Origin of the sequence: Streptomyces sp. HUAS TT11 (genome assembly GCF_051553595.1) — a bacterium.
Taxonomy (GTDB): domain Bacteria; phylum Actinomycetota; class Actinomycetes; order Streptomycetales; family Streptomycetaceae; genus Streptomyces.
Map to the genome: position 1 here is coordinate 55890 of NZ_CP196184.1, position 226804 is coordinate 282693.

Consider the following 226804-nt stretch of genomic DNA (forward strand, 5'->3'; position numbering starts at 1 on the left):
CGCCGAATGGACCGACGACGAAGCCTTTGCCGCCTACGGCCTCGACGACGAAGCCATCACCGCTCTGCGCACCTGGGCCCTGCGGTGGGCCGACGACCTCGCCTCCCGGCTACTCGCGGACTCCGGCGATCCGGACATCGACTGATCGCATCCGGGCCCCGACACCGCTCTGCACGCAGCGCCGCGGTGCGTGCCCAGGGTGCGGTGCGTCAGGTCTTCCCTGCGGGTCGGGGCGCGCCGGTGTTCCAGTCCGGGCGCAGCACGGCGAGGTCGCCGGTGTACCGGCCCGCGTTCAGCACGCGGGTGCGGGTGCGGGTGTAAGCGTGCGGGTGCGGGTGATGAGAAGCCACGGCTCGGGCCACCGTGACACCGGCAGCTCGCCCCGCCTGTCACCGGGTGGTGAGCAGGCCCTCGCGCAGTCGGGTCAGCAGGCGGGAGATCAGGCGTGAGACGTGCATCTGGGAGACGCCCAGACGTTCGCCGATCTGGGCCTGGGTGAGTTCTTCGACGAACCGCCAGTGAATGATCCGCCGCTCGCGTTCGTCGAGTTCGGCAATCATCGGTGCGAGAGCATGGAAGTCCTCGATGAGTTCCAGAGCCGCGTCCTCGTCGCCGATGAAGTCGGCCAGCGCCGACTCCCCGTCCTCACTGTTTCCGATCGCCGCGTCCAGCGAGGCCGACGTGTAGCCGTTGGAGGCGAGTTGGGCCTCGACGACCTCGTCCTCGGGCAGACTCATCAGCTCCGACAGCTCCCTGGTCGTCGGGGTGCGGCCCAGCCGGCTGTGCAGTTCCTCCTTCGCGCGGGCCAGTTGCACCCGGGCCTCCTGCAACCGGCGAGGCACATGCACCGCCCAGGACGTGTCGCGGAAGAACCGCTTGATCTCCCCCACGATGTAGGGGACGGCGAAAGAGGTGAACTCCACCTCGCGGGAGATCTCGAACCGGTCGATGGCCTTGATCAGCCCGATCACACCGACCTGGACGATGTCCTCCATCTCCTCCGGCCCGCGGCTGCGGAACCGGCCGGCCGCGAACCGGACCAGGGAGACATTCATCTCGATCAGCGTGTTGCGGGCGTAACTGTACTGGGGTGTCCCCTCCTCCAGCACCGCCAGCTGCTCGAAAAACAACTTCGACAACTCCCGGGCGTCCCGGGGCGCGACCTTGGACGGGTCCGCGATCCGCGGCACCTCCACCGCCTGCTCGACCACCTGCACGGTCGCCTCGACTGCCTGCACGGTCGTCGTCGCCACGACGCGCCCCTCCCGCTCGTCCGGTCTCACCCCGCCGGCCTGTCCACCGGCAAGCAGACGCGTACCCGACCACCGAACCATCATTCCTGAAATTCCTTTCGGGTTTTCCTCAGTGGCCGCCCTCCCGGATGACGGTGTGACTACGCAGGACGTCCTTCACCTTGGCCACCCCAAAACCCCAACCCTGCCCGACGGCCGGCTCGGCAGGCACCGCGATCTCGTCGGGCTTGGTCACCACGCCGAGGAGGACCGCGCCGGGAGCGTCGAAGGTCCGGCGTACGGCGCCCACCAAGTCGCCCGGACCCGTCACACGGACGCCGGTGACACCCATCGCGCCGGCGACAACGGCAAAGTCAGGGCTGTCCAGGACAGTACCGAACCCGGGCAGACCGACCCGCTCCTGTTCGAGTGACCAAGCCGCTTCGCCGCCCGGCGTCGCGCGCCTACTTCTGCAGTCGACCGCGGCCGGTAGCTCTACAGAGTTCGCTCAGCTCTCCATTGTCCGCCTGCGGTTCTCGCCAGGAGGGTGCGACGGGGAGGTGTCATCGTCCTGTTGCCCTGTCGGACGACGGATTCAGCTACTTGGCTGCATTTGCTGCTGTGCCTGGGTGAGGAGGAGTTGCGGCTCGCTGGGAGAGGTGGGGGAGGCGGCTTTGCTCCCAGTATCCGGGCCATGGACGAGGGATCGTCTGTGCTCCGGCGGTCCCTGCACTTCAAGGAGAGTTATGCGATTCACCACACTGTCCGGCGTTGCCGCCCTGGCCACGGTTCTCGTCAACGGCGCGAGCACGGTACCGGCCGTCGCCGGAAGCGGGAACGGTCTTTCGGTGCCGTGTGACACCACGGCCCTGATCAACGCGATCGCGACAGCGCCGGCGGGATCCACGCTCGTCCTCGCCCGCCGCTGCACCTACCACCTGACCACCGCCTACAGCGGCGACGACGGACTGCCCCCCATCGACAAGCAACTCACCATCGAAGGCCGGGGCTCCACGATCGTCCGCGACGGGCTAACCGCTGGCGCCTTCCGCATCTTCCACGTCACCTCCACCGGTGACCTCCGGCTCGACGACATCACGATCCGCGGCGGCAACGCACCCGGGGATGGGGGAGGCATCCTCGTCGACGGCTCCGGCAAGCTGAAGCTCGACAAGATCACCCTCGACAACAACAGGGCCGGCGAGGTGGGAGGCGGCGTCGACGTCGTGGGAGGAGCAACGGCATACATCAGCCGCAGCCAGTTCACCTTCAACAACGCGGCCGAGGGCGGAGGCCTGCAGTCGGACGGCACCATCACCACCGACGGGGTCGTGTTCTCCCGCAACTACGCCGGAGTTGGCGGGGCCATCGGCCAGGAAGAAGGTGACGCCGTACACCGCAATACCACCCTGAACAACAACACCTCAGGCTTTGATGGTGGTGGCATCGACATCGAGAGCGGCACCGTACAGTTTATCAACAGCAAGATCATCAACAACACCACCGCGGGCGCGCAGGGCGGCGGGATCTTCAATGATACCTCGCTGACGCTCATCAAGACCGAGGTCTCCGGTAACGTCGTAGGAGGCTCTGGAGGCAAGGGCGGCGGCATTTACGAAAACTTCGGCACCCTGGTGCTGCGGGACAGCTCGGTCGACCACAACAGCGCTAACGGGTCGGGCACTTCACAGGCCGGCGGCATCTACAACACCAGCGGTGCGGTGACGCTCGACCACAGTGAGGTGAACAACAACGCCTCGACCGTCGCGCCGGGCGGCGTGTGGACCGACACCCAGTTCATGGTGAACCGTTCCGAGTTCCGGCGCAACATCCCCACCAACTGCAACGGCAGCCCCGGCATCGTCGCTGGCTGCGTCGGCTGATCCGTCACGCATCCGACCACGTCCAGCGCACCGTGACGAAGGTGATCGCTGGACCTTTCTACCTCCTCAACCCACCACTCACCCCAGCTCCCTTCCTGTCCGCCGTCGACCCACACGCATGTGGAGCGGGCGTGGTTCATGGCGTCCAGGTGGAGCGCGCCACTGTACGAACGACTGTGAGGATTCACCGCGGCGCTGCTCGGCAGGCCTGACCCACCGAACGATTGACGCTTCGAGCTGTCCTCTCCAGGAATCGTCGGCCGGCTGGGCGGCGCTTTGCACGCGGCCGGTCGGGCGCCTGTGACCTCATAGGAGCTCGGCCAAAGGTCCCACCACAGTCTTGTCCAGCCGCCCGACCGGCCCGTGCGATCCCTCGCGTATCGCACGGAAGGACAGCAAGACACAGCATGGCAGACCAGATCGTGGTGGTCGGCGGCGTGGACACCCACACCGACTTCCATCAGGCCGCGGTGATCGACTCCATCGGCCGGCACCTTGCCACCGCACCGTTCCCCACGACTCCCGACGGCTACAGGCGCCTGTTGGAGTGGATGCGCTCGCACGGTGATGTGCTCGCGGTCGGGGTGGAAGGGACCGGCGCCTACGGCTCCGAACTCGCCCGCTTCCTCTTGGCGAACGAGGTCATGGTCGTCGACGTTGACCGTCCCGACCGGAAGGCCCGGCGGGCCAACGGCAAGTCCGATCCCGTCGATGCCTACGCGGCCGCGACCGCCGTCCTGTCCGGCCGCGCGAACGGCCGGCCGAAAACCCGCGACGGCATCGTGGAGGCCATCCGATCCCTGCGGGTCGTCCGGCGTTCGGCCATCAAGGCCCGCACCCAGACAATCAACCAGATCCGTACGCTCATCGTCTCGGCCCCTGCCGAGGTACGTGAACGCCTACGTGGCCTGCCCACTCACCAGCTGATCTCGCAGCTCTCGCGCTCCCGCCCCGGTACCGATCTCGCCGACCCGAACTGCGCGGTCAAAACCGCGCTGCGGCGACTGGCTCGCCGCCACCAAAACCTCACTGCGGAGATAGCCGAGGCTGACGCGGAACTCGAACCCCTGGTCGCGCAGGCGGCGCCGGGGCTATTGGAACTGATCGGTGTCGGCACCGAGACGGCCGCCCAGCTCCTGATCACCGCCGGCGACAACCCCGACCGTCTGAAATCCGAAGCCGCCTTCGCTCACCTCTGCGGGGTAGCCCCAATCTCCGCAAGTTCCGGCCGGACCAACCGCCACCGCCTCAACCGCGGCGGCGACCGCCAGGCCAACCATGCCCTCTATACGATCGCCCTCGTGCGCATGCGCTACGACGTTCGCACACGGCTCTACGTCGCACGCCGCACAGCCGAAGGCATGTCAAAGAAGGACATCTTCCGCTGCCTCAAACGCTTCATCGCGCGCGAGGTCTACAAGCACCTGACCAGCACGAACATCCCACAGGTACAACTCCTACAGACTGCTTGACGACCTATAGGAGCTTCCTTGACACCCTGGGCCACGTCTGCTCGGCTCTGCCTGGGGGTCGATCGCGTACGGGAAGGGAGCACCCCACGCATGCCCCTACGGGCCCGCAGTCGGGAACGGCGCCTCCTCCATCCCGGCGTCGGGTGATCCCCCGCCAGAGGCATTGTCTTGACCGTGGGCCGCTCTCTGCGGTGACCGACTCGTCGCCTCCGGTCCTATCCACGTGTGGGCGCGCGTCGGCGCAGCGCGGGCGGAGCGGGCCGGAGGCAGGAGCGTCGCGCGGAGCGGAGCCGGGAGCGCGCCCGGCGAAGCGGAGCGCAGCCGGGGCTTGATGAGGTAGATAAACCTGTAACAGGTCCCGGTCGAAGATCACTTGTCGAGTAGCGCTGTCAGCTCGTGGCCTTCATGCGTTTGGATGTGCGGCGCCTCGTCGCGCGAAGCGTTCGCGATGCGTACCGCGTAGGCCTCGCTCATCGCCGTTGCTCCTTCATGCCGACTGAGCCATGCAACAGCGTCATGAGGCAGGGAGCTGGTCAGTGGCGAGAAGTCGGCTAGTGAAACCCTCACGGCATAGCCGCTCGTATGTGCACTCGGCACGATTCGAACCTGCAACCTCCTGATCCGTAGCTCTACGTGGAACGGTCGGTGGCGAACATACCGGTCGGGCCATGGCCTCCAGAGGGCGTCATCGGACGAGGTCGGTTGCTCTGGTTGCTGTACTTCGCTGCTGTACCGCCAGCGGCTCGTCCCTGTCAGGTCGATCGCAAGGGGCTCGGTATGACGCGAGGGGGTCTCTGCACCGAGCCTCTGATCTTGGACGTGTGGATCCGTTCGTCGCCGCCCTCGCTACCAGATCCACATCCCACCGAGGACAGAAGCCCGGCCGCTCTCGTCGACGCCGATCATGTGGGCCGCCTCGGGACCCCCGCTTGAGTCCGGATCCAGCGGGATGACGAAGCGGTGCTCCCCAAAGGTCAGGGCAAGGATCCGATCCGGATCCAGTTCATAGCCGTCGACGGTCTCGCCGATGTAGCAGCGCATGAGCTCCAGCGAGCCCGGTGTGGGAAAGCGCCACTCGCGGCCCCCATACACCCCCAAGGGGTCGCTCAAGGCCCGCAGGATTGGTCCATCGAAGTGCAGCTCGACGTAGTCGCGCACGAAGGACACAGCGCTGACCTCTAGGCCTGTCAGCAACTGGAGCGGGTCGTCTGAGTGGTTCGCGTTGTTCACAAGCCCATGCTTCCAGAGACCTCCGCCGACCTGACCACGCGTCCGCCTGCTGTCCGACTCGGAATCGGATTGGAAGATCGCGTATGCGATCTGGCCTGACCTGGCAGAACGCTGACCTACGTGTTTGCTGAACACTGACCGGTGTTCCCCGTGGCTCCCCCCGGCGTGCCTCTCGAACGGGCACGCCAAGGGCACGCTGTCGCGGGTCAGGAATAGCGTCATTCGGCGTTGGCCGGCGTGATGCCCCGCCCGTGCTGACCGCAGGCCCTATGTTGCCGAACTCCTTGGACCGCGCAGTCGCGGTTGTGATCCACTGCGTTCATGAGCTTGTCGGTAGACGTCTTCGTTGTTGGTGCGGATGGTGAGAGGCAGGTGCAGGACGTTCCAGACGGATGCTCTGACGTCGCGGGCCCCGAAAGCTGGCGCACTCGCGTGTGGGGCTCGGAAGTGGTCCGCTCGCTAGGGGCCGGCTTCTTTCCGGTCCTGGCCCAAGCAGATCTGCAGGTCGAGCCCGAGCAGGTCCCTGCGTTCCTGCGCGAGTGTCTTCTGCTTCGCAAGAACCTGGAGACGATCGTTGCCAGTATTGCGGAACCCGTGATGGCGAACCAGGAAGCCAGGAGCGCGATCTCCGAGCGGTTGGCAATCATTGAGGGCGCCGCCAGGCGAGCGCGCGCGATGGGCGGCGGAGTCCTCATCTGGTGATATACCCGACAGTAACCGCCCCTCCGCTCCAGCAGGTACACGAGCGGTCGGTGGAGTCTCAATGGCCGAGTCAAGGGCCTCTGCTGGGCCGAGGGCGCTGTCAGGCGTCGGTGTCGGCGGCCTCTTCGAGCAGGTCCATGAAGTGGTTGTGGAAGCGGCGTTCGGCGTTCCGGCATGGGGCGTTGAAGAAGGCTCGTTGAGCTTCGGCGAGACCGCAGTCCAGCAGACCCATGGTCACGAACACGGCTTCCACTCCATGGCACCCCTTGTCCTTGAGGAACTGCTGGAGTGCGTCGGTGTCGCCGGAGGCCTCCCAGAGGGGCCGGGCGGTCTCCTTCATGGCAGCGATGCGAGCTGATCGTTCTGCGTCGAAGCCCACTGGACCCACCTTCTTGGTTTGGCCCGCAGACTATCGGCAGGTATGGGGGTGCGCTGGCCCGTTTCAGGCTTTACCGCTTGCGAGCCCGTCGGACCACAAGGATGGCCAGTGCGACGACAGCGGCAATCGTGACCAGCGCGGCAACCCTGCTGCCCAGACCCATCGCTCCAAACATGTGCGCCTCCCCCTATTGATCGGCTGCGGGTACGAGGTCCCGCTGTACCGTGGGATGACCATGACACTGCTTCTGGCCTGATGACACCCGCAGTGGGAAGCCTTGAGCAACTTCTGAGGTCGCTCTTGTTATCAACAGCGCTCCATACCGCCTGTCAGCTAGGCACGCGGTCGGCGTAGCGACTTTGGCCGGGAGTTTCAATGACCGAGTCAAGGCTTTGGGGCGCTCCCCACCAGTGCGTGTGGCTCGTCGTCCCGGTGATCGGTTGTGCCTCGGCCGACGAAAGTCAGCCACGACGGCGGGCAGGGCCGGTTTCCTGTGAAGGAAACCGGCCCTGAGCTCTGCTGCTTCAGCTGTCGGGGGGCGGGATTTGAACGGGGGTGCTCCGGGGATCAGAAGAACGTGAACTGGGGAAACTGAAACAAATGACATATAGGGCCAGTTCCGACGAGAAGTCAGCGAGGCGCGCCCGGCTGGCGGCCGTATGAGATCCAGGTGCAGCGCGCCATCGCACGAACGGCTCGGAGGACGCCAGGGGGCTGCGTCTGCTCGGCTCTGTCTGGGGAGGCGGTGGACGGGCTGGGATGGCCTGAGCCCCCTCCCGACTGGTGAGGGGGCTCCGCTGTGCCGTACCCGTCCTGAACCTCTCGCTGGACGGTTGCTTCATCCGCAGCTGCAACCTGTGGACACGGAAGCCGGTTCGGCGGCCTGGCTGGTGCAGCAGCCGTCGCTGGCGGTGTTGGGGTCGGCGCTCTTGCCGAGGGTGTCCGCGTCGGCCTTGACGACGTAGACCTCCCAGGGCTCCTGGCCGGGGCCGTGCACCCACACCTTGTCCTGGAGGGCGTAGCAGCAGGACGTGTCGTTCTCCTCGAAGGTGGCCAGGCCGGCGTCCTTGAGGCGGGTGGTCGCGGCGTTCACCTGGTCGGTGGACTCGACCTCAACGCCGAGGTGGTCAAGACGGGTCTCCTGGCCGGGCTCGCCCTCGATCAGGACGAGCTTGAGCGGAGGCTCGGCGATGCTGAAGTTGGCGTAGCCCTCGCGCCGCTTGGCCGGTTCGGTCCCGAAGAGCTTCGAGTAGAAGGCGATCGACCCTTCCAGGTCGCTGACGCGCAGAGCGAGCTGAGCACGAGACATGACAAGGCTCCCATCGGCTTGCATTGACGGCCATCGATGCAAGGTTGCGTCTTGGATCGAAGGATGTCAACATAGACGCATGTCGAAGCAAGAGCTTGTCGTGATCGGGCAGACCGACACCGGTGCATGCTGCCCGGGGCTGGTGTCCGCGCCTCTGGGTGACGAGCAGGCGGCGGACCTGGCGAAGTTGTTCAAGGCGCTCGGCGACCCGGTGCGACTGCGCCTGCTGTCCATGATCGCCTCGCGGGCCGGCGGCGAGGTCTGCGTCTGCGACCTGACCCCGGCCTTCGACCTATCCCAGCCGACGATCTCGCATCACCTCAAACTCCTGCGGCAGGCCGGTCTCATCGACTGCGAGCGCAGGGGCACATGGGTCTACTACTGGGCGCTGCCCGCCACCCTGGACCGGCTCGCCGCGTTCCTGAAGACCTCGCAGACGGCCGAGACGACCGGGTGAGCGCCCCGCTGGGACGCAGGGCCCTGACCGAGGCCGTGGGGACTGCCGTCCTGGTAGCGGTGGTTGTTGGCTCCGGTATCCAGGCCACTGAGTTGACCCGCGATGTCGGCGTGCAACTGCTGGCCAACTCGCTGGCCACGGTCTTCGGCCTGGGCGTGCTCATCGCGCTCCTGGGGCCGGTCTCCGGCGCGCACTTCAACCCCGTCGTCACGCTCGCGGCCTGGTTCACCGGCCGCCGCGGCAAGGACGGGCCGACCGCACGGGATGTCGCCGCGTACATCCCGGCTCAGGTCGCGGGAGCCGTCGTCGGTGCCGTCGTGGCGGATGCGATGTTCGGCAAGCCGCTGGTGCAGTGGTCCACGCACGACCGCTTCGCGGGTCACCTGTGGCTGGGCGAGGTCGTCGCGACCGCCGGGCTCATCCTGCTCATCTTCGGCCTGGCCTGCACCGACCGTGCCCACCTCGGCCCTGTCGCCGTAGCGTCCTACATCGGCGCGGCGTACTGGTTCACGTCCTCCACGTCGTTCGCGAACCCGGCCGTGACCATCGGCCGGGCCTTCACGGACACCTTCGCCAGCATCGCGCCCCACTCGCTCGGCCCGTTCATCGCGGCCCAACTGGTCGGCGCCGCACTCGGACTGGGCCTGGTGCTCGCGGTGTTCGGACGCCCGGCACCCGCACAGGCCGGCACCTTCCCCCTCCAGCGCGAACCCGAACGCACCGCCTCCACCCTTCCCTGACTCGCCTCGCCCGGAAAGACACCAGCCATGAGCACCGCTGCCCAACGCCCGTCCGTCCTGTTCGTCTGCGTCCACAACGCCGGACGCTCCCAGATGGCCGCCGCGTTCCTCACCCACCTCGCGGGCGACCGCGTACAGGTCCGCTCCGCCGGTTCGGCGCCTGCCGACACGGTCAACCCGGCTGTCGTCGAAGCCATGTCGGAGGCGGGCATCAACATCTCGGCCGAAGTACCCAAAGTGCTCACCGTCGAGGCCGTCCAGGCATCCGACGTGGTCATCACGATGGGCTGCGGCGACACCTGCCCCGTCTTCCCCGGCAAGCGCTACCTCGACTGGGACCTCGCCGACCCGGCCGGACACGGCGTCGACGCCGTCCGCCCCATCCGCGACGAGATCGAAAAGCGCATCCGAGGCCTGATCGACGAGATCGCCCCCGCGGAGTAAGCGTGAGTACGGCGATCGGAGTTCACATCGCGCCCATGGGCCCCGAGCATGCCGACGAGGTCCTTGTGATCTACCAACTCGGCATCGATGAGGGAAACGCCACCTTCGAAACGGCAGCGCCCACCTGGGAACACTTCAACTCCACCAAGCTGCCCCAACACCGGCACGTCGCCATCGACCATGCGGGCAAGGTGCTGGGCTGGGTCGCTGCCGTGTCCGTGTCCGACCGCTGCGTGTACACCGGTGTCGTCGAACACTCGGTGTACGTCGACCCAGATGCCCGCGGCAGGGGCATCGGTTCAGCCCTCTTGCGGGCCCTGATCAGCTCGACCGAAGCGGCGGGCATCTGGACGATCCAGTCCGGGATCTTTCCCGAGAACACCAGCAGCCTTGCCCTGCACCGCAAGGCGGGGTTCCGCGTCATCGGCACTCGCGAGCGCATCGGCCGGCACCACGGCGTGTGGCGCAACGTCGTTCTGATCGAACGCCGAAGTCCCACCGTCGCATGACCCGTCAGTGAGGTCCGGCGTCGACCGCCGCTGATCGTGCTTGTTGGTGTCAGCCGCCGCAAATGGTCTTGCCGAACACGGCCGACGGGCCCGACATCGGCCACCGATCCCGGGCGACTCGCCTCGTGACGTCGTTAGCCAACCTTGACCATCGTCTTGCCACAGCAACACGTCGGACTCTGCTGCCCGCCGCAGGTCGCCGGGGCACCCTTGGTCACCGTCAGCTCACACCCGCAGTTCTCATCGGGGCACCGATAGACCTCTCCCTCACGGAACGGCATCGCGCCCACCTCCTTGTCGCCTTGTCGTCCGACGAGAGCGACGCTAGAACCTGGCCCCGGGGGCAAGGTCAAGGCTGGAGGGTAAAGGAGGACGATCACGGCCATGCAGAGGATGACCATCGGACAGGCCACCCAAGCCGCTGGGCTTATCCGCAAAGCTGTCCGGGTCTACGAGGCCGAGGGCTTGCTGCCCCCGGCAGACCGCAGCACGGCCGACTACCGCCTCTACCCCCCGGCCCGTAGCGACCCGATGTGAATCAACGCGATGCGGGGACTCTCGCGATCTATGGAGCGGGGCGGGGCTCCACGGATTGGGTGAAGATTTCGGCGCACGAGGTGACGCAGTCGGCGCAGATCCAGACGTCGGGGCCGGCCACCAGGCGCCGGGTCTCGCTGCGAGGGTGTCCGCAGAAGGAGCACCGGTCGGGCTGCTTCTTGCCAGGGCGTCCGCGGCGGGTGCGGCGGCCGAAGGCGGTGCGCGGGACGTTGATGTAGCAGTGCAGCGGGCGCTTGATGTCCGCAACATCGACGCCGAGGTCGTTGAGAACGCGGCGGCCACGGGAGCCGGGATTGTTGGCGATGACGGCCAGCAGCTGGGGTGCGCTGGTGACCACCGGGGCGCCGGTCGGGGTGCGTTCGGTTGCTAGCTGTTCGGCGGCGGCCAGGGCGGCCTGGGCCTCGGCGGAAAATACGGCCTGCGCGGAAGAGGTTGGGGTGGCGGGGTAGTCGAAGAGTCGACGGCTCGCTTCGCGGACCTTGTCGCGGGTGGCGCCGAGCTTTTCCAGGGTGGCAGCGGCCACGCCGTCGGTGAGCAGGCCATACAGCAGGTGCTCTGTGCCTGCTTCGGCGAGTCCCTCGGTTTGCGCGGCTGCAAGTGCGGCAGCGAGGGCGCTGTCCAGGTCTCGGCCGCGGATGAGGCCGACCGTTGGGGACGTGTGCTCGACACGTTCTGCATACCGCTGACGGGCGGCTTGGCGGGATACCCCGAGGCGTTCGCCGATCACGGTCCAGGAGTATCCGGCGTCGCGGACCTGCCTGACGACCTGGTCGACGGCCGCGTCGGCCCGGTCGGAGAGATCGCGGGTGACGGTGAGGACGGCGTCGAGCAGGTCGAGGGGCTCTTCACTTGCTGCGTGGGCGTGGGCCGCCTGGATGAGCTGGTCCACGTTGGGCTCTGGGCTCATGCCGACAACCGTAAGTTGTCAGTCGGCTGCTGACAATCCCTCGTTGTCACTCGGTGTGGGGGTGGCGATGATGAGGCAGATGTCCGACTGCGTGCAGGTACTCGGATCGGTCACGGCGGCGCGCTCGGCCATGCCTCGCAGGGCCGTGCGGGTCTTGCGCAGTTCGGCCATACGCCGCTCGATGTCCGCGAGGTGCTGGTCGATGAGGCCGGTGACGTGCGTGCACGGCGGCTCACCGGAATCGCGCAGGGCCAGGATGGAACGGATCTCGGCGAGAGTGAGCCCGGCGGATTGGGCGTCACGGATGAAGGCGAGCCGGTGGGCCGTCTGCGGCGCGTAGTCGCGGTATCCGCTCGGCGTGCGCGGTGGCTCGGGCAGCAACCCGGTCTGCTCATAGAAGCGGATGGTCTTGGCCGTCAGCCCGCCGGCGACGGCCAGTTCTCCAGTGCGCATATCGCCGAGGCTACGCCTTGACCTTCCAGCGCACTGGAAGGTCTACCGTCGCATAGAGAGGTACCGAGCTGGGAGGGTGCCATGCGCATCACGGTGCTGACCGTGCCCGACTGCCCCAACGCCCCGGTGATCGAGGAACGGATTGCCCGCGCCCTCGACAGCCGCAACGCGGACGTGGATCTGATCGAGGTTGTCGATCACGAGCAGGCCGCCCGGCTCGGGATGACCGGCTCGCCCACCGTCCTGATCAATGGGGTGGACCCTTTCGCCATGCCGGGCACCCCGGCGTCGTTGTCCTGCCGCCTGTACCGGGGAACGGACGGCCGGGCCGACGGGGCACCGAGCGTCAGCGATCTACGGAAAGCACTGCACCCCGCGGATGCCACCGCGGACTGCGAGTGTCCGCCGATGGGTGCGGCCGCCAAGACTGAAGCTGCGGAACCTGCCTCACCTGGGCGGACGCTGACCTGCGGCAAAGCGACCCCGTCACCGCTGTTCCCCGTGAGTCCCCGTTCGGTACTGCCTCACGTGGCATGACCGTGGCACGCCCGATCCCCCCGATGCGAACTATCGGCGCGACGGTTGCTGAGGGTCGATTGGCTGGCCGTTGGCCTGCCAGGGGTCTTACTCGGTTGACTGTGGTCTGTGCGATTGCTGTACTCCGCTGCTGTACAACGACTTCGGGGACCCGTGACCACACTGCCGGCAAGCGTAGATCGCGACATCGTCGATCACCGGATCATCTTTGCGCTCAAGACGATCCGCGAAGTGTTGGGCTGCACGATTCATGAAGCCATCGACGTGTTCGCGGTCCGGTATGAGGAGTTGCGCCGTGATCGTCCGGACGACTTCAGTGTCGGGCCCGAGGAGTACTTCCGGGGCTTCTACTCCTGATCGGCGGCGTACTGGGTTGGAAGACCAGGTGAGCGGTCTTGAAAACCGTCGTGGCGCGAGTCACTGTGGGTTCGAATCTCACGCTCACCGCCCTTCTCAACGACCCCTGACCTGGTGGATCGGTCGGGGGCCGTCGGCATGCCGCCGTACCGTGATTGCCCGGTGTTCCCCGTGATTTCCCGCTCGATCGGGCACGGGAGGGGTACACTCCCCATCCCTTCGCCCGGCAAGCCTGCGGCTGATCCTGTGTTCTTTGCAGAGGCACGGGAAGGCCGGCCAATGGCAGGCAAGCGGCAAGATGACCATATGGTCGACGATGAGAACGTGAGCTTCAGGCTGCCGCGGGGGGCGACAGGCTTCTACTGGCCGAAGGACGGTCCACTTTCCGAAACGGACCTGCGGGCTTTCCGCGGCGCTCTGTACGCAGCCGCTCGCGCTGCTGGAGGCAAGGTAGGACGGACGGAGCCGCAGGCGTACCCGCGCACGTTCCACACCGCGTCGGTCGTTGATGGCACGGGCGAGCACATCATCCTCTGTCACGCGTTTCACCCTTGGATCGCGTTCGCTCGGGAGCGCAGGGACTGGTACAGCGAGGAGTTCGTCGCACCGCCGTCCTGGGCGGCCGCCTTCGCGCGCGACGGGTTCGTGGTGCTCGACTGCGAGCAACTCACCATGCCTCTCTCCGATGTGGACACTTCGGTGCTCACACAGGGCGAGTGGCGCGAAATTCGCTTCTATGGCATCACCACCTTGGGCGGGGTGATCTTCAATGCGTGGGACTGATGAGCGAGGTTAGCCACCTGGTCGGCTGAGTCTTCATGGTCGAGACCCAATGGGAAGCCGTCCATCGGATCACGTGGGGTCGGGGTCCTGCTTCAACCCGCCCTGTTCCTCGGCTGGCTGTCCGCTGAGGTTCGACGTCAGCCGCCGCTGTCCGCCCTTGTCGGTGTCACGCGCTGGTGTCAGGAGAATCATCGGGCTCGACACCCCGCTGCAAGAACGGCCCGGGAATTCGCCGGTCGTCACGCTGGTGTCCACACTTCACGGGGTACCAGACGCATCGATCATCTGGAATCGACTGGCCGGTCGAGGGTGTTCTACTCGACGGCGACGGGTTCTGGTACGAGGGCTGGGGCGAGCGTCCAGCTGACGAGACAGCAGCGCTGGATGCGGCACGGCATCATCTGGAGGAGGTGCCGGTGCTGGTGCCCGTGTATGCCCACCGATACCTGCCTGCAGGCCGGGAATTCGTCGGGCATCCGGTGCTCTCGATGTGGCAGACCGACATCATTTATTACCTGGCCGACTACGTGCACCAGGAGTTCGACAAAGCTCGGGGCGAGGTCGACGACAGCTGGAACCCCCGAGCGACGGTGCCCTTCTGGCGGGACCTTCTTTAACTCTTCGCTGAGCCCTGGCATTTGGCGGGGGCCATCGGCTTGGAAGCTGCGAGCCTCTGCGGCCAGTTCGGGGGGCTGGCCTAGGCACACGGCTGAGCCGTGGCCTCGTCGGCGACGCTCGTGTTCACCGTGGTTCCCTGCGGTTCCCCGCTCGATCTGGTGCCCTTGTGGTGTGGGTGATGATCGGCGTTCGGTTTCAGCCCAGCAGCCCGTGCGAGCACGTCAAAGGTGCTGCTTTGCTGACCCGACGAGTCGGCTGATGGAGTCGCGTGTCCGCGCTCTCAACTCGTCCAGTTCGGCCCTGCTGTCCGCCTTGGGCAGCTGTGTGATGTCTGTAAGTACGTCTTCCGCAGTCCGACTCAGCTTCCCGTCGTCCGTCAGCATCTGCACCCGGAAGAGGGCCTCCTGGGCGTTGGAGCGCAGGTCGTAGGCGCGGATACGCACCGCGTCGGGGTCCTCCGGTGGTGGCTGCTCGTGCTCACAGAACCAGAGATGCACCAGACAGCGGCGGTAGTTGACCAAAGCGCCGGCATAGGCGGAGTAGGCATCAAGTCGCTCCTGCCGAAGCTTCTCGCGGCGGGTGAACTGATGGCTCCTGTCGCTGGTGCGCTGCTGAAACGCCAGGGTGATCCCTGATCCAAGCAGGGTTCCCAGGACGGCTATGGCGCTGGCGATGATGGACTCCACGCCTCAAGCTGATCACGTTTCGCCGCCGTCGGTGGGCTGTCGGCTCAGCTTTCGCTGCCAAGTCGGCAATGCCCTCGGCACATCAGTGATGCCGAGGGCACGACCTTCTGATCCGTAGCTCTATCGAGATGGGGCGCGTACGGTCATTCAGGCCTTCGAGGCTAATACGGGGCGCCTGCGGTCGGCAGAAGCTGCCATGGTTCGGCGCTGCAGTACATCGAGCCCGGTCGTTGAGCCTGAGTCTGACCTGATCTCGGCCAGTCCTAGGACATCGGTGACGCCGTCGATCTGCACGAAGACACCGAAGGGCTGCCGACCGATGACCTTGCCGGTGACGGTAGTGCCGATCGGCAAGGCTGCCTTCGTTGCTGGCCACGCAAGTTGTATGCCCTCCGGCGTCAGATCGCTGACACCCGTCGGCCAGGTGTACTCCGTCATGGGCCGCATCCTGCCAGGCGTCGAAGTGGCGAGGTCGGCGGAATCCTAATGATCGGGTCAAGCTGGCGGGCGCTGTCCATCAACGAGAACGGCGCCCGTGTCGAATGCCGCTTCGCGATCTGGCCTCATCCTTATCAGGTCGATCATCGCGAACTCTGAGCACTGGATCTTGGCCACCATGCGGCGTGAGAGTCGTCGTTAGGGTTCGCCCAGATCCGCCTTCGTCCGCCGCTGTTGGTGTCAGCCGCCGGTGTCAGACATCAGTGACCCAATTGACAGTCACCCTAGCTAGGGAGTACAGGCGCCAGCTTCGCCATGAAGCAGTAACCGACCGAGTGCCGCGATCACGATCGAAAGCGGGCCACGATCTGGTGTGCGTACTGATCGTCCGGGCTGAGGTCTTGGACGGCTCGATCGGCTTCCTGGGGCCGACTCGTCTCACACAGCAGTCGAACAAGGACGTACAGGGCATCACGATCACCGGCTTCGGCGCGGGTGCGCGGGGCCGCCTCCATCCCCCGCTCGCGAAGCGCTCTGTTGAGTCTCCGGCGTGCGTGAACATCCGTGACAGCGAGCTCTGCGAGTTCCGAGAGCCGTTCTGCCCGGGCAAGCAGATCCATATGCCACAGATGGTTGTTGTGCCTGGACGGATCGGTCGAGTAGCACTCCGCGTGGGCGCTTGCCAACGCGATGGCCGCGTCCCAATCCCCACGCTGTTCCGCAGCCTGGACCTGTTCGAACCACTTCACAGGACGAGTATCACGTAGCAATGCCCGTACAGCGTCATGGGAGTGGTCGCTGGCAGCCGGCGAACGTCCGCCAGGGCCAAGCCCCCACAGCTGTGCCCCCATGGACTGGGGGCACTGATCGACACAGTCGTCGGCGCTGTACTGGGGGTCGCTCGACCCTGATCGCTGCCCGCGCACGATCTCGTCGCGAGCAAGCGAACCGCATGCACGACACCCTTCGGGATCTATACAGCACATACCTTGCAGCTCTCAACGGCAGCTCGTCCGTCCTGCACGTGGTCATCCTCAAGGAGAGCGATGCGGCCGTGCGATACCAAGCGGCTTTGGACGCCTGTCGCGACACCTCCGTACTGACATCGGCTGCACGATCCCGGAAAAAGCCGACCAAGTCCGCAACCGTAAGAAGCTCGGTTCCCGCGGCGGTCGCCCCCCGAAGTTCGATAAGACCGACTGCCGAGAACGTCACGCGGTGAAGTGTGGGATCAACCGGTTGAAAAGGCACCAGGCCGTAGCCACGAGATACGACAAACGTGCTGCTCGCTACGTAGCGACCGTTCTGGTCGCCGCCATCAACGAGTGGCTGTGACCAGCACAGTGCAACAAACCTTAGTCGACCCTGACCACGTACTTGCCCCGCACCCCGCCCGCCTCCAGCGCCCGGTGTGCCGCCGCTGTCTCCTCCAGCGGGAAGCTCCTGTCCACCGCAGGGCGCAGTCCACCCTCGGCCACCTGGCGGGCGAGGTCGTCAAAGAGTGCCCGCGTGGGGTTGCCGCTGAAGAAGCGCACCCGGCCGCGTCCATGTACGGCGCTGGCGGCTATGTAGCCGAGTGAGGCGGCGGGCCGTGCCGGGTCGAAGGCGATGGTGACCATGCGCCCGCCGGGCGTCAGCAGGCGCCGGAAGGCCCGCAGCTCGGTGCCTGCGGTGTCGAAGACCACGTCGAACAGGCCCAGTTCCCTCGGCGGGACGGCCCGCTGGTCGATGGCGTGGTGGGCGCCGAGCATGCGGACGAAGTCAAGGTTGGCGGCGCGGGCCAGGGCTGTGACCTCGGCACCATATGCCTGTCCGAGCTGGACGGCGGCGTTGCCGACGCCGCCCGCAGCGCCCCGTACGAGCAGTCGTTCGCCGGGGCGCAGCCTGGCCTTGTCGCGCAGCGCCGTGATGGCCGTGGTTGCCACCGGAAGCGCGGCGGCTGCCACCAGATCCAGTCCGTCCGGAACCCGGCCGAGCCGCTCGGCGCGGACCGTCACGTACTCGGCGGCGCTGCCGAAGCCGGTACGACCCACGATGCCCCACACACGGTCGCCGACCGCGAAGTCCGTCGCGCCGACGCCGAGTGCGGCAACCTCACCGGTGAGGTCCAATCCGACGCGCTGCGGGAACTTCCGTCCGGTGAAGAGACGAAGCCGACCGGAGCGGGCCGCCACTTCGCCGCCGTTGACGCTGAACGCCCGCACCCGCACGAGTACCTCGCCGGGCGCCGGTTCGGGGCGTGGTACCCGGCCCACGTACAGCACCTCGGGGCCGCCGAAGCGGTCGAAAAGTACTGCTCTCATCATGCGGTCGTCCATCGTTCTCACCTTCGCCACCAGTGGCCGTGCGGGGGATCTGGCCCCGAGCGTAGGCTCTTAAGCGGACGACATCGTCCGTTTGAACCCGAGGTGAGAAACAGTGGTGGAGGAATCCTCTCGGATCGCGGGCCCGGCCAGGCTGCGGGCCGACGCCCGGCGCAACCAGGAGCGCATCCTCGTCTCCGCCCGCGCGGTCTTCGCCGAGCACGGGATCGACGCGCCCATGGCGACCGTGGCCCGACGGGCCGGGGTCGGCGTGGCGACGCTGTACCGGCGTTTCCCGACCCGGGATAGCCTGGTGCGCGCCGCGTTCGCGCAGCAGATGGAGACCTGCGCCCGAGCGCTCACCGAGGCGCTGGCCGACCCCGACCCCTGGCGGGGCTTCCAGCGTCTGGTCGAGACGGCCTGCGAGCTTCAGCGGGAGGAACGGGGGTTTCCGGCCGCGTTCGTCGCAGCCTTCCCGGACAGCACGGTGGAACACGCGCAGGCCCGAGAACGGGCCGAACGGGACCTCATGACCCTGGTCCGCAGAGCCCAGGCAGCGGGCGCACTGCGGGCCGACTTCCACCCTTCCGACCTCGCCGTGGCCCTGTTGTCCCACTGCGGTCTGGTAAACGCGCTGCCGCATGACAGTGCTGCGTCCCGGCGCCTGGTGGCGTACCTGCTCCAGTCATTCCGCGCCGAGGCGACTCACGGGGCCCTACCTCCGCCGAGCGCTCTGTCGCTGCGCAGTCTCCCCCTCGCGGCCGACAGCTACCCGAGACAGCGACCCTCCGGGGACTGACGCAAAGCGGCGCCTGCCACATGGCACGCCCTTCGGACGGCAACTCCACTTTCGCAACAGGCCCCAGTTGCGGGAACTGGCTATGAGCAGAGTGCGGGTGTTGCATGTCGCCTTGCCTCTATATTCGAACGTATGCCTTAATTCAGCATGGCGAACCATAGGGGCGGCTACCTCACCAGCTGTGACTGTGCGTGATAGTTGGCGCTTGAGCACGCTGGGTGGCAACCGAGCTCGATAGTTGCCCCGCACGATGGTGTGACTCAGCAGGCTAACTGTCGTGTCAGCACGGAATCTGTCGTCTGCGGTCGGCCCCGACTAGGCTCACCTCCATGTCCGAGCCAACCCCTGACCCTCGCCTGCAGTCCTTGATCAACCAGCTCCGGCCGGGGGTTGTGAGAACGGTGAAGGTCATCGGATTCGACGGAGCGGACGTCCTGGTGCAGCTCGTGGATGCCGAAGGAGAAGCGACCGAGATCGGTCGGATTCCTCTGCACGAAGCGTCGATGCGTCGGATCGAGCATCCATCCGAGCTGTTTGAGGTCGGCCAGGAGATCGATGCCGAAGAAATCGGGCGTTGGCGCGAAGGGCAGCTTCACCTCTCCGCCAGGGCGTGCGAGATCCCGGCCCTGCGGTCCTTCCTCCTCGCGCTCGAACGCGGGCAGGTCGTCACCGGGACGGTCTCCGAGGTTCACAACTTCGGGGTCTTCGTTCACGTCGACGGCGAACCCGAGGGCCTGTGCACCGGCTTCATTCGGGTGCCGGACCTGACGTGGGGCTGGATCAACCACCCCTCCGAGGCAGTCGAAGCTGGCCAGCGGATCACCGCTGAGGTGATCATCGCCGAGACGCGCTCCGGTCAGGTCACGCTCTCCTTGAAGGCTCTGCAGGAAGATCCACTCATTCGGTTCGCGGATCAGGCCGGCCGAATCCTCACCGGGCCGATCACCAAGATCGTTCCCTTTGGCGTGTTCGTGCAGCTTGCCCCTGACGTTGTCGGGTTCCTGCATCTCTCTGAGCTGACTGACGAGCCGACCGAGACTCCGGATCAGCTTGTCGATGAGGGCCAGCTGATCACGGTGAAGGTCGCCGAGGTCGACCTCCAGCGTCACCGGGTGCGACTGGGCGCCGTCGGCGGAGCGGACAGAACCTAGCGAATGGGCATGCTGGTGCCCGATTCGATCTTCTCGATAAGGGCATCGCCATGCTGACAGAGGAGCCTGCGTAGGGCCGTGTAGTGGTTCAGAGCGTCGGGACGGGAGAGCTGGAACCAGGTGTTCGCCCGGCGCTCCCGCCAGACTTGGCGAACCTCCGGGGGCTGTTCGGCTTCGACGTGCCGTGGCGCGAAGAGCGGCTCGCCGCCGGTGACATAGGCCCAGACGAACGCGGACGCTTCCTGGCGTACTCGGTCGTCCAGGTTGGGGCGAACGGGCCCTGGGACGGGCGGAAGCCTGGTGATGATCTCGTTCCAGATCTCGGATGACAGGGACCAGCTTCGCAGCACCTCGCGCCGGCGCTGGTAGTTGGTGAGGTCTGTCGCGCGGTCGAGTTCCTCGGCCAGGTCGTGCAGAGCGGCGTTGAAGGCATCCTGCCCATCTCTGAGCCACCGCAGGAGCGTGCCCGTGGCCACGAACTGGCCTCCGGCAGGGTTGATGCCGAGGAAGTCTGCGGCGTCACCCTGCGCCCTGCCAGAAGCCTGTTGGACAAGGAGGACGGCTGCGAGACGGCGTACGGACTTCGCTTCCGCGTCGATCTGGAGCGGTGCGAGATGCTCCTGATACCAGCGTTCCTCCAAGAGCGCGGGAATGTGTTCAGGGCGGTAACCGCCCTGTCGTTCTGGGATTCTGGCTCCGCGCGGGCCGGTGCGCCGGTATGTGCGGGTCAGGGGTGCCATCGCTTGTCGCAACCTATCCGAGCACGAGGACTGATGCCGTTCGAAGACGTGGACCCATGGGGCTCTGCTCGCGCTGCCTGGGCGGGCGGCTCGGGCGTGGTCGACGAGTTCGTGGAGATCAGGCTCATCTAGCAAGCGGACGGCCGCCGTCAGCAATCCGGCCGCCGCAACGGGGTCGCTTGGGGGTCTGTCGCGAACCGGGCGGGTGCCTCCGCCAAGGGCCTTGATGTGCTTGCCCACCGAATCCTGGGAATCAGGCTCGATGTGGTCCCGACCGAGAGGCCAGGACGCGCAGAGAGCGGCGGTGACCACCCGAAGATCGGTGAAACCTGACGCGGCGTCTGCTGCGGCCTGGTGGGGTTCGAGGAAGTCGAGGAGTCGCTGCTGCGTCCTGAGCATGTTCATACTCGGTCGGGCAGAACTGGTGCTCCTGAGCTGGTCCAGTCGGGTCCCGCAGGAGGGTCCTTTCCGGCCCTGACCGGCGCGTTGGACTGGATGTCGGCACTGCGCCGGGTGCAGGGTCGCGTCCGCAGGCTGGCCGACGAGGAGCGTGACCGCTCGATTGATCCAGTGGCTTCGAGGGCAGTCGTCCTGCAGAAATACCTGGTGGACCGGGCATGCGAAGGCGACGGGCAGATGCCACGCCTTCTTCCACGGGCCTCCGTGCTGCTGCTGGATGGCGGTGCCGTCGCCTGCAAGGCATCTCGGGCAGTAGCGAGGATGGTCGTTGAACAACCAGTCGTCGCGCGACACCTGCGCTCCGGAACCGGGTCGCAGGCGCGCAATTGGCGGGTAGCGGTCTGACCAGGGAACAAGCGTCAGAGCAGTTGCTTCCTCCTCGCCCAGCCGGGCGGTGTGCGCGAAGGCGCGGGTGTCGAGGTCCAGCAGGAGCCTGCGGCCAAGTTGGGTTGTCGAGGGCCTGGTGCAGCCGGTCAGCCGGGCCAGGCGAATCGGTGAGAGCCGGAGACGGTGAGCGAGCCGCAGCAAGTAGCCGCCGAGGGACTCGCCGGGCAGAGGATCAAGGCTCCGGGCCAGCGGTCGGTCGTGGCTGTGGAGTTCAGCCATCGGCGGCCGGCCTGTCGCCCTGGTCGTCGAAGACCGTGTTGCGCGGCCTCCTTCCCGGCTTCTTCCGCGACTGCTGTGGCGGCTTGACGTTCAGCGGGATCTCGGGGACCTCGCCCGCCTCGGGGTCGAGATCGGCGAGATTGCCCAGGCGGATCGAGGTGCGGGCCAGAAGCTCAGGTGTCAGCCGCGCCTCGCCACTGGTGATCGCTTCCGTGCAACCGTCCTCGACCAGCCGTCGAAGCAGTCCGACGATGCCGTGAGTGCGGCGGAACAGGTACTCGGGCATGCCGCCCGTGGTCAGCATGCCCTCGAAGGAGTGGAACAGCCGCAACTGTTCCTCGATCCCCGCGAGGTGTTCGAGGAAGGCGGTGATCCCGGTGGGGGTGGAGTAGTCGAAGGGGTCGAGATCGACCATGTCGAAGCGCCGCTCGGTCTGTGTCGAGGCCCCGTCATTGTGGCTCTTGCCTCGCTTGACGTCCGGGAAGACCCACTGCTTGGTGCGCGGGTCGATGTAGGCGCCCCGCAGCAGTCCGGAGTGGGGGATGTCGACACCGATAAGCACGAGCGTGACGTTCAGGTCCATCAGCTCGCGGATCAGGTCCAGGGTGTCCTGGTCGTCGCCGCGGTGGAGCCGAAGACGCGTCACATCGTCGATCAGCAGAGCCGTGGTGTTGTGGTCCCGGACCGCGTCGCGGACCGAGCGAATCAGGTCGTCCAGGGTGTTCGGGTGCGGGTCGCCGTTGACGTCCAGGATGGTCTTGCACAACGCCTTCGGTGTCGCCTTCACCGGCAGTCGGCGGTAGGCGACCGGGACGAACACATCGCGTGTGCCGGCAATCGGAGCCTGGTCGGGCAGGAGTTGGTGGTGGACGTCCCGCCACAGGTCTTCGAAGGCGGCGGCCGCGGAGCACGCTGTCTCGGTCTTGCCCTGGAACCCGCCGCCGTTGATCATCAGACCGTCCCGGGTGCCGGGCATGAACTTCACGGCGTTGTTCTGCAGACGCCCGCGCATCAGGTTGGAGACCCCGCGGCTCATCGGCGTCTCCTGGAGCCGCATGTTCACGTGCGTCGCGGTCCGGTGCAGGTCGTGCAGGGCCCGTCGGCGCGCGCTCATGTCGCTGTACTCCTTCAGCGAGAGCCGCGGTGCCGGGATGAACGTGTCGCGGATTTCGCGCCACTGCTGCCAGCCCTCCCACCTGGTGCGGTCGGGCGGCGGTCCGACGCGCAGGAACGGGACGATCGGGCTGTCGCTCTCAGCCGGCCGGTTGTCCACCGTGCTCCTCTTCGTCGTCCTCGGGCAGGAGGAACACGTTGCGCTCGCGGAAGCTCGACCCCAGCCGGGGCGGTGGCTTCGGGGTGACCGGGACGGCGGCTTCTCTCCGGCGGCGCCGCTCGGCGTCGAGACTGCTTCGGGTCTGCCCAGCCCGCTGCGGCCACTGCAGCACGTTCCCCGCGGTCTGCTGGGGCTGGCGGGATGGGTGGGCGATCTCGGCGGAGGCCGCCGGCCGGTCGGTCGAGGCCGCCTGGGCCTGCGTGGCCTCGCGGGCGTGTTCGACGCGCTGGGACTTGGTCATCTGGCTGGGCCAGTTGCTGACCGGATCACGGGCGCCGAGCAGGTCCAGGAGGATCGGAAGGAGTTCGGCATCGGTCCGCGGTCGCAAGCCGGCCTCGCGGACTCGGGTGAGGAGTTCCTCGGCGCGCAGGTCACCAAAGGCGGGGACCTGCGATTCCGGCGGCAGCCCGGTCCAGCGCAGGGGGTGCCACTCGTGGGTAAGGGGATCTTGGAAGTAGACGACGCGCCGGTCTCGGGGCTCTCGGCGGATGATCCACATCTGCTTGCGCCGCCCGCCGCGTGAGGACGCCTCGTGCAGGTAGGGCTCCAGTGCATCGCCGTAGTAGTAGAGGCCCTTGATCTTCACGCCCCGGCGGCCGTGGATGCGCTTGACCTGGTGCTCCGGCAGGAACCTGTAGTAGAGCTCGGGTTGGGGGATCTCCATCGCGAAGCCGGTCTGCGCGAACGACGCCGCGAACAGCGAGTTGGGGCTGTGGTCCCCGCCGGGATCCCATGCCGGCGCGTAGTCGCCCAGCCGGCGGTTCTGCCAGACCTTGACGACCCAGGTCGCGATCACGTGTTCCATCGCGTCGATGGTCAAGGTGCCGTCCTGCTCCGGTTCCGCACCGCGGTCGGCGGTGTCGATGCCGGTGTAGCCAGGAAGGTGCTCGAACAGCAGCGACCGGATGCTGCCGAAGACCCGTTCGACCGCCTGCTTGTCCTGGGGCCGCAGCACCCGTGCCGGAAGCACCCGGCAGCCGATCACCTCCTGGACCTCGACCAGGTGGTGGTTGCGGTAGACGCTGCCGTGGTCGGTGGTCACCGTCTCCGGCGCGAAGAACGGCAGGGCCGCGACCCGGTGGCCGACGAACTCCGCCACGACCGCAGCCGGCAGTCCCGGGTAGGGCCACTCCATCTCGCCGTCCCAGTCGGCCCGCATGGGCAGCGGGAGCATCACGTCCCGCAGCACCATCGCGACGTCGACCGATGTGTCCGATACCAGCGTGAGCCGGAAAGCGCAGATGGAGTGGGTGTAGACGTCCAGCGCCAGCGTCAGGTGGACGCGGACCGGGTCACCGAAGACCCCCTCACGGACCATCACCGGCAAGATCGTCGTGTCTAGCGCGACCACCTGGCCCGGCCTGGTGACCAGCACGTGCCCGTCCTTCTCGGGCAGCGACGCGGAGCGTTCGTAGCGCTGCCGACCACGGCCAGGACCGAACCACTCGTGCCAGACTCGCCTGAGCGTGTCGTAGCTGGGGACCTTGATCTCCTGGCCGGGGAACGTCTCGCGGACGTAGCGGTGGATCATCGTCTCCCGGGTGCGGGCGTCCACCCTGGAACGGTGAAGCCGGGTCTCCTCCCGAACGGCCAGGATCGCTTCCCGGATCTCCTCTGAGATGCTGGGGTGCCCGCCGCTCTCGCGCAGCCATCGGTCGTCCGCGCAGCCGATCACCCCGAAGCGGCGCCGTTTACGCTCCCAACGCTCCAGGGTCCTGACGCCGACCCGGTCCAGCGCCAGCAGCTTCGCGGCGGCCGGGTCCATGGCCTCCAGCTCGGCCACTTTGGCCTGGCGTCGCTCGGACACGGTCGTGCGGTCAGGGTGGTACTCCGGGCGAGGCTCACCTGGCCGCGGGTGCAACGGGTCGCCGCTGCGGAAGCCGCAGAAGACCTCCATCAGGTGCTCGAACCGCAACTGCACCAGCGGGACCTTCTCCGGCTTCAGGTCCTTCAACGTCATCTCCTGCCGTCCCCGGTTCGCGCCGGACGAGGAGGTGAGCGACGAGCTGCGGCACTGCGGATGGTTCAGCAGGAATCTGAAACTGACGCACTGCCGGACACCGGCCCGGTTCATCAGGTGCACTCGGCCGAGATGGGGTTCATGCCGCTCGACCAGCCACTCGCTCGCGTCGAGGACCAGTGCTGCCCCCGGAGCCAGATCCAAGGCGCCCGCGCTCATGACACCTCCGCCGGCATCAGCCTCGACGCGTCGGTCAAGGGCTCGGACAGATCCACGCCAAGTCGCCGTTGCCACAATAGGTTCAGCAGCTGGGCCCGCGCGACCGGCCAGAACTGGCAGGCCATCGCGGCCTCGCGGAAGGTCACACCCTGCTCAGCTGCCGCGAGTAGCCCAGGGCGCAGATTCAAGGGGTCGCTCATCGGGCGCCGCCGCGCGTACATCGCGTCCAGGGATGCCTGGACGTGCGGCGACCAGCCGGCCACGACAACGTAGCGCCAGCCGCAGACCAGCGAGAGCTCGTGAGCGGCGGCAAAGGACTCCTCGTCCTCGGACTTGATCAGCCCTGCCGGACGTACGTCGACAACGAAGACCCCGTTGTCGGAGACCACAAGGTAATCCGGGGTGTGCCGCCGCCACCGCCCGTTCGCCTCGAAGCGCATCCGGAACGGCTGCGAGAGGAGAATCTGCACGCGGCCGCAGAAGTCGAGCCCCCGCAGCAGCCAGTCCTCCTCCAGGCTCTCGAAGCCGTGCAGCCGCCCCGTGCTGACCATGTACTCCAGCCCCGGCCGATGCCGCTGGTCACGCCGCCAGGCGAAGCCGCGCATCGGGACACTGCCCACCCAGGGCGCCTGCCCCAGTGAGGCCACCGCGCCGGTAACCTCGCCACTTCGGTGACGCCACGTCACCGTCCATCGACGCGTCCACCCCTCGCCGAGGGCCAGACCCTGGCGACCTGCCATCCTACTGACAGGAACCAGCAGGTCTTCCCACCTGCACAGATGCGACCACAGCGGCCCCGTGTACGTAGAGCCGTGAGTCGTCGGCGGTGCCGGGAAAGTCCTGCGTGACGTATCCACCCCGCCATCGAAGTAGTCAGCTCGCGTCGGCGGGGCGACTTCTTCGGAGTTGGCGACAACTTGCCTGCCAAACGATCACCAGCCGACAGATACCTCGCCGAATCGGCGACAGTTGTCATGCTGACCCGCCCGGAGAACCGCACGTCGAGTAGTGCGGTTAGCGACAAGTAGCGTGCTGAGTCACAGATGGCGACCGGTTCGCCCCGAGCAGGGTGGTCCCAGATTCTCGGCGGTAGTGGGTGCGTCGGGAGGTGCCTAGATGCCCTGCAGTCGGCCACTGGGGGGCCGGGGAAGGCATGATCGAATCTCTGGGGACGATGGTGGGGTGGGGTGTGGAGGACTGGCGGACCGATCCGACGTTCGCGATGTGCCGGGCGCTGGTGGACGGAGCGGATCTGGCCCCGTTCGTGGGAGGCGCGTTCGATGTGCGTGCGGTGGTGGCTGGCATCGGGCCCGAAACCAAGCACGGGTTCCTCCTCGACGCTGTCCCGTGGGGGAACTTCCCTCACGGCGACGATGCCCGGGAGGCCGTTTACCTACTGCGCGCCGGCGACAGCCCTGCTCGTCGCGCGACGGGCCTGCTGGGCGGCCTGTGTGCCAACGACAGCCGGGCCGCCGCCGCTCTCGCCGTACCGTTCCTGATCTTTATCGCCACCGATATCCACCACCCACACCGTGCCGACGCCCTCGGCGTCCTTTCCAGCCCGGCCCGCGCCCGACACTTCGGCATCGCCTCTCGCGAACTCCTTCTCCACCGCACCGACCCCCAACGCCACGCACCGGACGACTACGACGACTACGGCGTCGAGGTGGCCGGCTACCCGGCAGGCTGGTCGGTGGCCGCCGCCCGAGCCGCGATCACTACCGAAACGCCCGTACTCCTGCCCCTTCTCGACGACCCCGACCCCACCATCCGCATCGACGCCGCCTATGCTCTGGCCACAGCAGCCGACCCCGACCACACGGTCCGAACCGCCTTCGCCACCAGGCTCGCCACGGAGCGCGACGCCATGGTCCGCGCCGCCCTGCTCCTCGCCGTCGCCGAGACCACCCGGGCCTACGCACACCCGCCGACCACCTCGTGGATCCGCGAGCGGTGGCAAGACCGGACACAAGCCCCTGAGGTCCGCCTGGCCGCAACGATCGGCTGGCTCTGCCTCACCGACGAACCCGCCCCCGAGGACCTCCACCACACTCTTGACACCCTCGCCACCTACGAACGTGCGCACGCCATGGACGCCCTGCCGTGGATGACCGCCGCCGCCGGATCCGGTGAACCGGGACTTCTGCGCTGCGTTCGCCGCATGCTCCACCCCGAAGAACCCGATCCGTACGATGACCCCTGGGCCTCCTCACTCTGAGCGACGAGCGACCGGTCGCAACCCTCGGCCATGCCGCTCGCGCTTGTGCTTCGACGTTGTCCATCGGTGCCAGATACGGTGCACGGTCACACCAGCGCTCGGGAGCGCATCCTTCGCTGCATCCGCGAGTCGATCGCCTGCCGAGGTGCGTCGCCCACCATGCAGGAGCTCGGCCTGAGCAGCACCTCCTCCGTGCACCACCACCTACGGCGGATCGAAGAACTCGGGTACATCGCCCGTGAGTCCGGCAGAGCACGCGGAGTCAGGCTCACATGACCGCCCGGCGCTCGGAGCGGTTCCACGTCACCGTGGCCACCGCCGGCCATCCCACCCCATGCACGGCTGGTGGTCGAGCGAGGCGACGACCGGCTACAAGTTCTTCCTGGGTGGGTCGTTGGGGCAAGCCCGGTGCGTACATCACCCTCGCCGACGAGGAAACTGAGACCATGCTGACGACGGGGCCCGAGAAAACGTAGCCACCAACCATGGGGCTTACCTTCACTGCCTCCCGGCCTAAGGACCAGGGGCTTAGAAGGCGCTCGGTGCATCATCCCAAGCACTCCCTCCGACCTGCACCGCTCCCCCGCCCCGACGCCCCGTAGGCCAGTCCTCGACAAGCATGCGACAGGACCCGGGCATCGCTACGGCCGCCGGTAGGCCTCGGGGTCAACTCCCGCTTCGGGCTTCCTGGAGAAGCTCACATAGACAGGGTCATCGTGATCGCCCACCTGCATGAGGGCAAAGAGATCCAGATCGTGGTTGGCAAACCGGTGCAAATACTGGAGGAACAACTCCAGCTCCGCTCTCGACAACGGCTCGTCGTGCCGCTCATTGCGCATGCATGCACGATACGAGCCGATGTCGAGGGGCGGTATGGAGCCGTCCCATGTGCAGCCTCATGGACCCGCACCGACTTCGGGGAGGCCGCATCAGGAGTTCGATCGGGTGACCCGCATGGAGCCACGTTCGCTGCGCTGGTTCGCGGCTTGCGATCACCCAAGGTTGCTTGTGTCCGCCGCCGTTGATCCGACAAATCATCAACGGGGCAGCACGCATCGGTAAGACGGAGGGTCAGACCCCTCGGACGGCGCCGCCGCCATCCACTTGAGTGGCGGTGCCGTCTTGGGCTGTCCTGTCCCTGACCTGCTGAGATAGTGCGCTGGCCTCCATACTTGTCCGCCGTTGTTCGTCGGCGCTGTCACACAGTTTGACACTCATCCAGGTTCGCTGGGCGGGATCACCAGTTGACCTTTCAACGCCGCGTATGCGCGCTCGACCTCGCCCAGGTACTGGTCCAGGCGAAAGCGAACCTCCTCGATGACCCTCCCATCGAGGCCCGGGTACATCAGGTCGGACCAGATTACCGTCTCGCCCCGGAGCCGAACCCTGATGGTCAGCCTGCCCGGCCCCGGCTCGGGCTGCTCCTGGGCTGCCACATCCACCGTGCACGGCATATCCGTCGGATAGAGCGGTCCGGCTGGGCGGAGCAGTCGCCTCGGATCGAGGCCGGCCATTCTGCTGTCGCTGCGCGCGACCACGTCGAGGCCATCGATGAAGAGGTACGTGTGCACGGCAGCACACGCTGGCGGCCCAAGACACGCGCTGATGAGCAGCGTGCTCACCGCACCTTCGCTTTTCCCATCGGGCACGGTCGCCCGGCTGGCGTGACATTGACCTCGACGAACCATCCCGGACGAACGTGGATCCCCGTGATTCCCCGCTACTCCCCGGCCGGTCTGAGGCGGGTGTGGCACAGACGCGAGGTTGGTGTCAGCTACCCGCACAAGCACTCCGCCATGCAGGCTCGAGCTCGGGGCACGGCAAAGAGCCGTGACCGGATTGGAGGGCTCATGAGTCATCAGGTCAGCGCCGTGTGGCAGCCGGGCTCGCAGACGACGTCCTGTCCCGCGGGGCACTGGAGGCCGTAGTGCGACTGCCTGAATGGCAACTGAGAGGGATGAGTTTCCTTGGCGATGTCTCACTCGACATCGGGGGTATTGGGTTCCGCTTCACAGACATTCCAGTCCTGGACTTCATCATGTCCTGGAGATTCGGTCTTGAGGAACTGACCTTGCGTGGTGCGGTACGTATCGAGCTGCTGGAAGGACGAGGGCAGGTCTCGCTTTCCCTTGCCGACCCGACGGTGGCCATCGCATGGGGCGGCCGCTCAGCCTCCTGCTCCTTCGTGGAACTGCTCAGGGCCATCCTGTCATTCGCGCAGTTCGTACTGGATGACCTCACGCGGGCCAATCCCCATCTGCTGGTCAACGACTTCGTGGAGGGGCTCTACCGCGGCGTTGGGATGAGGGATTACGGAAGGGAACAGTTCCTGCGCCACAGCGCAGCCATGAAGAAGCGGTATCGTCGCGCTGAGTAATCGCTTCCCCTCGCTCGGGTGGTCGCCATCGTATGGGCATGGGCTCTCGGGGTACCGCGAAGCCAATGATGCGACCCGCGACTTAGCCGTCGACGGTTGTCAGCGTTGGTCGTCATTGAGCACTCTCGACGACCCCGAGACGACCCGGATGGGTCATGAGCGGTCGATGACAGCAACTCCAGCCGCGAGCATCTGCGCGATCACAAGGTCCGCCAGCTCGTCATCACAGATGATCTCTACCATCGGCGGATCGCCTTTCAAGATCGGTTGATAGGTGTCGCCGATCCGATGGAGCTCCCACTGATCTCGTTCCGTAGTCCACATCGACGCGTAGGCCGACAGATCTTGTTCGCTCATGGCCACCCCCTGGGCAGCACCGTACCCCGGGTCGGCGTAGCGACTTTGGCCGGGTGCTTCAATGACCGAGTCAAGGACATGAGGCGCCCTCCGACCGCGACGCCGGTGGTCGCGGGGGCAGCGCCCGGCGCCGGGACGGCGTCGTCGGCCCGCGCCACGCTCACCGCCTGGTCCACACGGTCGATCCGCACCGTCCTCGCGTCGAGCGCAAGCACCACCACCTGAGTGACCCGCAACTGGGGCACCCGTCGGTGACCCGGATCCGCCTCTCAGCCATCAGCCCGGCTGCGGTCCCGGCCGTGACGTTTCATGTCAGCGATCCGAACACCGACCCGGCCACGACCGCCCCCATGATCTTCATCCGGGCAGCCTAACCACGACGCGCCCCCGCCGTCCCTGCGTCCGCTGAACGATGTCGAACAGCCGCTCGCCGCGACTGGTCCTCACGAAGGCCCTTCGACGGCAGACCACCCGACCGGCCGACCTGACGTGCCGTCGACTACCGGGCCCGGAAGTCTAGACTCCGTCAGCAGCCAACCCGCACTTCGCCCGCCCTTCCTTCCGGCACGGGTAGGGGATCCCATGCGCGACGGAGGAGGCGCCATGCTGCACCGCTCCGGCAGGACATCCTGGAGACGCTTCGCCGTCGTCCTCGTCCCCTCCCTCACCGCCGCGGCAGCCCTGGGCATCGGCATGGCCCAAGGAGCACTGGCCGCCTCGTTCCTCATCTCCGGCCAACGCTTCCAACTCGCCGCCGACACCCTCAGCGGCCGCGGCGTAAGCATCTACCCCATGGTCGACGTGACCCGCAAAGGCACCCTCGTACCCGTCGTAGTCCTCGGATTCCGGCACGCCCAGATCAACAGGCTGTGCCTGTCCGTGGTCATCCCCATCCCCGTCCTGGGCCCCTACACCCTGGTAGTGACCGGCGGCACCGGACGACCAGTAGAAGCAGCAAACCTGTTCATCGACGCCACCTCCGTCGCCGCCGCCCAGGCCAACACCAACAACATCGACATCGGCGTCGCCGCAGGCGCAGTCACCAAAGGACCCATCAACCCCCAAGACAGAAAATCACGCTGGTTCAACCCCGACGTCTTCGCCCAGCAAGCCACATCGGTCGTACTCGAAAACGTACGCGTGATCTCCGTCGCAACCTCCGCCGGCACCCTCAACGTCCCCAACTTCCGCATGCGCGTCGAACAAGGCAACAACCCCTGCTTCTAACCCCCCACCGACACCCCTCCCCCACACCCCCCTCCATATTGCGGCCCCCCCCCGGATGGCCAGCGGCGAGCGAGCACACCGCATGCGGGCGCACCCCACCACACACCCCACCCGCCCCCCTCTTCTTGTTCCGTCCTCACGGTCTGCGGCGCTTGCCTCGAAAATCGAACACGCACTCTAATGGCAGTGGGGCCAATTACCGGGTCGAGTACCTCACCGAGAAGCAGGAGCGCATCCTCGCCTTCATCCGCCGCACCATCGCCGAGCAGGGCGGAGCGCCCACGGTCATCGAGATCGGTGCCGAGGTCGGCCTGCGAAGCCGCTCGTCCGTCATCTACCAGCTGCGGGAGTTCGAGGTGAAGAATGCGATCCGCCGCCGGGCCCGCGGGATCCGGCTCGCATGACCGAGGCCGCCACTCGCTATCACGTCACCCTGTCCTTGGACGTCCGCCCAGTCATGGACGGCTGGTGGGGGCGCGACGACACGGCCGGCTCCCAGTTCAGGAGAATCGTAGGCAAATATAAACGTGGCGGGGCGCGCATCGTCCTCACTGGCACCGAAACCGGCGACAGACTGGACGCCTGGCCGGAGGAGTCGTAACCACACGTATCCACATCCCTGTACACCTGTCCCGTCTCATCGCGGGCCCAGCCCGTCAGCATGCCGTCCTCGGCCTTGCCCAGCCACACCTTCTCGCCGTTCGGCCCGCTGAATGCCACGTAAGCCTGCGCCAGGGCTCGCTCTCGTTGCGCTCGTCGTAAGCGTCATCTGCCCACGGGCGCGCGTCGTCTTAGCTCCGGCGGATCGTCAGCAGCGCCTTCCGTCAAATCTGTAGCCCACGGAGCGGAGTATGAACGCGTGCCCGCCATGGTGTCCCCGATGGCCACCGCCAAGCCCCTCCACGGCGCCGGCGGTCGCCACCCGTGATTGACGCCAAGCCGGTTGTAGCGCTTTGTACAGGCCGCTACGCTGCTTGCATGAAGCAGATCAATGTGCGAGTGGACGATGAGATCCACGCGGGGATCGAGGCCCGGGCCGCGGCCGCGGGTATGACCGTGCAGGCTTACGCCAAGCAGGTGCTCGCCGACGAGGCCAACGACGTCAGGCACCGCTTCCTCACCGCCGGGGCGCACTTCGTCGATGAATTCGCCGATGCCTTCGCCGAGGAGTTCGGAAGCCCGAGCTCCGGCCGCGGGCCGGCGACTGCCGCATGATCGTTCGCATTGACCGGGCCTGGCTGCTGGACCTCGCTCACCGCCACCTTCCCGGGGATCCAGACGTCACCGACTTCGGAACGCTGGCTGCCGCGGCCGCGCGGCATGCCGACGAGGTCATGGAAACCCCCGTGTACACCGAGGCACACCACCGCGCGGCTGCGCTCATGCATCAGCTCATCCGGTGCCCCGCGCTGGAGCACTCGAACGCTCTGTTCGGGGCGGTCGTCGCAGCTTCGTACCTGACGGTGAGCGGCGTCATCGTGGACGTGCAGCCCAAGCAAGCCGCCGCACTCGCGGCCCGTATCAGTCGCGATGCGCTGGACGTGCGGATGATCGCCGACGAGATCAGGGAATGGATCGCGAGCTGACCTCTACTACGGACGTCATATCGTCGCGCCACCAGGTCATCGGGCAACTGGCGTGGCGGCAATCACAGCGCTCCCTTCTCTACGCAGCGACGCAAGCGGCTCGGACCTGTTCCCTTTGATGCGTATCCGGACCTCACCCTCCGCTACCTCCCGTTGATCGGAAGCCACACGGGCAACGCCAAGCGGGAGCCAATGCGGGCGCCGGGGAGCGCACGCGAGCGTGCAGGACGGCGGCGGCCGAGCGGCGGCCCACGCCGACGGGGCGCCGGATCCACCCCGCCTGGCCGGTGCGCCCCAGGGGTGTGGGCTCGTGCAGAACTGCCCGGCGGCGGGGCCGTTAGACTCATTGACAAGCGGCCGGTCGAGGGCGGGAAGAACCAGCGGTGCCCAACACACTGCAGGAACTGATCAAAAGCAAGCTGGACCAAAAAGGGTGGTCCTACAGCGATGTAGCACGCCGTGGCGGGATCTCCCGCTCCACGGTCCACCACCTGGCGACGTCCGCGCGGCTGGCGCAGATGCCCCAGCAGGCCACCCTGGAGGGCCTGGCCCGAGGCCTGGGCGTGCCGGTCGCGCCGATCCAGCGGGCCGCGGCCGAAGCCGCCGGCGTCCACGTCTACTTCGAGAACGCACCCGAGATCGCCGACCCCGAAGTGGAAATCCTCATCGCCAGCGTCCACAAACTCAGCCCCACCGACCGCCGGCACGTCGCCGTACTCGTCGAATCCCTGCTCCGCGCCGACGAATCCTGACCCCACCCCCTCCCCTTCCTTCCCCTTTCTTCTCTTTTTCCGCCCCCTGTTCCGCTCCTGCTCCCCCGGCGCCTGCGGGCGCCCTGTCGAACCGTCCGACACCCTGCTGACCTTGTGCGCCTGCGAAAGCCGGGACGAGCAGACCCCAGGGCGCGCCGAGGGCGGAACCCCAGGCAGGGCGCCTGTTCCCAAATGAGGCGGGCAGGGCTCAGGGCGGGATCGGGTCAGGGGCGTCGGGTTCCGGCCGTGGTGATCCAGTCGATGACGGCCTGGACGGTGGGGTAGTCCAGCTGTGCCAGCCGGACGACGGCTTGCACGGCGGGCGGGTCCATCGGCACGCACGCCGCGTCCAGCGCGCAGTACAGCAGGACCTGGTGTGCCTGGGTCGCCGACAGGGGCCCGCCGTGGTTCATCTCGGTCCGGAACACCTGGGCGATGGGCAGGGGTGGAGTTGTGTCCATGTTCCTTGGTCATGAGCGGGATCGAATGGGACAGGTCGAAGAACAAGCGGGCAAAGGCGCCGAGCAATCGGGGCGGTCGAAGGCGGGCGGGGGCGGGCAGATCATCGTCGGTGCAGGCGGGATCGGGGCGGGCGGGTCATGGTCGGTGCGGGCGGGTCGTGGTCGAGGCGGGTCGGGCGCCGGGGGCGGAAGCGGGCGTGCGGGGCGTGGAGGGGGCGGGTGTCTCGTGCGGGCGCCGAACGCGGGGGCTGGGCGCCGAAGTTGGGTGTGGGTTCTGGTTGGGGGTGGTGGTCAGGGTTGGCGGGCGAGGTGTTCGAGGGTGTCGAGCAGTGCCTGGCCGTGGTGGTCTGCTCCCGGCCGGGCATGGTCGGCGAGTTCGAGTTCGTGGCGCAGTGTGTGCCAGAACGCCTCGGTCAGGGAGTGCTCGTACCAGTCACCGACCGTCCCGGAGCCCGGCGCGCGCCGCAGGGCGTGGGCGCGGGCGGTGAAGGAGCAGCCGGCGAGTCCACCGCCGGTGCCCGGGGTGGGGGGTGTGGCGGCTTCCTGGGTGATCGCCTGGTCCAGTGCCTGGTCGATGAGGTGACCGGTGGGGCGCCGGCCGGTGGAGAAGGCGATGAGGCGGTGGGTGGTGGTGTCCAGCACGATCGCGGCCCACCAGACGGCGAGGGGCTGACCGGCGGCGGGGAGGTGATCGGGGGCGCGGCGGTGGTCGGGGGCGTAGCCGTGATCGGGGGTGTGGGGGTGGTGGGGGGTGTAGCCGTGATCGGGGGTGTGGGGGTGGTGGGGGGTGTGGACGTCGATGATCCAGCGCCGGCCCCCCACCCCGCCGACCGGCCCGATGCCCGGTCCGGGGCTGTGGTAGCCGAGGCGTCCGGAACGGCCGCGCAGGCCCGCCTGGCCCATCAGGCGTTCCACGGTCTGGTGGCTGACGTTGATGCCGTAGCGGTGACCGAGTTCCTGCCGGATACGGCGGTATCCGAAGACGGCCCCCGAGGAACGGTGGATGTCGCGGATGATCCGGCTCAGCCAGGCTTGCCGCAGCGAGCGGGCCGAGGGAGTGCGTTCCCGCCAGGCGTAGTAGCCGGACTCGGAGACCCCCAGCAGACGGATCGTCATCCGGGCGGTGAAACCCTCCTGGGCCATCTCCGCGATCATCTCGTAGCGTCTTTTGGGGGCACCACTTCTTTCATCAGGTCGATCAGATGCCGGCAGGCCGCGACCTCACCCTCCAGCATCTCGATACGGGCGCGGGCCTGCATCAGCTCGGACTGCGAGATACAGGTGCGGTGCCAGCGGTAGACGGTCTGCTGCGGCAGCCCGAGCTGCACCGCCACATCCCTGACCGAGCGCCCCTGAAAAAGGAGCTGCAGAGCCTGATTGCGCACATTGGGCGGATGAGAACTGCTCACCGGACCTCACACAGGAAAAGAAACAAACCACGCCCCGCGTACACCCGCCCTGCCCCACCGGGCCGTGCGGCGAAACACCACAGCGCCAACAGAACGAGCAACAGGCCGAAAGCGAGAACGGACAGGGGCGGGGTGGGGGCAGGATGCCGGAACGGAAGACAGAGGAGGGGGTGTTCCCCTCCTCCGGGGGGGCTCAGGGCTGCGGTGGGAGTCCGCAGCCCTGAGCGCTTGAAGAGGGCCGTCAGCGCACGTGGCGGTGCATCGTGACGTGCGGGGCGAAATCGGCCAGCGGATCCGCACCGGTCGCCCTGGGCGCCCGGGCCATCTCACCGTCCAGAACGGCCTTGACCCGACGCGCGAGCGCGTCCGCCTGCCGGGTCACCTCACCCACCGGCACACGCGAATCCTTCAGCGCCTCCACCTGGTCCTCGATGGCGGCCAGTTCACGACGCGCGGCACTACCCAAAGTGAACGCCCTCGGTGTGGCCACCACGAACTGGTAGGCCGCGGAGAACGTCTGACACCCCGAGCAGTGCTCATTGACGGCCTGACTGAGATTGGTCGCATTGATCAGCCGCGCATTGCTGCCCGCGGTCGTCACGATCTGAAACGACAGAGCGATCGACCGGCACGGCGCATGGACCGAACAGCCCACCGACTGCGCAACAGCCCGGTTGTAGGCGGTCACCGCGACCGACGGCCCGTACTCGTGAATCCGAAACGACTCATCGAACTGATTCACCCGCGTCCGATCCGCACGCGACTGCGCCAGATCCACAGCGATCGCCGCACCACCCGAAGACCGGCCCGCCACCGGACCCGCCGCCGCCGTACCCGTGGCCGCCACGAGAGACAACGTCGCACTCGCCGCAACCCCCAAACCCAGACCGACAGCCGACCGCGAACGACGCCGCGGAGAAGGCTTGCGATGATTCATGACAATTTTCCTCCTGCCATAAAGGCGGTAGAGCAGACGCCGGAACAAGGCCAAAAGGCCCCACACGACGCCCACACCTGAACTGACCCGCATGAGAGTGAAGACAAGAGTCAGACAAACCACCCCCACCGACCGGCCAGCGGGGTGAATGGATGGGCGAACACAAGAAGAGGCGGGGTAGTGGGCGGACGGGTGTGCGGGGTGGCGGAAGGGGCGAGTGCGAGGGGCGATGGGGTGACGGGACGAAAGGGGCGACCGGGGTGGCGGGCGAGGGAGAGGGGTGGCAGTGGGCGGATGCGGGAGATGGACGGTGGCGCGGTCGACGGGTGGCGGGGTGCCGGTTGCGGTGGGCGGGTTGGAGGGGGTGTTGGTCGTGGTGGGCGGTGGGGCCGGGTGTTGGCTGGGGTGCGCCGCGCGTGGGCGGGTGTCAGGTGCCGCCGGAACCCGGCGGCCCGGGCAGCGACGGTGACGTGCCCGAGGGTGAGGGTGAACGTGTGGGCGAGGTGGAGACGGACGGTGAGGGTGAGGGTGAGGGTGAGCCGGTGGGGGGTGTGCCGGTCGTCGTGGGTGTCGGGCTGCCCCCCGACGGATCCGGCGGCGTGGGCCGGGTACGCGTAGGAGACGCATCCGGCGTCCGGGTGACGGTGGCCGGACTCGAGGAGGCCGGGACAGCACTGGAGGCGGCAGGCGGGGTCACGGGGGCCGGCCGGCGGGACGGTGGGAGGGCGGGTTGGCGGGAGGGGTGTGAGGGGGTGGGTGAGGGGCTGGTCGTGGAGGCGGTCGGGGCGGGGTGTGGGGCGGGCACACCGGGCTGCAGCACCGGGGTGACGGGCGCGGCCGCCGGCAGCGGCTTCGGCGTCAGCCCCCGCACCCACGCCGCCCCCAGCACCGCACCCACGGCCACCACCGCGCCCGCCACGGCCAGCCGCATCACCGGCCGGCCCTCGGTGGCCCGCACGCCCGCACGCCACACCCGCACCACGATCCGGCCCGCCAGATAACAGCCGCCCGCCATCGGACACAACAGCATCAACGTGCCCAGAACACCTACCAGCCCCGCCCACACCTGCAGAGAGGCGAACGCCTCGAGGGTGCCCGACACCTGCGCGGCCAGCGCCCGCCCCGCGGTCACCAGCAGCCGGGGAAGGTTCCACAGCACATAGCCGACCTCGGCCAGCAGCAGCGGCACCATGACCGCCACCCACACCGTCACCACGATCCGCGCCGACCGCTTCAACCCCAGCACCGCGGCCGCCTCCCGCCGCCGCCCCGGCAACAGGCCCATCAAAATCGGCTTGACCTTGCCGAACAGATCCGGCACACCCGCCAGATCACCCAGAATGTAATAACCGTCCAACCGCACCAGCGGCATCAACTGCTCCAGCACCTCGAAATGCGCCAGATACACCGCCGCCAAAAACAACGGCTGACCCGTCACCAGATACAGGCCCGTCAGCACCAGCATGAAAACGACATTGAAATACACACCCCCCAGCCCCGTCCGCAGCCGGCCCGCCCTCCCCACCCGGTACACATCGGTGACATCCGTATACATCGACGGCCAGATCAAGAAAATCCCGCAACCGATCTTCCCCGGCACCGCCCCACTGTAATGACACCCCGACGCATGCCCGAACTCATGAAACACCAACGACACCACAGTCAGCACAAACAGCAACAGCATCCACAACGGCTGCTCCAACACCTCCAACAACGCCGTGATCCCCCCATGCACCCCGAACAACCAGCCATCCATCACCACCGCCGACGCCAGCACCAACACCACGACCAGCGGCGCATGCAACCACCCCAACACCCCCGCAATACGCGCCACCTGCCGCTCACCGAAAACCACCCGGTGACCCTTCAACGCCAACAACAGATCCGACCGCGGAACCGAACCCCCACCCTCCCCCCCCATCCGGTGGGACCGTCACCCCCAACGGAGTCAACTTCCGCTCCACCAAAAACACCACATCCTCAGCCGACACCTCCTGCCCATACCGGCCACTCACCCGATGAGAAATCGCCTCCGCATCCCGCACACCATCAACAGACCCCACCACCAAATACAAAAGCCGCGACACCTGAATAACCTGACCATCTCCCCTCCGCAACAAAAACTTCCGCACCACAGAACCCGACCCCTGATACTCCCCCAACAACTCCAAACCCCCACACAACCGCGGAACCACCCCCACACCCGACACCACAGCCGAACCCGACGGAACCGTCGAAGACACCCCAGAAGACGAAGGCCCGACAGAATGCCCGTGAACCGCCCTGTCCAACGGCACATGTGAGGGCACGCCAAAATGCGAGAAACCGGCTGAGCCCCCCACCGCGGCCGCACCCAGCGGCACAGTTGAGGACACGCCAGAATCCGAGGAACCGGCAGAACGCAAAGGCCTGCCGCCGCCCCCAACAACCGCCGAACCCGCCGGCCCCAACCCCTCCCCCACAGCCGCCGCGCCCATTGCATGCGTCGGACCCGTCGAAGACCCCGAATACCCCACGTACGCGGCAGGCCCCGGATACACCTGATGACCCGGAACCTCCGCGTCCGCAACGGGCGTTGGGTGTGCCGGGTGGGAAGCGGACACCGACTCCGCCACGTGCGCCAAGTGCGCCGGAACCGCAGCGCCTGCCCAGTGTCCCGGATCCACCGACGGCACCCAGGGCCCCTCGTACATGACGGATGCCCGGCCCGCAGGAGACGTTGGATGTCCCGGATCCACCGAAGGCACCGAAGACGCCGGGTATACCCGGTGCGTGGTAGGCGCCTGGTTCGCTACGGACATTGAGCGTGCAGGCTCCGCCACAGGGGCCCCGGGCACCGGGCGTGTACCGGACACCGAACCCATCGGATCCCCCGACTGAGCCGGAACCCCCATGCCTGCCGGATGTGCCGAGCGTGTTGCAGACGCCGGGTCGGCCGACGGCGCCGGGCGTGTACCGGGCACCGGACCCATCGGATACGCCACCTGGTCCGCAACCTCGCCGCCCGCCGGGCCTGCCGGGTGCGGAGCGGCCTCCGGGTACGCGGGATGTGTTCCATTCGCCCGCCGTCCTGCCTGGCCTGGCGCCACACGCGCCGCGTCCGCTGCACGCGCCGCGAGCGCGGCGGCACCCGAGCCGCCACCAACGGCGTTCTGGTGCACCGTCAACCGGTCCCAGATGCGGGCAGGCTGACGGTGCTGCCCACCACGGCCACGGTTTCCATCGGACGCCGACATTCACTACTCCAAAACACAAAAAGAGGAAGGCAATACATCCCCGCCACCACGACCGCCCTGGCCGACACAGCTGCACTGCTGCCACTGCTGCCACGGCTGCCACGGCTGCCACGGCTGCCACGGCCAACGGGGCTAGCGGAGCTGCACGGCTGCTGCAGCCGACTGGCTGCCAAAGCGGGAAAGGGGCCACATCTGAGGGGCGCTGGCCCGGGCCATGCACCACATGTCGCGCGGCAACCGCACCACACAACAGGCAGAGCGGACACGGCTCGGGTGGGGCAGGCAGTACGGGCAGGGTAGGCAAGGAAGTCGGAGCAGACACAGGCTGGTTGGGGGTGACATCTGACTCAATGCCATCCCGCCGCCGGACGAAACTTCCCTGCCACAACCGGCCCCCGACCCGAGCAGCGGGAGCTACCGGGGCCCGGCACGGCGGGCGTACCGGCTGCACGGCATCACCGCAACCGGCACGCCCCACCCCGCACGGCCTGCATCACACACACCCACAAGCCAGACACGCAGCCGACGATCCCAACATCACACGACTGGCCAACCACAAGGAGTGCGGCCCGCAAACACCACGGGCACGACACAAACCGCAAACCCACAACCCAGAGCCCGGAATCCAGAGCCCGGAACCGGCACCGGGCGAACCACCAGCCGCAAGCCGGAGACACCCGCACCAGGCCGGATACAAACCCACACCCCACACCAGCCGGAACACAGAAACAGGCACCGCACCAGGCAGGACACAAGACCCGGAAACCGCGATCGACGGAGTCCCAGGACCGCATTCCACACAGGAAGACGTCCAGGACCAAAACCTCCAACGAGCGGAGGTCAGGGCTGGTCCCCCAACGGGCCGGAGTCAGGGCCCTATTCCGCCGGCGGGGCCGGCTTCCCCACGTGCCAGGTTCCGCGGGTGGGGCGGGTGCAGGGCCGCGTTCCGCTGCATGAGCGGCCCTGCACCACCGGGTCCTACTGCTGCACGCTGATGGCCTGCGAGGCCTCGGACTGCGCGACCGCGTACGGCGAGCACGAGTTGACCGCCGCGGACTCGTTGTGCGCGTCCACGTGAGCGACCTTCTTCGTGATGTTGGTCATCTTGGTGAAGTTGAACGAGAACTTCCCCAACGCCTCCCGCCCGGGCAGCAGCTCCGCGGTCTCGGCCTCAAGCTGGTCCATGTTCATGGGTAAAACACCTTTCATCCTGTCAAGGAACGGTCGAACAGAACGGACACCGAGCCCAGACAACCCGGGGAAGTCGAACCCCCGGGCCGCCCGCCCTGGCCCCGTCCTGCACCTGCGGCACGAACAGCCGGCCGGCGGTGAACCACACACCCGCCACACCACCCGCACCGCACCAGCATCCGAACGAACGAGGACCCACCACCCCGCAGCCGGGTCATGCGGGAACCCGGCTGCGGAGCAGCGGAAACGGCGGACCCACCGGCACCAGCGCCGACAGGTCATGACCAAACCCCGCCGTCCAAACACTCCGAACAATTTGTCCGGAGGCCCTGGACGGTAGCCGAACCCCACACAGAAACGCAAACCCCCCAAACCCGACAAGCGTTCAAAAACGCACAACCGTTCACCCCACCCACCAACCCACCACCCAACCCACCCCCCACCAGAGCCCACCCACCCCAACCCGACGAGGCATCAAATACCGCAACCAGCACGGAGATTGACGCCCCTGCCACCCTCGCCCCCCGCCACGTCGACCTTCTACGGGCGCCCCTACGCGGCACCCCCCTCACCACCAACACGGACACCCACACACACTCACCCGGCCCCGCCCCCGACACAAAGCCCGAACCCCCAGCACCAGGTCAGACCGGGACGTCGGCGTCCCGCATGGAGGACGCGAACGCCTCGAGGCCTTGCTCACTGCCGCAGGGTCCATCCACATGACCTGACAGCCATAGCCGTCGAGGTCGTAGAAGCGGCGTGAGTACATGAAGCCGTAGTCCTCGGCGCCATCCGCCTGACCCTGGGCCCCCACCAGCCCACGGATCCGGGGTGCGCAGTATCAGAACGGTGGTTCGGTGGAGTTGGCGCAGTCCCAGGCGAGTGTGATCGGTTTGGTCCTCGGTTCCTGGAGGACGCGTATGGCGTCCTCGATGCGTCCGAGGTCGATGAGGCGCTCGGCACGAAGAGAGGTGTTGAAGGTCGGGTGCTGTTCGAGGACGGCGGCGGCTTCCTCGGCGCGGCCGGCCTCGGCGAGCAAATCCGAGAGGGCCCAGGCCGTGTACCAGGTGTCGCCCTCGGGGTGCGCGCGCACCTGCTCGATCGCTTCATCGAGCAGGCCGCAGCCGGCCATGAGCGGAAGCCGCATCCGGAAGAATTCCCATTCCTCCTCGCCGTCATGGCGAGCCTTGAGTGCGTCAAGGTAGGCCAGGCCTTCCTGGGGCTGCCCACGGTCGGCGTAAAGGGTGCACAGTGTGTGGATGATCCAGTCCTCCGCGCCGCCGGGCTGTTCGGCGAGAGCCCGCATCACCTCGATGGCCTCGTCGCCCCGTCCGTGCCGGACCAGCAGCTCTGACAGCGGGACGGCCACATGCCGCATGCCGTCTGGTGTAGCACCGAATGCCTTGTAGGCGGCGATCGCGCCTTCCACGTCGCCGCGTTCGTCCAGCACTTCGGCGAGGCGCTGCACGGCGTGCCCGTGGTACTGGGAAGCTGCGTACGCGCGCAGTTCCGCGACCCGATCGTGCCTAGCCAGCAGGTCCGCCAGCTGGTCGCGGCCGTTGACGGAGGTGGTGGCGCGCATGTGCAGCAGGGCGATCGCCTCCTCGATCCGGCCCTGGCGTTCCCGGATGGTGGCGAGCAGGGCGACTGCGTTGGACGGTTTCACCCGGAGGTTGTCGCAGTCGGGGTCGTCGCAAGCGGGGACCGCCGCGTCTACCCGGGCCGCCAACAGGGCCGCCGCTTCCTCATCCAGGCCTGCCGCTTCGGCGACGTCAACCAGGCATCCGGCGAGGTACCAGTCCTGGATCTCGGTGCGCAGCAGCATGAACGCCTCGCCGTTGCGGCCTTGGCGGGCCAGCAGGCGGGCGAAGAAATCCAGCGCCAACCGGTCCCCGGCCTCGGCGTACGGGCGGGACAGCGTGATCGCCTCCTCCACTCTGCCGTAGCCCTCCAGCATCTCTGCCTGGGCCCGGGCCGCCGGCCACCAGCCCGTGGCAATGTACGGAGCGAGCACGTCCAACGCAGGCTCGCGCTGGCCTCGATCCCCGAGCAGCCGTGCCCACTTCAGCGCGCAGAACCACTCCCCGCGGCTGGCCTGGAACTCCACTTCCCGCTCATGACCGAGTTCGAGAAGCCGCGCCACTACCCGCGGATGAATGCAGCCCGTCAACGTCCGGGCCCGGTAATCAAGATCAGCTGCGTCCACGAAAGCGCACCCTAGCCCTCACCACCGACACAACCCCGCATCCGTCACTGGTCAAAGTTCGATGCGACCGTGGGGGGGCCAGGGCGTTGACGGCCCTGGTCCAGGCGACGGCGACCGTGCCGGTCCCGCCCGCAGTTACTGCGACCTCCAGCGGCCCGACGAGCACAGAATCGACCGACTTGGCCACCGACCACGTCACCAACTCCCCGTCATGCAGGGTCGACGTGGCATCTGCGGTGGTGATCGTGGCGGGTCCGCCGAACGCCCTGAATGTCACCGACTCCAGCAGGGCCCACGTGGAAACATGAGCCGGCACAGGTTCACCCGGTGCGAGCGCCAGCATGCGGCTGTGGGCCAGGGTGACGCGGATCTCCGGGGCGTCGACAGGGAAGTGCACGACCCGGGCAGCCACGGTTCATCCCTCACCAGCGGCGCGGCCCCGCTACCCGTCCGCTCACGCGAACGGCCACTCCAAGACCGCTGTGCCAGGACAACCAGGTGCCGGTGTCCACGCCGACTTGAGAAATGCGCAGCAAGGGTGTTGACACGGACACACTTCAGACCTGACGCTGACCCGAACCGGATGCAAATCGTTTTGCTTCTGTCGAGTTCGAATGGATGACGCGATGACGCGTATGAACGGCCGCCCCAGCATCGAGAGTGTGGCTGCCGCCGTTGGGGTCAGCCCCACCACGGTGTCGCACGCTCTCAGCGGCAAGCGTGCCGTCTCCGCCGCCACGCGGAAACGCATCATGGAGGCCGTCGAGCAGCAGAACTACCGACCCAACATGGTCGCGAAGGGACTGCGCAGCCAGCGGACCCAGTCGGTGGCACTGCTCCTGGTCGACATCGCGAACCCGTACTACCCCGCCGTGGCCCGCGCGATCCACGACGTCCTGGCGAGGGAGGGGTATGTCTCCTTCATCGGCAACACCGACGGCGACGCGGCCACGGAACGCAGGCTCCTGGAGGAGATGGCGGCCCGTGGAGTCGACGGTGTGGTCATGCAGCCCATGGCACTCTCCGCCGCCCAGGTGCGCGAGGTCGTCGGCCCGGCCATGCCGCTCGTCATCACCACCGACGAGTACGACGACATCCCGGCGGACTCCGTGCTGACCGACGACACCCGCGGCCTCTGCGAGGCCGTCGACCACCTGGTGGGCCGGCAGATACGCGAACTCGGCTTCATCGACGGGCCGCCGGCCGTCTCCACCGACTCCTTCCGACTGGAGGCGTTCCGGGGCGCCGTCGCCGCCGGGGGCGTCGAGGTGCCTGATCGGTGGATCGAGCACGCGCCCTTCGACCGCGAGGGCGGAGAGGCCGCGGCAGCCCGCCTGCTGGCCGGTCCCGACCGGCCGCGCGCCTTGCTCTGCGCCAACGACCTCATCGCGATCGGCGCCATGCAGGCAGCCCACGCGGCCGGCCTCCGGGTGCCCGAGGACATCGCGATCGTCGGATTCGACGACATCGAGACCGCCGCGCTCGTCTCGCCGCAACTGACCACGGTCGTCAACCCCGCGGCGGCGGTCGGCGACGCCTGCGCACGCACCATCCTGTGGCGCATGGAGAACGGCCCGGGCGCTCCCTACAAACAGACCGTCCTGCCGACCCGACTGGTCGTCAGGCAGTCAGCCTGACCTCTTCTCCCCCTGCCCCGTGAGCCGACACGGATCCGCACCGTGCCGACTCCACCGAATGCAAATCGATTTGCACACAGAGAAATGGACGCATAACCCATGACACAGAGTCCGGTCGGCTCCTCGGTGGAGCTCGACGAGGCATACCGGCACACCGCCACCGACGCCTGCCTGCCGAGGGACCTCCTCGCAGACGAGGTCGCCCAGCGCCGCGAGACCTGGTACGACGTCGATGACGTGGTGCGCGCGGCCAACGCCACCGATCCGGAGGACCGCGACGCCCTCCTCGCGCTGGTCGACGGTATGCGGGACAGCGCCAGGCTGCCCGGCTGGACGTACGAGGAGCCCGAGTCGCTCCACGACATCCGGGCCTGCGTGTCGCCCGTGCGGGCCGTGGCCCACGACAAGGATCGCTACCACGACCAGGTGCACGCGGCCTGGCTCGGCCGTATCGCGGGCTGCAATCTCGGCAAGCCCGTCGAGGACGGCGACCTCTGGACCGTGGAGCGTACACGCGACTACCTCGAGCTCACCGACTCCTATCCGCTCACTGACTACTTCATCGCTCCCATGTCCCAGTCGGAGGGCTTCCCGTTCCGCGAGTGCTGGCCGCAGACCACGCGCGGGAACATCGACGGCTCGGCGCGCGATGACGACATCGACTACACGATCCTCAACCTGCATCTGCTGGAGACCCATGGTCGCGGACTGCGCCCGGAACACGTGGGCGCGGCCTGGACCGAACTGTTCCCGCTGCAGCAGATCTTCACCGCCGAGCGTGCGGCCTACATCAACCTGATCAACGGGCTGCGGGTTCCGCAGGTCGCGCGCTTCCGCAACCCCTACCGGGAGTGGATCGGCGCGCAGATCCGTGCCGATGTCTTCGGCTACGTCAACCCGGGCGACCCCGCGGCGGCCGCCGCGCTGGCCCATCAGGACGCCGCGCTCTCCCACACAGCCAACGGCGTCTACGGCGAGATGTGGGCGGCCGCCCTCGTCGCGAGCGCCTTCACCGCGTCCGACGCGGCCGAGGCCGTGGACGCCTCGCTCACCGTGGTTCCGCCCCGCTCCCGCCTTCACGAGGCCCTCAGCCGCGTCATCCGGCTCCGCTCCGAGGGATTGACCTGGGACGCCGCGCTCGCGGAGATCCATGCGGCCTACGGCCACTACTCGTGGATCCACACCGTCAACAACGCGGCCGCCGTCACCGCGGCCCTGCTGTGGTGCGAGGACGACTACACAAACGCCGTCGGAAAGGTCGTCATGAGCGGCTGGGACACCGACTCCAACGGCGCCACGGTCGGCTCCGTCGCAGGCATCCTCACCGGCACGGCGGGGCTCCCTGAACACCTGATCGAGCCCCTGCACGACCGGACCCGTTCGGCGCTGTTCGGGTTCGACAACTCCCGCATCTCCGATCTGGCCGCGCGCACAGCACGGTTCGCCCGGACAAGCTGACGTGCCCGCGTCCCGCCCACCCGGACGGGCCGCTGCAACAAACCCTTCTATCGATGGAGATGAGGATGGCCCCGATCTCACGTCGCCAACTGCTGGGCGCCGGGGGCGCTCTGGGAATCGCGGCGTTGCTGAGTGCGTGCGGGTCGACAGGTCCGGGTGGCTCCAGCGATGCCATCACGATCTGGAACAACCTCGCGGACGCGCAGCAGAACGACTACTTCCGAAAGCACTTCGCCGAGGGCTACCGGGGCACGTACCCCGTGCGGTTCAGTCCGAAGGCCGACAGCACCATCGACCGCCTGATCCAGACGGCACTGGCCGCCGGCTCGGGACCATCGATCATCGTCACACCAGGACCGTCGAGTTTCGTCTCCTCGTACTGGTCCGCCGGCTACCTCGCCGACCTGGGGCCGTACGCGAAGAAGTACGGCTGGGCGGACACCTTCGCCCCCTGGGCACTGGGCGCCTCCCAGGTCGACGGCAAGCTCGTCACGCTGCCTGCCTCGTACGAGACCATGGTTTTCTACTCGAACCCGGCCACGCTCGACAAGCTCGGCCTCACACCGCCGAAGACTCAGGAGGAGTTCGAGGAATTCTGCGCCGAGGCCAAGGGCAAGGGTCACGTCCCGCTGTCGGCGGGCAACGCCGACTACAAGGGCGCCAACGAATGGTTCGTGGGCCTCGCGCTGAACCATGGCGCGGGCCCCGAAGCGGTGTACTCAGCCCTGCGCGGCGAGACGAAGTGGACCGACCCCGTCTTCGTGGACGCGATCGACCGGATGGCCTCGTACTTCAAGAAGGGATGGTTCGGCGGCGGCGTCGGCCTCTACTTCACCAACAACTTCCCCGCCATCTACCAGCAGCTCGCCTCGGGCAAGGCGGCCGGGATGCTCTCCGGTACCTGGGACTTCTCGAACTTCGGCAGCTACTTCGGGAAGGCGGCTGGTAACGACGCCACATGGGACTGGACGACCGTGCCGTCGCTCGGCAAGGGCGTTCCGCAGGTCGTCTGGGATCTGGCGATCGGCCAGTCCGTCGGGATCAACACGAACTTCGCGGACACCCCGGCCGCCGCCGACTACCTCGACTTCTTCACCACCGACGTGAAGACGATCATCGCCAGCGTCGAGCAGATGAACTTCGAGCCACCGCCCGTCCACATCTCGGCAACCGACTTCTCCGCCAAGGCGGACCCGCGGATCGTCCGGTTGTACTCGCAGCTGTCGGCCGCGAAGTCCATCGGCTACACCACCTGGACGTTCTTCCCCCAGCAGACCGAGACTTACATGATCGACTACTTCGAGAACGTCATCACCGGCCGACTGAGCGCGAAGGCGTACTGCGCGGGCATCGAGTCACGCTTCGCCACGGAGAGAGCCGAAGGCCGGGTGCCGGACGCCCCAAAGCCCGGAGGAGGACTCTCATGACGATCCCCGAAACCACGGCCGCAGCCGCGGCTGGAGCCGGGCCGCACGGGTCCAGGATTCTTCTGCACCGTCCCCGCTTTGCCGCCCGGCTGCGCGACCGCACGGTCTTCGGTTGGCTGTTCCTGCTGCCGCTGATCATCTTCAACCTGTTCGTCGTCGTAGTCCCGAGCGCCTTCTCCGTCTGGTACTCGTTCACCGACTGGACCGGCATCAGCTCCAAGGCCCACTTCATCGGCCTGCAGAACTACCGGAACCTGTTCCGGGACCCCGAGTTCGTACAGGGGCTGGAGCACAACATCCTGTGGACGGTCTTCTTCCTGGTCGTGCCGATGGCCATGGGTCTGTTCGGGGCCTACGCCCTGTCCCGGATCCACCGCTTCCGACTGCTGTTCCGCACCCTGTACTTCATTCCGTACATCGTCGCGAGCGTCGTGAACGCGTCCATCTGGCGCAGCATCCTCGACCCGCAGAACGGCCTGGGAAACCTGCTGCACATCAATCCGCTGGGTGATCCGCAGCTGGCCCTGTGGTCGGTGGAGTTCGTCAACAACTGGGCCTGGTGGGGCTTTCTGGTCGTGGTCTTCCTGGCCGCGATGCAGGGCGTGAACCCGAGCCTGTATGAGGCGGCCGCCATGGACGGGGCAGGTGCGACCCGGCAGTTCTTCGCGGTGACCCTGCCCGCCATCAGGCCGACCTTCGCCTTCCTCGGCCTGATGACGATCATCTGGTCGTTTCTCGCCTTCGACTACGTCTACATCCTCACCCAGGGAGGGCCGGCGGGCTCGACCGACCTGCTGTCGACCGTCGCCTACCGAAACGCCTTCTCCAACCTCCAGGGCGGGTACGCCTCCGCCACGGGCATCGTCATGGCGCTCATCAGCGCCGTGGTGGTCACCGTCTACCTCGTGATCCGCAAGACCAGGGAGTGGGAGACATGAGCGTCGCCGTATCACCCGACACGTCGGCCCGCAGAGCGCAGGACGGTGACGCGGCACCGGCCGTGGGCCGGCGGCGCAGGCTCCCGATCGGGCGTACCGCTGTGTACGTCGCGCTGACGGCGTTGGCCGCCTTCTCCCTCGGCCCGATCGTGCTGTTCCTCTTCAACGCACTCAAGACGAACAGCGAGTACGCGGCGGACTCCCTCGGACTGCCGAAGAGCTGGACGTGGAGCAACTTCACCTCGGCGTGGTCCCAGGCCAACATGGCCGCGGGCCTGTGGAACTCGCTGCTGATCGTCCTCGGCACTGTGGTGATGACCTGCATGGTCGCGAGCCTCGCCGCCTACGCCCTGGCGCGGCTCAAGGTACGCGGCGCCGCGGGGTTCATGACCTATCTGCTCGTCTCCAGCGCGCTGCCCTCCCAGATGTTCCTCGTCCCGCTGTTCTACATGTGGGCACGAGCCGGCCTCTACGACACCCGGATCGGGCTCATCCTCATCTACTGCGGACTGTTCTCCCCGTTCGGCACCCTGCTTCTGCGCTCGTTCCTGCTGGGGATCCCAAGCGAGATGGAGGAGGCCGCCCGGGTGGACGGGGCTGGTGAACTGCGGGTCTTCCTCCGTGTCGTCCTGCCGAACGCTCTTCCGGGCATCCTCACGGTGGCACTGACCACCGGACTGTCGGCCTACAACGAGTTCCTGTTCGCGGTGACGATGATCCAGTCGGATTCCAAGATGCCGCTGTCGACGACCTTCTTCACCTTTCAGCAGGGCTTCACCCAGAACTTCACGCTCATCAGCGCGGCCGGACTCATCATGATCGCGCCGATGCTCATCCTCTTCCTGCTGCTGCAGCGCAGGTTCATCAACGGCCTCGCCAACTCCGGAATGGGAGGTATGTGACCGGAGACGGGGCGGCTCGGCCGCCCCGCACCACAGCGCTCCACGCCGTATGAGTGAGTCCGCTTCTGGTTCGATCGGGGCAGGGTGGAGCAGCGAGCCGTGGCCCCGCTACTGCTGCGGGCGAAAAGGCCTTCCCGAGCCACCCTCCCGCTCGGAGCGACCGGCGCCCGTCCTCGCCGGACTGGTCGGCGAGGGCCCGGCGCGCCGCGTCGATGTCGGTCCTCGGAGCACTCATCTTTCGTTCGATGCGAGCTCGTCTCCGCCCTCGGCAGCACGCCGAGGGCGGAGGCCAAGGCGAAGGCCCGGGCTCTGCTGGAGCGCCTGGGCGCCGCCTCGCACGGTCCGCGGGCGCCCGCGTAGTGGTGGCGATCGCGGTCGTCCTGGGCCACATGACCGCCGCGGCATTGTACGACCCGAAGGATCCCCTCAACGAGGCGGTCGCCGCGTTCTACATCCAGGCCTCCAGCGGACTCGTTGATCTGTATGCGCCGGTACTGTCGCTGAAGGCCGGCGACGCCGTGCGGCCGGACTTGCTCGGCCACATCAAGGGCCTGCGGTTCATCCGGATCGAGACGTTCGACACCGACGCCGCGGTCACCATCACCGAACTGCTGCGCTTCGGGCACCCCTGGGCTGCCGTCCACGCCGCCCGCCCCTCCGCCGCCCACCCCACCGGTCGGTTCCTGCTCACGTGACGCCGAAGGTGTACACGGGCACCGGCGTCCACCCAGGCCAGTAGCCGTGAGCCGCCCAGCGGCAAAAGACGGCGCAATCGCCCCTACCGGTCAGTCGTGGTCACGGCCAGTCCCTTCGGACCTGTCGCACTCACTGTCCCGTCCGCCGCCAGCGTGATGTCCAACGGTCCCCCGCCGACCTGGAGTCCGGTCACCGTCAGAGGGCCGTAGGAGCGGGCGAATCCGGGGTCCACCGTGACCGTGCCGCCCGGGACGTTTGCATCCAGGCCCAGCGCGGCGCGCAGCACCAGTACCGATGACGCTGCCGCCCAGGCCTGGGGGCGGCAGGACGCCGGATAGGGGGCTGGGCGGGCGACGGCTTCGCTGCCGTGGCCGGCGTAGAGCTCGGGCAGGCGTGCGTCGAAGGTGGCCGATGCCGTCAGCAGGCCCGCCGCAAGTGGTGCGGCCGCGTCGGCGAAGCCCGCTCTCACCAGGCCGTGCACGGCGATGGCCGTGTCGTGCGGCCAGATCGAACCGATGTGGTAGCCATAGGGGTTGAAGCCCACCGCTGCACTGCTGAGGGTGCGCAGGCCGTGACCCGCATCGAGGTCGGAGGCCGTCAGCCGCGCCGCCAGCAGCGCGGTCTCCTCCTGGTTCAGCAGGCCTGTGCCGAGGAGATGTCCGAAGCCGGACGTGACCGCGTCCACGGGCCTGCCCTCCCGGTCCAGTGCGATCGCCGGGTACGGGCCGGTCGCGTCCTCGACCCAGAATCGCTTGCGGAAACGGGCGGCGAGCTGCTCCGCCCACTCCTCCCATGCGTCAGCTCCGGGCCGTCCGAACGCCCTCAGCAAGGCTGCTCCGGCGCGGGCGGCCTCGTATGCATAGGCCTGTACCTCGCACAGGGCGATGGGCGGTTCGGCGAGGCGGCCGTCCTGGTGCCGGATGGCGTCGCCGGAGTCCTTCCAGCCCTGGTTGGCCAGGCCTCGGCCGGTCCGGTCCACGTACTTCAGGAAGCCGTCGTCACCCGCGGCGCCGTGGTCGCGCATCCAGGCGAGCGCCGACTCGGCATGCGGCAGCAGTCGTTCGACCTCCTCCGGGACCAGGCCCCAGAGCCAGGCGTCGTGCAGCAGCGTGATCCACAGAGGTGTCGCGTCCACCGTGCCGTAGTACACCGGCGGCAGGGAGAAGGAGTCCGTGAAGTCCTGTGTCGCACGGCGCACTTCGTGCAGGATCTTGCCCGGCTGTTCCTCCGTGACCGCATCGAGGACGGTGCCCTGGCGGCGGGCGAGTGTGCGCAGCGTGCCGAGCGCCAGATCGGTGCCGAGCGGGAGCAGCATACGGGCGGCCCACAGCGAGTCACGCCCGAACAGGGTCAGAAACCACGGGGCGCCGGCGGCCAGGAACTGATCCACACGGCCGCCCGTTTCCGTGTGCCCCTCGCTCGACTGCGGATCCGTCAGGCGCAGTCGAGCGAGGTCGGCGACCGACTGCTGCAGCCAGTGGTCGAAGCGACGGTCCGCGCTGCGCAGGACGGGGTGCCGCCATGGCAGGGTGTCCGCCGGGGGTGCCGGGAACTGGTCGCCCTCCGCATACTCCGCTGTACAGCGGAGCCTGGTCGTCCATGAGGTACCGGGGGCCAGTTGGACGTCGTAGGACAGTCGTCCTGCTGCGGCGTCGAGTGTGTCGGGGGCCGGTTCGCTGACCAGTCGCACGCTGAAGGTGTCGCGGGACCATGCCAGTTGGGCGTCGTCCTGCGACCGCGCCGGTACAAGGGCCGGGCGACGTCCCGATTTCACGTCCTCCATCGCGGCGAGGTCGGTGCCGGCGGTGACCGTCAGCCGGAAACTCACGTGTCGGGTGCCCGCGTTGACGACCTCGAGTTCCTCCTCCAGCTGACCGGCCGTGACCGTGCGCCGGCGGTGCAGAGCAACCGCCGGGTCCGGCGTCACCTCGCCCAGCCCGCGCAGAATCGCTTGGAAGTCCGCCCGATCCGCCTCCCTGAATCGGCCCGTGATCGGCGCGAGGGCGATGCCGTCGACTGTGGTGGTCAGTCGTGAAAGGGCCCTGCCGTCACCGTGGAAGAAGCCGTCCGCCCCTCCGTCGAGCTGTCCGTCCCCACGTGAGATCACGAAGCTCGGCGCGTACAGCGAGACGACCGCGTCGTGCAGGAACGGCTGCAGGCCCTCGGTGGTGTGCGCGGCCCCCGCGACCGGACCGTTGGTGTCTTGGGTCTTGACAGTGCTGTCCAAAAGAGAAGAACCTCTCAGCGTTAGATCGTTCCAATGACACTAATAGCCAAGTCAAGGCGCTGGCAATGCCATTTGAACGCTCCAATGCGTCCAGCAAGACCCTGTTCGTCCTCTCATGTCGGAGACCCGCATGCCCCGCTCCACCAACAGTCCGTCGGCCAAGGGCGGCCCGGTGACCCTTGCCATGGTCGCCCGCCGGGCCGGGTTCTCCCCGCAGACCGTTTCCAACGCCCTCAACTCGCCGGACCTGCTGCGCCCGGAGACCCTGGAACGGGTCCGCCACGCGATCGACGAGATGGGGTACCGACCGAGCCGCGCCGCGCAGACGTTGCGCACCCGCTCCAGCAAGCTGATCGGCTACGGCGTCCAGCCCACCCCGGCGGGCTCCGCGACCCCGGTCATGGATCGTTTCCTGCATGCGCTGTCCCAGGCAGCCGACGAGGCCGGCTATCGCATCCTGCTGTTCGCGTGCCCGGCCGGCGGGCCGGCCCTGGACGGTTACGAGGAGTTGCTCGGGCAGCACGAGGTGGATGGGTTCGTGCTCAGCGGCACGGCACGCCAGGACCCACGCCAGGCGTGGCTCGCCCAGCGGGGCGTGCCGTTCGTCGGCTTCGGCCGCATGTGGTCGGGTCGCCAGATCGGCGACTGGGTCGACGTCGACGGCGCCTCGGGCACGGACGCCGCCGTCGAGCACCTGGTCGCCCTCGGGCACCGCAGAATCGCCTTTCTCGGCTGGCCACGCGGCTCCGGTGTCGGTGACGACCGCGCCGAGGGCTGGCAGCGAGCCATGCGACGGCACGGACTGCCGACACGTGGGCGACGTGCGCAGAGTGTGGACGACATCGACTCCGCACGCAGCGCGATAAAGCCGATGCTCGACGCGGGCGTCACAGCCGTCGTGGCGGCCAGCGACATGCTGGCTCTCGGCTGCTACCACGCGCTGCGTGAGCGCGAGTCGGCCCCGGGCCGGGACGTGTCCGTGATCGGCTTCGACGACTCGCCCACTGCCGCGATCCTCTCCCCGACCCTGTCCACGATCGCCCAGCCGATGGAGGCGGTCGGCCGGGAGTGCATACGGCTGCTCCTGGCACGGATGGCCGACGCCTCCGCACCACCGGAACGGGTCCTGCTGGAACCCTTCCTCGTCGTCAGGGACAGCACCCCCGCGGTGCATCCCGGTCCGAGCGGGCCGACGACCTCGACGGCGACCCGGTAGACACCCGCCACCGGTTCCCCGGCCCGCCCCCCACTTCTTCCCTTTCCCAACCCACCCCGGGCCCACTGCCTGCCGTGACGCCCGGGCGGAGCCGCACATCCCCACCTCGAATCCCCGGAGGCACACATGACCACCACCCGCACGGCGGCCGCCATCCTCAGCTGCGCAGCACTGCTCGCCGCAACGGGCTGCTCCTCGAACTTCGGCAGCGGCAGCAAGACGAAGCAGGACACCGGCAGTCGACAGCACCTGACGGTGCTGATCGCCACATCGGGCGACGCCGAGACGAAGTCCGTCAAGGACGCGGCGGCCGCCTACACGAAGCAATCCGGCAACTCGGTGACCGTGGAGGTCGCCAAGGACATGAACCAGCAGCTCGCCCAGTCCTTCGCCGGGCACAAGCCGCCGGACGTCTTCTACGTCAACTCCGACCAGTTCGCGAACTACGCGAAAGCCGGCTCGCTGTACGCCTACGGCGACCGGATCAAGGACGCGGATGACTTCTCCGCGCAGCTGCGCTCCTCCTTCTCGTACGACGGCAAGCTGGTGTGTCTGCCGAAGGACACCTCCACCCTCGCGCTCGCCGTCAACACCGACTTGTGGAAGAAGGCAGGGCTGACCGAGAACGACTACCCGACCACCTGGGCCGAGTTGAAAGCGGTCGCGGGCAAACTGACCAAGGGCGGCGTCACCGGGCTGGTTACCACCAACGAATACCAGCGGCTCGGCGTCTTCATGAAGCAGGCGGGCGGATGGGTCACCGACCCCGAACAGTCGAAGATGACCTCCGACAGCCCCCAGAACGCCGAAGGACTCGGCTTCGTACGGTCCCTGCTGAAGTCGGGTGCGCTGAAGTACGCGCAGCAGGTCGACACCAGCTGGGGCGGCGAGGCCCTCGGCAAGGGCAAGGCCGCCATGACCATCGAAGGCAACTGGCTCACCGGAGCCATGAAGCTCGACTATCCGAACGTCAAGTACAAGGTGGTCGAACTGCCGGCCGGCCCGTCCGGTAAGGGCACGCTGGCCTTCAGTACCTGCTGGGGCGTGGCCGCCGAGAGCGCCCACCGGACGGCCGCCGTAGACCTCGTGAAGTACCTCAGTTCCGCGAAGCAGCAGCTGACGTTCGCGGATGACTTCGGTGTCATGCCCTCACGTACCAGCACCCTCGGCACCTACGCCCGGCAGGAGCCGGACGCCAAGGCATGGGTCGACTCCGCCGCCTACGCGCAGGGCCCTGTGACCATAGCCGGATTCGACAAGGTGCTCAGCCAGTTCAACACCGATCTGCAGACGCTGAGCACCACCGACCCCAAGACGATCCTCGCAGCCCTCCAGCGCAACGGCGAGCAGGCCCTGGCGAAGGGCAACTGAGCCGTCATGTCCCCCCGTACCACCCGCGCAGCGCAGAATCCCCCCGGTGGCGCCTCGCCCGAATCCCGCCCGCGCAGGGCCGGAAACCCTGGAACGACCGGCTCGCCGGACGCACCTGACACGTCCGGCGGGTCCGGTTCCACCACAGCGCCCCGTGCGGGCCGTGCTCCGCGTGCGGCCCACCGGCACGGCGACGGCGCGTGGGGCTGGCTGTTCGTCAGCCCCATGGTGCTCGTCCTCGGCCTCTTCCTCGTCCTGCCCATCCTGATGGCGCTGTGGGTGAGCCTGCTGCACTGGGACGGACAGTCCAACCCCTTCAGTGGGCAGACCGAGTTCGCGGGGCTCGACAACTACCGGTCGCTGCTCACCCGGGACGGTCTCGACCGCACGCTGTTCGCGACCTCACTGCGCAACACCGCCTACTACGTACTGCTCACGGTGCCGCTCCAGACCGCGCTCGCCCTGGTGCTGGCGCTCGTCGTCAACCAGCGGATGTTGCGCGGTCGCAGTGCTCTGCGCACCGTGTTCTTCTTCCCCTCCGTCACGAGCTCGATCGCGGTGTCCACGGTCTTCCTCTTCCTTTTCCAAGGCAGCGGCGCCGTCAACACTATGCTGTCCTGGATCGGGATCAAGGGCCCGAACTGGTTCGCAGACCCGCGCGGGGTGCTGTCTCTACTGCTCGACGCGCTGGGCCTGGTCGACCCCGACCATCCCACCGGCGTGCTCGCCTCCCACTCGTTCATGGGCCTGTCCTGGTACCAGTGGCTGTCCGGCCCGTCCGTCGCGATGTGCACGCTCATCCTGCTCGCCGTCTGGACGACCTCCGGCACCTTCATGCTGATCTTCCTCGCCGCCCTCCAGGACATCCCACGGGAGCTGGAGGAATCGGCCGCCATCGAGGGCGTCAACCGCTTCCAGATGCTGCGCTACGTAATCCTGCCTGCGCTGCGGCCTGTCCTCTTCCTCGTCCTCACCCTGGGGCTGATCGCCACCTGGCAGGTCTTCGACCAGGTGTACGTGATGGGTCAGGGCGCCCCCGGCAATACGACGCTGACACCTGCCTTCCTCTCGTATTCGGCCGCATTCGACGACGCGGACTTCGGACAGGGCGCGGCCATCGCCTTCGTACTGCTCGCTCTGATCCTCTGCATGACCGCCGTGCAGCGCTGGGCCCTGCGAGAGCGCAACACCGGCCCCGGGAGGAACCGATGACGACCACGACCGACGCCGTTCGGCAGCCGAGCCGTCCGGTTCTCGGCAGGTTCCCGCTGCTCTGGCGGATTCTGGGCTACGCACTGGTCGTGGCGCTCGGCCTGCTGTACGTGCTCCCGTTCGCCATCCAGTTGGTGACCGGGTTCAAGACCGACCCGGACGCGGCCTCGCATCCTCTGGCGCTGGTGCCGTCGACCCCGACGACCGCCGCCTACCAGCGGCTGTTCGGGCTGAGTCGGGCCGGGGACGGGGTGCCGTTCTTCCGATGGCTGGGCAACTCCGCGTTCGTCGCGGTCCTGGTCACCGCCGGTCGGGTGCTGTTCGACTCGATGGCGGGTTACGCGCTGGCACGGCTGCGATTTCCCGGCCGGTCACTGCTGTTCGGCTTCGTCCTGGCAGTGATGGCCGTACCCGGCGTGGCACTGCTGATCCCGAAGTTCCTCGTCCTCAACACCTTCGGGCTGTTCGACACCTACACAGGCATGATTCTTCCGTTGCTCGTCGACACGGCGGGCATCTTCATCATGAAGCAGTTCTTCGAGTCGATCCCCCGTGAAGTCGAGGAAGCCGCCCGGGTGGACGGTGCGGGCGTCTTCCGGATCTTCTGGTCGGTGGTTCTGCCCATGGCGCGACCCGCACTCATCACCCTGACGATCCTGTCGTTCCAGGGCTCATGGAACGAGTTCACTCACTTCCTGGTGGCAACTCAGTCCAGCCAGTACGAGACGCTCACGACCGGACTCGCACGGTTCGTGTCGGGCGGACTCGGCGGCGGCACCCAGTACCCACTGAAACTGGCAGCGGCCCTGCTCTCCACACTGCCGGTGGCAGCGCTCTTCTTCTGCTTCCAGCGCTACTTCGTGCAAGGGGCCAATGCGGGCGCGGTCAAGGAGTGACGGCGGTCAAGGAGTGACGGCCCAGGCGCCCGCGGCGCGGAAGTCGGTGGCAGCAACGCTGTTGCCGCAGGGCACGAAGTCGCCACCGTCCTCCGGCGCCCATAGCACGACCGCACCCGCGCTCTCGATCGACGGCGGAACGGCAGGCGTGGCATCGGAGGCTCGGTCCCAGGCCTCCCCGGCCTCACGTCGTCTCCAGCCGTGGGCGACCGGGGGCGGCCTGGGTAGGACTGCGGACGCAATGCCGCAACCGCGGTCCCGGGCGCGCGGGGATTCGTGCCGCACTTCGGGGAGGGGATGACGGTGGAGACGCTCGCGCCGGATCACCGGCGGATCTCGGAGCCGGCGGAGTCCTGTCCGGGAGGTGGTGAGGGGGTGTCGGCGAAGGAGATCGCGTCCGGGCTGGGGTTGGAGTGGGTTCCGGCGAAGATCGAGGGGTGCGGTCCAAGGCGAGGCGCCTGGCCGAACGGGGCCGGCCGGCCGCGTCGCCGTCCGTACGGTTCACGCCGCGGCAGCCCACCGTGACTGTTCCTGCCGCCGCCGGGAAGCCGGGCGGGCGAGGCGACGGAGCCGTGGCCGGCGCCCGTCGGGTCGTCTGCGTCAAACGCCGCCTGGCGTGCCGGGCAGCTTCCTCTCTCGCTGGACGTCGGCCTGTCGGCCGCTGAGACGGTGTGTCAGTGTGCGGTCAGGGAGTATGCGGCGAGCGCGCGGTTGCCGCCGGGCTTGGCGATGGCCCGCAGAACGTCGGCCTGACTCAGGACGAGTTGCCGTACCGGCTCGGGCAGCGGGGCCAGGTGTTCCTGCGTTCCCGCGAGGTCGAGGCAGGCGGCGATTTCCCAGTCGCCGTCCTGGAGCTCTTCGGTATCGACCAGTCCGGTGTCTTCGGCCGTCCAGCCGGCCTCAGGCAGGAGTCGCAGCAGCGCTTCACGGGAGAAAGGTGTGCGGACGTTGCCCTGGCCGTGTGACCCCGCGGCCTCGATCTGGCCTTGGATCAGCACGGCGAGGAGGTGTGCCAACTGGTCGCCGGAAGCGGGTGTCAGGTCCCACTCGGTGAAATACAGTCGCTTCGCCCACGGACGTACCCGGGCCAGTGTGTCTCGCAGTTGCCGAAGTGAGGCGAAGTACCACGAGCAGTGTGCGAGCACCACATGGTCGAAGGTGTTTTCGGGGAAGTCGACCGATGGGTCGAGGATGTCAGTGTTGAAGCGGAAGTCGATGCGCGGCCCGAGGGGGCCCGCCGCGAGGCGGGCTGCCGATTCCCCTAGCGTGACCGGTGCCCCGTAGGAGGGGTCGGCCACGTCGACGGCCACCACGCGCCCTTGGGGTCCGGCCACCTCCGCGAGGACGGCGGTCAGGTCGCCCTGGCCGCAGCCCAGTTCGAGGATGTTTGAGCCGGGCGCAATGTGCCAGTTCGCCACGAGCCCGGCGCGGTGGCGAGTCTGTAACAGCTGGATGTCCGGACTGTGGTCGGAGGCGGCCATACCGGCCGCGAGCGAGAAAACCTTGGCGCTCAGATCGGAGTGGTTCACAAAGTCCTTGGCGATACTCGACGGTTCGGTGCGGGCCGATGGTACGAGACGCGCGTACGGCGGCGCCTGCGATTTTCTGCGGGTCCTGCAGTGCCGTGGCCTGCGGCTGTGCCGTCACCTTCAGTAGTCGGCAACAGGCCGGGCTGCCGTATCCGCCGCGGAGGAATCCTGGTCCCGTGCGTCCTCCGTCTCGTGGAGGTCCTCGGTCGCCCGCTGTCCCCGCGGTGACCCGGGACGGTGAAGGGTGTCTTCAGGGCGACGCCTGGTGGCGGATGCCGCCAGGCACCGGATTAGGCGATCCGGAGGAATCCCTTGAGCGGCAGTGTCGGGTCGGCGGCCGCGCGTGGTGGGACGGTGCCACTGCGTTCGAGGATTCTGTCGCGAGGTGAGTTGATCGCTTCGACGGCGATCAGTTGCTCCTCGAGGCAGTAGAGGAGTGAGTACTGCTCGGTGTCCGGTGCACCGCGCAGGACGGCCTGGTCGTAGCCGGTGTTGATGCCGGCCATCTGCAGTGTGAGGTCGGCCTGCTCGGACGTGAGCCACGGCGCCCTCGTGCTCGGTTGCCCCGGAACGGCGAGACTGCGTCAGGCTACCTGGCGGGCGCTGACTCCCCGCCCTGGTTGGGCCGGTCCGCTCCGCTCCCCCACCCAACAAGATCACGAAGTCCGGCTGGAGCACTTGGCGTGTCGCAGCTAATGTACCGAACGGAGGCCTGGACGCGTTCGCGCGATTGAGCTGCTGGACGATGGATGATGCTCCGCCTCCGGAGGCGCCACCGAAGACCATCACAGGACGACCTTCCTGCGATGGGCGGCAGGGAGAGGAGCTTCGATCATGAAACGGGAGATGAACACCCTGGGGAAGGCCGCGATCGCCACGGTTCTGGCGGCATGCTCCCTGGGCGCGCCACCCTCACTTGCATCAGGTAGTACTCCGCCGCCCAGCGTGCAGGAACAGCAGAAAAACCCTTACGCCGTACTCAACGCTGCCGCCGCCCGGGACCCCATCACCGTGACGCCGCTTCGGGGCGGTGTGTACCTGCTCCAGGGGTCAGGCGGAAACATCGGCGTGCTGCCGAGCAAGGACGGCGCCTTCATGGTGGACGCCGGTATCGCCGCAGCTTCCGGCTCGCGCGCACCTCGCCAGAGGCTGGAAAACGCCCTGCAGAAGCTCGGGGCTTCCCGCATCAGCTACCTGGTCAACACCCATTACCATTGGGACCACACGGACGGAAACATCTGGGTCCACGAGCATGGGGCGACGATTGTTGCCACGCCCAATACCCTGCGCAACCTGAGCAAGTCCATCCGGGTGGTGGAATGGGCGCACACCTTCACCCCAGTCCCTGCCGCCGCCCGACCGACCGTGCTCGTCGCCTCCGAGAAGACGTTCACCGTCCATGAAGAGCAGGTGCGGCTGCGTAACTACAGCCCCGCCCACACCGACGGCGACCTCTCCGCCTATTTCACCAGGGCGAACGTGCTGTTCACCGGCGACACCTTTTGGAACGATCTCTACCCGTTCATCGACCACGAGGCCGGCGGCGGCATCGACGGGATGATCCGGGCTGCAAACCAGAACATCGCGATGGTGGACGACAGCACGATCGTCGTTCCCGGGCACGGGCCGGTGGGAAGGCGCGCCGATCTGGTGGAGTACCGCAATATGCTCGTCGCCATTCGCCACCGCGTCGCCGACCTCAAGGGCAGGGGCCTCACGGTTGAGCAGACCATTGCGGCCAAGCCCACCCAGCCCTTCGACGCCAAGTGGGGGCAGGGAATCATCGGCCCGGACCTCTTCACCAAGCTGGTCTATGGCGGCGTGTGAGGTACGTCAGTCATTCGCGCGATTTGTCGAGGGGATCTGCGTCTCCTGAGTGATTATCGTAGTGGCGCCGCGCGTGGCACTCGTCCATCACGCCTTCCACCACAGGCACCGGCATCGCGTCCCGCACCACTGCCCACTCCGCGTGCGTCGTGTCCGACGGGTACACCAGCACCCTCTCCGGTCGGTCGGGCGCGGTTTCGAACCTGTGCGCGAGGCAATCGCATGACGGCACGTGGGAGTTGAATGAGACGGGGATGTCACGCAAGACTGGAACACCGGGCCTCCTGGCCCTCGAGTGGTCGCAAACCCGAGGAGCAATTGTCAAGACCTGTGGATTGGTGACCAAGTAGCGAGAGACGCCTTGTCGAGGTGTATCGGGCGGGGTGCTCGTCCGACCAGTGAAGCGCTGCCGAGCCCCTGCCGGTCCACCGTGCGGCCGTGGCAGGGCCAGCCGAGAGAGGGCCCGTCGGCGGCAGGTGAAATCACGTTCTTGCAAGTTCTTCGTGCAGGGGTGAGCAGGAGTCCGGGCAGCCTCTCAGTCGGCCCGGTCCAAGGTGACGGTGCGGGATCCGGGTGCGAAGTCGCCGAAGGACTGTTGCCAGGACTCACCGGGCCAGTAGTACGTCACACGGCCCTCGACGGGCCGGTAGCGGGCTGTGTAGAGCGTTCTCGACCCCTGCTCGTCGACGGATCGATACAGCGGCGGCTTCAGCATCGCCGCCACGTCCGCACCTGCGGCGCGAATGGCGCGCAGCCGTTCCTGTGTGTGCAGGGCCCGCTCCTGCTCGTCGGTCACCGGCAAGTGCTGGTGATTGGCGGCGCAGGCATCCTGCGCCACCGTCGGTGACATATCCGGCCCCACGAACACCGTCACCGCCTTCACGGGATCGACGAGGGTGAGGTTCTGTGGGACGGCGACCGGTAGGGACCGCAGCCTGCCGACCGCCTCATCGACGGTGTCGCACGTCTCCAGCAGGTAGCGCACCACGATGAGAATGGCGAAGCCACGTCCGTAGACGGAACGTCCGCCCCAGGTGAGCGAGACCGCGAGTCCGGCGTCGTTCATCCCGTCCAGCATGCCCCACAGCATGTCCTGCATCCCGATCACGGGGCGCAGGAAGCAGGAGGAGACGATGGTCCCCTCGCACTGATCGGGCGGCAAGTCATAGTTGCGCAGCAGAGTGCCGTTCTGGCCGATCTGGGTGCAGGATTGGGAGAACGGCCGCAGTGCCGCGTGGGTGAGGAAGGCTTCCGCCTCGGGCCGGTCGAGTTGGCCGGCCAGGCGGTCCAGAACCGGGACCAGTTCCGGCATGTGCGCACGGAACAGCGCCCGAACACGATCCGCGCCCTGCGGAGTCCTGCCCTCCGCAGTCAGCAAGCCCTCCATCTCCTGCCACAGGGCGCGGGCGTAGGCGGCCCACCGCCCGTCGCCGCCGTCGCCGACCTCGATCGCCTGGAAGGTCTTGTGCTGTTGCCGCACGGCTGCCACTCCCCCCTGTGAGAATCGGACGAGGTGAGGGCAACCTAGCTAATTGCGGGGTGAATCACCAGGTGGCCGCCATCGGCGACGGCCTGGCGCTGGATCTTGTGAACTCGCTGAACGCGAGCGTGGCCGAATCCGGGTAGGCGATCGTGTCCCCCGTTGGACAAACCGGGGGTCAAGAAGGCGGGAGCGGCAAAAGCAGCTGTCATTCACTGTCATTCGAGTGACGCGTGATCAGGCGGCAGCCCCCGGACGCTCGATCAGGACGCCGCTGTCGAACCGGGCGTCGACCCGCACGAGGGCGGCCAGATGGAGTGCAGTGGCCGCCCGCCAACGCTGCTGAGCGGACTCGATCAGCTTGAAGGCCAATCGCCAGCCCGCAGCCGGGCTGCCCGCGGTCCGCCGGCTCTTGCTCCGGGCTGTGGAAGCTGCACCTGCCAGGCCCTGAGTCACGAGCCGTCGCGCAGTTCGCGCAGACGCTCGCGGGTGAAATGGATGTCGTCGAAGGTGACCATACAGCCGTCACCGGTCGGCGATTGCGCCTCGAAGCCGATGGAGGCGGGCGTGGACGTGTCGTCGAGAGTGAAGAAGCGGATCATTCGCCAGACCTTGCCGTCGAGGGATGCGTGGTAGGCGAAGGCGTGATCAATCCGGGAGATGCGCAGCCACACCGTCCGGCCGTCGACAGCGAAGGCGTTGGCGTCGTCCGCGACGCCGCGGGCGACTACAGAGACGATCATGGGCTGGCGGTCTGGGGAGTATTCGAAGCAGAGCTTTCCCCAGTGGCGGTCATCGATCCACACGAGCAGCACGCCGGCGTCGAAGGTGGACTCGAAGGTGACGGTGACGCGTGCGCTGAACTGGAAATCACAGTCCGGGGGGACGCCGAGCAGGGTCGCTGCGTTGAGCATGGACTCGGCGTTGAGCTGAGAGTCCGCTCCCGGATCGATGAAGATGTCGCTGTGGGCGCTCGCTGCGGCTGTCACCGTGGCGGTCGCCTCGTCGATGGTCCACGCCTCGCCGGACGACGGCGAGAGAGAGAAGGGCAGCCCGGGAACCTTGCGGGAGATGGTCATGTGGTCTCCTCCTGCGGTCTGATCATTGACGAGCCGTAACGCCGGTACGCAGCGTGCCTGGGTCAGGGTGTGCGGACCCTGTGTGCATCGGGGATGAGGTCGTGGAGCGTACCGCGGGTGCAATAGTCAAGAGCAGTGGGTGGACCGAGTTCAGCTTTCGCTGCGGTGGTCGAGGCCGGTCTTGGCGGTGTTGCGGATCCGCTTGGTGCGGCCCGCTTCGGCGAGGATCGTGTTCGCCCCGGTGTTCGTCGTGGCGGCGGTCTTGAGCTGGAGCCGGTTGGACGACGCGAGCAGGTCATCCGGCGGCCAGGGCAGTTCGAGCGTGACGGCGCGGAAGAGTGACGACTCCCACACGCGCTGAGGAAGGAAGAGTCCCTTCACCGGACACGGCCTATTTGTGCAGCTGACGAACGCCTATGACAGGGGGTCCTGGGCAATTTGCCGTAGGCGTTCGTAGGGGGTCTGGTCGGCGAGGGCGCCGTGGGGGCGATGGTAGTTGTAGTAGTTCCTCCCACTCCTGCAGTTTGCTGGTGAAGAGGTTGACGTCGTCGATGACCTGGCCTGCCAGGAGGCGGTAGAACTCTTCGAAGTCGATGCGTTGGGATCGCTCGACCTAGCCGTTCAACCGTGGGGTTCGGGGCTTGATCCGGACGTGCCCGGTGCCCTTGTCGAGCAGGTGCCAGTGAAAGGCTTGGCCGAACTCTTGGCCGTTGTCGGTCTGGACCTGCTCCACCACGAACGGGACCTTGGCCCACTCATCGTCGTGGCGGCGCAGAAGCCTGCCTGCGCCATGCCTCTACAAGTACCAGAGGTCACCAGGACCCACCGCCTCCGCCCCCGTCACCCCCACCGACGTCTCCACCGCCACCGGACCCTCCGCCGCCGCCTCCGCCACCGCTGCTGGTGGAGGCAGGGGTGGCGCTGGACATCGCGGCGGCAGTGATCAGGCCGAGGGCGAAGCCTGGGGCGAACCCGGCCACGAGGGTCGAGCGGTGCACGGGGGTGGCCGTCGAGTCGGTGATCGCTCCGTCCCACGCGTAAGCCACGTCCAGGGCGACCGCCCACGCGGTGTACAGCTTCAGTCGTCTCTCGTCGTGGGGTTCGTCGTACTGGGGAGAGGAGGGGTCGATGAGATAGCGCCGGAACGCCTCCGTCCGGAGCCAGAGGGCGGTGCCGCGCGGGGTGCGGGTCTGCAGCTCCCAGGAGCGCAGCCGCAGCGCGAAGCCGGCACCCACGGCGATCAGGCCCACCACGAGGACCGGCCAGCCGGCCGCGTTCCGATGGCCGCTGAGCCAGGCCCCGACGGCTGTCGTGACGAAGCCGAGCAGGGTGGCGGCCGTGCCGATGGTGCGTCCGATGCGGGCCCGACGCGCGGCGGCTGCGTCCCACAGATCGCTGTCGACCTGCCACTGTGTCAGCCCGCGGTGGAGGCTCTCCCATGCCGACCGGAATTGCGCGTCGCGCAAGCCCAGGGTGACCGAGGCGCGTCCCGAGAAAATGCTGCCGAAGACGACTCTGGCGAGCGGGTCGGCGGGGGCGTCGGCCGGCTCGCGACGCGTGAGCGTGGGATGCCGTTCGGTCCCCTCGATGCCGACGTGTCCGTCGATCGCCGCGCCGAGGAGCCAGGCCACCTGGTGGCGATTCGCGACCCGTTCATCGAGCAGGATCCCGCCCTGTGCCGGGGTCAATTCGGCTGGGGGCACGGGCGACGGCGTGAGCGAGGCGGCGAGCCGGTCGAGGGCGACGCGCCGCATCCGGCCAGGCCTGCCGTCGGGTCCTTCCTCGACGATCCGGTCACGGCCGAGGAAACGAAGCAGCAATATCGTCACGGCGGCGCAGACCACCGTGAATCCGAACGCGAGCAAGCCCACCCGCAGCGGGCTTTCCACCGTTGTGCCGACGGCCTTTCCGGAGGGCGGCGCGGGCAGGGCCACCTTCGCGCCGGTCTGCTTCTGCCCGCGGGAGGCATAGAGGGTGACGCCCTCGTGCCCCTTCAGCTTGTCAAGGGTGACGTCCAGCCGCCCAGTACCGCTCCCGCCGGCGGTGCAGGCGTCCTCGGAACCGTTGGTGCCGTGCACACAGCGTGTACCGGTGAGTTCGTACGGGGCCACGACGTGGATCTCCACGTTCGAGCGGTCGACCCGCCAACCGGTGCCGACAGCGTCCCAGGCGATCTTGCCCTTCTTCACCACGTCCGTGAGCGTGTAACGGATGCGGTACCGGTGCAGGCCGGTGACCGAGCCGCCGGGGTCGCCCACCTTGATCCGAGTGGCTATCTCCCGCTGGCCGTTCGGCTTCTCGTAGTAGTCCCCGGCGGTGAGTTCCCACGGGACCCGGGCGCCGTCCATGGTGACGCTGACCTTGGCGTAGTCCTCGTCGTACCTCAGATCCGGCAGGTCGCGGTAGATGCCGTGCCGAGTGCTGTCGGGCTCTCCAAAGTCGTAGTCGACGACCTCGGTGACGCGGATGCCGCCGTCAGCGGCGACCTCGGCGCCTACCCACATCGTGTTGACGCGCTCCACGTTCCCGCCCATCCGGAAGAGCACGACGACACCGCTGAGCAGCAGGACGAGAAAGAAGATCTTGATCCAGGCGCCGCCACCCCTGCGCCTCCGCTTCAGGGCCCCCGCCGCTCTCGGTCTCTTGTCCTTCGCGGTATTCAAGGAGAACCCCCTGTTGTCACGGGAGCCTCCCCTGCCCCCATGAAGATCGCAAGGCTATCCCGGAGGCGGACCGACAACAAGGGTGGCGCTTGGCTGGCTGCAAGTGGGTCACAACGGGCCTAGCTCCGCCACGAGTTCACCGATCACCTCAAGTTCCAGCCCGATGATCTGCCGACTGCGGATGATGAGCTCGTTGGAGACCTTCGAGGCAGACGGCTGTTCGCGTTTCCCGTGCGGCGTTGATCCCTTCGAGCCGCTTGAAGTTGACTGGTGTCATCTCCTTACACCATTCATCGGCCGTCGCCACGCGCCGATCGGTGCGCTGGTCGGTGAGACACGCTGGGACGCGCCGGGTATCGGTGAGTTCGCCGCCGTCGAGGACGTAGGCCGCGGCAAGTCGCCTGGAACGGTGCTTGGTCAGTCGCCGGGACAATTCCGCCAAGTTAAGGATGACCACGGGGGCGGGTTGGACTGGTAGTCGGGCAGGAGGAGTGGTCGAGCAGTCCGTTCTCGCCGGGCGCCCCAGCGGGCGTGCCACTTGGCAAGGCAGCAGCAGGAGAATCCGGCTTCCGCGACGACATGCGCGTTCGAACGCCCGGCGTCGATCCCGTAGGCACAAGCTCAGACAGCCTCCTGGGGTATCGGTGCGATCCGTCCCCTGCTGGTGGCTCTCACTGACTCGCGTCAGCGTTCATCGGGGGCCCTGAGATCCCGGAGCCCCCGATGAACGCGGTTATGCGTGGCGTCAACGTGCGAACTTCTCCATAGCCGCTTGGGTGACGGGGGTGAAGAAGTTGACGAGGTTGCCGTCGGGATCACGGAACAGCAGCGATCGATTGCCCCACGGCATCGTGGTGGGCTCGTTGACAAAGTCGGTGACGAAACCCGTCAGGTTCTGGTGAACGCGATCCACGTCGTCAACGAGGAACTCAGTGATCACACTCTGGTTGTCCGCCGGGCGGGCGGAGCCCGGGGCGAACAGCGGGACAGTGCGGGTGCCGGCGATCGCGAGTGTTGCGCCCGCCGTCTTGAGCTCGGCGAAGTCTTCGGTGGCCCACGTCGCCCGCACCCCTGTAGCTCGCTCGTAGAAGTCGACAAGCCGCGCTACGTCGCTGGTGATGATGCGGATCGAGACGAAGTCCATGGGATCTCCTCGGTTGTGCTGAAGGCATGCGCTTCGCAGGCTAGGACAAATAGCGGACAGAATCGGTCCGGTATTCGCGTTAGGCTGTACACATGGCTCGACCGACTGGCCGCGTGCTGACACTTCTGGAGCTGCTGCAATCGGGCGGCACCCGGACTGTTGCCGAACTCTCCGACCGGCTCGGCGTCGAAGGGCGCACCGTGCGACGGTATGTGGAGCATCTGACCGACCTGGGCGTGCCCGTGGAATCGGTGCGCGGCCGCTACGGCGGGTACCGACTCGCCCCCGGGTACCGCTTGCCTCCGCTCATGCTCAGCGACGACGAGGCGCTGGCCGTGCTGCTCGGCCTGGTCGCCGGCCGTCGAGCCGGGTTGACGTCGACAGAGCACACGGCAAACGAGACGGCATCGGCGAAGATCCGGCGAGTGCTGCCCAAGCACATCGCCCGCCGGCTGGACACACTCCTCGAGACTCTCGCCTTCACCGATGAGCCCGGCGAGTTCGACACCCCGGACACTGGGGTCCTACTCACCTTCGCCGATGCGGTGCGCCACCGCCGACCGGTCTCGATCCGCTACACCGACCGCCACGGACGGCGCACCGAACGCACGCTCCATGCGTACGGGATCGTCGCCCATTCAGGCCGGTGGTATGTCACGGGCATGGACGCCCAGACCGGCGAGGACCGAACCTTCCGGCTCGATCGGATCGCAGACGCCAGGACGCTGCCAGGCACTTTCGAAGCGCCCGCAGGTCCCGGTCCGGCACAGCGTGTCTTGTCAGGGTTCGCTGCGGCCGAGTACCAGCACAAAGTGACTTTGCGGATCTACGGGACAGCTCAACAGATCCGCGCCCACCTTCCCGCCAGCGTCGCAAAGCTCGAGGAGCACGAGCCCCCATCAGGTCAGGACCGGGGAGCCGAGCGTTGGCTGCGCGTCGAGCTACGGGCGGAGCGGCTTGACTGGTTGCCTCCGGTACTCGCCGCACTCGACCGGCCGTTCGTCATCGAGCGCCCCGATGAACTGCGCGACCTCATCGAAGCGTTCGCAGATCGCCTCGCTTCCTACGCCCGCCAAGCCTGACATCATCTGCGATAACGCGATCCGGATGACAACCAGGCCGACCGAGACCGTCGATCAGAGGGCACGGGAGATCGGAACTCTCCTGCACTACGTCCGCGAGCGCACTGTCCGGGGACGGCTCGTTCACATCGGTCGCCTCCCTCGCATCAAGGCGGCCCGCACAACCTTGCCATCGGCGTCCAGCGTCAGGACGGGCGCATCAGCATGACCTCCGCCCTCCGCCCGATCGCCCCGGCTGCCGCGAATCCTCACCGGATGAATCCGGACCTCGATCATGCGCAAGGGAGCCTGGCCCGGAATCCCGGTCTGGTGGGCGACCCCACCCCGCCGAAGCGGCAGAATCGGGCGCCGCCCCTCGACGTCACGGTCGTCTCGGCTGTCGCGCTTGACCTTCACACTAATGTCAATCTTTAGGTTCGGCTGAGAAGCGCAGAACAGCTGAACGCACAGGAGATCACCATGTCCAGGACTCTTGAAGGAAAGACCGCTCTCGTGACCGGAGGATCGCGGGGCATCGGTGCCGGAATCGCCCGTGAACTGGCCCGCGAGGGCGCGAACGTCGTCATCACGTATCAGAAGGCGAGTGAGCGGGCTGACAAGGTCGTCTCCGAACTGGCCGCTCTCGGCGTGAAGTCCCTCGCTGTGCAGGCCGACCAGACGGATCCCCACGAGGCGTCGACCGCTGTCGAGCAGGCCGCGGAGTTCCTCGGCGGTCAGATCGACGTACTGGTGAACTCCGCCGGCATCGCCGTCACGGGGACGGTAGACCAGTTGGAGCTGGAACTCCTCGACCGTGTGCAGAAGATGATGGCCACCAATGTACTGGGGACCATCGTCACCACCCACTCCGCGACGCGGTTCCTGCCCGACGGTGGGCGCGTCGTCCTGGTGGGAAGCATCGTCGCCGAGCGCATCGCCGCCCCTGGCGTCGCCGAGTACGCGGCGAGCAAGGCTGCCGTCGACCAGCTCGCCCGCGGCTGGGCGCGTGACCTCGGCCCGCGCGGCATCACCGTCAACGTCGTCCGACCCGGCGCAGTCGACACCGACATGAACCCGGCGGACGGTCCGTTCGCGGCCGCGCAGATCGCCGGGACGCCTCTCGGCCGCTTCGGCGCCACAGAGGACATCGCCAAGGCGGTCGCCTTCCTCGCGAGCGACAAGGCCTCGTACATCACAGGCGCGCTGCTCACCGTCGACGGCGGTTTCAGCATCTGACTTGGTGTCAGTAGCGGCCACCCGCAGAGCTCCGGTGCCAGGATGGCAGTCGCCGACACCGGAGCTGCGTCGCCTCGCAGGGGGCGAGGCCCGAAGGCCCGCACAGGTCCCCTCGGCGCCCCCGTGTCGTGGCCGACCGCGAAGCAGCCGGCCGCCCATTACACCGGGTTGGAGGCACAGACCATGGGCGACCACCCTTCACGGCCGCACCACAGTCCATCGCGTACACCGCAACCGATGGTGCGCAGCATCGTGCAACTGCGCGTGCTTGATGACGGCGTCCCTCGACAATGGCCTGGCACGGCCTGGCCAACTTTGCGATCAAGCAAGCGAGATGACCTCGAGATCCGTGATCGTTGCTGTCAGCGGAACAGCCCCGGCGCCGGACACACCTCCAGTGGCTCGTCCGGCCGGTCGGCCCAGCCCCACCAAACATGCCAACTGGCGCACTTCCACAACGACCGGCATATTCGCCGACCGTCGTCCTCCCGCTCGGAGAGAACGAAGCCGCCGGACTTCATGGGCTGGCCGCACTCGGGACACGTCGGACCGGCACTTGTCATGCGGGGCACTCTGACGGGAGACCGCTTCGCCCCGAAGCGATGTGAGCGACTGTGTGACCTGGGGCCAGAACTCCCATGAAGTGCGAAGACAGTCCGCGAGCGTCCATAGTTGTGCGTCCGAGCAGGCGACTGTTGCAGCGCAGATAGACATCCAGACAGGCCCCTCAGGAAGCACGGATACGAGAGGCCTGAAGACCGCCGTATCGGCAGATTGGCCGTAGTTGGCGTACCGCCCCGTGGCTTGAAGCCAGACGCCACCTGCCGGAAGTTGCACAACATCGCGGAAAGCTCGAATAGCACGCAGGCCTTCCACCCCCGGCCAAGGCAATCAGCCAGTCCCTGGGGGCGAATGGTCCACCAGTCGCAGCCCCGCAAGCGTTGCCTCTTTCAGTGTGGACGCGCCACGCCGGCGCTCTACCCTCTGATCAGAGATGGGATGAAAGCGATTCAATCACGCCCCGACTCACAGGCCCGCGATCTCTCAACGATGTCGGCTGGTGCAGGCGATGCCTACTTCTTCCCTGATCGAGACGACGCAACGCGTTGACGCCACAGCGCCTCTCCGAGCCGAGCGAGGGCACCGCCGAGATCCTTCCACTCATCGTCGGCAAACACGTCGCGGTCGTACTCGGCGAGGAGGTGGTTCGCGCGGTCTATCGCTTCCACGCCTTGGTCCGTCAACTCAATCACCGCCGCGCGGCCTTGGCCCACGCCACCGACCGTGTCGACATAGCCTTCGACGATCAGCGCTTCGATGATCGGGTGCAGGCTCTGCACTTTGATTCCTGCACGCCGCGCCAGCGCGCTGAACGAAATTCCTGGATCCGCCCGCAGATGCCCAAGGAGACCCAGTCGGCGGAGGGACAGGCCCATGGCCTTCAGCCCGTCCTCGACTCGCGCTTCCAAAGATCGCGCCTGCACGATCATGATCATCGTTGGACTCATCGGATACCGCGCCGAGCCGCTGTCTCTCGCTTCTGCCATTCACGCCTCCTTGTGGGCCTCCCTGGCTCCACCATGCCAGAACCTGCAGGTAGACTGTATACTGTCTGCGCGTGTCGGCTCTCCTCCAGCATCCGCCTCGGCCTCGGTGTTGCGCACGTCGACTACTCGGACGACGAGCCACGGGACCCGAACCAGACGCCTGCCGTGCCGGGACGGTGGCCCCGTGAAGTGGTTCAACCCATCGCCGTCCGAAAGCACGCGGGCCTCTGCTTGATGCGCACTGGTAGCTGCTCACCGGAGAAGCAGCCACTCTTGGATCAGCCGGGCGCCGCCGGCCGACGAGCTTGGCGAGTACGTCGACTGCGTCGCTCTCAATTTCGCCGCGTTGCCCGACAGCGTCATCGAAGCAGCCCAACACTCGCTGCCCGCCCATGACCTCAAGGGAGGGCTCCTCCGTGAGAACTGCGCTTGGGCTTCTCAGTGGTGATTCCAAAATGACTCGTGATGGCTCGGGTTCAGACTTGGTCTGGCATCCGCAGGGGATGTGAAGTCCGCCATGGGGTCGTGCCACCGCGGACACGGGCGCGCTGTTCGCCCTGGCACTGACGTGTCAGCGGCACTCGCTATCGTCCATGCCATGACCCCAAGTGATCATCTGCTTGACCTGATCCGGAGCACCCCAGAGATCGATCTGCTGCTGCGGTCATCGTTCGGCTTTGACATCCATCGGAAGCACTATGGCGAGGGCTTGAGACTTGCCTCGGGTGCGTCGCTGGAGGTGATCGCCGGGGAGTCCGCCGGTGGAGCGTACTTCCTGTGTGCCGAGCAGAACGGGCGTCGGCCGGTAGTGTTCGCTAGTTCCGAAGGGGAAGGCGGCCTGCTCGCGGATGACCTGGCGGACGCGCTGGAGATCATCATCGGGCTGGAGTGGCACGACTGCCTCTCATTCTCAGGCGGTGGCGATGTGGAGGTCATGCAGATCTCCGCTCAACACCTTGAACGGTCCCGTGACAAGTACAACCCAGACATCGGCAACGAAGCCGCCCAGGTGGCCGCCGCCCTGTCGCTGCGTGTCGTGCCTGTCTCTGACCTCGTCATCCGGTTGCATGCAGCCGCCTTGAAGACCGTTCCGGACTACGTCGTGGCCGATGAGGACGGGCAGGCCTTCGACCCGCTGTTCGGCGAGCACGTGGAGCCTCGCCACGGTGGCTGGCGCTGAACCCGACCGGTCGCTGCCGCCGGTCGGACCGACACCGATACCTCGGTCGATAGCTGACAAAGCGTCGGACAGTATCTCTGACGTGTCTGCCGATCTTGTTCCCGATGCTCTCTGGGAGCGCATAGCTCGGCTTCTGGCAGTCCGGCCTGTCTGACGCCATCGTCACCCTGGACGACTGCCGGTATCGGACCGCATCACACTGGCCGGCATCGTCTACGTGCTGTGCAAAGGAGTGGCCTGGGCGATGCGCCCGTCCAGGTCGTCGGCTGTTCAGGGGTGACCGCCTGGCGTCGGCTCCGGCACTGGACTGAGGCTGGCGCCTGGCCACGCTTGCAGGAGGTACTGCTGGCTGAGCTGCAAGAGGCCGGCCTGCTGGACATGGACGACGCCGCGATTGACGGCTCCCACGTCAGGGCGTTGAAAGGGGGGCTCACGTCGGCCCTTCGCCGGTCGATCGGGGCAGGCCGGGCAGCAAGCACCACCTGATCGTCGACCGGCACGGATACCGCTCACCGTCACCAGCGGCAACCGCCACGATGTCACCCAGCTTCTGCCGCTTCTGGACGCAATTCCGCCGATCCGGCGCCTGCACCGGCCGGCGAACGCGACCTGAAGGGACTGATACGCGGCGTCGCAAGCTCACTATCGGGCGTCCACGTGCACACCGAGGCTCCCGGCTCGTTTCCGATCCGGGAGCCTCGGTGTGCACGTGCATCCTGACGACATCGCCCTACATCCCGCAGTCGCCCTGCTCATCCATCAGGCCATCAGGGCCGACGCTGTGAGACACGTACCTGTGCGTCGAGCTGTAGCGACCGAGATCGCACTGCCATGACGTCCGGTCGCAGTCTGTTGGCCGAGTGCTGCATGCTCGGCAGTACGGGATGGTGCCGGATACTTCCGGGGCTCATGCTGTCTGGTCGTCGAACTGGCTTCGGTGGCCCTTGAACGCTCCAACTGCCGGCCGAGGCGGTTGAGGAGCACGTTCAGACGACCTTGGTGGCTCCCGCATCGACAAGCCAGTTCACGCCGATCGCGCTCGGCATGGTCGGAGACGCCAGCAGCAACACCGTCCGAGCGATCTCGGCGGGGTCGATCAGAGTCTCCGTGAGCATCCCGTTCTGCTTCGGCAGGCTCGCCACCAGCGTGTCGTGATCGACGCCCATCTTGCCGGCGACCTGTGCGATGTATCCGTCCTTGCCCGTCACCAGATTCGTGCGCGTCGCTGACGGCGACACGGCGTTGATACGTACACCGGCGGACGCCACACGCTCGGCGAGCTGCCGGGTGAAGGCGTTCAGGGCCGCCTTGGCAACGCTGTAGGGCATGGGCTCCCGGCCCGGCCGACGGGCGCTGTCGGAGCTGATGTTGACCACAGCGCCCCTGGCTTCGATGAGCGAGGGCAGGGCTGCTCGAATGGTCCGAACCGCCGTGTGGAGGTTGAGATCGAACCCTGCTGCCCAGACATCGTCTCCGCCCTCGAGCGGATCCCCGAACGCCTCGTCCGGCATGATGCCGCCGCCGACATTGTTGACCAGCACGTCGAGCCTGGGAACGTCGGCCAGAACGGCCTCGACCAGGCGCTGCGGACCGTCGATCGTGGAGAGGTCGGCAGAAACGAAAGTGGCTCCGGTGGCTTTGAGTTCGGGGGTGACGCTCCGCGCCGTCGCGGTCACCTCTGCGCCCTCCTCCTGAAACGCGCGAACGATCGCAAGGCCTATGCCCTTGCTGGCCCCTGTGACCAGTACGCGCTTTCCAACGAGCTGTAGATCCATCACGTACTCCCTGGTGAGACGACTCAAGCAGGGTAAGTGAAACATCGATGCCTCATTTCGTCAATAACCGAGGCATCGATGTCTCACTTACCGAAGTCAAGGGTAGGGTGACCCCGAAGACAAGAGAGGAGACGGCGGCATGGGCCCTTCCCGACGGATACGCGCTGACGCTGAACGCAACATGGCCCGCATTCTGGACGCAGCGGAGGAGGTGCTCGCAGTGGAACCCAACGCATCCCTGGAGCGGATCGCCGACGCCGCCGGGCTCGGCCGAGCCACCGTTCACCGCCGTTTCCCTTCTCGCACCGCACTGCTGGACGCCCTGGCGGAGCAGCTCACTCAGCGCTACCTACTCGGACTGGAAGAAGCGCGTGTGAAGACCGCGCCGCCCCTCATCGCGCTGTACCGTCTGACGCAAACCGTCTTCGCGCTGAAACTCAGCCATCGCTTCGCCATCCAGCTCACCGCAGCACTTACACCGGCCGTCCTGGACGGCCTTGACCTGCTCTTCGCTCGCCTGCGAGACGCAGGGACCATCACCGCCGCGGACGCCGCCTGGTGTCGGCGGGTCTATCTGGCCCTTCTCCACGAGGTCCACGACCTGCCCGCAGACTCTCCGGCCCTCACCTCATCGACCACGGCGGACGAGACGGAGACAAAGGTCGACCTCCTCATCCGAACGACACTCGGCGCGCTGGGCGGCTCCGCCGCACCCTGGGCACACCAAGCCCCCGACCCCATGGCCAAAACGTCCAACACCAATCCGCCCCCGCAGACCCTGGAAAACTCCGGGGGCGCCTGACCAGGAGACGGCACGGCGGTGGCGGCTCGCACGCTTGCGGCTATTGGACCCTTTCGAGTTACGTGAGCAAGGACGACTCAACCCTGGAATCTCCTTCAGCTCGCTCGCCTCGGGGCCGTTGCGGTAGATGTGCGACGCGTCTCCGGCGAAGGCGAGCCGGTCGCCGGGGTGCAGGTCGGTGGGGAGTTGGCAGCGCCGGAGATGAGGTGGCCGGAGGAGACGAGCAGGTGCTCAACGGTGCCGGTGGCGTGCGGCACACCGTCCAGATGTGTTTCCGGGGGCATGCGCAGCCGCCCGAACTCGAGGCTGTTGCCGCTGCTGATGCGGCGCAGCAGTTCGCGTCCCACTTCTCCGTCGGCCAGGTCGGTGCCGGACCGATAACGAACGGCTGAGGATCTGCGCATGTGAGCCGTATCGCCCGATGCCTGCATGATCCGGCCGTAAGTTCAGGGTTTTGGCGATCCGCCCGTACTCGGTGAAAGCCTGACCCAGCGGGGCCGCCGCCTCACACGGTCGAACCCCCGCAGCAGGTTGTGCGCGCGAATCCGCCCTGTCACCAGCGAGCCGGGCGTCCGCAGCATGTCCGGCCGGTGAGTGGTGGCCTTGTTCAGGTTCACCTCGTTGCGGGCCAGCCCTCCAGCGGTCCATAGCCACCGGTCTCCACACCCGGCACTTGCGCCCGCCAGAACCGCTGGTCGTTCAGGTCCTTGAAGCGCGACGAGAAATTGCAGCCCAGCGTCGTGAACAGCCCGAACACCATGCCGGTGCACGAGGCGTTGTCGGTGGCGACCATCTCCGGCTTCACCCCGACGTCCAGGTCCAGCAACGAGTCCAGGATCTGCAGGGAGTCGCGCGGGGTGCCCGGCACGACCATCTACCCGATGCCGGCGACCTCGTCGTTCCGGGCGTTGAACCAGGTGATGCCACGTGTGAAGTGGTAGCACTTCGGCGAGGGGCCCGGCGCTGGTAGTCCGCTTCGGCATCCACGAGCCGGAGCCCGTCGGCCGAGGCCGGCAGCCCCTCGCCATTGGATTCCTCGGCTCAGAGCGTCAGATGAAGCAAGGGGTCTACGGCCACCGCGACGAAGACGAGGGCGAGATAGGTGATCGAGCTGCGGAATACGTGCATCGGCCGATCACCCGCCGCGTCGGATGTCCGGGTTTGCCAATAGAAGCGGCAGGCGTCGTAGAGGAACCAGCTGCCCGACGCGACGATGACCACTGAATACAGCAGTCCCATCCCGCCGACCGGAATGAGCACCATCGAGCACAGCACCGTCGCGAACGCATAGATGGCCACCCGGGCGGCGACGTGGCGTGTGCCCCGCGTGGCTCCGAGCATCGGTATGTTCGCGGCGCGGTAGTCGTCGCGGTAGTTCACTGAAAGCGGCCAGTAGTGGGCGGGTGTCCAGAGAAAGACCAACACGAAGAGCACCACCGCCGGCCAGGAGAGCGCGTCGGTCACCGCACTCCACCCGATGAGCACGGGAAAGCAACCCGCGATTCCTCCCCAGACGATGTTCTGCTCAGTCCGGCGCTTGAGCAGCACCGTGTACACCACCACATAGAAGAAGATCGCGAACGCGGACAACGCAGCCGACAGCGGATTGACCGTGATGAGGAACCACGCAGTCGATGCGGCGGCGAGAGCCCACGCGAAGGCAAGCCCTGCGCGAGGCGACACCTCACCGGTCACGAGAGGGCGCTTCGCTGTCCGCCTCATCCGCGCGTCCACATCCCGGTCGAGATACATGTTGAACGCCGCGGCCGAGCCTCCGCTGAGTATCCCGCCAGTCACGGTCGCGGCAATCAGCCACAGATCGGGAACCCCTCGCTGCGCAAGCACCATCACGGGAGCTGTCGTCAGGAGCAGCAGTTCCAAGACGCGCGGCTTCATGAGCTCCACGTAGGCCCAGATCCGGCGGAGAAGAGGGCGACGGCCTATGAGTGCCGGCCGCCCTGCGAGTTCGTGCATCTGATTCGACCCTTCGTGCATGCCTCTTCATAGAAGCGACTTGCAGTCTAGCTGCAAGCTGAGCCGCCACCCGCACGCGTGGTCACGACCTCCCGTCATGAGGGACTGCGCAAGGCAACGGGCAGCGGAGGGACGGCAGATGGATGCGGGACCACCGCTTGGCGACGGGAGGCACTGCCGCGCTGGAGCCGACGCGATCCACGGCATCGGCGGCGGCCGCAGCCGGCTCGGCCGTTGAAGGCAGGACACCGACGCGAGTGGCATTACTCACTGCTCACGAAGCGGCAACGGTTCCCGGCGATCTGCCCGCTGCTTTCCATCGAGCCCCTGTGGTGTGGGCCGACGCCCCTGGCTGTGTGCGGGCTTGTACGACGGCACCCGCAGAGCGCCGGGAGCTCCCGCTCACGGGGTCAGAATCGTCCGGCCGGAGAAGGCGGCCCGGTACTCGGACGGCGACACATCGAGGATCCTCCGAAAATGCAGGCGGAGGTTGGATCCGGTTCCCAATCCGACGCGCTCGGCGATCTGGTCGACCGAGAGTTTTGTGGATTCCAGGAGGGCTCGGGCAGCGTCAACTCGCGCGCGGAGGACCCACTGCAGCGGCGTGTCGCCGGTCTCCTCGGCGAAGCGGCGCATGAAGGTGCGCAGTGACATCCGCGCGTGCGTCGCGAGATCGGTGACTGTGAGCGGTTCGTGGAGCCGAGTCAGCGCCCATTCTCGGGTCGCCGCGAGCGTATCTCCATGCGGTACCGGGCTGCTTCGGGGAAGGTACTGAGCCTGGCCGCCGCTGCGATAGGGCGCCGTCACCAGACGGCGGGCGACGTCGTTCGCCACGCTCACGCCGAGGTCGCGCCGGACGATGTGAAGGCACAGGTCGATGCCCGCCGCGACCCCGGCTGATGTGAGGACCGAACCCTCGTCGACGAACAGAACATTGGGCTCCACCACGATGTCCGGATGGCGTAGCGCCAGCATCTCCGCCGCGTCCCAATGCGTTGTCGCACGCCGCCCTTCCAGTAGACCTGCGTCGGCCAGGGCGAACGCGCCGTAGCAGATCGATGCGATGCGGGCTCCTCTTGAATGCGCCCTGCGAAGCGCTGCGTGCACTGCGGCCGGGATCGGTCGGCCGGCCGGCGCATAGCCGGGGATGATGATGGTGTCCGCCTCGGTCAGCACGTCGAGCCCCTGCGGCACCGTGAACCCGAAGCCTTCACTGGATGGCACCGTTCCCGCAGCGACTCCGCACACTGTCAGCTCGTACGGGAGCCCGTTACGCGGATGGAACACCTGGGTCGGGATGCCGACGTCGAGCGGGAGCGCCCCATCCAGCACGAGCACCATCACCTGGTGCGAACTCATCGTCGTCCATCTCCTCAGCCCGTGGCGATCAATCTGCTGCGGCAGGATCCTCGCACATATTGGCATTCTTGCCACTGGAGGGTGTCGTCCGATCACTCGACACTGAGTGGGCCGGCCAGTCGGGCGGTCCTACGTCGAGTGGGTAGGAGTTCCATGCCGCGTCCAACGGTGCCGCCAGTCGTTGCCTTCGCTTCCTCGGCTATCGCGTTCATGACAGTGATGGCCGCAGCGGGAGCACCGAGCGCCCTGCTGGTCGTCTACCAGCAGCACTGGCATTTTTCCGACAGCGAGTTGACGGTCGCATTCGCGATGTACGCCCTCGCGCTCCTGCTCGCGCTCCTCGGCATCGGTTCCCTGTCGGATCGAATCGGTCGCCGTCCGGTACTCGTCGCGGCCCTCGCACTCCAGGCGGTCGCGATGGTGGTGTTCCTGATCGCCCCGAACATCGGCGTCATCATCGTCGCGAGGGCGCTGCAGGGCTTCGCGACGGGTGCGGCCACGAGCGCGTTCAGCGCCTACATCGCCGAGGTCGCACCGGCTGCGCGGAAGAAGATCGCAGCACTGATTGTGAGCATCGCATCCGTCGCCGGTCTCGGCATCGGTGTCGTCCTCACCGGCGTCGCCATCCAGTTCGCGGCAGCACCCGCCGCGGTCGTGTTCGGAGCCGCACTCGCGATCTTCGGGATCGCCATCGTCGTCACAGCGGCCTCGCCTGAAACGGTCGGCGGGCGTCAAGGGATCGGCGACACCCTCGTGCCACGCATCGGCGTTCCATCCGCAGCGCGGACCGAGTTCGCTCGCACCGCCCCGGGGATGATCGGGATCTGGATGTCGGCCGGGCTGGTCCTCGGCCTCGGGGCGTCGATCGTCCATCAAGCCCTGCACATCACCAGCGGAGCCGCCCTCGGCCTGGTCGTCGCCGCTCAGCCCCTGGCTGCGGCCGTCTCCGTGCTCGTACTTGGCCCGCTGATGCCGCCGCGGTGGTTCATGCCGGCCGGATATGTGGCCGTTCTCGCCGGTGTGCCGCTGGAGGCGTGCTCGTTCGCGGCGGGCCTCGCATCGCTCATCATCTGCGGCGCGATCGTCACCGGCCTCGGCTTCGGCGCCGTCTTTTCCAGTACCCTCGGGGTCCTTGTTCCGCTGACGCGCTCACAGGAACGCGCGAAGCTGTTCTCCGCCGTCTATGTCGTCGCCTATCTCGCGTACGGCATCCCCACGATTGCGGCCGGATTCCTCAGTGACGCCATCGGTTTGGTGCCCGCAGCAATCGTCTACGCCGCCGTAACAGTCGCCATCACAGCCGTTGGACTCATCGTCTCCCTCACCCGAACGGGGTCGACGTCGGGGGACGCTCTGTCCGTTCACACGCAAGAAGCACGAGCGCACGATGTGCGAGCGTCCACATCCGGCACGGGCTGAATGGTGGTGCAGAAGGTCGTGTTTTTGCAGGTCGGATGACAACCATGGCTGTTCTGATCACGTGGCCGGGGAGGTGTGCGACGGCCTGGACTGCGTGGCGAGGGCCGTCGCCGTGCTGCCGGCAGTCGCGGAGGACCAACGCAGCGATTCAGAGCCCAGCCGCTCCAGAGCCCTGAGCAGCGAGGGCTTTGCCGGAGCACGCCAGTTGCCCCGCAGCCCCACACTCCGCGGCCCCTCGACGAGGTGCCGCATCACTTCCCGATACGGAGCAGGCGAGAACAGGGCCGGCCCCCATACGAAGTACATCATCAGCCGCACGGGAAGCAGCCGCCAGCGCTGCCCAGAACGCCCGCGCGCGGCAACCACCCGATCCATCAAGCCCGGCGGATACACCCAGGTCAACAAGCCGAGACCCGGTGAGTCTGACGCACTCGCAGCCAGTCGAACCACCCCCGGGACCCACTCCAAAGGTGATTACGCCCACGGCAAAGGGAACGGCATTTGCACCTGAACCTTGAAGACAATTGCTTCGATCAGCCCCCCGTGGTCACGCGACCGGCTGGGGTCCGATCCGGGAGCAGAGTCAGGGACCGAGTCGCCGCGCGCCAGGCCCAGGCCGTGAAACAGCGGCGGCCGAAGCGGCCGCCAGACGCGCTTCGTGCGCCTCCCACCGTCCGAGGCCGCTCACGACCCTGCGCTGTGAGCGGATCCTCTCCCCCGCCACCCCGACGCGCCTCTCGACGGCATGAACGCCGTCACCCCTCTGCACGTCAAAAAGTGACAACGCTCTGCCTGGTCAAAAGACTGGCGTCCAGGCGCATGCCGTGGGGACCCAGGCCCTCATCCGATCGGCGGCGGAGCCAGGGAGGCTACATGGCACCCAGAACACACCGTCGACTCCGCCTCACCGGTATCGCCGGAGCCATGGTGCTGGGCCTGATCGCCTGCCAATCCGACACCGGCTCGACCCATCCGCATATGGGTCACGCGGACACGACGTCTTTCTCCCAAGAGATGAATCAGAGCATGCAGGCCATGACAAAGGCCATGGCCGGCTCTTCCATGACCGGCGATCCCGACCACGACTTCGCGGCGATGATGGTGCCCCATCACCAGGGAGCCATCGCCATGGCCAAAGCGGTCCTGGAACACGGCAAGGATCCTGTCCTACGACGGCTGGCACAGGAAATCATCGTCACCCAGCAGCAAGAAATCGCCGTGATGGAGGGCCGGCTGTCGGCGAAGTCCGCATCTCCCCAGAAGGCATCTCTACCAGGCACACCGTCGGGGGCGCAGCGACGGTCGTCGACCGACCCCGCAGATCCGGACATCCCCATATCCAGCCAGGACCGCGTCTACACCTCCGACCAGACGTCCAACACCGTATCCGTGATCAACCCCGCCACGAACCGCCTCCTCGGAGTCATCCGCCTCGGCGATCCAGTACCCGGCTCACTCAGCCCGCTGTACAAGAACCAACTGCTGGTCCACGGCGGCGGCTTCTCCCCCGATCACCGGACGCTGGCCACCGTCTCCATCGGCTCCAACTCGGTCACCCTCATCGACACCGCCACCAACAAGGTCAAGGGCGTCGTGTACATCGGCCGGTCGCCGCACGAGGCGTTCTTCACGCCCGACGGCAAAGAGTTGTGGGCCACCGTTCGGGGCGAGAACTATGTGTCGGTGATCGATCCCGTACGGATGCGGGAGAAACGCCGCGTCACGACCGCCAACGGACCGGGCATGGTGCTGTTCCGCCCGGACGGCAAGTATGGCTTCGTTCCCTCGAGTTTCACCCCCGAGGTCGACGTCGTCGACACCAAGACCTACCGTGTCGTGGCCCGAGTGCCGCAAGCCAGCCCCTTCTCGCCGAACCTGGCGGTGAGCCGGGACGGCAGTGAGGTGTGGTTCACCCTCAAGGACAGCGGCAAGACCCAGATCATGAGCACCCGGCCGCCCTTCCGGATCCTCTCCACGATCGACAGCGGACCGATCACCAACCATGTCGCCCTCGTCGACAACACCGCCGGAAAGTTCGCCTACGTGACAGTGGGCGGGGAGAACGTCATCAAGGTCTACCGACGCGCTGGCACACCCAACCTGGTGGCCACCATCCCCACCGGCGATCTACCGCACGGGATCTGGGGCTCCGGTGACGGCACGCGCGTCTACGTCGGGCTGGAGAACCAGGATGCGGTCGTCGCCGTCAACACCCTCACGAACAAGGTGATCGCGACCATCCCGGTGGGCCAGCAACCGCAGCAGTTGCTCTACGTGCCTCGCGCCGTTCCCAGTGGCACTGGGACCGCCAACCTCGAGCCGCTCGGGGTCGCCGGCAAAGCAGGCCACCTCACCCTGTCCCCGCCCAAGGACAGCGGCGAGCACGCTCACGCCACCGTCTCGGTGAACGCACTCGGCGCCCTGGACCTCCTCCAGGTCGCGGCCACCGGACTGAAACCCGGCAAGAACTACACCCTTTGGCTCACCGAAAAGCGCACTGCCCCCTACGGCCGCAAGCAGGCGCTCACCATGGTCACCGCCAACGCCGCGGGAGCACAGATCGGTCAGGCCATCGGGCTCCTGCGCGAAGTACTCACGCCGCCGGAATCCACAGCGCCGATGCCGGACCAGCGGTACCTGATCATCACACCTGCGGGCAGCGGTACCGCTGTGGCCGTTCAGGACCAGTTCCAGCCCATGCCGCGCCCAGAAGGCCCCTCCCCCGAGCCCGCACCCGCCGCGGGCGGCTCCTGATCGGCGTCCGGCCGCCCCTGCATGGCAGACGTCTGCCGGCTGACGGGCGCCGTCACCCACCGCACCGCATCACAGCGTCGCGGTCGTCCCCGTCCCGGACGCGCTGCCCGCGAGCCACTGGTCCCATCCCAGGTTGAAGTCGGCGTACCCGTTGTCGGCCGGAGCCTTTGCGCGGGGCGAGCCGGTGATGGTGACGGGGTCGCCCTGCTTGACCTGGCCGTAGAACCACTTGGCGTCCGACAGGGACAGGTGGACGCAACCGTGCGAGCCGCGGGCGCTACCGCTGCCCGGAGTGGGGTCGCCGGTCGAATAGTGCACATATGTGCCGGACTGGGTCAGGTGGACGTCCCAGGGCAGCGTCAGGTCGTAGTAGTTGGGATTGCCCTTGTCGCAACTGATGCCGACGCTGCAGGAGGTCATGTGGACCTTCTCCTGCTTGTCGATGACGGCCATTGTGCCGTTCCACGTCGGAAACTCAGCGCTACCCGCGTTGATCGACAGGGTGCGCACCACCTGGCCGTTCCGGGTCACCTTCATCGTGTGGTTGCCCACCGAGACATCTGCGCGCACGTCGTCGCCGATCGTGAAGGTGTGCGTGTAGCTGTGCACGCCGTAACGTCCGTTGCCGTTGCTGACACCCTCCATATCAGCGTCGATCTTCACCTTCGTGCCCGAGGGCCAGAACGTCTTCGGCCGCCAGTCCGCTCGCTTGTCACCGAACCAGTGCCAGGCTCCGTCCACGGGCTGCGAGGCGCTCACCTTCAGGTGCTTCTCCACCGTGGCCCGTGCCTTCGCCGCCACCGGGTTCGTGAAGACCACGGAGATCGGCATGGCCACGCCTACCGTGGTTCCGGTCTGCGGGGTGATCGTCTCGAGCAGCATCGGGGGGCCGGCCGGCTTCGATTTCGTAGGTGACGGAGACGCGCTCGTGGTCGGTCTGTCTGAGGCCTTTGCGTCGCCCCCGCTCGCCTTCTCGCTGCCGCCCGTGCCGCATGCACTCGCGCCCAGAAGTACCACACCCGTGACCAGTGCGATCCCTATGCCACCCTTGCGCCGTCCCATGACCTGCCCCGCGCTCGCTCTTCAGCCCTGACGGGCCCGACTCCTTGTCAGACAACGAAGGAGTGCTGAGTAGTTGCATGCTTCGCGTAAAGCATGTACCAAGAACCGATACAGACCGCACAGGTCGAGGAGAACGCCGGCGGTTCGACCGTCGCCTCCCGTCGTCGCCTCCCGTCGTTGAAGCGGGGTCAGAGCGTTGAGATCAGCATCACCGCTGCCCGTGAAACCCGCTTCGGCGATTCAGGTCGGAAGGCGCCCGACGGCCCCGCACCAGCAACAGATCCTCCGCAGTGGCACGGAGCACGGTCACCGGGTCCCCAGGACCGCACGTCCAACTTGCTCCGGCGCGCGTTGCCTCATCGGAACGAACGGCACGGCGCCCCGTCCTTGCCTGCATCCGCGTCGGCACCGCCTCCCGGTCGGGCCCTGCGCCTTGGTCTCGTCACCCCCCAGCTGCGGTGCTGCACGAACAGTCGACGTCGGCAATAACCCGGTCACCGGTTTCCCTTCGACCACTCTGGAGGAGGCCGTAGAGGTGGTCCCCTGGTCGGACGGTCTGATCGCGGTCACTCCGGTCTTCTCCCCTCGTACAGCGTGCACGTCAAGTCGTACTTCGACGTCATCGTCGGCATCACCCTCACAGGCAAGGCCGTGCTCGCCGTCGCACGGCCCACCACTCGCCGGCGGTGGATCACGCGCTGCGTCTGCTCTTCGCCGTCCTGCGCGCGATCGCCGTACCCACGACGGTCAACGTGGACTCCGAGAGCTGCGGCAGCACCCGTTCACGGCAGTTCTTAACGGTCTACCGAGCTTTGCACGGCGCCCCACGCGACCCACGCGGCCCACGTCAGTCGAAGAGAGCAACCACTCCATTCACCCAGATCGCAAGGAACGCGAGGGCCCCCACCAGGCAGCCGAGGCCCGCCAGCGCACCGCCTACCGACCGCGGTTCGGAGGGCGCCTCGTATTCCTCCTCCAGGCCGTCCCGGTAGGAGGCGAGGTCCTCCCAGTCGACGGCGTGCCCCAGCTGCTCGGCGCAGGCGGTTCGCAGCGCAGCCAGCTGCCCCTCCGCGAAGGCGGTGGCGGCCATGGACTCCGGGCCGTGCCAGGCGAGGGCCTTCATCCGCCACGCGGGAGACCCATACCGCACCGTGAAGGCGGCGGTCTCATCGGAATTGCGGTCCTCTTCAAGGTACATCCAGCGTCCAGCCTCGGCGGCGTCGCCGTAGAGCCGGTACACCTCGGCCAGACGCCGACGGAGCGTCAGGTCGTACGGGAAGGACGAGACGAGACCGCGCAGACGCTGGCGCGCGACGGGAACCCTGCCGGCGGCCAGGTCTGCATCGACTCGGGCAAGGGTCTCTCTCAGGGGCATGAACGCATGATCGGGTACTGCAATGATCCACGTCGACCTGGTTTTGTAGACAGCACTCGCTCGCTCTCAACGGGGCCGGCTGAACCTCACTGAGACGGGACACGGCCACTTACGGGACGCTCTGTCGAGTGCGGCGCTCAGGGCGACAGCCGAAGGGGGTTCTGGAAGCCTTCGGTAGACGGCGTCGCCTGCTCCTAGCTTCTTGTGTCGCCAAATCTGCGATCCTCCCCCTGCTCTTGGCCCGGTGGTATCGATAACCGGAGCGAGTAGGGAGACTCGTCGACAAGGCTTGACGCCACGGCACGTGGCTGTCTGCTATCGACTGGACGGTGGGAAGGCCACCAACTCCCACTATGGGATGGTGTCCAGGAACGGACGCCCGTGCTCGTGCATCGCCTGGATGGCCTGCTCGTATTCGGCCTCGTCTTCGAGGAGAAGCGCCATCCGTGTGTGGAGGTTGTAGATGGTGCCCAGTCCGTGGTCGGACATGATGACGACCCAGCCGTCCTCGGTCCCGTTCCACAGGTAGTCCAGGCTCTCGGATCCGTCCATCTCGGCGTCACCCCGTACTTGGTGAAGGTGGCAACTATGCCGCCATCCCCGATCGGGATGATGTACGACGAGCGCATGGGAGATCCTCCCTTTTCGAGGGCGACTCCAGTTGCTTTCTGCCTGCCGGGCACAGATGAGGGCTTCCTCCGGGTCCATGTGTTTGACGAGGATGCTACCCGCCTGCATACCTACTCGAACTCGGTCGTAGATGCCAGAGAAGAGGAATCACCGGCCGCCGGTTCCCTTGGGCTCGGGGCCCAGCTTGGAGACCACACCGACCCCTTGGCATCTCTGCACGCGGCATCACCCTGGCGCTGCTGTGGCCCGGCAAGGTATCGCCACCCGATACGACAAGGCTCCGAACAGCTACCTCGTCGGTTCCGCCTACGCGCCTCGAGGACGTGGCTCAACTACCTCGCCCACGCGCCCATTGATCACCAGTCGACACGCGTGCGACGACCCCCTACAGGCCCTCGAGGTAGGCGACGGTCCCCGTTTCCCGTGCGGTGTGGATCGCTTCGAGCCGCTTGAAGTTGACTGGCGTCATCTCCCCACGCCACTCGTCGACCGTCGCCACCCGCCATTCGGTGTGCTCGTCGGTGAGGCGCACTCGGGCGAGCTGGGCGTCGCTGAGCTCGCCGCCGTCGAAAATGAACCCGATGTGATTCGCGGGCCAATGTTCTCGCTGGGGCACAAAGTGGACGCCCAGGAGACGCTGCATCCCCTGGAAGTTGATGCCCGTCTCTTCCAGGCACTCGCGCCGAGCACCGTCCCAGGGTGTTTCACCGCGTTCCAGGTTGCCGCCCGCCCACTGCCACACGTCCCCCTTGTTGTGGGAGCGAAGTTGGAAGGGACGGCCGGCGATGTCGGTGAAGTAGATGCAGGCGTAGGACGTGGCCCGGGCGATGGTCTCGATGTACTGCTCGGGTGGGAGCCACGCGTTCGTCATTCTGGCGTCCTCTCGGGAAGGAAGTCCGCGACCTCGAGCTTGACCCGGACAGTCAAGCACGCGGCACTTGACAGGCTGCGTAGCTGTGTCTTGGAGTTGGGCATCCCAGCCAGGTGCGACGCTTGACTCTCCGTAGATCGACTGCGGACAGCCGGATGCGGCGAGTGGTTCGTCGGCTGCAGCGGCGGATGGACTCTCCTTTGACGAAGGCCTGACAGCCCCGATGTATCGCCTCTCGTTGAGATTCCCTGGAAATGGCAAGTTGGTCACCTACCGCCTTGGCAGCCCCGCAGCCACGGCGGGTCGGTCCCTGCCCAGGACGGCACGTTGCCGGGCAGAGCAGGGCCGACCTGGCGGCCCTGCCCCTGCCGAGGCCGCTGTCTCTCCCCCCCCGGTGCGCAGCCGAAGTTGCCGAGCAGCCGTCGGTAGACTCAGATGCCGGACGGGGGCATCCACCTCGGGGCGCTGCCCCACTCCTTGTTCGGTTCCGGGCCCATGTCGAGGACGAGGCGGCCTCCGGCCATGATTTCCTCGTGCCGAAGCCACGCGCGGTGCAGGGGCTTTCCGTCGAGCGTTGCCGACTGCACGTAGTCGTTTACATCAGAGTTGTGCCGACTCTGGATGGTGAAGCGGGTGCCGCGACTTGTGGTGAAGGTGACCTCGTCGAAGAGCGGGCTGCCCAAGGCGTAGATGCCGCTGGCCGGCGCCACGGGATAGAAGCCTGCGGCGGCAAGCACGTACCAGGCGGACATTTGTCCGCAGTCGTCGTTTCCGGCGAGGCCCGCCGGGCCGGTCCCATAGGCATGCCGGCACACGTACCGGGACCACTTCTGCGTCAGCCATGGCGCTCCCGCGTGGACGAAGAGGAACGCCATGTGGTGGACGGGTTCGTTGGAGTGGTTGTACTTGTCGTTCCACCGCATCATGTCCTCGGGCGGTGTCTGCTCGAAGATCGTATTGAGGCGGTTGATGAACGTCTCGCGGCCACCGAGCAGTTCGATCAGTCCAGGCACGTCATGCGGTACGAACCAGCCCTGTTGATCCGGGTTGGACTCCACGCAGCCTTCCTGATCGCCCATCCAGCTGCCGTCTGCGTTGCGTCCGCGGAACCAGCCCGCCTCCGGGCTGAACACGTTGCGGTAGTTCCGGGACGTGCGCAACAGTTCCCTTGCGTCGGCGCGGCGTCCTGTGGCTTGGGCGAAGCGGGCCAAGGCGTAGTCGGAGTAGCTGTTCTCCAGGGTCTCGGACAGGCTGGTGTTCACGCACCAGCCAAGTTCCTTCCAGTTCGCGTAGTCGTTGCGGTTGGAGCGCTCGATGGGTCCCAGTGCCACATCGCGGCAGCGGCGGTAGGCAGTATCGGCGTCGAATCCCCGAACACCCTTGAGGTACGCCTCGGCTATGACATTGATCGCGGGGTCGCCAATCATCGTGTCGGTATCGGTCCCCAGCAACTCCCAGCGGGCCAGGCCCTTGACCTTGCCGGAGGACGTGAGCTCCAGCAGCGTGTTGACGGTGTCGGACACGACTTGCTCGTCGATGATGGTGAGCAGCGGCATCTGGGCGCGGAAGACGTCCCATCCGCTGAAGACCGTTCGCCGCGCGAAGCCGCGTTGGCGCTCGGGGCCCTGCGCATCGTCCCGGATTCTCGGGTCCAGCATGGTCCGGTAGAGCGCGGAGTAGAAGATCTCCCGTTGCGTGTCGGTGCCGCCAGTGGCCTTGACGCGTCCGATCGCACGGGCCCAGGTGGCGCGGGCTCGGGCGCGTAGCCCATCGAAGTCCCAGCCGGGCAGGCTCGCCGCCAGGTTGCCGCGTGCACCGGCCACGCTCTCGAACGACACGCCGGCCTTGACCAGTATGTGCTCGCCTGCTGCGACAGGGAACTCCACGAAGAAGCCCGCGCTGTCACTCGCGGTGTGTCGCTCGTGCGCCTGCCGGTCGACATCGTCCTTGTCCCAGGTGCCGAAGACCCGTATCGGCCTGTGGAAGCGCATCGAGAAGTGCACCTCGTACACCGGGCCGTTGCCGCAGATCCAACCGCCCCCGGAGCGGTCGGCGGTCATGGAGCCCTCGATGGTGTGGTCATCGACCAGACGCACGTACTGAGTCACGGTGTGTGTGCCGTCGAAGCCGATCCGGCGCGCCAGATCGACCTTGATTCGGCCGGTGCCCGCGTCCTGGAAGGTGAACCGCAGGATTCCGGCCCGCTCGGCGGCGGTGAGTTCCGCCCGAACCTTGTAACGGCCGAGTTCGACGCTGTAGTAGCCCGCCTCGGCAGTCTCGGTGGCCTTCTCGAAGGGGCTCTTGGCTGCGTCGCGGCCGGTCACGAGTTCCCCGGTCTGCGGCATGACTTGAAGCTGGCCCAGGTCCCCGTAGCAGCCGATGCCGCTCAGGTGGAGGAAGCTGAAGCCCTCGATGGTGGTCATGTCCGCGGAATAGCCACTGCCGTTGTCCCCACCGCTGACGGTGTCGGGGCTCAACTGCACCAGCCCGAACGGCACCACAGCGCCCGGAAAGGTCTTGCCGCAAGCGGTGTCCGGGGAGGTGGTGAGCGCCCCCGTCAGCGGATTCACCCAGTCGACATCCGGCCGCGCCGCAGCAGCCGGCAACCCGGTGGACGTCACGGGCATGACCGTGGTTCCGTCGGCTGCCCCTTCCGGTGTCGGAATGCGTGGTGACGCGACTGCGGCACCCGATGCGGCCAGGAAGCCCCGGCGGCTGAACGCGCCGCCCTGCCCGGTCTGTTCACTCATGGCAAAGATCCTCCAGTTACCTGATGCAATGGACCCGCGCGGGAGCAGTACGACAGGTGAGTGCCCGCGCGCCCGAGCATGGCGGAGGGCCCGGCGCGGCCGAGCGCTGGGCCACTCCGTCTCGTTCACCAGTGCAGTGTCGCGGCCTCACCGGGGTGGAGACGCAGGGTCCGTGTGACGCCGTGTGCGATCACCTTGGTGGTGCGGCCACCGACACTGCGGATCACGGCCTCCGTGAGCCTGCCCTTCCGCCAGGCGAGGTCAACGGTGAAGCCTCCTCGCGCGCCGATCCCGGTGATGCGGCCCTGCCGCGCCCAGGCCGCGGGCAGGGCCGGCAGCAGCTCGATCCGCCCAGGCCGGGAGTACAGCAGCATCTCGACCATGGCCGAGGGTGTGCCGAAGTTGGCGTCGATCTGGAAGATGCTGCGGTCGTCCTCGACCTGGTAGATGTCGAAGAGATTCATGGCGGAGCCGTTGCTGTTGTCCGTGGAGGGCCGCAGGTTGGTCGTCACCAGTTGGTAGGCGCGTTCCGCGTCCTTCAGGCGGGCCCAGCACAGCGCGCGCCAGGCGTTCGCCCAGCCGTAGCTGTCCATACCGCGGGCGGCGAGCAGTGTACGCACACCCGAGAGGAGGTCGGAGGGTGAGCTGTCGAGAGTGATGCGGTCGCCGGGGAAGAAGCCGATCAGTGGCGAGAGATGTCGGTGCTGTTCCTCTCCGAGATTGTCCGGAGACATCCACTCTTCCACCCAGCCGCTGGTGGGACTGACCCGCGGCAGGTAGAGGCGCTCGCGCAGCCCGTCGAGGGTGCGCCGGTAGGCGGCGTCCTTGCCGAGAGCCAGACTGGCGGTGTGGAAATTGCTGAAGAGCGCCCACACCAGTTCTTGGGAGTAGGTGTTGCCCACGGAGTCCTGGGGGCCCTGTTCAGGTGACCAGTCCTTGTCGTCGACGAGGACCTCGCGGTCCTGCCCGGTGGCAGGATCGTTGATGGTGGTCGTGATCAGCCGCGTCTCCCAGAACTGGCAGGCGCCCTTGAGCAGCGGGTAGATACGGGCGAGCGTCGCGGTGTCCTGGGTGTAGTCCCAGTGTTCGAAGAGGGTATTGGCGATCCAGGCGTTGGCCGCCGGATGCCACCACCAGCCCGAACCACCGTGGATGTTGGTGGAGAAGGCAATGGCCCAGCCTGCCACTTTCCCGGAGGAGTTGCGGAACCGGTTGCGCGGGTCGTTGTAGAGGCGGCGGGTGGTGTCGGTCCAGGAGGGCAGCTGGGCGAGGCAGTAGTCCGTGAAGGCGTCGAAGCAGGCGGACAGGCCGGTGCGATCGGCCATCCAGTAGTTCATCTGGACGTTGATGTCCGTGTGGTAGTCGCCCATCCAGTCCGGATCGTTGCCGTCCAGCCAGGGCCCCTGCAGACCCATGGGGACGCTGTCCCGGGAACCGGCGATCATCAGGTAGCGGCCGAACTGCAGGTATCCGGCCTCCAGTTCGGGGTCGGGCGCGGCGCCTTCCTTCGCGCGGGCCTGGAGACGGGTCCAGGTGTCGGCGGCGCGCTGCTCGCCGGTGGAGGCGCCGAGAGAGACGTGCTGGGTGTCGAACAGCCTGCGGTGGTCGGCGACATGGGTCGCGCGCAGCGCGGCCGGGTCGTGCCTGGCGGCTGTGTGTACCTTGCTCAGGGCCAGGGCGCGGGGGTCGGCGGCCGGGTCGCGGTAGCCGCGGGCGGGGTCCGGTGCGTAGTCCGTGCCACCGCTGAAGACGATCAGCAGGTCGGCGCAGTCGGTGAACGTCAGGCCGGTGGCAGTGGTGGCAACCCTGCCGGTGCGGCTCACCGCGGTGACCGCGGCGGCGTAACGAAGGCCGTTGCCGAGAGCCGCAGCGAAGGAGGAGGTGCTCTCGGCTGCGTCGGTGAGTGCGGTCTCACCATGGGTGCCGGCCAGGGTGATGGATCCGGTGAGGCCGCCGCCGGGCTGGATCATCCGCAGTACCACCACGTCGTCGGGGTGGCTGGCGTAGACCTCGCGACGGTGGGCGGCTCCGCGGTGCCGGTACTCGGCGGTGACCAGGCCGTTGCTCAGATCGAGGGTTCGGCGGTAGCCGGTGATCGTGTCCGCGGTGTGGTCGGGCAGCTCGACGGTGAGGTGGGCGAGCTGCGTCAGCGAGCCGAACTCCACACGCTCGTAGGGGAACTGACCATCGTTGTCGAGGACGTCGTTGAGCCCGCCGGTCCACAGGGTGCTGTCGGTGATGTAGAGCGCCTCGCGGCCCGGATCGTTGCCGACGAGGGCACCGAGCCTGCCGTTGCCCACCGGCAGCGCCTGCTGGATCATGGCGTCCTGCGCTGCGGGCGCCGTGTACCACAGCTTCAGCGCCTCGCCGTCCGGGGTCCGGGGATCGCCCGACGGGCGGTGGGGCTCGGCGGCAGCGGCGGTGAAGGCCGGCAGGCCGAGAGCGGCGAGTGAGCTCGCTGCGCCCGCGACAGCTGCAGCGGCAGCGGTGGCCGAAAGAAAGCTCCGACGACTGGGCGGTTGCGGGGTGGCGGGGTGGGGCACCGTCATGTGGGTTGTCCTCCTGCTGAGTTCTGCGACACGTGGGGGCTTGCGGGTACGCAGGAGCAACATAAAACTCATAATTAATGTATTCAAGGGTTCCGACCGACAGAGCATCTGGATGCTTACATCGGATGTCTGTGGTGCCACACTCGTTGACGGAGGCTCTCGGTGCGGTGCGTGCTCAGGCTCAGCAGATCGGGGGCGAGCGTCCTCACTGCACTCGGCCGGCCCGGCCGCAGGGTGTGCAGGCCTGTGTCGCTCGTAGGCTTGTCGGCGCGACCGGTCGCGGCCGCCTTGTGCCGCCGCACCATGGATTTCGATGTCGCTGAAGCTGAACGATCCTGAGCCACGCTCCATACCGGCGCCACCAACGCCGGAGCCGCCGAAGTCGGCGCCCCATTCGCCCTCGCCCGTTGTCAGGCCGCTGAGGAGTGCCAGACGCTCGGCGCTGGTCGAGCCCTGGTCGGCGTAGTAGACGACGATCAGCTGACGGGCTTGCGGGCGCACCATCTTCTCGTAGTGCAGGTCGAGTTCGCCGACGAGCGGATGGTTCAACCGGGTGAGGCCGGTGTCGCGACGACGGACCTCGCGGCGGGTCCACAGGGTACAGAACCGCTCGCTGGCGACAGTGAGTTCGCCGATGGTCTCGAGCACCGGGACGGTGTCATCGACGTCGATCATGGCGCGTAAGCCGGAGACGGCCTTGGCGGTCATGTCGTCCCACTGCGGGTAGAGGCGGACTCCATTTCCCTCCGCAGCCTGGTGATCTCGTCGTGCTGGGCTGTAAGGCGGGACAGGGCCGTGGCCTGGAACTTCTTCAGGGCGTCGAGTTCCGTGTTCTTCCTGCTGAGGCGCTTGCGCAGGGTGGCAACCTCAGCGTTGAGGCGTTGGATCCGAGAGGGCGCAGCAGCCCCCATCGCTGCACCCACGTCCAACGCCCAGCCCCGGAGCCGACAGTCCGGGGCGCACCGCTCCAGCGCGGCAGCGTAGCCGACGCGCAGCCCAGACACGCGGCGCCCCGATCTGAGAGGCTGACGCTCGATCACGCCCGCCGTCATTCCTCACTCTCTTTCAACCGGCTCGGGATAAGTGGCAGCAGAGGGGACGTCAGCAGGTCGATCACGCGCCTTTACGCCGCTGACGTGGGGCGTTGTAGAAGCCGGCCGTGAGGCCGCGCAACGTCCAGCGCAACACCTGACGCAACGTCAAGCGGCAACACAGGGCGCAACAAGGTACAACGCCGGCCGAGCCGGCGAAGACGATCGGGCGCGTCACCAAGACACTCTGCATCGGAACCGAGGCCAAGGACATGGTCCTGACCCACTTCGTCCGGGGTGGTCAGATGACGGCCGGAGGCGTGATGCAAGCCGACACCTCCACCGCGCAGACCCTCACCGACACCGACCAGGCCGCCGCCCTGGGAGCGCTCGAACTGCCCGCCCTGACAGCCGCTGCCGCGCACGGCTGACAGACCCCCGTGCGGGCCGGGAACCCACTGCCCGGCCCGCACAGCAACCTGCCCCTGCTGAAGACCGTAGACGCCACGTCCGAGTGGCTGTTGCCGGTATTCACCATCAGGGGAAGGCACTGGGCTGCGAGGCCGCCTGCCTCGATCCCGTTGGTTGCCCGCGTGAGGTCCCAGTTCAGATCGAGAAGCGTTCCTTCTCCAGCAGCGGGCGGACCTTGGTCTGGAAGCCGCCGGTGCGGAACGGCCCCTGGAGGAGACCGGGGCGCAGATGCTGGGCGAGGGCCGCCGCGATCATGCCCTGGTCCAGTGCGAGCACGAAGTCGCTGACGCGGCCGGTCTCTACGTTCACCGAGTCGCGGAAGCCGTAGCGGTCGTCGTAGGCGCCGAAATCCTGGTCGAGGGCGCGGAGGTTGGCGAGCGCCTCGTCCGGAGCCTGCGGCAGGGCGAGGATGGAGGCGTGCGGGGTGACGACGGCACGTGGGAAGTAGCCGTCCTCCTGCATGCCGATCTCGTCGACTCCGTATACGTCGTACCCGCCCTCGGGAACGCTGGCCGGGGAGAAGCCCCAGTAGCCGTACTTCTCCTGGACTAGGCCGTCCTCGATCTGGCTGCGGACATAACGCCGGTGGTTCAGGCCCCAGGAGCGCGGGGACCATTCGGGCTCCGGAACGAACAGCGGGACCATCAGCGCTTCGAACATCGAACCGCCCCAGGTGGGCACGAGTTTGCGGCCGCGGTAAGTGTAGTGGCCCTCCCAGACGTTCACCCCGTCGATCGTCCGATACGCGCCCTCGGGTGTCTGCTCCTGGCCCATGCCGGGCAGCAACGTGCGGAAGAGGTGCCAATAGTGGTCGCCCGGCAGCGAGCCGTCGGCGATACCGAGGTAACTGGCCATGCGGGGCTCGGTGTTGAGGGCGCCGTAGTGGTGGCCGGTGGGCTCGCCCTTGCCCGGCTTGTCCGGCCAAAAGCCGCCGCGCAGCTGTCCCGGGCCGGCGACCGGGTCGTTCGGGTCGTAGGGGGTGTAGTAGTACGACCAGTCGGCGTCGGCGAGCAGGGTCGCGATGCGGGGGCGCAGTTCGGGGGAGGCGTGGGCTGCGATCCTGAGGCCCGTGACGAGCCAGGCGTTGTCAACTGTGGAGAGGAACGGGCGCACCGGGTCGCCGGATTCTGGCCAGGTGGTGAGCACCGAACCGTTGTGCGCGTCGTACCAGTTGAACCACCAGCCGTGCGCGCGCTCCAGGCGCTCGACGGCGGAGACGGTGTGGGCGAGGCGTTCGCGCATGGTGGCGGCCGGGATGACGCCGAGGCCGCCGGCGGCGGCAGTCGACCACAGACCGCAGCCGATGTTGGTGGGCGAGGTCTGCACGGAGGGCCTGGGCGTGCCGGTCCCGCTGACGTCGATCTTGTCGGAGGCCAGGCCGAAGTCGCTGGTCATGGCCATGACAGACCGGTAGGTGGCGGCGAACCACTCCCGCAGCTCGGCGGCCGACCGCTCGCCGGGGACGGGCGGGGCGGGGCGCGCGGCCGCGTGGGCTGCGGTGCCGGTGAGGGACGTGGCGGCGAGCGCGGTGCCCGCGGCGGCGAGGAAACGACGACGGTTCATGCGGTCCGACTCCTGTGACGAGGTAGGACGGGAACAAGGCATCTGTCGTGGTGCTGGTGGAACGTGGCCGTACGGGTGAGGCGTGGTCGTACGGCGTGATCGGCCGGGAGCCGGCGGGGGTCAGGTGGCCGCCGGCGCCCGGCCGCAGGCCGGCGCGTCAGACGGACGTGCGCGGCAGTTCGCGGGTGCGGCCGAGGCCGCCGAGCCAGACGGCGGACGGCTTCGCGGTCCGCTCGAACGTCTCCGGGTCGACGGCGATCAGACCGAAGGTCGGCTTGAAGGAGCCCCACTCGTAGTTGTCGAGGGCGCTCCAGGCGAGGTAGCCCTGGATGTTCAGGCCGTCCTCGATGCAGGCCGCGACCTCGTCGAGGGCGCCCGCGTAGTAGTCGGCGCGGCGCGTGTCGTCGGCGGTGGCGATGCCGTTCTCGGTGACGATCAGCGGCATGTCGAGGCCGATGATCTCGGCGGTGTGCCGCAGGGCGTGGCCGACGGCGCGGGGGTAGTACTCCCATTGCGTCAGGGTGCGCTCGGCCGCATCGGGGGCCGGGACGGGACCGTCGGCGCCGATCTTGGTGCGCGTGTACGACTGGACGCCGATCCAGTCGTCGCCGCGGGCGGCCTCGATGAAGACGTCCTCGCGAGGGTGGCGGTAGGCGGCGGTGATGTCGTCCGCGCCGGGCAGCGCCTGGTAGACCTGGTTGGCGATGGTCCACCCGGCCTTGATGTCCGAGTTGATCTCGCGGACGGCCTTCATGGCTGCGTGGTGGGCGGCGATGATCGCGTGGGTGGTCTCCTCGTCGGGCGTGGGCAGGCCCGCGGGCGGGAAGCCCTTCTCGCCGGACTTGGCGAGGCCGGCCATCACGGCGATCATGTTCGGCTCGTTGATGGTGCAGACATGGGCGACGCCCTCGTCGATGATCGGCGCGCACTGCTCGACATAGCGGGTGAACAGGTCCGTGGCGCCGTCGGCGGTCCAGCCGCCGAGGTCCTCGAACCACTGCGGCACGGTGAAGTGGTGCAGGGTGACCATCGGGCGCAGGCCGCGGGCGAGGGCGCCCTCGACCATGCGGCGGTAGTGGGCGATCTCGGCGCGGGAGAAGGTGCCGCGCACCGGCTCGATGCGGGCCCACTCGACGCTGAAGCGGTAGTCGGTGAAGCCGAGCGAGGCAAGCAGGTCCATGTCCTGCTCCCAGCGGTGGTAGCTGTCGCAGGCGTCCAGGCTCGGCTCGGCGATGCCGGCGGCCGGGTCGTGCTCCTTGCGCCACCAGTCGCTGTTGACGTTGTTCCCCTCGATCTGGTGGGCGGCGGTGGAGGCGCCCCACAGGAAGCCGTCGGGGAAGCTGGTCGAGGTGTGCGTCATCGTTCGTTCTGTCTTTCTGGTGCGTGTGGGGGCCGGGCGCGCACGCCGCGGGCGGGACCCGGGCGGAACCTTTCGCGGGGCTCCGCCCGGCCGCAGGCGTGCCGGGGTCACTTGAGCCCGGCGGTCGCGATGCCCTGGGTGAAGTGCCGCTGCAGTACGGCGAAGACAAGCAGCACGGGGACAACGACCAGCAAGGAGCCGGCCATCAGCATGCCGTTGCCGCCCGCGACCGTGCGGTTCGGGTCGTTGGCGAAGGTCGCTAGGGCCACCGGCAGCGTGTACTTGCCGGGGTCGTTGGTCGCGATCAGTGGCCAGATGAAGTTGTTCCAGGAGCCGAGGAACGTGAAGATCGTCAGCGTGGCGAGGGCGGGCTTCACCAGTGGGAGCACGATGCGGAAGAAGATGTACCACTCCCCCGCGCCGTCCATCCGCGCCGCCTCCAGCAACTCGTCCGGGAGGCTCTGCATGAACTGCCGCATCAGGAAGACCCCGAAGGCGCTCGCCGCGAACGGCAGGACCAGCCCGGCGTAGGTGTCGATGAGACCCATCTGGTTCATCAGCACGTACAGCGGGAGGACCATGAGGTTGCTCGGGACCATCAGCGCGGCCAGGACGACACCGAAGACCTTGGATCGTCCGGAGAAGCGCAGTTTGGCGAGGGCGTAGCCGAGCATCGAGCAGAACAGCAGGTTGCAGACCGTGACGAGCACGGCGACGATCAGCGAGTTCAGGAAGAACCGCGGCATGTCGAGCTGGTCGAGCAGCTCGGTGAAATTGCCGAGCGTCCAATGGCTCGGGATCCACACCGGCGGGCTGGCGGTGAGATCCTCCTTCGTCTTGAAGGCGGACAGCGCCATCCACAGGAACGGCGTGGCCATCACGAGCAGACCCGCGCAGGCGACCAGGTAGAGCAGCGGCTTGCGTAGCGCCGCTCCCCGCGGGCGGTGGTTCGGCGCGGGTGCCGTCGGCGCGCTCATCGGGTGTTGTCCTTCATGAGTCGGAGCTGGAGCACCGTGATACCCATGATCACGACGAACAGGACGTACGCCATGGCGCTCGCGTAGCCCATGTGGAAGAAGTTGAAGCCCTGCTGGTACATGTCCAGCGACACCGTGAGAGTCGCGTTGGTGGGACCGCCCTGGGTCATGACGAACGGCTCCTCGAATACGTTGAGATAGCCGATGGTGGTGATCACGGTGGCGTAGAGCAGGGTGGGCCGCAGCAACGGGACGGTGATGCGGCGCAGTTCTTGGAAGGCGCCCGCGCCGTCGAGGCGGGCGGCCTCGCGGACCTCGGTGGGGATGGCTTGGAGACCGGCGATGAACAGCACCATCACGGTTCCCATGTTGCGCCACACGGCCATCACGATCAGGGCGGGCATCGCCCAGGTCCGCGAGCCGAGCAGGTCCGGGGTGTGCACGCCGAGCGCCGAGCACAGGCCGGCTACCAGTCCGTCCGACGGGTCGAGCACAAACCTCCAGACGACGGCCACGGCGACAATGGTGGTGACCACTGGGGCGTAGAAGCCGACGCGGAAGAAGGTGCGGGCCCGGTCGATGCCATTGTTCAGCAGGATCGCGACCAGCAGGCCGAGCACGATGGTCAGCGGCACTCCGACGACCACGAAGTACGCCGTGTTGAACAACGCCGTGAGGAACGTGTCGTCCTGGAACAACTGCGTGTAGTTGTCGACGCCGACGAAGTTCGCGTCACCCGGGTGCGTGACGTTGCGCGCCCCGAAGTCGGTGAAGCTCATCAGGAGCGTCGCGACGATCGGGAAGAGCATGAAGACGCCGAACAGCACCAGGAACGGGGCGGAGAACAGCCATCCGTGCAGGTTGTGCCGGCCGAGCGAGCGCCGGCCCGGCCGGGAGGCGGGAGTCCTCGCGGACTCCCGCTTCTTCGTCACGGCCGCATCCGACGCGGCCTGCCCTGTCGTGAAAGACATGACGGTTACTTGACGAGCCCTTCGATCTGGGACTGGGCCTGGTCCAGCGCGGACTTGGCAGACGAGCTGCCCTGGGTGACAGCGCCGATGGCGGCGTCGACCTTGGAGGTGATCTCGGTCAGCTTCGGCTCCGACGGGATGGTCTTCGACGTCTCGACCTGCTGCTTCCAGATCTTCAGATCGGCGTCGGTGGAGAGCTTGCCGGTGTTCCAGGCAGCGCGGGCGGCCGGCAGATCATTGGTGCGCGTGAACCAGTCGGCCTGGCCCGCCGGGTCGGTAAGGTACTTGATGAAGTCCTTCGCGGCGGCCTTGTGCTGGCTGTCCGCGGAGATCGCGAGGCTGGAGCCGCCAGCCATCGACACCGAGCCCTTGGTGTCGGCCGGGAGCGGGGCGATGGCCCACTTGCCCTTGAGGCCGGGGTAGTTGTCGGCGATCAGGCCGGACATCCAGGGGCCGCCGATGAACATCGGCGCTGCGCCGGTGTTGAAGTCCTTGGTGACGTCGTAGCCCGGCGGAACGGACTTCTGGGTCAGACCCTTCTTGATGTAACTGCTGTAGTAGTCGAGGGCCTTGACCGCTTCGGGTGAGTTGACAACAGGCTTGCCCTTGTCATCGAGTATCGCGCCGCCCGCCGAGTAGAGGAACGGGTAGAAGCTCTGCACCGTGTCGAGGCCGGCCGACTGGATGTACAGGCCGTACTTGGTATGCGCCTTGGACTGGTATGCCGCGGCGTCCTTCTGCAGGTCGGCCATGGTGGCGGGGGCCTGGGCGATGCCGGCCGTCTTCGCGAGGTCGGTGCGGTAGTACAGGACGCGGGTGTCCACGTACCACGGGACGCCATACATCTTGCCGTCGTATTCGCCCTGTTGCCAGGCAGCGGGGAAATAGTCGCCCTGCTTGAAGGTTTTGGTGTCGACCGGCTCCAGTGCGCCCATGTCGGCGAACTCGCCGAGGTAACTCCCGCCCATCTGCACCACGTCGGGGAGCTTGCCGGCAGCGGCCGCAGCGACCAGCTTCTGGTGCGCGACATCCCAGCCCACGGGCGTGACCTTGATGGTGACGTTCGAGTGAGCCTTCTCGTAGACCTTGGCGACGTCCCCCAGTTTCTCACCCTCGGTGCCCATGGCCCAGACAGTGAGGGTCTGCTTGGCGCCGGCGGCGACACCAGCGCCACCCGAGCCACCACAAGCGCTCAGGGCGAGCGCGGACGCCAGGGTGAGGGTGATCGAACCGATTGCGGCGGCGCGGTTCATTTGGACGGCTCCTCCTTGAGCTTTGATGCATGTATGCGCTGCCTGTAAGCGCATACATCACTCTGTTCCAGCCGATCCCGAACTGACAAGAGGGGTCTTGGTCACACTCCCGTAACGGCCCGGACGTCAATGCGGGTGTTTCCCATGAGGCGCCGGACAGGGCAAGCACCGCACGCATGGGACCCTTGTCCATCGGAGCATGCCAAGGTCCGAAATTTGCAAGAATAAAGCAGATGTGTGGGGGACCTCACCTCACACGCCCGAAGGGCCTGCCATACGGTGCTCCCCTTGCACGACACCCCAATGCATCCAGCCGAGCTCACCCAAAGGGGCTGCCGCAAGGCCCGCGATCCAGGCCAGGTCGGCCACCCCGCCGGCCCCGGCCCACCCTCGGCGACTTCGCATGCGCAATCACCGTCCGGCATCGCCCGGAACCCGCCCAGGGACAGCCGCCCAACGTTTGACGACCCCGAAGCAGGCAGTGAACAACCTACGGCAGCCCTCGGGGTAGCGGGTGGTGGGAACCTGGGTGTGACCTACCGGCTGTGCGGCCGACGATGCTTGAGCTCGAGAACAGATGCCAGAGCGACTTCCCGCCTGGATACCCGCATGCGCCGTTTCTATGGCACCGCGGACACGCATCTGCGCCGCCTTCGCAGGAGAACCGCATACCGGACCATCCAGCGACCGTCGTGCCGCGCTGCGCGTCCAGTCCCACCCACACCCACTCCCGCCCTACCTCTGCACCGAGCGCTTTTCAGAGTGTGGGAGTCGTCTCTGTGCAGCCGCAGCTGGCGCGTCGGGCCACACTGACCGGGAGCACGCGGGAGACGGGTTCGCCCTCGCCCTTTCCACTCAGGCGGCGCACCAGGAGTTCGGTCGCCTCCTCACCCATGCGCACCATGGGCTGGCGCACGGTAGTGAGGGCCGGCCGTACCAAGCGGCTCAGCGGGATGCCGTCGAAGCCCGTGACGATCACGTCATCGGGGACCGACAGGCCACGGCGTTCCAGTTCGCGCAGGGCGCCCACGGCCGTCTGGTCGTTGGCGAAGACGAACGCGTCCGGTAGCTCTCCGGGACTCTCGCACAACCGCGCGGCAGCACGTGCGCCCTCCTCCTGCGTCAACCGGCCAAGGCGGAGCGCGGGTTCGTCGCCCGTCTTGACACCCGCCTCCCGGCAGGCGAGCCGGAAGCCGTCGAAGCGGGCCTGAACGTCCGGCGACTCCTCGATGGTGCCGATGTAGGCGGGGCGCCGGACGCCGTGATCGACCAGGAGGTGACGAGTCAGCTCGTGCTGACCGTCCTCATTGGCCGCCTCGATGTGGTCGAGATGGTCCAGGAACTCGGTGCCTTCACGAGGGCCCGCAAGCATCACGACCGGCTTGCGCCGGGAGATCACTTCGAGTTCCTCGGTGGGCACCGTGCGGGCCATCACCGCGAAGCCGTCGACGCGTCCAGCGACCTTGGCGACCAGCCCTGCGGCGCCACCCTTGAGCGACGCGGCGATGAGCAGGGCGTAGCCGTGACGGCGGGCGGCGCGTTCCATGCCTCGGATGATCTGATCCGAGTAGAGCATGGCAGTGTCGTCGTCCTCAGTATCGGCTGCGGGGTCGCCGTAGTCGGGGAAGCACAGCCCGATCACTCCGGTGGAACGGCTCGCCAGACCGCGGGCGTTGCCGCTGGGGACATAGCCGAGTTCGCGGGCCGCAGCGAGCACCCGTTCGCGGGTGGAGGCGCGGACCGAATCGGGAGTGCGGTAGACGCGGGAGACAGTGGCAATGGAGACGCCCGCGCGCTCCGCCACGTCGTACACGGTAGGCGCGGCTGTCACGATGCGGTTCCGTTCACCGGTCGGGGCCGCCCGTGCCGACAGCACCATCGTCGCGGAGCCCCGAAAGAAAATGAAAGCGCATTCACTGTAGATCTCATGGGCCTGATCAGGCAAGCCGTGATCATGGAGGGAACTGGGATGGTCGAGGGTTTGCGCCTTTTGATGGTCTGCTCGAATTCGTTGCGGCGTCGGTGACCTCATATCGAACCCTGTGGGCAAGCCGCCTTGGCTGCCGCGGCGCAGGCGGTTCGCCCGCTGATCCCTCGGCCAGGGTGATCGTGTGCTTGATCTGACGTCTTGGCGGGTGCCCCTGGTTGCGACAGGAGGATGTCTTGTCGCCCCGACGTACTCCGGCCGATTCGCGGACAGCCACTGGGGGCACACGGATCTCTTCCAGCACGGGAAGTCTCGGCGCCTCTCGTCCACCGGCTGGGCGTGATGACGAGCCCAAGCAGGCGCCGCCCACATCGGTGAAGTGGATCTTGCTGCGGCGGCTGAGCATACGGAGCGAGAACTCGCAACGCCCTCGCCGTCCTACGCACCCGCCTGACCTTCGTCGCCGATGCCCGAGCGCTGGGTGCCCGCGATCCGAAGCACGCGGTGGTGATCGACCTGGCGCGCGGACTGATGCGTCTTGAGGAGACTGCTATACCCGAACACCGCTTCACCGGCGCCCATCTGAACCTGGACATCGAGTCGTGATGCCGCCGACGAGCAGCAGCTGCCCAAGACGATCGCCCGCTACGGCCGTGTCGATCTTTTGTGCATTGATGAACTCGGCTACATGGAGCTTGACCGCAGGGGCGCGGAGCGGCTGTTTCAGGTTCTCACCGAGCGAGAGGAGAAGAACCAAGTTCCTCCAGGCGCGGGTCTTCGGGCAGCGAGGCGAAGACATCGGTGGACGACGGATGGCCGGTCGTGCGCAGTTCGTGCCCGGCGCGCAGCCGAATCGACGTGCCGGCTGAGACATCACCGGCCAGGGCAGTGAAGAGTTCACACCGACATCCACCGGCAACTACGCTCGCTTTTCACCTACGCAGTCAGGGGGCCCACGCAGACTGCTGGCCAAGTCGTCACACCTCGACTTCGTCAACTGCGGACACCCGGCGGGCTGCACCGCGGGCGCGTCACCGCCTTGGCACCTCGGCAGTACTTGACTCCCGTCGGCAGGGCTCTGCCACAAGCCCCGAGTGGAGCCACCAGGCCGCACGTCCCACGCCCTTGAGTTGCCGTTGTAGTGCCCGTTCTGCTGGGGTCAACGGCGCGCTGGGACGGAGCTGTTCGGGGTGACCGGGGATGGGGCCTTCGTACTCTGCCCCCAAAGGCACGGCCACCCAGATGCATCCTGTGGCGGCGAGGCAGTGCATTACCAGGCCTACCCACTCTTGGATCGTGGTTCTCCTGTCCCTCGGACTACCGCGTCGGCCTTCAGCACGCACCGCTGTCACCTCCCGCTTCATGGGACATTTCTGCGCATCCGGTTTCTGTGTGAAGCCGGCCCCGTAGCAGGCCCGGCGGAACTTCCGAGAGGCGCACGCCCGCGTTCATGGGTCGTCGGAACACCGCACTGCGTGCGGGGGAATCGAATCGAGCAGGTCTGCCGGCCGCCAACTGGTTCGCCACCGGCACAGCGCAGCGAGGGACACCGGTTACCGGTCGCGGGGAGGCTGATTCGTTGCGAACGTCAGCACCGAAGCGCCCGTGGGGGTCTGCACGGCGGTATTCAAGGTGAGGTTCACCGTGGCTGCGAGGGCACGGAAATCGTCGAGAGTGCGTTCCCGGCCGCCCACAGTCAGCAGCATGCGCAAATCCATCGCAGTCGCCCACGGCTGTTTCATGCCCTCCTCCCTCAGCCGTTCGATCACCACAACATGACCGTGCGGTGCGGCAGCCGCGGCGCAACGGTCAAGGATCTGCGCGGCCCGGCGGTCGTTCCAGTCGTGCAGGACGAAGGAGAGGACGTAGGCGTCGGCGCCGGACGGCAGTGGGTCGAAGAACGTGCCGGGGACCACCGTGCAGCGGTCGGTGAGGCCGGCGTCGGCCAACTGACGGCGGGCGTTCTCGGCGGTGCCGGGAAGTTCGACCAGTGTGCCGCGCAGTTCGCGGTTTGCGTTGAGGATGCGGGTGAGTAGCTTCCCCGATCCTCCGCCTACGTCGACTACGTGGCCGGCGCTGCTCCAGTCGTAGGAATCCGCTGCCGCCTCCACGTTCGCCAGGTGCGTCTCCATGAGGGTGTCGAAGGACGCGGCTCGCGTGGGATTGGCGGCCAGGTCTTCCCAGAAGGACGCGCCGAACCGGTCCGGGTAGGCCGGTTCGCCGGTGCGGATCGTCGTGAGCAGGCCGCTGAGCGCCAGATCGGAGCGGCCCATACCGCCGTCGAGGTCCAGCCATGCACGGGTACGCGCGGGATGGTCGTCCCTCAGGACACACCCGAGTTCGGTGAGGGCGTAGCAGCCTGGATCCGGCTCTTCGAGGAGCCCGCTGGCCGCCAGGTGGTCCATGAGCCGGCGCAGGGCGTCGGCGTCGCTTCGGGTACGTTCGGCCAGGGCGTCGGCTGTGGTGATGCCCTCTGCGATGAGGTCGGCCAGCCCGAGGGTGGCCGCAGCGCGGATCGCGTACGGCGTCACCAGGTCGGTGAGTGCTGCGAGGCGCGCCACCGTGGGGTCGCCCGGGGTGGTGGGAGGGACCGGCGTCTGCGTCGTGCGCGCCGAGGTCGTCATGCTCATGCGTTCGCTCCCTCGCTGGTCGTGGTCCGGGTCAGTACGCAGGCGTGCGCGGGCAGGCTCATCGCGTCCGTCTGGAGTGGGAATGGCAACAGGGGGCCGACTGCGAAGCCGAAGCGGACGAAGTCGTCGGCCAGGCCCCGCGCGGTGAGCGGCTTGAACGGGAAGCTGTCCACGCGGCTGCCTCTGAGGTAGAGACAGCCGCCCGGACGCAGGACGCGTGCGGTTTCGCCGGCGTACATCGCCCGGTCCTCCCCGCCGAGGTGGTGGAAGCAGCCACGGTCCACGACGACGTCGAAGGCCCCGTCGGGAAACGGCAGGTCGCGCACGTCGGCCTGTTGGAAGGCGGGCGAGGCGCCGACGGGTGCTTCCGCTGCGGCGCGGGCCCTGGCCAGTGTGAGAGCTTCCTCGCTGAGGTCGATGCCGGTGACCCGGTATCCGGCGCTCGCCAGGGCGATGGCGTCCCATCCGGTTCCACAGCCGATGTCGAGGGCGGTACGTCCCGCGCCCGGTCCGCGGGCTGCCAGGAATCCGACGAGTTCGGCGGAGGGGTGGCTGAGCTCCCAGTAGGTGTGGTGGTCGCCGTTGCGGTAGCTGTGGTTCCAGTCGAGCGCGGTGGTGGGCGTCGTCATGGTGGCGCTCCGTCCGGGGTCGGGTACGGGAACGGCTCGTCAGCCTCGTGCCGTCGCGCTCGGGAGCGTGCGCGTCACGGCCGGGCGGGGGCAAACGCGGCCAGGGTGATGTAGGTGTCGGTGATCACAGGTGTTTCCTCGGCCAGGGCCGGGCTGCACGCATAGACGTGGTAGCGGGGCCAGGCGGGGACGAGCGAGGTCGAATGCGGGGCGCCGGACGAGGGCTGAGGTGCAGTCGGTGCGGGCCGCCCGTCATGCCCGGCGGTGGGCCTGTGGTGCAGGAAAGGTCCGTGGCCCATGACGGTTTCCATCCTTGCACCGGGCACCTGCGCGAGGTCATCGGCGGTCACCTCTGCCGCGATCCTGGAGGACGGGATGGACAGGCAAGCATCGAAGCGGCGCGACGTACCGGCGTCGTAGTGGACTTCGAGCGCTTTGGTCTCCCTGGTCGCGAGGCCGCAGGAGAAGACCAGAGCGGTCAGACTCCGCCACGTGTCCTTCCACGTGTCCGCGCCCGCCGGGTTTCTGAGACTGAGAACGAGCAGTGGGTGTGCCCGTACCGCTGTCCAGTGATGGGCGCTGGAGACCTGTTGCTCCATGGACCGGTCGTGGGAACGAAGGAGTGTCGCGTTCTGCATGGGGGGTCCCGTCGGTATTGCTGCCGGCAGTTGTGTGCACGACCCTATGCATCGGGAGTGAACTCCAGCAGGCAGTATCCGGACGGTGTGGGGTGGACCGTCCGCAGGGTGAGCCCGGCCGCGCTGCCCAGCGCGCGGAACTCCTCCTCCGTTCGCTCCTTTCCTCCCAGCACAGCCATGTACAGGTCGAGGGCAGGTACCAGTCGCGGGGCTCCGCGCAGGAATTCGGCGACGATGACGCGGCCGCCGGGGCGCGCGGCGTCGGCGCAACGGCGCAGAATGCCCGCGCCTGCATCGTCTCCCCAGCCCATGACCGTCGACTTGATGAGGTACAGGTCGGCACCGTGCGGGAGAGGCTCGAACATCGATCCGACAACGGCCGCGGCTCGGTCGGCGATGCCTGCCTTGGTGAACCTGTCGGAGGCCGTGCCCACGGCGCGCGCGTCGTCGACGAGGGTTCCCCTCAGATGAGGGTGAGCCTGCAGGAGGCCGGTCAGGAGTGCACCGCTGCCGCCGGCGACGTCGGTGATGTGGCCGACCGTCGTCCAGTCGTAGGCCTGGAGGATCTCCGGCAGGGTCCAGGCGGTGAGCGTCGCCATCAGTTCGTCGTAGGCGGCGCCGCGGCGGGCGTCGGTGTTGAGGTCTTCGAAGAAGGACCGGCCGAACGTGGGTGTGTAGGCGTCCTCACCGGTGCGGACCGCGAGGAGGAGTGCACTGAGACCGATGTCGTACTGGCCCATCCCGCCCTCGATGTCGAGCCAGGGGTGGAAGGTCATGGGGTGGTCGCGGCGGAGCCGTTGGGAGAGTTCGGTGTTGCGGTACCGGCCGGGGCTGTCCTGTTGGAACACGCCGCGGGCCGCGAGGTGTTCAAGAAGGCGGCCTACGGTATCGGGGACTGCATCGCTGCGGCGGGCGAGGTCCTCGACGGACACGGTGGCGTCCCCGATGTGGTCGGCGAGCCGGAGGGTGGCCGCCACTCGTATGGCCCAGGGAGTCACCAGGTCCGTGAGGATGCCGAGTTGTTGTGCGACGTCTGTCGTGGTGGCGGGGGGACTCGCGCTCACGTGGGCTCCTTTGCGGGTGGCAGGTTTCGTCGTGCGTGATCCAGGCGCTGCGGTTCAGTGCCCGCTGTCCGCGGGTGTCAGCTGGCGCAGCAGCCGCGTCTCGCGGTCGATGATGGCGTGCACGGCGTCGTGCAGGGCGGTCGCCAGATCCTGGCGCAGGTCCGGGACGGCGGCGACGGCCTCGTCGCGCAGGACGGACAGGCGGGCGGCGACGGCTGATGCCTCCACTTGGCGCTCGGGGGTGCCGGAAAGTACGTGTTCCTCGCGTGCGCGGTGGGCGTCGGCGAGTTCACCGAGGGCTGTGCCGGTGGGCAGCAGTGTCGCGATCAGGTGCTGCCAGGCGGCTGCGTCGGCACCGGCCAGGGGGATCGCGTCGGTGATTCGCGGATCGTCCAGGAGCATGGCTGCCTCGCCGAGGAACGCGTGGAACATGCTGCGGAACCCGTCGCCTCCCGTTCCGGCGAGGTGGAGGTCGGTGAAGGCCTGAACGAGTGTGTCGATGACGGTTTCGGGCGTGGCCGAGTCGCGGACGGTGGCTGCAAGGCGTTCGGCGAGCATGTGCAGGCCCTGGATGCCGAGGGCGGCATTGGCCGGCTCGAGGCCCGCGCGGGTGGCGGCGGCCAGGGCCGAGCGGATCCGGTCCTCGGTGGGCGGGACAGCCTGGGCCCACGGGGCGCGCAGCAAGGCGTGCCGGGGCGGGAAGGGCTGGTGCCGGGAGGAGCGGGCGGCGGCCAGTTCTTCCGGGGCGAGTGTGCAGGGCCGGGCGGGGCGGTCGGAGACTCGCAGCCAGCCGCTCTCCTGGTCGGCGCCGATGACCACGAGGCAGTGTCCGCCGAAGTGGTGTTCGGCGCTGAAGTACGACAGGTAGTGCATGTCGGCGTAGACGATCGCCAGGCCGTGTGCGGCAAGTTCCGCTGCGAGTTGGTCACTGGCTTCACGAGGGTCGGTGGTGGTGGCGATGTCGAGTTCCAGGCCGACGCCGGTGGCCATGCGGCGAGTGAAGACGGGAAAGGGGTCGTTGCGGGTGGCGAGGAACGGTGGCGTGCCGGGTGCTTTGGGGACGTACATGAATCCGATGCCGCCACCGAGGCCGAGTAGCATCTCCTCGCTGATGTCGAGGCCGTGGGCGTGCAGGGCCTTGCGGAACGCGGAGGTTTCGCAGTGGGCGCCGCCGAACAGCGGCGGCCTGAGCTTCCTGCCCGGCAGGGCTTCTCGTTCCTCGCTGCCGGTGGCCGGGGCCGTCGCCATGCTGGTTCCTCTCCCCTGTGCGGTGCGGCCGCTGATGGGCTGCGTTACGGATCCGAGAGTTTTCCAGCGGTGGTGACCCTCGCCCAGAGGGTGGCGGTCCCGTTCTGCGTGATGGTCACCTCCAACGCTCCAGCGGGGAGGGGAGTTGACCCGCTTGGTCATGCAGCTGCATGCGGGTGCTGCCACGGGTACGGCGGTTCGCCGTTGTGTCAGCCGACGGGGAGATGGATGTCGATGCGGGCATCGTCGTCCACGGCGGAGCCGAGGCCGGAACGGTAGATCTCGTAGAACGGCGGGCGTAGACAGGGGGCGACGACGCCCTGCTGCTGGAAGGCGGTGGTGTCCAAGGCACGGCGATAGGTGTCGGACAGGGTGCCGAAGCGACCGTGGTGGGTGGTGCGCCAGCACCAGACAGGGCCGAGGGTTTCGTAGCGGACGGGAAGTTCGCTGTCGGGCGGTAGCGGGAACTGGCACGGTCCGGCTTCGGGAACGGCGACGCAGGCGTCGTAGCGGAGAGATTCCGCCGGGACGTGCGCGGGGTCGTCGTAGACGACTCCGACGAGTTGTACGCCGTGGGTCAGGCCGCAGGAGTCGGTGTAGTCGATGAGATTGCGCCAAGTTCGCTCGAGCGTACGGAACGTGCCCGAGTGGCGGAGGGAAATCACCGGCAGCGGGCCGAACTCGGCGAACGTGAAGGTTCGCTGCCCTGACGTCAGCACGGTGTCCCGTACGGGCGTCGCGCCTGTCTCGGTGACGCGTCTTGCGGGCATGTCCCCTACCTTCACCAGGCCGTCCGGGATACCGGAGCCGTATCCGTGCGCTGCCTGACTGTATTCCCGCACTTGGCCTCGGAACGACTTTGACCTCATTCCGTGATGTGGAAGGATCCGGCCCCAAGTAACCTTGCGCCGCCTCTCCTCGGGGTGGTGCCGTTCATTCCGGATACGGGGGGGCTCCGAGTGCCGGAATATGTGCCTGGCGGGCGCACGGGTCGTGGCGCCATGCGTGTGACGACGGTGGCACTTCATGACAGCAGGGTGCTGTCCGCCATTCCTCACATCGTCGCGAGGCTGCGTGACGCCTCGCACAACGTGGACATTGATGTCATTGCCAGACAGGCGCATACGGCACCGCACTACTTCCGGAAGATCTTCCGTGACACCACCGGTGAGTCGGTGCAACGGTATGTGCGCCGATACCGTCTCGAACTGGCGGCTTACCGGCTGGTGTTCACCAGCTGGCCGGTTCACGAGGTGGCTGCCCGGTGCGGCTACTCGGCGCACGCGCCGTTCACGCGCGCGATCCGTGAGGTCTTCGGGAGCACGCCGGCAGAACTGCGGCGCCGGGAGCCGAGCGCGCCCTGGCCGATGTCCGGGCCGAGCTATTCGGGCCTGGTCGAGGTGGACAGCGGCACTCGCGTGGTCGCCTTCCTGCGGCACTTCGGCAGCCATGCGTCGCTGGCCGGCCGCTGGCGGCATCTGCGGGACTGGCTGGAGGTCCACGGGTACGAGCCGGATGCGCAGCAACCGGTGGAGATCACCCACGACGACCCGGAGCTCTACCAGGACGCGTCGATCCGTTTCGATGTGGGCACGGTGGTGCCGCCGGCGTTCGTACCTTCGGACGGCATCGGCCTACAGGTGGTTCCCGCGCAGCGGCGGCTGCAGATCACGCACACGGGTCCCGTGCAGCTGATTCCGTACACGTTCATGCATCTTGCGGTGAGCGCGGTGATGCTGGGTCTGTACGACGGCAGCCAGCCGCCGATGCCCTATCTGGTGGAGTACGAGCGGATTCCGTGGTCCAGGCCGGAGGTCAGGACACTGGCGTGGGTGAGCCTGCCGCTGGGACTCGCGCGCGCGGCGCCGACGAGTGTCTGAGGGGGGCCCACGGGGGCCGATCAGCCGCCGACTTCGGCGGCCATTCGGCGCTTCACGGGGGGCATGCGGTCGATCATACGGAAGGTCGCGCGGGTCACCGCCCGACTGAAGGCGTTCTCGGCAAGGGAACGCTCCAGGTTCTTCTTCGACTTCAGGACCGCATCCGCGGCGTAGGCACGCATCGCCGACTCGTACTCCCCCACGGCCTGTTCGAGCCGCTCGTCGTCGCGGGCGGCGGAAGCCAGGTGGCGGGTGAGCAGTTCGGCGTCACGCAGGGCCATGTTGCCGCCCATCCCGCCGAGCGGCGTCGCGCAGTGTGCGGCGTCGCCGAGGAGGGTGATCCGGGACGGCTGCCAGGCGGGCACGGACTCGGCGGTGCGCACCGAGAGTGCGGTGAGGGTGCCCGGGTCGGCGTCGGCGACTGCGCGGCGCAGCAACGGGTGCCAGTCGCCGACCAGGCGCCGTACTGCCGGGGCCAGTTGCTGCGGATCGCTGAGCGGGGTCTGCGCCGGCAGGCCGAGGCGCTCGGGTGTGGACGTGATCGCCCACATCAAGTAGTCGGTGTCGGTGTCGAAGAGCAGGTCGCCTCCCGCGGGCGGCAGACCGAGTGCTTTGCTCGGCCTGGTGCCGTACTCGTGCGTGGCGGCGAACATACGGGAGCCGTGGGGACCCATCACGATGTGCGCGGACGCCAGCAGCGGCGGGTGGATCCAGCTGCGAAGCCGGTCGTCGAGGGGCAGCTTCCCGGCCACGCCCATCGCTGCGGTGTCCGACACCCGCACATGGGGCAGCCGCTGGGTGCGCACCCGTGACCGGCAGCCGTCGGCGCCGACCAGGATGTCGCCTTCGGCTGTGGACCCATCCGTGAAGTACGCGATGACGCGTCCGTCACCACGCTCTTCGTAACGCTCGTACTGGCGGCCGAAGTTGACCGCCTCCTCCAGGCCACGCAGCAGAACATGACGGAGCGTCACCCGGCACACGGACCGGTGGTTGCGCAGCGGATCCTGGCTCGTTGGCCCTTCGAGGCTGAGCAAGGGGCTCAGCCGGTGGTCGGTGAAGCACAGGCCCCTGCCGCCGCTGCCGCTCGTGTCCAGGAACAGCTCGAACAGCTCATCGCTCAGGCAGGCGCGCAGAGCACGGGTCCCGAACGGGTTGACATGGATGCGGAAACCCTGAGAGCGGTCGACGGGGGCGACATCGCGTTCGAACACCTCCACGCCGATACCTTGGCTTCGCAGCCCTTGCGCGAGGGTCAGTCCGGCGAGACCCGCGCCGATCACCAGCACCTTGAACGTCTTGCGCGGCATGGAATTCTCCTTCGGCTCGTGGGCTCCAGGCGTGGCCAGTCCGACCAGCAGAATCAATTCGTACGGTCGTGCACACGATGTGGCCGTCCCGTGCGTGGGCAAAAGCCGGGGCGGCGAGGATCTGCGCGACGGTCAATTACAGGAGCGTCGACAGCGGCGAAGTTGACCAGCCGCTCCTTCAAGGGGGTCTCGGCGGCAGATGAGAGCGTCCTGCGCTAGCGTCCGCCGTCATGACGATCGTTTCGCTCAAGGAATTACGGGCCGAGTTGCAAGATCTGGCGGAACCGGCTGTGCGGGCGCAACAGGAGCGGGTGCTCAGCCGTGCGGAGGACGACGAACTGCTCGGCGTACGCGTGCCGGTGCTGCGCAAGCTCGCGCGTACCTACCACGGCCTCTCCCTCGACGATGTGGACGTCCTGCTGCACAGCCGGGTCCACGAGGAGCGGTTCGCCGGGCTGCTGGTCCTGGCCGAGCAGGTGCGCACGGCGCGCGGCACGGACTTGAAGACGCTGGTCGACTTCTATCTGACGCGTACCGACTGCGTGGACAACTGGGACCTGGTCGACGGTTCCGCGCACGTCGTACTGGGGCCATGGCTGCTGGAGGGGGATCTGCGGGTCCTGGACGAACTGGCCGCGTCATCGTGGTTGTGGGACCGCCGGATCGCCGTGCTCGCCACGCTGGCGCTGATCCGCGAGGGACGCTTCGAGCCGACGCTCCGCCTGGTGCTGACGCTGCGCCGGGATCCGGAGCCGTTGATCCACAAGGCGCTCGGCTGGATGCTGCGGGAGATCGGCCGTCGGGACGAGCCGCTGATGGTGGCCTTCCTCGACCGGCATCTCGACGAGCTGCCGCGCATCACCGTGCGCTATGCGACGGAGCGGCTTGCGCCGGCCGAGCGGGCACGGTTCGTGAAGGGGCGATAGGGCCCGATACGGTGGCCGGCGCAGCCCTCGGGGCCGGCGCCGGGCACCCGTATCGGGTCGGCGTCGTGTCAGTCGACAGCCGCGGTCCGTGGCTCGTCGGAAGCCGGCTGCCCCGCGGGCGAGGCCGGTTTGATGGCGAGCGCGCACAGGGCGCCCACCGCGAGGACGGCCATCTGGATGAGCATACTGACGCGAATGGCGCCGGCCAGGGTCTCGTGGAAGGCGTCGAGCGCCGCCGGTGTCGGCCTGCTCGTGGCTTCCACAGGCCGGCCGGTGGCGATGTTCTGTCCATCGCCGAGCCGGGCTTGCAGTACCACACCGACGGCGGCGCTGGCGAGCAGGCCCCCGAGCTCCTGAACCGTGTTGACGGTTCCGGAGGCCACGCCGCTGAGCTGGGGCGGCACATCACGCATTCCGACGCTGAACATCGGCGCGAACGTGAAGCCAGTGCCGACTCCGGCGAGCACCAGCGGCCCCACCAGCTGCCAGACCGAGGTGTGGGCAGTGGCCTGCAGGGCGACGAGTCCGAGGCCCGCAGAGAAGCACACCAGGCCACCGAGCAGTACACGCTGAGGGCCGGCCGTCTCGATGACCCGGCCACTGATGCCGGCGGCGGCGACCGACACCAGCGGCATCACGGCGATCACCAGTCCGGCCTTTGCCGCAGACAGGCCCTGCACGCTCTGCAGGTACAGCGTCAGGGGCAGGAACGCGCCGACGACGCCGAAGCCGACGGTGACGGCGATCAGGTTCATGAGGGTGAAGCTGCGAGCCCGGAACAGGGCGAAGGGCACCAGCGGAACACCGGACTGCCGCCGGCGCTGGTCGGCGAAGAAGGCGGCGAGCAGCGCCAGGCCCACGACGATGATCGCCCAGACCGTCGGCGCCCAGTGCAGCCGCTCACCCTCGACGAGGCCGAAGACCACGGCGCCGACGCCTGACAGGAGCAGCAGGACAGAGCCGATGCCCAGCGGCCTGCGCAGGCCCGGCCGCGGGTCGGGCAGGAAGCGCAGTACCAGGAAGAAGGTCAGCAGGCCGATGGGCAGGTTGACGTAGAAGATCCAGCGCCAGGAGGCGCCGGTGACCAGGAACCCGCCGACGAGCGGGCCGGCCAGCACGGCAAGTCCCGACAGCGCGCCGGTGAACCCGAAGGCGGCTCCCCACTTCTGCGGCGGGAACAGCGTGGTGATCATGGGCATGAGCTGGGGTACGAGGAGGGCTCCGCCAAGGCCTTGCAGCACCCGTAACCCGATCAGCTGCCAGGGGGCCTGTGCGGCGCCGCACAGTGCCGATGCAGTGACGAAGACGGTAAGGCCAATCAGATACATGCGCCGCGGGCCGTGGAGGTCCCCGAGTCGTCCGGCGAGGATCAGGGTGGTGGCGAAGGCCATGATGTACGCGCTGAAGACCCAGACCGCCTGGTCGATCGAGGCGTCGAACGTCTCGATGAGACTGGGAGTGGCTGAGCTGACGATCGTGACGTCGAGCAGGGTCATGAAGACGCCGAGGCAGAGCATCCCCAGCGCGGCCCACGGATTGGTTCCCGCAGGCTTGGTGTCTGATGGTGAGGTCACGTGTCTTCTCCAGTCGCTGTTTCTGTCATGAAGCCGAAGTGCAGCGGCTTCACCGGGCACCGCTCGATGCCCGGCCGGTCCCCCCGTTCCTCGGCCAGCTCCGCGGCCCGGGCGTACAAGGCGTCCGCTGACGGTTCACCGGATGCCTTCACCGGTCCGTGCGGGTCGCTCCAGGCGAGGTGTTCGGCCAGGAACGGGCCGTGCAGGTTCTCGCCGGCGTACAGCCCAGGGGCGCCGGGGGCGAGCAGTCCCGCCTGGGTGAGTGCGTCCCAGTAGCTCGGCAGCAGCTGGGCCAGCTGCTCGGTGTGGCCTTCCCGTACCTGGTAGGTCGTCAGCGTCTGCAGGGGCGTGCCCGCGGGAGTGTCGCGGGCCCCGTCCCCGGTGAGCTGGGTGACGGCGGGCCAGTCCACGGGTGGGCGGGCGCCCCGGGCTTCGGTGAGGGAGAACATCGCCTGCCACAGGGAGTTGATCTCCGGGTCGAGGTACGCGCGGTCGACGGCTCCCGACACGCCCCAGGTGACGAGTTCGACAATGAAGGGGCCATCGGCGCCCTGTCCATGGGCGATCCAGGAGGGTTCGCCGGTGACCAGGCCCTGGCGGCGCAGGAGCGGCCAGTGGCGGGCCAGGACTTCGAGGGCTGCCTCGTATCGTCCGGGCTTGAGAAGGTATGTGGTGAGCATCTTCTGCTCGGGGGACCGGTCTTGATGGCTGGGGGCGCGGTGGTGAGCGGGCATGATCGTCCATCCTTCGCTTCGTTCCTCGATGATGGGATGCCGGGCGATCTCCCGGGCGGCGGCTTCAGCGGGGGCGGCGTCCCCAGACGCTGAGCACGGAACTGGACGGCTCGGCAAGGTCGTGGTCGCGTAGCTGGGACAGGGCGGCTTCGAACTGGGTTTCGGTGAGGTGTCCGCGGCCGAGCAGCCGGGGCCGCAGTTGCTCCAGTGTCAGCCGTGAGAACTCCGACGCCGCACTGCCCGAGTCGAAGGGGTAGACCCGCATCTGGGCGCCGCAGTCGGTCAGTCCATGGCGGACCAGCGGCTGGGGCGGGTCGACCATCAGGTCGCGCACCCACTGCGGGTCCGCGCCTGCATCGCGGCTCAGCACCTGGGACACAGCGTCCAGGGCGCCGCCGACCACCGTGGTGGAGTCGTACGGGGGGAATCCGGCGAGTTCCTCGACGACGATGCAGCCGCCAGGCGCGAGCCAGTCGATGAGGCGTCCCAGGACCGCCTGGGGATCGTCAAGGAAGATCAGCACGGAACGACAGTGGATGAGGTCGACGCCCTGCACGGGGGCTGGGTCGACGGCCGCGTCGTGCCGCAGCGGGACCAGGTTGGGCAGACCGCCGCCGTCCAGGTGGCGCAGGTCGATGTCGGTCGCCCAGACCCGGGCACCGGGGTGGCGGCGGGCCAGGTGGCGGGCCACGGTGCCCGAGCCGGCTCCGATCTCCACGATCTCGTGGGGGTGGTCGGGCGCGCAGGTGTCAAGGATCTCGATGGTTGCCGGGTCGGTCATGGCCGCCAGCATCTCCAGACGCAGGCTCTCGTGTTCCCAGGCGGGATCGAGCGCCAGTGAACCGTTGGTGTCGCGCGAGGCTGCCTCCACCGTGTCCCCTCTCATCCGCGTGACGGTGACGGCGCTGCGGCCGTCCGTGCGGCGGAGTCTTCCAGCGGCCAGGGACGCCGACCCGCGCCCAGCACCAAGGCGTCCGCGAAGGTCACTTACTTCTTGAGGGGTCCTGCGGGAGTTGACCCGGATGGCGAAACGTCACGAACACGGGGTGGAGCCGAAGACTCCGCAGGGTGCAGTGAGAGGGGCGTGCGCGTCGCCTCAGGCATCCGGCTCCGGGCGGACCGCGCACCTGATCCCCCGGAAGTTGGACGAGCCCATCTCCTCGTTCTCGTCGTCGTCGCCGGTGAGCCGGTTGACGTTGCTCTCGCGCCAGCCGCCGTCCGCGCCGCGCTCGGGGTACCACCAGGTGGCTGCGGCCACGACGACGTCGGGGGCGATGGTGTCGGTGATGCGTGCGCGCATCCGGATCGTGCGGCCGCGGGCGGAGACAAGCACCCAGGCGCCGTCCTGGACTCCTTCGCGGGCCGCAGCCTCAGGGTGGAGTTCGACGACGGGGTCGGGTTCCTTGGTGCGCAACGGCCTCAGGTTGCGGAACTCGGAGTTGAAGAAGAACGGCGAGTGGGCGGAGGTGAGCAGGTAGGGGCCGTCTTCGGGGCGTTCGGCGACGGGGCGGTGCACGGGCAGCGGTTCGTAGCCGAAGGCGCGCAGTGCGTCGCAGCGGATGTTGAAGCGGCCGCTGCGGGTGGCGAAGCCCTGGGTGCGGTACTTCTCGTACGTCAGCGGTGTGGCGCGGTAGTGCTGTTCGGTCAGGGCTTTGAAGTCCATGCCGATGGGGGCCAGCCGCACGTCGAGCGAGTCCTGGGCGGTGTCCCAGAAGTTCTCCGCGAGCCCGAGACGGGACGCGAGGCCGATGAGGATCTCCTCGTCGGAGCGGCACTCGCCGACCTGCGCGAACCTGCGGCGTGCCGCGACGTAGTGGGCGTGTTCGACGATCTGGTCCCGTTCCAGCCAGCCGCCGACCGGCAGCACGACGTCGGCCATGGCCGCCGTGGGCGTCAGGTACAGGTCGGCCACGGCGAGGAAGTCGAGGCTGTCGAGCGCGGCGTGGACGCGGTCGGAGTCCGCGTAGTTGACCAGCAGGTTGCTGCCGTGCACGAGCATGGTCGTGACCGGGTAGGGGTGGTGGTCCAGGATCGCGTCCCATACGGCGCGGGGATGTGCCCAGCCGGCCATCGACAGGATGCGGTGGCGGTCGGCACCGAGCCGCTTGGGGTGCTGCGCCGTCGGCAGTGCCTCGGTCAGCGGCAGGGCGCGACGCCCGATGATTCCGGGAGGCTCGAAGATCACATCGCCGCCCTGCCGGTCGATGTTTCCGCAGATCGCGGAGAGGATGGCAAGGGCTCGGCAGACGTGGAAGGAATTGCGGTTCTGCTGGGCGCCGGTGCCCAGTTCGATGGCGGCGGCCGGTGCCGACGCGTAGGCGAGGGCGGCCTGGCGCACATCGGCGGCGCGGACTCCGGTGAGGTGCTCGACCTTCTCGGGGGCGTAGGCGGCGCTATGTTCGGCCAGGTCCTCGAACCCTGTGGTGTGATCCCGGACGAAGTCGTGGTCGTAGGCGTCCGCCTCGATGACCGTGTGGATCATGGCGAGGGCGAGCGCGGCGTCGCCTCCAGGACGTACCGGAACATGGTGCAGGGCACGATTGGCGAGGGCGGTGCGCCGTGGGTCGACGACGATCATGCGGGTGCCACGGCGCACGGCGTCCAGGAGCCGGGTGCCGATCACGCCGTCGCCGTGGGTCATGGACTTGTTGCACCCCCACAGCAGGACGACGTCGGGCGAGCCCTCGTAGTCGCAGAAGGTGAAGGCGCCCATGGTGAGGATGCCCGCCATGACCCGCGGATAGAAGCAGACGTGGGCCGGTCCCAGCACATTGGGCGTGCCGTAGCTGTTGGCGAACCGGAACAGCCACTCCTGGTAGTTGCGGTCCGTGCCCTGGGCGACGGCCAGGGACTCGGGGCCGTGTCGTGTCCGGGTGCGGTCGAGGGCGTCGGCTACACGGTCGAGGGCCTCCTCCCAGCCGATGGGCGTGAAGCTGCCGCTGCCGCGCGGACCGGTGCGCAGCAGCGGCCGGGTAAGCCGGTCGGAGCCGTACAGCTGGTCCAGGGACGCGCGGCCCTTGGCACACAGAAATCCGCGGTTGTTGGGGTTGTCCGGGTCGCCCTCGACGCGGGTGAGGCGTCCGTCGCGTACATCCACCAGGGCGCCGCAGCCGCCGTGGCACATCCGGCAGACGGTGCGGTGCACGCCGTCCTCGACCAGGGTCGTCACTTCTGGGGTGGTCACGGGGATGCCTCCGGTCGTCGGGTGGGCGCCGGGCGCCGACCGCGGCGTGGATGCGCGGCGGCGTGCGCGGCGAGCAGGGGGGCGCGTGCGTCGTCGGGCAGCCGCTTGAGGGCCTCGCGTACCGTGAGCGAGCTGGCCCGGGACAGCCGCGGCGTGAGCCAGCCGGTGACCGCCGCGGGGTGGTGTTTGGTTCCTTCGCGCAGCGCCCAGCCGATCGCCTTGCGGACGAAGAATCTGTCGTCGTGAAGGAGGGGATCGACGGTGGCGGTGAAGAGGGGGAACCAGCGCGTGAAGGTGTCCTCGCCGCGCAGGGCGGGGATGAAACACAGGATGCCGCCGCGCCGCACCCACTGTGCTTCGTCGGCGGTCCACCGGCGCACTGCGGGGGTGGTCTCCTGCGGGTGGCGCAGCAGGAGCCTGCCTGCCACGAAGGGGGCGAGCAGGTCGGTGTGCGCCCAGGTGGCGCAGGTGCGCAGCAAGTCCTCGAGGAGCGTGGTGTCGTCGGGGCGCAGCAGGGGGGCGTACGCGTCCAGGAGCAGCAGGGCCGTCGAGCGGTGCTCGTGGACGGGCTGTGCCCACAGGTCGGTGACCAGGTCGATGAGCTCCGCGTGCCCGAGCCCCCGCCCGCTCTGCTTGGTGAAGGAGCGGACCACGCCCCGCATCGCGGGCAGGGGTACGCCGATGTGGTGCAGGTCGCTGCGGAGGTAGTTCTTCTCGCCTGCCGCCCGGCCGGGGACGGCGTTGTCGTCCAGGCGTGCCCGGAGTTCGGCGGCCAGGACGGCGGGGGGCGGGGCATGCATGCGCGGTTCCTTCAGCCTCGGGGGAGCGGGATGCCGCCGGTGGTGGTCCGCAGGGCGCCGGCGGCACGTGCGACGCTGCGGGCGAGGTCGTCGATCCGGTCGTACAGGTCCGGGTCGACGGGCGCACCGCCGCTCAGCGCGGTACGCCCTTGGGGTACGGCGACCTGGCCGGGCACCATCCAGGCCCGCAGCCAGCGGGCCATGAGCCTGAGGTCGTTGAGGGCGTTGCTGTTGCTGCGGCCGCCGAGGACCACGATGGCACCGAACACCTTTCCCTCGGCGTGTTCGAAGTCCAGCAGGTCGATGGCATTCTTCAGCGCGCCGTTGACGCTGCCGTGGTACTCGGCGCCGCTGAGGATGATGCCGTCGGCGGCGCGGACTGCTTCCCGTAGGACGGCCACATCGGGGAAGTGGGGCCATGGCTCGCGCTTGTCGCCGTTGCAGAAGGGGAGTTGGAGTTCGCGCAGGTCGAGCAGGTGCACCGGGTGGCCGTCGGCGGCAAGGGTTCTCAGCGCGCGGCGCAGCAGCGCCTGGCTGGTGGAGCCGGGGCGCATGCTGCCGCCGATGCCCAGGACCGCGGCCGGGACCGTGGGCGTCATTCGTCCTCGCAGATGGCGTCGGCGGGGCAGCAGTCCATCGCCTCGTACAGGGCGTCCTCGTCGTCCTCGGTCTCGGGCTGGCGCAGCACGTAGGAGTAGCCGGCCTCGTCGTTGCGGGCGAAGAAGTCGGGGGCGACGCAGCGGCAGGTGTCGCAGTCGGTGCACTCCACGTTGACGTAGAACCGGCCGATGGCGTTGTCCGGTACGCGGGCGGGGTCCTGGACAGTCATGCGGGTCCTCCCGGTTGTACTCCGGCATGCACGAGTTCGAGAACGCGATCGGTGTCGTCGCGGACCAGGTGCCCATAGGTGTGACCGAGTTCGTCGGCAGGCGCGTAGGCAAGGAGGCGGACGCCGTCGAAGCTGGCCAGGAAGTCGAGCAAGGCCCGCACATGCCCGGGGGTGTCGACGCAGAGACCGAAGTGCGACATGAGGGTGGTCTTCTGCTCGGCCGGCCGCTCGGCCCATATGTCGCGCCGGCGGCAGGTGAACAGTTCCACCTCGTTGCCGAGGGCGGTGCGGAGGTTGATCCAGTGGCCGGGTGTGCCGTACGCGCGGGGCGCGATGTGGGAGGGGCCTGTGGTCACATGGTTGACGCGCGGGCAGGCGCTGACCGTTTCCAGCCAGTCCTCGAAGTCCTTCTCGTCGCGGTAGTCACCGATGTAGAGCGCCACGTGGTGCAGTCCGGTGATGCGCAGGGTACGCGTGTCGAGGGGTTGGCCGAAGAAGGCGCTCAGCACGTCGGGCACAGGGGTGTCGTGTGCCTCGTCGGCCCAGTCGAGGAACTTCTCCAGGACCGGCTCCCGGTCGGCCCCCGTGGGGATGGCGTCGCTGACGGGGAACAGCACGGTGTGGCTCACCTCCTGGTGAGGTAGTCGCTGAGCAGGGTTTCGAGGTCCTCGTGCCCGGCGTAGGGCTGCTGGAGAGGGCCATAGAGTTCGGGGCGGCGCCCGTGCAGGCAGAAGTAGAGGCTGCGCCTGAACGACAGGTCGACCTCGCGCATGGTGCGCAGGTACTCCAGGTCGAGCTGGGCGGTCAGGACCGTCTCCTCCTCGTCGAGGCTGGCCAGGAGTTCCTCAGGGGCGGCGACCGTGCTGTGCCCGGCGACCTCGATGGACACCTGACGGCCGGCGCGTTCGCCCGTGACGCCGCCGACGGCGCTGGCGAGGAGGGTGTAGCAGACGTTGAAGGAGGAGTTGGCCTGCAGGCAGGGCCGGGTGATCTGGATGTTGCCGCGCAGCGCGGCCCCCGGTACGGCGATAATCTCCGCGCCGCGCAGAGCGAGCATGCGGGGCACTTCGGGGATCCAGAAGTCCGAGCAGACGCAGACGCCGAGCCGCCCGAACGGGGTGTCGACGACGGCGAAGTCGTCGCTCGGGCTCACCGACACCATTTCGGCGGCGAAGCGGTGCGTCTTGCGGGCCTTGATGACGATCTCACCGTGATCGTCCAGGAGCACGGCCGTGTTGTAGTAGCGGTCCCCTTCGCGTTCAACGACCGTGCCGCACAGGACATATGCGCCGATCCGGCGGGCCTGTTCGGCGAGCCGGTCAAAGACGGGGCCCGGCACGGTCTGGTCGATGACTCCCTTGAGGTGGGCGCGGCCCGGGAAGTAGAAGGGCGGGCCTAGGAAGAACTCGGGCAGGATGACGAGTTCGGCCGCTTCGACGGTGTCGAGCAGGGCCATCGTCCGGTCGAGGTTGACGTCGGGGTCGGGGTCCCACAGCGTCTGCAGGAGGGCAACGCGGGGCCGGGTGGTGGGCTTCACCGGGTGTCTCCAAGGGGTAGGGTGCCGGGCGGCGCGGACGCGGCGATCAGCGCCTGGCCAAGTGGCGAGCGGCGGAAGTCCGCGGGGAAGGGCGCCGCCGCCTGCATGCGGCGCAGTTCGTGCAGGTCCAGGTCGGCGCTGACCACGCATTCCTCGCGGTCGGCCTCGGCCAGGACCGGCTCCTGACGGCGGAAGTCACGGGAGTACGCGCCGATCGCCATCGGGCTGCGGATGACGGCGGTGCGGCCCATGTAGGTGAGGCCGGCCAGAGTGTTCTCCCCTGTGGCTCCGGCGAACAGGACGTAAGCGCAGTTTTCGGCGGCGCGGGCAAGCAGCATCTGTCGTACGGGCTCGGCGAAGGGCCGCAGCAGGATCGATGGGCACACGACGATCTCGACGCCGTCGGCGAACAGGCCGCGCAACACTTCGGGAAACTGGATGTCGTAGCCGACGACAAGGCCGATGCGGCCCAGCGGTGTGTTCACGACCCGGGTGCCCACTTCCCCGGTGAGGAAGTGGGCCTCCAAGTCGTAGACGACGGTGCGGCGATAGACATCGACGAGGCTGCCGTCGTCGGCGATGAGGACGGCCGAGCTGTGCACATGCTCGCCGTTGCGTTCAAGGAGCCCTGCGATGATCCAGACGCCGTGCCGGCGGGCCTGTTCGGCAAGCCATTCGGTACCCGGCCCCGGTACGGGCTCGGCCACCTCGTGGCTCTTGGGCAGGTTGAGCGCAGTGGCGAACGCCTCTGGCAGAACAACCAGTTCGCAGCCGTCGTGCACGGCCTCGTGGATCAGAGCCCCGGCGCGCCGGAGGTTGTCGGTGCGGCGGTTGGTGGCCACGGCCAGCTGGACGAGGCCGACACGCAGCCGTCTGCGAAGGGGCATGGGAGACGCTCCTGGGTTGCGGATGTCCAGTGGCAGGGCAGGAGAGGGAAAGGGGGGTCAGCCGGTGAACACCGCGTCGTAGATACCTGGTTCACCGACGCTGTAGCCGACGTGCAGCGGTCGTGAGGAGGTGATCAGGTTGATGTTCTCCTTGGCCACCGTCCACGAGCCCAGACCCCGCTGGTCGAGGAGTTCGCGCATCTCGGGCTCGCTGTAGGAGGCGCGCAGCGACGTCATGAACGCCTCGGCGTCCCCGTCCGCGTACTGCAGCACGAACGAGACCATGCCCTCGTCGGCGTCACGTGCCAGGTCGTAGAGGACCACGATGCCGTCGGGCCGGCACACCCGGGCGCACTCGCTGACGATCCGGTCGGGCTTGTCCCAGCGGGCCACGGCGCAGAAGCTGAAGACCACGTCGAAGGAGTCGTCGTCGTACGGCAGTCGGGTCAGGCGGGCCCATTCGCAGGAGAAGTCGCCGCCGTAGCCGACCAGGTTCGAGAAGATGGTGTTCTCTCGGGCCACTTCGAGGAAGGCGTCGTTGCTGTCGACGCCGGTGAAGAACGCGCCGGGGCGCTGGGCGGCGAGCCGCAACGAGATCAGGCCGCTGGCGCAGCCGACTTCGAGGACTTCCTTGCCGTCGCCGCAGTGGGGGCCGATGAGCTTCATCATGTGCTGCATCGGGATGATCATCGAGGTGCGGATGTTGCGGTCGTAGGCCCGGCACTCGTCGACGTCGTCGAACGTGTCCTTCTGCGGGATCCGTTCGGCCAGGTCGAAGATGCGGCCGCGGGGCCGGCGACGCAGGTTCGCGGGAGCGGTCTCAGAGCTGGACAACGGGAAGCCCCTTCCGTCCGTCGGCGCGGTCGATCTGCCAGTTGAGGATCTCGGTGCTTGCCGACGTCGGCTGCGGCAGGCGGTAGTTGGCGTCGGAGTAGAACGTCTTGCAGATGTTGTCGATGTAGTACCAGCCCTTGGGGTACGTGACCTGGATGGCTTCGTCGGTGATCTCGATCAGGCCCTTGGCGGCCAGGTCGTCGCACTTGTCCTTGAAGTACTCGTAGGGATCGACTCCGTGGCGCTCGCGGTAGACGGACCGCTTCATCCGCAGCAGCTTGAGCCCGAGAACGAGGCTGCGGCAGCGCTGTTCGTGCTCGTCGGTGTAGGCGCCCATCACGACGGGCAGCCGGCCCGCGTTGCAGATGTCGATGTAGGCGTTGATGTCGGGCTCGGTGAGGTACATCCGGTTGTTGAGGTAGCCGTAGGCCCCGGAGCCCATGGCCACCATGTCACCGCACCGGCCCCACACCTGGGAGAGGTGGTCGGTGAGGTAGAAGGTGTCGGTCTCCAGGCCCCGATAGGGCTTGGAGCCGTCGGTGAGCACCGGGTAGGTCTTCACGCCCTTGGCCTCCCACTCGGGCCTCATCGGCTCGATGAAGTCGTTGTAGGTCAGGGCCAGGTACCCGGCGTCCATCAGTGTGGTGTGCAGGTACTGGTACATCTCGTCGGCTTCCTGCGTGCTGGGGCACGGCGGGGTGGCCCCGGACTGCAGCGCGAAGAACACCTCGGAGCCCGGCAGGACCGCGTAGTTGTACACAGAGAACGACGTCACGGGCAGGTCCATCAGGGTCCTGATGTCCTGCGCCCACAGTTCGTGGGTCTGACCCGGGATGCCGATCATGTAGTCGATGCAGAGGTTCTCCATGCCGCTGCGGTCGATCAGTTCGATCGTCCTGGTGGCGGACTCGCCGGTGTGCGCCCGGGCGCGGCCGAGGTAGCGCAACAGCGGGTCGTGGAAGGTCTGCACGCCCAGGCTCATGCGATTGACCCCGTGCTTGAGCAGGACGTCGAGCTTGTGCTGGTCCACGTCGACGGGGGTGGACTCGATGGTGACGGAGCAGTCGTCGCTGAAGTTGAGCCGCTGCTTCATGAATCCGAGCAGGTCGTCGAGCTCCTCGGCGCGCAGGGTCGTGGGGGTGCCGCCGCCGAAGTAGCCGGAGGTGAAGACGACGTCCTTGAGGTACGGCAGCTTGGAGTACGTGTCGATCTCGGCCTTCAGGGCCTCGATGTAGCGCCTGACCAGAGTGTTGCGGGTGTTGAACTTGTTGTACGGGCAGGAGGTGCACACCTGGTTGCAGAAGGGGATGTGCACGTAGAAGGAGGTGGTCTTGGGGAACTTCTCCTGCTGCGCGTACATCGATTCGGCGGTGAGCGGCCTGACGTCGCAGGGGTACCAGCGCACGAACTCGATGTCCCGTTCCGGGTATTCACGCCAGAAACTGGGCGTGTCGAGGAAGTTCCTGGTGATGGTGGTGTCGGTCACGGGTTCCTCCCGTATCGGATGGCGAACGTCATGGGACCGTCCGCTTCGGCCCGCCAGTCGTTCAGGCCCGCGGCGGTGAGCAGGGCCTCGGCCTCAGGCAGGGTGTAGGCGCCTCGCAACGAGGTGAGAAAGGTACGCAGCCGGTAGCGGCCCGCCTCCGAGGTGTCGTCGGCCATCTCCCTGAGCGAGTATTCGAGGATGAATGGGTCGGGGTCGCGCCGCAGGTCGCTGACGAGGACCTGGCCGCTCGGTAGGAGCAGTCCGGCCAGGCGGCGCAGTACGGCCGCCGGGTCCGGCCAAGCAGCGAAGGCATTGGCGCTGTACACGGCGGCGAACCGCCTGGTGTTCCAGGGTTCGCGGGCGGGGTCCGGCACTCCCCCGGGCACGGTGTGCACGGTGGCCCGCACGCCGGCCTCGGCGAGGCGGCGCTCATACAGGGTGGCGGCGTGCTCCGACTCGCACACCGCGTGCAGTTCGCTGGGGCCCAGGCGCAGCAGTTCCACACCGAGCCCGCCGTAGCCGGATCCGGCTTCGAGAACGCGGCCGGCGCCGGCCGCGTCCAGGACCTCATGCAGGAACTCGCCCTTGTAACGGCCGCGTTCGGCCAGGTAGCGGTCGTAGGCCTGCCGCTCCTCGTCGCTGGAGCGCGGATGGTGGGCGGGGATGCGTACGGCGAGCGGGGGGGCCGTGGCCATCGGCCGGTCACACCTCCTTCAGTATGTCGAACAGGGTCTCCTCGGCCTTGACGATCCGCTGCACGGCCGCACGCAGTTGCCCGGAGAGCTGCTCGCGCAGCGGGTCGAGTCCTTCGGCGGCAGCGGTGCGCAGCTCGGGCAGCTGGGCTCCGAGGGCCGCGGCGGCGTCCTGGTCCTGCGCGCTGCCGCGCAGTATGTGCTGGTCGCGTTCGTTCAGGGTGTCGCGCAGTTCGGTGAACGAGGGGGTCCAGGACGGCAGCAGCAAGGCGAGGAATTCGTGCCAGGCGTCCACGGCACCACGCGCGAGGGGCAACGCCCGTTCGAGTGCCGGGTCCGCTGTGCGCTCGGCCGCTTCGGTGAGGAAGTCGGCGAACATCACTCGGAAGCCGCAGCCGCCGGTGCCGGCCAGCTCGAAGTCGACGTAGGCGCCGCAGAGGGCGGCGACGACGTCATCTGCCGGGCTGCGCCGCACCAAGTGGTCCAGACCCGCACCGTAGGCCGCCAGCCCGCGCAGTCCGAAGGTGGGCACCACCGGGTGCCGCATGGCGGTGCAGGACGCGCGCACCCCGTGCCGGATGTCGTCCGCGGACGGTTCACGGGCCACCGCCCAGTCGGCGCGCAGCCAGGCGTGGCGGGGTGGGAACGGCGGGTGCTCGGAGCCACGTGCGGCGGCCAGTTCGTCCAGGAACAGGGTGCGCGGAGCGATGCAACGGTCGGAGACGGTGACGGTCTTGGCGTCCGGGTCGTGTCCCAGGATGACAAAGGCGTGCGCGCCGAAGTGCCGGGTGGCCTGGTAGTACGGCAGGTGGAACAGGTCGCCGTAGACGATCACGGGGCTGCCGAGGGCCAGTTGACCGCGTACCTGCTCCCACGCGGTTAGCGGATCGGCGGGGAGCACCACCTCCAGGCGCAGGCCGACGCCCTCGGCCATGCGGCGGGTGAAGTCGGGGAAGGGTCCGTTGCGGCCTCCGACGAAGGCACGGCCCTCTGGGCCCTTGGGCATGTGCATGAAGCTGATGCCGCCCGCCACACCGAACAACAGCGGCTCGCTCACCTCGGTGCCGTGGTGGGCGAGCACCTTGTGCAGGGCGGCGGTCTCGCAGTGTGCGCCGCCGAAGCGGTTCACGGACAGGGAGATCGGGCCGTCACGGCCGACTGCGTGGACGCTCATGCGCGCGTTCCCTTCGTTTCGGCGGCGGTCGCGGCAACGCTCTGCGGTACGGGCGGGGGGACCTGCTCGGCCGCGAGTTCCGCGAGCACCGAGCGCGTGTAGGAGTTGTCGGGCGCGGGCGGATGGTCGAGGGCCGTGCCCGCCAGGACGTTGCCCACGGCAGCGCGCACGAGAAGGAGGTCCACGCCCCGGGCCGAGAGTTCGTCGGTGAGCTGGGCGCAAGCACGCAGCGCGGCTTTGGTGGCGGCCCGGTTGACGGGACCGACGACGTTCTCGTCGCCGACCAGGACGGTGCCCAGGCCGGAGGCGAGGTACCGCAACTCATCGAGACGGCCGGTGTCCTCGGTGACCATAACGGTGGGCACACCACGGGAAAGAGCGGCGAACTGACACACCGGTTTGAGACCGACGACGTCGATGCCGGCCAGGTCGGGGGACTGTGCCAGGACGGAGCGCAGGCGGGCGGTGGGTACGCTCGTCGCCAGGCTGACGAACAGCGGCCGCCGCCCGCCGCGCACGGCGCAGCGGGCCAGGCCCAGCAGCGCGTTGTCCGTCTCCTGCGGCGGTACGCACAGCAGCACCACATCGGCGGTGACCAGGGTCTCGGCGTCCGCCAGCGGGAGGGCGGTCGTCGTGGCCGCGCGCCGGGCACGGGAGCGGTCCGTGTCGTACAGGAGAACGGCGAAACGGTCCTTCAGGCGGGCGGCGAGCGCCGTGCCCAGACGGCCCGTCCCGGCGATCCCCACGCTCTGGAGGGGGGTCGCGCCCGTCATGAGGCGGCCGCCGCGAGGTCTTCGAGGGTGAGGCTGCCCGGCTTGAGCATCCGGTCCATGGCGCGCCGCACCAGGGTGCGGTCGATCGGCTCGACGACGGGCGTGATACCGATGGCCGTCGCGACCCGCTCCGCCACGTCGGAGCACAGGCGCGTGGTGTCACCGCTGTCGGCCTCGACCCGGATCTCCAGGCCGGCGCCGGTCACCCCTGCCGCCCAGTACAGGCCGGAACCGTCGGTGGACAGCACGATGTCCTCCAGCGCCAGCTTGTTGATCCGCCTGCCGTCGACCACGAGTTGCTCGCTGACTCGCCCGTGGTGGTCGAGGGTGCGGCGGGGACTGCCGCAGGCGCACAACGCGGACCGTACGGTGACGAAGTCACCGGTGCGGTAACGCAGCAGCGGCATGGCCCGGCTGACCAGGCTGGTCAGCACAAGTTCGCCCGGGTTTCCCTCGGAGACGGGCTCGGTGGTCTCGGGGTCGATCACCTCGAACAGGTGCCGGTCCTCGGTGAGGTGGAGGCTGCCCTCGGCGCAGGTGAGCCCGAGCGAGTTGGTCTCGGTCGAGCCGTAGGCGTTGGACAGGCGCACCCCCCACAGGTCTGCGATCTTGGAGAGCTTGGCCGGTGAGCAGGTCTCCCCCACGTACATGAAGGTGCGCAGGCCCACCTCGAGGGGGTCGCGTCCGCTGTCCTTGAGTAGGTCGTAAAGCCGCAGCGCCCGGCTGGGGGTGCATACCAGGCCGGTCGGTTTGACCGTCCACATCATCTCGACCATGCGCTCGAAGGGGCAGACCCGGCTGAGCGTGCCGACCGCGACCACGCCGGCGCCCGCTTGTTCCAGGGCCCGGTCGAGGTCGTAGGAGGCGAAGGCCAGTTCGTAGGGGATGGCGATGAAGACGAGGTCGCCGGGGCCGAAAACGTGACTGACCGAGCGTTCGACGGCGACGTTGCCGCGTATCCAGTCCTCGTAGGTGATGACGGCGGAGGTGGGGCGGCCGGTGGTGCCGGTCGACTCACCGTAGCGGATGACCTCCCGCCGGTCGGCGGCGACCAGGCCGAACGGATAGGCGTCGCGCAGGTCGCCCTTGGTGGTGAACGGCAGCTTCCGGATGTCGTCGAGGGTGTCGAACCGCGTGCCGCTGTGGGCGGCCCAGTTCCGGCGGTAGTGGGGAGAGGCCGTGAGGGCGTGGGTCACCGTCTCCCGCAGCCGGCCGAGCTGGAGCTCCGCTGCCCGGTCGGGGGTGAGTTTGTCGAACGCCTCCAGGTCGGCGCAGGCTGCGCGCCGGATCTCGTCGTAGCGCAGGTGGGGCGGGACGGTGGTCTCGGTCACTGGTCTTCCTCCCCGAAGACGATCTGGGTCTTGATCCGGGCAGCGCCCGTCGCGGGGGCGGCGAAGGCCTTCTCGGCGGTGTCGGCCGGAAAGCGATGGGTGACCAGCTGGGCGGCCTGGTGCCGGTGGGCGTCGAGGAACGCGTGGATGGCCGGAAAGCTGCCCGTGCCGCCGATCGACCCGATGAGCGTCACACCCTTGACGACGAGCAGGTCCGTGCGTATTTCGGTGCTGCGGCGCAGGCCGAAGCACAAGATGCGACCCAGCGGCCGGGCGAGGGCCAGCGCGGTGTTCAGGCCCGTCTGGCTGCCGGAGCATTCGACGACGACGGGGTGGTCGGCGCCTTCGGCGAGGCCGGCGTAGTCGGTGGTCCGGTCGTCGGGCCGGGGCGGAGTCTCGACCAGAGCGGTGGGGAAGAGTTCCCTCACCCGTTGCGCCTTGGCGGGGTCCGATTCCAGCAGTCGCACGGAGCGGACCTTGTAGTGGCCGGTCAGGAGCAGGTAGGAGGCCAGGCCCAGCGCGCCCGCGCCGATGACGAGGACGTCGTCGTCGGCGTCGGGCGCGAGGCGGCGCAGGCCGTGGTCGGCGACGGCGAAGAACTCGGTGAGGGCGAGCAGGCCGGCGCCGAGCGCGCAGGTGTCGGGATAGAGGTAGCGGCGGTCGACGACTTTGAGGCGGCTGGAGAATCCGTCCACGGTTATTCCGAACTTCTCGATGTGCCGGCACAGGTTCCGGTCGGTGGAGCAGCCGGCGCAGCCGCCGCACCAGCGGGAGCAGTCGCCGGTGACCCACTGGCCGAGCAGCGCCGCGCCGTCGCGACCGGTGTCCACCACGCGTCCCGACCACTCGTGGCCGAAGCGGATCGGGTAGTGGCGCGGGCCTCCGTAGGTGCCGTCGTAAAGGCGGTGGTCGCTGCCGCACAGGGTGATGCGGTCCACCTCGACGAGGACGTCATCGGCACCGAGCGCGGGCAGCGGTGGCACCCGGTGGGCGGCGCGCAGTTCTCCGGGTGCGGTCAGCAGGAGGTCCTGGACGCGGCTCATCGGACTTCCTTCCGGAGGATGGGCGGGGCGACCGGCAGGGGGGCGGGGCGGCGCTCGGGCAGATGGGCGAGAATCTCGGCCTCGATCCGCTCGCTCTCCTGGCGCGCCATACGGATGCGCTCGCGCAGGCCGATGGTGCGCAGGCCCCACCACAGGTACCAGTTGGCGTTGGCCAGCACCCGCTCCTGGATCTCGTCGAGGAGGGCACTGTCCTCGATGACGTCCTGGGACACGTAGTACTTGGGCACGATGAACCGCTCGTCGCCGGTGAGCTGGCCCTCCTCGACGGCGGTGGTGTGCAGTGCGGTCCCGCGGCAGACCCGCAGGCCGAGGGTCCAGTAGGCGTGGGCCTCGGGGGCGCCGGGCGGCACCAGGTCCGACATGACGTCGAAGGTCTCCCGCACGGAGTCCCGGTCGTCTCCCGGACTGCCGATGAACAGGCAGTGCTCGACGCGGATCCCGGCCTGCTCGAACTGCCGGTGGGCCCGGATGATCTGCCGCTGACGGAAGTTCTTCTTCAGCCGGCGCAGCACCCGGTCGTTGCACGAGTCGGTGCCGAACTCGACGTAGTAGCAGCCCGTGCGGACCATGAGGTCGACGAGTTCGGGAGTGACATTCCCCGGGTTGATCATGCAGGACCAGGGCATCTCGATGCCGCGCCGGACGAACTCCCGCAAGACCTCGACGGCGTAGTTCAAGGGCAGGTTGAAGACGCCGTCAACGATCTCCAGGACCTCCAGTCCCTCGTCCCGCAGCCGCTCCACCTCATCGGCCACCCGTTTGACGTCGTCGAACTTCACGCCGGTGCCGTCGACCAGGAAGTTGCTGCAGAACACGCACTCCAGGACGCAGCCCTTCTTGGTCTGGATGGTGGCGGGCACCTTCTCGCCGCGGTCGTGGGTCTCATAGGAGTAGCTGAAGTAGCGCGGGTCGTACAGTTCGGGGTCGGGCCGGGCGGCCTTGCGGTAGTCGATCTCGAAGACCGGGTCCCTGCGGTGGTAGGAGCCGTCCGGCGCACGGAAGATCACGCCGGGCACGTCCGCCGGTTCGGTGCCGCGGTCCAGGTGGGCGAGGAACGGCACCATGGACTCCTCGGCGAAGCCGGTGATGCCGTACTCGGCGCACACGAAGTCCATGAGGTCGTCCGGCACCGTGGAGAAGCCGGGGCCGCCGAGGACGACGGTGACACCGGGCCGCTCCGCACGCGCCCAGTCGGCGACCTCACGGGCGAGCGGTGTGTAGATGACCGGCTCCAGCATGTTCTGCGAGTCGACGTTGCGGATGGAGATCCCCACGACGTCGGGCCGGAAGGCGGCGACCGCCTCGCGTACCGCCTTCTCGTCCTCTTCCTCCCACATCAGGTCCAGGACGTGCACGGCATGCCCTGCGGCCCGCACCTGTGTCGCCACGGTGACCATGCCGATGGGCAGCACCGGGCGGAAGGACTTGAGCTTGTTGACGGAGACGAACATGACCCTCATCCGGCGCCGCCCCCGATCTCACGGTCGACGGCCGTCAGGGCGGCGACCAGTGCCCGCAGTTGCTCCTCGCTCTGATGCCAGTGCACGACCAGGCGCAGGAGTCCGTAGCGGCGGGCGACGGAGGCGATGAACCCGCGCCGCTCCAGTGCGTCGACGAGTTGTCCGGGCTCCGGGTGGCGTACGGTCACGACGGTGAGGTCCGGCGCAGGGACGACGGCGAACCCGGCTTCCCGCAGCAGGTCGAGCAGGAGCTCCCTGCGTTCGAACACCGAAGCGACAAGCGAGCGGTAGCCGGCGCGGCCCATGGTGTGCAGCGCGGCCCAGGTGGCAAGCACCGCGGCGCCAGGGCGGGTGCCGAGCAGACCGTGGTGGTCGTGGGTGCCGCGGTAGTGGGAGGCGACGCGCAGGCGGTCCAGGTCGGCCGTATCGCGGACCAGTAGCTGGCCGGCCGGAATGGGCGCGCCACCGTACTTGTGCGGATCGAGGGTGACGGAGGTGACTCCCGGCACATCGAGGCCGATCGGCGGCAGCGGGTGGCCGAGGTCGCGGGCGAAGGGGACGAGGAATCCGCCGGTCGCCGCGTCGACATGCAACGGTACGCCCAGGGCACTGGTGTGCTCCGCGATGGCGGGGATGTCGTCGACGGCGCCGGTCTCGGAGGTGCCCGCGGTGGCGACGACGAGCGTGGTGTCCTCGGTGACCAGGGAACGCAGCGTCTCGACGCAGACGTGCAGGTCCGGTGTGAGCGGGGCGTACACGGGCTCCGCGCCCAGCATCGTGAGGATTTTGTCGAAGGAGAAGTGGGCGCTCTGCGGCAGCACGATCCGCGTGGGACGGCCCGTGCGGGGGCGCTGCCCGTCCCGGCGCAGCGCTGCGAGTACCGCCAGGAGGTTGGCCTCGGTCCCGCCGGAGGTAGCCACTCCCCCCGCCTCGGGAAGACCGAGGATGTCGCCGAGGAGCGCCGTCACCTCCGTCTCGGCGCGCCGCAACGACGGGAAGATCCGGTTGTCGCCCATGTTGGTCTCGAGTGCCTGGGCGAAGACCTGCCGGGTCACCGGGAGCGGCACGGAGCAAATGGAGTTGAACACCGTGCCGTCGGCGTAGTTGTGGTCGTCGCGGCGCAGTTCGTCAAGGTCGGCCAGGACGGCCGCCGTGTCCCGGCCGTGCTCGGGCAGTCCCGTGGACCGGGCGGTGGCCGCCCGGTCAGCCGATCCGGTGCGGGATGTCGAAGAACCCTGCAGCGTTTCCATGAACGAGAGCCCTCACGGTCTGTTCCGGAACGCCTCCGAGGCGGAGGCGATGGACGGTCTTACCGAGGCCGAGCGGGTCGGCGGAGCCGAAGTGGAAGCCGGTGTTGAGCATCAGACGGTCCGGCCCCCGGCTGTCGAGGATGCGCATCACCTCACGGTGGGTGACCTTCTGGCGCACGGCGAACAGCGCGTCCGCGCCCGGCGAGACCGGCAGTCCGTAGCCGCCGAGCCCGTCGAGGCCACCCTGTCCGTGGACCAGGTGCAGCTTGTGCTCGTCGAGGTCCATCACGGCGACGCGCCCCGGATCGATACCCGAGCGCTCGATGGCGCCGGCGAGCAGCGGCAGCATCGCCGTGAACGCCTGAAGCGGCGGTGGGGTCTCCACCATGACCGGTGTCCCTGTGTCGGCGGCTAGTCGCAACTGTCTTTCCAGCAGCGTCACTTCGTCGCTGGTGTGGTGGCGAAGCGACACCTCGCCCAGGGCCTTCACTCTCGGGTGGTCGAGCCGCTTGTGAAGTTCGTCGACGCCCTCCAGAGCGCTGCGCAGATCGCTCATGTCGGCGGCGTGCACGGCCAGCCCGACGTACAGATCGATGCCGTACACCGCGGCACGGGCGGTCTCGACCTCGATGAGCCGCTCGAACCGCGCGGCGAACGCGTCGCCCGACGATCGGCGTTCGTGGGAGCTGGAGCAGGGGGCGAGCGCACTCGTCACACCGCTGACCGCCATGAGTTCGTAGTCGTCGGCGTTGCGCAGATCGCTGTGGATGTGATGGTCGAAGAGTGGGACGAGGCCGGGTCCGTGCGTGCCCCGGGGCGCCAGGAGTTGTGGCGTGGGGGTCGCACGGCCGGCGGTGGCCGGCCGCACGGTGGTCAGTCTCCTGTGGAGGACTCGGCGGAGGCAGCGGCCGCGGTGAGCACCTCGTGGCTGCGGCGCAGGGCGTGCCGGTAGAGGTCACTGTGGTTGTACAGCTCCACGCTGACGTGCCCCTCGTAGCCGCCGCGGCGCAGGATGCGGAAGAACTCCACGAAGTCTATGTCCCCGTCGCCGGGGATCTCGTGATAGTGGGTGCGGCCCTTGATGTCCTCGATCTGAAAGACGGGAGTGATCGGCAGGTGGCGTTCGACGGAGGCGAGGTAGTCCTCCTCCACGACGCGGCAGTGCCCGAGGTCCTGGGCGAGGGCGAAGCGCGGGCTGTTCAGTTCTCGGGCGAGCTGGGCGACCGCGGCGTTGGTCTCCAGGAAGAACTCCGGTTCGGGTTCCATAGCGAGGATGACATCGCTGTCTGTGCTGTCGAGGATGTCGGTGATGCCCTCCACGAGCCAGCGTCGCGCGTCGGCCGGGTCCACCTCGGGCTTGCGCTTGCCGGTGGCGAAGTTGATCAGCGGGACGCCGAGCATGTCGGCGATGTGTATGGACCGTTTGACGAGGTCGACGCGGCGGGCGCGGCCGGCGGCATCGGGGTGGACCAGTGACGGCTCGAACCTCTCCTCGCTGAGCAGGTTGTCCGCGCCCGCAGCCAGGCAGCAGGCCTCGATGCCGGTGCGCTCCAGCGCCTTGCAGATGATCGACGCCTCGGTCTCGGAGAAGGAGAACGGGTCGATGTGTGCGGGGTGGAGGGAGAGTTCGATGCCGTCGTATCCGGCCTCGGCGACTTCCTCGACGGCCCGCTCCACGGAGAGGTTACGCAGACCGTTGGCGTTGTAGCTCAAGCGGTGCACAGGGGCTCCTTGACAGGTAAGGCCGTCACCGGCAGGCGATGGCGTGGGTGTGGAAGTCGTGCCAGGTGTGCAGCTCGATCTGCTGGAAGCCGGCGCGGCGCAGCATCTTCTCCAACTCTTCAAGGGAGAAGCGAAGATGGCGCTCGTCGGGTCCTGCGCCGTCGGGCTGCCGCGCGTACCAGGCCTCGATCTCCCGGTTGCGCGCGATGTCCGGCGTCTTGCGGTAGTCCGCGATGGCGACGCGGCCGCCGGGTTTGAGGACCCGGTGCATCTCGGCGATCGCCCCGGCCGCGTCCTCGGCCAGTTCGTGCAGAACGTAGGTGCACAGCACCAGGTCGACGCTGGAGCTGGGCACATCCAGGGGGGCGAGGGCGCCGACCTGCGTGGTCACGCGTGCGGCGAGGCCTTCCTTCGCGGCGCGCCGCTCGAGCACCTGAAGGAGCGGGGCGCTGCCGTCGACGCCGTGGACGCTGCCGTCGGGGCCGACCGCGCGGGCTGTGGGAATCGTGGCGTATCCGGTGCCCGCACCGACGTCCAGAACCCGCTGCCCCGGCGCAGCCTGTGCCGTGCGCAACAGCCCCTGGACCTCGCCGAGGGCCCAGCGCAGCGGCCCGTCGAGGCGGTAGATCGTCTCCTCCACCTCGGGTGTGTGGTGCACTGTGGTGTTCATGAGCCCATCCCTGCGGTGTCGGTGGATCAGGCCTCGGTCAGGACGCTCTTGAGCAGTGGTTCGGCGACGGGCGTCTCATAGTCGCCGTCGACGCAGCGCACGGTGCCGACCTGGGGCACGAGCACGAAGCGGATCGCGGCTCCGGCGCGGCGTTTGTTGTCGCTGAGGATGACCTCGACGATCTGTTCGGCCGTCAGCTCCTCGGGCAGCTCCACGACGCTGCCCAGCCGCTGCTTGAGGATGTGTTCCTGGCGGTGCAGTACCTCGGGCTCGCACAGACCGAGGCGTACGCCCACCTTGGCAGCGGCGCACATGCCGATGCCGACCGCTTCGCCGTGCAGCAGTTTCCCGTCGCTGAGGAACTCCACGGCGTGCCCGACGGTGTGGCCGTATTCGAGCATGATGCCCGCTTGCCGCTCACCCGGGTCGAGGGCGAGGATCGACAGCTTGCTGCGCACCACGTCATGGCAGAAGCCCAGCAGGTCATCGTGGACTGCGGCCAGGTCCGGGGTGAGCAGGTCCTCCAGCCGCTCGAACCAAGCCGCGTCGTTGACCAGGCCGTTCTTGATCGCCTCGGTGATGGCGCTGCGGTGCTGACGCACCGGCTCCTGGCGGGTGTAGGCGACGTCCGCCCAGATGAACAGCGGCGCGTGGTACATCCCGAACTGGTTCTTGCCGAGGAAACCGTTGATGGCCTGCTTGTTGCTGAGCGAGCCGTCGGTGAGGTTCAGCATCGTCGTCGGGACGTCGACATATCTGATGCCCCGGTAGGTGAGTCCCGCGGCGAGGCCGGCGATGTTGCTGATCATGCCGCCACCGAGCGCCATGATCAGGGAGTCTTTGGTGATCCCGGCCGCGACCAGGCGCTCGCACAGGTCGGTGAGCTGCTGCCAGCCCTTGGCGGACTCCCCTTCGCGCACGGTCAGTACGTTGACGGCGATGCTCGCGTCACTGAGCGTCCGGGCCAGTTCCTTGCCGAACCGGGCGTGCAGCCGGTCGCTGGTGACGAGGTAGATCTCGTCGAAGGCATGCCGGTGCAGATACGCCGGCAGCTGGTCGGCGACGCTGTCCCCCAGGTAGTACGGGCAGCTGGGGCTCACTCCGCTCGACAGTTCGATGATGGTTCCCCTGGCCACTTCGCTCCTTCGTGGGATGGCGGACGATTGCAGTCCGCGCACTGTGGCGGATCAGGCGCCGTCACCGAGGTGCGCGGTGTAGCCCTCCAGGTCGAGGGCGCCGTTGCCGCTCACGCAGGCGACGATGGTCTCGGCGTGGCCCGTACGGCGGGCTTCGATCGCCCGGTCGACGGCGGCGCGCACCGCGTGGCAGGACTCGGGGGCGATGAGGATGCCCTCGTGGCGCAGCATGAGCGAGCCGGTCTCGAACGCCTCCGTCTCCTTGTAGGCGACCGCGTCGATCAGGCCCTGGCTGCGCAGTACGCCCACCACCGCCGAGCCGCTGTGCTGGCGCAGGCCGCCGACATGGGTCTCGGGCAGCTCGTAGTCACGGCCAAGGGTGTAGGACTTGGTCAGCGGCGTGATGCCCTCCGGGTCGGCATGGTCGTAGCGCCACTCGCCACGGGTCAGCCGGGGGGCACTGGCCGACTCGGCACCGATCAGCTTCAGTCCGTCGCCGCGCTCTGCCTTGTCCGCCAGGTAGGGACCCATCAGGCCACCCAGGTTGCTGCCGCCGCCGACACAGGCGATCAGGGTGTCCTGCGTCTCACCAAGCGCCGCGAGCTGTGCCTTGACTTCCTGTCCGATGACGGACTGGTGCGCCAGCACATGGGGCAGGTTGCTGCCCGAGATGTACCGGGTCTCGGGATGGTCCTGGGCATAGCTGATGGCTTCGCCGATGGCGGTGCCGAGGGAGCCCAGCAGATGACGGCCGTCGCGCAGCAGCGCCTTGCCGACCTGCGTCCGCTCGCTGGGCGAGGGGTACACCTCGCCGCCGAGCAGCTTGATCACTGTGTGCCTGCCGGGCTTCTGCCGGGCCGATACCCCGGCCCAGAAGATCACCGCGTGCAGACCGAACAGTCGCGCTGCCCAGGCCACGGCGTGGCCCCACTGCCCCGCTCCGGTCTCGGTCACCAGGGTTCGTACGCCCTGCTGAGCGGCGAAGTAGGCTTGCGCGATGGCCGAGTTGAGCTTGAAGCTGCCTGTGGGCAGCACGTCCTCGCGCTTGAGGTAGATCCGGGCAGGCGTCTGAAGGTAGGCCTCGAGAGCTCGCGCCCGCAGCAGTGGAGTGGGGCGACCGATGGCCGCGAGCTCCTCGCGGACCCTCTGCGGGACGGGAAGGAAGGACTCGGTGGACGCGTCCTGTTCCTGCACCGCGGCCAGGCGGATCCGGCGCTGGAGAGCGAGCCGGGACGGCTGGCCGTCGCCGCCGTCCCGGGCCGGCGGCAGCGGGATCGGCAGATTGGGTACGAGGTTGAACCAGGCTTCGGGCACATCGTCCGGGGCGCTACTCGGCACGACCCGGGTCGGGTTCCAGTCGGGGCCCGGGGTCATGGCGCCCGGCGCGGGCCGCGATTCGCCGCTCATGCCCCGCTCCGCATCCGCGACGGGTGGAACGGCTCCTCAGTGGCGTGCATCCAGTTCCCCTCTCTGCTCGTCCGGGACACGACGAGAAGCTTCTTCGCTGGATGACGGCAGGGGGAGGGTGAGCCGGAGACGTTGACCGCTGGAGTCAAAGGACACTCGTACAGGAGTCGACCAATTGACCTATATGGCTGATCCGCTCACCCGTGCCCTGTGAGGCAATGGCGCGTTCCTGAGAGAGAGGGCTCCAGCGCTTCGAGATGCGGGGGCCGAATTCATGACTTCCGGCAAGAGCCCGAGCACGAGGATCCGCGCGTATGCCCCTGGACAGCCCCACGCACCACCATCCGTATCACGGACTCTACAAGGCAACATCCGTACCGACACTGCTCGAAGTACCGCCCCTGGAGTACCTCACGGTCGACGGGGAGGGCGATCCTCAGGACTCCAAGCTCTTCGCTGCCGCGATCGAGACGCTCTACGCGGCGGCGCCGGTGCTGGCGTCCGTCGGGCCGCCGCCCGACGATGCGGACCACGGGCTCAGCCCGCTGGAAGGTCTGTGGTGGAGCACCGATCCGGAACTGAACCTCGAAAGCGGCGACCCCGCCTGCTGGCTCAACCGTACGAGCTGGCGCTGGACTCTTCTGCTCAGACAGAGTCATGCGCCGGATCCCGCCACACTGGCGGCAGCCCGCGCGGAACTCACCGAGGCCTCCCACACTCCTGAATCCGCCGCCGCAGCGTCCGCCCTGGGGGCGCGCTCCCTACGAGAGGGCCTGTGTGTTCAGGTGATGCACGAGGGCCCGATCGAGGACGAGCCCGCAACGGTGGGCGCCCTCCACCGCCATCTCGGCCAACAGGGCCTCGTCCCCGCGGGCCGGCACCACGAGATCTACCTCGTGCCCGCCCACACCGCTCCCCCGTCTCGGCTGCGCACCATCCTGCGCCAGCCGGTACGCCGACGGGGCCGGTGACCCGGGCGCGAGGCAAGGTACTCGCCAACGGTCCGGGCGCAGGTCTCGATGTACGTCAGGTCCGGCACACCATCCCGCAGTGGGTTCGGCACGCTGATCACCACGATGTCGAGCCGACCATCGCGGCAGCGTCGGTGGTCACGGATCACGCTTCAGAGTCCAGCACGGCGCGCAGCCGCGCGGAGGTCACGTCCTCGACGTAGGAGTGGCCGGCGGCGAGCTGCTGGACCCGGTGAGCGTCCACGTCGTAGCCGATCACGCGATGCGCCACCTCCGCTGCGTGTACGGCCAGCTGGAGTCCGCCGTAGCCCTGACCAGCGACGACAACATGCATGTCAGCTCCTGCTCGGTTGCGGTGCTTGAATGGACCGTCGTTCCTGATCCGGCAAGGAGATGTGCTGTGCCCCTGGTGTCTGTCGTGATGCCTGTGTACAACTCGGCAGCCACCCTCGGCGCAGCCGTCCGATCGGTGCTTACGCAGACCCACAGCGACCTGGAGCTGCTGGTCACCGACGACCAATCCTCCGATGGCTCCATGGATTTGCTCCGCGAACTCGCCGAGCAGGACGAGCGCGTCCTGCCTGAGTCGGCACCCGAACGGGGCGGTGCGGGCCGGGCCCGCAACCTCTCGATTGAGCGGGCCCGCGGGGACTACATCGCCTTCCTCGACAGCGACGACATGTGGCTTCCGGAGAAGACCGAGAAGCAGCTCGCCTTCGCCGCGCAGGCCGCTGCGCCCTTGACGTTCACCTCGTACTACAAGATGGACGCCGACTACGACGGCGAGAGCACCGACTGGGTCCCGAACGGGCGGATCATCGTCGCGCGGGAGCACGTGGACTACCGCGCAATGCTGGTCCAGGACCACATCGGCGCCTTGACGGCCATGTACGACCGCAATGTCCTGGGCACGAGGCTGATGCCGGAGATGCGCAAGCGCCAGGATTACGCCCTCTGGCTGAGCATCATGCGGGGCGGCGCTGACGCCCGGGGCCTGGCCGAACCTCTGGCGGTGTACAGGGCCCACCAGGCGGGATCGCTGTCCTCCAACAAGCTCTCCCTCGTGCAATACAACTGGACCCTGTACCGCGAGCACGAGCATCTGTCGGTCCCACGGGCAACGCGGGCGCTGGTCGGCGCCGTGTGGCAGTCGCTGCGCAACGCGCCCATATAGCTCCCTGCACGGGCCAAGGTTTCCCGGGGGCGCCCGACCGGGCCCCGCCCCGTGGCCGTGCCACGTGCTCGGGGCTGGACCCGGGGCGGGACTCAGTGGGTCACGGTGCCGTCGGCCGGCTACGTGGCCGAGCCGTCGCCGGACGACGCGCACAAGGACAACTGGAAGAGCACCCTCCGGTCGGTGACCGGGACCCGCTGTGGAGCGCCTCCTGGCCATGCAGGAAGCGGCGCTGGTTCACGATGAGGTAGTCGCCAGGCTGGAGCATGAAGGAGACCTGACCCCGGACGAACTCCCCGGCGGCGTCGGCGTGCGCCTGGCCGAGCTCCGGCCTCTCCAGTTCCCCGTGGGAGGTGTGGTCCTCCGGCGTGGCGTCCACGTCCAGCCGCTGGACGAACCGCCCGACGATGACGGCGAAGAAGGCCACGTCCACCGAGACTCGCGGCAACGCGGGGTGCTCCACTCAGCCGGACGGCTGGATCAACACCGACGTCACCACTCTGGTGCAGGAGTGGGCCTCGGCCAAGGTCACCCGCGGCCACATGGGCTTGCGCGCCAGCGACGAGTCGGTCGTGGCCCAGTGGAAGCGGGTCAACTCCGCCAATGCCACCTCGAACCCGCCGAAGCCGGTCGTCAACTACAACTACCGGCCGCGCACGGGTACGAAGCAGGAGGCGGGTGCGCCGTTCTTCTCCTACAGCGGCGCTTATGTGGTCAACACCGTCACCCCGACCCTGCGGGACACCTTCGTCGACCCCAATGGTGACAAGGTCAACGGAACCTTCCAGATCTTCGACTCCGCCACCAACATCCAGGTCGGCAACGTCATCGTCTCCCCCCTGGGTGAACTCGGGACAGGTCGCCTCCGTGACCGTACCGGCCGGAGCGCTGACCAATGGCAAGACGTACAAGTTCCGCACCTCGCCGTACGACGGAGCGCACTACAACACGGGCTGGTCAGAGTGGAAGACCTTCAGCGTCGACACCACCGCCCCCTCGGCCCCGACCGGCATCACGTCGACGGACTACCCGTCCACGGCGTGGGTCAAGGGCGCCGGACAGGCCGGTACCTTCACCGTCACGCCCCGGGGCACCGACCACAACTGGTTCGAGTGGTCCCTGGATGGACTGACGTGGACCCAGGTCACCACCCGCGGGTCCACCGCGGCCAAGGCCATCAGCATCACCCCGCCCAAGGACGGCTCCCACACCCTCCAGGTACGGCAGGTCGAGGAAGTACGACTCCGTCTCGTTCTCCTGGCGCCGTTCCGACGCCGACACCTGGACGCAGATCCCGGTGGCAGACGTTCTGAAAGGCGGTCAGGCCCTCGCCTTGTGGCCCGTACCGCTGTTGAACGGCAAGAACGCTGCCCTCGCCTGGCACGCCACCAGCACGGTCGACCCCGATGGAAGCGTCCAGATCGAGGCCGACTTCACCGGGCCGAACGGGGCCGCCGGCAGTACGCAGCCACTTCCCGTGGTCATCGACCGCAACGCGGACGGCGCCGCCCCAGGGCGGTCATGCCCCGCACACGGAGAAGCCCCTGCTCATCGAACAGCGAGTCCCCTTTGCCGCAGCGCACTCAGGGCTGACAAACCTCTGCGAACGACGCCCGGCCTCGTCCAGGCGGCGGTGGAGGGCACCGCCCCCCTGGGCGAGGACTTCCGGGCGTCGTTCGTCGGCTACTTCAGGTTGAGTGCGTCCCCGGCCGACACCTTCAGCGAGGTGGTCGTGGTGCCGGGGAAGTACCAGCGCCAACTGCCTGCGGAGGTGACGGTCACGTGGGTGGTCAGCTTTCCGGCGTCGCCCGTCGTCACGGTCTTGACCGTGTTGTAGTGGGCTGCGCCCTTCTTCCTGAACTGGAGCTTGACCTGCTGTCCGGTGAACCCGTGGTACTTCAGGTCCTCCCAGTTGGCCCGCGACAGCTTGCCGGTGACGGTCACCTTGGCGCCCTTGGCGACCTTCGCGGGTGCGATCACCGTGGTGAGCTGGGCAGCCCGCTTCACCTTGTACTCGGCGATGTCGTCGGAGATCCAGTAGTCCCCGTCGTTCGCCTTGACGGTGGCGTCGACTCGCCAGACACCGGCGACCCTGTTGGTATCGATGGTGTCGCTGTCAGGGATCCAGTCCGGGGCGATGGTCATCGTGGCCCGGCACACCGAGGTGGTCGCGCTCTTCTTCGTGCATGACGAGTCGCCGTTCCAGGTCGCGAAGGTGTAGGCGTTCGTCCTGTTGAAGGTGAAGACATCCGTGAGCTTCTTCACCCCCGAGTTGTCCTTGATGGTGATGTCGATTGGGTACCGGATCGTCTTCGTCGTACCCACGATGACGTTGCCGCCGCCGTTGACGACGGTCTTCACCACCCGGATGTCGCCCCGCCCCTCCGCGTGCGCTCCGGTCGCCGTCGTCAACAGCAGGGCCGCCGCCCCGCCGGCCGCGGCCCAGGCCGTTCTGCCTCTCATAATCCTCCCCTTGTCGTGCACGTGCCAGGAGAGACTATGTGATCACGGACCTTCCACGGTGTTCGGCCTCCAGACTGGGGCCGACTTCCTCAGCTTGACCCTGAAGCTGATCGGAAAATCCATGTTCAGGAGGACAGACGGCAGCACCCAGGCCGCTTGCGGACCAACCGGACCCGGGCGGCGAGCTACGTCCGTCCCATTGCGCCCGCGCGAGCCCGTCGGCCGGCCGGGCACAACTCCCCCAACGCCGGGTGCTCCCCGGCGGCCTCCTGCTCCACCTCTCGCCCCCGCTGGTGTGTGCATCGGCGTTCATGTTCCCGCCGGTGCACTCAATCACGCACACAGCCTTTGCGATCTCCGGCCACATCAACGCTGCAAATCACCACTGGTGTGCCGGGTCGAGGCCGACCCCCAGACAGGCCGGGACCGGATGCCCGGTGCCCACTCCCTACCGCGTCCAGCTGGTCGCGTGTAAGGCATCGGCCGCTCGACAAGGTGGCTTTCTCCCCAGAGGGAGGAGGCGGCGCATCGTGGGGACAGTAACCCTTCACGCCGCTCCCAACGCCAGCCCCCTGTATAGGCCTTCTCACTGCATCTGCGACAGTCTCGTCCCATATGCCCGGCCGCAGGTCATACCGCCCCACAACGTCCAAATCCCGTCACACTCTACCCGCGACACCGCAGGCCGGAGGCGGACGACCACCGCAACCTCGATGAGACCTCACACGCGATTTGGCCGGCGGAGGCGGCGCCGAGATGGCGGCTCCGGAGACCGGCGGTGGTCGGTTGGTGCATGGGCAAGCGAAGGTCAGGCGATGGCGGCGGGTCAAGCTACAGCTGGCGTGCAAAAAACCGTCCCGGTGGTACGGGGGGAGCCACCGGGACGGCTCGCGCCAGAGTAGCGTGCTCGCGTGGGGCGGCTGCTGTTCACCTGGTTACAGGTATGTGAAGTGATTCCACACAGAGGTGACTTGGGCCGTGAATCCCGTTCAGTGCCACGCTCCCCCGCGCACTGCACGACAGGCCGCCGGACTCCGGTGCGGGCCCGCCGACATCCCGCCCCGCGCCACCCGTCAACATGCGCTCGTACATCAGCCCAGGAGCGCAATAAGGCCCTCGGCCAGGAGCACTGTCAGGGCGATACCGAAGGGGAATGCCAGGAGAAACTCGGCGACTTCCGAGGATCCGGTCTCATGTACCGTGTCCGCCGTGGTCCGACTTTGGCCGCTTCTGCAGCCTGGACCGCCAGGCCGCGACGGCGTTCCAGCGTGCGTATCACCTGCTTGTGGCGGCCGAAGGACGGCCAGCGGCTGAATGTCTGGACGCGCACGAGCCTGCCGTCGGTCAGGCTGAGGGAGAGAACGCCCGCCCTGGGTTCCCAGTCCAGGGCACACGTCTGTTCAAAGTGCTGCCTACTGGTTGCGGCGGCGATGCCCCGTGTGCTGCTGATCGGTCACGGGTTCGGCCCACTCGGTTTCGGGGGTGCCGTCGCCGGTCGTTTCCCACAGGGCGATGTGTTCCATGAAGTGGTCGGGGGTGGCGCCGTGCCAGTGTTCCTCTCCGGGTGGGCAGCTGACGGTTTCGCCGGGGTGGGCTTCGAGGATGGTGCCGTCGCGGGTGCCGATCAGGGCGATGCCGGAGACCACGTGCAGGGTCTGCCCTACGGCGTGGGAGTGCCAATTGGTGCGGGCGCCGGGCGAGAAGCGCACGAGGTTCGCTCGCATCCGGGACGGCTCTTGGCCGGCGACGATGACGTCCCACCACACGTCTCCGGTGAACCAGTCGGCCGGTGCCTTGCTGGTGGGCTGCTGCTTGATGAACTCCATGATGATCCTCTCAGCTGTTCGTGTGGTGCACGCGGTCACTGGGCGACGTAGCCGCCGTCGACGGGGAGGGCGACGCCGATGACGAAGCCGGCCCCGGGGCTGCACAGCCACAGGACGGCCTGCGCGATCTCTTCGGCCGTGCCCAGGCGGTGGAGGGGCTGGCCTGCCTCGGCCTCGGCGCGGCCGAGTTCTCCCTTGGCGATCATGTCGTTGACCATGGGGGTGTCGATGGTGCCTGGGCAGATGGCGTTGATGCGGATGCCCCGCGGGGCGTATTCGAGGGCGGCGCTGCCGGTCAGGCCGATCACGCCGTGTTTGGAGGCGTGGTAGGAGGCGCGACCGGGGATGCCGACCAGCCCTCCGAGGGATGAGCAGTTGACGATCGCGCCGCTGTTTTGGGTACGCATGTGGCGCAGTTCGTGCTTCATGCTCGCCCAGATGCCGCGCAGGTTGACGGCGTGGACGCGATCGAACTGGTCGGCCGGCTCGTCCGCGGCGTCGGCGGGCGGGATCTGGATGCCGGCGTTGTTGTAGGCCATGTCGAGGCGGCCGAAGGTGTCCACGGTGCGGTCGACGGCGTCGGCGACCTGGTCCTCGTCGGTGACGTCACATGCCAGGGCCAGCACCTGATGGCCCTCGTCGATGAGCTGCCTTGCGGCCGTGTCCAGAGTGGTCTCGTTGACGTCGATCAAAGCGACGGCCGCGCCGGATCGGGCGAAGGCCCGGGCAGTGGCCAGGCCCATGCCGGAGCTGGCGCCGGTGACCAGGGCGACCTGGCCGCTGAAGTCGTACGTGGGGTTCATTGCGCGCGCTCCAGGGGGCGGTGTGAGGGACGGATGTCAGTGCTGTGATCCGGGCGGAGCCGGCCTTCCTGCCTCTTCGCCGCGGTGCGCGCCGCTCGACGCGAGCGCGATCGGCAGCAGGTTGAATACGGTGGCCGCCGCGGGCGTGACCATCCCCCGGCTGTCGCCGAACCCACCCGATCGCAGTTCCGCCCGTGTATCGGCATTGCAGGACAGGCGAGCCACGGCGATGGCAAGCGGAGGTGCAGCAGCCAGCGCCAGTCCGGGGCCCGCACCGACGAGGCAACCCGTCACGGTGAGTCCCGCGCGGGAACGCACCGGTGAAGAGGAACAGGCCGCACAAGGGCTCGCGTCCAGGAGAGGGCTAGAGGTGCGGGTCAGGGCGTGAGCAGGGCCTTGATGGCACGGCGCTCGTCCATGGCCCGGTAGCCCTCGCCAATCTGGTCCAGAGGCAGGACGAGGTCGAAGACCTTGCCGGGGTTGATCCGGCCCGACAGGACCCGGTCGATCAGGTCGGGCAGGTAGCGGCGCACCGGGGCCGGCCCGCCGCGCAGGCCGACGTGGGAGAAGAACAGCTCCTCGCCGTCGATCGCGACACCGTGGGGGACGCCGACGAAGCCGACATTGCCGCCGGGCCGGGCCGAATGCAGTGCCTGCTGCATGGCCTGGGCGGTACCGACGCACTCCAGCACCGAGTCGGCGCCGATCCCGCCGGTGAGGTCCTTGATCCGGACCACCCCCTCCTCGCCACGCTCAGTGACGATGTCGGTGGCTCCGAACGCGCGGGCGAGCGTCTGGCGGGGCTCGTGCCGACTCATCACGATGATCCGCTCCGCGCCCATCTCCTTCGCCGCGACGACAGCGCACAGACCGACAGCACCGTCGCCGACCACCACGGCGGTCGAACCGGGCGTGACCGCGGCGGCGTCGGAGGCCCACCAGCCGGTGCCCATGACGTCGGAGACGGCCAGCAGGCTGGGCCAGAACGGCTCGTCGGGCCTCTCATCGGTGACGACCAGGGTGCCCTGGGCGTTCGGGATGCGCACGAACTCGGCTTGGCAGGTACTCATGAACTCACGGTTCAGGCAGCTGGACTGGAAGCCGTTGCGGCAGTTGGCGCAGGTGTTGTCCGAGGTGGCGAACGAGCCGATCACAAACTGGCCCGGCTTGACCGAGGTGACCTCGCTGCCGACCTCTTCCACGAAGCCGACGTACTCGTGCCCCATCGGGTGCGCTTCGCCGATCGGCTCCAGCCCGCGGTAGGGCCACAGGTCAGAGCCGCACACACAGGTGACGGCCGTACGGATGATCGCATCGCTCGGCTGGAGGATCTTCGGGTCGTCCAGGGTCTCCAGGCGCACATCGCCGGGGGCGTGGATCATTGCTCCGCGCATGAAAAGGTTCCTTAAGGGTGCCAAGGCGGGCGGTACGGGCGTACCGGCAGCCGCCGAATACAGGTGCAGACCCGGCGCAGAGAGCGAGCCGGGTACGGGCCCCACGCCTGCCGAGATCACGGCAGGAGAAGAGCCACGCCCTCCAGGTAATCCGGTCACTTCGTGTGCAGCGAGTCACCCTCAAGGGGTGTACTGGCGGTACATCCCTACGGCCGCGTGCGGGACGTACGGTCGAGGTGTGGACAACCGTGACGAAGTCCGCGAGTTCCTCACCTCGCGGCGAGCAAAGATCACCCCGGAGCAGGCGGGATTGCCTTCCGGCAGCAGACGGCGCGTCCCTGGTCTGCGCAGGAGCGAGGTCGCCGCACTCGCCGACATGAGCGTGGAGTATTACGCCAAGCTGGAGCGCGGCAGCCTCGCGGGCGTCTCCCCGCCCGTCCTCGAAGCCGTCGCCCGCGCCCTCCAGCTCGATGACGCCGAGCGCGCCCACCTCCTGCATCTGGCGCAGGCCGCCGACGGATCCGACGTCCTCACCCGGGCCCGGCGCCGCACTGCCCGGCAGTGGACCCCGCACCGCAGCCTGCAATGGACTCTGGACGCGATCACCGCCGGCCCCGCCTTCGTCCGCAACGGCCGCATGGACCTGCTCGCCACCAACCACCTCGCCCGCGCCTTCTACAGCGACGTCTACGCCACACCGCACAACCAGGCGAACCTCGCCCGCTTCAACTTCCTCGACCCCGCCTCGCACCGCTTCTACCCCGACTGGGACCAAGCCGCCGACATCGCCGTCGCCATCCTGCGCACCGAAGCCGGCCGCAACCCCCACGACAAGGACCTCCACGACCTCGTCGGTGAGCTGTCCACCCGCAGCACCGAATTCCGCAGCCGCTGGGGCGCCCACAACGTCCGCCACCACGGCACCGGCACCAAACGCTTCCACCACCAGGCCGTCGGCGAACTCACCCTCGCCTACGAGGGCCTGGACATGGCCGCCGAACCCGGCCTCACCCTCACCATCTACAGCGCCGAACCCGGCTCACCCTCGGAAGAAGCACTGCGCCTCCTCGCATCCTGGACCGCCACCCAAGAAGCCGAGCCCACCACACGACAAGCAGCAGGCTGACCGCTTACTCACGCCTCGCCCACGTCGGGCCTGCCACGAACTGGCGGTGATGCGGTCGTTGTCGGGCAGCCCGGTCGAACACGCACAGCACAGCGCGGCGCGCGGCCGAAGGTGGGCGTGCACAACCGACCTGGCTCGCCCGGATGGCAGGAGGGAGCGCCCACTGCACGGAATCAGTCCTCGTCGGCGACCTGGGATACCCCATGCGGCCGGGCGGCCTCGTCGCCATGAATGAACATGGCGAGTTCGTCGGCGTACCTCTGGCGAGCCATCCGCCCGTGCTCCTCCTGGAGCTCGGCAGCCTCACGCAGCGCGGCCAGATGCGGCACGTACTGCTCGACCGCATCACGCAAAGCCTGCGGCATGACCTTCGTCAGCTGAAGCGGCGCTCGCTCCACACCACGTCCGGGATCGAGGCACAGGCGGAGGAGACCACGGACGTCCTCCTCGGTGTGCAGGTCGTTCATCGAGCTGCTCCTTCCGGTTGACAGCCGAGGCAAGCAGGGCACGCCCCGGTAGGGCGCCGCATCCGGTGCCGGCTGCGGCAGCCTCGGGTACCCACAGAACAGGCCGATTCTGTGCTCGCCGGGGCTGCGTTCGCCGGACTGCACGTCGGCGAGGAGCGGCCGCGCGGCGGTCGAGCCTCGATGCGGCTTTCGCCTGCAGTGGCCGAGCCGGCTGTGCCGAGCGCCGATGTGGAGCCGGTCCGCTGCGTCCACGCCCGCGGTGATGAGGATTCTTGACATTCCTCGGGGCTGCTCGCGTTCCCCCGTTGGTTGCGCGGTTGAACGGAAGGGTCGGCTTCGCCTGCCAGTTGAACTGGTCGACCGCTCCTCCTCGTCAAGGGCGCCTACGACGTCATGTATCCGCTCCTGCCTCCGGAACGACGGGGCATCGCCGCTCTACCGCTCAGCGGCGCCGTCGTCACCGCCGATCTCGTAGATACGTCCTTGAAGCCGCTCGCCGGCCCAGTCCAGCCCGACGCCCAGGTCAAACCAGTGCCGATCCTTGCGCACTCCGGGTGGTGAGAGGTTCACCGCCGCCCAGGAGAACACCCCCAGGAGGACGGAACGCCCGTGCTGCGTTGTGCGCACGGACAACGCAAACGGCGCGGCAAGTGCCGCACGGGTGACCAACATGAGCTGTTCGTCGTCAGAGTGCCGGCGCCCACCCGTGAGAAACCGGGGCGTTTCAAGGATCTTGACCCACTCGACCACTGCGTCCGCCACCTGGGCGCGCAAGGACTCTTCGATGCCCTTCCGGACGGCGGTCGCGGGATCATCGCCGAGCCAGCCGAGCCAGTGATCAGGATCAGTGAGCTTGCTGAAGTCGTCCTGTGGCATCCCGTGACGGAGATTCTCCTGGTACTCACCTGTCAGTTTCCCGCTGCTGTCCACCAACCACGCGCCGCGGATTGCTTCGGGAGGTACGTAGCCGTTCGGGTCGTCGATGTACGTCGGGTCGATCTCGGCGACGCTGCCACCGGGATTCTCAGCAGCCGCAGCCAGTAGCGCCGGTTCGTTCGGTATGCCCTTGCGTCGGCTTCGCGAGCCAAAGCGCCCCACGTTCCCACCCCCACCGTTGCCCGCTCAGTTGACCGTGATTGTGCCGTACCGGTCAGGACCACATGAGGGGAGGTGCGTGACGGCAACAGGTGAGTGGGGACTCAGCAAGCAGGCCTGTCTCACCCCCAAGCAAGGGGTGGGGATTCTCAAAGTGCGTCATCAGCTGGGCGCATCGCAGGCAGCAGCTGCCGCAAGGAGGCGCGAGCCGGCCGCCGAACCCCCGACATCTGGCGGTCCACCACGGCAGCCGCTGCTGCACGGCGAACACGACAGCCGGTCCGGACACCCGGCCATTCGTCCGCGGCTCCCGCAACGCCCGCCGGCTTCTTCGGGCGCACGCTCACGGGATGTCGCCGCACCAGTGGAACAGACGGCCATCCGCCTGCCTGGGCGCATACAGGGCCCGGCCACCCGGGCCGTAGCGGCCAATCTCCGTGCGCAGGGCGACACCTCCAGCCCGATCATGCGCAGACCAGTTCGTGACATCCAAGAGCAGACCATCCAGCGGGCCCGCCACCAACTCCGTGTACACGCGCCCGTGCCGTGGCCCGGCGTCCTCGTGATCAGCCCCGTAAACCCGACCCCGCATGAACTCCAGCTCATCCATACTCAACAGGGTCGCAGCCGCCACTGACAGCCCTGCCGTCACCCAATCCGCTCGAAAGCCGCTGCACACGACATCACGCATCGCTCACTCCCCCGTTACCATCTTTGTGGCTCCGCAATGGGGCCTCCGACCTTCGGGTCCGGCATGACTTCTCCCTGCTGTTGTTGATCTCGTCTGCTCCAGACGAGGCCCACGCCGCCGTAGCCCGGCCAAACTCGACGCCGACAAGGGATACGACTACGACCACCTGCGCCGATGGCTGAGCAAGAGAGGTATCCACCATCGCATCGCCCGCAAGGGCGTCTGCTTCGTCACCTGAACATGATCGCGGACTTCCCTTTGTCCGAGCCCAGTTGGGCCGGGGGCAGCCGGTGCTAAGGTCTTGTTGATCGGGATACGGGGGGTATCAGGTGTTCACAGTTGTCACGGCTGCGGTGTTCATATTGCTGGCGCCGCACGTGGCTTGGTACATCAACCTTCCTTTCCTCCTCGTCGTGGCAGTGTGCTTCCTCGCGGACACGGCATCGAAGAAGAGACACGTCCGGTACCTGGCCTTCGGCTACCTTCTCTTCATCGACGTCGCCGCGCCCTACGAGACGAGCCGGAAGGACGGCTGGAACTGGGTCGCATGGGTCGACCTGGTCCTCCTGCTGGCAGCGACTCTCGTGGCGGCGCTCCTCGTCCTGTCCGGTCAGGAGAACATCGACAGCACGCGCCCGGCACCCCTGTCGGCGGCACGCAACCGGCCGGTTCCGGTGCCGCGCCGACGCCCCGCCCGGGTCGCTGCCCTGCGCCGTCAGGCGGAGCGGGCCGCGTCCCGCGCCCGCTGACCGGGGCGGTCGAACAGGCGGATCTTTTGCTCAGGGCGGACTGGGACCATCCGTGGATAATCCAAGTTCCTCGTTTCTCCGGCGTCTCTTGATCGAGGCGCCGGCGGTGGTAACGGTACCGGCGTCGCGGTAAAAGCCATGGCTGAAGAGCCCCGTAAGCGCGGCAAAGGGTGCGGACGACCTTGTTCGACTGCGTGTGGCCTTTCTCTTCGTTCGACAAGGCCACGAAGGACAACCCGACCGAAGTCGACGGGAAGCCCGTTATCCCGGTTAAGGTGATTGACGACGAGATCGCGGGCGGCATGTACACCTTCTCCGTGGCCGCGGAGGGCAAACCGTACCTGCTGCGGGTCGATCACGAAGAACCTCCCTACAAGCGCGTCACAAAGATCAGCGGTTTCAACGACCACCTCGGCATCCAGCCCCCGGCGGCAGCTTCGGTTCTGGACCTCAGCAAACTGCCGTCGGGCACGTCTTGAGGCGTCATCTGATCCACGGCCGTAGAGTTTCTCGCGCGCCGGCCGAGGCCGTTCCGCTCGTCCCGACCCTGAAGAAGCGAGCTGCCGATGTGCTGACCTCCTTCGACGGTCCCGGTACATCCAACGGTCCAACGGAGGCGATCAACGGCCGCCTCGAACACTGCCGTGGATCCGCGCTCGGATTCCGCGACCTGCTCAACTACATGGCAGGGTCCCCGCTCGGGACTGGCGGATTCAGGCCTCAACTTCCCCTTCAACCGTGCAGAGTCCCTTTGAAGACCGGTCAGCCCACGAGTAGCACGAGTTTGCCGCGCACAATCCCGGCTTCGCCGACGCGGTGCGCGTGGGCCACCTCGGTCAACGGGAAGGTCTGGCCGACCTGGATGAAAAATCGTCCCGTTTCGGCCATGTGAGCGGCCTGGGCCAGCGCGTAGGTGGCGCGGCCGCTGTCGCCGCGGCTGAATCGGACGCCCGTCTGCCGCGCGCCGCGGAAGTCAGCGACCGTGATCACGCGCTCGGGCGCGCCCGCGAGCTTCACGAGTTCGAGAAGGACGCCGCTGCCGGCGACGTCCAGTGCCAGATCGACACCTGACGGCATGATCGCCCGGACTCGTTCCGGCATTCCCTCGCCGTATGCGACCGGCTCGGCCCCCAGCGCGCGGAGGGCGTCGTGCGTGCCTGGACTACCCGTGCCGATGACACGCGCGCCGCGCTCCACGGCGAGTTGGACAGCGGCACTCCCGACGCTGCCAGATGCCCCGTTGATGAGCACGGCGCTGCCTGCTGTGACGCCCAACTGGTCGAGCGAGCGCGCTGCGGTCTCGGCTGCCGCCGGGATCGCTGCAGACCTCACATAGTCGAGCGTGTTCGGGATCGGCGCCCAATAAGACAGCACGGCCAATTCTGCTTGGGCGGCACCGTACAGTGAGGCTCCGAAGACCCGGTCGCCGACCTTGATACCCGAGACATCGTGGCCGATTTCGTCAACGATACCGGCGGCCTCGTAGCCCAGGGTCTGTGGCAGTTCCTGGTCCATCAAGCCCTGACGCTTTTTCCAGTCGCTGGCGTTGACCCCTGCGGCGCGGACCCTGATCCGTATCTCTCCGGCACCGGGATGCGGATCGGGGAGGTCGACGATCTCAAGGACCTCCGGGCCGCCGAACCGGCTGAACTGTGCTGCCCTCATGACGCACTCCTTCCGCGGAAGGAGTGGCGGATCGTCCGATACCGCGTGTGCGCGTACTCCCTGCCCGGCCATCCGCGCGGGCTCAGAGAACGTTTCTACTCCGATGCCTCGACCCTACGCCATGACCGCCCCGTCTGTGAGATGGCTGAGCGTGAGCGGGGTGCATGGCTCAAGGCCTGGACGCGAGCATGGCGGCACCGGGGTCGGAGAAGGAGAAGCGGGTTCCTGCCTATCCCGCCGGGCACGACGACATGCCCATCTATGATCCTTGCTGCATCGAGGAGGCCCTCAATCCCCTCTCCGGATTCCGTGACGCAATCCGTTGCGTGAAGGCAGACCTACCTGTCGTACGGCAGGCCGAGCATGGCGGAGAGAACGAACTCAGGGCTGCCGGCTGAGCGGTGGCTCTCAGCCAGTCGGAGATCCGGATGGTGTGCACGGGCGAACATCCAAGTTCCCATGGACGCTCAACGAGTTTCTGCTCGTGCCCAACCGGACTCTCACCCACGTTGCCACCGCGGACCGGGATCTGCGGGAAGTCCCGGGAGGTCACCAGGCCGAGCAGGCGGGGCCGTGGCGGGGCCGTCGTCGTCGGGTGACCGCCCCGGTGCTGTGACCGGTGCGGGGGCTGGTTCGGGAAGCGTCTATTGTCCGCGTGGTCGGAACGGAACGCCAGGTGCTGCAAGTGCCCAAGGTCAACGAGGGCCTCATGGCGTGAGGCCGTACGGTTCCATGGGCCCGGCCGGACATCGGCGGGGCCCATGAAGCCCGGCCTGCGGGCGTGATCGTCCCTCGGAGGCCCTACGGCGTGATGCGCAGGGCGTCCACCATCCCTACCGAGGTACTTCGGTTGACGATGCGGATGGTGTGCGTGCCCTGGGTCAGCCCGGTGCGCTGCCATACGGTTTGCTGCACCTGTCTCGCGCCGGACACCCGTAGGTCCACGGTCGCCTGGAAGACGTTGTCGAGATATACGTCGACCGTTCCCATGTCGCCGTTGCGTTCGGAGAGGTAGGCAACTCCTGTTCCGGTGAAGGTGTACTGGGCCACGGCGTTCAGCGTCGCGCTGTGATGGGTGTCGTCGTTGTAGTCGCCGTATCCGCGCCCGCTGGTGGCGTGCCAGTTGCTGTCGTAGGTCAACTGTGTGTTGTTCACCATGGGGTTGGGAGTCCGGGCCATGCCCAGCGTGGAGGTGGTGCCGCCCAGGGTCTTCTCGCCCTCGTTCGCGGACCCGGTGAGCCGTACGGAACTGTAGCTGGACAGCGGCTTGGCCGTGCGCTCCACCACGTACACCTTGCCGGCGGACGTGGGGAGGTCGAATTCGGCGGCGCTCGTGGTGAGTACGGTGGTGCCGCTGGAGACGTCGCGGACCCTCAACTGCTGGCTCCCCCAGGGGTTCACGACCCGCGTCGCGTTGCCGTACAGACTCTTGATGCCGACGTACTTCACCTCGCCGGCCTCACGCTCCGAACTGACCGTGAAGCCGCCCTTGGCCAGCAGAGTGAACCGTCCCACGAACGAGGAGTCGCTCGGCGCCGCGGGGAAGACGCGGATCTTGTCGTTGTAGGACTGGAGCAGCGACTCGTTGAGAGCAGCGAGGTGCACTCCGAGGTATTCGAAGACGCCGTTGGTGTTGTCCGTCATGCCGTTGGGATAGGTCTGGTACTTCCGGAGCATCGTCTTCATGCCCTGGTAGGCCTGGTCGCCCAGTCCCAACCGGGCTGCCTGCACGGCGTCGTTGGCCCATACATTGCCGTACGGGAAGGGGCGTGCGTTGAAGGTGTTCACGGCCTTCTGCTGGTCCGGGTAGCCGATGCCGGTCCGGTCGTAGGGCCAGATGATCTCAGCCGCCACGTTCTCCCCGTTGCGGGTCTGCGCGAGCGGCGGGGTGTGGGGCAGATAGACGTCCGCGGTGGACGGATAGGCGATCAGGTTGTCCACGATCCGCTGCCACTGCGGCCGCAGTTCGGCGTCCAGGCCCAGGGACTCGGAAGCACGGATCGTGAGGGGGAACAGGGTGCGCACCGCCGCGAGGTCGGTAATGGCGTTCGGTACGTTCCAGTACGTCTCATGCGCATGCGAACTGGCCACGTAGTACTTGCCGGACGCAGAGTCGTAGGACAGTTTCGCGGCGTAGAACTTCACCACGTCACGCATGAAGGGGTAGGCGGTGTTCCGCAGGTAGGCGGAGTCGTTGGTGTACGCGTACTGGAGGTACATGTTGTACGCGGCCTCGGTACCCGTCGACCAGATGTTGTTCGTGAAGTCGCTGTTGACCGTGCCCCGAGCGTTGCCGTCCCAGCCCATGGTCTCCGGCACCCACAGCCCGTCGACGTTGTAGCGGGTGCGGGTGTACGACTTCAGCGCCGCTGAGTTGCGGCTGTAGAGGCGGTTGAAGCCGGCCAGCAGGTCTACGTGGTTGGAGGCGAGGAAGGAGTTGTAGATGTCACGTTGGTTCCAGAACCAATAGGCGTTGCTCCATTTGGTCTGGTCACGGGTGGCCCGGAAAACGCCGTTGATGAAGTGGAATGGATTGGTTCCGTATCCGCCGGCGGCGATCATGTATGTGCTCAGGTAGTAGACGTTCTCCAGGTAGTCCGCGTCCCCGGACAGCCCTGAGTACTGCACGAACGACTTGCCCCAGAAGTCGTGCCACCAGGACCGGAAGTCGTTGAGCGTCGCGCTGTAGCCGCGGCTCTTGGCCGATGCCAGAGCGCGCTTCGCCTCGGTCACCGAGTCGTGGGAGGGCGCGTTGAGCCGACTGCTGGCGGTGAACCAGATGGTGTAGCTGGGTGAAGGGGTGATCGACAGCCGCACGGTTCGGCCGTCGACGACGCGTGCGTTGTAGGCCGCTCCCTCGACCGTGGCTGCCAGGGTGTACCCGAAGTTCTGCGGGTCGGACTGGCCACGGCTGAGTCCGGCGCCTGTGGAGTCGGCGTACGTCGAGACCGTCTTCCAGGTGTCGAGGTTGGGCACGTCACCGCTGTTGCCCAGTTGGGAGGTGTCCCACAGGCTCAGGTCGAGGTTGACCGCGGAGACCCCGGAGCGCGAGTCTTCGACGTGCACGCCCATGACCTCGGAGTTCGGCACGCCCATCACCGTCACCGTGCGGTTGGCGTCGTACTTGGTGGTCAGGGTGCCGTCGTAGAGCGATAAGCGTTGTTGGTACGTGCTGTAGCCGCTCTCCAGTGCCGGGGTCGTGGACAGGTTGAGCAGTCCCGCGCCGAACGCGGTCTGCTGCGAGGTGTCCACGCCGGACACCTGCATGGTCAGCCCGTTGGCCTGCCAGGCCATCGCGCCTGTACGGCCGTTGCCGACGGTCAGCCCGTGCAGCGGGTTGGTGGTGGGCCGGTTGTAGACGAGGTCGTGTTTGGACAGGTAGGCGGCGCGATCCACGTTCAGGGCTCCGGTGGCGGAGTCGAACGCGGCGTCCGTCGGTGCCGCCGTGGCCGGAGCCGTAAGGCCGACGGCGGTCGCGGTCATGATGCAGACGGCTGCGAACGCGGCTCGCACAAGTCTGCGCAGTCTCATCGATTGCCCTCCTTGCTGGTCATGGGGGTGACGACCGGTGCCGGACAGCGCGGGGCCTGAACACGACCGACTGATCTCGGAGTTGATTAATCCGATGAATCGGCCGGACGGTTTCTTCGACGCGCTCACTTCCCTGCACCGTACGAGGGCACGGAGAAGCACTGCGCCGATGAGGACATGAAAGAACGACCTGAACAAGGCGCACGAGATCGGTCCTCTCGAAGCGCCTGCGGCAAGCTGAGGTACGGCGTGCGAGTACACCACGACATCGGCATGGTCGCGTCAAAGAAGAGTAAACGTCGGATGTCTTGATCGGTCAACACTCAGCGCAAAACCTCCGGGCCCCGTGCAGCAGGTGACGCGGCTGAGCAGGCACTGCGCGACGTGCCTCAGTGGCAGGCCCGCTGGCGCATGGAAGTCCTACGCCCCGAAAATCGCGCGGAGAACGGCAGACGGCCGACCCGTCATCCGTTCCACTTCACCGAGGGATACGCAAGCCCGCCAACCTGCCGGGCTCCACCGAACGCGCTGTGATCAACGCCAATCACGGCGAGCCGGCCTGGGGCGTCCGGGGGAAGCTGCCAGGGAGGGCGTGGCGTGGCCGGCTATGAGGTTCCGGATGATCTCACGTCGGCCGCGCACGGCATGTGGCAAGCATTCCGAAACGGTTCCGCGTACGACTTGCGGATCGTGGACGGGGCCGAGGAGTCCGTCGCCCCATCGGTCTGGGGGGTTGGCGCATCGTGCGAGCCCGGGTGTCGACTACTCCCCCACCGGTCCGTTCCCGTTCTTCCCGGCAACTCCCGCCTGACGCGTCGCTCACCAGGCGGACTACGACACCAAACGCCTGGTCTACCGCCCGCGGGAGCACGACGCCGTCATCGTCGGCAGCGGCACGACTGCCCGCCGCAGCCGCCGGCGGAGTGGCTCAACGCTCACAGGCCCGATCTGTTCCTGGAGAGCGACCGTCTCATCAACGACAAGGGCAAGCGCATCGCCCTGCGCTACACCCGCCGCCCGTACGGCCCGTCATTGTTCACGGCGTTGGGGTGGCGCGGTGTGGACCTCGGCAAGGAGTCATAGAAACCGGAACGCCGCACCGACTCCATCCAGTACTACGTGTCGGCCCGCTTGCAGGCCACCGGCCCCTTCGACGGCCTCCTCGACGACGGCCCAGGCGAATCAGTCGATCTCGTCGGCCTCAGGGTCGACGGCCGCTACCCTGATGTACGCTCATGCACCACAAGTACTCCTCCAAGCCCACTCCCGGCACACGGCTGAACGACCTTCGGCCTGCTGCAGTGCGTGGATCTCACTGCGCACGGGCGCCTGGACGCGCTGCTCCGTGCGGGGGCCACTCACCCGGGTGGCGAGTGCGGCCAGAACAGGCCGCGCCGCCCGTCGAGCGATCATCGACAAACCCGATCAGAAGTTCCGTATCTGCACACGCCTTCGTTGTGCCAGCCGTCACTCGGCCGAATCTACCGGTCGTGTAGTGGCTCGCCGAGCGCGTGAACAAGACGATTGACTACTTCACCGACAGCGAAGTCCCATCCAGTCAGACGCTGTCCGCTCCGGTTAATCCCCACCCGGAAGTCATCCTTGGCCAGATCCGGCAAGGCCGCGCTTCGCCAATGATCCAAAGGCATTGAAACAGCGCGAAATTGAGGCCCCCATTGCTGAGCGGCGTGCTGCGCACGGGTCTTCGACGACCAATAGGGGAAGGCGGGTTGCCCAGAACTTGAGACCGGGGTCGGACTGCCGTCGTCGTCTCGAACCCACCAAACGGTACGAGTCCGAGCGATCTCACGGAAGAAGGCCGCTGCCTGAGCCCCGCTTGTGCTCACCTGAATCCTCCTAGATCGCCCCGGCTTCAGCAGCACGCTCGAGTGCCATAGCAGAGGGCCACCGCAGGGCGCTGCCCACGCCGGTCGTAGAGCACACCGCGCGAGAGCGGCGCAACATCGCGCTGGACGAGAAGGAACCAGTTGCGTCGTTCAACAAGAGGTAGCAGGCGGACAGCGTGCGTAACTCCCACCGACTCATCCTCGCCATCGGCCGCCCCACCCGTCGTTTGATCTCGGCACATACCCGACCGACTACAGAAAAGCTTCCAAGGCGGCCGGCGCGCTGCGGCCCTCCGAACACGAGATGGCACGCCTCACCTCGCTGCGACCGGCCGAAACCTAGCGGCGCACTGCCGACCGGAATCCATTCCACCGGCCGCCGCTCGCACTGAAAGGTTCCGCCAGAGCCCCGTTGGCGGACCCTCTCTACTGATCGTTTCAGGAAGACGAGCCCGGTCAGAGGAGACCGAGGGCAAAACTGTGTTTCGGCGCGCGACGCTGAGTGCTTCGGCCCAGACCTCGCCACCGTTCGCCCAAGTCCACAGCCACTGCCGCAGCGATGCGGTCGCATGGCGGAGGCCGTCATGTGGATCTTCGCCCCAACTCGGCACCCAGCCGTCCGTGTCATAGAGCAGCACAGGATTGTCGGCTGCGAGCAGCGAAACGTGCCACTCCATCGTGCAGCCACCCGATGTCAGGTACAGCCACGATGTGGGGAGCCCTGCCGCACGGTTACGTTCGTGTCTGCGGAGCGAGCAGGGCCAGTCGGTCAGGTGCCCTGCTGCGCGCTGCCCGGCGGTCACAGAGGCCAGGCCGGCGTCGGGCCCGAAGCCTCCGTTGCCGACCTCGGTGTAGATCCGGCGGAGGAGTTCCGGTAGCGGGCGCCCGATGATGGTCTCGGCGGCATCGACTTCCTGTGGTGTGACCGGGGGGAACATCGGCCCACGCGGAGCGTCTGCGAAGTAGATCGCTACTGCCTCGGCGTGTGCCTTGAGTTGGATCGTCCCGTCGCTGCCGTGGGAGCGGACCTGGTCCTGAATGTGTTGCAGATACTCTCGACCGAAGTGTTCCTCGATCCATGTCAGGGGAACATATGCCGTGTCGAACCGCAGGCCCGGGTCCCAAGCACGGGCGCACAGCGTGCTGATCAGTACGTTGTCGTCACCCTCGTCGGTACTGGGTTCGGCGTGCTGTTGCTGGTGGGGCGAGGAAGAATTGCCGTGCAGACGGGACGTCATGCGCAAGGATCCTACTGCTGGGCACGGACAGCCACTCGCAGAGGTCGCAGGCAAATGAGAGAGCGCCAACCTCTTGCATGGGCGCGGTGGTGGGCGTAGCGGTTCCCGTTCACCGTGACCGAGCCGCTCGTGGGAGCGTCCAGTCCGACGACCATGCGCATCGTCATGGACTTCCCCCCGCTCCGTTCGGGCCCAGGAATCCGGTCACCGTGCCCCTTCACGAGGAAGTGCAGGCCGTCGACGGCCGTCTTCTCTCCGTGCTTTTTGGCCAGTTGCCGTGCGTCAATCGTTGGCGCTCTTCTCTCGGGTTCCATCCGTGATGTCTCGCTTCAACACCACGCTAAATTCGGAATCGCCATGAATCGGTACCGAAGGATGAACGGGGCCCTGCAAGTGGTACCGCGGCACTACGAGCCTTGTCAGCGCCACGGCCAGTGTGGTCAGGCGAGGGTCCACGCATATCACCGGCTCAGTGAGGGTGACCAGGGGTTTTGTTGACGCGTTCAGGTTGCTGTCAGGTTGTGCGCGCAGTTTTGAAACTCATGTTCCAGAAGCCCTAAAGCAATGGCAAAAGGGCCTGTGGAAGTGAGAGTTCACCGTGCCATCGTGCGCTCCATGACCACAGAGAACCTTCTCGACGACCGTCCACTTGCTCCGCTGCGTGCCATGGCGAACAAGGTGCCGGAAGTGACTGTCTATTTCTGGACCATCAAGGTGCTCACCACGGGCATGGGCGAGACCGCATCAGACTTGCTCGCCCGTCTGCTCGGCCCGGTACCGGCGGTGGCGCTCGGAGGTCTCGCCCTGGTGGCATCCCTGGCCCTGCAGTTCGCTGTCCGTCGGTACGTCGCTTGGGTGTACTGGACGGCCATAGTCATGGTCAGCGTGTTCGGCACGATGGCGGCCGACGTCCTGCACGTCGGCCTCGGTGTGCCCTATGCGGTGTCCACGCCGCTCTTCCTGACCGTGCTGGCCGCTGTGTTCGCCCTGTGGTACGCCGTCGAACGCACGCTATCGATCCACAGCATCCGAACCCGGCGCCGCGAAACCTTCTATTGGGCAGCAGTCCTTGCCACCTTCGCCCTCGGTACCGCGGCAGGTGACCTGACCGCCACCGCCGGCTTCGGATACCGCGGATCGGTCCTTCTCTTCGCCGTGGCTATTGGCATCCCCGCAGCCGCCCACCGATTCCTCGGCCTTGACGCCGTGGCTGCTTTCTGGGCCGCCTACGTGATCACCCGCCCCCTTGGCGCATCACTCGCCGATTGGATGGCCTTCGGGCACGCGCGGGGCGGTCTTGGGCTAGGGCTGGCTCCGGTCACCCTCGCCTGGACGGCTGCCATCGTGTGCTTCGTCGGCTACCTAGCAGTGTCCCGTCGCGACGCGCCGAGCGGTGAGGCGGTTTGACCGTCGGGCTGAGTGGTGTGATGCCAGGCCTGCGGTCCCTCCGCAGCGCTGTGACCTGCAACGATACGTAGGCCTGGCCAGACTCCCCCGCATCTTTTCGGATCTTCACGGATTCCGGCACTTGGCCGATCCGGCATGTTCCCGCGGGAACATGCCGGATCGGCCCTTGCTCCCGCCTGCAGACAAAGCGCCGGCCACTGCCTTCTGACAGCGGCCCGTCCCCGCTCTGCCATGACGCAGCGACCCGCTCCGACTCCTCCTACGAACGTGACACCCGGTCGACCGGAACTGGAGCGGGTACGAGGCTTCCGTCTCCGGCACGCCCCCGTCCGCGCTGTGGGCCACCGACCCGGCCGGCTTCAGGCAGCTCGGCTGCGTCTACACCGCCCAGGGCTTCGAGTACGGCTAATCCGGCATCATCATCGGCCCACACTTCCTCTGGCGCGACGGCCTCTGGACCACCGACCGCACCGCATCCAAGGACCCCGTCTTCAGGTAGGCGACGCCGGACGCCGACGCCGACCGCCTGATCCACAACACATACAAGGTGCTGCTGACTTGGGGCATGGTCGGCACCGTCGTGTACTCCACCGACCCCCAAACCAAGGCAAAGCTGCGCCAACCGGTGGGCGGCCACCGGGAACAGGCGCCCACCGGCGTGGTGCGCACGCCGACAGGTCCGCACCGGTCAGCTGCACCCGATCACACCGGAGTGCCCCCGGTCTCGCCGGTCGCACACCGCAGCCGGAAGGGTGCTGGCAGGCCGAGGCCGCCGGTGGGCCTTGGGCGCCGCCGGGGCCAGGGGCGGGTGACCTGCAGGGTGTAGCCCTGGCCGCGCCACGATCATGAAGTGGTCGAGGGCGGCCCGCTTGACGGGTTCAGCCTGGCGATCGTTTGCCGACCGGCGTGTCCTGACCGCTCGTAGGGAGCACCACGTCGTTCAGGATGAACAAGGGCGTCGAGCTTGGCTCGGATCCGGCCGGCTTGGGAATGATCAAGTTCGGTGAAGATGGCGAGGGCGAGTTGCCAGGTGTGGTGGGCGGCATCACGATCGTGTACGGCGTGGTGGGTGTCACCGAGGTGGTTGAGGACGTCCGCTTCCAGGGGACGGTCGCCGAGGTCGCGGCATAGGCCTAGGGCGTTCTGATAACCGGTGACGGCCTGGGAGTGGTGGCCCAGGTGGAGGTGGGCGTGGGCGATGCTGTCCCAGGCGTAGGCCTGCCCCTCGCGGTCGTCGAATTCCTCAAGTAGAGGCAGAGCCTCTCGGCAGCGGATCAGGGCCTGCGCGTAGTCGCCGAGTCGGGCGTGGGACCAGCCAATAGCGGTCAAAGCCTGGGCCTGCCCCAGCCGGTGGCCGGAGGACTGGTACAAGGCGTGGGCTTGGTAGACACGCGGGAGGATTTCAGGGATGACAGCGAGTCCCTGCCGTGCCTGCACTCTGGCGAGGTCGATGTGGATGTCGGCCTGCCCTCCAAGGTTGCCGGCCCGGCCGAACAAGTCGAGGGCCTGGCACAGGTGGGAACAGGCGTCTTCGTAGTTGCCGCGGCGGCGGTGGGCGCGGGCGACGATACGGTGAGCGATGGGCTGCCCGCGGGGGTCGGCCAGCCGGGCGGCGGCGTCGAGCGCGGCGTTACCCACGGCCGCCAGCTCGTGCCAGTGCCCGCGCCTGTCCAGGTGTGTGGCGAGTGCGTGGGCCAACTGCCAGGTGTGGGTGTCGAATCCGGTGGCCGCAGCATGATCCACGGTGGCGAGCAACACGGCGTGTTCGGCGGTGAACCAGGCCAGCGTCTCCTCGTGGTCGGCGAGGCGTTCCGGGTGGACCCCGGGTTGCGGAGGGGGCAGGCTCAGCGGGTTTTGGGCCGGATCCAGCAGCCGGGAAGCGCCGTCCGCGGTGTGCAGATAGTGATCCAGCATCCGGTGCACCGCGGCATGACGCTCCTGTTCGGGGTCGATGGAGTTGGCCTGTTCCGTGGCGTAGTCGCGCAGAAGGTCGTGGAACACGTACCGGCCGGGGGCGCGCTCGGTCACCAGGTTGGCCCGGGTCAGTTCATCCAGCAGGCTTCGCACGATGGATGGGGGCACGGCCGCAAGGCTCGCGGTCGCGGCGGCGGAGATGTCTGGGCCGGGGTGCAGCCCCAGCAGCCGGAAAAGCCGGGCCGCCGGCGCGGTGAGCGCTGTGTAGGACCAGGAGAACACTGCCCGCACCTCACTGGCCGGATCACCGCAGGCCAGGACGTCGAGCCGCCGGCTGGCTTCGGTCAGTTCCGCAGCCAAGGCGGTGAGGGGGAATCCGCTCTGGGCGGCTCGGGTTGCGGCGATCGTCAGCGCGAGTGGGAGACAGGCACACCGCGTGATGATCTGCTGGACCGCTTGGGGTTCGGCGGCCACCCGTCGGGCTCCGAGTCGGCGCGCCAGCAGTTCCCGGGCTTCGTCCTCGGTGAGCAGACCCAGGCTGATCGGGCGCGCACCGTCTACGGCGACCAGGCCGGACAGCCTGTTCCGGCTGGTCACCACGGCCACCGCCCCCACGGAGCCGGGCAGCAGCGGTCGGACCTGCTGAGCATCGCGAGCGTTGTCCAGCAGCAGGAGAATCCTCTTGCCGTCCAGCATGCTGCGGTACAGGGAGACCTGCGCCTGCGGACTCGGCGGAATGTGCTGTGGGGCAACTCCGAGAGCCTCCAGGAAGCCGCGTACCACGTCGGCGGGTTCCACCGGTTGCGCCCGCGGATCGAACCCGCGCAGGTTCACGTACAGCTGCCCATCGGGAAAGTGGTCCCGCACCTGGTGCGCCCAGTGCACCGCCAGAGCGGTCTTGCCGATCCCGGGGGTCCCACCGACCGATGTGATCACCACGGTTCCCGTGTCGGCGGCTGACTCCACCTGCGCGGTGAGCGCCGCCAGCTCGCCGACCCGGCCGATGAGGGGGATGACCGCAGCAGGTAGCTGATGCGGAAGTACCGCAGACCCGGCGCCGAGGAAGGGCGGTCGGCTCGAGAGGTCCAAGGACGGATCGGCTGCCAGAATCTGCTCGTGCAGGCGCTGTACGCTCGGGCCGGGATCGATGCCCAGCTCCTCGACCAGTCGACGGCGAAGCCCTCGATACTCCTCCAGAGCGTCGGCCTGGCGGCCACCGCGGTACAGGGCCAGCATCATCTGACCGGCCGCGCGTTCGTCCCAAGGGTTCTGAGTGGCGCGAGCCGACAGGCCGGGAAGCAGCTCGGCATGCCGCCCACAGCGCAACGCGCAGTCGACATGGTCCAGTTCGGCGGCCAGCCGCTCTCCCTCCAGGGTGACGCGCAGGCCGGTCGCCCACGGAGTGTCCAGCCCCGACACCGCCTCGCTGCGCCACAACCCCAAGGCCCGCTCGAACAATTCCAGGGCCTCCTGATCACTGCCGGCAGCCCGGGCCTGGCCTACAAGGTGCCGGAACTGGTGTACGTCCACGGCGTGTTCGTCAACCGCGAGCAGATAGCCGCCCGAGTGGCGGTCCAGACGGACGTCGTCGTCAACGGCACGCAACGCCGTGCGCAGCCGAGACAGGTAGTTGTACACCGTCTCCCGTCCGCGTTTCGGACATTGCTCGCCCCAGACGCGTTCCAGCAACAGGTCAGGGGACACCAGGCGGTTGGCCTCGATCAGCAGGACAGCCAGTACTGCGCGCTGCTTCGGATGTCCGAGGTCGACCGGTACCCCGTCGACCTCGGTTTCGACGCTTCCCAGTAATCGGAACCCGACAGCCATCGCAACCCCCAACGCACCTGTCCTTACCTGGTGTACCAGCGTGACCAGCGCCCAAGAGGGAGTTTTAGGTTGTTCGCACGGTTTCCCCACGGACGGCGCTGCACCGTGGTTGCGCCAAGTCCGCTCGCGACGCGGCGGCCACCGTCCGGCCAGAGCCGGCATCCGTGGGGGTGCGGCACGGCCGGCAGAACCGTCGCACACATGCGTCCGCGGTGCGGAAATTGAGGGAGAAGAGGAGTAGCAGTGAACATCGCACAGCGTATCGCCCTGACGTCGCTCGTTCCGGCAGTGGCCGGAGCAATGACGCTGACAGGTTCCGCGCAGGCGAGCGGCTATGAGGTCGCGTCGAGCACAGCCCACCACACGCGGCTCTGGACGCAGGTGCCCGGAGGCCGCAACGGGTACGCCGATATCAGGCACACCTACACTGCGGTCGGTCACGGGTACTACAAGGGCAAGCTGACCGGCACCTTGCACCACTACCACGCGCCGAAGAATCGCTACGTCGTGGTGATGTTCAGGGTGGACGGCAAGCTCGGCGGAATCTCACGGGTGACCAAGAGCACCGTTTCGTTCACCAAGAGCTACAGCCATTTCAAGAAGGTCTCGGCTCGCATCTGCCTGCACAGGAGTGGCGTTCCCATCCATTTGAACTCCGGGGTCTCCTACTGCGGTCCGTGGTGGGGATGACCGGGTCGTGACGGGCTACGAACCTCGCCACTGATCCTGGCCGCGTCGACCACGGGGGAGTCGGCGCATGTCCAGGCGGTGTCCCGTGCCCTCGCCACGGGCTACCTGATGCACTCCTGCTGCTCCTGGCCGCCAACGACGGTGCCCAGCCGCTACGGATCAAGGCCCAGGCCGAGCGAAGCACTGTGCGAGGTACTCGAGCAGGAGCCGGCCAAGGGGGCCGCTCGCAAACGGCTGGCCGGACCAGAGGTGGATGTCGGCGCGGATCAAGACGCTGATCGGTCGCCCTTTCCGGTGCGAGGCCTACGGCGCACCGTCCCGAAGGGCTTGATGTAAGACAGCGCGACGGTCGCGATCAGCACGAAGCACGCTGCGCCCGAATCGCGGACCAGCCCAGTGGCGTCGGCGACAGGATGCCCGGCCAGCGCCGCTGAGGCCGCCGCGCCCAGACCCGGGACCAGCACGAACGTGGCCAGGACGGTGCCGCCCGCTGTCACCGCGAGACTTATCACCACCCACCAGTGGCGCAGCAGACCCCAGGGCGTGAGCAGGCCCACCGCGACGCCGGTGACCAGGGCCAGCACGGCCAGCGGCAGGAGCAGCAGCTCGCCGATCAGGTGGGCGGCCGGGTAGACGGTGACCGGGTCGCTGCCCAGCCGCCCCGCTGAGGCCAGGGCCAGCACGGCGGCGTCGCTGCCCAGCAGCCCGACCGAGACCGTCACGTGTGCGGCCCGTAGCGCCTTGCGCCACTGCGGCGGCAGCCGCGTGCCGCGGCGGCGCGGAGGGCGCGCCTCGTGCGGATGCGTCGTTCGGGAGGTGGGGGCGAACGGGCCGGGGTTCTGCGTCGGGGTGTCCATGGGCCTCGCGTCCTCGGTGTCCGGTGTGCGTCCTGTCGGGGGTCGAGCGTCGCCTCCGATCCTGGACGCGGGCCGTGCGGAAGTCGTCGTCTCCGGGGAGGCACAGCGCCTACCACGCGGGAAGTACCGGAGGAAGGTCGTCCCGTAGTCACCGATCGGCGGACGCGTGGAAGCGACAGGGCAAGGTCTGGTTGTCCGGTCAGCCCTGGCAAGATCTGGGCGTGGGTTTGAACATGGTCGTCGGTGTGCTCAGCCATGCCGAGGATGACTACACCAAGATGGTCCGCGCTGACTTCGTTGCGATCGGCGAGCTACTGGAGCGGGCGGGAGCGCAACAGTGGACCGAACCCGATCTGGTGGAGGCCGGGGACGCGGAGTTCGAGATGTGGGGCTACTCGGGCTTGCACACCGTTCGACGTCTCGCCGCCCACCTTGCGGCAGGCGGGCGTCTGCCCGAGCCGTTGGACGAGGCGCAGCGTGCGACCGACGACCCGCTCCTGAGCGATGTCTACAAGGCTCTCCCCGGTGATCATCCTGGACCGTTCGACCATCTGATCCATCATTCGGACTGCGAGGGCTACTACGTTCCTGTCGACTTCGCCCACGTCATCGTCGACAGAAAGGCACCTGGCGGATACCTCGGCTCCTCGGTGCGACTGCTGGCGGAAACCCGTCGGATTGCAGAGGCTCTCGGTCTTCCGGTAGACCTCGACCCGCACTCCGAAGAGGTCTTGGAGGCAACCGATGCGGAGGAGCCGGCCGCCGAGGGGTGGCAGCGTTACGGTGTCGAATCCTATGTCTGCCTGCACCTCCTCCAGGCCGCGAAACTCTCGATCGCGACCGGAGCAGCCATCGCCTTCATCTGAGCATGTTTCTGGAGACGATCAGATCTCTCAACCAGGTCGCTGAAGTTCCGCTCTCGCCCCGGCCACCAGGCACGCCTTCGACGCACTCGCCCTCGCGGTCGGCTCCGCGCTGGCCTCCCCCTGACCAGACGGCCCGTCCCCTGCTCTCCGGCGTTCATCCCTGCTGGCTATAGTTGTCATGAGTTCGGCGTCGACCCGCAGGAGTGCTTACGGCGCAGCCCGCTTCGCGCCGCGTGAGCCATGCCATGTGTCGTTCTCAAGGGAGGAAGAGCAGGAGGATGACGGTGTACGAACTGGTGGCGAGAATGGTGGCGTAGGCCTCCCATGGACGTGTTCCGCGTGATGACGCTCCCTCGGGATGCCGGGAGCGCAGGGCGCTGGCGACCGTGGCGACGACAGTCAGGGCCAGCCCGCTGAGAATGACCGTGTTCGCCGCGGTGACATCTGCCGTCAGATGCACCCCAGTGGCACGTAAGACGGTGCCACCCAGCGCTGGAACAACGCCGAGTCCTGCTACGTAGAGCGCGGCCCTGTCAGCGTCCTTTTGTGAAGTAATCCATTCTGCGGACTTCCACTCGGCGTAGCCGGGCGCCTGCTGCGCAGGGTGAGTGGCCCAACTGTCTCCCAGGGCTAGAGCGGTGAAAAAGACTCCGAGCGCTCCGGATATGCCGGTGATCAGCTGCAGAAGAAGCCGAGCGGGCGGAAGCGCGAGCGAGGCGAGTATTTCGAACGCTGCAACTACATCAACGAGCGCGATGACGACCGGAACAGCAGCGAACATCACCGCTGGCGTCAGATTGGGGGTCAAGACACTTTCTCCGCCGATGGCGGCCAGAGAAATTGCTCCGATGATGCTGCCGATCATGGTGACGACGAGCAACCCTGTCGCGAAGGCAGCGGCCTCGCTGTGGCGCTGGGCGGCGGGGAGGTTGGTGAACACGACGACGACTGCGGGTACTGCGAGCGCGCCGAACGTTCCGACAACCGGCGCGTAGCCGGCCGCGCCTCTGCGTGCATCGTAGTAGCCCTCAGCAGGCTCGTGAGATGTCCCCGTTGTCGAACGGGGCGTTGCGGTGGTGGTGGCCGGCCGCGCCGTAGTCCTGCTCGTTGCTAAGGCGATCACTCCAGTCACGGTTAAGGCGGCGAGGATCCCTTTTGAATATTTCACATGCCCCCCTTGGTGATTCTCCAGAGATTACTTGGCTGCAGTGGCGACCGGGAAGATGCGTACCTGCGGCTTTCTCAGTTATCTGTCTTTGAGCTCCGCGTTCCTGTCGTTGTTTCCTTCGCCCACCCGTCACCGTGCTCACCTTCAACTCCGGCGCCGCCCTCTGGGTGGCCTGAAGCGGCGGAGAGGACACGGTTGTGGTTGATGCGCGCCCAGTCCGCCCCGGCTTGCGCCGGGGCGGGGCGAGCACGCGCCACGACACACTCCACGATGCCCCGCCCCTCTTCGCGGAATCCCTACAGAAGCGACGAATCCAATCCCGGGAACCTGACAGCGGCCAACAGAATGAGGTGGATCGAAGCTGAAAGCCGTGTCCGGGCGGCGAGTCGAGCGTTGTCCGACATGTGGGGGCAGGTGCGTGTCCGCGCTGGCCCTCTGATGTGCTGGGCCGGGCGCCCCGCAAACCGCGGTGCCCCGCACCGGAGTCGGCGGTCGGTGCGGGTCGCGGCATCGGGAGTTGTGTCAGCCGACGCAACCGGTGACAATGACGGGGCTGCCCGCGCAGTTGGTGGGAATGTTGCGCCGGATCTCCGACCGGTTCACCGTGAACTGCGTGTCGGTCCACACGCCGCCCGGTGCGACGGTCGAGGCGTTGTCGTTTACCTCACTGCGATCGAGCGTCACCGTACCGCCGGGGTTGTAGATGCCGCCGGCCTGTGACGTGCCGGAGCCGTTCGCGCTGTTGCGGTCGACCGAGCTGTCCCGCAGCACCAGAGTGCCGGCGGGATTGTTGTAGATGCCGCCGCCCTGGCCGTTGGAGCCTCCTGCGACGTTGCCTGAGACCTCGGTCTTGATAAGCGTCATCGGGACCGCGTTCCAGATGCCGCCGCCCTGCGCACCCGCGGTGGTGTTGTCGATGATCTTACTGTTGATGAACCAGACGGGGCCGCTGTCTGTGTCGATGCCACCGCCGTCCAAGCTGCTGGTGTTGTTCTTCAGGGTGGTATTGCGGAAGACCGCGTTACCGTCCTCGTGACCGATGGCCCCGCCAACCCCGGCGTTGTTGTGTGTGAATTCGACGCTGTCGGTGGTGACGGTGCCGTCCGACTGCAGGCCTCCACCCTCTCCCGCGTTGTTGAAGGTGAACTCGCTGCGGGTGATGTACGCCATGGCGCCGCCGACGACAAAGACGCCGCCTCCCTCGATGTCGGCCTGGTTGTTGTCGAGGGTGACCTTGTCGAGCTTCAGCATGCCGGAGCTGTCGACGAGGATGCCTCCCCCCGCATCGGGCGCGTTGCCGCCGCGGATCGTGACGTCGTCGAGCCGTAGGTCACCGGTGGAGGTGACGTGGAAGATGCGGAAGGCACCGGCCGTCAGCCCGTCGCGGACGATCGTGGAGTCGCGGCCCTCGATGGTGAGCTGCCTGTCGATGGTGGGTAGTCCGTCGGCGCCGGCGTAGGCGGTGGTCAGGTGGTAGGTGCAGTGGCGGGCGAGGACGAGGGTGGAACCCGCGGGCGCCGTGGCGAGCGCTTTGATCAGGGTCGGGGTGTCGCACGGCACCGAAATGCCGGGGGCCGCGACGGCCGGTACCGCGCTCACACCGTTGGCCACGATCGTGGCCAGGGCGGCGATGCCGGACAGAGTGGTGTATCGCATGGCTCTCCTTGAAGCGCAGGGAAGCCCGGAGCAGAGACAAATCCCTCGCCCATGTCCCGGACACTGGGAGCAAAGCCGCCCCCCGCGCCCCTTTCCGTGCGCCGCAAGGCCTCCTCACCCACACACAGCAGCAGATTCGGTCAAGAGGCCGCATCATCGTCCAACCCGCCTGTAGGACGATGACACTTTCCATCACCTCCTGCAGAGATCCTGCGCAGGCTGGAACTCAATCCGCGAGAACCGCTTCTAAGAACGGCCGACAGAATGAGGTGGATTGGTGCTGATGGCCGTGTCTGGTCGGCGCGTTGGGCGTTGTCCGGGTCATGGGGGGCTTCGCCGTGGATCGTGCCTGACGACTTGTGGGAGCGGATCGCACCGCTGCTGCCGAAGCGGGAGCGAAGGTTCAGGTACCCGGGCCGCAAACCTGTCCCCGGATCGGCAGGTGCTGTGCGGGATCCTGTTCGTACTCCACACGGGCATCCAGTGGGAACGCTTTCCCCAGGAGCTCGGATTCGGCTCAGGCATGACGTGCTGGAGACGGCTGCGGGACTGGAACGAGGCAGGCGTCTGGCAACAACTGCACGAGGTACTGCTGGCTGAACTGAACGACTGGTCGCGGGCGGTCGTCAACCTTCCTGTTCTTGGGGGAGTCAAGCCACCTCTGCCCGCCAACTCTGGGACATCTGGTCCCACCGACACGAGGTCATGCTCGACACTGGTATCACACCTCGTCCCGGCCTGGCCGAAGCCGTCGAAAGACTCCATGCCGCAGGAACAGCCCGAATCCACCTGCCAACGATCACCGGCTCGCAGCGACGATTCATCGTGTTCCTCTCGGAAGACCTCACCCGCTGCGCCGCCCGCATGTAGTGAGCCGCCTCATTGTGTTAGCCGGTCCAAAGCATCAGGGCCCCGGGCTCGTGTGCTTCGGTAAGGGCACCCACACCTCCGGGCCCCGTCCGCGCTGGGCGTCCGAGCTCGACCAACTGCACCTGGTCCTGCGCCGGTTCGTCGACGACGTCCGCGGCAAGTTGACATCAGCGTGCTCACAAGAGTCCAGGCAGCCGGTGACGCATACCTGCCCGATCTGTTTGGGGGCTGAGCAGAGCTGTCCCTACGCAGGGACGCCACATCCCTGGTGCCGCGTTGGCGTTCGTCGTCGCCGCATTCGACGGCACCGCTGATCTCGAACTGGCCGCGTTTGATGTGGTCGGGGATCGGGTGGGCGGGGACGATCGCGGCGTCCTCGTACGCGGTGTGGATGACGTCGCGATAGCTGGACCGGAGGTTGTACTGGTGTCGGACAGCCAGTTGGTCAGGGTCTCGGGTGGTCATGCCGAGGCCTGCGTCCTCCAGGGCCTGCCGTCCACGGTGGGTGCCTGTCGGCTGGCAGAGCTGGGCATGCCAGTGGTTCGCCGCGTAGGACGACAGCCTGTGGCGGGGGGTGACCTGGAAGCGCAGGAGGTCGTTGAGGGCCGCGCCGAGGCAGTCGCCGCGGTCTGTGGGGCCGGCCATCAGCTGTCCCCGGGGATGATCTGGCAATGCGAGGGACGTGCGGACTGTGCCGGGACCGGGAAGGTCGGCGCCGGGCCGCACTGCACAGCCGAACATGCCAGGACGCCTCGACGACCACTTGTCAGCCTTCGCCGACAAGAACGACGTGGCTGGAGTTCCGGATTTGATCCACCGCATCGGCCGGCAGAACAGGAACGTCGGGGATCCTGGGACTGGTCCGGAGTGGAGAGAACCACTGCCAAAGCGAGCGTGTGAGTGGGAGATTCCTACCTCTCTTGGTTCCGGAACCGCATCTAGGGTGACTCGCGGTACGTAGCGGACGCTGCGGCGAGAAGACACTCATGAACCTGGATCTCATCCTTTGTCACCCACCGCGCTCGACAAAAGCTTCCACACTTTCGAAAGTGGCCGCCGACCGCACTTGCACGCCGCACGCGGGCCGCTGCTGCCACGACGGTGCGCCGACGCGCCGCCGGGATCCCACCTCGCGGTCGGGGCGCGCGGGCAGGCCGCTGGTTGGGGTCGGACAGAGCCCCCTCGCAGGCTGTAGAGCCGGATCGCGGTCGTCCGAGTCGACACTGACGACCCGTACGCGCCCGCCCTTGGCCCCGATCCTCCACACGTCGCTCGATCTGTGCCCGCCTTGTGGGGCAGAGCCCAGACCCGCCGACAGAAAGAGAAGACCCATGCCTGATCCGTCCCGGCCCACGATCGTCATCGGAGCCGATCGCCGCATCGGCGCCGCCGTCGCCGAGTGCCTTGCCCGGCAAGGCCACGTCAAGGACGAAGCCGCCGTCACGACCGGCCAGGTCCTTCACTCCGCGGGTGGTCCGCGGTGCTGAAGGTGGTCGGTGCAAACGATGCCATGGACGGGCTGATGCAGCCGCGGCCGCTCACTATCGCACACATCCTGGAACGTGCGGAGCGGCTTTATGCGCACAAAAACGTCGCAACGGCCGGCACCGAGCGGCTCACATATGCCGACGTGGCAAACCACACCCGGCGCCTTGCGACCGCTCTGGACGCTTTGGGAGTTCCGGTCGGTGCCCGAGTCGGCACGTTCGCGAGCAACAACCGGCGCCACCTCGAGGTCTATCTTGCAGTGCCGGCCACCAAGCGGGTGCTCCACACGATCAACATCCGGCTCTCGTCGGACCACCTTGAGTACATCGTCAACACGCCTCCTCGCCGCTGGGTTGCGACGGCCGAGCGGCGAGGCGGTGCGTGTGGGCATGCCGCCACAACCATGCGACCGTGTCCCGGCAAGCGCGAACTCTGGCATCCGGCGGCGGAACCTCGATCCGGGTGCCCTGCATGGTCCACGGCTTCCCCCGGCCGGCTTGCATGACTCCCGCGCCGCCGGCGTCGCATACAAGATCACCGTCGACTTCATGAGGACAGCGCTGCCCGACAGCTGACCGAAGTTGCACTCCGCTCCCCCATGAGGACTCCCAGGCCGGACTCGCCGACGCCCTTGTGGCGAGGCCGGCCCGGCTTCGCCGTGCCCGGTTGTGACGGTCCGCAGACGTCCACGGTTGTTCACCGCGTTACGTCGGCGTTGTCGCGCAGCTGGACGCCGCCGGCCCGGCTGCCTTCCGCCATAGCTGTCAAGACGGACCAACAGTTCAGCCAGGGTCACATAGTGGGCTCCTTGCCAGGCAGTGAGGGCGTTTTCCCCTCATCCCTGCTTCCGCTTCTGCTGTGTACCGCGACACTCGATCCCCCGGTCGGCATAGAACACCAGGCCACCAACCCGGCATACAACCCATTGGACGGGACCTTGAAGGCTCATGAAGATCTTGGGGTTCTGGCCCCGCCGCGTGAGCGGCGGGGCCGGACTCGGGCGCATGTGACCGTGGTCGGTCGCCGTCGCCTACTCCGGGGTGTCCCTGATGACGCGGCTTCGTCCGCGGAACTCGGCGATGACGGTCTCGCCACGCAGGACGGTCACGTCGTAGATCCCGCTACGGCCGTAGCGGGTGCGCTCGTGAGCGATCGCGGTCAGAACGTCGCCCTCCTTGGCGGGAGCCGTGAAGGAGATGTCGGCACCCGAGGCGACGGTCACCGGGCCGTGGCTGTTGCAGGCGCATGCGAACGCCGTGTCGGCAAGGGTGAAGACATAGCCACCGTGGGCGATGCCGTGGCCGTTGACCATCAGCGGGGTCACGGTCATCCGGACCACCGCCGACCCACTCCCCACCTCCAGCAGCTCGATGCCCAGTCCGCGGGAGGCGGAGTCGGCGTCGAACATCGCGTGTGCCGGATTGACGCGCAAACCAGGGGCATCTGTCACAGGGTTGTCTCCGGGGTGTCCGTGGCGGGCCGACGGCGGGCGATCTCTGACAGTCGGTCCACGATGAGTTCGATGTCGTCGCGCGTGGTGCGGTAGTTGGTGATGCAGGCACGCATGCCCTGACGGCCGTCCAGACATGCCGGGCCGAGAAGCGCGGTGCCTTCCTCTATCAGCTCGGCGAGTACGGCGGTGTGGTCGGCCGCAGAGGCGTCCTTGATTCGGAAGCAGACGGCGGTCAGCGATACGGGCGTCATGAGTTCCAGGCCGGGATCCGCCTTGATGAGGTCGGCCATGTACTGCGCGAGGTCCAGCATGTGGTCGACTGCCTCCCGGAAGGCATCGACGCCGAAGGCCTGCAGTGCGCTCCACACCTTCAGTGCCTTGAAACTGCGGGAGAGCTGTGGGCCGTAGTTCATGTAGTCCAGCATCAGCGGGTCCTCCTCCACGGTGAGGTATGAGGAGGAGAACGCGTACGCCTTGGCCAGCAGGCTGCGGTCGCGGACCAGTAGACAGCCCGCCTCCAGCGGAGTGAACAGCAGCTTGTGCGGGTCGAGGGCGATGGAATCCGCTCGAGTGCACGCCGCGAACGCCTCGCGCTTGCGCTCGGACAGCACGAACAGCGCGCCGTACGCGCCGTCAAGGTGCAGCCACAACTCCTCCCGCTCGCACACGTCCGCGATGGCGTCGATCGGATCAATAGAGCCGCTCGTGACCGTCCCGGGAGTGGCAACGACGCAAAACGGCTCCCGTCCGGCCGCTCGGTCGGCGCGGATGGCGTCTTCCAAGGCGTCCACACGCATGCGGAAGTGGTCGTCGGTAGGGATGTGGCGGACATTGTCCGTGCCGAGACCCAGGAGCGCGGCGGCCTTGTCGACGCACCGGTGCGCCTCGACGGAGGTGTACACGACCAGTTGGGGGCCGGAGTTTTGCAGACCCTGCTCGCGGAAGCCGGGGAGGCGGGCGTGCAGCGCCGTAGTAAGGGCGTTGAGGGTGGCGATAGAACCGCCGCCGGTAAGGATTCCACCCGACCGCTCGTCGTATCCGAACAGCCCTCCCAACCATGTGATGACGGCCCGTTCGACTACGCTCGCGGCCGGCGAGAGCTGCGAGAAATTGCAGTTCTGGTTGATGGTGGCCGCGATCGCCTCTGCGTAGGGGGCAATGCCGTTGGGCGGGCCGAGCACGTAGGCGAGGAAACGCGGGTGCGCCACCGTGGTCGAGTTCGGGAGGATCTTCTCGTTGATCTCGCGAAACAGTCCCTCGACTCCGAGCCCCTTGTCGGGGAACGGATTCGCCAGCAAGCCGGCGAGGACATCGCGGTCCACCTCCGGCACGAGGGGGCGGTCGGGAATGGACCGCTCATAATCGTCGAAGAACGAGGTCAGGAGCCGGCCAGCCGCTTCCCTGTGGTCTTTGTCCAATCCGAGTATCGGCACGTCGGCCATAAGAATCTCCCGGGTGCGGGGTCAGCATGTCGAGACGGCCATGCTAGCCACGAAGGCGCCGCACAAGATTCCAAAGATGCCCACGTTTGCCATACTCGTTAGCATGGGATGCCATGGATAGAACAGATCGAGCAATTATCGAGCACCTCACGGAGAACGGCCGTCTGGCCAACACCGAGTTGGCCGACCTCGTGGGCCTGTCACCGTCCCCATGCCTGCGCAGGGTACGGCACCTCGAAGGCACGGGCGTGATCACCGGTTACCACGCGGCGGTCGACCCAGCCGCCGTGGGCCGGGGGTTCCTCGTGCTGCTGCACGTCGAGATGGCGGTGCAGGACAGGAGCACCATCGAGGCGTTCGAGGCGGCCGTCACGGGTCTCGACGAGATCGTTCACTGCCTACGGCTGTTCGGCCAGCCCGACTACCTGCTCTGGGTGGCAGTACCCGACCTCGACACCTACGAGCGTTTCTACATGGCCGAACTCACCGGCCTGCCCGGCGTGGCCCGCACCAATTCCCAGTTCACCATGAAGACGGTCAAGAGCAGTCCGGGACTGCCCATCCCGTACCGGTGAGCCTCGGGCGCCCACAGGTCGCAGCACGGAAGGCCAGAGCGCAACCAGCGGTTACTGCAGCCATGCGGGAACCTGGTGGAGCTAGTGTGATGCGCCGGAAATCACTGCTCTAAGTCTGTAGCCTGTTTTCATGGTGTCTCGGGGTCCTCGTGCTGTCGAAGTCGTGCTGTCCGTGGAGGAGCGTGCGGAGTTGTCGCGCTGGGCGGCCGGCGCGGTCTCGGCTCGCGTGGCGGAGCGGGCTCGGATCGTCCTGGCCTGTGCGGACGGGGCGTCGAACACCACTGTGGCAGCGGGCTTCGGGGTGAGTGCGGAGACGGTGCGCAAGTGGCGCTCGCGGTTCGCGGACCGGAGGATGTCGGGCCTGGTGGACGAGCCGCGGTCGGGTCGGTGCAAGCCGGAGCTGGTGCTGTCCGAGGCCGAGCGGGCGGAGTTGACGCGCTGGGCGAAGAGGGCGAAGACCGCGCAGTTCCTGGCGCTGCGGGCGAGGATCGTACTGCGGTGCGCGGAAGGCGGGACGAACAAGGAGATCGCCGCTGAACTCGGTGTGTCGCACGGAACGGTGAACCGCTGGCGGTCGAGGTTCATCCGCTCGCGGCTGGACGGGCTGATCGATGAACCGCGTCCCGGCCGGCCGCCCTCGATCCTGCTCGACCAGGTCGAAGACGTGCTCACCGCGACCTTGGAATCCACCCCGGGCAAAGACACCCACTGGTCGCGGGCCTCAATGGCCCAGCACTCCGGCCTGTCGAAGTCCACCATCGGGCGGATCTGGAAGAAGTTCGACCTCAAGCCGCACCTCCAGGACGCCTTCAAGCTCTCCACCGACCCACAGTTCGTCGCGAAGGTCGTCGACGTCGTCGGCCTGTACCACCACCCGCCCGAGAAAGCGGTGGTCCTGTGCGTGGACGAGAAGGCCCAGATTCAGGCGCTGGACCGCTCCCAGCCCGTCCTGCCGATGATGCCGGGCATGCCCGAACGCCGTACCCACGACTACTACCGGCACGGCATCACCAGCCTGTTCGCCGCGTTCAACATCGCCGACGGCACTGTCATATCGGAACTCCACCGACGCCACCGGGCCATCGAGTTCAAGAAGTTCCTCATCCGCATCGACAAGGCCGTACCCGCCGGACTCGACATCCACCTGGTCTGCGACAACTACGCCACCCACAACACGCCCGAGATCAAGACGTGGCTGGCCAAACACCCCCGCTTCCACGTCCACTTCACCCCCACCGGCTCCTCCTGGATGAATCAGGTCGAGCGATGGTTCGGCCTGCTGACCGACAAACTCATCCGCCGCGGTGTCCACACCTCCGTCAAGGCCCTCGAGCAGGACATCACCGCATGGATCGACACCTGGAACGAGAACCCACGACCCTTCACCTGGACCAAGACCGCCGACGAGATCCTCAACTCACTCGCCGACTACCTCACCAAAATCAACCCACCAACCACCGATACCTGACAGAAACTTAGAGCAGTGATTTCCGACGCATCACACTAGGTGAAGGCAACCCATGTGCTGGGTGTACGGCACGGGGAACGGGGCGAGAGTTTCGGTCTTCATGGCTCGCACAAGGCCGCGGTCACAAGCTGCATCCCAGCTACGCACGTGCCCGATCGCCGCTAGTCTTCAGCCTCTGTGACGCTCGACGACGTTGCAGCGCCGGTACGCCACCCGATCCAACCTGCACCAGCACTCACCCACCCGGTGCGCCCGTAGATCTGCTTGATCAATTTCATGTGAACGTACACACCGGCGTTGCAACCCTGTCATGCTGGGCGTCCGCGCACTGAGAGGATCACATGCCGACAGACACTAACGTCACGGAACCGTTCGACGGGCGACGCTGGTACGCCGCGAACGAAATCCTGGCGTTCGTGCTGGAGCTCACTGCGCTGGCATGCCTGAGTTGGTGGGGATTCACCGTCAGCCACGATGCGGTAATCGGTGTCGTGCTCGGCATCGGGGTGCCGATGTTGGCGATTACGCTCTGGTCGCAATTTGCAGCACCGAAGGCGCGGTGGCGGCCTCGATTGTCGCTCGTGCTTGTCGTCAAAGCCGTGGTGCTGGGCGGCGCTGCTGCAGCCCTGCTTGGAGTCGGGCATCCCGCCGCCGCGGTGACTATGGCAGTTGTCGTAGTTGCGAACACGGCCGTGGCCGAGGTATATCGGCACACCCAGTCATACGGCAACATACAGTTCCCGAACGGTTCGCCTGATCGCGACTGAGTTTCACGAGCGGCGACGCGGGCCGCTCTGTCCGAACTGCCTTCCCCTGCCCACGCTGGTCTGCTCGATCTGCGGCCGGACGGCGCCCTGCACGCTCTCGAAGCTGACCGGGCAGCCCCGTTGCGACCAGCGAGAAGTGAACTGCACCGTCTACGGACGCTTCCGAAACATCCACTCCGGCACTACCGACGCCCCTGCCTGCGGCCCGTGCACAAAGCCGGACGCCGAGCTCTGGCGCCCCTGCCCAGGTTGCGGTGAGGCGGAACGGTTGACGGTCTCCGGCCCCTGCCGGCGCTGCACGCTGCTCTGCCCGGGGCGACAGCGCTGGATCAGGCCCGCGCTGCAGGCAAGTTCACCCCCGTGCCTTCTGGCGTGGGAAGCGGTCCGCAAAACTCAGGGCGACGCCGAGGGAATTTGCGCCCTGATCAAGGTCGCGCGGCTGCACGATCACGTAGCGGCCGGCATCGCGGCCGCCCTGAAGGCCGGCGCTCTGACCGCGGACGTGGTCGTGCTGGAAGCCCGCAAGGCCGCAGACGCCGACCACCCTGCCACGGACGGCCCGCCGAATGACCCGCAGCCGTCGCCGGTGGCGTCGCTTACCGCCCGGCGGCTGCCCCAGCTGCGTGCCGACACCCTGCCGCTGCCGTCGCTGGCCGCCTACAACGCGCTGCTGCAACACCGCCTGCCCACCGCTCGTCAGAGGGAAGAACAGCCGTGACCGTCCAACACCACCGCGGGCTGACCGAGCAGGCCGCCGACGCCGTCATCGACACCGCCTGCCGGATGCTGCGGCTGCACACGGTCCGCGCTCAGTTCCCCGATCCGGCCACCACGTCCGCCCACGAGCAGATGACCTACCGCGGGTTCCTGACCGAACTACTGATGGCCGAGTACGATGACCGGGCCCGCCGCCGCTCCGAGCATCGGATCAAAGCGGCCGGCTTCCCACGCCAGAAGGCACTGCGGGACGTCGACGCCAACTCCCCCACCATTCACATCCTGGCCTCCTGCGGATGGATCAAGAAGGGAAGGCCGCTCTGCCTGATCGACGACTCCGGCACCGGCACGTCCCATCTGCTGATCGCACAGGGGACCGAGGCCGCGATGGCCGACTTCCGGGTCAAGTACGTCCTGGCCACCAAGCTCGTCAACGTACTCGTCGAAGCCGCCGGCAACAAGCAGCTGACCAAGACCATCGCCCGCTACGGCCGCGCGGACCTTCGCGCAATCCACGAGCTGAGGTACAGGGAACGCGACCGCGGCGACGCCGAACTGCCGTTCCAAGTCCGGACCGAGCGGGAGGAGAATGCCTCCGTCGAACGACTCTTTCGGAGGCTGGAACAACACCTTCACCACCCTCGGCTCTCCGCAGCCATCGTCGACCGGCTCGCCTTCGGCGGTAACCTCATCGAGACCGGCACCGACTCATACGGCCTGGCCCACACCAAGAACCAGCAGGCCAACGGCTGACCACACGAACGAGAACCCGGATTACCGGCCCGGGACCGCACCAACGCGGGCCAGCACGTCGTCGGCCAACTCCCGCGGACTCAGCTCGCCGTCGAGGAACACGGTGTCACTGGGCAGGGTGTCCGCTGCGGCCATACACGACTCGATCTTGGACCTGCACCATCCCCGCACCTGCTCATCCTGCGCGGGATCATCCGGCGTGAAGCTCCGCCCGTCGATCCGCTTCACCAGCACATCCTCAGAGACCTTGAGGAAGAAGTGGTGAACAGCGATCCCCGCGTCCTTCAGCGCGCCGAAGATCTCCTCCACGTAGCCGGGGTTGACCAGCGTCATGGGCACCAGAACGGGCCGCCGATACTCCTCGACGAGCCCCACGGCCAGGTCCACGACCTGCCGCCTCCACAGCCGCAGATCCTGAAAATCGCCGGTCGGGACGTCCACGATCTTGCGCAGCACAAAACCGACCATCTCCGGGTCATAGACAAGCGCCTCGGGCCAGCGCGGAATCAGTTCATCCACCAGCGTGCTCTTCCCGCTGCCGAACGCGCCGTTCACCCAGACGATCACAGACATCTCTCCCTCAATGGCTACCTCCACCGGCCACAGCAGCCCCCTGAACCACACACCGCGACGCGAGGGGTGAGGCCAAAACACACTGACAGATCATGCCCGAACGATCGCCAAGTGGGACCGGAACCCGCTGACAAGCGGGGCCGGCTCACGCTGTCGAAGCCGATGTTCACCGGCCGGCACGGGACGCACGCCCTCGAACTCCACCTCGGTCACCCGCAGCGAATGCGGCCTCGGTAGCTCGGTCTGCGGTCGAACATCTCGCTCGGCAAGGACCGTCTTGACCACGTCCAGCTCCTGGCCGGTCGCCTTCGCGATCTCCTCCAGCCACGCCTCGACCGGGCCGGGGGCTTCGCTCTTTGTGCTCATGCCGGTCTCCGGTGGAGTGGGTACGCGGCTACCGCTGGAGTCGGCTCGACTCCCGGACGACGAGCTCCGGAAAAAAGGTCACCTTCTGGTGCTGGTGGTCGGCCGATCTGGTTGCGTCGGTCTCTTCGATGAGCAACCTTGCTGCAGTGCGTCCGAGTTGCTCGGTCGGCTGCCGCACGGAGGACAACGGCACCGCCGCGGCCGAGGCGAACTCGATGTCGTCGTATCCCACAATGGCCATCTCGTCGGGGACCCGCACGCCCGCTGCGGTCATGGCCTGCAGCACTCCCAGCGCCGTGAGGTCGTTCACGCAGATCACCGCGGTGGGACGGTCCGCAACCTCGAGCAGCCGGTGGCCCGCCTCCCGCCCCGCGGTCACGTCCAAGCCCTCCACGGAGAGCACGGTCAACTGGGCACGCTCCGTACTCGTTTCCATCACCGCCCGCACCCCCTTCTCGCGGTCGCGGCACGGCGCAAGGCGCATCGGGCCGTTCATCAGTGCGATGTGACGATGTCCCATTTCCAGCAGATGCTGCGCGGCGAGCTGACCGCCCCGGACGTCGTCCACGAGCACCGAACAGGCGGCATAGTCGGAAGGATCGCTGTCGATCAGGACGTGAGGCAGCATGCTACGGGCCATGCTGCGCATACTGCGTCCGCTGTCGTCGTCGACCGGGCACAACAACACTCCGCGCACCCGCTGCTGGGCGAGCATCTCGAGGTGCGAGGCCTCGCTTTCAGCCTTCTGGGCACTGTTGCACGTGATCAGGTTGAGGCCGGCCTCTTGCGCCGCCAACTCTGCGCCGCGCACCACGTCGACGAAGAAGGGATTGGCCAGGTCGAGTACGAGCGCGGCCAACAGGCGGCTCTCGCCCGAACGCAACAGTCTGGCCGACTCGTCCGGCACGTAGCCGAGTTCTTTGATCGCCTTCAGAACTTTCGCCCGAGTCAGAGGAGATACGACGTCGGGTCGGTTCAGCGTGTTGGAAACGGTGCCCGAGGAGACGCCGGCATGGCGAGCCACATCCTTGATCCCGACCACCACGGCCTGCTCCTCACCGTCACGCATCGGGCAGCACGTCTCTACCGGTTGGGCATGTGCCCCCGGACAGCCCCGCCACTTGCGTTGACCATGGTAATGGGACCGCGCGAAGCCGTTCAGCCCGCTGTCATCGCGGGCCGGAGAAACAGCTGGCGTACGGGGACCGTGCGAATGATCTTCGCTCGGTGTCTAGCGCTCGTCGTTTCCGTGCTCTACGTTAACGGATCGTTGAATCGTATCAATGACCCTATCGCAGATGGGGCATGACCTCTCCAGGAGTGTGTCATGCCCCTGCCATCACAGGAATCAGGACTGCCCGTTGGCTGGTTCACCCTCATTTTACCAGTTCAAAGCCACCAGCCCCCTGATCCCGACAGGTGCTAGCCAAGCTCCGAAGGAGCGCGCAGTGGACCTGAACCGCAGGAACTTCCTCAGAACGGCGACCGGCGTTTCCATGGTTCTGGCCGCCTCAAGTAATATCGATTCAACGGCTGCAGCCTCGGATCCGTTCGATGCTCCTCCTGCTCCAGCCAAGCCGCTTTTCCGGTCGCACTGGATGAACGCCAGCGTCACCAGCGAAGGCATCACGCGTGAGCTGGAAGCCATCGTCGGTGCCGGCCTCGGGAGAGGCTCTCTTCGAAGTCGGCGACCGCATGCCTTCCGGCCCCGTGGTCAGCTGCAGCCCCCAGTGGTTCGACCTGATGAACCGCGCCGTGTCCGAAGCGCACGGCCTCGGTCTCGACCTGACACTCCACAACTGCTCCGACTGGTCATCCACCGGAACGGTCTGGGTGACACCGGCGCTGTCCATACGGCAGATGCTGTGGAACGAAACGTTCGTCGCCGGCGGCAAGGCAGTAGATGTCCGGCTGCCGCGCACACTGGTGAAAAAGGAGTAGTACTACCGGGACGCCATCACCGTGGCGTTCCCGTCCATGCTCGGCGAAACGCGCCCCATGGCACAGCGGTTGAAGCCCGGCACCGCCAACGGCCAGGATGTCGAGATCGCCAAGATCGTCGACATCACCCTCTCCACAGCGGTCACCGCATCTCCGCAGGACACCGACCGGCCCGGCCACCTCTGATGGACTTCGCCCAGCCGTGCACCGCGCGCTCCGCTGCCGTTCAGGTGGCCGGCGGCACCGGTACAGGGCTGTCGCTCGAGGCATCCCAGAACGGCACCGGCTGCGCTGCGGTGGTCACACTCACCGGCGGAGCACCCTTCGGCAGCAGGCCGGCCCGCCCGGCCATCGCCACGTTCCCCGCTCAACGGGGCCGGGTGCCTACGCCTCGTCACGACGCAGGGCCGCCACCAACCGTGATGACCTCGATACCCCTCACACGCTTGAAGACCTGTGTCGCCTTGCGGGCTTACGTGTAATGCACACGCGATCGCCGTCGGTCGGCCGTACGGCATCGCAACGCTCGGCGATTCATTCGCCAGAACAAGAACCGTTACCGCCTGTCCCAGGAGGAATGATGGAAGACAACAAGCCCGGCCTCGGCCGTAGAGATCTCCTCAAGATCAGCGGTGGCGTCGGCATGGCGATGGCGCTCTCAGGCTGGGCCGGTGCCGGCTCCGCCGAGGCATCGTCGCCCGCGTCACCGTCGACGGGTATCACCGACAAGTTCATCAGAGCGCAGCATGCCCTCTTGGACAACCCGGAGAGCAAGTACCGGCCGGGCACACGGTGGTGGCTGGCCGAGGGGCTGCACACCGACGCCACCATCAAGGCCGACATGAAGACCCTCCACGACATGGGCATCGGCTCGGTGGAAATCGTCTGCATGCCCGAGCCAAACGTGGACAGCAACCTGAGTGACACCGTCTTCGTCAAGAACACCACGGGCAAGACCCCCCAGCAGATCTACAGCTGGGGGTCCGATGAGTGGAAGAACGACACGAAGCTCATCATTCAGCAGGCCAACAAGTACGGCATGGGCTTCTCCATGACCAGCGGCACGCACTGGGCAAACGCGAACCTGCCCATCGAGAACCTGAAGTTCGACGACGACGGGGCAGGCAAGGCGCTGGGCTACGCCATCCAGACCACGACCGGCGGTACCGCGTTCAGCGGCACACTGAAGCGGTCCACGATGACGGTAGCCGGACCCGTACGCCAGGACCTGATCTCCGTGGTCGCGATACAGCGCGCAGACGACAACACAGGCTCCGTCACCGCCGACGGCAGCATCTCCGGCACAATGAGCTACACCGACAAGTCGGTCGTACTGACTGCCAAGGTCACCCTCAACGGCGCCCCGGTGACAGAGGCGACGATGAAGGACCCCACCGGGCACCAGCCTTTCGCCTTGGACTGGACGCCGCCGGCGGGCACCGGAACGTGGGACATCTACGCGTTCTGGATGCAGGCGACCGGGCAGGCGCCGACACCCTCGGCCACGACGAACGTGACGATCAACTACATCGATCCTGCCGGCATGCAGGACTTCATCGACTACTACAGGAATCACGTATTCAGTGATCCTGAGTTGAAGAAGGCCATCATCGAAAACGGCCGAGGCGAGATGTACATGGACTCGCTGGAGATCTCGACCAGCAACTCCAACGGCGGCGAATTCTGGGGCTCCACGCTCATGAGCGAGTTCCAGAAGCGGCGCGGGTACAGCCTCGAGCCGTATCTGCCGTACGTCATCAGGATCGGCTCTCGGGCGCGCGATACCGCATTCCCGATCATCGGAGCCGACCAGGTGAAGGTGAACAAGATCCGCAACGATTTCTTCGAAACGATCACTCAAATGTACACCGACAACGTCCTCAAGCCGCTGCGGGCCTACCTGCACGACGAGATGAACATGAAGCTCCGAGCCGAGATCTCCTACGGCGTGAATTACGAGATCACCACGCCGGCCCAAGCGGTGGACTACGTCGAGACCGAGTCACTCGAGTACGGAAACCAACTGGACGCGCACCGATCGCTTGCGGGCGCGGCTCACACTCAAGGGTTGCGCTACTCCAGTGAGACCGGGGCCATCAGTGGCGAAAACTACACCTGGCCGCAGGACCGGTTCATGCAGATCATGAACACCCAGTTCGCATCCGGCATCAGCCACACAGTGTTCCACGGCTACTCCAGCATTTCGGGTGCCGACTCCAGCAACCCGTCCAACCCTTGGGACGGTACCTACTGGCCGGGCCACGAAGGAATGTACGCCCGGTTCTCGGAACGGTGGGGTCCCCGTCAGCCGGAGTCCACGCAGTACACCGACTACATGCCGATGATCGCTCGCACCCAGGCAGTGCTGCAGCAGGGCAAGCCGCAGATGGACCTGGCGGTGCTGCGCACCGACTACGCCTACAACAACGGAGGGCCCAACGTCGACAACATGCGGCACGGCAAGGCGGCGTACTTCAAGGATCTGGAACTGCAGGACAACGGGTACACCTACGACTACTTCGCGCCTGAAATCCTCGAGGGCCGGAGCGTCCGTTACACCAAGACCGACGGCCTGATCCCAGAAAATGTGGGATACCAGGCAGTCGTCATCTACCAGGATTCCATCCGGCTGAAGAGCGCCCAAGCAGTATACGAACTCGCCCGACAGGGCCTGCCTGTGGTCATCGTCAACGGCCTGGTCGAGACGCTGGGTTCGACCAAAAACCACCTCAATGCCATGGCGGCGGTGCACACCCTCGGCAACGAGGGAACCGACGCCGAGCTGGCGAGGGTGACGGCCCGTATGGAGAGGCTCCCCAACGTCAAGCTGGTCAACGCGGACGTTCCGCAGAGTGCAACCAACCCCGACCCGGGAGCCGCGGACTACGAAAAGACGTACTACTACGGGAAGACCGGAGTGTACGACGCACTGCAGAAGCTCGGGGTGCGACCCCGGGCCGAATATGCCGCACCGAACCAGACGATCCTGACGGCCATGCGCAAGACCAAGGACACAGTCTATCTGTGGGTCTACAACTACATGGAGAAGCGAGGGGACTACAAAAACGCACCGATCGACGCAAAAACCGCCACCACGTCCATCAGCGTTGATGCGGTCGGTAAGCCTTACCGCGTCAACACGTGGTCGAGCCGCGTCGAGCCACTGGCCGTGTACAAGATCTCCGGCGGACGGACCTCGTTCGACGTGACTCTCGCGCCCGGTGAGACCACGGTGATCGCCATCGACCTGAAGAACAAGACGGCCGCGCCTCTGCGCAGCACCACCGCTGTACAGGGCGTGGTGACCGCCGGCGGTGTGGCCATCCTCGCGACCGACTCGGGCAGCTACAACGCCAGGCTGGCCGACGGCTCCACCGTGACGAAGAAGATCTCCGTACCGGCCGACGTCAACCTGACCAACTCGCGGTGGAACCTGGTACTCAACAGCTGGACGCCGGGGCACAAGGAGACCTTGACCGAGGGACGCAAGGGCTACACCACCAAGGAGGTCTACTACACGACGAAGAAGTCCGACATCAATGTGGGCACGACCCCGCTCGTCCCATGGAAGGACATGACCTTCACCGCCCAGGATCCGGCGTCGGTATCCGGTGTCGGCACATACAGCACCACGTTCCGTTTGCCCAGCACGTGGAACGCCTCCAATGGTGCGTACCTGAACGTCGGCTCCACAGGTGGCGCCCTGGCCCAAGTCTGGGTCAACGGCCAGAAGATCCCCTACGACTTCATCGCCGGCCGCATCGACGTGAGCTCCGCCTTGAAGCCTGGTACCAACACGCTCCAGATCGAGGTGTCCAGTTCACTGCGCAACCAGATGAGAACCTTGGGCTACCCCAATCTGCCCAACGCCAACACCGTCGCAGGCGCGGTCGCATCGTACGGCCTGCAAGGTGACGTCTCACTGGAGACCTACACCATCGCAGTGGTCGAGCAGCCGGGTCACCCCCAGAAGGCCGGGCGGTGATCTTCCCACCGCGCTGATCAACCCAACTGCGGGGGATGGTCCGGCCGTTCATGAGCGGCGGGACCATCCCCCGCGCCGGTGCGTCACGCTCGGCAAGTGGGCCGATCTCGACCCAGCTCAAGACGCTCAAAGTCGACGGCCATGCCGCTGCGGCCGGGGAATACGACAGCTTCGCGCGTGCGGCTACCGGACTTCGACGCAGTACGCAGCGACGGGAAACTCCCACCCGCAGATGCCTTCGCCGATGTCCGCCACGATGACAGGGGCGATGAAGTGGTCCTCGAACTCGTCGTCGATACGGGATCTTGGGCGTGGGCCCCGCGTTGCGAGGGTTGCATTCGACGAGTCCAGCTTGGTCGATGGTGGAGCGCGCCAACGTGCAGGCCGGGCCTGTACCTTGGTCGCGTTGCACGGCGACGCCCGGAGAGCCACGCGGCCGCGAAGGGAACAGCCGGTCCGGCCGGCGCGGTTGCACCGACCGAGGGACTGGCGCCGCACGGGTGGGGAACCGGGAGACCAAAAAGGTCGTCCGGCCCCACCAGAGTCCGGGCCCCACCAGGCGCGGTAGGCCCGCCGCGCACTGGGACCACGACGTAGTTCTGCAGGAGGACTGTTTCATGCCCCACCGGCCCTTGACGCTGATGGCAGTACACGCCCACCCCGACGACGAGGCCACCGGAACCGGAGGGGTCCTCGCCCGGTACGCAGCGGAAGGTATCCGCACGGTTCTCGTGACGTGTACCGACGGCCGCTGCGGTGACGGACCGGGTGGCGTCAAGCCGGGCGAACCCGGGCACGATCCGGCAGCGGTCACCTTGATGCGCCGTCAAGAACTTGAGGCGAGCTGTGATGTCCTGAAGGTCAGCGATCTGGAGATGCTGGACTATGCCGACTCCGGGATGATGGGCTGGCCGAGCAACGACACCCCCGGATCCTTCTGGCAGACCCCCGTGGAGGAAGGCGCGGCCCGACTCGCGGAACTCATGCGGCACTACCGACCCGATGTGGTCGTCACCTACGACGAGAACGGCTTCTACGGCCACCCCGACCACATCCAGGCCCACCGCATCACGATGGCGGCGCTGGAGATGACCGCGCTGGCACCGAAGGTGTACTGGACCACGATGCCCCGCTCGATGATGCACCGGTTCGGCGAGATCATGCGCGAATTCCATGAAGACATGCCGGAGCCGGATCCCGCCGAGGCCGCCGCGGTGCCTGAGATCGGCCTTCCCGACGATGAGATCACCACCTGGGTGGACACCACCGCGTTCAGCGGCCAGAAGTTCGACGCGCTGGCCGCCCATGCCAGTCAGGGCGACAACATCTTCTTCCTCAAGATGGGCAAGGACAGGTTCGGCGAGTTGATGGGCATAGAGACCTTCGTACGCGTCCAGGACGCCACCGGCACACCGATACCCGAGAACGATCTCTTCGCCGGACTGCGCTGATCCACCCGTCCAGCAGGCTGGGAAAGCACATCGACCGCACGGCTCACATACCCGCACGCCTGTCCACACGAGGTCTGCTCGCTCACCGGCCACCGTTCCGGGACATCCGGGCCCCGACCAGCGTGGTCAGTTGGGTTCCCTGACCGGTGCGCTGCTGCTCCCGCAGTGTCTTTAGAGCTCAGCGTCGAGTGTCTCCTGAGCTATGCGCATAGCTTCGGCGTACACGGGGTCCTGCAGCCGCTTCCACATCTCGTCCTCGGAGACCTCCTCAACACGGCTGACCACCCACCAGACGTTGCCGAAGGGGTCTGATACGCCCTCCGCGCTGTCCGAAAGCGTCGTCCGCGACAGCAGTGACAGCTCGGCCACCGGAGCAATGACTGCTATTCGCTGCCGTCCCCGAACCCTGCTCCACAGAAATCAAACAGACATGCGATACAGCCGTCCGGCTGGACAGCTTTCTGAACAACACCCGCCGTAGGGCCGACAAGCTCACCGAACAGTGACGGGCCGACCTCGATGCCCTCGCCATGCGCTGCCGGCAGGTAACCGACGACCTTCAAAAACGCTGCTGGCCACGTGGGGCGGCGCTGGCTTGTGGTCACTCGCCCGGCTCAGGCTGGGGTGCGAGTCCGTAAGGGCGCCAGCAGAGTGCTGAGGTAGGGCAAGGGGTTGGCATTGCGCCTGCCGTGTGAAGTGTCGGGGCGCCCTTGAGACCGGCACAGTGATGGAGAGGGGTGTTGGCCTCATGGGCTCGCGCCGCGCGGCGGCCTCCAAGTGGGGGCCCGGACGGTGAGAGGCGGGTGACGGAGCACGGGAGCGAACGGTCTCCGAAGAAGGGGGCCGGCCTGGGTGGTCAGTTGGAGCTGATCGCGGAGCAGTTGGTCGTGCTCGCCCGTGTGCAGGAGCGCCTGCATGAGTTGTTCGAAGCTGCCCTCAGCCGGGATGTGGAGCTGCAGGCCGTGCTGCGGAAAATCGTGACGACGGCCATGGATCTCGTGGGCGCGAGGTACGGCGCGTTGGGTGTGCTGGACACGGAAAGGGCGGCGGATGGTCTGGCCGAGTTTGTCCCCGTCGGGTTGAGCCAGCAGCAGCTGGTCGACATCCAAGGGCTGCCTTTCCCGGTAGGGCATGGACTGCTGGCTCACTTGCTCCACGATCCTGTGCCGCTGCGCGTTGACGACATCTCGGCCCACCCGGACTCGGTCGGTTTTCCTCCCGGCCATCCGGAGATGCGGCGCCTCCTCGGAGTGCCGATCCATATCCGTGGTCAGATCTACGGAGACCTCTACGTCGCTGATCGCCTCGACGGTTGCCCTTTCAGCGTCCATGACGAAACTATGCTCGTCGCTCTTGCGGGCGCAGCCGGCCTGGCCATCGACGACGCCCGACTGTTCCACCATCTGCGACGCGACGCGGAGGAGTTCCAGCGGCTGCTGGCCCCACGCCTGCCGAACCTGTCCCCCTTCCAGGCCGCCGCGGCCTACCGCCCCGCCCCCACGCCCAGTCTCCTCGGCGGTGACTGGTACGACGCTCTCCTGGTTTCCGAAGACACCTGCGCAGCCGTCATCGGCGACGTTCTCGGCCATGACGTTCACGCAGCCGCCGCCATGTCTCAGACACGGCACATGCTTCGGATGCTCCTGTACGACAGCAACTCGCCTCCCAGCAACATCCTCGCCCGCCTCGATCGAGCCCTCCAGGCAATCACGGATACCCCGGTCACGACCGCCTGCCTGGCACGGCTGGAGCCAACAGCGCCCGGCACCTGGACGCTGCGGTGGAGTGTCGCCGGACACTGTCCGCCATTGCTCATCACTCCCGACCGGCAAGCCCAATACCTCTTCGTCGAGCCGGATGTGCCCCTTGGCGTCGACAGCACGCTGCCGCGCCACGATCACACCCACCCCGTTCCGGCCGGCTCCACCATCGTCTTGTTCACGGACGGACTGATCGAGTACCCCCGGCGCCCCATCGACATTGGCTTGGAACGTCTCGTCGCCCTCGCTACGGAACACGCAGATCTGCCGCTGCACGCATTCGTGCAGGCCTTGATGGACCGGCATCCCAGCGACGGACGCGACGACCTCGCCGTCCTAGCTCTACGGCCTCCCTCAGCGTGACCAACCGGCGGCCCCGTCGTGGCCACAACTGGCTGACCACGCCGTCGCCATCGTGAGCCCGACGGCACTCCGTCGCTCAAGGCCGACTTCACCGGAGCCAGCAGTGCCTCCGGCAGCACCGAATCCCTCACGGCCGTCGTCGACCGGTACGCCCCCGGTGCTGCGCCTCAGTTGATCGGGCCTGGCTGGGTGAATCTGCTCACCTGCGACTTCACACCCTCCGAAGTGGAAGCCCCGCACTTCGGGTTGTCCGTCACCCGCACGGCTCGGCCAAGACTCGTTCATCGCCTCTGATGGCCGCCGGATCGAATTCACTCTTCGGCCACACGTGACGTAACTCGCGAATACTGCCGAATATGGAGAAGATGGGGCTTACCGATCGACGAAGATTCCACACCGTGCAGCAGGCAGCCGGGCCGGGGAGGAACGGCATGAGACAACGCAAAGTCATCACCTTGGGTGCGGCACTGGGCACAGGCTCATTGCTGGTTCTGGCGGTGCCGCAGATTGCCTCAGCCACCCCCCGAGAGTGCTCATACATCTCAACGGCGTTTCGGCCGACACTCACGTACGGCCAGACCGGCGCGGCGGTCAAGCAGGCGCAGTGCCTGAGCAATCTGTGGGGAGGCCAACCGCCGAAGCTCGCCCCTACCGGGGTCTTCGACGTTGCCATGCTGAAGAAGATCAAGTGGATCCAGGGCTGCCACGGGCTGCCGGAAAACGGCGTCATCGAAACGCGCACGTGGCAGGTGCTCTACCACCCGGCCCTGGATTGCTATCACCCCTATCCGGCCTGAACAAGTGATCGCCAGCCTGGGTCGGTCTCAGGGCACATCGCCAACTGTCGGGTGACTGAGGGTAGCGATCGCGTCTTCGTTCAGCCAGCAGTGATGACACGAGTGGTGCGTTGCGCAGCGCGCCCGCGCCCCTCCGGTGGGTTTTTCCCTGCGGGAGGGGCGCGGGCTCGTTGCTGTCTCTCACGTCACGGTCGCGATGTGCGAGAGGGACGGCGGGTCCGGCCGGGGCCCGACGACGTGGTGGCAGGGGTCAGCGGACGTGGACGAAGACCGGGTTGGAGTAGAACCACAGGTCTTCCCACGGGCTTTCCTTGCCGTCGGCCAGCGGTTCGGCCTCGTCGGTGTTGGTGCCGCGTACGCGGGCGTACATGTCGGTTTCGACGTTGCGCAGGGTGTGCTTGACGACGTACTCCTTGCCCTGCTTGTGCCAGTCCTTCGGGCCGAAACGTGCCACGACCTTCGTGGTCGGATTGGTGTCGGCGTCGAGGCTGCCCGCGCGGCCCGTGATGTGACCGGTGATCAGGTCGACTCGTGAAACCTGCGGACGGTCACCGTTGTGGTTCGTGCCTTCCAGCGGCCGGAACCTGATCTCGATCTCGACGTCGGTCCGGTTCCTGCGGCTCACCGTGATGGTTTCGCCCACCGCCGCGCCCTTGCCCTGACTGCGGGCGGTCAGGTCGAGGCTGGTGATCAGATCACCAGTGGTGACGAAGATCCGGCCGTTACGAAGCGCGTCCATGATGTCGGCGTAGTCCTGCCGGGCCAGCACGTACGTCTTGCTGTACTCGCCAGGCCAGAAGTCGGAGCCGCCGCGGGTCCAATGCACGTGCGAGTCCGACGTTGCGGTGATCCACCAGCGCCGCCCTTCGCCGAGCAGCGAGTCCCACAGGCCGCCGACCCGCGCCGTCATCTGGTCGTAGCCGCCGTGGGTCGGGTAGTTGCCGTAGCCGCCCCGGGCACCGCCGTTGAGCGGGCCCGCCTGGTGGCCCGGCGCACCCTCGAAACCGACGTAGATGTCGGGGGCCGCGTTGTTGCCGTTGCGGAACTCGCGGGGTGTGTCCTGCCCCCACACTCCCAGCCCGGTCGCCGACCGGCTGGCGTGATGGGCGATGACGAGGGGCTTTTGCCTCAAGTCTTTCGCGTACTTGAGGAACTCGACCATCTTCGCCTCGGTGTTCCGGCCCGGATCCGAGGGGAACGCGTCACGCGTGGCGAACCTGCTCTCCAGGTCGTAGAGCATCTTCGCCTCGTCGTCGTGGCGCGGGATCATCAGCGTGTGGTGGTCCAGTGCCGGCGCGTCGAACTCCATGCCCCAGAACTGGAGTACTTCGGGCACCAAGCGGCGGGACCGCAGCAGGTCGGGGTACGCCTGCTCCAGGTTCACCTTCGAGTGGTTCGGGCCGCCGTGGTCCGTGCACATCGCCCAGGTGAGGCCGAAGTTCTTCGCCATGATCGCGTTGGTGACGATCGGGTACACCGCGTCGGCGCCCTTGATGAACTTCGGCGGGTTCGTCGACGTGTCGAACTCGCCGCTGTACTCCGAGTGGACGTGGTGATCGCCGGCCCGCCACACCCGGCCACGCAAGTCGCCCGACTTGCCGTCGTTCTTGCCTTCCTCCCGCGCCCACGCCGCGCCGCCGCCGACCATCGGGCTTGCCGCCGCCAGCGTTGCCCCGACACCTGCGTACTTGACCAACTGCCGCCGCGAGACCCGCGAACGCTCCTGGTCTTCTCTCTCCGACAAAACCGAACCTTCCCTTGAACCAGCTACCGCCATGTCAACCATGAATCCTCAAAGGGAACATCAAATATTCGGTAAACGAGGGTCACCGCGATCAGGAAGAGCGGCTCATAGCAGGCTGAACACAGCCGCGTCAGAGACGACTGCAAGCCCACTGCTTGAGGCGATTGATGCCGCGTTCGACGGTATTGCGTTGCTTGTATGCCTCGCGGCGGGCGCCCGCCCCCGCGGCCCTTGCGCTTGACTATCGGGTCGGCAGCAACCCGACGTTGCACCCCACCAGCTTCCGCTGCGTGAGATAGCCGTACCCTTGATCGCGAAGGTGCCGTGATCGCAATCCACGCTTGTCAGGGGTGATCGCCATCATGGAGGTAGGGCCAACCCGAACCTGACCACCGGAAGTATCTGGCGGCTTCACCACGGCGGCCAGGAGATTGCCCGGCTGACCGTGACAAGCGCCGATATGCGGAGACACCGTTCCAGGCTTGAGTGTGCAGTCACGCGGATCGCCTGGTTCTAGAGGTCGGCTACGAGAAGCCGGTAACCCGCGTCAAGTGCTTCGCGGTCGAGCAGGTCGGCGTGGTGCTGGTGCCACCGGCCGGAGGTCAGGTCGTCGGACAGCCGGGCCAGGCCTGGCTGGAGGACCTCGTCGCCGGTCTGGGCGAACAGCGAGATGCCGGCCCGTACTTCCGGGTCGAGGTATGCCTCGGGCCGACGCCAGTAGGCGGCGAGGAATCCGTCGGTGCAGTCGTGCGGGATGGGGACGGTTTCGATGCTGGCTCCTCCCAGCAGCGTGACCAGGCGTTCGACGGCGACGGCTCGCGTGTCGTCTAGCGTGGCTGCTCCGGGCAGGTACTCCTTCAGCAGCCAGAACCTGTGGTTGATGTCGGGGTCGAAGGTGAGGATGACGATCCGCTGTCGGGCGATGCGGAGGAGCTCGCCGATGCCGGCTTCCAGGTCGCTCCAGTGGTGCACGGTCAGAAGGGCCATCGCCGCGTCGGCCGAGTCGTCAGCCAGAGGGATCGACTCAGCGGATGCTTCCAGGGCGGGTGCAGATCCGGCCGGGCGCTGGGCAGTCATTACTGAGCTGGGTTCAACAGCGAGCACGGTTTGCGGCGGTTCGTAGGAGCCGGTACCGGCTCCTACGTTGATCACGGTGGCAGCCGTGCCGAGTGCTTGATGGATCCTGGCGGCGATTCGGGAGTCCGGCCGCCGGGTGTCTGCGTAGGTTGCACCGATGCTGTTGTAGATCGCCACATCTTGCAGTATGCGCTTCTTGCCGGGACCGTGCCGGGAGTGAAGGCTGTTTTCCATCTGCCGTGTGATCGTTTCGCACGGTGATGAACGGCTTGGCACAGCAGGTGCTTCGAGGGCATCTCCAGGACGACGACGCGATCAGACCGCCGGACTTCACGAGTTCAACGTGAGTACCGAGCTTGTAGGTGGTCGCTACGCAGCTCAGTGTACGGGTGTACCAGGAGCGTCAGGTAGCGGCATTGGCGCTGCTCTTGGGAGTGCTGACGGCTGAGCAGGTCGAGCAGGTGTACAGCGTCGCTCGCCATCGCCAGGCTTGGAGTCGGGCCTGAGCCGGTGCATCTCAGCGATGTGCCGACCTTCCCTGCGGGACCTGTGAGCGGTCTCCAGGGTGTGGCCATCGTCGGGGCGGGGTGCCCTGTCAGTGCCGTCTCTTACGCTCCGCTCTTGAGCAAACAGTTCGAACGGAGAGGGGGACGCGGATGGGCGGCGACGCATGGACCCGCACGGGCCCGTATCAGAGTGATCTGGCGGCCGCATTCCGGCAGGCCCAGGAAGACGAGTTGGCGCGGGACAACCACGGCTTCGAGGGACAGTCCGTCGAGGAGCTCTGGCGCGACCCGAAGTGGCAGGAGTACATCTTCACCGGTGGCACGGGCACCGTGCTGGACTTCCCTCTCATGATCGAGGCCGCGGACACCGACGAGGGTCCGTTCATGCGGCCGCTGACCGATGGTGAGGTGCGTGCGTGGGCCCCTCACGGCCGGCCCACCTACGAGGAGTGGGACGCCGCTCTCGATTCCGAGCGGTTGGACTTCCCAGCCCGCGCCCAGGGGAACTGCACAGTGCTTTACCGCGACGGTAGGCCCGCGCAGATCGGCTACTGGGGGGTCACCGCCGACTAGGGTGCGTATCGAGCGTGATCACCAGAGACAGCGGTTCGATTGCGGCCGGAGCACGGCCGAGGAACGGTGTTGCCCTCGCCTGCGGTGATCACTAAGGTTGGTCGCATGACTGCCGGGTCGGCCTTGGGCCATGCACGAGTGAGTTTCCCGGCCTCGGCGTGAGCCCGAGGCGGGCCAGAGGCCCGCCCCCTTCTCCGCGTCTTTGCTCCCGGCGCCTGCGTACGGCGTCTTTCAAACGGATCCCAAGACCGGAGACACACCGCTGATGTCCTATAACCAGCCGTACCCGTATGCCGACGTCCAGCTGAACCACACGGCTGTCTACGCGAGCGACCGCTATCTGTCCGCCGAGTTCATCGCCGCGATCCTTGGCCTAAAAGTCGGCGCACCGTTTGGGCCGTTCCTGCCAGTTGACCTCGGCAACGGCGTGACGCTCGACTACTGCGAGAGGAGGGACGAGTCGATCCAGTCGCAGCACTACGCCTTCCTCGTGCCTGACGAGCAGTTCGATGCCGTGATCGCCCGTCTGGAGGTGGTCGGGGTCACCTACTATGCGGATCCTGGCCACACCGACCCCGGCCGGGTAAACGATCTGTTCGGTGGTCGCGGCGCCTACTTCGACGACCCGGACGGTCACAATATGGAGGTCATGACTCGGCCTTACGCCCGCCCGTAGAGCATGACAGGGCTGTGATCAAGGGGCGCCTCGGGTGAGGTCTTTGATCCAGATCATCGAGGCGCGCAAGTGGAGGTCGGCGAGGTAGCTGTCCGGGGTCTTGTCGTATCGGGTGGCGATGCCTCGCCATGCCTTGAGCTTGTTGATCAGGCGCTCGACGGTGTTCCTCTCCTTGTACAGGTCGGCGTCGTGCCTGACAGGCCGGCCGCCGCCCCTGCCCTTCTTCTTCCGGTTGGCGGCCTGGTCCTTCTTCTCGGGGATGACGGCCTTGATACCGCGTTTGCGCAGGTGGACCCGGTTACCGCGGGACGAGTAGGCCTAATGGGAGGCGAAGGCCGGCGCATGTTGGCCTTCGTGGGCGCGAGCCGAGCCTTCGAGTATGCCCGGGCCTGAGAGCTCTGTTGACAAGACGAGGCTGGCTCGCGCCCAGCAGTCCGGGCGGGAGTGTTCGGAATCAGTCGTGGTTAGTTCTGCAGGGGTCTCGAAGAGGTCCTGTTGCTGCGGGACGGTCCGGTTGCGGCTCTCGAACGGTTGGCTGTTCGTAGTCCGAGCCGGTTGCGCGGATCACTTCTCAGCTATGCCTTGAGCTTTCAGCTCTGACGCGGACCGAGGGCCGTGTGACTCGCTGGGGTTGCGAACGGCTGGTGGGATGACGTGCCTTGAGCACTTCCATTAGGGAGCACGCGCACCCTGCACAGGCTCTGACCTGGGAAGAGAGTCGTCACGAAGGAGGGCCGGATGGAGATCGTCGGACTACCGACGCCAGTGTTCTGCGGGGTGGACTGGGCCGAAGATCACCACGACGTCGCACTGGTCGATGCGGGTGGACAGCAGCTCGCCAAGGTGCGGATCAGCGACGATGCCGCAGGGTTTGCCCAGATCACGGCTCTGCTGGCCGAGCACGGCGACAGCGAGGATGCGCCCGTTCCGGTGGCGATCGAGACCTCCCGCGGACTGCTCGTCGCTTGCCTGCGGGCCACTGGCCGACCGGTCTTCGCGATCAATCCGCTGGCGGTCGCCCGCTACCGGGACCGCCACTCCGTTGCCCGCAAGAAGTCGGACGCCGTCGACGCCGCGGCTCTGGCCAACATCCTGCGAACCGACATGGCCGCCCACCGCCCGCTGCCGGCGGACTCCGAGCTCGTCCAGGCCATCGCCGTGCTCGCCCGGGCCCAGCAGGACGCTGTCTGGGTCCGCGGCCAGGCCCACAACAAGCTTCGCTCCCAGCTCAGAGAGTTCTATCCGGCGATCCTCGCCGCCTTCGCCCAGCACAAGCACGACCTGTGCTCAAGGGAAGCCCGCAGCATCCTGGCGGCGGCACCGACCCCGACATCGGCTGCGAAGCTGACACGGCAGCGTCTGCAGTTGCTGCTCAAACAGGCCGGCCGTGTCCGCCGCATCCAGGCCGAGGCCGAAAGACTCCACGAGGTCTTCAGACGCGACTACCTCCACCAACTCCCGCAGGTCGAAGCGGCTCTGGGACATCAGGCTTCCGCCCTGCTCAGGCAGCTGAACACCGCCTGCGACAACGCCGCCCAGCTCGAAGAGGCCGTCACGCAGGCCTTCAAGGAGCATCCGGACGCTCCGATCATCCGCAGCTTTCCGGGTCTCGCCGCACTGACCAAGGGCCGCCGGCGACCGCCACGTCGCAGCACAGCGGAACCTCTTCAACCGCTTCATGGGCATGCTGTTCCACTGCCTCCAGAACGGCCACACCTACGACGAAGCAGCCGCCTTCCCACAGGCCTCAGCAGCACTCAGAGCAGCGGCGGCTTGACGCTTATCGGCGTGGGATGTCTTGTCCCCGGCGACCGCGTCCGGCCTGGTGCGGGGGCGGCCGACGGGCCCACGGGCCCGGATCTTCTTCAGTACTGGGATGAACTGTGGGCAGTCGGCCGCCTGTCCGGCGGTCAGGACGAATGCCAGCGGGCGGCACCTGCGGTCAAGCGGCGAGGTGGACCTTGCTGGTCTGCCCGCCTCGCGAGCGTCCCAGGAGGGCAGCCTTCAGACGGAGCTTTCGGCGGCACTGGACGCGTCGTCGTTCCTCCCTCACGGGTTCAGCTTCGGCGTCCTGCCCGTTTCGCTCTTCCGAGCCGCCCCCTTTGACCTGGCCTTCCCCTCCTCGGCGGCAGCCTTCTCCAGGGCGGTGAGCACGTCCTTGCTCATGTGCATCCCGGCGGCGTCGTGGTGAGCACGTGCAGTGGTTAAGTCGATGCTGACCAGTGACAGATCCACCTGGCCCCGCTTCGCGGCTTCCGCGATAAGGCTTTTCAGGAGGGCCTCGAACACGCCGGCGTCACGCCACTGCCGGAAGCGGTTGGAGACCGTCGACCATGCGCCGAACTCCGGCGTCATCTCCCGCCACTGCGCGCCGGTCTTGAACCGCCAGATCACGCCCTCGAACTGCTGGCGTAGCTGCTTGGGATACGGGCCGTACTCGCCGATCGGCAGATACAGTCCGACGAACTCCCATTCGTCGTTGGTCAGTTGCACGTGCGTCACGCAGAGCCATCTACCGGGCCAGCCTCCAATACGAGGGCCGATCCCGCAGATTGATCACGACTCGATACGCGCCCCAGCAGGACTCCGACAGGAAAGGGGCGGAAAATTCTCGGTCCCGTCCGAGGCCGGTCCTCCGCTAGGTGACAGGGCTGATGCCCACCTCACCGCGTGTCAGCGGCGGCTGCTCCGGCGCCTGCCACGGATGAGGTGCTGGGCCACGAGGTGCCCCGACCCGCCGCCAAGACCGGGGCCGGGGTGGGTGGAGGCGCCGATGTGCCAGAGGCCGGGTACAGGTGTGGCGTGCCGGGCCGCACCGGGTAGGGGGCGCCACAGCAGGGCCTGGTCGAGCTCTGCCGAACCGCCGTAGGGGTCGCCGTCGACCGCGTTCGGATTGTGCGCCAGCAGGTCCGACGGTGTGACGGCGTCCCAAGCGAGCAGCTTCTCCGGCAGGTCGGGCGCGTGACGCGCGATCCTGGCCAGGACTCGGCGGACGTATCCCTCGGTCAGCTCCTTCGTCCAGCGGCCGTGGGCGTCCAGTTCGCCCGCCGCGTCGCCGGTCGGCTTGTAGGGCAGTTCCTGGAGCTGGATCCACAAGGTCGCCGCGCCGTCCGGCACGCGTGAAGGGTCCAGGACATACTGCTGGCCGACGACCAGTGTGGGCCTGCGCGGCAGCAGCCCCGCCTCGGCCTCCGCGCACGCGATCGCGGTGCTCGCGGACCCGTCGCTGAGATGCACCACCGGTACGTCGGCCAGGCGCGCATCGTGCCAGCCGATCGGAGCGGAGAGGGCCACGTGGAGCTGCATCGCGGCGCGTCCGTACCGGTAGCGCAAGGCCTGGTCGCGGACGGCGTGCGGGACGGGCGCGTTCTGCGGCAGAAGCTCGCCGTACAGCGCAGTCGGGGTTACCGACGCCAGGACGGCACGGCGGGCTCGGATGGTTTCGCCGTCGGTGGCGACGCCCGTGACCCGGCCGTCCGTCAGGAGCAGCCGCTCCGCCGCCTGTCCCGTGAAGGTGTGCACCCCTAGCTCACCGAGCAGTGTCTCGAAGGCGCGGACGAAGTTCCGGGCGCCGCCCGCTACGACGGGCAAGCCGAAACCGTGCAGGGTCGCGGCCATGGCGGGCAGCATCAACCCGCCCAGGGCGTGGTCCGGCGACAGCCCGGCGTGGAGCAGCCAGGGCGTCCACAGCACATCGGGCTCGTCACCGCGGAACGTGCCACGGCAGTACGACCGGCCGCTCGTCACGGTGGCCCGCAACCACTCCTCGGTGCCGCTGATGCGCTCGCGGCGCATCAGTTTCAGCACGTGCCGGAGCACACGGGGCGAGCGTGGCTCACCGCCAAGGATGCCGCCCAGTGCGTCGGCGTTGTCGAGGAACCTCTGCAGCATGGTGAGGTAGGCGGTTCGGTCCTCGGAGTGGCTGAACATCTCCGCGGTGGCCACGGCGTCACGGTGGGCAAGGACCACACGCCCTTCGTCGGTGACGGTGCCCGTCATCAGTCCGTTGGTGTTGCGGTACTCCAGACCGTGCCGGTGCAGGTCCTCACCGAGGGCGGCGTAGGCCGCACCGGACACGAACAGCGGGTGCCACGAGGAGTACGTGTCGTGCACGAAGCCGGGCAGAGTCCGCTCCTCGGTGGCAATGAAGCCGCCCAGCCGGTCGCCTCTTTCTATGAGGGCCACCGCCCAGCCGTCCTTGGCCAGCTCGGCAGCCGCAACCATGCCGTTCACGCCGGACCCGATCACGACCGCGTCGAAGGTGGGTGTCATCAGCGCTCCTCGTGGGTGAGGTGTGGAGTGCCAAGGCTCCGCCTGAGCGAACCACCACCAGCGAGGACGGGGGCGTGGCTCTCGCCAACCCAGCCTGCCCCTCAGACACCGGGCTGTCCAACGCTTGCAGCAGCCGCCCCCGGGCCCTGTGCATCGCGCAGGGCAGTACGTTGTTCGCGAGTCGGCAGGCGACTCCGCCGTAGGACATGATGCCGATGGCTTCCTGGCGGTTGTCCGGGCTGGTCGGGACAACCTGCTGAGCTGCGCGGAGTCCGTCCGGACACGGCGTCCGGTCCGACCGCGAACTCGGCGCGCGGGACGCGCGGGTTCTGGGCGTGCTCGTCGGCCATCCAAAGGTTGATCAACGGGCGGCCCGGGTCAGACAGGCCGATCACCCGCCGACTGGGCAGGATCGGCCAGCGCCTGTCCTCCGGGCTCGCCCGCTACAGCAAAGTCGATCTTCTTTGTCTGGATGGATTCGGCTACCTCACTCGACCGCGAGGGCGCCGAACTCCCGTTCCAGATCTTCACCGAGCGCGAGCAGCGCAAGGCCACCGCGGTCGCGACGAACACCCCGTTCACCGAGCGGGACAAGACCTTCGGCGACGCCCGCCTCAGTGCGGCCATCGCCGACACGACCGCCTTCCGCTGATCCGGACAGGCACCGAGTCCCACCGCTTCCAGACCGCCCCGCTGACCCCTCCGCCGGGCCTGGCGGTCCCCGGGCATACGCGACGGCCTCTGGCGGCTCGTCCCACGGGCGTTGCTGCGGGGTGGCATGTCAGCCGAGTTCAGCGGCTCCTGCGATGAAGTTGCTGCCCACCGGCCGGACACGTGCCTGCCACCCCCACGCGGCGAGGTCGCGGACGAGTTGCCCAGGTTCGTGGAAGACCTTGACGATGCGGTATTCGCTGCCGTCGTCGAGTCGGCGCCGGACCGACGGCACGGGCTGCCCGGTGAGCACCTCCTCGCCAGCGGACTCTCCTGGCCCGTTGTCGATGAAAACGACCTTGCCCTCGGGAGCCAGGGCGTCCGCGACGGTGCGCCAGAAGCCGGGCAGACGGGCCGGCGGCACGTGGGAGAGCCAGAAGGCGAAGAAGACGGTGTCGTATCGGCGGGTCGGGCGCCATGCGAACACATCGGCGCACGTGAACTGAACCGTCGTGGCCCTCACGCGCTTGCGCGCGATGGCCAGCGCCTCAGGTGCGGCATCGACAGCGGTCACCGAGCGTGCCCGGGCAGCAAGTGGGCCCGTCCACTGGCCGGTTCCACAGGCCAGTTCCAACACGTCCCCCGTGACAGGGAGATTGTCGATCACCGGCAACAGCACTTGCAGGTCGCCGCGTTCGGAGTAGACCCGGTCGTATTCGGCCGCGCGGGCCCGGTAGTAGGCGACCTGCTCCCGCACGACAGCATCGGAATCGTTGCCCATATCCACCACCGTATCGGCACCCACGGCAACAGGAACGGGGGCGGTGCCGTGGCTGTCCTTGCCGTCGTGGTCAGGCGTCGAGCGGGATACCGACCTGCGCGGCGAACAGCTCGTTGGTGTACTCGCCGTCCCCGCTGTACAGGGCGGCCGTCCACGGCTCTTCGTACTCGGCGGCGGGTAGGTCGGCGTTCTCCCCCGGGTACAGGTACCCCTTGGGCCCGGTGTGCGCCTGGCCCTCGTCGGCCGTCGACTCCGTCGACGGCCCGTCAAGAAGGATCGAGGCCAGCGATGTAGTACTAGCCGGAACGCCCCGTGTGCGTCCGTCGCACGCCGTTTTGCAGCCAGCACTCCAGTGCCGTGTCAGCGATGTCCTGGAGTTCGTCGCGGCCGAGGCCGCTGGCAGCCTGGACGGCGATGCCGAACGCCACCGTCATGATATATCGGGCGAGTCGGCGGGGGTCTGCGTCGCGCGGCAGATCGTCCTCGTCGACAGCCCGCTGGAAACGCTCCTCAACGCGTAGAGCCGAAGTGTTCCGCCACTCGACCAGCATGTCGTGCGCGGGCCGTCCCGCTTCGCTCGACGCCAGCGCGACCTGCACGCCCAGGCATCCCGCGGGGCCGCCGGGGCGCGTCGTGGTCCGAACCGCTCCGCGGAGAATCGCCTCGGCCACACCTCGTGCGGTCGGCTCCTCGAGGGCGCGCGTCCCGTAGTCGGCCGGGCCCTCGGTGTAGCGCTCCAGAGCTTTGCGGAACAGCTCCTTCTTGTCGCCGAAGGCTGCGTACAGGCTTGGCTTCGTGATGCCCATGGCCTTGGTCAGATCGGTGAGGCTGACCCCCTCGTATCCCCGTTCCCAGAAGACCTGCATGGCGCGCTCAAGCGCCTCGTCGATATCGAACTCCCGAGGCCGACCCATGACGACGCTCCGCGAACCAGCCATGCGTGCAGCGTACTCCCCACCGAGCGGCGATCGGCGCTGAATTCTGTACCGACCGGAATGGAAGTCTTGCGCTCTCGGTTCTCACTCGCGACGGCGGTCACCACGGAGGTTCATGGAAGGCGTCGTCGCAGGTCAATCAGGGCCGAGTGCACGCACTCCGCGGTTCGGGGCGACAGAGGGGCCAGCGTGTCCGAGAAGGGAGGGCGCAAAGCCTTCGAGCGTTGCATCGGCGCTCAACGCCCATGAGTTCGATCGAATGACCGAGTTCATTCACGATGAGCTCACCGAGAACGGCCAGTCGCTCACACAGGGCGACATCATCGCGGAGCCGGAAGGGCACGGCGACACGGTGCCGGACATAAGGGCCGTCCCACCTCGGCGCGTCGGCACCTGCTTTCGGTGGTCACGCACGGACGTGTGCAGTACGGCCCGCATCGCCGATTCGACAACTTCTATTCCACTCGGAATATAAGTCGAGGAGTCGAGGTTCCCCCGTCCGTGGCAGCCGCCGCGACCAGAGCGCGGGAGCCTCGCACGTCATCAGCACCCGGAACCGCCCGATCCAGGGCGACAGGAAGGCATCATGTCTGACACCGACCTGCGCGACATCGAAGCGCTCAACGCCCTCAAGTCCGACGGCATCGCTGTTGTCACCGGCGCCAGCCGCGGCATCGGGGCGGCCATCGCCGGCCGTCTCGGCACCGACGGGTACACCGTCGCAGTGCACTACCGCGATGACTCGGCCGCCGCGGCCGACGTCGTCGAGAAGATCACCGCGGCCGGCGGCACAGCGTTCTCCTTCGCCGCCGACCTGGCCGAACCCGACACCGGCACCGCCTTCTGGGCTTCCTACGACGCAGCGGCGGGCGCGCTGCGCGACGTGCCCGTGCGGGTGCTGGTGAACAACGCTGGGATCGTCGTGAACGGCGTCATCGAGGAGACCGCCACCGAGGACTTCATCCGCCAGCAGCAGATCAACACCACCGCGCCGTTCCTGATCATCAAGGCCGCCCTGCCGCGCCTGGCCGACGGCGGACGCGTGGTGAACATCTCCTCAGGCGCCACCCGCGTCCCCTTCCCCGGCATCATCGGATACACCATGACCAAGGGAGCCCTCGAGGCTCTCACGCTCCCGCTCGCACAGCACCTCGGCCCACGCGGCATCACCGTCAACGCCGTCCGCCCCGGCACCACCGACACCGACATGAACGCCTCCTGGTTGCGCGGCAACTCCGAGGCCATGGCCACCGTCGTCGCGCAGCGCGCCCTCGGCCGCGTCGGCGAACCCGCCGACATCGCCGACGTCGTCGCTCTTCTCGCCTCCGACGACGCCCGGTGGATCACGGGCCAAATCATCGACGCCACCGGAGGCGAACGCCTGTAGGCCGGCCTCCTCCGGGGACACGAGCGAGATCCGAGTCGCGACACAGTCGACACTCGACGAGAGCCAGGCCGGCGCCCGGGCTCTCTGAGGTGCGATGACTTCGCGTGGGGCGAGGGTCGGTTCCGGGCGTCACATTCCGAGTTGTCGCTGTACGGCCTCGACGTCGATCAGGTAGTTCATCTCGTAGAAGCGTCCGTCACGGACCTTGTGGAAGAAGTGCTCGGCGTACTCGATCGTTTCGGAGTTCGGGGCGACGCGGAACCACTCCTTCGCGGAGGTGACGAACAGCAGCTGCGCGCGGGCGTGATCGCGACCGTGCCGATGAACCGCCTCCACGACCCCGCGGAGACCGCCGACGTCGTGGCCTTCCTCGCCTCCGACCGCAGCAGCGTCATGACCGGCGCAGAAGTCTACGTCGACGGAGGCGCCGACCAGGTCCAACCCCGGCGGGGTGCGCCGCCCACACGCAGCGCACCCCGCCAGGCCGCAACCCGCGTGATGAGGCAGCAAGACGGTTCGCCCGCCCACGGCTGTCAGAGGCGTCGTCTAGTCTCCGGCCATGAGCATGATCGGCGAGTACCTGCGCATTACGGCTGTTGAGCTCGGCCAGGTGATTCAGGACCTTGACTGGGCGCTGGATTTCGCCCAAGAGGTCCAGGACGCCGAGGAGGAGGCAGACCTCTTGCCGGCCGAAGCGCGGCATTTCAGCACGTCCAAGACCTGGGACATGCTGGGTTTCCTCTTGACCCGTGTCGACTTCCCGGTGGACGTCATCCATGGTGAGGAGCCGTTTGCCGAGGATGAGGACTGGGGTTACGGGCCGCCGAGGTACCTGCGCCCGGAGCGGGTGCGTCTTGCAGCGCGGGAGCTGCGTGCCACCACGTATGACCAGCTCGTTGACGGCGTGAATCCGGCCGACCTGACCAAGGCTGATGTGTATCCCCTGGCTGGGGCCTATCCCCTCGGATGGGATGAGCCTGGAGCGCTTCAGTGGGGGCGTCACTGGTACGACGGCCTGACGCAGTTCTTCGACGCTGCCGCGGCAGCGAATGACGCCATGCTCGTGTGGCTCGACTGACCGCGTCTGCCTGTAGGCGGCTACGCGGACCGCGTGGGCTGAGTCAAACGGGTCTGCGATCTTGAAAACCGACGTGGCGCGAGTCACCGTGGGTTCAAATCCCGCACCCAACGCACAGGCGAACGGCCCCTGACCAGGTGAAAAGGTCAGCGGATGGTGCGTCAAGCGGTGCCCGCTCGGCGCCGTGATTCGCCGTGGTGCCCCGCACGATCGGGCACGGATGGAGCACGGGCACCTTCTGATCCGTAGCTCTACAGAAACCGGCACTGGCAGTCATTGCGATCGCTTCGTGGTCTTCGAAGGGCGTTGCTAAACCTGATCGGTTGCTGTGGTTGCTGTACTTCGTTCCTGTACCGCACCTCGCGAACGGGGAGTGCCCAAGGTTGGACACGAAGCCCATCTGTGCCTCAGCCGACGACAGTCAGCCACGCCGGCGGGTTCGCCGACTGAGTAGGCGCGCAACGCGCCATGCGCTCATCTCTGCGTCTCGTAGTCACGGCTCACCCCTGTATCGGCCCCTGACGCCGAGGGTGCCACCGCCGAGAGCTGCACCGGCCCAGTTCGGCGATCGTTTCCCTCCGCTGAGCCAGTCGCGGCCGTGCCGTGATAATGGTCGGATGGAAGAAGAGTCGCCCGTACCGACGCCCGTCATCCTCGGCATAGACGACCTCCGGCCGCTGCCCTGGACCACGCGGATCGCGCGCAGCAGCGGCGAAGGTATCGAGCTCCTGCAAGAGCACCGCAACAGCTTCATCGACGAACTTTGGCTCGACCACGACCTCGGCGGCGACGACAGCATCTTGCCCGTGGTGACCCTCATGGAGAAAGCCGCTTTCAACGGGCGACCCTTCCGAATCGGCACGGTCTTCGTACACAGCGCCAACCCCATTGGCTCCGAGACCGTCGTCCGGTCGCTCGCGCGCTGGGACTACTCGGTCCGGCGGGCGACGGTCTAGGAATCTGATTTCGAGATCCGGCCTCAGCCTTATCAGGTCGACCACAGGGGACTGGTGGTCTCGGTCAACCGGCCGCAGCCCGCGAGGGATCGTCCTCCGGGGTTCGGCACCGACCGCCCGCGTCCGGGGCTGTTGGTGTCAGGGCCAGAACATCGAACACCGCTACAACACCCGCACCATCAGTGACATCCACCCACACGTTCGCACCCGGGCGTGGAGTTCACGACTCGATCGTTTCCCCGTCCCCCGCGTCGACCAGCAGCCGGACCACCAGGGCTCGGCCCTCCTCCCCGTTCAGGTCGTCGGGGCCGTAGGAATGCTTCGGCCAGTACGCGCGCCCGTCGATCCACGGGACGCCCATCGGAGACTCGTTCGTCCGGCCACGGACTTCGAGGTTGCCGACGGGCTCCACGGGCAGGTCAGCCGGAAGCCCGCGTTGCCCCGGGAACCGGGGCTGAGGCAGCGGCAGAGGCCAGAGTTCCAGTACCGCCTCGGGCCGGACGTGGTCGCTCCCGCCTGCCGGGAACAGCACCAGCAGGCGATCCCGCCCCAAGGCGGGTCGTACAGCAGGGCATACCGCTTGGACACGGGGCCGGGCGCGCAGGCTGCGCGGGCCAGGGCGCTGGCCGTGGCACCTCCACCGCTGCGAAGGCGGTAGCCTCCGTAGAGCGCCAAGCCGACTGCGACCACGAGCACGAACAAGGCCTGCGGCGCCAGCGAGGAATCCCCGACCAACGCGTAGATCACTAAGGGCTGTCCCGCAAAGGGCTGGCTGGCGCCCGCGCCGGGTGGCTGAGCGGGATACTCGCGGGACTCCGACGTAGGGCTGTGACAGCCTGCCCACATGCCAGAGCTGCGTGTTCATGCGGGTCGTCACTACGCCATCCAGTTCCACTACGCATTGCCGGACGGCGCTTGGTGTGTGGAGCTGAGCGAGGCCGTCCCGGCGCCGGCCGCGTGGGCTGAGATCCCCAACGCCGTGACGCACTTGCCTGGAGCTGCCTTCCTGGTGGCGGTGATACCCGACGAGGATCCGGACCGGGAGCCGACCGTCCACATCCACAGCCACGACGAACACGTCATCCCCTACCAGATCATGCGCTGGTTCATGGAGCACGTGGCCGAGCAGGTTGAACGCTGCCGCATCGCCTTCGAGCAGGGAGAAGCCGGAGCAGTGGAATGATCACGAAGTGACTGGTGTGATCACGGCGTCGGAGCCCTCCTGGATAGCCCCGCTCAGCGGGCTGAGCCCGCGTCAGTTCGGCAAGCTGATCACCGCTCTCCGACGCGGGGGTGCAGATCCGGTGCGCAGGGGCAGGCCGTGGAGTCTGCCGCTGGAGGACCGCGTGCTGCTGGTCGCCGCGTACTGGCGGCGAACCAGACGCTGCGCCAACTGGCTCCGCTCTTCGAGGTGTCCAAGTCCGCAGCCGACCGCATCATCAACCACCTCGGACCCGTGCTCGCGCTCCAGCAACGCAAGCGGTTCCGCAGGGACACCGTGCTGATCGTGGACGGCACCGTGGTCCCCACCCGCGACCACACCATCGCCGAGCAGTCGAAGAACTACAGATACTCCACCAACCACCAGGTCGTCATCGACGCCGACACCCGGCTGATCGTCGCGGTCGGCCGGCCGTTGCCCGGCAACCGAAACGACTGCAAGGCGTGGGAGCTGTCCGGAGCGAAGGCCGCGGTCGGCAAGACCACGGTCATCGCGGACGGCGGCTACCGGGGCACCGGCCTGATCATCCCGCACCGCCGCGACCCCGGCCAGAGCGAACTGGAGGCATGGAAAGAGCAACACAACACCTCCCACCGCAAGGTCCGCGCTCGCGTCGAGCATACTTTCGCCCGGATGAAGACCTGGAAGATCCTCCGTGACTGCCGCCTCAAGGGCGATGGCGTCCACCACGCGATGCTCGGCATCGCCCGCCTGCACAACCTCACCCTCGCCGGGTGACGACGAACAGGCTCCTTGTCAGGTCCATCACGGGGGCTCCGCGACGTCGGCCAACTGGACGGAGCTCCCGGGTGGAAGTCCGTCCGGTCCCGCGCTGACCACTGCTGCCCACGCCTGTTGGTGTGAGCCGGTGGTGCCAGCAGTAACGACGCCAACGTACGGACTGGACAGGACGGTTCCGCCTTGCCTAGCCGCCACCGTGGGGACGTTGCTCTGCGTGGTGCCTCCTGCTATCGGCAATTGCTGTGATTTCCGGGAGCGGGCACGGGCTGGGCAGGACTACGGAGTGCTGTGAACGGCGGAGTCCAACACTTTCGACTGCGCGTCGACAAGATCGCTCGGGATACTCGCAGACGTTCCGGGAGAGTCGGAAGCCGTCTTATAGATCGCCAGCGTGGAACCGTGACGTATGGCGATCACGCTGGTGGGGAGCTTCAGGCCGTCCTCACCAGGTTCCATGGCCAGCTTGAGACGGAAAGCGACGCCGTCGTCGCCCTGCGGTGGGTGGTTGGTGGCTTCGACATCTTCGTAGGTCACCTTCATGGGACCCGCCGTGTACCCCTTGCAGGACTTCAAGGCCGCGCGAAGCTCGCTGATCACCCGAGCGGCATCCGCTGAGTGGTACGACACGAGGGTGAGGATCGCAGAGTGGCCCTTCCTGCCCGCGATGCGCTGCACACTACCAACGGGGGTGTAACCGCTGGCCCCGTCCACTGCCGCGCTGACCGGCGCGCACAGGGAAGGGCTGGTGTTCGTGCGGCGTGCGGCATGGATGACGCCATTGCCGACGCCCTTCGTGCCTGCCCCAACCTCTTCCACCTGGACTCCGGGAAGGTCGTGAGCGTCCACAACGGCATCTTCAAGCTGCTGCTGAGACAGCATCCGAACATTCTGCTCGGTGCCCCGGCTGCCCGTCGCCTTCGCCGTTGGGGCGCCTCCGTCATGCCCGCCGCCGCAAGCCGTCATGCCGATGCCCATCAAAGCCATAGCTGCCAGGTGTCTTCGCCCGATGACCCTGCTCATGACCCCTCCCCTTGTTCGCACGGTGACGAGGAACGATACGACAGATCATCGGGCAAGCTGCGTGCGGGCCTCTTCTCGCTCCACCCACCACTTTCCCAGCTCCCATCCCGTCCGCCGTCGACCCACACACTGAGGACCGGGCGTGGTTCCTGGTGTCCAGGTGGAGCGCGCCCCTGCATGTGCACTGCCGGTCAAGGCCCAGGATCCCGGCCGGTTGACCTGGGCCTTTGCTACGCGCTGGGGCTGGTGGGCGTGGGCGGCGGATTCGAACCGCCGACATCTGCCTTGTAAGCCCGATGGTCAGGGTCATCGAGAGTACGCACACGCTCAGTCCTGGGCGCGACGGCTTGGGGTCCACCTGGAAGAGGTGGAGGGCATCCCCTCTGACACCTTCCGGGACATCATCGACCAGCTACCGCTCGACCCGGACGACGAGACATGGGGCAAGAAGGTCACCACCGTGACGACTCCGGAGGAAGCCTTCAGCCTGGCCGAGCGGGACTTCGGTGCAACCACTGACCGCTGGGCCAACATGGGCTTCGTCAGCAGCGAGTACTACGACCACGTAACCTCCGGCCGACCGGATCTCACAACGAGCAAAGCACACCAAGATCCTGACCGGGACCGCTGGCACGTGCCTTGTAAGTTCGGGCCAGGCTCCCGTGTTCGCGATCAACCCCGCTGGACCGATCGACTGGGGCGGCATCGCCGGTGGCGCAGGCTACTTCGACCAGTCCCACTTCGGCCACGAGTTCCGGGCGTTCACCGGGCTCACGCCGACCCGGTACGTCGAAGTCCGGCGGCGGTTCCTGCGCGAACATCCCGGCCACGCGCTGGACGGTTGGCCGCTGCCGGCCGATTGATTTCTTACAAGAGCGACAGCTCACGACACGCTAATTTGGGGGCACCCCAAAGCAGAGGAGAGCCCCGTGGGCAAGGTGGTCATGTACAGCTCGGTGTCGGTGGATGGCTTCGTCGCCGACGAGAACGACCAGCCCGGACCGCTGTTCGACTGGCTGTCCAGCGGTGACGTCCCGTTGGACGAGAGCGGCGAGCTGAAGGTGTCGCAAACGTCCTACGACTACACCCGGCCGTACTGGAACCAGATCGGGGTGACAGTCGTCGGCCGCCACGTCTTCGACATGACGGACGGCTGGGACGGGAAGCCTCCGGGCGGGATCGATCACGTGGTCGTCGTGACGCACCGGCCGGAGCCCGAGGGCTGGGACCCCGAGGCGCCGTTTCACTTCGTCGACGGCGTCGAGGCAGCCGTGGCCAAGGCGCAGGAGCTTGCGGGTGACCGCATGGTCGAGGTCGCCGCCGGCGAGGTCGGTGGCCAGGTGCTTGCCGCGGGTCTGGTCGACGAGGTGCGCATGGACGTCGTACCCGTCGTGTTCGGGTCCGGCAAGCGCTACTTCGGGTCGGTCGACGCGCAGCACCTGTTGGAGGATCCTGACGTGGTGATTCAGGGCAACCGGGTGCTTCACCTGCGCTATCGGGTGCGCCGTTGACCGATCCGAGGGGGTACGCGAAGAAGTCCACTGCGCACGGTGACACAAGATCGGGCCTCGGGCTGCGTTTGCGCATCGCTGTCCCTGGCAGGCAGCCGACGCCGATCCGCCCCGGCTCCCATTCCGTCCGCCGTCGGCCCACACACCGTGGAGCGGGCGCCGTTCAGGGCGTCCAGGTGGAGCGCGCCACTGTACGAACGACTGTGAGGATTGATCACGGCACCCTCGGCGGTCTGACCCACCGAACTCGGCCGCGGCTGTGCCCACCAGATCGTCGAGAAAACGATCCGGGTCTTCCACGGCCAAGAGCTGATCACCACCGTCCCCGTGTCACCAGGAAGGAGATGGTCTTCCGAAAGTCCGGCGAACACAACCGCCGGAAGGTCGTCCAGGGCAGACGTCCAGCATCACCCGACGCCAACCTGTCAACCATCAACTGAGACTTGACAGCGCGGGGGCATGCGTCGAAGTCGTACTCAGGATGTAGGAGGCGGCATCGAGCGTCATCTCGTTGATCTCGACGGGGCGGCCTTCGTCCGCGAATGCAGTCCGACGGATGAGGATGACAGGAGTACCCGCGGAGATGCTCAGCTGCGCCGCTTCATGCTTCGAGGGCACGCGCGAGCGGATCTCCTCGCGGAAGTGCACCGGCTTGTAGCCGAGTTCGGCAGGCCGTTCATACGTCCGCCGGGACCCGTGTCCTCCTGAGTGATTGCGGATCCTGCGACCACAGTCGTGGCAGGTAGCTCGTCGCGAGCAGGACGGGCTTGCCGTCCAGAACGAACCGCCGACGCCTCACGCAGACGCTGTCTTCCTCGGCCAGATCGAGGACCAGACTGACGCGCTCGGGAGCGGCCTCCTCGGACTCCGCCACCTGATCCACAACCAGTGCACGGCTCTCGACGTCGCAGACCGGAAAAGGCGGCCAATTCGGCTCGGCTCGATGATCCGCGAGGCCCGGGGTGATGTGGATTCTGGACTTTGTGGCACGGGAGTGGCACGACCGTGATCACAGCGAAGGGCCAGTTCGAGGGGATCAAGCCTCTGAACTGCCAGTTCATCGTGTGCCCCCGGTAGGATTCGAACCTGCGACACCCGCTTCAGGAGTTCAGCCAACTGAGCGACCTACCCACATGCCAAGCCCGCTGCCGGGCATAGTGAGTGCCCTTGGAGTCGCTCGTGACCGCTCCACTGTGCTGACGTTGCCGTTAGGGTCTGCCGTCACCACCGTCTTGGCCGCGACGCGATCCGCTCGATGAGCCTGCTGCGTCCTTTCGGGGTGAGCGGCGCGTTGCGGTCGGTCATGCGGCTGCGGCGTCTGCTGGGGAAGCGGTGGCGGAGTTGATGGATGGCGCCTGTTTGGGCAGTAGGAGCGGGGTCGGGAGCAGGAGGGCGCCGGAGACGATGATCGCGCCCAGGGGGCTGGTGAGCGTCGCGATTACGCCCCAAGCGACCATGAGCGTCGCCTATGCGAGCTTGCTGCTGACGCTCCACGCGCTGAGAGCTTGAGCCGCGTGATCGGCAGGGGCGCGCTGCAGGCGTTCTGTCGCGCTGATGGGGTTGAAGAAGCCCATGGAGACGATCAGCAGCCCCTCCACGAGGATCACGGTGAGAAGGCCAGGGATGCCGGGGCGGGTGAAGGCGAGTCCAAGAGGGAAGATCGAGCGCAGCCAGCCGGTGACGGTCATGACGCGGTGCCGTCCGTAGTAGGTCACGAGGCGCGCGGAGAGGCGGGCGCCGACGAAGCCGCCGAGCGCCGGGATACCGAAGGCGAGACCGTATTGCCAGGCCGGGAAGTGGTACTGACCGAGCAGTAGCACGGCCAGGAGCGCGCCGGTTGCCATGATCGGACCGTTGACGGCCATTTGGTTGAGGAACAGGCGCCGCAGGACCCGATCGTGGAAGATGCATCGCCAACCGGTCAGAAGGTCGGCGGCGCGCAACCTGGTGGCCGGATCCCTACGTGCCGCGACGTCGTCTCCGCGGTTGCGTAGGACTGCGAGCGCGGAAAGTAGGTAGCTGAGGGCGTCCGCCGCGACGGTGATTACCGGGCCGAGCACCCCGATGAGCATGCCGCCGAGCGGCGGCCCTGCCGCAGTCGCCACCCAACTCGTGCCCTCGAACCTCCCGTTCGCGACAAGGAGGAGATCGCCTCGAACGAGGTGTTTCAGGTAGGCGCCGGAGGCTGCGGTGAAGACGATGCTTGCGGTTCCTGAGATGACCGATACAACGAGTAGTTGGCCGTAGGAGAGTAGGCCGAGGAGGTAGGCGATAGGAACGCTCGCCATGGCCAGGAAGCGGATGAGGTCCATCCCGACCATCACGGGCCGCTTGGCGCGGCGCTCGATCCACGGCGCGAGCGGGACAGCCACGGCCGCCGCGACGGCAAGGCCGGCCGCCTCCAGGAGCGAGACGGCGAACGCTGGCGAGTGCAGCACGCGGACCGCGATCAGCGGGAACGCTCCGAAAGCGATCCACGTGCCGTGAGTACTCACTGCGTAGGCCGACCACAGCAGACCGAAACTGCGTTCCAAACGCATGCGCATGAATCTCCTTTGCGACTACCGATGTGCGAGTCGGTGAATCACATCAACCGCCCCGGGGCGCGACCAACCAACCGTTTAGTGTGGTCCACAACGATCAGTTGGGGCCGCCTAGGATGTGCCAATGGATACCGAAGCGGTACGATCGTTCATCCGTGCCGCCGAACTCGGACAGCTGCAGCAGGCAGCGGACGAGCTCGGCGTGACGCAGCAGGCCGTCTCGAAGCGGATAGCGGCCCTCGAGCGCGAGCTCGGCGCCCGGCTGTTCACCCGCACCTCCCGAGGGGTGGAGCTGACGCTCGATGGCCAAGCGCTGCTTTCGCACGCCCGGAGCATCGTCGCGGGTGTTGATCGAGCCGTAGCCGCGGTCAGGCCGGGCTCGCGCGCCCTTCGGATCGACGTTCTCGGCCTGAGGTCTGCGCAGGCCGTGATCCTGCATGACTATTGGCGGTCGCATCCCGAAATCGACCTCGACGTAGTGACCCTCAGGGTCAATGACCCACGCACGGCGGTTGCCGCCGTCCAAGCAGACGAAGTCGACGCCACGTTCCGCACGATCACCGACCCTGCCGCCCTGCCCCGCGAGCTACAGATGGTCCGCGCGTTCGACTCTCCGCTGGAACTCGTCGTCGGCCCGCGGCATCCGCTCGCCTCCGCCAGAGCACTGACGCCGGCCCAGTTGCGCGGACATCGCATCTGGGTGCCGGGCATCGCGCCGCGAAGTGAATGGGCCGAGTTCTACGATCAACTCACCACCGAATTTGATCTCCGCGTCGACGCCGCCGGCCCGAATTTCGGCAACGAGGTACTCCTCGACATTCTCGCGGACTCCGCAGACGTGGCCACGCTCGTCGGCGCGCGCGACCGGTACATCTGGCCAACGAGCTACGACATACGCCGCATCCCGATCATGAACCCGACGCTTGCCTACCCGATCTCGCTCATCTTGCCCAGAGCGAATCCGCACCCCGGGCTACAAGCGATCATCAACCACTTCGGAAGCCTGGCCCCTCTACCCGAGACAACATGGCTCCCATCTTGGGCAGCGATCCCACGCCGTCGTAACGACGACATCTCCCCGCACAGTCACTGAAACTCAAGCGTCAGCGCTAAAGTCAGCGGTTGATATCAGCAACCGGCTCAGGCTCTGGGGTTTCGGCCGTGAATCCGTGCTCTGTTGGGCGCGTCTCTCACTGCGCGAGCCAGCCTGAGGCTCTTGGCCCACCGTTCACGGCGACACCTTGTCGGACGGTTCGGATGTACTCGAATCCTTGCCGGAGGTAGTACGCCTGCAACCCATGGTCGAGGCATCCACCGAATCCACTTCGCGCCCGTTCGGTGGGCCCGATCGTTCGCCCAGTCCAGGAGCCGCCCGTCCAAGTTCTGTCCGGAGTGCGTGTGTGCCACGGTCAGTTTGTTGATGAACAGGGAGGCTTCCCGAAGTTCCTCGTCGGTCGGTCCAGAGGCCCTCTTCCGTGTCTGGGGTCAGCGTGAGTGTGGCTGCCGTCGTGTCGCAGTCTCGCACCATGAAGACGACGCCCGCCTCTATCGTCGCGAGCAATTTATCTGCCGGATAAGGGCGTTTGCCATTGGTCGCTATCGAGGCGGGTCAGCCAAGTTGCTGCCTCCTCTCGGAAGGCAAGCAGCTTGGCCAGGTCCTCGGGTTATGCGGGGCAGATTCTCACTGAGGCTCGTTCTCGTCGCGGCCGGACAGGTTGCCGATCTCGTAGTTCATCTGGTTCAGGTCCCCCCGGTACGTGGCGACCGTGCATCGGACCGGCCGGTCCTCCGAGTAGCCGGTACGGGCCCAGAGCAGCTCCGGCACTCCGGCTCCGACCCGTGGTCGTTGCCGTCAGGATCGGGCCGTCACCCCCGCCAGTGGGGCTGTCAGTGTCTTCCGTGACAATCACCTCGCCAGTTGACCGTGCCGACGGAAGGCATCTGTTGTCCACGCTCCATGAGTTCACGACCTGGGAACCATTGCTGCACGTCCTGCGGTCCACTCACACCGCGACGCCAGGCGCTCCGGGCGGTCACATCGCCGGACGGATCGCCACCGACGCGTACAGCATGTCGATGCCATGGGGAGGAACGTTCACCATGCACGGGCATGCGTCTGACGCGGCGGACAAAGAGCCCGAGTTCGACGCCGTGCAGCGGGTACGGGGCTCGCTCGCGGAGGCCGGTGTCGACGGCGTCTCCTTCGTGACCCGGATGTCCCCGGACGGCCCGGCCGCGCTGCACCTGCTCCACTTCGGGCCCGCCGTGGAGGCCGAGGTCGGCGGGCCGCTCCCGGGCGCGCTCGCGCTGGTCGAAGGCGCCGTGCCCGAGCCCTGGCGTCGGCTGCCCGATCCGATGCCCGCCGCGGAGCTCTCGCCGGCGGCGGATCCGGCGGCACTGGAGAGCTTCCTGCTTGAAGGCTCCCCCGCCTGAAGGCGGGGATTCCCGTCCGGTCTTGCGGCCGGACGCCCCTTGCGGGGTGCCTTCGGGCGTGTGTGGGGATTCCAGGCTCAGGCAGCCTTCCGGGCCAGCGGCCCGGAAGGTCTTACGCCCTCAGCACCTGCCGGGCACCAACCCGCCCGGACCAGCATCACGAACGCGGAATTCTTGTCCCGAGGGCGCACGGCTCCGCATCGCGTGCAAGTATACGTTCGTTCCGAAAGAGGCAGCGCGTGCTTGGTTCTCGCTCCGCAGTCTGCGCACTCCATCGTGGTGTGCGCGGGATGCACCAGGCGCACATCCCGCCCATGTTTGCGGCCCATCTCGATCAGGGCGCGTTTGGTTGCCGAGACGGCGGCGTCGGCCGCCTTCTTGGCCATGGTGGTCTTCGCGAGGAACTTCGGGCGGAAGTCTTCCACCGCGATCCGGTCATGGTCACGGACCACGGACTTGGCCCACTTGCGGCCGGTGTCCTGACGCTGCCCGGCGACCTTGGCGTACGCCTTCGCGCGCAGCTTCTTCGCCTCGCGGTAGCCCTTCGAGGCGGCCTGCCCCTTGGCCGGTCGGCGTCGGGCCGTCATCCGGTCATAGCGCGAGAGCTTCGACTGAGCCTTCTTCCCGTGCTGGGCGTGGGGAAGGTCGTGGTCCTCGCTCGTGGTGGTCGCGCTCTCCTTGACGCCCCAGTCGATCCCGATCATGCGGCCGGTCTCCGGCAGGTGCTCAGTGGTGGCGGTGGTCACGAAGGACGCGTACCAATGGCCGATGCTGTCGCGGTACACGCGCACCGAGGACGGCGACTCGGGCAGCCAGCGCGACCACACCACCCTCAGCACGATCCCGCCCGCCAGGTGCAGGCGCCCGTCCTTGAGACGAAACCCACGCCGGGTGTAGCCCAACGACGGGTCGGCCTCCCGCTTCTTCTTCCACCGGGGCATCCCCGCACGCTGCCGCATCGGCAGCCGGGCCTTGATGTCCCCCAGCGCCTTCGCCCGCGATTTCGCGAAGTCGCGTACGACCTGCTGCTGCGGCACGCTCGCGCCCCGCGCGAGCCACGGCGTCACCCGGCGCGCCTGGGTCAGCATCCTGTCCAGCTGCGCCGGGCCACACGTCAACCTGTCCTCAAAACGCCCCTCGTTGTGCAGGTACACGGCCTTGGACTTCGCCACGCACTCGTTCCAGATCCAGCGGCACCGGTCCCACTCCGCTTCGAGTGCAGCCCGCGCGCCTGCGGACACGCGAAGACGATACGTGTACCGGGCGTGCCCGGCATCCCCACTCGTCGTCGCGTCCGTCGTCATGAACCCGAATCTATCCGAGAGCACTGACAGCCGGGTGGAAGCGACTTGGACGGGGCTGTTCACCTGCGTTCATGGGCGGCCCGTCGTGGGAGCGGCCACCGCCTCCGATCCGGCTGAACGGCCATGAACGGCGCTGAATGAGACGGAAAATGCGACGGACGGTGCGGCTGTCGGCGGTCACGTAACTCCTCACCAGGGGCCCCAACTTCCCTGCCCGCATGTCCCAACGAGGCCGACGTCTCCTGCGGCTGGTGATCCGTGGAGGGTGCGCACCGGTCGGCTCACCTGATAGGAGCCGGCTCGCACCCCGTCTCGTGCCTCAAATTCTCGGCGTGACACACACGGGACCCTCCGAAGAAGAGACGCCGGATGGGCTGCTGGGCTGGTGCCTGGTGGCCAACGTGGCGCGGGAGACCTCGCACGGCGAGAGCGGCCTCGACGTCGACCACGGCACGAAGCACTTCCGCGCGGGCACCCTGCTGTAGCTCCCGCCCGCCCGCTGGGACCCCGGCAGCGGGCGTTGGCACGCGGTGGGCCGGCACCGGGGCAACAGCCGCCGGTACGTCAACATGGTCGTACGTGTGGAGCACCTGGAGAACTCCCGGGTCAAGGGTGTCTACAGCGAAGCCCTGGTACGCAGCCTCAACGGTTACGACCATGACCCTGCCGTGCCACGGACCCTGCAGAATCCGTGGACCCGCGAGCGCGCCCAGAGCTTGGCGGACGGCGGCAACCGGCACCGGGAGCCTCTCTTCATCGAAGGCCGCCCCTACGCTCACCCGCGGATCTCCGTTCCCAACCCTCGGCCGGCAGAGATCCAGCTCGACGGTGAGACCCTCCACCTCGCCCGCTACGGCCCCAGAGGAGCTCACTACAGCCGCACGACCCCTCCCGTGGAGTGGATCCCCGAGCCGTGATCGGCGCGTTCGAACGATAGGGCGGGGAAGTTGGCGCCGCGGATGGGGAATTACGTGACGTTTCACAGAGGCCGGGCTCGCTAGCATCTTCACTGTTGGGTGGCATGGCTCTGTCCGCAAAGGATCACGACGCATCGTTGTCAACGGTACGGCCTACCGCCGGCGGCTGCGTGGCAGGCCAACGTGCTTCCAGGGCTTGGACAGGTCTCCGTGCACGTTCGTGGTCGAGCGTGCGGACACCCCGGGTATGACGGTTGTGGCCACTTCCGATCAGCCGCATCCGAGCAACTGGGTCGGTCGCGAGGTTGAGCCTGTGCTGCCGTCAGGTGTTGCTGACGCTGTTCGCCTTGCTTTGAGTAAGGGTTGGACTCCGTCGGCTCCGGGCTCCACATTCCACCTCGACCGGTCCGCCGGATTCACAGCCTCGTTTTGGAGAGCACCGCCTTGGACGTCGTCTCATTTGGCGAGTCTGCGGTAGCAGATGAGGCTGCAGGCGATAGCGGTGAAGGCCAGGAAGTGCTCGGCCTTGCGTTCGTAGCAGCGGTGCAGACGGCGGCAGCCGCCCAGCCGGGACATCGTGCGCTCGATCGTTCAGCGGTGCCGCCGAGCCGGGTGGAGGACTCGAGCCTTGCGGGCGATGCGGTGCGGGCTGCCTCGCTTGCGCAGCCAGCTGCGCCTGGAGAGGGACTGCAGGTCGTGGTTGCGCAACAGTTGTCGGCACTCGCGCCCGGCCTCACATGATCTTTCGTATCGATGCCGCCGCAGTGATCGGGGGTTGAGCTTGACGCGGCCGTCCGACGGGACGCCCCGCGCCGGGACATCGAACCGTCGCGGAGACCCTGTGCCGACGAGATGGCGCGCGGGCCTCGCGGCGTCGACTTCATCACGATTGACGGGAGCGCGCCCGAACACTCCGACCGCTCCAAGGCATGAGCCAAGACAGGGTCAGGCCGCCGGGAATTGCCGTCCGTTGCGGTGACCGCCATCTGGCGTTCATACCTGTCTCACCGCTCCGGTCGACCGTGCTTCCTAGCGTCTGTGAGTGCGCGCACCGCTGACCTGCCGCAGCCCGCTGTCAGGTTCGGAGCGCTGCTGTCCGGTCGGTGTGCGACTGCACCCGACGACGCGAAAGGCCCCTGGAATGTCCGAAGAACCCAAGCAAACCAGAATCTCTCGTCGCAACGCGCTCGGCCTGTTCGGCGCGTCAGTGTCCGGCGCCGCCGCCGGGCCACTGGTCCTCGGCGCCGGGACCGCCGAGGCGCTCCCGGCGAAGTCGGAGGTCACCGGTCTCACCACCGGATCGGCCACCACCCCCGTCCAGGGCCTGCACCTGACCTTCGGCGCCGACCCACGCAGCCAGATGGTCGTCTCATGGGTCACCGACGCGGCCGTCAAGAACCCCCGGGTCGTTTACGGCACGCTGAGCGGCGGCTTCGGCTCCACAGTGCACGCGACGACGAAGACCTACGTGGACGGCACCTCCGGGCGGACCGTCTGGGTCCATCACGCGCTGATCAGCAAGCTGAAGGCCGACACCGACTACCTGTACGCGGCCCAGCACGACGGCGCCACCCCCGACGCCGGCACCTTCCACACGGCGCCGTCCGGCCGAGCTCCGTTCACCTTCACCAGCTTCGGCGACCAGGGTGCGCCCAGTGTGACGTGGAAGACCGGAGCGAACCCGGCCGACGCCTCGGGCCGGGACTTCGAGCCCAACGCCACGCCTGCCGCTGCCGACATCGTCACGGGCGTTGAGAAGGTCGGCCCGCTGTTCCACCTCCTCAACGGTGACCTCTGCTACGCCAACACCGGGCCCGACCGCATTCGCGTCTGGCACGACTTCCTCACCAACAACAGCCGCTCGGCGCGATTCCGTCCGTGGATGCCGTGCGCGGGCAACCATGAGATCGAGCTGGGCAACGGCAAGCTCGGTCTCGACGCGTACCAGACCTACTTCGAGCTGCCCTCGACCGAGACCCAGCCCGAGCTCGACAACCTCTGGTACTCCTTCACGGTCGGCTCGGTGAAGGTGATCTCCCTGCAGAACGATGACATCGCCCTGCAGGAGGGCGGTGACATCTACATCAAGGGCTACTCCGGTGGTCGGCAGCTCGCCTGGCTGGAGCAGGAGCTCAAGTCGGCACGGGCTTCCAAGGCCATCGACTGGATCGTCGTCTGCATGCATCAGGTGATGATCAGCTCGGCGACCGCCGCGAACGGCGCCGATATCGCGCTGCGCGCGGCGTACGGCCCGCTGTTCGACAAGTACGGCGTCGACCTGGTGGTCTGTGGCCATGAGCACGACTACGAGCGCTCGTTGGCGGTGCGTGGCGTCGTACCCGGCAGCGTCACCCTCACACCCAACCCGAGTCAGACCGCACTCGACGTGATCGACAGCGCGCACGGCACGACACACATGGTCCTCGGCGGTGGCGGCGTGTCCGGCATCACCAACAACAGCTTCACCACCGACGACGCCGACGGTCACGGGCATCACTCGGCATACGTCCAGATGGAGCACGTCGGCAAGTTCAACTCGGTCAAGGAGAAGGAGACGGCGGTCTGGATCGGCGTCCGCGACGCGGAGCATCCGTACGGCTTCGCCGAGTTCGCCGTCGACCCGGGCCGTCACCCCGGTGACATGACCCGCATTCATGTCACCTACTACAACATCATCACGCCCACAGGTGAGCTGTCGGTCTTCGAGAAGTTCACACTCCAACGCCGTCGTAGTGACGGCGGCCACGGCCAGCACTGACCCACCGCGACTGGAGCCTGTCCGGTCGATCATGTGCGGATCAAGATGATCGAGGGCTGCGGCGGTGACGGTGCCGAGGTAGACGTAGCTGCGCTTGTCGTAGCGCGTGGCAACAGCCCGGGACTGTTTCAGCTTGTTGATGGCCCGCTCAACGGTGTTGCGTTCTTTGTAGGTTGCTTGTCGAAGCCGGGTGGCCGTCCGCCGCGTGGTCCTTTGCGCTGGCGGGCGGCCTGGCTGTCGGTCTTCTCCGGGATAGTGTGGCGGATGCCCCGGCGGCGCAGCCTGTGCCGGCAGGGCCCGTTGCTGTAGGCCTTGTCCGCGGCGAGGCTGTCTGGCTTCTTGCGTGGCCTTCCCGGCCCGATCCGCGAACCCGGATCTTGTCGAGCACCGGCTCGCGTTGCGTGCAGTCTGCTCGCTGCCCTGGCGTGATAACCAGGGACAGCGGGCGGCACCGGCCTTCGGCGCTCAGGTGGATCTTGGTGGTGAAGCCGCCCCGTGAGCGGCCCAGTCCTTCACCTGCTTCACCACCTCCACCAGGCGGGCGTGAAGGCTCTGCCAGGGCGGTCCGCCGTGGTGTTCTGGCCCCTCGGCCCCCTTTGAAGCGGGTGCCGGCGACGGGTCGGTGCGGGCACCCGCCGCATGCTGATGGGCACGAACGACGGTTGAGTCGACCGAGACGTCCCAGTCGATCTCGCCTGCGGCGTCGGCCGAGGCCTGGACCTGCTGGAGCAGGCGTTCCCACGTTCCGTCTGCCGACCACAGCCGGTACCGTTCGTAGACCGTCTTCCACGGCCCGAACCGTTCAGGCAGGTCACGCCACTGCGCCCCGGTCCGCACCCGGTGCAGAATCCCGTCGATCACCTGCCGGTGATCCCGCCACCGGCCACAACGCCTGATCGGCAAGAACGGCCGCAGCCGTTCCCACTCGGCATCGCTCAGATCACGCCGACCCATGCCCGCATCAACGGCCTGAACGCGCCGCAGTCACGTCAACCGGGCGAGTTCTAACCGGACGGCCGGATCAGAGCGAACCGCGCACTCATGACGGGACCAAGGTGGTCGACAAGGCCGTATCCGGGCTGGCCCGGCCACGGCAGGTTGAAGAGGAACGAGGTGGCAACCACCTCGGTCACTTCAGGGACACCGAGTCGAAGCTGCTCTTCCAGGAACCTCAAAGTGACTCGCCAGTCCGTCTCATCTCCTCCCAGGAACGATGCGACAGTCTCCTGAACCACATCCCAGAAGAACAGGTGGGACAGGACACCGTCTTCGTTGAAGACGTGCGACTCAAACAGATCCTCGAATCCCGGCGAGGCCGCTACCAAGTCCCGCACCAGCTGAACATCTCGCTCCACAACACCCCCTGGTGCTCAGGATAGATCCACTCCGGCAGCGGACATGATCGACCGGACATGCTCCAGCAGCAGTAGTCGTCAACGCCTGGGGCCCTTGACGTGTGGGGCTCGAACACCAAATCGAGACGCGACATGCTCTCCGCAGACCAACTTGCCGCAGGCGGCATGAGATGGGCGTAGGGGTGGATGTCGAGGGCGGGGGTGGGTGTGTAGGTGGTTGATATTGGCGGACGGGTCGGCGCCTCCGGCACTACCCGTAGCAAAGCCCTGGGGAGCCGCGCTGGTGACCCCACGCTGTCTACTTCAGCAGGTAGCCATGGGAAAACTCCATCTCGCAGTGAGGAGGAGTCGCTGGGCCCAAAATCAGCGCCGCCAGGTCATTTCCAGGTTCGCGGGTCCGCGGCTACGTGGCGACGGCGTGCGCGTGGAGAGTGACATCGGACGCAGGTGTCCCGACCGTCAAGACGCTGACGCCGAGCAGCGGGATCTCCCAGGCCCCAGGTGCATGGTGCGGCATCCCGGCCCATGATGTCTTTGAGGGGACAGACGTGACAGGAGGAGCCGCCTGATCATCCTGAACGTCTTCATTGACGTGGCTCAGGAGCATGAGACGAAGTTCTTGAAACTCCTGAAACACATGGTAGTGGAGTCCATCAAGGAGGACGGGTGCAATCTGTATCAGCTGTGGCTGAACGCACATGATCCGTACAGCTACGTCCTCGTCGAACACCGGGAGACGCAGGATCACCTGGCTGCTCATGGCGAGACGCCGCGCTGGTTCGACTTCAACGACACCGTCAACGGGTACCTGAAGTCGGACTACGAGGAGCACCACTACAACGAGATCCCTCGCTGATCTGAGCCAAGCCACCTATGCAAGCTCAGCCCGTGTCGATCTCCGGGCAGCCAGTGAAGCGATAGGCAAGTGGAGGTCGTTTTCGTATGCCTTTCTCGCAGCCTAGGCAGGGTTTCCGAAACTATTACGAACGCTCGGGCAGCGGAAAGCCCGTCGTGCTCGTGCACGGCAACCCGGGCGACCATATGGAGTTCTCGCGTGTGGTGCCGCTCCTGGGAGACAACGTCGACGTGGTCACCCCGGACCTGCGAGGGTACGGAAAGTCCGACAAACACCTCGGGGATGTCGGTAACGCCTATGCGCTCACCGGCCAGGTCGACGGTGTCATCGCGCTCATCGACGAACTGGGCATCAGCAACGCAGTGTTGTGCGGGTACGACGTGGGAAGCTTCACCGTCCAAACCATCGCCCTGAAGCGCCCAGACCTGGCGCACTCCCTGGTCATCGCGCCGCCGACCCTGGGCGTCGGTCGGCGGATCCTGGAGGAGAAGGCGGTCAACGCCTTCCTGCACGCGATCTTGTACAAGACCAGGCTGGTCGAGGACCTGATCGACGGGAAGCCTGACGCCGTCCGAGCCGCGCTGCGGGAAAACCTGGTGAGTTGGTCGCCTCCCGACTCGCCCGCGGTCGATGTACTTCTCGACCACCTCACCGAGAATCATTCGGCACCAGGTGCATTCGTGGCCGGCGCGATGTGGTTCCGTTACCCCGAGGGCAACCCCATCACCTTCTACGCCAACGAGACAAAACCGGCGCCGGCTGAAAGGTTCTCGAAGAACGTCACCATCCTGTGGCCGGACAGCGACGCGCTCTTCCCCACGGAATGGAGCGACACGTTGGACGACTACTACAGCGACTACGACCTGCACTTCATGAAAAACACGGGGCATTTCAGCCCCGTCGATTCACCGGAGACCTGGGCGGAGCACATCCGCAAGCACGTAGAGGCCGCCTCGAAGTAGCAGACGCCCGCCCGTGCGGCGTTCTGAGGAACGCGTTCAGATGCGAAAGGACCTGCCGTCCGTCTGGGACGCCAGCTATCGCCAGGAGATGCAGCCGTGCAGGAATTCCACCACAACATGTTCGACGGCCCCGGTGTCCGAATCCACTACGTGAGCGCAGGCACACCGCCGACCGACGGCGGGGGTGATCGAACGATCGTGTTGTTGCATGGTTGGCCCCAGACCTGGTGGGAGTGGCGTCACATAATAGAGCCTCTCCGTTCTGATGGCTGGTTCGTCGTGGCTCCGGATGTTCGCGGAGCCGGCGGATCTTCGAAGCCTGAGGGCGGCTATGACAAGCAAACGATGGCAGGTGACATCAGGGCGCTGCTCCATCATCTCGGGCTGACGAACCCGATCACCCTTGTCGGTCATGACCTCGGGATGCTGGTCGCCTACGCGTACGCCTCCCTTTATCCACATGAGGTCGAGCGTCTCGTGCTCATGGAGGCTCCGATTCCGGGCACCGAGGCGTACGAAAGCAGCCTGGCGACGACCAAGTACAGTGCGAACAAGCTGTGGCACTTCCACTTCCACGGCGCAGCAGGAAACGAAGCCGAAACGCTCATCGCCGGCAGCGAATTTCCATATCTGCGGAATTTCTATGTCAAGCTGAGCGCGAATCCCGACGCCATTTCCATGGCCGACGTGAAGCGATACGTCGCCGACTACACTGCTCCTGGAGCCATGCGAGCCGGCCTCGAACTCTTTCGGGCCTTCGAGAAGGACGCAGACGACAATCGACGCGTCCTGTCAGAAAAAGGCAAGCTCAAGATGCCCGTGCTCGGGCTCGGGGGGACCGCGAGCTTCTTTCTTCCAGTGGCCGAGAAGATGATCTCGGAGGTCGCCGAAAATGTGACCGTCCGACCGATTGAAGATTCGGGCCACTGGATCGCCGAGGAACAACCAGAGACGCTCCTGCGTCGCCTGCACGAATTCATCCAAGCGACCGGCGAGAAATAATCCGATAAGCGCTCTTCCTTGATCGGGAGGTACACCGATCTTCTTTCGGTCGGCGGCAGAGGGCTACCGGCATCAGGCTGAGGGTGGCGCACGACGGGTCGCTTTTCGGTCGGGGGCCGGTGCGTTCCAGGACTCGAGCAGGCGAAGTGCCTGTTCGGTGGGTGAGTCCGGTTCTACGTTGTAGACGTACAGGGTCTGTTCCGCGTCTCCGGGAACTGGGAAGGACTCGAAGACGAAGTGCAGGTCACCAACAACGGGGTGATGGTGGAGCTTTGCGCCGTGGGTGCAGCGCAGCACCCGGTGGTCGTTCCACCACGCCGTGAACTCCGGTGAGCGCACAGTGAGTTCGCCGACCAGGTCTGCGAGTCGCCGGTCGTGGGGCCGGCGCCCGGCTTCCAGGCGGAGGATCCCTACGGTTTCGGCGGCGATGCGTTCCCAGTCGCCGACGGTCTGCCGGGCGGAGGCGTCCAGCAAGTAGTAGCGGGCAAGATTGCGGGCCGGCACAGGCAGGGCGTCGAAGTCGGTGAGGACGGCCCGGGCCAGTTTGTTGGACGCCAAGACGTCGGTCCGACGGCCGAGGACGTATGCAGGCACGTGCTGCAGTGTCTGCAGCATCAGGTGCAGGCCCGGGCGGACGCGCTGGGGGCGGCGGTAGTACGGCGGGTAGCGGTATTCGGCCGGGTCAGCAGATCCTGCAGATGTTCGGTCTCGGACGCGTCCAGGCGCAGGGCTCGGCTCAAGGCCGAGAGGACCTCGGGTGAGGGGTTACCGGCCCGGCCCTGTTCGAGCCGGGTGTAGTACTCGATGCTCACCCCGGCGAGTCGGGCGATCTCGTCGCGGCGCAGTCCCGGAACCCGTGGCGTGCGGCCGTCCTTGGGCAATCCCGCCTGGTCGGGGGTCAGCCGATTACGTCGGGTCCGCAGGAAATCTGCGAGCTCGCTTCGACTGTCCATAGCCCCGGTGTGCCGCTCGCGTGCGCAGCGTTTCCGGTCCTGGGCAGCCCTGGCGGTACCAGCCTCACCGAAGACAGTGCGGGTCTCGGCGATCGAACCGGGCACAGTCGGGACGGAACTGCAGAGCCACGTCACCGGTGCGCGGGAGTGGCTGGAAAGCTCCACGGAGACGATGGAGTGGCGGACGGCAAAGGACATCGCACACACCGTCGGCTTCGTTGCCTCCCAGCCCGTACGCGTCAACCTTCAGCAGGTCACGATCATGCCCACCGGCCAGACCAGCTGATCACACCCCAGGCGCCACCGTCCTTCCGGGCCCACAGCCGCACGTGGTCGGCACACCCGAGACTCGGCAGTCCTGCGGCAGGCACGGCATGCACAAGCATTTAATGCTCACGCATTAGATGTACTTGCATTTGAGATACGAGCATGTCAGCGTATCGGGGTGAGACCTTCCGCTCCATCGCCCTTGCCCACGTCCCCGCTCACATGGAGCGCACGGCAGTGGGGAATCCTGCTCACCGTCTCGATCGTCGGGTTCCTCGACCCGCTGGACGTGAACATGGTCGGTGTCGCCCTGCCCTCCATCCAAACCGACCTGGGCCTGTCCACCAGCGCACTGCAGTGGATCGTCAGCGGTTACGTCCTCGGCTACGGCGGCTTTCTGCTGCTGGGAGGACGCGCCGCCGACATCCTCGGCCGCCGCCGCGTCTTTCTGGTGGCGGTCGCCGTCTTCACCCTGACCTCGCTGGCCGGCGGCCTGGTCGACGACGGGACCCTTCTCATCGTCACCCGTTTCCTCAAAGGCGTGTCGGCGGCGTTCACACTGCCCGCGGCGCTGTCCATCATCACGACCACGTTCACCGAGGGGCCGGCCCGCAACAAGGCGATCGGGATCTTCACGCTCATGGGTGCCAGCGGCTTCTCGAGCGGCCTGGTGCTGTCCGGTGCACTGACCGAGCTCGGCTGGCGCGGGACCTTCCTTGTGCCGGTCCCCGTGGCACTGATCGCCCTGGCGGCGGCCATGCGCATCCTGCCGAAGGACGGCCCGCGCACCGTCGGCGGCTACGACCTGCCCGGCGCACTCACTCTGGTCGCCGGAATGCTGCTGCTGGTCTACACCGTGGTCGAAGTGCCGCAGAAGGGCTGGACCACCGCGAGCACGCTGGTGCAGTTCGGGCTCGCAGTCGTACTGCTGGCCGCCTTCGTGGTGGTCGAGCTCCGCGGCGCACAGCCGCTGATCCGTCTGGGCATTCTGCGCTCAAGTTCCCTGGTGCGTGCCAACGTGGGCCTGTCCGTGTTCTTCGGCGCCTACGTCGGCTTCCAGTTCGTGGCGACGCTGTACTTCCAGCAGGTGCTGCAGTGGTCGGCGCTGCAGACCGCGCTCGGCTTCCTTCCCGCCGCCGCCATCGTCACCCTCGCCTCGCCGCGCATCCCGCACCTGATCGCACGATTCGGCACCTCGCGCACCATCATCGCCGGCGTCAGCACCCACGTGGTCGCCTACGCGCTCTTCCTGACCATCGCCCGGGACAACCCCTACGCCGTGGGTGTGCTGCCCACCATGCTCCTGCTCAGCATCGGCATGACACTGGCGTTCGCGCCCTTCCAGATCGAGGGCACCTCGGGCATCCCTGACCACGAACAAGGCCTGGCCGGCGGCCTGCTGAACTCCTCCATGCAGGTCGGCGGCGCGGTCGGCCTCGCCATCGTCACCGCGGTCCTCACCGCGGGAGGCGAAGGCCAGAGCGGGCCCGACGCCCTGCTCGCCGGCTTCACCCCCGCCATGATCACCGTCACTGTGCTCGCGGCCATCGGCCTGCTCACAGCCCTGTCCGGAACGCTGGGACGCCGAACGGCGACAGCGCAGACGGGCAGCAGCACCGACCAACCGGAGCTCGACAAGGTCATCTGACGTCACCGGGTAACGGCTGACCGCTGGGCCTGAACTGCCACATCCACCCCAGACTTGAAAGGCAAGACCACTCTCATGAGCAAGATCGTCCGATTTCACACCACCGGTGGCCCCGAAGTCCTGACCCTGGAGGACGTCGAGGTCCGCGAACCCCGGCAGGGCGAGATCCGCATCCGCACCCGGGCCCTCGGGGTGAACCGAGCGGATGCCATGCTCCGCAGCGGCCACCCCTCGGAGTTCCCCTCCGGTATCGGATGGGAGGCCTCCGGTGAGGTCGACGCCATCGGCCCGGACGTCGAAGGTTTCACCGTCGGCGATGCCGTCAGCCTGATCCCCTGCTTCAGGGCCACCGACCACCCCATCCACGGGGAGATGGCCATCGCACCCGCCACCGCGGTGGTCAAACACCCAGGCACGCTGTCCTGGGAGCAGGCCGCGGCCCTGTGGGGGCAGTACCTGACCGCCTACGGCGCCCTCATCGAGACCGCGGACCTGAAAGCCGGTGACACGGTCGTCATCCCGGCCGCCTCCAGCAGCGTCGGGCTGGCCGCGATCCAGATCGCCCGCAGCGTGGGGGCCCGTCCCGTGGCACTGACCCGCAGCAGCTCCAAGCGCCGGCGCCTCCTGGACGAAGGCGCCGAAGCAGTGGTCGTCACGGGCGAGGAAAACGTGGTCACCCGCCTGAACGAGCTCACCGACGGCCACGGCGCACGCGTCATCTTCGACCCGGTGGGAGGAACTGCCCTGGCGGACTTGATCGGCGCCGCCGCACCCGGCGGGACCGTAATCCTCTACGGCGCGCTGAGCAACGAGGCCACGACGCTGCCGGTACTGCAGGCGATCGGCAAGAGCCTCACCATCCGGGGATACAAGGTCTTCGAGCTCACCACCGACGTCGAACGCCGCAAGGCCGCCGTCGACTGGATCGCCGACGCTGTCGCCCGCAAGGTCCTGCGACCGGTCATCGACACCGTCTTCCCGCTGGAGGACATCGTCGGCGCCCACCGTCGCCTCGAGTCCGGAGCCCAGGTCGGCAAGATCGTCGTGACCGTCCCCCGCTGACCCGACACACCTCACGGGCGCCAAGAACCGCGTCCACGCCTGCACAACGCAAGTGACTCGTCTTACTCGTCTCAGGGAGATGTCCACCCATGCGATACACCACCTTCGGGCGCAACAACGGCCTGCGCGTGTCCGCGTACGGCCTCGGCACCGCCAATTTCGGCACCTGCTGGCGCGCCGGTGGCGGCTGGGGCCCCGGCGCCGAGCCCGCCGACGCCCGCAAGATCTTCGACCGGTTCGCCGAAGCCGGCGGCACGCTCATCGACACCGCCGAGAACTACCAGGCCGGCGAATCCGAGCAGCTGCTCGGCACGTTCCTGGGCGCCGACCGGGACCACTTCGTGCTGGCGGGCAAGTACAGCATGAACGGCGTCGGACCGCAGACCGTCTCCAACACCGGCAACAGCCGCCGGTACATGGTCCAGGCGCTCGAGACCAGCCTGCGCCGCCTGAACACCGATCACCTGGACATGTACTGGGTGCACGCCCCTGACGGCCTGACCCCGATGGAGGAGATCCTGCGCGGCCTGAACGACCTCGTCAGCGCCGGAAAGATCCGCTATTTCGGGCTGTCGAACTTCCCGGCCTGGAGGGTGTCGCGTGCCGTCGCCATCGCCGAGCTGCGCGGCTGGTCCCCGGTCGCCGGTATCCAGGCCGAATACAGCCTGGTCGATCGCACCGCCGAGCGGGAGCTGCTGCCCATGGCGCAGGCGCTCGGTCTTGGCGCGGCGCTGTGGAGCCCGCTCGGCGGCGGTCTGCTGACCGGCAAGTACCGCCAGGGCGCCACCGGCAGGATCAGCGACCTGAAGGCCATGGGGTTCTTCGAGGACACCTCGCAGAAGACCGCGATCGTCGATGCCGTCCTCGACGTCGCGGACGAGCTCGGCGTGCCGGCCTCCCATGTCGCCATCGCCTGGATGCGGGAGCAGGGCGCGCGGGCGGACACGGCGTACGTGCCGATCATCGGCCCGCGCAGTGTCGCGCAGCTCGACGACTACCTGGGCGCGATGGATGTGACGCTGCCCCCGGCGCAGTTCGCCCGGCTCGACGAGGTGAGCACTATCAGGCTCGGCACGCCGCACGAGCTGAACGCGTGGAGCGCGGGCCCCATCCGCGGCGGTGACGCCAGCGTGATCGACGAGCCCGCGATCCCGGTGGCGTGATCTCGAGCGGAGGACCAGTTTCGAGGACATGGAGCGGCCCGATCGCCCGCAGCCTGGAGTGGGTCGGCGAGTGGCGGAGCATGTGGCGTCTCTGTCCGGCCTCTCGTCGGGCGACGGCAGTAGTCGGAGCAGGCTCCGATCGAACTCCTGGAGCGGTGGTCGACGGGGCGTGGCGCGAGTGCGGTGCCTCTGACGGTCAAGAACCCTGGCCATGGGGGCGCGGCAAGTGTCGGCCGGCTCAGCAGACTTGTGCCGCGGAGCTCCTCAGGGTCAGGCGGTGACGGCCTCGGTGTAGGCGGCGGCGACCGTGCCGGTCCCGCTGGGGGCCACGGTGACCTCCAGCGGGCCGACGAGCGCTGCATCGACCGCCTTGGCGACCGACCACGTAACGGACTCCCCGTCGTGCAGGGTCGACGCGCCGTCCGCGGTGGCGATGGCGGCCGTGCCGCCGAACGCCGTAGCGTCAGACCGGCTGCCGGCCCGCCGCGACCTCGACCCGATGTACCTGGACCGTCACCTCGCCGGGCGCACTGGCCCTGTCGCAGTCAACCGGCGAGACCGGCGC

206 protein-coding genes and 28 pseudogenes (1 of these 234 running past the window's edge) are annotated in these 226804 nt (G+C 67.3%); 98 read left to right on the forward strand and 136 right to left on the reverse strand.

The window, feature by feature from the left end; genetic code table 11:
• A protein-coding gene (locus ACSHXN_RS00290; RefSeq protein WP_438306407.1) for a nucleotidyl transferase AbiEii/AbiGii toxin family protein crosses the window boundary here: on the forward strand, positions 1-145 show its end. The gene continues 524 nt to the left of window position 1, outside the view; the window shows 145 of its 669 coding nt (coding positions 525-669); its start codon lies off the left edge, out of view; its stop codon occupies positions 143-145.
• A 64-nt stretch (positions 146-209) separates the two neighbouring features.
• On the opposite strand, the gene ACSHXN_RS00295 is transcribed toward ACSHXN_RS00290, so the two are convergent.
• From ACSHXN_RS00295 to ACSHXN_RS00305, 3 genes and pseudogenes are all read right to left on the reverse strand, one after another.
• Positions 210-350, reverse strand: coding sequence for a hypothetical protein (locus ACSHXN_RS00295; RefSeq protein WP_383357833.1), 141 nt, complete (start codon positions 348-350; stop codon positions 210-212).
• Positions 351-389: 39 nt separating this feature from the next.
• The gene (locus ACSHXN_RS00300; protein ID WP_438302346.1) at positions 390-1253 is read right to left on the reverse strand and encodes an RNA polymerase sigma factor SigF; all 864 of its coding nucleotides are present in this window, start codon (positions 1251-1253) and stop codon (positions 390-392) included.
• 109 nt (positions 1254-1362) lie between these two features.
• Positions 1363-1662, reverse strand: a pseudogene (locus tag ACSHXN_RS00305) (thiamine pyrophosphate-dependent enzyme); the annotation flags it as partial.
• Between the two features lie 418 nt (positions 1663-2080).
• On the opposite strand from ACSHXN_RS00305, the gene ACSHXN_RS00310 reads away from it, so the two are divergent.
• Both ACSHXN_RS00310 and ACSHXN_RS00315 read left to right on the forward strand, forming a co-directional pair.
• Positions 2081-3115, forward strand: a complete 1035-nt coding sequence (locus tag ACSHXN_RS00310; RefSeq protein ID WP_438302347.1) for a hypothetical protein — start codon at positions 2081-2083, stop codon at positions 3113-3115.
• Between the two features lie 407 nt (positions 3116-3522).
• On the forward strand, positions 3523-4587 hold the full coding sequence (locus ACSHXN_RS00315; RefSeq protein WP_438302348.1) for an IS110 family transposase: 1065 nt from the start codon (positions 3523-3525) through the stop codon (positions 4585-4587).
• A gap of 846 nt (positions 4588-5433) precedes the next feature.
• On the opposite strand, the gene ACSHXN_RS00320 is transcribed toward ACSHXN_RS00315, so the two are convergent.
• Positions 5434-5817 (reverse strand): hypothetical protein, encoded by a 384-nt coding sequence (locus ACSHXN_RS00320; RefSeq protein WP_438302349.1) that lies wholly within the window; start codon positions 5815-5817, stop codon positions 5434-5436.
• 321 nt (positions 5818-6138) lie between these two features.
• On the opposite strand from ACSHXN_RS00320, the gene ACSHXN_RS00325 reads away from it, so the two are divergent.
• Positions 6139-6519 carry a hypothetical protein gene (locus ACSHXN_RS00325; protein ID WP_438302350.1) on the forward strand — a complete coding sequence of 127 codons (381 nt, stop codon included), beginning with the start codon at positions 6139-6141 and terminating at the stop codon, positions 6517-6519.
• A 100-nt stretch (positions 6520-6619) separates the two neighbouring features.
• Here the strand turns inward: ACSHXN_RS00325 and ACSHXN_RS00330 are convergent, their stop codons facing one another.
• Together ACSHXN_RS00330 and ACSHXN_RS00335 are read right to left on the reverse strand one after the other, a co-directional pair.
• Positions 6620-6859, reverse strand: coding sequence for a hypothetical protein (locus tag ACSHXN_RS00330; RefSeq protein WP_356295772.1), 240 nt, complete (start codon positions 6857-6859; stop codon positions 6620-6622).
• Positions 6860-7736: 877 nt separating this feature from the next.
• Positions 7737-8207 carry an ArsI/CadI family heavy metal resistance metalloenzyme gene (locus tag ACSHXN_RS00335; RefSeq protein WP_355141735.1) on the reverse strand — a complete coding sequence of 157 codons (471 nt, stop codon included), beginning with the start codon at positions 8205-8207 and terminating at the stop codon, positions 7737-7739.
• A gap of 79 nt (positions 8208-8286) precedes the next feature.
• Here ACSHXN_RS00335 and ACSHXN_RS00340 point away from each other — a divergent pair, with 79 nt between their 5' ends.
• The 5 genes from ACSHXN_RS00340 to ACSHXN_RS00360 all read left to right on the forward strand — a co-directional run bounded on the left by ACSHXN_RS00340 (position 8287) and on the right by ACSHXN_RS00360 (position 10894).
• Complete coding sequence (locus ACSHXN_RS00340; RefSeq protein WP_356295754.1) at positions 8287-8664, forward strand: ArsR/SmtB family transcription factor; 378 nt, start codon at positions 8287-8289, stop codon at positions 8662-8664.
• Positions 8577-9404, forward strand: a complete 828-nt coding sequence (locus tag ACSHXN_RS00345; RefSeq protein WP_438302351.1) for an aquaporin — start codon at positions 8577-8579, stop codon at positions 9402-9404. The genes ACSHXN_RS00340 and ACSHXN_RS00345 overlap by 88 nt, the downstream gene beginning before the upstream one ends.
• Before the next feature lie 27 nt (positions 9405-9431).
• Positions 9432-9848, forward strand: a complete 417-nt coding sequence (locus ACSHXN_RS00350; protein ID WP_438302352.1) for an arsenate reductase ArsC — start codon at positions 9432-9434, stop codon at positions 9846-9848.
• A gap of 35 nt (positions 9849-9883) precedes the next feature.
• Positions 9884-10357, forward strand: coding sequence for a GNAT family N-acetyltransferase (locus ACSHXN_RS00355; RefSeq protein WP_355141750.1), 474 nt, complete (start codon positions 9884-9886; stop codon positions 10355-10357).
• 384 nt (positions 10358-10741) lie between these two features.
• On the forward strand, positions 10742-10894 hold the full coding sequence (locus tag ACSHXN_RS00360; protein ID WP_438302353.1) for a MerR family DNA-binding transcriptional regulator: 153 nt from the start codon (positions 10742-10744) through the stop codon (positions 10892-10894).
• 28 nt (positions 10895-10922) lie between these two features.
• Here ACSHXN_RS00360 and ACSHXN_RS00365 read toward each other — a convergent pair whose 3' ends face one another.
• Both ACSHXN_RS00365 and ACSHXN_RS00370 read right to left on the reverse strand, forming a co-directional pair.
• Positions 10923-11822 carry a ClpX C4-type zinc finger protein gene (locus ACSHXN_RS00365; RefSeq protein ID WP_438302354.1) on the reverse strand — a complete coding sequence of 300 codons (900 nt, stop codon included), beginning with the start codon at positions 11820-11822 and terminating at the stop codon, positions 10923-10925.
• Between the two features lie 18 nt (positions 11823-11840).
• The gene (locus tag ACSHXN_RS00370) at positions 11841-12275 is read right to left on the reverse strand and encodes a heavy metal-responsive transcriptional regulator (protein WP_438302355.1); all 435 of its coding nucleotides are present in this window, start codon (positions 12273-12275) and stop codon (positions 11841-11843) included.
• Positions 12276-12356: 81 nt separating this feature from the next.
• Here ACSHXN_RS00370 and ACSHXN_RS00375 point away from each other — a divergent pair, with 81 nt between their 5' ends.
• The 3 genes from ACSHXN_RS00375 to ACSHXN_RS00385 all read left to right on the forward strand — a co-directional run bounded on the left by ACSHXN_RS00375 (position 12357) and on the right by ACSHXN_RS00385 (position 13952).
• Positions 12357-12812 carry a thioredoxin family protein gene (locus ACSHXN_RS00375; RefSeq protein ID WP_438302356.1) on the forward strand — a complete coding sequence of 152 codons (456 nt, stop codon included), beginning with the start codon at positions 12357-12359 and terminating at the stop codon, positions 12810-12812.
• A gap of 153 nt (positions 12813-12965) precedes the next feature.
• The gene (locus tag ACSHXN_RS00380; protein WP_355141721.1) at positions 12966-13169 is read left to right on the forward strand and encodes a hypothetical protein; all 204 of its coding nucleotides are present in this window, start codon (positions 12966-12968) and stop codon (positions 13167-13169) included.
• A gap of 306 nt (positions 13170-13475) precedes the next feature.
• Complete coding sequence (locus tag ACSHXN_RS00385) at positions 13476-13952, forward strand: hypothetical protein (protein WP_438302357.1); 477 nt, start codon at positions 13476-13478, stop codon at positions 13950-13952.
• Between the two features lie 69 nt (positions 13953-14021).
• Here the strand turns inward: ACSHXN_RS00385 and ACSHXN_RS00390 are convergent, their stop codons facing one another.
• On the reverse strand, positions 14022-14207 hold the full coding sequence (locus ACSHXN_RS00390) for a hypothetical protein (RefSeq protein WP_438302358.1): 186 nt from the start codon (positions 14205-14207) through the stop codon (positions 14022-14024).
• A gap of 161 nt (positions 14208-14368) precedes the next feature.
• On the opposite strand from ACSHXN_RS00390, the gene ACSHXN_RS00395 reads away from it, so the two are divergent.
• A complete protein-coding gene (locus ACSHXN_RS00395) occupies positions 14369-14569 on the forward strand; it encodes a hypothetical protein (RefSeq protein WP_438302359.1) in 201 nt (66 codons plus the stop codon).
• Positions 14570-14791: 222 nt separating this feature from the next.
• Here the strand turns inward: ACSHXN_RS00395 and ACSHXN_RS00400 are convergent, their stop codons facing one another.
• The 4 genes from ACSHXN_RS00400 to ACSHXN_RS00415 all read right to left on the reverse strand — a co-directional run bounded on the left by ACSHXN_RS00400 (position 14792) and on the right by ACSHXN_RS00415 (position 18012).
• Complete coding sequence (locus ACSHXN_RS00400) at positions 14792-15256, reverse strand: hypothetical protein (protein WP_438302360.1); 465 nt, start codon at positions 15254-15256, stop codon at positions 14792-14794.
• Between the two features lie 147 nt (positions 15257-15403).
• Complete coding sequence (locus tag ACSHXN_RS00405) at positions 15404-15694, reverse strand: hypothetical protein (protein ID WP_438302361.1); 291 nt, start codon at positions 15692-15694, stop codon at positions 15404-15406.
• Between the two features lie 344 nt (positions 15695-16038).
• Positions 16039-16443, reverse strand: a complete 405-nt coding sequence (locus ACSHXN_RS00410) for a hypothetical protein (protein WP_438302362.1) — start codon at positions 16441-16443, stop codon at positions 16039-16041.
• 606 nt (positions 16444-17049) lie between these two features.
• Positions 17050-18012, reverse strand: coding sequence for an NAD(P)-dependent alcohol dehydrogenase (locus tag ACSHXN_RS00415; protein ID WP_438302363.1), 963 nt, complete (start codon positions 18010-18012; stop codon positions 17050-17052).
• A 103-nt stretch (positions 18013-18115) separates the two neighbouring features.
• On the opposite strand from ACSHXN_RS00415, the gene ACSHXN_RS00420 reads away from it, so the two are divergent.
• Positions 18116-18796, forward strand: coding sequence for a TetR/AcrR family transcriptional regulator (locus tag ACSHXN_RS00420; protein ID WP_355141707.1), 681 nt, complete (start codon positions 18116-18118; stop codon positions 18794-18796).
• A gap of 329 nt (positions 18797-19125) precedes the next feature.
• Positions 19126-19947 carry a S1 RNA-binding domain-containing protein gene (locus ACSHXN_RS00425; RefSeq protein WP_438302365.1) on the forward strand — a complete coding sequence of 274 codons (822 nt, stop codon included), beginning with the start codon at positions 19126-19128 and terminating at the stop codon, positions 19945-19947.
• On the opposite strand, the gene ACSHXN_RS00430 is transcribed toward ACSHXN_RS00425, so the two are convergent.
• The 5 genes and pseudogenes from ACSHXN_RS00430 to ACSHXN_RS00450 all read right to left on the reverse strand — a co-directional run bounded on the left by ACSHXN_RS00430 (position 19944) and on the right by ACSHXN_RS00450 (position 25911).
• A complete protein-coding gene (locus ACSHXN_RS00430) occupies positions 19944-20687 on the reverse strand; it encodes a hypothetical protein (RefSeq protein WP_438306549.1) in 744 nt (247 codons plus the stop codon). The genes ACSHXN_RS00425 and ACSHXN_RS00430 overlap by 4 nt on opposite strands.
• Positions 20688-21293: 606 nt before the next feature.
• Positions 21294-21752 (reverse strand): annotated as a pseudogene (locus ACSHXN_RS00435) (TniQ family protein); the annotation flags it as partial.
• Positions 21745-23025, reverse strand: a complete 1281-nt coding sequence (locus ACSHXN_RS00440) for a hypothetical protein (protein WP_438302366.1) — start codon at positions 23023-23025, stop codon at positions 21745-21747. The pseudogene ACSHXN_RS00435 and the gene ACSHXN_RS00440, both read right to left, overlap by 8 nt.
• Entirely contained in the window at positions 23006-25264 is a 2259-nt protein-coding gene (locus ACSHXN_RS00445; protein ID WP_438302367.1) for a transposase, read from the reverse strand. The genes ACSHXN_RS00440 and ACSHXN_RS00445 overlap by 20 nt, the downstream gene beginning before the upstream one ends.
• Positions 25261-25911: a TnsA-like heteromeric transposase endonuclease subunit gene (locus ACSHXN_RS00450; RefSeq protein WP_438302368.1), complete on the reverse strand. Its 651-nt coding sequence runs from the start codon at positions 25909-25911 to the stop codon at positions 25261-25263. The genes ACSHXN_RS00445 and ACSHXN_RS00450 overlap by 4 nt, the downstream gene beginning before the upstream one ends.
• A gap of 506 nt (positions 25912-26417) precedes the next feature.
• On the opposite strand from ACSHXN_RS00450, the gene ACSHXN_RS00455 reads away from it, so the two are divergent.
• Positions 26418-27482: a hypothetical protein gene (locus ACSHXN_RS00455; protein ID WP_438302369.1), complete on the forward strand. Its 1065-nt coding sequence runs from the start codon at positions 26418-26420 to the stop codon at positions 27480-27482.
• A 30-nt stretch (positions 27483-27512) separates the two neighbouring features.
• Entirely contained in the window at positions 27513-27758 is a 246-nt protein-coding gene (locus tag ACSHXN_RS00460; protein WP_438302370.1) for a LexA family protein, read from the forward strand.
• 365 nt (positions 27759-28123) lie between these two features.
• Here ACSHXN_RS00460 and ACSHXN_RS00465 read toward each other — a convergent pair whose 3' ends face one another.
• Both ACSHXN_RS00465 and ACSHXN_RS00470 read right to left on the reverse strand, forming a co-directional pair.
• The gene (locus ACSHXN_RS00465; protein WP_355141701.1) at positions 28124-28321 is read right to left on the reverse strand and encodes a hypothetical protein; all 198 of its coding nucleotides are present in this window, start codon (positions 28319-28321) and stop codon (positions 28124-28126) included.
• A gap of 375 nt (positions 28322-28696) precedes the next feature.
• A complete protein-coding gene (locus tag ACSHXN_RS00470) occupies positions 28697-29104 on the reverse strand; it encodes a hypothetical protein (RefSeq protein ID WP_438302371.1) in 408 nt (135 codons plus the stop codon).
• A 335-nt stretch (positions 29105-29439) separates the two neighbouring features.
• On the opposite strand from ACSHXN_RS00470, the gene ACSHXN_RS00475 reads away from it, so the two are divergent.
• Positions 29440-29859, forward strand: coding sequence for a hypothetical protein (locus tag ACSHXN_RS00475; RefSeq protein WP_438302372.1), 420 nt, complete (start codon positions 29440-29442; stop codon positions 29857-29859).
• A gap of 153 nt (positions 29860-30012) precedes the next feature.
• On the opposite strand, the gene ACSHXN_RS00480 is transcribed toward ACSHXN_RS00475, so the two are convergent.
• Entirely contained in the window at positions 30013-30216 is a 204-nt protein-coding gene (locus ACSHXN_RS00480) for a hypothetical protein (protein WP_355141693.1), read from the reverse strand.
• A gap of 78 nt (positions 30217-30294) precedes the next feature.
• Between ACSHXN_RS00480 and ACSHXN_RS00485 the strand changes: the two genes are divergently transcribed.
• From ACSHXN_RS00485 to ACSHXN_RS00510, 6 genes are all read left to right on the forward strand, one after another.
• On the forward strand, positions 30295-30441 hold the full coding sequence (locus ACSHXN_RS00485; RefSeq protein ID WP_438302373.1) for a hypothetical protein: 147 nt from the start codon (positions 30295-30297) through the stop codon (positions 30439-30441).
• Positions 30442-30819: 378 nt separating this feature from the next.
• Positions 30820-31443 carry a DUF6230 family protein gene (locus ACSHXN_RS00490; RefSeq protein ID WP_356114243.1) on the forward strand — a complete coding sequence of 208 codons (624 nt, stop codon included), beginning with the start codon at positions 30820-30822 and terminating at the stop codon, positions 31441-31443.
• Between the two features lie 152 nt (positions 31444-31595).
• The gene (locus ACSHXN_RS00495; RefSeq protein ID WP_438302374.1) at positions 31596-31847 is read left to right on the forward strand and encodes a LexA family protein; all 252 of its coding nucleotides are present in this window, start codon (positions 31596-31598) and stop codon (positions 31845-31847) included.
• A 574-nt stretch (positions 31848-32421) separates the two neighbouring features.
• The gene (locus ACSHXN_RS00500; protein ID WP_355142538.1) at positions 32422-32658 is read left to right on the forward strand and encodes a plasmid mobilization protein; all 237 of its coding nucleotides are present in this window, start codon (positions 32422-32424) and stop codon (positions 32656-32658) included.
• The gene (locus ACSHXN_RS00505) at positions 32655-33029 is read left to right on the forward strand and encodes a fic family toxin-antitoxin system, toxin component (RefSeq protein WP_438302375.1); all 375 of its coding nucleotides are present in this window, start codon (positions 32655-32657) and stop codon (positions 33027-33029) included. Before ACSHXN_RS00500 ends, ACSHXN_RS00505 begins: the two co-directional genes overlap by 4 nt.
• 383 nt (positions 33030-33412) lie before the next feature.
• Positions 33413-33781, forward strand: a complete 369-nt coding sequence (locus ACSHXN_RS00510) for a helix-turn-helix domain-containing protein (protein ID WP_059128439.1) — start codon at positions 33413-33415, stop codon at positions 33779-33781.
• A 224-nt stretch (positions 33782-34005) separates the two neighbouring features.
• On the opposite strand, the gene ACSHXN_RS00515 is transcribed toward ACSHXN_RS00510, so the two are convergent.
• From ACSHXN_RS00515 to ACSHXN_RS00545, 7 genes are all read right to left on the reverse strand, one after another.
• Positions 34006-34242, reverse strand: a complete 237-nt coding sequence (locus ACSHXN_RS00515) for a hypothetical protein (protein WP_356114610.1) — start codon at positions 34240-34242, stop codon at positions 34006-34008.
• 291 nt (positions 34243-34533) lie between these two features.
• Positions 34534-35385, reverse strand: a complete 852-nt coding sequence (locus tag ACSHXN_RS00520; RefSeq protein WP_438302376.1) for an IS3 family transposase — start codon at positions 35383-35385, stop codon at positions 34534-34536.
• An 8-nt stretch (positions 35386-35393) separates the two neighbouring features.
• Positions 35394-35651 (reverse strand): helix-turn-helix domain-containing protein, encoded by a 258-nt coding sequence (locus ACSHXN_RS00525; RefSeq protein ID WP_355142554.1) that lies wholly within the window; start codon positions 35649-35651, stop codon positions 35394-35396.
• 241 nt (positions 35652-35892) lie between these two features.
• Entirely contained in the window at positions 35893-36588 is a 696-nt protein-coding gene (locus ACSHXN_RS00530; RefSeq protein WP_438302377.1) for a hypothetical protein, read from the reverse strand.
• A gap of 427 nt (positions 36589-37015) precedes the next feature.
• Positions 37016-38464 (reverse strand): hypothetical protein, encoded by a 1449-nt coding sequence (locus tag ACSHXN_RS00535; RefSeq protein ID WP_438302378.1) that lies wholly within the window; start codon positions 38462-38464, stop codon positions 37016-37018.
• Positions 38465-40802: 2338 nt separating this feature from the next.
• Positions 40803-41015 (reverse strand): hypothetical protein, encoded by a 213-nt coding sequence (locus ACSHXN_RS00540; protein ID WP_356297727.1) that lies wholly within the window; start codon positions 41013-41015, stop codon positions 40803-40805.
• An 844-nt stretch (positions 41016-41859) separates the two neighbouring features.
• A complete protein-coding gene (locus ACSHXN_RS00545; RefSeq protein WP_438302379.1) occupies positions 41860-43224 on the reverse strand; it encodes a tetratricopeptide repeat protein in 1365 nt (454 codons plus the stop codon).
• A 626-nt stretch (positions 43225-43850) separates the two neighbouring features.
• Between ACSHXN_RS00545 and ACSHXN_RS00550 the strand changes: the two genes are divergently transcribed.
• The 6 genes from ACSHXN_RS00550 to ACSHXN_RS00575 all read left to right on the forward strand — a co-directional run bounded on the left by ACSHXN_RS00550 (position 43851) and on the right by ACSHXN_RS00575 (position 50281).
• Complete coding sequence (locus tag ACSHXN_RS00550) at positions 43851-44861, forward strand: LacI family DNA-binding transcriptional regulator (RefSeq protein WP_438302380.1); 1011 nt, start codon at positions 43851-43853, stop codon at positions 44859-44861.
• A 99-nt stretch (positions 44862-44960) separates the two neighbouring features.
• Positions 44961-46319, forward strand: coding sequence for an ADP-ribosylglycohydrolase family protein (locus tag ACSHXN_RS00555; protein WP_438302381.1), 1359 nt, complete (start codon positions 44961-44963; stop codon positions 46317-46319).
• 65 nt (positions 46320-46384) lie between these two features.
• Positions 46385-47746 carry an ABC transporter substrate-binding protein gene (locus tag ACSHXN_RS00560; protein ID WP_438302382.1) on the forward strand — a complete coding sequence of 454 codons (1362 nt, stop codon included), beginning with the start codon at positions 46385-46387 and terminating at the stop codon, positions 47744-47746.
• Positions 47743-48684 (forward strand): carbohydrate ABC transporter permease, encoded by a 942-nt coding sequence (locus ACSHXN_RS00565; protein WP_438302383.1) that lies wholly within the window; start codon positions 47743-47745, stop codon positions 48682-48684. Before ACSHXN_RS00560 ends, ACSHXN_RS00565 begins: the two co-directional genes overlap by 4 nt.
• A complete protein-coding gene (locus ACSHXN_RS00570) occupies positions 48681-49586 on the forward strand; it encodes a carbohydrate ABC transporter permease (protein WP_438302384.1) in 906 nt (301 codons plus the stop codon). Before ACSHXN_RS00565 ends, ACSHXN_RS00570 begins: the two co-directional genes overlap by 4 nt.
• Before the next feature lie 389 nt (positions 49587-49975).
• Positions 49976-50281, forward strand: coding sequence for a hypothetical protein (locus ACSHXN_RS00575; protein WP_438302385.1), 306 nt, complete (start codon positions 49976-49978; stop codon positions 50279-50281).
• 83 nt (positions 50282-50364) lie between these two features.
• Here ACSHXN_RS00575 and ACSHXN_RS00580 read toward each other — a convergent pair whose 3' ends face one another.
• Positions 50365-52509, reverse strand: coding sequence for an amylo-alpha-1,6-glucosidase (locus ACSHXN_RS00580; protein ID WP_438302386.1), 2145 nt, complete (start codon positions 52507-52509; stop codon positions 50365-50367).
• 130 nt (positions 52510-52639) lie between these two features.
• On the opposite strand from ACSHXN_RS00580, the gene ACSHXN_RS00585 reads away from it, so the two are divergent.
• The 4 genes from ACSHXN_RS00585 (at position 52640) to ACSHXN_RS00600 (ending at position 57204) form a co-directional block, all read left to right on the forward strand.
• Positions 52640-53725 (forward strand): LacI family DNA-binding transcriptional regulator, encoded by a 1086-nt coding sequence (locus ACSHXN_RS00585; protein ID WP_438302387.1) that lies wholly within the window; start codon positions 52640-52642, stop codon positions 53723-53725.
• Positions 53726-53851: 126 nt separating this feature from the next.
• Complete coding sequence (locus tag ACSHXN_RS00590; protein ID WP_438302388.1) at positions 53852-55096, forward strand: sugar ABC transporter substrate-binding protein; 1245 nt, start codon at positions 53852-53854, stop codon at positions 55094-55096.
• Between the two features lie 225 nt (positions 55097-55321).
• Entirely contained in the window at positions 55322-56308 is a 987-nt protein-coding gene (locus ACSHXN_RS00595; RefSeq protein WP_438306408.1) for a carbohydrate ABC transporter permease, read from the forward strand.
• Complete coding sequence (locus ACSHXN_RS00600) at positions 56305-57204, forward strand: carbohydrate ABC transporter permease (RefSeq protein ID WP_356297488.1); 900 nt, start codon at positions 56305-56307, stop codon at positions 57202-57204. Before ACSHXN_RS00595 ends, ACSHXN_RS00600 begins: the two co-directional genes overlap by 4 nt.
• 674 nt (positions 57205-57878) lie before the next feature.
• Here ACSHXN_RS00600 and ACSHXN_RS00605 read toward each other — a convergent pair.
• Together ACSHXN_RS00605 and ACSHXN_RS00610 are read right to left on the reverse strand one after the other, a co-directional pair.
• Entirely contained in the window at positions 57879-58733 is an 855-nt protein-coding gene (locus ACSHXN_RS00605; protein ID WP_438302389.1) for a class I SAM-dependent methyltransferase, read from the reverse strand.
• A gap of 290 nt (positions 58734-59023) precedes the next feature.
• Positions 59024-59263, reverse strand: a pseudogene (locus ACSHXN_RS00610) (oxidoreductase C-terminal domain-containing protein); the annotation flags it as partial.
• A 304-nt stretch (positions 59264-59567) separates the two neighbouring features.
• Here ACSHXN_RS00610 and ACSHXN_RS00615 point away from each other — a divergent pair.
• Complete coding sequence (locus tag ACSHXN_RS00615; RefSeq protein WP_356111619.1) at positions 59568-60560, forward strand: MBL fold metallo-hydrolase; 993 nt, start codon at positions 59568-59570, stop codon at positions 60558-60560.
• A 535-nt stretch (positions 60561-61095) separates the two neighbouring features.
• Here ACSHXN_RS00615 and ACSHXN_RS00620 read toward each other — a convergent pair.
• The 6 genes and pseudogenes from ACSHXN_RS00620 to ACSHXN_RS00645 form a co-directional block, all read right to left on the reverse strand.
• A complete protein-coding gene (locus tag ACSHXN_RS00620; protein ID WP_355132286.1) occupies positions 61096-62040 on the reverse strand; it encodes a C45 family peptidase in 945 nt (314 codons plus the stop codon).
• A 237-nt stretch (positions 62041-62277) separates the two neighbouring features.
• Positions 62278-62460: pseudogene (locus ACSHXN_RS00625) on the reverse strand (IS256 family transposase); the annotation flags it as partial.
• A 32-nt stretch (positions 62461-62492) separates the two neighbouring features.
• Positions 62493-63119 carry a DUF1349 domain-containing protein gene (locus ACSHXN_RS00630; RefSeq protein ID WP_355132288.1) on the reverse strand — a complete coding sequence of 209 codons (627 nt, stop codon included), beginning with the start codon at positions 63117-63119 and terminating at the stop codon, positions 62493-62495.
• Between the two features lie 150 nt (positions 63120-63269).
• Complete coding sequence (locus ACSHXN_RS00635; protein WP_438302390.1) at positions 63270-63500, reverse strand: hypothetical protein; 231 nt, start codon at positions 63498-63500, stop codon at positions 63270-63272.
• A gap of 33 nt (positions 63501-63533) precedes the next feature.
• Positions 63534-63867: pseudogene (locus ACSHXN_RS00640) on the reverse strand (integrase core domain-containing protein); the annotation flags it as partial.
• 64 nt (positions 63868-63931) lie between these two features.
• Positions 63932-65782 (reverse strand): DUF2207 domain-containing protein, encoded by a 1851-nt coding sequence (locus tag ACSHXN_RS00645; RefSeq protein WP_438302391.1) that lies wholly within the window; start codon positions 65780-65782, stop codon positions 63932-63934.
• A gap of 193 nt (positions 65783-65975) precedes the next feature.
• Here ACSHXN_RS00645 and ACSHXN_RS00650 point away from each other — a divergent pair, with 193 nt between their 5' ends.
• On the forward strand, positions 65976-66260 hold the full coding sequence (locus tag ACSHXN_RS00650; protein WP_438302392.1) for a hypothetical protein: 285 nt from the start codon (positions 65976-65978) through the stop codon (positions 66258-66260).
• A gap of 267 nt (positions 66261-66527) precedes the next feature.
• Here the strand turns inward: ACSHXN_RS00650 and ACSHXN_RS00655 are convergent, their stop codons facing one another.
• Positions 66528-66926: a VOC family protein gene (locus ACSHXN_RS00655; protein ID WP_355132293.1), complete on the reverse strand. Its 399-nt coding sequence runs from the start codon at positions 66924-66926 to the stop codon at positions 66528-66530.
• Positions 66927-67018: 92 nt separating this feature from the next.
• Here ACSHXN_RS00655 and ACSHXN_RS00660 point away from each other — a divergent pair, with 92 nt between their 5' ends.
• Positions 67019-68008: a helix-turn-helix transcriptional regulator gene (locus tag ACSHXN_RS00660; RefSeq protein ID WP_356111629.1), complete on the forward strand. Its 990-nt coding sequence runs from the start codon at positions 67019-67021 to the stop codon at positions 68006-68008.
• Positions 68009-68467: 459 nt separating this feature from the next.
• Entirely contained in the window at positions 68468-69223 is a 756-nt protein-coding gene (locus tag ACSHXN_RS00665; RefSeq protein ID WP_356111631.1) for an SDR family NAD(P)-dependent oxidoreductase, read from the forward strand.
• Positions 69224-70296: 1073 nt separating this feature from the next.
• On the opposite strand, the gene ACSHXN_RS00670 is transcribed toward ACSHXN_RS00665, so the two are convergent.
• Positions 70297-70770 carry a MarR family winged helix-turn-helix transcriptional regulator gene (locus tag ACSHXN_RS00670; protein WP_355132296.1) on the reverse strand — a complete coding sequence of 158 codons (474 nt, stop codon included), beginning with the start codon at positions 70768-70770 and terminating at the stop codon, positions 70297-70299.
• 598 nt (positions 70771-71368) lie between these two features.
• On the opposite strand from ACSHXN_RS00670, the gene ACSHXN_RS00675 reads away from it, so the two are divergent.
• Together ACSHXN_RS00675 and ACSHXN_RS00680 are read left to right on the forward strand one after the other, a co-directional pair.
• Complete coding sequence (locus tag ACSHXN_RS00675) at positions 71369-71950, forward strand: hypothetical protein (protein ID WP_438302393.1); 582 nt, start codon at positions 71369-71371, stop codon at positions 71948-71950.
• A gap of 82 nt (positions 71951-72032) precedes the next feature.
• Positions 72033-72548, forward strand: a pseudogene (locus tag ACSHXN_RS00680) (IS5 family transposase); the annotation flags it as partial.
• 388 nt (positions 72549-72936) lie between these two features.
• Here the strand turns inward: ACSHXN_RS00680 and ACSHXN_RS00685 are convergent.
• On the reverse strand, positions 72937-73725 hold the full coding sequence (locus ACSHXN_RS00685; protein ID WP_356292791.1) for an SDR family NAD(P)-dependent oxidoreductase: 789 nt from the start codon (positions 73723-73725) through the stop codon (positions 72937-72939).
• Between the two features lie 139 nt (positions 73726-73864).
• On the opposite strand from ACSHXN_RS00685, the gene ACSHXN_RS00690 reads away from it, so the two are divergent.
• Positions 73865-74527, forward strand: a complete 663-nt coding sequence (locus ACSHXN_RS00690; RefSeq protein ID WP_438302394.1) for a TetR/AcrR family transcriptional regulator — start codon at positions 73865-73867, stop codon at positions 74525-74527.
• Positions 74528-74622: 95 nt separating this feature from the next.
• Here the strand turns inward: ACSHXN_RS00690 and ACSHXN_RS00695 are convergent, their stop codons facing one another.
• The 4 genes and pseudogenes from ACSHXN_RS00695 to ACSHXN_RS00710 form a co-directional block, all read right to left on the reverse strand.
• Positions 74623-74931 (reverse strand): hypothetical protein, encoded by a 309-nt coding sequence (locus tag ACSHXN_RS00695; RefSeq protein ID WP_438306550.1) that lies wholly within the window; start codon positions 74929-74931, stop codon positions 74623-74625.
• 37 nt (positions 74932-74968) lie between these two features.
• Positions 74969-75553, reverse strand: a pseudogene (locus tag ACSHXN_RS00700) (Tn3 family transposase); the annotation flags it as partial.
• Between the two features lie 15 nt (positions 75554-75568).
• Entirely contained in the window at positions 75569-76501 is a 933-nt protein-coding gene (locus tag ACSHXN_RS00705) for a heme o synthase (protein ID WP_356111641.1), read from the reverse strand.
• A 402-nt stretch (positions 76502-76903) separates the two neighbouring features.
• Positions 76904-77860: a GlxA family transcriptional regulator gene (locus ACSHXN_RS00710; RefSeq protein WP_438302395.1), complete on the reverse strand. Its 957-nt coding sequence runs from the start codon at positions 77858-77860 to the stop codon at positions 76904-76906.
• A gap of 21 nt (positions 77861-77881) precedes the next feature.
• Between ACSHXN_RS00710 and ACSHXN_RS00715 the strand changes: the two genes are divergently transcribed.
• A complete protein-coding gene (locus ACSHXN_RS00715) occupies positions 77882-79279 on the forward strand; it encodes an MFS transporter (protein WP_438302396.1) in 1398 nt (465 codons plus the stop codon).
• A 57-nt stretch (positions 79280-79336) separates the two neighbouring features.
• On the opposite strand, the gene ACSHXN_RS00720 is transcribed toward ACSHXN_RS00715, so the two are convergent.
• Positions 79337-79729: a transposase domain-containing protein gene (locus ACSHXN_RS00720; protein ID WP_438302397.1), complete on the reverse strand. Its 393-nt coding sequence runs from the start codon at positions 79727-79729 to the stop codon at positions 79337-79339.
• A gap of 423 nt (positions 79730-80152) precedes the next feature.
• Between ACSHXN_RS00720 and ACSHXN_RS00725 the strand changes: the two genes are divergently transcribed.
• Complete coding sequence (locus ACSHXN_RS00725) at positions 80153-82033, forward strand: DUF305 domain-containing protein (RefSeq protein WP_438302398.1); 1881 nt, start codon at positions 80153-80155, stop codon at positions 82031-82033.
• Positions 82034-82102: 69 nt separating this feature from the next.
• Here the strand turns inward: ACSHXN_RS00725 and ACSHXN_RS00730 are convergent, their stop codons facing one another.
• The 8 genes and pseudogenes from ACSHXN_RS00730 to ACSHXN_RS00765 form a co-directional block, all read right to left on the reverse strand.
• A complete protein-coding gene (locus ACSHXN_RS00730; RefSeq protein ID WP_438302399.1) occupies positions 82103-83095 on the reverse strand; it encodes a L,D-transpeptidase in 993 nt (330 codons plus the stop codon).
• Between the two features lie 847 nt (positions 83096-83942).
• Positions 83943-84470 (reverse strand): DUF6584 family protein, encoded by a 528-nt coding sequence (locus tag ACSHXN_RS00735; RefSeq protein WP_438302400.1) that lies wholly within the window; start codon positions 84468-84470, stop codon positions 83943-83945.
• Between the two features lie 351 nt (positions 84471-84821).
• A complete protein-coding gene (locus ACSHXN_RS00740; RefSeq protein ID WP_356292912.1) occupies positions 84822-85022 on the reverse strand; it encodes a hypothetical protein in 201 nt (66 codons plus the stop codon).
• 463 nt (positions 85023-85485) lie between these two features.
• Positions 85486-85971 carry an NUDIX domain-containing protein gene (locus ACSHXN_RS00745; protein ID WP_438302401.1) on the reverse strand — a complete coding sequence of 162 codons (486 nt, stop codon included), beginning with the start codon at positions 85969-85971 and terminating at the stop codon, positions 85486-85488.
• A 431-nt stretch (positions 85972-86402) separates the two neighbouring features.
• Entirely contained in the window at positions 86403-88721 is a 2319-nt protein-coding gene (locus ACSHXN_RS00750; RefSeq protein ID WP_438302402.1) for a GH92 family glycosyl hydrolase, read from the reverse strand.
• Positions 88722-88846: 125 nt separating this feature from the next.
• The gene (locus tag ACSHXN_RS00755) at positions 88847-91270 is read right to left on the reverse strand and encodes a glycosyl hydrolase family 95 catalytic domain-containing protein (protein ID WP_438306409.1); all 2424 of its coding nucleotides are present in this window, start codon (positions 91268-91270) and stop codon (positions 88847-88849) included.
• A gap of 480 nt (positions 91271-91750) precedes the next feature.
• Positions 91751-91978 (reverse strand): annotated as a pseudogene (locus tag ACSHXN_RS00760) (MmyB family transcriptional regulator); the annotation flags it as partial.
• Positions 91975-92181, reverse strand: a complete 207-nt coding sequence (locus tag ACSHXN_RS00765) for a hypothetical protein (protein WP_438302403.1) — start codon at positions 92179-92181, stop codon at positions 91975-91977. The pseudogene ACSHXN_RS00760 and the gene ACSHXN_RS00765, both read right to left, overlap by 4 nt.
• A gap of 392 nt (positions 92182-92573) precedes the next feature.
• Here ACSHXN_RS00765 and ACSHXN_RS00770 point away from each other — a divergent pair, with 392 nt between their 5' ends.
• A complete protein-coding gene (locus tag ACSHXN_RS00770) occupies positions 92574-92732 on the forward strand; it encodes a hypothetical protein (RefSeq protein ID WP_438302404.1) in 159 nt (52 codons plus the stop codon).
• Positions 92733-92907: 175 nt separating this feature from the next.
• Here the strand turns inward: ACSHXN_RS00770 and ACSHXN_RS00775 are convergent, their stop codons facing one another.
• From ACSHXN_RS00775 to ACSHXN_RS00800, 6 genes are all read right to left on the reverse strand, one after another.
• Positions 92908-94335, reverse strand: a complete 1428-nt coding sequence (locus tag ACSHXN_RS00775; RefSeq protein WP_438302405.1) for a glucoamylase family protein — start codon at positions 94333-94335, stop codon at positions 92908-92910.
• A 157-nt stretch (positions 94336-94492) separates the two neighbouring features.
• The gene (locus ACSHXN_RS00780; protein WP_383358487.1) at positions 94493-95695 is read right to left on the reverse strand and encodes a glycoside hydrolase family 1 protein; all 1203 of its coding nucleotides are present in this window, start codon (positions 95693-95695) and stop codon (positions 94493-94495) included.
• A gap of 107 nt (positions 95696-95802) precedes the next feature.
• The gene (locus ACSHXN_RS00785) at positions 95803-96672 is read right to left on the reverse strand and encodes a carbohydrate ABC transporter permease (protein WP_356111676.1); all 870 of its coding nucleotides are present in this window, start codon (positions 96670-96672) and stop codon (positions 95803-95805) included.
• Positions 96669-97643 (reverse strand): carbohydrate ABC transporter permease, encoded by a 975-nt coding sequence (locus ACSHXN_RS00790; protein ID WP_438302406.1) that lies wholly within the window; start codon positions 97641-97643, stop codon positions 96669-96671. The genes ACSHXN_RS00785 and ACSHXN_RS00790 overlap by 4 nt, the downstream gene beginning before the upstream one ends.
• 5 nt (positions 97644-97648) lie before the next feature.
• Entirely contained in the window at positions 97649-98896 is a 1248-nt protein-coding gene (locus ACSHXN_RS00795; RefSeq protein ID WP_356111680.1) for a sugar ABC transporter substrate-binding protein, read from the reverse strand.
• Between the two features lie 757 nt (positions 98897-99653).
• A complete protein-coding gene (locus tag ACSHXN_RS00800; protein ID WP_355132327.1) occupies positions 99654-100727 on the reverse strand; it encodes a LacI family DNA-binding transcriptional regulator in 1074 nt (357 codons plus the stop codon).
• Positions 100728-101427: 700 nt separating this feature from the next.
• Here ACSHXN_RS00800 and ACSHXN_RS00805 point away from each other — a divergent pair.
• A pseudogene (locus tag ACSHXN_RS00805) lies at positions 101428-101652 on the forward strand (ATP-binding protein); the annotation flags it as partial.
• Between the two features lie 202 nt (positions 101653-101854).
• Here the strand turns inward: ACSHXN_RS00805 and ACSHXN_RS00810 are convergent.
• The 7 genes from ACSHXN_RS00810 to ACSHXN_RS00840 all read right to left on the reverse strand — a co-directional run bounded on the left by ACSHXN_RS00810 (position 101855) and on the right by ACSHXN_RS00840 (position 107802).
• Positions 101855-102187, reverse strand: a complete 333-nt coding sequence (locus ACSHXN_RS00810; protein WP_356292825.1) for a DUF6059 family protein — start codon at positions 102185-102187, stop codon at positions 101855-101857.
• 189 nt (positions 102188-102376) lie between these two features.
• Positions 102377-103453, reverse strand: coding sequence for a methyltransferase (locus tag ACSHXN_RS00815; protein WP_356292826.1), 1077 nt, complete (start codon positions 103451-103453; stop codon positions 102377-102379).
• Positions 103450-104082 carry a class I SAM-dependent methyltransferase gene (locus ACSHXN_RS00820; RefSeq protein ID WP_356111688.1) on the reverse strand — a complete coding sequence of 211 codons (633 nt, stop codon included), beginning with the start codon at positions 104080-104082 and terminating at the stop codon, positions 103450-103452. Before ACSHXN_RS00820 ends, ACSHXN_RS00815 begins: the two co-directional genes overlap by 4 nt.
• A gap of 74 nt (positions 104083-104156) precedes the next feature.
• Complete coding sequence (locus ACSHXN_RS00825) at positions 104157-104720, reverse strand: hypothetical protein (RefSeq protein WP_355132331.1); 564 nt, start codon at positions 104718-104720, stop codon at positions 104157-104159.
• Positions 104721-104764: 44 nt separating this feature from the next.
• Positions 104765-105784 (reverse strand): methyltransferase, encoded by a 1020-nt coding sequence (locus ACSHXN_RS00830; protein WP_355132332.1) that lies wholly within the window; start codon positions 105782-105784, stop codon positions 104765-104767.
• Positions 105785-105838: 54 nt separating this feature from the next.
• Positions 105839-107032, reverse strand: a complete 1194-nt coding sequence (locus ACSHXN_RS00835; protein ID WP_356111692.1) for a BtrH N-terminal domain-containing protein — start codon at positions 107030-107032, stop codon at positions 105839-105841.
• Between the two features lie 209 nt (positions 107033-107241).
• Positions 107242-107802: a GyrI-like domain-containing protein gene (locus ACSHXN_RS00840; protein ID WP_355132334.1), complete on the reverse strand. Its 561-nt coding sequence runs from the start codon at positions 107800-107802 to the stop codon at positions 107242-107244.
• Positions 107803-107958: 156 nt separating this feature from the next.
• On the opposite strand from ACSHXN_RS00840, the gene ACSHXN_RS00845 reads away from it, so the two are divergent.
• The gene (locus ACSHXN_RS00845) at positions 107959-108912 is read left to right on the forward strand and encodes an AraC family transcriptional regulator (RefSeq protein ID WP_355798792.1); all 954 of its coding nucleotides are present in this window, start codon (positions 107959-107961) and stop codon (positions 108910-108912) included.
• 20 nt (positions 108913-108932) lie between these two features.
• Here ACSHXN_RS00845 and ACSHXN_RS00850 read toward each other — a convergent pair whose 3' ends face one another.
• Complete coding sequence (locus ACSHXN_RS00850) at positions 108933-110222, reverse strand: FAD-dependent oxidoreductase (protein WP_356111696.1); 1290 nt, start codon at positions 110220-110222, stop codon at positions 108933-108935.
• 230 nt (positions 110223-110452) lie between these two features.
• Between ACSHXN_RS00850 and ACSHXN_RS00855 the strand changes: the two genes are divergently transcribed.
• The gene (locus tag ACSHXN_RS00855; RefSeq protein ID WP_355132337.1) at positions 110453-111148 is read left to right on the forward strand and encodes a DNA alkylation repair protein; all 696 of its coding nucleotides are present in this window, start codon (positions 110453-110455) and stop codon (positions 111146-111148) included.
• Between the two features lie 68 nt (positions 111149-111216).
• On the opposite strand, the gene ACSHXN_RS00860 is transcribed toward ACSHXN_RS00855, so the two are convergent.
• The 24 genes from ACSHXN_RS00860 to ACSHXN_RS00975 all read right to left on the reverse strand — a co-directional run bounded on the left by ACSHXN_RS00860 (position 111217) and on the right by ACSHXN_RS00975 (position 135692).
• Entirely contained in the window at positions 111217-112722 is a 1506-nt protein-coding gene (locus ACSHXN_RS00860; RefSeq protein ID WP_355132338.1) for an MFS transporter, read from the reverse strand.
• Positions 112719-113456, reverse strand: a complete 738-nt coding sequence (locus ACSHXN_RS00865; RefSeq protein ID WP_355132339.1) for a hypothetical protein — start codon at positions 113454-113456, stop codon at positions 112719-112721. The genes ACSHXN_RS00860 and ACSHXN_RS00865 overlap by 4 nt, the downstream gene beginning before the upstream one ends.
• Before the next feature lie 64 nt (positions 113457-113520).
• Positions 113521-114342, reverse strand: coding sequence for a class I SAM-dependent methyltransferase (locus ACSHXN_RS00870; protein WP_438302407.1), 822 nt, complete (start codon positions 114340-114342; stop codon positions 113521-113523).
• Positions 114343-114552: 210 nt separating this feature from the next.
• Positions 114553-116640 carry a molybdopterin-containing oxidoreductase family protein gene (locus tag ACSHXN_RS00875; protein ID WP_438302408.1) on the reverse strand — a complete coding sequence of 696 codons (2088 nt, stop codon included), beginning with the start codon at positions 116638-116640 and terminating at the stop codon, positions 114553-114555.
• Complete coding sequence (locus tag ACSHXN_RS00880) at positions 116637-117440, reverse strand: DNA alkylation repair protein (RefSeq protein WP_356111702.1); 804 nt, start codon at positions 117438-117440, stop codon at positions 116637-116639. The genes ACSHXN_RS00875 and ACSHXN_RS00880 overlap by 4 nt, the downstream gene beginning before the upstream one ends.
• An 11-nt stretch (positions 117441-117451) precedes the next feature.
• Positions 117452-118039, reverse strand: coding sequence for an NADPH-dependent FMN reductase (locus ACSHXN_RS00885; protein ID WP_438302410.1), 588 nt, complete (start codon positions 118037-118039; stop codon positions 117452-117454).
• Positions 118036-118269 carry a ferredoxin gene (locus tag ACSHXN_RS00890; RefSeq protein WP_355132344.1) on the reverse strand — a complete coding sequence of 78 codons (234 nt, stop codon included), beginning with the start codon at positions 118267-118269 and terminating at the stop codon, positions 118036-118038. Before ACSHXN_RS00890 ends, ACSHXN_RS00885 begins: the two co-directional genes overlap by 4 nt.
• On the reverse strand, positions 118266-118898 hold the full coding sequence (locus tag ACSHXN_RS00895) for a hypothetical protein (protein WP_355132345.1): 633 nt from the start codon (positions 118896-118898) through the stop codon (positions 118266-118268). Before ACSHXN_RS00895 ends, ACSHXN_RS00890 begins: the two co-directional genes overlap by 4 nt.
• Positions 118895-119806 (reverse strand): carbon-nitrogen hydrolase family protein, encoded by a 912-nt coding sequence (locus tag ACSHXN_RS00900; RefSeq protein WP_355132346.1) that lies wholly within the window; start codon positions 119804-119806, stop codon positions 118895-118897. The genes ACSHXN_RS00895 and ACSHXN_RS00900 overlap by 4 nt, the downstream gene beginning before the upstream one ends.
• Positions 119803-120693, reverse strand: a complete 891-nt coding sequence (locus ACSHXN_RS00905) for a carbon-nitrogen hydrolase family protein (RefSeq protein ID WP_383358477.1) — start codon at positions 120691-120693, stop codon at positions 119803-119805. The genes ACSHXN_RS00900 and ACSHXN_RS00905 overlap by 4 nt, the downstream gene beginning before the upstream one ends.
• A 57-nt stretch (positions 120694-120750) precedes the next feature.
• Positions 120751-121527: a class I SAM-dependent methyltransferase gene (locus ACSHXN_RS00910; protein WP_355132348.1), complete on the reverse strand. Its 777-nt coding sequence runs from the start codon at positions 121525-121527 to the stop codon at positions 120751-120753.
• Positions 121514-123013: a coproporphyrinogen-III oxidase family protein gene (locus ACSHXN_RS00915; RefSeq protein ID WP_355132349.1), complete on the reverse strand. Its 1500-nt coding sequence runs from the start codon at positions 123011-123013 to the stop codon at positions 121514-121516. The genes ACSHXN_RS00910 and ACSHXN_RS00915 overlap by 14 nt, the downstream gene beginning before the upstream one ends.
• The gene (locus ACSHXN_RS00920) at positions 123010-123708 is read right to left on the reverse strand and encodes a class I SAM-dependent methyltransferase (protein WP_355132350.1); all 699 of its coding nucleotides are present in this window, start codon (positions 123706-123708) and stop codon (positions 123010-123012) included. The genes ACSHXN_RS00915 and ACSHXN_RS00920 overlap by 4 nt, the downstream gene beginning before the upstream one ends.
• Before the next feature lie 7 nt (positions 123709-123715).
• The gene (locus ACSHXN_RS00925) at positions 123716-124879 is read right to left on the reverse strand and encodes a BtrH N-terminal domain-containing protein (protein WP_438302411.1); all 1164 of its coding nucleotides are present in this window, start codon (positions 124877-124879) and stop codon (positions 123716-123718) included.
• Positions 124876-125652 (reverse strand): NAD(P)-binding domain-containing protein, encoded by a 777-nt coding sequence (locus ACSHXN_RS00930; RefSeq protein WP_438302412.1) that lies wholly within the window; start codon positions 125650-125652, stop codon positions 124876-124878. The genes ACSHXN_RS00925 and ACSHXN_RS00930 overlap by 4 nt, the downstream gene beginning before the upstream one ends.
• Complete coding sequence (locus ACSHXN_RS00935) at positions 125649-126983, reverse strand: phenylacetate--CoA ligase family protein (RefSeq protein ID WP_355132353.1); 1335 nt, start codon at positions 126981-126983, stop codon at positions 125649-125651. The genes ACSHXN_RS00930 and ACSHXN_RS00935 overlap by 4 nt, the downstream gene beginning before the upstream one ends.
• Entirely contained in the window at positions 126980-128026 is a 1047-nt protein-coding gene (locus ACSHXN_RS00940; protein ID WP_383358475.1) for a zinc-dependent alcohol dehydrogenase, read from the reverse strand. The genes ACSHXN_RS00935 and ACSHXN_RS00940 overlap by 4 nt, the downstream gene beginning before the upstream one ends.
• Complete coding sequence (locus ACSHXN_RS00945; protein ID WP_355132355.1) at positions 128023-129498, reverse strand: B12-binding domain-containing radical SAM protein; 1476 nt, start codon at positions 129496-129498, stop codon at positions 128023-128025. Before ACSHXN_RS00945 ends, ACSHXN_RS00940 begins: the two co-directional genes overlap by 4 nt.
• Before the next feature lie 5 nt (positions 129499-129503).
• Positions 129504-130757, reverse strand: coding sequence for a tyrosine decarboxylase MfnA (gene mfnA, locus ACSHXN_RS00950; protein WP_438302413.1), 1254 nt, complete (start codon positions 130755-130757; stop codon positions 129504-129506).
• A complete protein-coding gene (locus ACSHXN_RS00955; protein ID WP_356111715.1) occupies positions 130711-131625 on the reverse strand; it encodes a TatD family hydrolase in 915 nt (304 codons plus the stop codon). The genes mfnA and ACSHXN_RS00955 overlap by 47 nt, the downstream gene beginning before the upstream one ends.
• 5 nt (positions 131626-131630) lie before the next feature.
• Positions 131631-132479 (reverse strand): sugar phosphate isomerase/epimerase family protein, encoded by an 849-nt coding sequence (locus ACSHXN_RS00960; RefSeq protein ID WP_356111717.1) that lies wholly within the window; start codon positions 132477-132479, stop codon positions 131631-131633.
• Between the two features lie 25 nt (positions 132480-132504).
• On the reverse strand, positions 132505-133149 hold the full coding sequence (locus tag ACSHXN_RS00965; RefSeq protein WP_438302414.1) for a class I SAM-dependent methyltransferase: 645 nt from the start codon (positions 133147-133149) through the stop codon (positions 132505-132507).
• 26 nt (positions 133150-133175) lie between these two features.
• On the reverse strand, positions 133176-134285 hold the full coding sequence (locus ACSHXN_RS00970; RefSeq protein ID WP_383358471.1) for a 2-deoxy-scyllo-inosose synthase: 1110 nt from the start codon (positions 134283-134285) through the stop codon (positions 133176-133178).
• A gap of 51 nt (positions 134286-134336) precedes the next feature.
• Positions 134337-135692: a TrpB-like pyridoxal phosphate-dependent enzyme gene (locus ACSHXN_RS00975; protein ID WP_438302415.1), complete on the reverse strand. Its 1356-nt coding sequence runs from the start codon at positions 135690-135692 to the stop codon at positions 134337-134339.
• Positions 135693-136006: 314 nt separating this feature from the next.
• On the opposite strand from ACSHXN_RS00975, the gene ACSHXN_RS00980 reads away from it, so the two are divergent.
• Positions 136007-136663: a GyrI-like domain-containing protein gene (locus ACSHXN_RS00980; RefSeq protein WP_438302416.1), complete on the forward strand. Its 657-nt coding sequence runs from the start codon at positions 136007-136009 to the stop codon at positions 136661-136663.
• Positions 136664-136808: 145 nt separating this feature from the next.
• Here the strand turns inward: ACSHXN_RS00980 and ACSHXN_RS00985 are convergent, their stop codons facing one another.
• Complete coding sequence (locus tag ACSHXN_RS00985) at positions 136809-136997, reverse strand: hypothetical protein (protein WP_355132363.1); 189 nt, start codon at positions 136995-136997, stop codon at positions 136809-136811.
• Between the two features lie 66 nt (positions 136998-137063).
• On the opposite strand from ACSHXN_RS00985, the gene ACSHXN_RS00990 reads away from it, so the two are divergent.
• Complete coding sequence (locus tag ACSHXN_RS00990) at positions 137064-137837, forward strand: glycosyltransferase family 2 protein (RefSeq protein WP_438302417.1); 774 nt, start codon at positions 137064-137066, stop codon at positions 137835-137837.
• A 100-nt stretch (positions 137838-137937) separates the two neighbouring features.
• On the opposite strand, the gene ACSHXN_RS00995 is transcribed toward ACSHXN_RS00990, so the two are convergent.
• Positions 137938-138285 carry a hypothetical protein gene (locus ACSHXN_RS00995; protein ID WP_438306551.1) on the reverse strand — a complete coding sequence of 116 codons (348 nt, stop codon included), beginning with the start codon at positions 138283-138285 and terminating at the stop codon, positions 137938-137940.
• Here ACSHXN_RS00995 and ACSHXN_RS01000 point away from each other — a divergent pair.
• A pseudogene (locus tag ACSHXN_RS01000) lies at positions 138182-139347 on the forward strand (DNRLRE domain-containing protein); the annotation flags it as partial. The gene ACSHXN_RS00995 and the pseudogene ACSHXN_RS01000 overlap by 104 nt on opposite strands.
• A gap of 173 nt (positions 139348-139520) precedes the next feature.
• Here ACSHXN_RS01000 and ACSHXN_RS01005 read toward each other — a convergent pair.
• The 4 genes from ACSHXN_RS01005 to ACSHXN_RS01020 form a co-directional block, all read right to left on the reverse strand.
• Positions 139521-140300 carry a hypothetical protein gene (locus tag ACSHXN_RS01005; protein WP_355132365.1) on the reverse strand — a complete coding sequence of 260 codons (780 nt, stop codon included), beginning with the start codon at positions 140298-140300 and terminating at the stop codon, positions 139521-139523.
• Positions 140301-141712: 1412 nt separating this feature from the next.
• Complete coding sequence (locus ACSHXN_RS01010; RefSeq protein WP_355132366.1) at positions 141713-142126, reverse strand: (R)-mandelonitrile lyase; 414 nt, start codon at positions 142124-142126, stop codon at positions 141713-141715.
• Between the two features lie 35 nt (positions 142127-142161).
• The gene (locus ACSHXN_RS01015; protein ID WP_355132367.1) at positions 142162-142929 is read right to left on the reverse strand and encodes an SDR family NAD(P)-dependent oxidoreductase; all 768 of its coding nucleotides are present in this window, start codon (positions 142927-142929) and stop codon (positions 142162-142164) included.
• Between the two features lie 377 nt (positions 142930-143306).
• Positions 143307-144323: a zinc-dependent alcohol dehydrogenase family protein gene (locus ACSHXN_RS01020; RefSeq protein WP_438302418.1), complete on the reverse strand. Its 1017-nt coding sequence runs from the start codon at positions 144321-144323 to the stop codon at positions 143307-143309.
• A gap of 238 nt (positions 144324-144561) precedes the next feature.
• Here ACSHXN_RS01020 and ACSHXN_RS01025 point away from each other — a divergent pair, with 238 nt between their 5' ends.
• Positions 144562-145449: a helix-turn-helix transcriptional regulator gene (locus ACSHXN_RS01025; RefSeq protein ID WP_438302419.1), complete on the forward strand. Its 888-nt coding sequence runs from the start codon at positions 144562-144564 to the stop codon at positions 145447-145449.
• A gap of 173 nt (positions 145450-145622) precedes the next feature.
• Here the strand turns inward: ACSHXN_RS01025 and ACSHXN_RS01030 are convergent, their stop codons facing one another.
• The 3 genes from ACSHXN_RS01030 to ACSHXN_RS01040 form a co-directional block, all read right to left on the reverse strand.
• Entirely contained in the window at positions 145623-145916 is a 294-nt protein-coding gene (locus ACSHXN_RS01030; RefSeq protein WP_438302420.1) for a hypothetical protein, read from the reverse strand.
• A 435-nt stretch (positions 145917-146351) separates the two neighbouring features.
• Positions 146352-147014, reverse strand: a complete 663-nt coding sequence (locus ACSHXN_RS01035) for a hypothetical protein (RefSeq protein WP_438302421.1) — start codon at positions 147012-147014, stop codon at positions 146352-146354.
• 340 nt (positions 147015-147354) lie between these two features.
• Positions 147355-147621, reverse strand: coding sequence for a hypothetical protein (locus ACSHXN_RS01040; RefSeq protein ID WP_356292853.1), 267 nt, complete (start codon positions 147619-147621; stop codon positions 147355-147357).
• 175 nt (positions 147622-147796) lie between these two features.
• Between ACSHXN_RS01040 and ACSHXN_RS01045 the strand changes: the two are divergent.
• The 4 genes and pseudogenes from ACSHXN_RS01045 to ACSHXN_RS01060 all read left to right on the forward strand — a co-directional run.
• A pseudogene (locus ACSHXN_RS01045) lies at positions 147797-147925 on the forward strand (IS5/IS1182 family transposase); the annotation flags it as partial.
• 190 nt (positions 147926-148115) lie between these two features.
• A complete protein-coding gene (locus tag ACSHXN_RS01050) occupies positions 148116-148451 on the forward strand; it encodes a hypothetical protein (protein ID WP_438302422.1) in 336 nt (111 codons plus the stop codon).
• 182 nt (positions 148452-148633) lie between these two features.
• Positions 148634-148930 (forward strand): hypothetical protein, encoded by a 297-nt coding sequence (locus ACSHXN_RS01055; protein WP_355132374.1) that lies wholly within the window; start codon positions 148634-148636, stop codon positions 148928-148930.
• A 56-nt stretch (positions 148931-148986) separates the two neighbouring features.
• Positions 148987-149178: pseudogene (locus ACSHXN_RS01060) on the forward strand (transposase); the annotation flags it as partial.
• A 35-nt stretch (positions 149179-149213) separates the two neighbouring features.
• On the opposite strand, the gene ACSHXN_RS01065 reads toward ACSHXN_RS01060, so the two are convergent.
• The 5 genes and pseudogenes from ACSHXN_RS01065 to ACSHXN_RS01085 form a co-directional block, all read right to left on the reverse strand.
• Positions 149214-150116 carry an NADP-dependent oxidoreductase gene (locus tag ACSHXN_RS01065; RefSeq protein ID WP_438302423.1) on the reverse strand — a complete coding sequence of 301 codons (903 nt, stop codon included), beginning with the start codon at positions 150114-150116 and terminating at the stop codon, positions 149214-149216.
• Positions 150117-150917: 801 nt separating this feature from the next.
• A complete protein-coding gene (locus tag ACSHXN_RS01070; protein WP_438302424.1) occupies positions 150918-153647 on the reverse strand; it encodes a glycosyl hydrolase family 95 catalytic domain-containing protein in 2730 nt (909 codons plus the stop codon).
• 1481 nt (positions 153648-155128) lie between these two features.
• The gene (locus ACSHXN_RS01075) at positions 155129-155530 is read right to left on the reverse strand and encodes a DUF2750 domain-containing protein (RefSeq protein ID WP_438302426.1); all 402 of its coding nucleotides are present in this window, start codon (positions 155528-155530) and stop codon (positions 155129-155131) included.
• Positions 155531-155808: 278 nt separating this feature from the next.
• Positions 155809-156732 (reverse strand): SMI1/KNR4 family protein, encoded by a 924-nt coding sequence (locus ACSHXN_RS01080; protein ID WP_438302427.1) that lies wholly within the window; start codon positions 156730-156732, stop codon positions 155809-155811.
• Positions 156733-156790: 58 nt separating this feature from the next.
• A pseudogene (locus ACSHXN_RS01085) lies at positions 156791-157046 on the reverse strand (ATP-binding cassette domain-containing protein); the annotation flags it as partial.
• Positions 157047-157347: 301 nt separating this feature from the next.
• On the opposite strand from ACSHXN_RS01085, the gene ACSHXN_RS01090 reads away from it, so the two are divergent.
• Positions 157348-158139 (forward strand): COG4705 family protein, encoded by a 792-nt coding sequence (locus ACSHXN_RS01090; protein ID WP_438302428.1) that lies wholly within the window; start codon positions 157348-157350, stop codon positions 158137-158139.
• A 180-nt stretch (positions 158140-158319) separates the two neighbouring features.
• Positions 158320-158794: pseudogene (locus ACSHXN_RS01095) on the forward strand (DNA/RNA helicase domain-containing protein); the annotation flags it as partial.
• 188 nt (positions 158795-158982) lie between these two features.
• Here the strand turns inward: ACSHXN_RS01095 and ACSHXN_RS01100 are convergent.
• Positions 158983-161880: a BTAD domain-containing putative transcriptional regulator gene (locus ACSHXN_RS01100; RefSeq protein ID WP_438302429.1), complete on the reverse strand. Its 2898-nt coding sequence runs from the start codon at positions 161878-161880 to the stop codon at positions 158983-158985.
• Between the two features lie 243 nt (positions 161881-162123).
• Between ACSHXN_RS01100 and ACSHXN_RS01105 the strand changes: the two genes are divergently transcribed.
• Complete coding sequence (locus ACSHXN_RS01105) at positions 162124-162570, forward strand: hypothetical protein (RefSeq protein ID WP_355132381.1); 447 nt, start codon at positions 162124-162126, stop codon at positions 162568-162570.
• A 266-nt stretch (positions 162571-162836) separates the two neighbouring features.
• Here ACSHXN_RS01105 and ACSHXN_RS01110 read toward each other — a convergent pair whose 3' ends face one another.
• Positions 162837-163427, reverse strand: coding sequence for a DUF2269 domain-containing protein (locus ACSHXN_RS01110; RefSeq protein ID WP_383358751.1), 591 nt, complete (start codon positions 163425-163427; stop codon positions 162837-162839).
• Positions 163428-163648: 221 nt separating this feature from the next.
• Between ACSHXN_RS01110 and ACSHXN_RS01115 the strand changes: the two genes are divergently transcribed.
• The gene (locus ACSHXN_RS01115; RefSeq protein WP_383358752.1) at positions 163649-164293 is read left to right on the forward strand and encodes a hypothetical protein; all 645 of its coding nucleotides are present in this window, start codon (positions 163649-163651) and stop codon (positions 164291-164293) included.
• A 256-nt stretch (positions 164294-164549) separates the two neighbouring features.
• Here ACSHXN_RS01115 and ACSHXN_RS01120 read toward each other — a convergent pair whose 3' ends face one another.
• Both ACSHXN_RS01120 and ACSHXN_RS01125 read right to left on the reverse strand, forming a co-directional pair.
• Entirely contained in the window at positions 164550-165233 is a 684-nt protein-coding gene (locus ACSHXN_RS01120) for a hypothetical protein (RefSeq protein WP_438302430.1), read from the reverse strand.
• 750 nt (positions 165234-165983) lie between these two features.
• Entirely contained in the window at positions 165984-167117 is a 1134-nt protein-coding gene (locus tag ACSHXN_RS01125; RefSeq protein WP_355132385.1) for a hypothetical protein, read from the reverse strand.
• A gap of 312 nt (positions 167118-167429) precedes the next feature.
• On the opposite strand from ACSHXN_RS01125, the pseudogene ACSHXN_RS01130 reads away from it, so the two are divergent.
• The 3 genes and pseudogenes from ACSHXN_RS01130 to ACSHXN_RS01140 all read left to right on the forward strand — a co-directional run.
• A pseudogene (locus ACSHXN_RS01130) lies at positions 167430-167748 on the forward strand (transposase); the annotation flags it as partial.
• Between the two features lie 1570 nt (positions 167749-169318).
• Complete coding sequence (locus ACSHXN_RS01135) at positions 169319-169474, forward strand: hypothetical protein (RefSeq protein WP_355132386.1); 156 nt, start codon at positions 169319-169321, stop codon at positions 169472-169474.
• Positions 169468-169980 (forward strand): AMP-binding protein, encoded by a 513-nt coding sequence (locus ACSHXN_RS01140; protein WP_438302432.1) that lies wholly within the window; start codon positions 169468-169470, stop codon positions 169978-169980. The genes ACSHXN_RS01135 and ACSHXN_RS01140 overlap by 7 nt, the downstream gene beginning before the upstream one ends.
• Before the next feature lie 525 nt (positions 169981-170505).
• Here the strand turns inward: ACSHXN_RS01140 and paaI are convergent.
• The gene (gene paaI, locus ACSHXN_RS01145; RefSeq protein ID WP_438306410.1) at positions 170506-170883 is read right to left on the reverse strand and encodes a hydroxyphenylacetyl-CoA thioesterase PaaI; all 378 of its coding nucleotides are present in this window, start codon (positions 170881-170883) and stop codon (positions 170506-170508) included.
• A gap of 38 nt (positions 170884-170921) precedes the next feature.
• A complete protein-coding gene (locus tag ACSHXN_RS01150) occupies positions 170922-172370 on the reverse strand; it encodes a pyridoxal phosphate-dependent decarboxylase family protein (protein ID WP_438302433.1) in 1449 nt (482 codons plus the stop codon).
• A gap of 113 nt (positions 172371-172483) precedes the next feature.
• Here ACSHXN_RS01150 and ACSHXN_RS01155 point away from each other — a divergent pair, with 113 nt between their 5' ends.
• From ACSHXN_RS01155 to ACSHXN_RS01175, 5 genes are all read left to right on the forward strand, one after another.
• Complete coding sequence (locus ACSHXN_RS01155; protein WP_438302434.1) at positions 172484-172945, forward strand: Lrp/AsnC family transcriptional regulator; 462 nt, start codon at positions 172484-172486, stop codon at positions 172943-172945.
• Between the two features lie 130 nt (positions 172946-173075).
• Entirely contained in the window at positions 173076-174413 is a 1338-nt protein-coding gene (locus tag ACSHXN_RS01160) for an IS630 family transposase (RefSeq protein WP_438302435.1), read from the forward strand.
• Between the two features lie 341 nt (positions 174414-174754).
• On the forward strand, positions 174755-175180 hold the full coding sequence (locus ACSHXN_RS01165) for a YrdB family protein (RefSeq protein WP_355132390.1): 426 nt from the start codon (positions 174755-174757) through the stop codon (positions 175178-175180).
• Between the two features lie 268 nt (positions 175181-175448).
• Positions 175449-175898: a hypothetical protein gene (locus ACSHXN_RS01170; protein WP_438302436.1), complete on the forward strand. Its 450-nt coding sequence runs from the start codon at positions 175449-175451 to the stop codon at positions 175896-175898.
• Complete coding sequence (locus ACSHXN_RS01175; RefSeq protein WP_438302437.1) at positions 175895-176650, forward strand: ATP-binding protein; 756 nt, start codon at positions 175895-175897, stop codon at positions 176648-176650. Before ACSHXN_RS01170 ends, ACSHXN_RS01175 begins: the two co-directional genes overlap by 4 nt.
• 21 nt (positions 176651-176671) lie before the next feature.
• Here the strand turns inward: ACSHXN_RS01175 and ACSHXN_RS01180 are convergent, their stop codons facing one another.
• The 3 genes from ACSHXN_RS01180 to ACSHXN_RS01190 all read right to left on the reverse strand — a co-directional run bounded on the left by ACSHXN_RS01180 (position 176672) and on the right by ACSHXN_RS01190 (position 178658).
• Complete coding sequence (locus ACSHXN_RS01180) at positions 176672-177217, reverse strand: AAA family ATPase (protein WP_356292914.1); 546 nt, start codon at positions 177215-177217, stop codon at positions 176672-176674.
• 96 nt (positions 177218-177313) lie between these two features.
• The gene (locus ACSHXN_RS01185) at positions 177314-177589 is read right to left on the reverse strand and encodes a hypothetical protein (RefSeq protein WP_438302438.1); all 276 of its coding nucleotides are present in this window, start codon (positions 177587-177589) and stop codon (positions 177314-177316) included.
• Positions 177590-177617: 28 nt separating this feature from the next.
• Positions 177618-178658, reverse strand: a complete 1041-nt coding sequence (locus ACSHXN_RS01190; protein ID WP_438302439.1) for a LacI family DNA-binding transcriptional regulator — start codon at positions 178656-178658, stop codon at positions 177618-177620.
• 563 nt (positions 178659-179221) lie between these two features.
• On the opposite strand from ACSHXN_RS01190, the gene ACSHXN_RS01195 reads away from it, so the two are divergent.
• The 4 genes from ACSHXN_RS01195 to ACSHXN_RS01210 all read left to right on the forward strand — a co-directional run bounded on the left by ACSHXN_RS01195 (position 179222) and on the right by ACSHXN_RS01210 (position 184966).
• On the forward strand, positions 179222-179530 hold the full coding sequence (locus ACSHXN_RS01195) for a glycosyl hydrolase (protein ID WP_355132393.1): 309 nt from the start codon (positions 179222-179224) through the stop codon (positions 179528-179530).
• A 57-nt stretch (positions 179531-179587) separates the two neighbouring features.
• Positions 179588-179716: a hypothetical protein gene (locus tag ACSHXN_RS01200; RefSeq protein WP_355132394.1), complete on the forward strand. Its 129-nt coding sequence runs from the start codon at positions 179588-179590 to the stop codon at positions 179714-179716.
• A 391-nt stretch (positions 179717-180107) separates the two neighbouring features.
• Positions 180108-183515: a glycosyl hydrolase gene (locus tag ACSHXN_RS01205; protein ID WP_438302440.1), complete on the forward strand. Its 3408-nt coding sequence runs from the start codon at positions 180108-180110 to the stop codon at positions 183513-183515.
• 617 nt (positions 183516-184132) lie between these two features.
• Positions 184133-184966: a PIG-L family deacetylase gene (locus ACSHXN_RS01210; RefSeq protein WP_355132396.1), complete on the forward strand. Its 834-nt coding sequence runs from the start codon at positions 184133-184135 to the stop codon at positions 184964-184966.
• A 171-nt stretch (positions 184967-185137) separates the two neighbouring features.
• Here the strand turns inward: ACSHXN_RS01210 and ACSHXN_RS01215 are convergent.
• A pseudogene (locus ACSHXN_RS01215) lies at positions 185138-185339 on the reverse strand (VOC family protein); the annotation flags it as partial.
• Positions 185340-185826: 487 nt separating this feature from the next.
• Here ACSHXN_RS01215 and ACSHXN_RS01220 point away from each other — a divergent pair.
• Positions 185827-187089, forward strand: coding sequence for a PP2C family protein-serine/threonine phosphatase (locus tag ACSHXN_RS01220; RefSeq protein ID WP_356111771.1), 1263 nt, complete (start codon positions 185827-185829; stop codon positions 187087-187089).
• Positions 187090-187445: 356 nt separating this feature from the next.
• The gene (locus ACSHXN_RS01225) at positions 187446-187886 is read left to right on the forward strand and encodes a peptidoglycan-binding domain-containing protein (RefSeq protein ID WP_438302441.1); all 441 of its coding nucleotides are present in this window, start codon (positions 187446-187448) and stop codon (positions 187884-187886) included.
• A 250-nt stretch (positions 187887-188136) separates the two neighbouring features.
• Here the strand turns inward: ACSHXN_RS01225 and ACSHXN_RS01230 are convergent, their stop codons facing one another.
• The 3 genes and pseudogenes from ACSHXN_RS01230 to ACSHXN_RS01240 all read right to left on the reverse strand — a co-directional run bounded on the left by ACSHXN_RS01230 (position 188137) and on the right by ACSHXN_RS01240 (position 190941).
• Entirely contained in the window at positions 188137-189630 is a 1494-nt protein-coding gene (locus tag ACSHXN_RS01230) for a phosphoesterase (protein WP_355132399.1), read from the reverse strand.
• 148 nt (positions 189631-189778) lie between these two features.
• Positions 189779-189866, reverse strand: a pseudogene (locus ACSHXN_RS01235) (IS5/IS1182 family transposase); the annotation flags it as partial.
• A gap of 277 nt (positions 189867-190143) precedes the next feature.
• Positions 190144-190941, reverse strand: a complete 798-nt coding sequence (locus tag ACSHXN_RS01240) for a methyltransferase domain-containing protein (RefSeq protein WP_356292882.1) — start codon at positions 190939-190941, stop codon at positions 190144-190146.
• 422 nt (positions 190942-191363) lie between these two features.
• On the opposite strand from ACSHXN_RS01240, the gene ACSHXN_RS01245 reads away from it, so the two are divergent.
• Complete coding sequence (locus ACSHXN_RS01245; protein ID WP_438302442.1) at positions 191364-191786, forward strand: hypothetical protein; 423 nt, start codon at positions 191364-191366, stop codon at positions 191784-191786.
• Positions 191787-192051: 265 nt separating this feature from the next.
• Positions 192052-192462: a VOC family protein gene (locus tag ACSHXN_RS01250; protein ID WP_356114557.1), complete on the forward strand. Its 411-nt coding sequence runs from the start codon at positions 192052-192054 to the stop codon at positions 192460-192462.
• An 18-nt stretch (positions 192463-192480) separates the two neighbouring features.
• On the opposite strand, the pseudogene ACSHXN_RS01255 reads toward ACSHXN_RS01250, so the two are convergent.
• Positions 192481-192780: pseudogene (locus ACSHXN_RS01255) on the reverse strand (transposase); the annotation flags it as partial.
• Positions 192781-193200: 420 nt separating this feature from the next.
• On the opposite strand from ACSHXN_RS01255, the pseudogene ACSHXN_RS01260 reads away from it, so the two are divergent.
• Positions 193201-194239: pseudogene (locus ACSHXN_RS01260) on the forward strand (IS110 family transposase).
• 20 nt (positions 194240-194259) lie between these two features.
• On the opposite strand, the pseudogene ACSHXN_RS01265 reads toward ACSHXN_RS01260, so the two are convergent.
• Positions 194260-194964 (reverse strand): annotated as a pseudogene (locus tag ACSHXN_RS01265) (hypothetical protein); the annotation flags it as partial.
• Between the two features lie 171 nt (positions 194965-195135).
• A complete protein-coding gene (locus ACSHXN_RS01270; RefSeq protein WP_355132403.1) occupies positions 195136-196734 on the reverse strand; it encodes a phytoene desaturase family protein in 1599 nt (532 codons plus the stop codon).
• A 472-nt stretch (positions 196735-197206) separates the two neighbouring features.
• Between ACSHXN_RS01270 and ACSHXN_RS01275 the strand changes: the two genes are divergently transcribed.
• Positions 197207-197386: an ATP-binding protein gene (locus ACSHXN_RS01275; RefSeq protein ID WP_355132404.1), complete on the forward strand. Its 180-nt coding sequence runs from the start codon at positions 197207-197209 to the stop codon at positions 197384-197386.
• 129 nt (positions 197387-197515) lie between these two features.
• Here ACSHXN_RS01275 and ACSHXN_RS01280 read toward each other — a convergent pair whose 3' ends face one another.
• Positions 197516-198166, reverse strand: a complete 651-nt coding sequence (locus ACSHXN_RS01280; RefSeq protein ID WP_355132405.1) for a class I SAM-dependent methyltransferase — start codon at positions 198164-198166, stop codon at positions 197516-197518.
• A gap of 296 nt (positions 198167-198462) precedes the next feature.
• Positions 198463-199104, reverse strand: a complete 642-nt coding sequence (locus ACSHXN_RS01285; protein ID WP_355132406.1) for a TetR/AcrR family transcriptional regulator — start codon at positions 199102-199104, stop codon at positions 198463-198465.
• A gap of 583 nt (positions 199105-199687) precedes the next feature.
• On the opposite strand from ACSHXN_RS01285, the gene ACSHXN_RS01290 reads away from it, so the two are divergent.
• Positions 199688-200488, forward strand: a complete 801-nt coding sequence (locus ACSHXN_RS01290; RefSeq protein ID WP_355132407.1) for an SDR family NAD(P)-dependent oxidoreductase — start codon at positions 199688-199690, stop codon at positions 200486-200488.
• A gap of 129 nt (positions 200489-200617) precedes the next feature.
• On the opposite strand, the gene ACSHXN_RS01295 is transcribed toward ACSHXN_RS01290, so the two are convergent.
• A complete protein-coding gene (locus ACSHXN_RS01295; RefSeq protein ID WP_438306552.1) occupies positions 200618-200929 on the reverse strand; it encodes a hypothetical protein in 312 nt (103 codons plus the stop codon).
• Between ACSHXN_RS01295 and ACSHXN_RS01300 the strand changes: the two genes are divergently transcribed.
• The 3 genes from ACSHXN_RS01300 (at position 200810) to ACSHXN_RS01310 (ending at position 202522) form a co-directional block, all read left to right on the forward strand.
• A complete protein-coding gene (locus ACSHXN_RS01300; protein ID WP_438302443.1) occupies positions 200810-201088 on the forward strand; it encodes an SDR family oxidoreductase in 279 nt (92 codons plus the stop codon). The genes ACSHXN_RS01295 and ACSHXN_RS01300 overlap by 120 nt on opposite strands.
• Positions 201048-201566 carry a YfbM family protein gene (locus tag ACSHXN_RS01305; RefSeq protein ID WP_438302444.1) on the forward strand — a complete coding sequence of 173 codons (519 nt, stop codon included), beginning with the start codon at positions 201048-201050 and terminating at the stop codon, positions 201564-201566. The genes ACSHXN_RS01300 and ACSHXN_RS01305 overlap by 41 nt, the downstream gene beginning before the upstream one ends.
• A gap of 617 nt (positions 201567-202183) precedes the next feature.
• Complete coding sequence (locus tag ACSHXN_RS01310) at positions 202184-202522, forward strand: cyclic-phosphate processing receiver domain-containing protein (protein ID WP_438302445.1); 339 nt, start codon at positions 202184-202186, stop codon at positions 202520-202522.
• Between the two features lie 220 nt (positions 202523-202742).
• On the opposite strand, the gene ACSHXN_RS01315 is transcribed toward ACSHXN_RS01310, so the two are convergent.
• Positions 202743-202883 carry a hypothetical protein gene (locus tag ACSHXN_RS01315; protein ID WP_438302446.1) on the reverse strand — a complete coding sequence of 47 codons (141 nt, stop codon included), beginning with the start codon at positions 202881-202883 and terminating at the stop codon, positions 202743-202745.
• 483 nt (positions 202884-203366) lie between these two features.
• Here ACSHXN_RS01315 and ACSHXN_RS01320 point away from each other — a divergent pair, with 483 nt between their 5' ends.
• Together ACSHXN_RS01320 and ACSHXN_RS01325 are read left to right on the forward strand one after the other, a co-directional pair.
• Positions 203367-203705 (forward strand): hypothetical protein, encoded by a 339-nt coding sequence (locus ACSHXN_RS01320; RefSeq protein WP_438302447.1) that lies wholly within the window; start codon positions 203367-203369, stop codon positions 203703-203705.
• A gap of 7 nt (positions 203706-203712) precedes the next feature.
• Positions 203713-204482 (forward strand): annotated as a pseudogene (locus tag ACSHXN_RS01325) (transposase).
• Positions 204483-204761: 279 nt separating this feature from the next.
• Here ACSHXN_RS01325 and ACSHXN_RS01330 read toward each other — a convergent pair.
• The gene (locus ACSHXN_RS01330) at positions 204762-205505 is read right to left on the reverse strand and encodes a hypothetical protein (RefSeq protein ID WP_438302448.1); all 744 of its coding nucleotides are present in this window, start codon (positions 205503-205505) and stop codon (positions 204762-204764) included.
• 662 nt (positions 205506-206167) lie between these two features.
• Between ACSHXN_RS01330 and ACSHXN_RS01335 the strand changes: the two genes are divergently transcribed.
• From ACSHXN_RS01335 to ACSHXN_RS01345, 3 genes and pseudogenes are all read left to right on the forward strand, one after another.
• Entirely contained in the window at positions 206168-206368 is a 201-nt protein-coding gene (locus ACSHXN_RS01335; protein ID WP_356114545.1) for a hypothetical protein, read from the forward strand.
• 66 nt (positions 206369-206434) lie between these two features.
• Complete coding sequence (locus ACSHXN_RS01340) at positions 206435-207016, forward strand: dihydrofolate reductase family protein (protein WP_438302449.1); 582 nt, start codon at positions 206435-206437, stop codon at positions 207014-207016.
• A gap of 243 nt (positions 207017-207259) precedes the next feature.
• A pseudogene (locus ACSHXN_RS01345) lies at positions 207260-207456 on the forward strand (hypothetical protein); the annotation flags it as partial.
• Between the two features lie 20 nt (positions 207457-207476).
• On the opposite strand, the pseudogene ACSHXN_RS01350 reads toward ACSHXN_RS01345, so the two are convergent.
• Positions 207477-207923 (reverse strand): annotated as a pseudogene (locus tag ACSHXN_RS01350) (GntR family transcriptional regulator); the annotation flags it as partial.
• A 394-nt stretch (positions 207924-208317) separates the two neighbouring features.
• Positions 208318-209562, reverse strand: a pseudogene (locus ACSHXN_RS01355) (MFS transporter).
• Between the two features lie 121 nt (positions 209563-209683).
• On the opposite strand from ACSHXN_RS01355, the gene ACSHXN_RS01360 reads away from it, so the two are divergent.
• Entirely contained in the window at positions 209684-210652 is a 969-nt protein-coding gene (locus ACSHXN_RS01360) for a LysR family transcriptional regulator (RefSeq protein ID WP_438302450.1), read from the forward strand.
• 22 nt (positions 210653-210674) lie between these two features.
• Here the strand turns inward: ACSHXN_RS01360 and ACSHXN_RS01365 are convergent.
• Positions 210675-211214 (reverse strand): annotated as a pseudogene (locus tag ACSHXN_RS01365) (GNAT family N-acetyltransferase).
• A gap of 26 nt (positions 211215-211240) precedes the next feature.
• Positions 211241-211396, reverse strand: a pseudogene (locus ACSHXN_RS01370) (GntR family transcriptional regulator); the annotation flags it as partial.
• 107 nt (positions 211397-211503) lie between these two features.
• On the opposite strand from ACSHXN_RS01370, the gene ACSHXN_RS01375 reads away from it, so the two are divergent.
• Entirely contained in the window at positions 211504-211992 is a 489-nt protein-coding gene (locus ACSHXN_RS01375) for a hypothetical protein (RefSeq protein WP_438302451.1), read from the forward strand.
• A 77-nt stretch (positions 211993-212069) separates the two neighbouring features.
• Here the strand turns inward: ACSHXN_RS01375 and ACSHXN_RS01380 are convergent, their stop codons facing one another.
• Positions 212070-213296, reverse strand: a complete 1227-nt coding sequence (locus ACSHXN_RS01380) for an RNA-guided endonuclease InsQ/TnpB family protein (RefSeq protein WP_438302452.1) — start codon at positions 213294-213296, stop codon at positions 212070-212072.
• A gap of 332 nt (positions 213297-213628) precedes the next feature.
• Between ACSHXN_RS01380 and ACSHXN_RS01385 the strand changes: the two genes are divergently transcribed.
• Positions 213629-213781 (forward strand): hypothetical protein, encoded by a 153-nt coding sequence (locus tag ACSHXN_RS01385; protein WP_438302453.1) that lies wholly within the window; start codon positions 213629-213631, stop codon positions 213779-213781.
• A 96-nt stretch (positions 213782-213877) separates the two neighbouring features.
• A complete protein-coding gene (locus ACSHXN_RS01390; RefSeq protein WP_438302454.1) occupies positions 213878-214213 on the forward strand; it encodes a hypothetical protein in 336 nt (111 codons plus the stop codon).
• A 456-nt stretch (positions 214214-214669) separates the two neighbouring features.
• Here the strand turns inward: ACSHXN_RS01390 and ACSHXN_RS01395 are convergent.
• Positions 214670-214888, reverse strand: a pseudogene (locus ACSHXN_RS01395) (IS5/IS1182 family transposase); the annotation flags it as partial.
• A gap of 466 nt (positions 214889-215354) precedes the next feature.
• On the opposite strand from ACSHXN_RS01395, the gene ACSHXN_RS01400 reads away from it, so the two are divergent.
• Positions 215355-216971, forward strand: a complete 1617-nt coding sequence (locus ACSHXN_RS01400; protein ID WP_438302455.1) for a purple acid phosphatase family protein — start codon at positions 215355-215357, stop codon at positions 216969-216971.
• Positions 216972-217022: 51 nt separating this feature from the next.
• On the opposite strand, the pseudogene ACSHXN_RS01405 reads toward ACSHXN_RS01400, so the two are convergent.
• Positions 217023-217925 (reverse strand): annotated as a pseudogene (locus ACSHXN_RS01405) (IS5 family transposase); the annotation flags it as partial.
• A gap of 50 nt (positions 217926-217975) precedes the next feature.
• The gene (locus ACSHXN_RS01410) at positions 217976-218326 is read right to left on the reverse strand and encodes a hypothetical protein (RefSeq protein WP_383358768.1); all 351 of its coding nucleotides are present in this window, start codon (positions 218324-218326) and stop codon (positions 217976-217978) included.
• Between the two features lie 574 nt (positions 218327-218900).
• On the opposite strand from ACSHXN_RS01410, the gene ACSHXN_RS01415 reads away from it, so the two are divergent.
• From ACSHXN_RS01415 to ACSHXN_RS01425, 3 genes are all read left to right on the forward strand, one after another.
• Positions 218901-219182, forward strand: coding sequence for a putative quinol monooxygenase (locus ACSHXN_RS01415; RefSeq protein ID WP_438306411.1), 282 nt, complete (start codon positions 218901-218903; stop codon positions 219180-219182).
• A gap of 86 nt (positions 219183-219268) precedes the next feature.
• Positions 219269-220144, forward strand: a complete 876-nt coding sequence (locus ACSHXN_RS01420) for an alpha/beta fold hydrolase (RefSeq protein ID WP_438302456.1) — start codon at positions 219269-219271, stop codon at positions 220142-220144.
• A gap of 96 nt (positions 220145-220240) precedes the next feature.
• Positions 220241-221146, forward strand: a complete 906-nt coding sequence (locus tag ACSHXN_RS01425) for an alpha/beta fold hydrolase (RefSeq protein WP_438302457.1) — start codon at positions 220241-220243, stop codon at positions 221144-221146.
• A gap of 72 nt (positions 221147-221218) precedes the next feature.
• Here ACSHXN_RS01425 and ACSHXN_RS01430 read toward each other — a convergent pair whose 3' ends face one another.
• Together ACSHXN_RS01430 and ACSHXN_RS01435 are read right to left on the reverse strand one after the other, a co-directional pair.
• The gene (locus ACSHXN_RS01430) at positions 221219-221740 is read right to left on the reverse strand and encodes an MmyB family transcriptional regulator (protein ID WP_438302458.1); all 522 of its coding nucleotides are present in this window, start codon (positions 221738-221740) and stop codon (positions 221219-221221) included.
• A 20-nt stretch (positions 221741-221760) separates the two neighbouring features.
• On the reverse strand, positions 221761-222099 hold the full coding sequence (locus ACSHXN_RS01435) for a helix-turn-helix domain-containing protein (protein ID WP_438302459.1): 339 nt from the start codon (positions 222097-222099) through the stop codon (positions 221761-221763).
• Positions 222100-222175: 76 nt separating this feature from the next.
• Between ACSHXN_RS01435 and ACSHXN_RS01440 the strand changes: the two genes are divergently transcribed.
• From ACSHXN_RS01440 to ACSHXN_RS01455, 4 genes are all read left to right on the forward strand, one after another.
• Positions 222176-222385, forward strand: a complete 210-nt coding sequence (locus ACSHXN_RS01440; RefSeq protein ID WP_356292896.1) for a hypothetical protein — start codon at positions 222176-222178, stop codon at positions 222383-222385.
• Between the two features lie 183 nt (positions 222386-222568).
• Entirely contained in the window at positions 222569-224014 is a 1446-nt protein-coding gene (locus tag ACSHXN_RS01445; protein WP_438302460.1) for an MFS transporter, read from the forward strand.
• Positions 224015-224089: 75 nt separating this feature from the next.
• Positions 224090-225076 carry a zinc-dependent alcohol dehydrogenase family protein gene (locus ACSHXN_RS01450; RefSeq protein ID WP_438302461.1) on the forward strand — a complete coding sequence of 329 codons (987 nt, stop codon included), beginning with the start codon at positions 224090-224092 and terminating at the stop codon, positions 225074-225076.
• Between the two features lie 89 nt (positions 225077-225165).
• A complete protein-coding gene (locus tag ACSHXN_RS01455; protein ID WP_438302462.1) occupies positions 225166-226239 on the forward strand; it encodes an aldo/keto reductase in 1074 nt (357 codons plus the stop codon).
• Positions 226240-226804 lie beyond the last annotated feature (565 nt).

Coding starts and splice junctions, on each gene's coding strand:
- ACSHXN_RS00725 (WP_438302398.1), top strand. CDS start 80,153: ATGGCACCCAGAACACACCGTCGACTCCGCCTCACCGGTATCGCCGGA.
- ACSHXN_RS01380 (WP_438302452.1), bottom strand. CDS start 213,296: ATGACGACGGACGCGACGACGAGTGGGGATGCCGGGCACGCCCGGTAC.
- ACSHXN_RS01040 (WP_356292853.1), bottom strand. CDS start 147,621: ATGGATGAGCTGGAGTTCATGCGGGGTCGGGTTTACGGGGCTGATCAC.
- ACSHXN_RS00520 (WP_438302376.1), bottom strand. CDS start 35,385: ATGGCCCAGGAGGGTTTCACCGCCCGGATGACGATCCGTCTGCTGGGG.
- ACSHXN_RS01190 (WP_438302439.1), bottom strand. CDS start 178,658: ATGCGTGACGGTGAGGAGCAGGCCGTGGTGGTCGGGATCAAGGATGTG.
- ACSHXN_RS01285 (WP_355132406.1), bottom strand. CDS start 199,104: ATGGCTGGTTCGCGGAGCGTCGTCATGGGTCGGCCTCGGGAGTTCGAT.
- ACSHXN_RS00530 (WP_438302377.1), bottom strand. CDS start 36,588: ATGAATCATCGCAAGCCTTCTCCGCGGCGTCGTTCGCGGTCGGCTGTC.
- ACSHXN_RS01400 (WP_438302455.1), top strand. CDS start 215,355: ATGTCCGAAGAACCCAAGCAAACCAGAATCTCTCGTCGCAACGCGCTC.
- ACSHXN_RS00815 (WP_356292826.1), bottom strand. CDS start 103,453: ATGAGCATGACGACCTCGGCGCGCACGACGCAGACGCCGGTCCCTCCC.
- ACSHXN_RS00685 (WP_356292791.1), bottom strand. CDS start 73,725: ATGGATCTACAGCTCGTTGGAAAGCGCGTACTGGTCACAGGGGCCAGC.
- ACSHXN_RS00740 (WP_356292912.1), bottom strand. CDS start 85,022: ATGGACGGATCCGAGAGCCTGGACTACCTGTGGAACGGGACCGAGGAC.
- ACSHXN_RS00790 (WP_438302406.1), bottom strand. CDS start 97,643: ATGTCTTTCACGACAGGGCAGGCCGCGTCGGATGCGGCCGTGACGAAG.
- ACSHXN_RS01240 (WP_356292882.1), bottom strand. CDS start 190,941: ATGGAAAACAGCCTTCACTCCCGGCACGGTCCCGGCAAGAAGCGCATA.
- ACSHXN_RS00965 (WP_438302414.1), bottom strand. CDS start 133,149: ATGAACACCACAGTGCACCACACACCCGAGGTGGAGGAGACGATCTAC.
- ACSHXN_RS00555 (WP_438302381.1), top strand. CDS start 44,961: ATGACACAGAGTCCGGTCGGCTCCTCGGTGGAGCTCGACGAGGCATAC.
- ACSHXN_RS00515 (WP_356114610.1), bottom strand. CDS start 34,242: ATGGACACAACTCCACCCCTGCCCATCGCCCAGGTGTTCCGGACCGAG.
- ACSHXN_RS01305 (WP_438302444.1), top strand. CDS start 201,048: ATGAGCATGATCGGCGAGTACCTGCGCATTACGGCTGTTGAGCTCGGC.
- ACSHXN_RS01160 (WP_438302435.1), top strand. CDS start 173,076: ATGGTGTCTCGGGGTCCTCGTGCTGTCGAAGTCGTGCTGTCCGTGGAG.
- mfnA (WP_438302413.1), bottom strand. CDS start 130,757: ATGGAAACGCTGCAGGGTTCTTCGACATCCCGCACCGGATCGGCTGAC.
- ACSHXN_RS00925 (WP_438302411.1), bottom strand. CDS start 124,879: ATGAGCGTCCACGCAGTCGGCCGTGACGGCCCGATCTCCCTGTCCGTG.
- ACSHXN_RS00370 (WP_438302355.1), bottom strand. CDS start 12,275: ATGCGCACTGGAGAACTGGCCGTCGCCGGCGGGCTGACGGCCAAGACC.
- ACSHXN_RS00870 (WP_438302407.1), bottom strand. CDS start 114,342: ATGAGAGGGGACACGGTGGAGGCAGCCTCGCGCGACACCAACGGTTCA.
- ACSHXN_RS00660 (WP_356111629.1), top strand. CDS start 67,019: ATGGCTCGACCGACTGGCCGCGTGCTGACACTTCTGGAGCTGCTGCAA.
- ACSHXN_RS00835 (WP_356111692.1), bottom strand. CDS start 107,032: ATGGCGACGGCCCCGGCCACCGGCAGCGAGGAACGAGAAGCCCTGCCG.
- ACSHXN_RS01185 (WP_438302438.1), bottom strand. CDS start 177,589: ATGAGCACAAAGAGCGAAGCCCCCGGCCCGGTCGAGGCGTGGCTGGAG.
- ACSHXN_RS00865 (WP_355132339.1), bottom strand. CDS start 113,456: ATGCCCGCTCACCACCGCGCCCCCAGCCATCAAGACCGGTCCCCCGAG.
- ACSHXN_RS01005 (WP_355132365.1), bottom strand. CDS start 140,300: ATGAGAGGCAGAACGGCCTGGGCCGCGGCCGGCGGGGCGGCGGCCCTG.
- ACSHXN_RS01420 (WP_438302456.1), top strand. CDS start 219,269: ATGCCTTTCTCGCAGCCTAGGCAGGGTTTCCGAAACTATTACGAACGC.
- ACSHXN_RS00785 (WP_356111676.1), bottom strand. CDS start 96,672: ATGAGCGCGCCGACGGCACCCGCGCCGAACCACCGCCCGCGGGGAGCG.
- ACSHXN_RS00355 (WP_355141750.1), top strand. CDS start 9,884: ATGGGCCCCGAGCATGCCGACGAGGTCCTTGTGATCTACCAACTCGGC.
- ACSHXN_RS00375 (WP_438302356.1), top strand. CDS start 12,357: ATGCGCATCACGGTGCTGACCGTGCCCGACTGCCCCAACGCCCCGGTG.
- ACSHXN_RS01020 (WP_438302418.1), bottom strand. CDS start 144,323: ATGCGCGGAGCAATGATCCACGCCCCCGGCGATGTGCGCCTGGAGACC.
- ACSHXN_RS00325 (WP_438302350.1), top strand. CDS start 6,139: ATGAGCTTGTCGGTAGACGTCTTCGTTGTTGGTGCGGATGGTGAGAGG.
- ACSHXN_RS00710 (WP_438302395.1), bottom strand. CDS start 77,860: ATGAGTTCGCACCAGGTGATGGTGCTCGTGCTGGATGGGGCGCTCCCG.
- ACSHXN_RS01110 (WP_383358751.1), bottom strand. CDS start 163,427: ATGGACACCCCGACGCAGAACCCCGGCCCGTTCGCCCCCACCTCCCGA.
- ACSHXN_RS01330 (WP_438302448.1), bottom strand. CDS start 205,505: ATGAGCAGGGTCATCGGGCGAAGACACCTGGCAGCTATGGCTTTGATG.
- ACSHXN_RS00665 (WP_356111631.1), top strand. CDS start 68,468: ATGTCCAGGACTCTTGAAGGAAAGACCGCTCTCGTGACCGGAGGATCG.
- ACSHXN_RS00345 (WP_438302351.1), top strand. CDS start 8,577: ATGGGTCTACTACTGGGCGCTGCCCGCCACCCTGGACCGGCTCGCCGC.
- ACSHXN_RS01065 (WP_438302423.1), bottom strand. CDS start 150,116: ATGAGGGCAGCACAGTTCAGCCGGTTCGGCGGCCCGGAGGTCCTTGAG.
- ACSHXN_RS01010 (WP_355132366.1), bottom strand. CDS start 142,126: ATGGAGTTCATCAAGCAGCAGCCCACCAGCAAGGCACCGGCCGACTGG.
- ACSHXN_RS00655 (WP_355132293.1), bottom strand. CDS start 66,926: ATGGACTTCGTCTCGATCCGCATCATCACCAGCGACGTAGCGCGGCTT.
- ACSHXN_RS01225 (WP_438302441.1), top strand. CDS start 187,446: ATGGAGAAGATGGGGCTTACCGATCGACGAAGATTCCACACCGTGCAG.
- ACSHXN_RS01210 (WP_355132396.1), top strand. CDS start 184,133: ATGCCCCACCGGCCCTTGACGCTGATGGCAGTACACGCCCACCCCGAC.
- ACSHXN_RS00365 (WP_438302354.1), bottom strand. CDS start 11,822: ATGAGCCCAGAGCCCAACGTGGACCAGCTCATCCAGGCGGCCCACGCC.
- ACSHXN_RS01100 (WP_438302429.1), bottom strand. CDS start 161,880: ATGGCTGTCGGGTTCCGATTACTGGGAAGCGTCGAAACCGAGGTCGAC.
- ACSHXN_RS00590 (WP_438302388.1), top strand. CDS start 53,852: ATGACCACCACCCGCACGGCGGCCGCCATCCTCAGCTGCGCAGCACTG.
- ACSHXN_RS00595 (WP_438306408.1), top strand. CDS start 55,322: ATGGTGCTCGTCCTCGGCCTCTTCCTCGTCCTGCCCATCCTGATGGCG.
- ACSHXN_RS00385 (WP_438302357.1), top strand. CDS start 13,476: ATGGTCGACGATGAGAACGTGAGCTTCAGGCTGCCGCGGGGGGCGACA.
- ACSHXN_RS01015 (WP_355132367.1), bottom strand. CDS start 142,929: ATGAACCCCACGTACGACTTCAGCGGCCAGGTCGCCCTGGTCACCGGC.
- ACSHXN_RS00855 (WP_355132337.1), top strand. CDS start 110,453: ATGACGATCGTTTCGCTCAAGGAATTACGGGCCGAGTTGCAAGATCTG.
- ACSHXN_RS00705 (WP_356111641.1), bottom strand. CDS start 76,501: ATGCACGAACTCGCAGGGCGGCCGGCACTCATAGGCCGTCGCCCTCTT.
- ACSHXN_RS00770 (WP_438302404.1), top strand. CDS start 92,574: ATGGTCCTGACCCACTTCGTCCGGGGTGGTCAGATGACGGCCGGAGGC.
- ACSHXN_RS01250 (WP_356114557.1), top strand. CDS start 192,052: ATGTCCTATAACCAGCCGTACCCGTATGCCGACGTCCAGCTGAACCAC.
- ACSHXN_RS00690 (WP_438302394.1), top strand. CDS start 73,865: ATGGGCCCTTCCCGACGGATACGCGCTGACGCTGAACGCAACATGGCC.
- ACSHXN_RS00735 (WP_438302400.1), bottom strand. CDS start 84,470: ATGCCCCTGAGAGAGACCCTTGCCCGAGTCGATGCAGACCTGGCCGCC.
- ACSHXN_RS00475 (WP_438302372.1), top strand. CDS start 29,440: ATGAGTTTCCTTGGCGATGTCTCACTCGACATCGGGGGTATTGGGTTC.
- ACSHXN_RS00330 (WP_356295772.1), bottom strand. CDS start 6,859: ATGAAGGAGACCGCCCGGCCCCTCTGGGAGGCCTCCGGCGACACCGAC.
- ACSHXN_RS01135 (WP_355132386.1), top strand. CDS start 169,319: ATGCCTGATCCGTCCCGGCCCACGATCGTCATCGGAGCCGATCGCCGC.
- ACSHXN_RS01310 (WP_438302445.1), top strand. CDS start 202,184: ATGGAAGAAGAGTCGCCCGTACCGACGCCCGTCATCCTCGGCATAGAC.
- ACSHXN_RS01080 (WP_438302427.1), bottom strand. CDS start 156,732: ATGACGTCCCGTCTGCACGGCAATTCTTCCTCGCCCCACCAGCAACAG.
- ACSHXN_RS00920 (WP_355132350.1), bottom strand. CDS start 123,708: ATGGCCACGGCCCCCCCGCTCGCCGTACGCATCCCCGCCCACCATCCG.
- ACSHXN_RS01450 (WP_438302461.1), top strand. CDS start 224,090: ATGAGCAAGATCGTCCGATTTCACACCACCGGTGGCCCCGAAGTCCTG.
- ACSHXN_RS01205 (WP_438302440.1), top strand. CDS start 180,108: ATGATGGAAGACAACAAGCCCGGCCTCGGCCGTAGAGATCTCCTCAAG.
- ACSHXN_RS01270 (WP_355132403.1), bottom strand. CDS start 196,734: ATGACACCCACCTTCGACGCGGTCGTGATCGGGTCCGGCGTGAACGGC.
- ACSHXN_RS00880 (WP_356111702.1), bottom strand. CDS start 117,440: ATGCATGCCCCGCCCCCCGCCGTCCTGGCCGCCGAACTCCGGGCACGC.
- ACSHXN_RS00500 (WP_355142538.1), top strand. CDS start 32,422: ATGAAGCAGATCAATGTGCGAGTGGACGATGAGATCCACGCGGGGATC.
- ACSHXN_RS01245 (WP_438302442.1), top strand. CDS start 191,364: ATGGGCGGCGACGCATGGACCCGCACGGGCCCGTATCAGAGTGATCTG.
- ACSHXN_RS00825 (WP_355132331.1), bottom strand. CDS start 104,720: ATGCAGAACGCGACACTCCTTCGTTCCCACGACCGGTCCATGGAGCAA.
- ACSHXN_RS00670 (WP_355132296.1), bottom strand. CDS start 70,770: ATGGCAGAAGCGAGAGACAGCGGCTCGGCGCGGTATCCGATGAGTCCA.
- ACSHXN_RS00890 (WP_355132344.1), bottom strand. CDS start 118,269: ATGACTGTCCAGGACCCCGCCCGCGTACCGGACAACGCCATCGGCCGG.
- ACSHXN_RS00755 (WP_438306409.1), bottom strand. CDS start 91,270: ATGACGGTGCCCCACCCCGCCACCCCGCAACCGCCCAGTCGTCGGAGC.
- ACSHXN_RS00575 (WP_438302385.1), top strand. CDS start 49,976: ATGACCGCCGCGGCATTGTACGACCCGAAGGATCCCCTCAACGAGGCG.
- ACSHXN_RS00445 (WP_438302367.1), bottom strand. CDS start 25,264: ATGAGCGCGGGCGCCTTGGATCTGGCTCCGGGGGCAGCACTGGTCCTC.
- paaI (WP_438306410.1), bottom strand. CDS start 170,883: ATGTTCGACGCCGACTCCGCCTCCCGCGGACTGGGCATCGAGCTGCTG.
- ACSHXN_RS00550 (WP_438302380.1), top strand. CDS start 43,851: ATGACGCGTATGAACGGCCGCCCCAGCATCGAGAGTGTGGCTGCCGCC.
- ACSHXN_RS00615 (WP_356111619.1), top strand. CDS start 59,568: ATGAAACGGGAGATGAACACCCTGGGGAAGGCCGCGATCGCCACGGTT.
- ACSHXN_RS00730 (WP_438302399.1), bottom strand. CDS start 83,095: ATGGGACGGCGCAAGGGTGGCATAGGGATCGCACTGGTCACGGGTGTG.
- ACSHXN_RS01290 (WP_355132407.1), top strand. CDS start 199,688: ATGTCTGACACCGACCTGCGCGACATCGAAGCGCTCAACGCCCTCAAG.
- ACSHXN_RS00360 (WP_438302353.1), top strand. CDS start 10,742: ATGCAGAGGATGACCATCGGACAGGCCACCCAAGCCGCTGGGCTTATC.
- ACSHXN_RS00405 (WP_438302361.1), bottom strand. CDS start 15,694: ATGACGGAGTACACCTGGCCGACGGGTGTCAGCGATCTGACGCCGGAG.
- ACSHXN_RS00490 (WP_356114243.1), top strand. CDS start 30,820: ATGCTGCACCGCTCCGGCAGGACATCCTGGAGACGCTTCGCCGTCGTC.
- ACSHXN_RS00560 (WP_438302382.1), top strand. CDS start 46,385: ATGGCCCCGATCTCACGTCGCCAACTGCTGGGCGCCGGGGGCGCTCTG.
- ACSHXN_RS00485 (WP_438302373.1), top strand. CDS start 30,295: ATGAGGCGCCCTCCGACCGCGACGCCGGTGGTCGCGGGGGCAGCGCCC.
- ACSHXN_RS01320 (WP_438302447.1), top strand. CDS start 203,367: ATGCCAGAGCTGCGTGTTCATGCGGGTCGTCACTACGCCATCCAGTTC.
- ACSHXN_RS00775 (WP_438302405.1), bottom strand. CDS start 94,335: ATGAACCGTCGTCGTTTCCTCGCCGCCGCGGGCACCGCGCTCGCCGCC.
- ACSHXN_RS00465 (WP_355141701.1), bottom strand. CDS start 28,321: ATGCGCAATGAGCGGCACGACGAGCCGTTGTCGAGAGCGGAGCTGGAG.
- ACSHXN_RS00750 (WP_438302402.1), bottom strand. CDS start 88,721: ATGAGTGAACAGACCGGGCAGGGCGGCGCGTTCAGCCGCCGGGGCTTC.
- ACSHXN_RS00600 (WP_356297488.1), top strand. CDS start 56,305: ATGACGACCACGACCGACGCCGTTCGGCAGCCGAGCCGTCCGGTTCTC.
- ACSHXN_RS00795 (WP_356111680.1), bottom strand. CDS start 98,896: ATGAACCGCGCCGCCGCAATCGGTTCGATCACCCTCACCCTGGCGTCC.
- ACSHXN_RS00780 (WP_383358487.1), bottom strand. CDS start 95,695: ATGACGCACACCTCGACCAGCTTCCCCGACGGCTTCCTGTGGGGCGCC.
- ACSHXN_RS00985 (WP_355132363.1), bottom strand. CDS start 136,997: ATGCATGTTGTCGTCGCTGGTCAGGGCTACGGCGGACTCCAGCTGGCC.
- ACSHXN_RS01200 (WP_355132394.1), top strand. CDS start 179,588: ATGGCACAGCGGTTGAAGCCCGGCACCGCCAACGGCCAGGATGTCGAG.
- ACSHXN_RS00430 (WP_438306549.1), bottom strand. CDS start 20,687: ATGGCACCCCTGACCCGCACATACCGGCGCACCGGCCCGCGCGGAGCC.
- ACSHXN_RS00460 (WP_438302370.1), top strand. CDS start 27,513: ATGCCGCTCGCGCTTGTGCTTCGACGTTGTCCATCGGTGCCAGATACG.
- ACSHXN_RS00850 (WP_356111696.1), bottom strand. CDS start 110,222: ATGCCGCGCAAGACGTTCAAGGTGCTGGTGATCGGCGCGGGTCTCGCC.
- ACSHXN_RS00315 (WP_438302348.1), top strand. CDS start 3,523: ATGGCAGACCAGATCGTGGTGGTCGGCGGCGTGGACACCCACACCGAC.
- ACSHXN_RS00930 (WP_438302412.1), bottom strand. CDS start 125,652: ATGACGGGCGCGACCCCCCTCCAGAGCGTGGGGATCGCCGGGACGGGC.
- ACSHXN_RS01165 (WP_355132390.1), top strand. CDS start 174,755: ATGCCGACAGACACTAACGTCACGGAACCGTTCGACGGGCGACGCTGG.
- ACSHXN_RS01125 (WP_355132385.1), bottom strand. CDS start 167,117: ATGCGATACACCACTCTGTCCGGCATCGCCGCCCTGGCCACGATCGTG.
- ACSHXN_RS00415 (WP_438302363.1), bottom strand. CDS start 18,012: ATGGACGACCGCATGATGAGAGCAGTACTTTTCGACCGCTTCGGCGGC.
- ACSHXN_RS00335 (WP_355141735.1), bottom strand. CDS start 8,207: ATGTCTCGTGCTCAGCTCGCTCTGCGCGTCAGCGACCTGGAAGGGTCG.
- ACSHXN_RS00480 (WP_355141693.1), bottom strand. CDS start 30,216: ATGAGCGAACAAGATCTGTCGGCCTACGCGTCGATGTGGACTACGGAA.
- ACSHXN_RS01030 (WP_438302420.1), bottom strand. CDS start 145,916: ATGAACGACCTGCACACCGAGGAGGACGTCCGTGGTCTCCTCCGCCTG.
- ACSHXN_RS00675 (WP_438302393.1), top strand. CDS start 71,369: ATGACCCCAAGTGATCATCTGCTTGACCTGATCCGGAGCACCCCAGAG.
- ACSHXN_RS00810 (WP_356292825.1), bottom strand. CDS start 102,187: ATGAAGCGGGAGGTGACAGCGGTGCGTGCTGAAGGCCGACGCGGTAGT.
- ACSHXN_RS00840 (WP_355132334.1), bottom strand. CDS start 107,802: ATGCCCGCAAGACGCGTCACCGAGACAGGCGCGACGCCCGTACGGGAC.
- ACSHXN_RS00540 (WP_356297727.1), bottom strand. CDS start 41,015: ATGAACATGGACCAGCTTGAGGCCGAGACCGCGGAGCTGCTGCCCGGG.
- ACSHXN_RS00455 (WP_438302369.1), top strand. CDS start 26,418: ATGATCGAATCTCTGGGGACGATGGTGGGGTGGGGTGTGGAGGACTGG.
- ACSHXN_RS00695 (WP_438306550.1), bottom strand. CDS start 74,931: ATGCGCAGATCCTCAGCCGTTCGTTATCGGTCCGGCACCGACCTGGCC.
- ACSHXN_RS01300 (WP_438302443.1), top strand. CDS start 200,810: ATGAACCGCCTCCACGACCCCGCGGAGACCGCCGACGTCGTGGCCTTC.
- ACSHXN_RS00980 (WP_438302416.1), top strand. CDS start 136,007: ATGCCCCTGGACAGCCCCACGCACCACCATCCGTATCACGGACTCTAC.
- ACSHXN_RS00885 (WP_438302410.1), bottom strand. CDS start 118,039: ATGACGCCCACGGTCCCGGCCGCGGTCCTGGGCATCGGCGGCAGCATG.
- ACSHXN_RS00425 (WP_438302365.1), top strand. CDS start 19,126: ATGTCCGAGCCAACCCCTGACCCTCGCCTGCAGTCCTTGATCAACCAG.
- ACSHXN_RS01280 (WP_355132405.1), bottom strand. CDS start 198,166: ATGGGCAACGATTCCGATGCTGTCGTGCGGGAGCAGGTCGCCTACTAC.
- ACSHXN_RS01155 (WP_438302434.1), top strand. CDS start 172,484: ATGGATAGAACAGATCGAGCAATTATCGAGCACCTCACGGAGAACGGC.
- ACSHXN_RS00975 (WP_438302415.1), bottom strand. CDS start 135,692: ATGAGCGGCGAATCGCGGCCCGCGCCGGGCGCCATGACCCCGGGCCCC.
- ACSHXN_RS00945 (WP_355132355.1), bottom strand. CDS start 129,498: ATGTTCGTCTCCGTCAACAAGCTCAAGTCCTTCCGCCCGGTGCTGCCC.
- ACSHXN_RS00340 (WP_356295754.1), top strand. CDS start 8,287: ATGTCGAAGCAAGAGCTTGTCGTGATCGGGCAGACCGACACCGGTGCA.
- ACSHXN_RS01315 (WP_438302446.1), bottom strand. CDS start 202,883: ATGGGCGTCCCGTGGATCGACGGGCGCGCGTACTGGCCGAAGCATTCC.
- ACSHXN_RS01150 (WP_438302433.1), bottom strand. CDS start 172,370: ATGGCCGACGTGCCGATACTCGGATTGGACAAAGACCACAGGGAAGCG.
- ACSHXN_RS00505 (WP_438302375.1), top strand. CDS start 32,655: ATGATCGTTCGCATTGACCGGGCCTGGCTGCTGGACCTCGCTCACCGC.
- ACSHXN_RS00940 (WP_383358475.1), bottom strand. CDS start 128,026: ATGAGCCGCGTCCAGGACCTCCTGCTGACCGCACCCGGAGAACTGCGC.
- ACSHXN_RS01070 (WP_438302424.1), bottom strand. CDS start 153,647: ATGAGACTGCGCAGACTTGTGCGAGCCGCGTTCGCAGCCGTCTGCATC.
- ACSHXN_RS01360 (WP_438302450.1), top strand. CDS start 209,684: ATGGATACCGAAGCGGTACGATCGTTCATCCGTGCCGCCGAACTCGGA.
- ACSHXN_RS00630 (WP_355132288.1), bottom strand. CDS start 63,119: ATGACCATCTCCCGCAAGGTTCCCGGGCTGCCCTTCTCTCTCTCGCCG.
- ACSHXN_RS01275 (WP_355132404.1), top strand. CDS start 197,207: ATGGATTCGGCTACCTCACTCGACCGCGAGGGCGCCGAACTCCCGTTC.
- ACSHXN_RS00745 (WP_438302401.1), bottom strand. CDS start 85,971: ATGACGAACGCGTGGCTCCCACCCGAGCAGTACATCGAGACCATCGCC.
- ACSHXN_RS01090 (WP_438302428.1), top strand. CDS start 157,348: ATGACCACAGAGAACCTTCTCGACGACCGTCCACTTGCTCCGCTGCGT.
- ACSHXN_RS00570 (WP_438302384.1), top strand. CDS start 48,681: ATGAGCGTCGCCGTATCACCCGACACGTCGGCCCGCAGAGCGCAGGAC.
- ACSHXN_RS00765 (WP_438302403.1), bottom strand. CDS start 92,181: ATGGGGGCTGCTGCGCCCTCTCGGATCCAACGCCTCAACGCTGAGGTT.
- ACSHXN_RS01455 (WP_438302462.1), top strand. CDS start 225,166: ATGCGATACACCACCTTCGGGCGCAACAACGGCCTGCGCGTGTCCGCG.
- ACSHXN_RS00350 (WP_438302352.1), top strand. CDS start 9,432: ATGAGCACCGCTGCCCAACGCCCGTCCGTCCTGTTCGTCTGCGTCCAC.
- ACSHXN_RS01435 (WP_438302459.1), bottom strand. CDS start 222,099: ATGGACAGTCGAAGCGAGCTCGCAGATTTCCTGCGGACCCGACGTAAT.
- ACSHXN_RS00565 (WP_438302383.1), top strand. CDS start 47,743: ATGACGATCCCCGAAACCACGGCCGCAGCCGCGGCTGGAGCCGGGCCG.
- ACSHXN_RS00905 (WP_383358477.1), bottom strand. CDS start 120,693: ATGCCCCTTCGCAGACGGCTGCGTGTCGGCCTCGTCCAGCTGGCCGTG.
- ACSHXN_RS00585 (WP_438302387.1), top strand. CDS start 52,640: ATGCCCCGCTCCACCAACAGTCCGTCGGCCAAGGGCGGCCCGGTGACC.
- ACSHXN_RS00820 (WP_356111688.1), bottom strand. CDS start 104,082: ATGACGACGCCCACCACCGCGCTCGACTGGAACCACAGCTACCGCAAC.